Origin of the sequence: Apibacter adventoris (assembly GCF_002964965.1) — a bacterium.
In the GTDB taxonomy this organism is placed as follows: Bacteria; Bacteroidota; Bacteroidia; order Flavobacteriales; family Weeksellaceae; genus Apibacter; species Apibacter adventoris.
Map to the genome: position 1 here is coordinate 1 of NZ_PSZN01000001.1, position 190,821 is coordinate 190,821.

The 190,821-nt window shown below is 28.8% G+C and carries 163 protein-coding genes, 3 tRNA genes and 1 other RNA gene; 100 read left to right on the forward strand and 67 right to left on the reverse strand.

Annotated elements, in window-relative coordinates; genetic code table 11:
• From C4S76_RS00005 to C4S76_RS00070, 12 genes are all read left to right on the forward strand, one after another.
• Positions 1-1,887, forward strand: a 1,887-nt coding sequence (locus C4S76_RS00005; RefSeq protein ID WP_105191423.1) for a type VI secretion system Vgr family protein, incomplete at its 5' end; no start/stop codon positions are given.
• A gap of 13 nt (positions 1,888-1,900) precedes the next feature.
• Positions 1,901-3,259 (forward strand): DUF3289 family protein, encoded by a 1,359-nt coding sequence (locus C4S76_RS00010; protein WP_105191426.1) that lies wholly within the window; start codon positions 1,901-1,903, stop codon positions 3,257-3,259.
• Between the two features lie 942 nt (positions 3,260-4,201).
• Positions 4,202-5,113, forward strand: coding sequence for a hypothetical protein (locus C4S76_RS00025; RefSeq protein WP_105191433.1), 912 nt, complete (start codon positions 4,202-4,204; stop codon positions 5,111-5,113).
• Positions 5,103-9,233 carry a PAAR-like protein gene (locus tag C4S76_RS00030; RefSeq protein WP_105191436.1) on the forward strand — a complete coding sequence of 1,377 codons (4,131 nt, stop codon included), beginning with the start codon at positions 5,103-5,105 and terminating at the stop codon, positions 9,231-9,233. Before C4S76_RS00025 ends, C4S76_RS00030 begins: the two co-directional genes overlap by 11 nt.
• A 5-nt stretch (positions 9,234-9,238) precedes the next feature.
• The gene (locus C4S76_RS11935) at positions 9,239-10,435 is read left to right on the forward strand and encodes a hypothetical protein (RefSeq protein ID WP_245915761.1); all 1,197 of its coding nucleotides are present in this window, start codon (positions 9,239-9,241) and stop codon (positions 10,433-10,435) included.
• A 172-nt stretch (positions 10,436-10,607) separates the two neighbouring features.
• Entirely contained in the window at positions 10,608-11,804 is a 1,197-nt protein-coding gene (locus C4S76_RS00040; RefSeq protein ID WP_105191438.1) for a C40 family peptidase, read from the forward strand.
• 9 nt (positions 11,805-11,813) lie between these two features.
• Positions 11,814-13,058, forward strand: coding sequence for a hypothetical protein (locus tag C4S76_RS00045; RefSeq protein WP_105191440.1), 1,245 nt, complete (start codon positions 11,814-11,816; stop codon positions 13,056-13,058).
• Positions 13,055-14,200, forward strand: coding sequence for a hypothetical protein (locus C4S76_RS00050; protein ID WP_105191442.1), 1,146 nt, complete (start codon positions 13,055-13,057; stop codon positions 14,198-14,200). The genes C4S76_RS00045 and C4S76_RS00050 overlap by 4 nt, the downstream gene beginning before the upstream one ends.
• 78 nt (positions 14,201-14,278) lie before the next feature.
• Positions 14,279-15,430: a CHAP domain-containing protein gene (locus C4S76_RS00055; protein WP_105191444.1), complete on the forward strand. Its 1,152-nt coding sequence runs from the start codon at positions 14,279-14,281 to the stop codon at positions 15,428-15,430.
• A gap of 13 nt (positions 15,431-15,443) precedes the next feature.
• Positions 15,444-16,697 (forward strand): hypothetical protein, encoded by a 1,254-nt coding sequence (locus tag C4S76_RS00060; protein WP_105191446.1) that lies wholly within the window; start codon positions 15,444-15,446, stop codon positions 16,695-16,697.
• A complete protein-coding gene (locus tag C4S76_RS00065; protein WP_105191448.1) occupies positions 16,694-17,959 on the forward strand; it encodes a hypothetical protein in 1,266 nt (421 codons plus the stop codon). The genes C4S76_RS00060 and C4S76_RS00065 overlap by 4 nt, the downstream gene beginning before the upstream one ends.
• A 106-nt stretch (positions 17,960-18,065) precedes the next feature.
• Positions 18,066-18,554: a hypothetical protein gene (locus C4S76_RS00070; protein WP_146105646.1), complete on the forward strand. Its 489-nt coding sequence runs from the start codon at positions 18,066-18,068 to the stop codon at positions 18,552-18,554.
• A 262-nt stretch (positions 18,555-18,816) separates the two neighbouring features.
• Here the strand turns inward: C4S76_RS00070 and C4S76_RS00075 are convergent, their stop codons facing one another.
• Together C4S76_RS00075 and C4S76_RS00080 are read right to left on the reverse strand one after the other, a co-directional pair.
• Positions 18,817-19,236, reverse strand: a complete 420-nt coding sequence (locus C4S76_RS00075) for a hypothetical protein (RefSeq protein ID WP_146105647.1) — start codon at positions 19,234-19,236, stop codon at positions 18,817-18,819.
• 44 nt (positions 19,237-19,280) lie between these two features.
• Positions 19,281-19,535 (reverse strand): hypothetical protein, encoded by a 255-nt coding sequence (locus C4S76_RS00080; protein WP_105191454.1) that lies wholly within the window; start codon positions 19,533-19,535, stop codon positions 19,281-19,283.
• 515 nt (positions 19,536-20,050) lie between these two features.
• Between C4S76_RS00080 and C4S76_RS00085 the strand changes: the two genes are divergently transcribed.
• The 6 genes from C4S76_RS00085 (at position 20,051) to C4S76_RS00110 (ending at position 25,295) form a co-directional block, all read left to right on the forward strand.
• Entirely contained in the window at positions 20,051-21,148 is a 1,098-nt protein-coding gene (locus tag C4S76_RS00085) for a hypothetical protein (RefSeq protein ID WP_146105648.1), read from the forward strand.
• Between the two features lie 126 nt (positions 21,149-21,274).
• Positions 21,275-21,685, forward strand: a complete 411-nt coding sequence (locus C4S76_RS00090; protein WP_146105649.1) for a hypothetical protein — start codon at positions 21,275-21,277, stop codon at positions 21,683-21,685.
• Between the two features lie 44 nt (positions 21,686-21,729).
• Entirely contained in the window at positions 21,730-22,191 is a 462-nt protein-coding gene (locus C4S76_RS00095) for a hypothetical protein (RefSeq protein ID WP_105191460.1), read from the forward strand.
• Positions 22,192-22,292: 101 nt separating this feature from the next.
• Positions 22,293-22,994: a hypothetical protein gene (locus C4S76_RS00100; RefSeq protein WP_105191462.1), complete on the forward strand. Its 702-nt coding sequence runs from the start codon at positions 22,293-22,295 to the stop codon at positions 22,992-22,994.
• A 20-nt stretch (positions 22,995-23,014) separates the two neighbouring features.
• Complete coding sequence (locus tag C4S76_RS00105; protein WP_146105650.1) at positions 23,015-23,521, forward strand: hypothetical protein; 507 nt, start codon at positions 23,015-23,017, stop codon at positions 23,519-23,521.
• Between the two features lie 418 nt (positions 23,522-23,939).
• On the forward strand, positions 23,940-25,295 hold the full coding sequence (locus tag C4S76_RS00110; RefSeq protein ID WP_105191466.1) for a serine hydrolase domain-containing protein: 1,356 nt from the start codon (positions 23,940-23,942) through the stop codon (positions 25,293-25,295).
• A 680-nt stretch (positions 25,296-25,975) separates the two neighbouring features.
• Here the strand turns inward: C4S76_RS00110 and C4S76_RS00115 are convergent.
• The 3 genes from C4S76_RS00115 to ssrA form a co-directional block, all read right to left on the reverse strand.
• A complete protein-coding gene (locus tag C4S76_RS00115) occupies positions 25,976-27,733 on the reverse strand; it encodes a DUF262 domain-containing protein (RefSeq protein ID WP_105191468.1) in 1,758 nt (585 codons plus the stop codon).
• 27 nt (positions 27,734-27,760) lie between these two features.
• Positions 27,761-28,150, reverse strand: a complete 390-nt coding sequence (locus tag C4S76_RS00120; RefSeq protein WP_105191470.1) for a hypothetical protein — start codon at positions 28,148-28,150, stop codon at positions 27,761-27,763.
• A 326-nt stretch (positions 28,151-28,476) separates the two neighbouring features.
• Positions 28,477-28,877: a transfer-messenger RNA gene (gene ssrA, locus C4S76_RS00125) on the reverse strand.
• Positions 28,878-29,216: 339 nt separating this feature from the next.
• Between ssrA and dnaN the strand changes: the two genes are divergently transcribed.
• From dnaN to trpS, 9 genes are all read left to right on the forward strand, one after another.
• Positions 29,217-30,332, forward strand: coding sequence for a DNA polymerase III subunit beta (gene dnaN / locus C4S76_RS00130; protein ID WP_105191473.1), 1,116 nt, complete (start codon positions 29,217-29,219; stop codon positions 30,330-30,332).
• Between the two features lie 98 nt (positions 30,333-30,430).
• Positions 30,431-32,854, forward strand: a complete 2,424-nt coding sequence (gene pheT, locus C4S76_RS00135) for a phenylalanine--tRNA ligase subunit beta (protein WP_105191475.1) — start codon at positions 30,431-30,433, stop codon at positions 32,852-32,854.
• A 7-nt stretch (positions 32,855-32,861) separates the two neighbouring features.
• Positions 32,862-33,641 (forward strand): Rossmann-like and DUF2520 domain-containing protein, encoded by a 780-nt coding sequence (locus C4S76_RS00140; RefSeq protein WP_105191477.1) that lies wholly within the window; start codon positions 32,862-32,864, stop codon positions 33,639-33,641.
• Positions 33,637-34,164 carry a KdsC family phosphatase gene (locus tag C4S76_RS00145; RefSeq protein WP_105191719.1) on the forward strand — a complete coding sequence of 176 codons (528 nt, stop codon included), beginning with the start codon at positions 33,637-33,639 and terminating at the stop codon, positions 34,162-34,164. Before C4S76_RS00140 ends, C4S76_RS00145 begins: the two co-directional genes overlap by 5 nt.
• Positions 34,165-34,450: 286 nt before the next feature.
• On the forward strand, positions 34,451-35,941 hold the full coding sequence (cls, locus tag C4S76_RS00150) for a cardiolipin synthase (RefSeq protein ID WP_221404957.1): 1,491 nt from the start codon (positions 34,451-34,453) through the stop codon (positions 35,939-35,941).
• 376 nt (positions 35,942-36,317) lie between these two features.
• Entirely contained in the window at positions 36,318-39,713 is a 3,396-nt protein-coding gene (gene ileS / locus C4S76_RS00155) for an isoleucine--tRNA ligase (RefSeq protein ID WP_105191479.1), read from the forward strand.
• A 4-nt stretch (positions 39,714-39,717) separates the two neighbouring features.
• The gene (locus C4S76_RS00160; protein WP_105191481.1) at positions 39,718-40,098 is read left to right on the forward strand and encodes a TraR/DksA family transcriptional regulator; all 381 of its coding nucleotides are present in this window, start codon (positions 39,718-39,720) and stop codon (positions 40,096-40,098) included.
• Position 40,099: 1 nt separating this feature from the next.
• Complete coding sequence (locus C4S76_RS00165) at positions 40,100-40,741, forward strand: lipoprotein signal peptidase (protein ID WP_105191483.1); 642 nt, start codon at positions 40,100-40,102, stop codon at positions 40,739-40,741.
• A gap of 102 nt (positions 40,742-40,843) precedes the next feature.
• Positions 40,844-41,812, forward strand: a complete 969-nt coding sequence (gene trpS, locus C4S76_RS00170) for a tryptophan--tRNA ligase (protein WP_105191485.1) — start codon at positions 40,844-40,846, stop codon at positions 41,810-41,812.
• 146 nt (positions 41,813-41,958) lie between these two features.
• Here the strand turns inward: trpS and C4S76_RS00175 are convergent, their stop codons facing one another.
• From C4S76_RS00175 to C4S76_RS00185, 3 genes are all read right to left on the reverse strand, one after another.
• Positions 41,959-42,633 carry a head GIN domain-containing protein gene (locus C4S76_RS00175; protein ID WP_105191487.1) on the reverse strand — a complete coding sequence of 225 codons (675 nt, stop codon included), beginning with the start codon at positions 42,631-42,633 and terminating at the stop codon, positions 41,959-41,961.
• A gap of 276 nt (positions 42,634-42,909) precedes the next feature.
• A complete protein-coding gene (locus C4S76_RS00180; RefSeq protein ID WP_181043998.1) occupies positions 42,910-44,484 on the reverse strand; it encodes an L-lactate permease in 1,575 nt (524 codons plus the stop codon).
• 229 nt (positions 44,485-44,713) lie between these two features.
• Entirely contained in the window at positions 44,714-45,850 is a 1,137-nt protein-coding gene (locus C4S76_RS00185; RefSeq protein WP_105191489.1) for a DEAD/DEAH box helicase, read from the reverse strand.
• A gap of 360 nt (positions 45,851-46,210) precedes the next feature.
• On the opposite strand from C4S76_RS00185, the gene C4S76_RS00190 reads away from it, so the two are divergent.
• Positions 46,211-47,155, forward strand: a complete 945-nt coding sequence (locus C4S76_RS00190) for an MBL fold metallo-hydrolase (RefSeq protein ID WP_105191491.1) — start codon at positions 46,211-46,213, stop codon at positions 47,153-47,155.
• A gap of 174 nt (positions 47,156-47,329) precedes the next feature.
• Positions 47,330-47,402, forward strand: a tRNA-Gly gene (locus tag C4S76_RS00195).
• An 83-nt stretch (positions 47,403-47,485) separates the two neighbouring features.
• Here C4S76_RS00195 and C4S76_RS00200 read toward each other — a convergent pair.
• The 19 genes from C4S76_RS00200 to lnt form a co-directional block, all read right to left on the reverse strand.
• A complete protein-coding gene (locus tag C4S76_RS00200) occupies positions 47,486-48,826 on the reverse strand; it encodes a DEAD/DEAH box helicase (protein WP_105191493.1) in 1,341 nt (446 codons plus the stop codon).
• Between the two features lie 156 nt (positions 48,827-48,982).
• Positions 48,983-49,843, reverse strand: a complete 861-nt coding sequence (locus tag C4S76_RS00205; RefSeq protein WP_105191495.1) for a hypothetical protein — start codon at positions 49,841-49,843, stop codon at positions 48,983-48,985.
• Between the two features lie 735 nt (positions 49,844-50,578).
• Positions 50,579-51,112 (reverse strand): hypothetical protein, encoded by a 534-nt coding sequence (locus tag C4S76_RS00210; protein ID WP_105191497.1) that lies wholly within the window; start codon positions 51,110-51,112, stop codon positions 50,579-50,581.
• 487 nt (positions 51,113-51,599) lie between these two features.
• Complete coding sequence (locus C4S76_RS00215) at positions 51,600-52,490, reverse strand: hypothetical protein (protein WP_105191499.1); 891 nt, start codon at positions 52,488-52,490, stop codon at positions 51,600-51,602.
• 392 nt (positions 52,491-52,882) lie between these two features.
• Entirely contained in the window at positions 52,883-53,137 is a 255-nt protein-coding gene (locus C4S76_RS00220; protein ID WP_221404958.1) for a hypothetical protein, read from the reverse strand.
• Positions 53,138-53,484: 347 nt separating this feature from the next.
• Positions 53,485-54,540, reverse strand: a complete 1,056-nt coding sequence (locus tag C4S76_RS00225) for a putative phage abortive infection protein (RefSeq protein ID WP_181044000.1) — start codon at positions 54,538-54,540, stop codon at positions 53,485-53,487.
• Positions 54,541-54,761: 221 nt separating this feature from the next.
• Positions 54,762-54,929 (reverse strand): tyrosine-type recombinase/integrase, encoded by a 168-nt coding sequence (locus tag C4S76_RS00230; RefSeq protein WP_105191505.1) that lies wholly within the window; start codon positions 54,927-54,929, stop codon positions 54,762-54,764.
• Between the two features lie 31 nt (positions 54,930-54,960).
• The gene (locus tag C4S76_RS00235) at positions 54,961-55,773 is read right to left on the reverse strand and encodes a site-specific integrase (RefSeq protein ID WP_105191507.1); all 813 of its coding nucleotides are present in this window, start codon (positions 55,771-55,773) and stop codon (positions 54,961-54,963) included.
• A gap of 531 nt (positions 55,774-56,304) precedes the next feature.
• Entirely contained in the window at positions 56,305-57,093 is a 789-nt protein-coding gene (locus C4S76_RS00240; RefSeq protein WP_105191509.1) for a GIY-YIG nuclease family protein, read from the reverse strand.
• Between the two features lie 123 nt (positions 57,094-57,216).
• Positions 57,217-57,906, reverse strand: a complete 690-nt coding sequence (locus C4S76_RS00245) for a hypothetical protein (RefSeq protein WP_105191511.1) — start codon at positions 57,904-57,906, stop codon at positions 57,217-57,219.
• A 666-nt stretch (positions 57,907-58,572) separates the two neighbouring features.
• Positions 58,573-59,943, reverse strand: a complete 1,371-nt coding sequence (gene mnmE, locus C4S76_RS00255) for a tRNA uridine-5-carboxymethylaminomethyl(34) synthesis GTPase MnmE (RefSeq protein WP_105191515.1) — start codon at positions 59,941-59,943, stop codon at positions 58,573-58,575.
• An 11-nt stretch (positions 59,944-59,954) separates the two neighbouring features.
• Positions 59,955-60,350: a hypothetical protein gene (locus C4S76_RS00260; protein ID WP_105191517.1), complete on the reverse strand. Its 396-nt coding sequence runs from the start codon at positions 60,348-60,350 to the stop codon at positions 59,955-59,957.
• 5 nt (positions 60,351-60,355) lie between these two features.
• Complete coding sequence (def, locus tag C4S76_RS00265) at positions 60,356-60,955, reverse strand: peptide deformylase (protein WP_105191519.1); 600 nt, start codon at positions 60,953-60,955, stop codon at positions 60,356-60,358.
• Positions 60,952-61,416, reverse strand: coding sequence for a hypothetical protein (locus tag C4S76_RS00270; RefSeq protein ID WP_105191520.1), 465 nt, complete (start codon positions 61,414-61,416; stop codon positions 60,952-60,954). Before C4S76_RS00270 ends, def begins: the two co-directional genes overlap by 4 nt.
• 85 nt (positions 61,417-61,501) lie before the next feature.
• Positions 61,502-62,458, reverse strand: a complete 957-nt coding sequence (ftsY, locus tag C4S76_RS00275; protein WP_105191522.1) for a signal recognition particle-docking protein FtsY — start codon at positions 62,456-62,458, stop codon at positions 61,502-61,504.
• Positions 62,459-62,542: 84 nt separating this feature from the next.
• Entirely contained in the window at positions 62,543-62,695 is a 153-nt protein-coding gene (locus C4S76_RS00280) for a DUF4295 family protein (protein WP_105191524.1), read from the reverse strand.
• A 25-nt stretch (positions 62,696-62,720) separates the two neighbouring features.
• On the reverse strand, positions 62,721-62,903 hold the full coding sequence (rpmG, locus tag C4S76_RS00285; RefSeq protein ID WP_105191526.1) for a 50S ribosomal protein L33: 183 nt from the start codon (positions 62,901-62,903) through the stop codon (positions 62,721-62,723).
• 11 nt (positions 62,904-62,914) lie between these two features.
• Positions 62,915-63,154 carry a 50S ribosomal protein L28 gene (rpmB, locus tag C4S76_RS00290; RefSeq protein ID WP_105191528.1) on the reverse strand — a complete coding sequence of 80 codons (240 nt, stop codon included), beginning with the start codon at positions 63,152-63,154 and terminating at the stop codon, positions 62,915-62,917.
• 68 nt (positions 63,155-63,222) lie between these two features.
• A complete protein-coding gene (lnt, locus tag C4S76_RS00295) occupies positions 63,223-64,893 on the reverse strand; it encodes an apolipoprotein N-acyltransferase (RefSeq protein WP_105191530.1) in 1,671 nt (556 codons plus the stop codon).
• Between the two features lie 48 nt (positions 64,894-64,941).
• Between lnt and C4S76_RS00300 the strand changes: the two genes are divergently transcribed.
• From C4S76_RS00300 to mgtE, 4 genes are all read left to right on the forward strand, one after another.
• Positions 64,942-65,733 carry a rhodanese-like domain-containing protein gene (locus tag C4S76_RS00300; protein ID WP_105191532.1) on the forward strand — a complete coding sequence of 264 codons (792 nt, stop codon included), beginning with the start codon at positions 64,942-64,944 and terminating at the stop codon, positions 65,731-65,733.
• A 38-nt stretch (positions 65,734-65,771) separates the two neighbouring features.
• Complete coding sequence (locus C4S76_RS00305; protein WP_105191534.1) at positions 65,772-66,485, forward strand: hypothetical protein; 714 nt, start codon at positions 65,772-65,774, stop codon at positions 66,483-66,485.
• A gap of 13 nt (positions 66,486-66,498) precedes the next feature.
• The gene (locus C4S76_RS00310; RefSeq protein ID WP_105191536.1) at positions 66,499-67,764 is read left to right on the forward strand and encodes a DUF2130 domain-containing protein; all 1,266 of its coding nucleotides are present in this window, start codon (positions 66,499-66,501) and stop codon (positions 67,762-67,764) included.
• A gap of 117 nt (positions 67,765-67,881) precedes the next feature.
• On the forward strand, positions 67,882-69,219 hold the full coding sequence (gene mgtE / locus C4S76_RS00315) for a magnesium transporter (protein WP_105191538.1): 1,338 nt from the start codon (positions 67,882-67,884) through the stop codon (positions 69,217-69,219).
• A 282-nt stretch (positions 69,220-69,501) separates the two neighbouring features.
• Here mgtE and C4S76_RS00320 read toward each other — a convergent pair.
• Positions 69,502-69,585 (reverse strand) — tRNA-Leu (locus C4S76_RS00320).
• Positions 69,586-69,620: 35 nt separating this feature from the next.
• Positions 69,621-69,693: transfer RNA gene (locus tag C4S76_RS00325), tRNA-Gly, on the reverse strand.
• Between the two features lie 248 nt (positions 69,694-69,941).
• Here C4S76_RS00325 and C4S76_RS00330 point away from each other — a divergent pair.
• Genes C4S76_RS00330 through C4S76_RS00340 form a run of 3 tightly spaced genes read left to right on the forward strand, consistent with a single transcriptional unit; the run spans position 69,942 to position 73,078 of the window.
• Entirely contained in the window at positions 69,942-70,928 is a 987-nt protein-coding gene (locus C4S76_RS00330) for an MlaD family protein (RefSeq protein WP_105191540.1), read from the forward strand.
• A gap of 29 nt (positions 70,929-70,957) precedes the next feature.
• The gene (locus C4S76_RS00335; protein WP_105191542.1) at positions 70,958-72,277 is read left to right on the forward strand and encodes a (Fe-S)-binding protein; all 1,320 of its coding nucleotides are present in this window, start codon (positions 70,958-70,960) and stop codon (positions 72,275-72,277) included.
• An 18-nt stretch (positions 72,278-72,295) separates the two neighbouring features.
• The gene (locus C4S76_RS00340) at positions 72,296-73,078 is read left to right on the forward strand and encodes a (Fe-S)-binding protein (protein ID WP_105191544.1); all 783 of its coding nucleotides are present in this window, start codon (positions 72,296-72,298) and stop codon (positions 73,076-73,078) included.
• Positions 73,079-73,165: 87 nt separating this feature from the next.
• Here C4S76_RS00340 and C4S76_RS00345 read toward each other — a convergent pair whose 3' ends face one another.
• The 5 genes from C4S76_RS00345 to fmt all read right to left on the reverse strand — a co-directional run bounded on the left by C4S76_RS00345 (position 73,166) and on the right by fmt (position 80,007).
• Positions 73,166-75,214 (reverse strand): insulinase family protein, encoded by a 2,049-nt coding sequence (locus C4S76_RS00345; RefSeq protein ID WP_105191546.1) that lies wholly within the window; start codon positions 75,212-75,214, stop codon positions 73,166-73,168.
• A 15-nt stretch (positions 75,215-75,229) separates the two neighbouring features.
• Positions 75,230-76,543, reverse strand: coding sequence for a M16 family metallopeptidase (locus C4S76_RS00350; RefSeq protein ID WP_105191548.1), 1,314 nt, complete (start codon positions 76,541-76,543; stop codon positions 75,230-75,232).
• Positions 76,544-76,599: 56 nt separating this feature from the next.
• Entirely contained in the window at positions 76,600-77,412 is an 813-nt protein-coding gene (locus C4S76_RS00355; protein ID WP_105191550.1) for an HAD family hydrolase, read from the reverse strand.
• A 1-nt stretch (position 77,413) separates the two neighbouring features.
• Positions 77,414-78,871 (reverse strand): phosphoethanolamine transferase, encoded by a 1,458-nt coding sequence (locus tag C4S76_RS00360; RefSeq protein WP_181044002.1) that lies wholly within the window; start codon positions 78,869-78,871, stop codon positions 77,414-77,416.
• A 173-nt stretch (positions 78,872-79,044) separates the two neighbouring features.
• The gene (gene fmt, locus C4S76_RS00365) at positions 79,045-80,007 is read right to left on the reverse strand and encodes a methionyl-tRNA formyltransferase (RefSeq protein ID WP_221404959.1); all 963 of its coding nucleotides are present in this window, start codon (positions 80,005-80,007) and stop codon (positions 79,045-79,047) included.
• Positions 80,008-80,172: 165 nt separating this feature from the next.
• Between fmt and rplU the strand changes: the two genes are divergently transcribed.
• Both rplU and rpmA read left to right on the forward strand, forming a co-directional pair.
• Positions 80,173-80,571, forward strand: a complete 399-nt coding sequence (rplU, locus tag C4S76_RS00370) for a 50S ribosomal protein L21 (protein WP_105191727.1) — start codon at positions 80,173-80,175, stop codon at positions 80,569-80,571.
• A gap of 23 nt (positions 80,572-80,594) precedes the next feature.
• A complete protein-coding gene (rpmA, locus tag C4S76_RS00375) occupies positions 80,595-80,861 on the forward strand; it encodes a 50S ribosomal protein L27 (protein WP_105191554.1) in 267 nt (88 codons plus the stop codon).
• Between the two features lie 75 nt (positions 80,862-80,936).
• On the opposite strand, the gene C4S76_RS00380 is transcribed toward rpmA, so the two are convergent.
• The 4 genes from C4S76_RS00380 to C4S76_RS00395 all read right to left on the reverse strand — a co-directional run bounded on the left by C4S76_RS00380 (position 80,937) and on the right by C4S76_RS00395 (position 84,304).
• Complete coding sequence (locus tag C4S76_RS00380) at positions 80,937-81,470, reverse strand: hypothetical protein (RefSeq protein WP_105191556.1); 534 nt, start codon at positions 81,468-81,470, stop codon at positions 80,937-80,939.
• On the reverse strand, positions 81,467-82,237 hold the full coding sequence (locus C4S76_RS00385; RefSeq protein ID WP_105191557.1) for a TatD family hydrolase: 771 nt from the start codon (positions 82,235-82,237) through the stop codon (positions 81,467-81,469). The genes C4S76_RS00380 and C4S76_RS00385 overlap by 4 nt, the downstream gene beginning before the upstream one ends.
• Before the next feature lie 91 nt (positions 82,238-82,328).
• Positions 82,329-83,324: a GSCFA domain-containing protein gene (locus C4S76_RS00390; RefSeq protein WP_105191559.1), complete on the reverse strand. Its 996-nt coding sequence runs from the start codon at positions 83,322-83,324 to the stop codon at positions 82,329-82,331.
• An 8-nt stretch (positions 83,325-83,332) separates the two neighbouring features.
• Positions 83,333-84,304, reverse strand: a complete 972-nt coding sequence (locus tag C4S76_RS00395; RefSeq protein ID WP_105191561.1) for a polyprenyl synthetase family protein — start codon at positions 84,302-84,304, stop codon at positions 83,333-83,335.
• Between the two features lie 165 nt (positions 84,305-84,469).
• On the opposite strand from C4S76_RS00395, the gene C4S76_RS00400 reads away from it, so the two are divergent.
• The 13 genes from C4S76_RS00400 (at position 84,470) to rpiB (ending at position 101,937) form a co-directional block, all read left to right on the forward strand.
• Positions 84,470-85,921: an ATP-binding cassette domain-containing protein gene (locus C4S76_RS00400; RefSeq protein WP_105191729.1), complete on the forward strand. Its 1,452-nt coding sequence runs from the start codon at positions 84,470-84,472 to the stop codon at positions 85,919-85,921.
• Positions 85,922-86,598: 677 nt separating this feature from the next.
• Entirely contained in the window at positions 86,599-88,089 is a 1,491-nt protein-coding gene (locus tag C4S76_RS00405) for a 2-isopropylmalate synthase (protein ID WP_105191731.1), read from the forward strand.
• 54 nt (positions 88,090-88,143) lie between these two features.
• Entirely contained in the window at positions 88,144-89,538 is a 1,395-nt protein-coding gene (gene leuC / locus C4S76_RS00410; protein ID WP_105191563.1) for a 3-isopropylmalate dehydratase large subunit, read from the forward strand.
• A gap of 18 nt (positions 89,539-89,556) precedes the next feature.
• Positions 89,557-90,153 (forward strand): 3-isopropylmalate dehydratase small subunit, encoded by a 597-nt coding sequence (gene leuD, locus C4S76_RS00415; RefSeq protein WP_105191565.1) that lies wholly within the window; start codon positions 89,557-89,559, stop codon positions 90,151-90,153.
• A gap of 52 nt (positions 90,154-90,205) precedes the next feature.
• Positions 90,206-91,714: an alpha-isopropylmalate synthase regulatory domain-containing protein gene (locus tag C4S76_RS00420; protein ID WP_105191567.1), complete on the forward strand. Its 1,509-nt coding sequence runs from the start codon at positions 90,206-90,208 to the stop codon at positions 91,712-91,714.
• Positions 91,715-91,732: 18 nt separating this feature from the next.
• Positions 91,733-92,479, forward strand: coding sequence for a peptidase associated/transthyretin-like domain-containing protein (locus C4S76_RS00425; RefSeq protein ID WP_221404961.1), 747 nt, complete (start codon positions 91,733-91,735; stop codon positions 92,477-92,479).
• Positions 92,480-92,495: 16 nt separating this feature from the next.
• Positions 92,496-93,566, forward strand: coding sequence for a 3-isopropylmalate dehydrogenase (leuB, locus tag C4S76_RS00430; protein WP_105191569.1), 1,071 nt, complete (start codon positions 92,496-92,498; stop codon positions 93,564-93,566).
• 622 nt (positions 93,567-94,188) lie between these two features.
• Positions 94,189-96,018 (forward strand): dihydroxy-acid dehydratase, encoded by a 1,830-nt coding sequence (gene ilvD, locus C4S76_RS00435; protein WP_105191571.1) that lies wholly within the window; start codon positions 94,189-94,191, stop codon positions 96,016-96,018.
• Positions 96,019-96,039: 21 nt separating this feature from the next.
• Entirely contained in the window at positions 96,040-97,749 is a 1,710-nt protein-coding gene (gene ilvB / locus C4S76_RS00440; protein WP_105191573.1) for a biosynthetic-type acetolactate synthase large subunit, read from the forward strand.
• A gap of 59 nt (positions 97,750-97,808) precedes the next feature.
• Positions 97,809-98,375, forward strand: coding sequence for an acetolactate synthase small subunit (gene ilvN / locus C4S76_RS00445; RefSeq protein WP_105191575.1), 567 nt, complete (start codon positions 97,809-97,811; stop codon positions 98,373-98,375).
• 12 nt (positions 98,376-98,387) lie between these two features.
• The gene (ilvC, locus tag C4S76_RS00450; protein WP_105191577.1) at positions 98,388-99,434 is read left to right on the forward strand and encodes a ketol-acid reductoisomerase; all 1,047 of its coding nucleotides are present in this window, start codon (positions 98,388-98,390) and stop codon (positions 99,432-99,434) included.
• 551 nt (positions 99,435-99,985) lie between these two features.
• The gene (gene gltX, locus C4S76_RS00455; RefSeq protein ID WP_105191578.1) at positions 99,986-101,494 is read left to right on the forward strand and encodes a glutamate--tRNA ligase; all 1,509 of its coding nucleotides are present in this window, start codon (positions 99,986-99,988) and stop codon (positions 101,492-101,494) included.
• Positions 101,495-101,505: 11 nt separating this feature from the next.
• The gene (gene rpiB, locus C4S76_RS00460) at positions 101,506-101,937 is read left to right on the forward strand and encodes a ribose 5-phosphate isomerase B (RefSeq protein ID WP_105191579.1); all 432 of its coding nucleotides are present in this window, start codon (positions 101,506-101,508) and stop codon (positions 101,935-101,937) included.
• 52 nt (positions 101,938-101,989) lie between these two features.
• On the opposite strand, the gene C4S76_RS00465 is transcribed toward rpiB, so the two are convergent.
• Positions 101,990-102,394: a hypothetical protein gene (locus tag C4S76_RS00465; protein ID WP_105191580.1), complete on the reverse strand. Its 405-nt coding sequence runs from the start codon at positions 102,392-102,394 to the stop codon at positions 101,990-101,992.
• Between the two features lie 228 nt (positions 102,395-102,622).
• On the opposite strand from C4S76_RS00465, the gene C4S76_RS00470 reads away from it, so the two are divergent.
• From C4S76_RS00470 to ribB, 5 genes are all read left to right on the forward strand, one after another.
• A complete protein-coding gene (locus C4S76_RS00470; RefSeq protein WP_262494537.1) occupies positions 102,623-103,276 on the forward strand; it encodes a Bax inhibitor-1/YccA family protein in 654 nt (217 codons plus the stop codon).
• Positions 103,277-103,430: 154 nt separating this feature from the next.
• Positions 103,431-105,854 carry an FtsK/SpoIIIE family DNA translocase gene (locus C4S76_RS00475; RefSeq protein WP_105191582.1) on the forward strand — a complete coding sequence of 808 codons (2,424 nt, stop codon included), beginning with the start codon at positions 103,431-103,433 and terminating at the stop codon, positions 105,852-105,854.
• Positions 105,855-105,870: 16 nt separating this feature from the next.
• Positions 105,871-106,494, forward strand: coding sequence for a LolA family protein (locus C4S76_RS00480; RefSeq protein ID WP_105191583.1), 624 nt, complete (start codon positions 105,871-105,873; stop codon positions 106,492-106,494).
• Positions 106,495-106,500: 6 nt separating this feature from the next.
• Positions 106,501-107,964: an LptF/LptG family permease gene (locus tag C4S76_RS00485; RefSeq protein WP_105191584.1), complete on the forward strand. Its 1,464-nt coding sequence runs from the start codon at positions 106,501-106,503 to the stop codon at positions 107,962-107,964.
• A complete protein-coding gene (gene ribB, locus C4S76_RS00490) occupies positions 107,961-109,091 on the forward strand; it encodes a 3,4-dihydroxy-2-butanone-4-phosphate synthase (protein WP_105191585.1) in 1,131 nt (376 codons plus the stop codon). The genes C4S76_RS00485 and ribB overlap by 4 nt, the downstream gene beginning before the upstream one ends.
• Before the next feature lie 258 nt (positions 109,092-109,349).
• On the opposite strand, the gene C4S76_RS00495 is transcribed toward ribB, so the two are convergent.
• Entirely contained in the window at positions 109,350-110,465 is a 1,116-nt protein-coding gene (locus tag C4S76_RS00495) for a helix-hairpin-helix domain-containing protein (protein WP_181044004.1), read from the reverse strand.
• 94 nt (positions 110,466-110,559) lie between these two features.
• On the reverse strand, positions 110,560-111,279 hold the full coding sequence (locus C4S76_RS00500; protein WP_105191588.1) for a histidine phosphatase family protein: 720 nt from the start codon (positions 111,277-111,279) through the stop codon (positions 110,560-110,562).
• Between the two features lie 393 nt (positions 111,280-111,672).
• On the opposite strand from C4S76_RS00500, the gene C4S76_RS00505 reads away from it, so the two are divergent.
• The 14 genes from C4S76_RS00505 to C4S76_RS00575 all read left to right on the forward strand — a co-directional run bounded on the left by C4S76_RS00505 (position 111,673) and on the right by C4S76_RS00575 (position 128,134).
• Positions 111,673-112,332: a GNAT family N-acetyltransferase gene (locus tag C4S76_RS00505; RefSeq protein WP_105191590.1), complete on the forward strand. Its 660-nt coding sequence runs from the start codon at positions 111,673-111,675 to the stop codon at positions 112,330-112,332.
• Positions 112,333-112,337: 5 nt separating this feature from the next.
• Positions 112,338-113,522: an argininosuccinate synthase gene (argG, locus tag C4S76_RS00510; RefSeq protein WP_105191592.1), complete on the forward strand. Its 1,185-nt coding sequence runs from the start codon at positions 112,338-112,340 to the stop codon at positions 113,520-113,522.
• Between the two features lie 15 nt (positions 113,523-113,537).
• Positions 113,538-114,518 carry an N-acetyl-gamma-glutamyl-phosphate reductase gene (argC, locus tag C4S76_RS00515; protein WP_105191594.1) on the forward strand — a complete coding sequence of 327 codons (981 nt, stop codon included), beginning with the start codon at positions 113,538-113,540 and terminating at the stop codon, positions 114,516-114,518.
• Between the two features lie 30 nt (positions 114,519-114,548).
• Positions 114,549-114,953 carry a GNAT family N-acetyltransferase gene (locus tag C4S76_RS00520; protein ID WP_105191596.1) on the forward strand — a complete coding sequence of 135 codons (405 nt, stop codon included), beginning with the start codon at positions 114,549-114,551 and terminating at the stop codon, positions 114,951-114,953.
• Positions 114,954-114,973: 20 nt separating this feature from the next.
• Positions 114,974-115,768 carry a pyrroline-5-carboxylate reductase gene (proC, locus tag C4S76_RS00525; RefSeq protein WP_105191598.1) on the forward strand — a complete coding sequence of 265 codons (795 nt, stop codon included), beginning with the start codon at positions 114,974-114,976 and terminating at the stop codon, positions 115,766-115,768.
• Between the two features lie 317 nt (positions 115,769-116,085).
• Positions 116,086-117,213 carry an aspartate aminotransferase family protein gene (locus C4S76_RS00530; protein ID WP_105191600.1) on the forward strand — a complete coding sequence of 376 codons (1,128 nt, stop codon included), beginning with the start codon at positions 116,086-116,088 and terminating at the stop codon, positions 117,211-117,213.
• Between the two features lie 10 nt (positions 117,214-117,223).
• On the forward strand, positions 117,224-118,177 hold the full coding sequence (locus C4S76_RS00535) for an N-acetylornithine carbamoyltransferase (RefSeq protein WP_105191602.1): 954 nt from the start codon (positions 117,224-117,226) through the stop codon (positions 118,175-118,177).
• A 200-nt stretch (positions 118,178-118,377) separates the two neighbouring features.
• Positions 118,378-119,160 (forward strand): acetylglutamate kinase, encoded by a 783-nt coding sequence (gene argB, locus C4S76_RS00540; protein WP_105191604.1) that lies wholly within the window; start codon positions 118,378-118,380, stop codon positions 119,158-119,160.
• A gap of 9 nt (positions 119,161-119,169) precedes the next feature.
• Positions 119,170-120,252, forward strand: coding sequence for a M20 family metallo-hydrolase (locus C4S76_RS00545; protein WP_105191606.1), 1,083 nt, complete (start codon positions 119,170-119,172; stop codon positions 120,250-120,252).
• Positions 120,253-120,270: 18 nt separating this feature from the next.
• Positions 120,271-121,551, forward strand: a complete 1,281-nt coding sequence (gene argH, locus C4S76_RS00550) for an argininosuccinate lyase (RefSeq protein WP_105191608.1) — start codon at positions 120,271-120,273, stop codon at positions 121,549-121,551.
• A 962-nt stretch (positions 121,552-122,513) separates the two neighbouring features.
• Positions 122,514-122,981: a BON domain-containing protein gene (locus C4S76_RS00560; protein ID WP_105191612.1), complete on the forward strand. Its 468-nt coding sequence runs from the start codon at positions 122,514-122,516 to the stop codon at positions 122,979-122,981.
• Between the two features lie 8 nt (positions 122,982-122,989).
• Positions 122,990-123,409, forward strand: coding sequence for an SH3 domain-containing protein (locus C4S76_RS00565; RefSeq protein ID WP_105191614.1), 420 nt, complete (start codon positions 122,990-122,992; stop codon positions 123,407-123,409).
• Positions 123,410-123,659: 250 nt separating this feature from the next.
• Positions 123,660-125,891: a nitric-oxide reductase large subunit gene (locus C4S76_RS00570; protein ID WP_181044006.1), complete on the forward strand. Its 2,232-nt coding sequence runs from the start codon at positions 123,660-123,662 to the stop codon at positions 125,889-125,891.
• Positions 125,892-126,082: 191 nt separating this feature from the next.
• On the forward strand, positions 126,083-128,134 hold the full coding sequence (locus C4S76_RS00575; protein ID WP_105191616.1) for a M48 family metallopeptidase: 2,052 nt from the start codon (positions 126,083-126,085) through the stop codon (positions 128,132-128,134).
• A 254-nt stretch (positions 128,135-128,388) separates the two neighbouring features.
• Here C4S76_RS00575 and C4S76_RS00580 read toward each other — a convergent pair whose 3' ends face one another.
• Together C4S76_RS00580 and C4S76_RS00585 are read right to left on the reverse strand one after the other, a co-directional pair.
• Positions 128,389-129,606 (reverse strand): hypothetical protein, encoded by a 1,218-nt coding sequence (locus C4S76_RS00580; RefSeq protein ID WP_105191618.1) that lies wholly within the window; start codon positions 129,604-129,606, stop codon positions 128,389-128,391.
• Positions 129,573-130,514, reverse strand: coding sequence for a hypothetical protein (locus tag C4S76_RS00585; protein WP_105191620.1), 942 nt, complete (start codon positions 130,512-130,514; stop codon positions 129,573-129,575). Before C4S76_RS00585 ends, C4S76_RS00580 begins: the two co-directional genes overlap by 34 nt.
• A 951-nt stretch (positions 130,515-131,465) precedes the next feature.
• Between C4S76_RS00585 and C4S76_RS00590 the strand changes: the two genes are divergently transcribed.
• A complete protein-coding gene (locus C4S76_RS00590; RefSeq protein WP_105191622.1) occupies positions 131,466-131,942 on the forward strand; it encodes a tetratricopeptide repeat protein in 477 nt (158 codons plus the stop codon).
• A gap of 62 nt (positions 131,943-132,004) precedes the next feature.
• Here C4S76_RS00590 and C4S76_RS00595 read toward each other — a convergent pair whose 3' ends face one another.
• The 10 genes from C4S76_RS00595 to C4S76_RS00640 form a co-directional block, all read right to left on the reverse strand.
• Positions 132,005-133,756: a M43 family zinc metalloprotease gene (locus C4S76_RS00595; RefSeq protein ID WP_105191624.1), complete on the reverse strand. Its 1,752-nt coding sequence runs from the start codon at positions 133,754-133,756 to the stop codon at positions 132,005-132,007.
• 125 nt (positions 133,757-133,881) lie between these two features.
• Entirely contained in the window at positions 133,882-135,234 is a 1,353-nt protein-coding gene (locus tag C4S76_RS00600; RefSeq protein WP_105191626.1) for a sensor histidine kinase, read from the reverse strand.
• A 14-nt stretch (positions 135,235-135,248) separates the two neighbouring features.
• Complete coding sequence (locus C4S76_RS00605; RefSeq protein WP_105191628.1) at positions 135,249-135,926, reverse strand: response regulator transcription factor; 678 nt, start codon at positions 135,924-135,926, stop codon at positions 135,249-135,251.
• Between the two features lie 35 nt (positions 135,927-135,961).
• Positions 135,962-139,060 (reverse strand): efflux RND transporter permease subunit, encoded by a 3,099-nt coding sequence (locus C4S76_RS00610; protein WP_105191630.1) that lies wholly within the window; start codon positions 139,058-139,060, stop codon positions 135,962-135,964.
• Between the two features lie 3 nt (positions 139,061-139,063).
• Positions 139,064-140,140, reverse strand: coding sequence for an efflux RND transporter periplasmic adaptor subunit (locus C4S76_RS00615; RefSeq protein ID WP_105191632.1), 1,077 nt, complete (start codon positions 140,138-140,140; stop codon positions 139,064-139,066).
• A gap of 5 nt (positions 140,141-140,145) precedes the next feature.
• Positions 140,146-141,432 carry a TolC family protein gene (locus C4S76_RS00620; RefSeq protein ID WP_105191634.1) on the reverse strand — a complete coding sequence of 429 codons (1,287 nt, stop codon included), beginning with the start codon at positions 141,430-141,432 and terminating at the stop codon, positions 140,146-140,148.
• A 464-nt stretch (positions 141,433-141,896) separates the two neighbouring features.
• Positions 141,897-142,394: a serine protease inhibitor ecotin gene (gene eco, locus C4S76_RS00625; RefSeq protein ID WP_105191636.1), complete on the reverse strand. Its 498-nt coding sequence runs from the start codon at positions 142,392-142,394 to the stop codon at positions 141,897-141,899.
• Between the two features lie 75 nt (positions 142,395-142,469).
• Positions 142,470-143,237, reverse strand: a complete 768-nt coding sequence (locus tag C4S76_RS00630; protein ID WP_105191638.1) for an HAD-IIB family hydrolase — start codon at positions 143,235-143,237, stop codon at positions 142,470-142,472.
• Positions 143,238-143,243: 6 nt separating this feature from the next.
• Entirely contained in the window at positions 143,244-144,014 is a 771-nt protein-coding gene (locus C4S76_RS00635; RefSeq protein ID WP_105191640.1) for a Cof-type HAD-IIB family hydrolase, read from the reverse strand.
• 525 nt (positions 144,015-144,539) lie between these two features.
• Entirely contained in the window at positions 144,540-147,098 is a 2,559-nt protein-coding gene (locus C4S76_RS00640; RefSeq protein ID WP_105191642.1) for a phosphoenolpyruvate carboxylase, read from the reverse strand.
• Between the two features lie 132 nt (positions 147,099-147,230).
• Between C4S76_RS00640 and C4S76_RS00645 the strand changes: the two genes are divergently transcribed.
• From C4S76_RS00645 to C4S76_RS00665, 5 genes are all read left to right on the forward strand, one after another.
• On the forward strand, positions 147,231-149,690 hold the full coding sequence (locus C4S76_RS00645; RefSeq protein WP_105191737.1) for an alpha-ketoacid dehydrogenase subunit alpha/beta: 2,460 nt from the start codon (positions 147,231-147,233) through the stop codon (positions 149,688-149,690).
• Between the two features lie 8 nt (positions 149,691-149,698).
• Positions 149,699-150,778: a DNA replication/repair protein RecF gene (recF, locus tag C4S76_RS00650; protein ID WP_105191644.1), complete on the forward strand. Its 1,080-nt coding sequence runs from the start codon at positions 149,699-149,701 to the stop codon at positions 150,776-150,778.
• 177 nt (positions 150,779-150,955) lie between these two features.
• The gene (locus C4S76_RS00655) at positions 150,956-151,249 is read left to right on the forward strand and encodes a DUF721 domain-containing protein (protein WP_105191646.1); all 294 of its coding nucleotides are present in this window, start codon (positions 150,956-150,958) and stop codon (positions 151,247-151,249) included.
• A 120-nt stretch (positions 151,250-151,369) separates the two neighbouring features.
• Positions 151,370-153,844, forward strand: coding sequence for a M1 family aminopeptidase (locus tag C4S76_RS00660; RefSeq protein ID WP_105191648.1), 2,475 nt, complete (start codon positions 151,370-151,372; stop codon positions 153,842-153,844).
• A 136-nt stretch (positions 153,845-153,980) separates the two neighbouring features.
• A complete protein-coding gene (locus tag C4S76_RS00665) occupies positions 153,981-154,472 on the forward strand; it encodes a dihydrofolate reductase (protein WP_105191739.1) in 492 nt (163 codons plus the stop codon).
• Between the two features lie 114 nt (positions 154,473-154,586).
• On the opposite strand, the gene C4S76_RS00670 is transcribed toward C4S76_RS00665, so the two are convergent.
• Genes C4S76_RS00670 through C4S76_RS00680 form a run of 3 tightly spaced genes read right to left on the reverse strand, consistent with a single transcriptional unit; the run spans position 154,587 to position 156,717 of the window.
• Complete coding sequence (locus C4S76_RS00670; RefSeq protein WP_105191650.1) at positions 154,587-154,883, reverse strand: CD225/dispanin family protein; 297 nt, start codon at positions 154,881-154,883, stop codon at positions 154,587-154,589.
• A gap of 49 nt (positions 154,884-154,932) precedes the next feature.
• On the reverse strand, positions 154,933-155,922 hold the full coding sequence (locus C4S76_RS00675) for a Gfo/Idh/MocA family oxidoreductase (protein WP_105191652.1): 990 nt from the start codon (positions 155,920-155,922) through the stop codon (positions 154,933-154,935).
• Positions 155,923-155,976: 54 nt separating this feature from the next.
• On the reverse strand, positions 155,977-156,717 hold the full coding sequence (locus C4S76_RS00680; RefSeq protein ID WP_105191654.1) for an RDD family protein: 741 nt from the start codon (positions 156,715-156,717) through the stop codon (positions 155,977-155,979).
• Between the two features lie 45 nt (positions 156,718-156,762).
• On the opposite strand from C4S76_RS00680, the gene C4S76_RS00685 reads away from it, so the two are divergent.
• The 18 genes from C4S76_RS00685 to C4S76_RS00775 all read left to right on the forward strand — a co-directional run bounded on the left by C4S76_RS00685 (position 156,763) and on the right by C4S76_RS00775 (position 177,146).
• The gene (locus tag C4S76_RS00685) at positions 156,763-157,743 is read left to right on the forward strand and encodes a stage II sporulation protein M (protein WP_105191656.1); all 981 of its coding nucleotides are present in this window, start codon (positions 156,763-156,765) and stop codon (positions 157,741-157,743) included.
• Positions 157,721-158,710, forward strand: coding sequence for a hypothetical protein (locus tag C4S76_RS00690; RefSeq protein WP_105191658.1), 990 nt, complete (start codon positions 157,721-157,723; stop codon positions 158,708-158,710). Before C4S76_RS00685 ends, C4S76_RS00690 begins: the two co-directional genes overlap by 23 nt.
• Complete coding sequence (locus C4S76_RS00695; protein WP_105191660.1) at positions 158,711-159,436, forward strand: hypothetical protein; 726 nt, start codon at positions 158,711-158,713, stop codon at positions 159,434-159,436.
• Between the two features lie 10 nt (positions 159,437-159,446).
• Positions 159,447-160,643, forward strand: coding sequence for a DUF4350 domain-containing protein (locus C4S76_RS00700; RefSeq protein ID WP_146105651.1), 1,197 nt, complete (start codon positions 159,447-159,449; stop codon positions 160,641-160,643).
• Positions 160,643-161,626 carry an AAA family ATPase gene (locus tag C4S76_RS00705; RefSeq protein WP_105191664.1) on the forward strand — a complete coding sequence of 328 codons (984 nt, stop codon included), beginning with the start codon at positions 160,643-160,645 and terminating at the stop codon, positions 161,624-161,626. The genes C4S76_RS00700 and C4S76_RS00705 overlap by 1 nt, the downstream gene beginning before the upstream one ends.
• Positions 161,627-161,787: 161 nt before the next feature.
• Entirely contained in the window at positions 161,788-162,963 is a 1,176-nt protein-coding gene (locus C4S76_RS00710; protein WP_245915763.1) for a DUF58 domain-containing protein, read from the forward strand.
• Between the two features lie 914 nt (positions 162,964-163,877).
• Positions 163,878-164,048 (forward strand): hypothetical protein, encoded by a 171-nt coding sequence (locus C4S76_RS11695; protein ID WP_181044008.1) that lies wholly within the window; start codon positions 163,878-163,880, stop codon positions 164,046-164,048.
• Positions 164,049-164,178: 130 nt separating this feature from the next.
• On the forward strand, positions 164,179-165,342 hold the full coding sequence (locus C4S76_RS00725) for a peptidase associated/transthyretin-like domain-containing protein (RefSeq protein WP_105191670.1): 1,164 nt from the start codon (positions 164,179-164,181) through the stop codon (positions 165,340-165,342).
• 416 nt (positions 165,343-165,758) lie between these two features.
• Positions 165,759-165,947, forward strand: coding sequence for a hypothetical protein (locus C4S76_RS00730; protein WP_105191672.1), 189 nt, complete (start codon positions 165,759-165,761; stop codon positions 165,945-165,947).
• Between the two features lie 59 nt (positions 165,948-166,006).
• On the forward strand, positions 166,007-167,116 hold the full coding sequence (locus C4S76_RS00735; RefSeq protein ID WP_105191673.1) for a peptidase associated/transthyretin-like domain-containing protein: 1,110 nt from the start codon (positions 166,007-166,009) through the stop codon (positions 167,114-167,116).
• A complete protein-coding gene (locus C4S76_RS00740) occupies positions 167,113-168,252 on the forward strand; it encodes a hypothetical protein (RefSeq protein WP_105191675.1) in 1,140 nt (379 codons plus the stop codon). The genes C4S76_RS00735 and C4S76_RS00740 overlap by 4 nt, the downstream gene beginning before the upstream one ends.
• A gap of 9 nt (positions 168,253-168,261) precedes the next feature.
• Positions 168,262-168,615: a hypothetical protein gene (locus C4S76_RS00745; protein ID WP_105191677.1), complete on the forward strand. Its 354-nt coding sequence runs from the start codon at positions 168,262-168,264 to the stop codon at positions 168,613-168,615.
• Positions 168,616-169,250: 635 nt separating this feature from the next.
• Positions 169,251-171,119 (forward strand): prenyltransferase/squalene oxidase repeat-containing protein, encoded by a 1,869-nt coding sequence (locus tag C4S76_RS11700; protein WP_181044009.1) that lies wholly within the window; start codon positions 169,251-169,253, stop codon positions 171,117-171,119.
• A 25-nt stretch (positions 171,120-171,144) separates the two neighbouring features.
• Positions 171,145-172,335: a zinc metalloprotease gene (locus C4S76_RS00755; protein WP_245915764.1), complete on the forward strand. Its 1,191-nt coding sequence runs from the start codon at positions 171,145-171,147 to the stop codon at positions 172,333-172,335.
• Positions 172,336-172,433: 98 nt separating this feature from the next.
• Positions 172,434-173,582 carry an ABC transporter ATP-binding protein gene (locus C4S76_RS00760; protein ID WP_105191679.1) on the forward strand — a complete coding sequence of 383 codons (1,149 nt, stop codon included), beginning with the start codon at positions 172,434-172,436 and terminating at the stop codon, positions 173,580-173,582.
• Positions 173,583-173,606: 24 nt separating this feature from the next.
• On the forward strand, positions 173,607-174,983 hold the full coding sequence (locus C4S76_RS00765) for a hypothetical protein (protein ID WP_105191681.1): 1,377 nt from the start codon (positions 173,607-173,609) through the stop codon (positions 174,981-174,983).
• A gap of 35 nt (positions 174,984-175,018) precedes the next feature.
• On the forward strand, positions 175,019-176,455 hold the full coding sequence (locus C4S76_RS00770) for a sensor histidine kinase (protein WP_105191683.1): 1,437 nt from the start codon (positions 175,019-175,021) through the stop codon (positions 176,453-176,455).
• Positions 176,448-177,146, forward strand: coding sequence for a tRNA1(Val) (adenine(37)-N6)-methyltransferase (locus C4S76_RS00775; RefSeq protein ID WP_105191685.1), 699 nt, complete (start codon positions 176,448-176,450; stop codon positions 177,144-177,146). Before C4S76_RS00770 ends, C4S76_RS00775 begins: the two co-directional genes overlap by 8 nt.
• On the opposite strand, the gene C4S76_RS00780 is transcribed toward C4S76_RS00775, so the two are convergent.
• Entirely contained in the window at positions 177,141-177,503 is a 363-nt protein-coding gene (locus C4S76_RS00780) for a YraN family protein (RefSeq protein WP_105191687.1), read from the reverse strand. The genes C4S76_RS00775 and C4S76_RS00780 overlap by 6 nt on opposite strands.
• 71 nt (positions 177,504-177,574) lie before the next feature.
• Here C4S76_RS00780 and C4S76_RS00785 point away from each other — a divergent pair, with 71 nt between their 5' ends.
• Positions 177,575-178,327: an RHS repeat domain-containing protein gene (locus C4S76_RS00785; protein WP_105191689.1), complete on the forward strand. Its 753-nt coding sequence runs from the start codon at positions 177,575-177,577 to the stop codon at positions 178,325-178,327.
• A 33-nt stretch (positions 178,328-178,360) separates the two neighbouring features.
• Here C4S76_RS00785 and C4S76_RS00790 read toward each other — a convergent pair whose 3' ends face one another.
• The 9 genes from C4S76_RS00790 to C4S76_RS00830 all read right to left on the reverse strand — a co-directional run bounded on the left by C4S76_RS00790 (position 178,361) and on the right by C4S76_RS00830 (position 184,976).
• Complete coding sequence (locus C4S76_RS00790; RefSeq protein ID WP_105191691.1) at positions 178,361-178,777, reverse strand: ribosomal maturation YjgA family protein; 417 nt, start codon at positions 178,775-178,777, stop codon at positions 178,361-178,363.
• Complete coding sequence (locus tag C4S76_RS00795; RefSeq protein WP_105191693.1) at positions 178,756-179,439, reverse strand: RluA family pseudouridine synthase; 684 nt, start codon at positions 179,437-179,439, stop codon at positions 178,756-178,758. The genes C4S76_RS00790 and C4S76_RS00795 overlap by 22 nt, the downstream gene beginning before the upstream one ends.
• Before the next feature lie 28 nt (positions 179,440-179,467).
• Positions 179,468-180,283 (reverse strand): 3-methyl-2-oxobutanoate hydroxymethyltransferase, encoded by an 816-nt coding sequence (gene panB, locus C4S76_RS00800; protein WP_105191695.1) that lies wholly within the window; start codon positions 180,281-180,283, stop codon positions 179,468-179,470.
• Positions 180,284-180,301: 18 nt separating this feature from the next.
• Entirely contained in the window at positions 180,302-180,994 is a 693-nt protein-coding gene (locus C4S76_RS00805) for a hypothetical protein (protein ID WP_146105652.1), read from the reverse strand.
• A gap of 154 nt (positions 180,995-181,148) precedes the next feature.
• Positions 181,149-181,562 carry a RapZ C-terminal domain-containing protein gene (locus tag C4S76_RS00810; protein ID WP_105191699.1) on the reverse strand — a complete coding sequence of 138 codons (414 nt, stop codon included), beginning with the start codon at positions 181,560-181,562 and terminating at the stop codon, positions 181,149-181,151.
• Positions 181,559-182,596, reverse strand: coding sequence for an aminoglycoside phosphotransferase family protein (locus C4S76_RS00815; protein WP_105191701.1), 1,038 nt, complete (start codon positions 182,594-182,596; stop codon positions 181,559-181,561). The genes C4S76_RS00810 and C4S76_RS00815 overlap by 4 nt, the downstream gene beginning before the upstream one ends.
• A gap of 327 nt (positions 182,597-182,923) precedes the next feature.
• Positions 182,924-183,745 carry an undecaprenyl-diphosphate phosphatase gene (locus tag C4S76_RS00820; protein WP_105191703.1) on the reverse strand — a complete coding sequence of 274 codons (822 nt, stop codon included), beginning with the start codon at positions 183,743-183,745 and terminating at the stop codon, positions 182,924-182,926.
• Positions 183,746-183,748: 3 nt separating this feature from the next.
• Positions 183,749-184,039 carry a DUF3098 domain-containing protein gene (locus C4S76_RS00825; RefSeq protein WP_105191705.1) on the reverse strand — a complete coding sequence of 97 codons (291 nt, stop codon included), beginning with the start codon at positions 184,037-184,039 and terminating at the stop codon, positions 183,749-183,751.
• 37 nt (positions 184,040-184,076) lie between these two features.
• On the reverse strand, positions 184,077-184,976 hold the full coding sequence (locus C4S76_RS00830) for a cell division protein FtsX (RefSeq protein WP_105191707.1): 900 nt from the start codon (positions 184,974-184,976) through the stop codon (positions 184,077-184,079).
• An 88-nt stretch (positions 184,977-185,064) separates the two neighbouring features.
• On the opposite strand from C4S76_RS00830, the gene rsmA reads away from it, so the two are divergent.
• Both rsmA and C4S76_RS00840 read left to right on the forward strand, forming a co-directional pair.
• Positions 185,065-185,829: a 16S rRNA (adenine(1518)-N(6)/adenine(1519)-N(6))-dimethyltransferase RsmA gene (gene rsmA, locus C4S76_RS00835; protein ID WP_105191709.1), complete on the forward strand. Its 765-nt coding sequence runs from the start codon at positions 185,065-185,067 to the stop codon at positions 185,827-185,829.
• Between the two features lie 56 nt (positions 185,830-185,885).
• Positions 185,886-186,152 carry a YHS domain-containing protein gene (locus tag C4S76_RS00840; protein WP_245915765.1) on the forward strand — a complete coding sequence of 89 codons (267 nt, stop codon included), beginning with the start codon at positions 185,886-185,888 and terminating at the stop codon, positions 186,150-186,152.
• A 129-nt stretch (positions 186,153-186,281) separates the two neighbouring features.
• On the opposite strand, the gene C4S76_RS11705 is transcribed toward C4S76_RS00840, so the two are convergent.
• Entirely contained in the window at positions 186,282-186,446 is a 165-nt protein-coding gene (locus tag C4S76_RS11705; RefSeq protein ID WP_181044011.1) for a hypothetical protein, read from the reverse strand.
• 212 nt (positions 186,447-186,658) lie between these two features.
• On the opposite strand from C4S76_RS11705, the gene C4S76_RS00845 reads away from it, so the two are divergent.
• The 3 genes from C4S76_RS00845 to C4S76_RS00855 all read left to right on the forward strand — a co-directional run bounded on the left by C4S76_RS00845 (position 186,659) and on the right by C4S76_RS00855 (position 190,506).
• Positions 186,659-187,996 carry a cytochrome ubiquinol oxidase subunit I gene (locus C4S76_RS00845; RefSeq protein ID WP_105191711.1) on the forward strand — a complete coding sequence of 446 codons (1,338 nt, stop codon included), beginning with the start codon at positions 186,659-186,661 and terminating at the stop codon, positions 187,994-187,996.
• Positions 187,997-188,002: 6 nt separating this feature from the next.
• Entirely contained in the window at positions 188,003-189,025 is a 1,023-nt protein-coding gene (locus tag C4S76_RS00850; RefSeq protein ID WP_105191713.1) for a cytochrome d ubiquinol oxidase subunit II, read from the forward strand.
• A gap of 89 nt (positions 189,026-189,114) precedes the next feature.
• Positions 189,115-190,506 carry a M43 family zinc metalloprotease gene (locus C4S76_RS00855; RefSeq protein ID WP_105191715.1) on the forward strand — a complete coding sequence of 464 codons (1,392 nt, stop codon included), beginning with the start codon at positions 189,115-189,117 and terminating at the stop codon, positions 190,504-190,506.
• The last annotated feature ends 315 nt before the right edge of the window (positions 190,507-190,821 follow it).

Sequence of the window (190,821 nt, forward strand, 5' to 3'; positions counted from 1 at the left end):
GAGAAAAACCCTCTTTTTCAAATTAATCCACCCCAAAATAAATCCTCTTATTTTGCAAAATACGGAGGAACAAAAGAAGACTTATACGGAGATTCCCACTTAGTATCAGTTCAAATAAAGATCAATGGAGTTGATTTTTTCACTCAAACAAATATCCAATTAGAAATCAGGCAAAAAATCAATGACCTGCACGAATTTACCCTTATTTGTGACCCCGACGAATTCGGAGAGAATCATACCACTTACCTTTTACAAAACTCCAGAGAATATTTAGGAAAAAGGATTAGTTTCCAATTCCGACAGTTCGGGAAAACCACCTCTATTTTTACCGGAATCATTACCCAACTTTCCATGCCTAAAAAAGAAGGAATTCGCCAGATTGTTTTTCGGGGGACTTCTCCTTCCATTCTTATGGAAAACGGGCTCCATTGCCGCAGTTTTGAAAACCAGACCTTTGAGGAAATTATTAAAGAAGTAATTAAAGACTATCCGCAAAATGTTATAAGCTTTCATATTAATCCTAATTACAATGAAAGGCTGAATTATATAGTACAATACAACAGCACCGATTTTCAGTTTTTACAGCAGCTAAGTAAAAGGTTTGGAGAATATTTTTACTACAATGGAGAACAGTTTTGTTTCTCTGCCTGGGGAGGTAAAATTATTGAGTTAATGGAAGGAGAAGATGTTTACGATTATGAAATTAAGATGGAAGTGCAGCCCCAGAATTTTTCCTATACGGTCTATGATGCCAAACAAGGAACAGACTATTTGCTAGATTCCAAAACCCAAAGCATACAATCCTCTAACAACCCTTTTCAGCAATTTGCCTACAATGCATCCAAAAACCTATATAATGTATCTCCTACGGCCCATTACGATCAGAGCTTATTGCTTAACGGCTCGTTGGATATGCAACGATCATTGGAAAGAGATATGAAGAAAAGGCAGAATTTAGTCTATGTGGAAGCTACCAGTAATAATCCTTGCTTACGTGTCGGTGATGTGGTTAAGATGATGGCTTGGATTCCGGGGCATGAAATATTCAAAAACGGACGGGTACCCATAGAATCGTATAAGATTACCGAGATCGTCCACACCTTTGCAGACGGAGAAGGGTATACCAATACCTTTGTCGGAGTACCTAAAGACTTACCGGTTCCTCCATACTATAACGAGGTTGAAGCTCCCAAAGCCCAGATACAACATGCCACTGTAAAGGACAACCGAGACCCCCTGAAAATGGGAAGGGTAAGGGTGCAGTTTGCCTGGCAAAGGAGGGCTAACAGCCAGACTCCTTGGGTACAGGTAATACAGCCCCATTCCGGAGGAGGCAAAGGGACTTATTTCAACCCTGAGATCGGAGAAACCGTATTGTGTGCGTTTCAGGGAGGAAATGCCGAAGCTCCTATTGTGTTGGGAACGGCTTATAATGGTGGAGAGATTGCAGAATATTACACCCAGGGAAACGATATTAAAGTCATACAGACCCGTAGTGGGACCAAGATTGTTTTTAATGATGCACAGGAACAGGGTTCTATACTTATAGAAGACCCCAGCGGAAATAAAATGTTTATGGACGGACAGGGTAATATAAAAACCTATGCACCGGAAACTCTTTTTATGGATGCAAAAAACGTAGTGGTATCCGCTTCACAAAATATAAGTATGAGTGCCGGTGAAAATATATCTGCCATGGCAGGAGATGATTATAATTTATCTGCACATAATATATTTGAAAGTGCCGGAGCATATAGGGATAGTAAGGCAAAAGAAATTACTGAAACTACAAAAAAGAGTACTTATACGAGTAATGAAGATACAATTAACCTGGAAAGTGGAGCTATAGTAAAATCTAATAGCGCTCAACAAACCAGTTTACATTAAAATAACTTATTGTATGTCTGGAGGAAAAATAGTACGTACCGTAGGTGGGGAAAGTGTAAAAACAGCTAAAAAATCCATCACTCTTACAGCTACTGAAGGAGATTTGACTTTTAATTCTCCTACACAAGTAATCATGAACGGAAAGCAGGGCGGAGTACAATATCTAAATAATTATGTTCCTCCTCCTCCCTTACGGGTATTAAAATTAGATGGACCTTTTGATGAAAAGGGACAAAAGGTTAGTGTATTGAAAAAAGAAAAATGGTATACATACAAAGTAATTCAATTTAATCGTGACTTCAAAGAATATGAAATTAAAGGTTTAAAGTGGGCTACTAAATATGATGATAATGAATTATACATAAATTATCCTTCTGTAATAGGCAAAAAAGAAGTCTCCTTTAAAATACCTAAGAATAGAATAGCTTTAAAATTTACAGTTTATGCTTATTTAGAAAAACCTATAGATGAAGTTTGTATTGAAACAGGTATTTTTGAAATAAAGTTTCCAATGTTGATTATACAAAGCATTGGAAGAAAAGGAAAAAAGACAATTACAGTAAAAGGAAAGAAAACCAGTTCCAATGAAACAGCTATAGACTTATTATACAATGATTATACAGAAAATAAAGCAGGATTTACTAAATTAAGAAATCAATTAAGACAGGAAATTTATGATACCAATAAGCAGGAAAGATGGTTTAATATTACATCGAGGGATGATTATGCTGATGAAAAAGCAGATAAGTTAATTAAAAAAGTGGAAAATTTTTCAAAGAAGACAGACGCAGAATTATTTGAAATTTTTAATAATAATGCAGAATCTTTTTCACAGAGTAAATTGGAAGACAATATAAAAAGAATGATAGCTAAAATGCAAAGAAATGAAGGAGAAGAATATTCACATATTGATTTAACAAATGCTGTTATTCAACATGAAAATACTATAAAATTTGTGAATGAAGTAAAAAAATATGTTGTGAAATATTTGAAAAAATATAGTTCAGATATATCAATTTTAGAAATCAAAGATGATGGAACAGGGATAATATATGAAGATATGGTGGATTCTAAAAAACCCAAAGATGAACAAGTAAATAAACCAAGATTTAATAATTATACAGATGCATTGTCGGGAATTCAAATTGCTATAAATGATGTGTGGGCATTTCAAATATATCTTTCCAATTACTATATGACTAATAATGATCCGCATGGCGAATTATATTTTAATTTTTATGATCATTTTGGTTTAGATTATCCGGATATTGAAAAGTATGATTATGATATTTTTATAGCCTGGTTTATTTTACAACATTTTAGAGGGTATAAACCTTTTATAACCAAAGTTTCTTTTACCAGTAAATTTTAATACTATGAAAGTTGTTTTTTATTTGCTTACCAAAAGGAGTTTATTAGAATTATTAATCATCCTAATAATTTCCTTTATGCTGTTTATTTTATATTTTGGCGGATTCCCTTATGGAGAATGGATAGCCTTAAATACATATCCTTTTTTTGCAGGGATTATTTCTTGGATAATTGTAAAAATAATAGCGTACATATTTAAAATAAAAAATACTTTAAAATATAATTTATTTATGTTTTTAGTTAGTATTCTATTATGTATATTTTTCATGTATATTTTAAAAAAGATATAAATAAATGAGTAATATGAAATATTATAAAATAATAATTCTTTCTGTACTTGTGTATATCTTAATAGGTTTTTCTACTTATTTTTCCATGCATCAATACTCAAATGATATTTCATCATCTTGCTTTAATTGTTCATATAAAAGAGATATTTTTTTATCTTCTGCTTATATAAGTCTTATTTTTATTTTATTAGTTTTATTAAAAAAAATATGGGGGAAAAATTGGAATATTTCAATATTTTTTTCATTTGTATTTGTAATACTAGTTTTTTTTAATAATTATAATATTTTTTCAGACAGAGTTTCGGCATGGAGTAGTTATACCTTATCGGATGAACTTATAAGTGTATTATCTAGCTCTTATATATACTTGATTATTAGCACTGTATTAGTATTCATTTTGTTAAAATTATATAAATTTTAAAATAATGTTTTAAATGATTTGAATATGAAAAAACGAACCATATGAAAGTATTAACTTTTTATAATCATTAAAAAAACAAAGAAATTTTACATGAGTAAAAAAATATCCCTAGCTAAAATAATGGAACTCTATATATAAAAGGAATTGTAAAAGTAAAAAACGAAGTAGAACTAAATAAAAAGATAAAAAATAGAATGATACTCTAATCCTGGAAAACGCAAAGAAATTACCTATGCAAGTAAAAGACTGGAAAAACACACGCATATATAAAGTAGACCATACGCTGCAAGTAAAAGAACGCTCCCAAAATAAACAAAGCAGGATAAACTTTGATATGGGAATTAGTTGTTTTATACAAGGTACAAGCATCCAAAGGATTTTTACCAAAGAAAATTACAGGATAAACTCCCAACCCCCAAAAGATCATCACATTCGTTTATTATGTGATTTGGAGCAAGCTATGTACCCGTTAATTATAGAAGTAACTCCTTATGAAAATTATGTAAAAATACCCGCCTATAACCTTTGGAAAGAAGACTGGCGGAAAAAATCCCAAGAAGTACTAAAAAATAAATATAAAGGAGACTTTGCCGAAAGCCTGAGAATCGGGTATGAAAAAGCCATGGAAACCGAAGAAAAACTCAAACAGAAAATTCAGGAAGAAGCATTCTGGCGGTTGTATTTTTTAGGAATATCAGAAGATCAGAAAGAGAAACCCTGCCGGTGGAATGTACTAAAAGCAGGAACCCTATATTTTGTAGGAACCGTGCAGACGGAAATCAAAGAAAATGAAATCAATTCACGCTATATCGGGAGTCCTGAGCCATGGGAAGATAATTTTATTGAAAACATTAATCAGTTATTAAAATTAAAAAAATATACCCACGCTTATATTACCAAGGAAAAAATGCAGGCAAACTGCGAAGTTACAGCCTGTTGGGAAAAATCTACCGGAAAGTTACTTACTAAAACCGCAGAAATCAAAGTTTATTCCTCTGATAAAAAATATAGCTATTCTGAAAAAATAGAAATGAATTACCACAGCATAAGTATGAGAAAAATATCTACCCCCCGAACTTTCTCTTTTTTCATTACAGAAAAAGAAGAAGTATCCGAAAAAAAAGCAGATCCACATGGCAGATAATACCAAAACCCAAGGAGTAATAGTAGTAGAAGGCGCTCAGGTAAAATGTTCTCTGGGGAGCCTACCCAAGTCTTCACTCAAAATAAAACACAAAGAAGATAACAAATATTTTGTTAATGAAAAGAAAATAGCCACCTGGCTAGAGGACGATAAAGACCATATGAACTTTGTCTCGTGTAAAAGAAGTAATCCCCAACCTGCCTGTACCCCCGATATTTCTTGGAGCGATTATTATGAGAATGCCGAATTTGGAAAACAGAAAATCCTTATAGATAAATCTCAGGGAAAGTGTAAATATAAAGGAATGGTAACCATTGCCCACCATGGGCAAACCTCCCAACCTTCTTCCCGAATTTACAAAAAAGACAACAAAGATTCCTATGACATCTTTATGCTTAGCCCGCAACTGGCAGCTACTAAAGGTAAAAAGCAGCCTTCTGTAAGTAAAATAGATATTCTTCCTTATACTTTTCCTATGCAATCTATACCGGCGAACCGCGAAGTTGCCTTTGAAATAGGGGGAAGTATAAAAAACATCACACTTATAGCTACCGTAGGAAAAAATGAAGATGCCAGCCTGGTGAGTTGGGTCTTCTATAAAGGAGATACTCAAAAAGATCGCAGTAAAACCTATCTGGAACACGGAAGCACACTCAATGTAAAATTAGGGGACCTGCCGGAAGGTAAGACGACCATTTACGGATATGGGCAAATTCCTTCGGGAGAATCTACCAAAATTGTTATTAACCGTAAACATAATAAGCTGGAAGGGATTAACTTAAACTTACACAAGGCTAAAATGGGAAACACTGCAGAAATACCCAAAAAAACATATGCTATATTTACCCCTAAATACACTTTCCCGATTGATTATAAAAACCAGATTATTGCGTCTTCAAGTATTGTATGGCGAATAAAAGACGCGAAGGGAAGCATTTTATATACCAATGCCCCAGGTTTTTCTGCTGATCGTAAAAATAGTACTACTAGTGCAGGTATTCTTTCCGGATCTCTTGTTGCCACTTTTCAGAACAACGGATCTTACATTGTAGAACTGGAAGACAGTACTCTTATAAAACAGGGAATGGTTCCGGATAAAAAAACACTGACTGTAAAAGTTAAAAACCGTTCCGCTAAAGATATTGTAAACAAAGGAGATGAAAAGATACGGAAAACCGGATCTTTCCATTTGACGGCTTCCGGTATTACCTTTGATTACGGGGGCACTGTGGGGTTAGGAAACCGTGTTTTTTGGTTTGTGCAGAAAGATAACGGAAAAGCCATAGCTTTAGGGCTTAGAAGTGAGATAAGGATGAGTGTTTCGGCCCTGATGGAAGAATTTAGAAAAAAACAACAGATTATAACCGACCCTTATGGAATTTATAAATTTCAGGTTTTTGGGGAAGACAAATCCCAAATTACCACTATAGGAAAAGGATCGGATACCGCCCTTATTGAAGTAGCAAAAAACCGTATGGAAAGTATTGGCGGACCTGTAAAAATACCGGTGGGTGCCGTAGCTACATATGAAACTCACTTACTTATGTCTCTGGTAGCCGGAGAAAACATTCTATGGAACAAACCTCAAGATCCTTCTGTTACATTCAATTTGTCAGCAGATGAAAAAGAAGCTACCTTAAAATTTAAAAAACCGGGCAAAGTAAAGTTTTCTGCCTATCTGGAAGGTACAGAGGTAAGCAACCGCCCTGTAGAAAAAACTATAGAAGCCGCAGGTGCCTCACTCGATAAAGCCCTGTGGTGCTATGCTAATGGAAAAAAAAGGGCCGAAACCGGATGGGAAGAGGAAAACTATATTCATATCTCTCTGGAAGGGCTCTCCTCTACCCCGGTAAAAATTAAAATTTGGGTAGAACATCCGGAATTTGATCCGCAGGAAACTTTTACTCAAAAAGATTGTCTGTTAAAAGAAATAGAAACTACGCTGAATGATAAAGGAAGTTGTCAGGTATCATTTATTGCCGACAAAGAAATTAAAGAAAAAATACAAAAAATTAATCCTGACCCTGACCGGCAGGCAAACCTGCTTTTTACGCTGGAATTTGCGAATGGTAAGCCGCTCGACCTTTCCAAAATATCCCTTACCCATAAACAAAGCGGCAAGGAAGTGGAAATAGTAGTTAGCGAGGGTAAGAATCTGTATCTAGTGCTGGACCCCGGAGAATACCTCAAAGTACCTGCCCCACCCCGCATTACGGCCATTAATTTCTCTAACGAAGCGGCAGACAATATACAGGTGGGGCCAACCAAATATGGAACAAAACATACCATTTGGGTAAATACCGTAGGTATGCCTAAAGAAAAATTGGTGGTAATTGTGTATAAACAGTTGCTAAAGGACGATATGAAGGAGACCTACAACAACAAAGAAAAGGCCTTTGCCGCCACCGCGCAGGTGAAAAAATACGAAGCTCAGGAAGTAGGTACCGACGGCTTATTGGCATTGGATTTTACCCCGCAGAAAAAAGATGCCGACGGAGACCCTCAATTGTTCTATGTGACGGTATTTAAGGAAAAAAAGAATGACAAAGGTGAGACTATGCTGGTAGAAATAGGCTCGCAACTCAAATCGTTGGACAGCCTTCCGTTTGATAAAGAGCTAAATAAAGATGCCACACAAGTTGGCATTGTAATGCCTACACTGGAAGAAGGCCAAACCCCTACGGCAGAGCAACTGAAAGATGTGGTATCAAAATTTTTCCATTTTTATAATCCGCTCTATGTTTCCGAAACCGGAACGATAGAAGACCAGCAGGTTATTTCTCCGGTATTGGTGGAACGAGGGGAGAGTAAGAAGACAAGAACTTGTTATTGTTATCGAGATTTTACCGAAGAAGAAGTAAAAGATTTAGTACAAACATTAAAAGGTGATATAAATCTTTTTAATCATAAAGACTGCACAATAAAAGATAAAAGTATAAAATCTTTTACTAAACAATTAAACTTAATGTTCCGAAAATATAATATCAATAAATGTATCCAAAAAATAGCTTTTTTAGCCCAGGCATTTCATGAGTCAGATAGATTACGTACAACGGAAGAATATCCGAGTAAACATAAGTCTAGTCAAAGTATATATAAAGGAAGAGGTATTATTCAGATTACGGGGGAGAAAAGTAGTGATGGATACTACAATAAACCAGGTCCATATAAAAGATACGATTCTTTATTAATTAAAAATCCTGAATTTTTAGCAGAAGATATTCATTATACAGTAGATAGTGGTGGATGGTATTTTACAAAATATAAATCTGTACCTAATTGGGTAGATGGAACTAAAGATTCTCAATCATTAAAAGAACATAAAAAATGGAAACGAACTGAATTTTCTAAAGCTTTAGGAAAAAGTCTCAATGATTTATCCCTTCTAATTGAAGAAGAAGAAAATAAATATTTTTGGTTACAATCAAAAATACTAAATGGATATTCTATTAGTCATAAATATGAAAGAGACCCTAATGGGTGGAAAGATAGAAAAGAAGCATTTCAGAAATTAAAGATCTGGTTTAAGTATGACAAATCGGTATGTAAGGGAGAAAAAGAGTTGGATTTGAAAGATTGTAATTGTGGAAAAAAACATATAGATTTAACTAATAAAATCAAATTTCAGGTTCAATCAAAAGGTCCATCTTGTAATACAACATGCAGATCTATTTTAGCCAGAGGCGGATTTAGTACAGAAGGAGCAACAGGTAATAAAACTCCATTAGGAAGACCTAATGCTTCATTTTATCAAGTAGCTGAAGAAAATATATCCAGAACGGCTTTAGTATTTTATGAAGATAAAATGAAAGAAGGGCTGAGTTATTTAGATAAAGCTTTAAATGAAGGGAAACCTGTTATGGTCGGTGTTAATCATACTTTTAAATATGGCACATATGGTAATATAAATGAATGGACTACTGATCACTATATTTTAATTGTAGCAAGATATTGTGAGAATGGAGAGCTTTATTACCAATTTTGGGATGTTGGGACAAAAACAGGAGATAATAAAAAATATAGGTTTAAATTATCTCAAGAAGGGCACTTAATAAGTGAATCAACATATTCAGGAAAAACTTATACCGTAACACAAATTAGAAGAACAAATAAGAAATAAATATAATGAAGAATATAGTTTTTATACTCTTTTTTTTGTCAGTATTATCTTGCAAAGGACAGAATAAATCAGAAAAAGATAATATTTCACAAAAAATAATTGTAAAATTAGAAAAAAAAGATACTATTATAGATATAGTACAAGTAAAAAAATATTTAAGTGGTAATAATTATACAAAAGACATGAGTTTAGTGAAAAATATAGAGTTAAGTTTACCTATAACTTATAAAGGGTTGATAAATAATGGTTTTATACCGATCTTAGACCAAGAATTCAAAAAAAAGATAAAAGAGATATTTGGACTTGATTTAACAAGTGAAAAATGGTGTACAAACTTTAGTAATTATGGTAAATTTATTGGATATTCTATTGATCCTCATCCAAAAATGGAAAATGGAGTTTTAGCTGAATCTGAAGATTTTCTAATAGTTGATAAATATAATTTTATAACCGGATATTTATTTTTAGAAGGTATTTCTGAAATTAAGAATAATGTTATTAACATTAAACTACCTATGTATGTTATTTCAAGAAATAAATATTTATTTAATGATGATCAGAGCCAATTTTCTTGGTTAATCAATAATGATGAATATTTTATGAAAAGTTTAGTAACTACCTTTGGTTATACAGAAGATAAAAAATTATTAAAATGGGTGATTGATAATACAGATTTAGATTATTTTACTCTTAGAGCTAATAGTTTACTAAACTTTAATGAGTTTGGGAGTTTATTTTGGACTAAAAACTGTGATGGAAAATTAAAACTACATCCCAATACCTTTAAAATGTTTCAAGAATTATATAAACCGAATGATAATTCTACTATGCGTTTTTTATTAGATTATATAGCAGGATATTTAAAATATTTACTTGACAAGGATAATTACAAAGGAATTTTAACAGAAGAAGATAAGGTAAAGATAGGGGCTAATTTAGTTTATTTTGCAGAACAATATAAATATAACCCAAAATTTAAAGATAGTAATAGAATGATGGGTAGATTCAGATATTTTACTTCAGAAGATTATGATGGAATTTTAAAGAAAAATAATTATTATCATTTGACTAAATTCAAAGAATGGTGGGATAAAGCAGAATATGATGAAGACTTTGTAAGGGAGTGTGAATATGATGGTACCTGTGGAAGAGACAACCCTCAACCTGATCCTACTAATCCAAAGTACAAAAATTCTTTTTAAGTTATTTTAAGATAGGCCTTTTAAACGTTGATCCTTAGAAATTAAAGTTTTTTCAAAAGAAAAGATAGACGCTACCTTATGGGACAGACAAAAAAATTTAGATGATAAAAAACTCGAAAGAACGGTTAATGAATTTAACCGCATATTTACCGGTTATGATATTAATACCTGTATGCAAAAAATTGTGTTTATTGCATTAGGATACGCCGAAACAAGATTCAGATTATTAGGTGAAGACCTGAGTGAGTACAGTTCCAGTAAATCCATTTATAAAGGGAGGGGATTCCACCAGCTAACCGGAATACAAGACAGTTCAGGCCTTTATAACGAAGCAGGACCTTATGAAAAATATGCAGACTTTGTAGGAAATAAAAATATTATTTCTCAACCGGACTTACTCTGTACTCAAATTCATTATGCCATAGACAGTGCCGGTTGGTTTTGGACAGATAAAACCAACGGAAAATCTGTGCCTAACTGGTCTTCGGCTTCAAATACAGAATATATTAAATTTCGGGCAGAGTATTTCTCTAAGGCTTTAGGTAAACAATTAAATGAGGTATCTCATTTGGTGGAAGAAGATGAAAAATATTTCTGGCTTCAGGCTAAGATGCTCAATGGATACCCTAAGGGACAAAAATTAGAAACCAATCCTAATGGATGGGCTACCCGAAAAAAAGCTTTTGATATATTAAAAAATGAGGTTTTTGAGTTTGATAAACGTTGTAAAGGAAACGAGAAATTAGAATTTACTGGAGATAGAGCACCGTGGATGGAGATTGCAGTGAGAATAGCTAAAGAAATGAAAGGATGCACAGAAGAAAGAAACCCTATGTATTCGAATGCTAAAAAATATCTACGATATTGCGGAAATAAATTTGAGCCTACAGATGGTGAAAATGGACCTTGGTGTGCTGCATTCATGAATTGGACAATTGGACAAACTATAAACCCTATAACAAATGAACCTTATAGTCATGCCAAATCAGCCTCTTCTCTTGCCCCTATAGATGCTGCTTTAGGTAAAAAATACAAAAAAATATCAACTCCTATTTATGGTTGTTTAGTGGTTTATAAACATGTTAATCCAAAAAAATGGAAAGGACATACTGGTTTTCTATACGGGAAAACAAAAAATGAAAAATATATTTTATTAGGAGGAAATCAAGATAATACTATAAGATTCGATTCTTATGGAGAATATACAAGTAATAATAAAACAAAAAAATTATATGGATTTTACATTCCCAAAGATTATGAAATAACAGATAATGATAAATTAACAGATAACGATATTTATGAAAATGCAAATTCAATAAATATAAAACTAGGTATTATTACAGGAAAATCAAAAGGACAAACAAATTAAAAATATATTATGAAAAAACAAATAATATATACAGCATTCCTAATAGGAAACTTATTTACTATTTCTTGTCAAGAAAAAAAAGATGTTTTTAATCATTCAGAAATTAAAGCTAATGAAAGTCGAAACCATATGGATATAGATATAAATGAAATTAAACAACAGATTAAATTACAAGAAAGAATTGAATCTGATGAAAAAGAATTTAATAACCCATATGAAATGACCCAGAAGGATTTTTTAATAGAAAATCAATTAATTTATAATGGGTTAAAACAAAATGGTTATAGAGATATATCTGATGAAAAATTTTATGAAAAATTAAAATTGATATTTAATATTGATTTTAATAATAAATGTAATAGAATAAATAAAGGTAATGAATTCATAGTATATTATGGGAATATGATGGATGGAAATATAGAAACATTAAAATACAACCAATTTGATTTGTATAGTGTTACAAATAATATGTTTTTTTCCTTAGATAGGCATATTTATTTATACATCATAACTTTAAAAAATATAATTCAAATTAATCCAGATAATACATTTAAAATAAAAGTTCCTCAGGAAATAATTACTCGCAACAAATACCTTTTCAATGATGACAAAAGCCAGTTTGCCTGGTTGATTAATAATGACGAAGATTTTATGCAATCTTTGGTTACTACCTTTGGATATACCGAAGATAAGAAATTACTGAAATGGGCTTTTGAAAAACAAGGATTTAAATATCAAAAATATCCGCCTGATGAAATCTTAAAAAATTATGGAAATTTTTTATGGACGAAACAATGTAATGGAGAGATAAAACTACATCCTAATACTTTAAATCTTATAAAAGAATTAGTTAAACCTTCCTCCAAATATGGTAATGAAGAATATATTTTATATCTAGCGGAATATATTAATTATCTGGTTAATAATGAAAAAGAAACGGAACTAAATCTCCAGCAAAAAGCTAAAATTGCAGCCTATTTACTGGCATTTGGAGAGCAATACAAGTATAATAAAGAATATGGCTATAATCAAATGTTTCTAGGTAAATTTATTTTTTATCAGGATCCTGATAAAAAATATAAAAAAGAATTTGAGAAAAACAATTACTATAATTTACCTAATTTAAAAAAATGGTACCAACAAGCAGAGCAGGAAAAAGATATGTTTGAAAATGATCAAACGTTGGCTGATGATCCTCAACCTATGGACTACCTATACAGAGCCACTTATATGAAAGGACCTTACTCAAAATGAAAATACAATTATTTATTTTGGTTTATGTACTCACTTTGTCTTTAGTTTTTTGTCAGGAACAGGAGAAAGTCAATATAGAAAAAGTATTGAATAATCAATTAGAATATGGTGCATCAGCAAAAAATGAGGTTACAGATATTCCTACTGGCTATATATTTACCGAAGAAGATGTTAATGTGGAATCTACTGTAATTAGAAAAATATTAGACAATAATGGCTATAAAGCTAATCAGGATGATTTTAATGATAAAATAACAAAGATTTTTGGTACAAAACAAATAAATCCTTTTTATATCAATACACTTGAAGGTAAATGTAATATCAATACTAAACTAAATCATGATATTTTTGATTTTCCATCTGCACAAATATATGTTATACCTAATAAACAGATTATTTTTCCTATATTATTACTCCCCCAGTTAATTGATTATCAAAAAGATTACCCTAAAACAGCATTAGTAGAAGATAAAATAAATAAATCTTTTGTTAAAGATGACTATAAAGTTAATCTTAAGTTATGGAGAGAAGTAAAAGATTTATCTAAACAAAGACGTTTCAACCAACAATTACTTATTGCTCGCAATAAATATTTATTTAATGATGACCCAAGTCAGTTTGTTTGGTTAACTAACAATGATAAAGATTTTATGGAATCCTTGGTAACTACCTTTGGATATACCGAAGATAAGAAATTATTAAACTGGGTAATGGAAAATAATTATAATAAAGCTGAAGAATTTATAAAAAATTATGTGTTTGTAAAGAATTGTCAAGGAGATCTAGAAATACGTAAGGATATATTAAAATATATAGCAGATAATACTAATGAAAATGAAAATACTTACTATAAAGCGCTTGAAAGTTTTGGATACCATACCTCTGACAATAAATTTTTTAACAAAAATGAAAAAACAAAAATTATTGCATATATAGCAAATATCTTAAGCCCTTTGTTTTATAAGTACACAAAGTTAGAAGGAAAGGCATTATGGAATCCAGGTACTATGCTATATAATCTAAGTATAAGTGATAAAAATCTTATACCTGAAATTGAAAAGAACAATTATTATAAACTTCCTAATTTGAAACAAGCAATAGATAATTTAGATGAAGAAGCACCTCCCTTACCAGCAAATTAATATTAAAAAATAAAATTTAGATGATGAACGGCTAATGAATTTAACCGCATATTTACCGGTTATGATATTAATACCTGTATGCAAAAAATTGTGTTTATTGCATTAGGATACGCCGAAACAAGATTCAGATTATTAGGTGAAGACCTGAGTGAGTACAGTTCCAGTAAATCCATTTATAAAGGGAGGGGATTCCACCAGCTAACCGGAATACAAGACAGTTCAGGCCTTTATAACGAAGCAGGACCTTATGAAAAATATGCAGACTTTGTAGGAAATAAAAATATTATTTCTCAACCGGACTTACTCTGTACTCAAATTCATTATGCCATAGACAGTGCCGGTTGGTTTTGGACAGATAAAACCAACGGAAAATCTGTGCCTAACTGGTCTTCGGCTTCAAATACTGAATATATTAAATTTCGGGCAGAGTATTTCTCTAAGGCTTTAGGTAAACAATTAAATGAGGTTTCTCATTTGGTGGAAGAAGATGAAAAATATTTCTGGCTTCAGGCTAAGATGCTCAATGGGTATCCTAAAGGACAAAAATTAGAAACCAATCCTTATGGATGGACTACCCGAAAAAAAGCTTTTGATATACTAAAAAATGAGGTTTTTGAGTTTGATAAACGTTGTAAAGGAAATGAGGAATTAGAATTTAATGAAGACGGGGTATTGGCAAAGATGAAAAAAATAGTAGATAAACATTATACCTATAAACAGGAAACTAACAAATACAGAACAGAAGTAAGTGATGAAGGGTTAAAATATATGGATTGTTCAGAATTAGTCAGTCGTTACTTATATGAATTAGAGGTAGGTGTAAATAAATCTAAAAATGAGCCTATATATATGACAACAGCTAATATGGTTAATGAAAAAGCGTTTCGAAAGATATTAGGCAATGAAAATATAGATTTAGTGGGAAAAGAAGAAAGTTTCAAACCTCAAAGGGGAGACATCTTTGCTTGGGGCTATTCAACTGGAAATAGTTGGAATGGACATACAGGAATAGTTTATAAATATGATGAAACTAAAGATCTAGTTACCATATTGGAAGCAGTTGGGAGTAAGGGAAGTGCTGATGAATCTCAAAATACAAAAGCTAATGGCGGTTTTTCTGGAAAAGGACAAACCCGAACAGCAGTGTTTAAAAGAACTAGTAAAGCATTAGTCAATCATAAAGGATGGTTTGGATATTACAGACCAAAAAATTATACGAAAAAATTATAAATAAAATAATACAATGAAAAAAATACTTTTATTACATTTTTCTCTGTTTTTTCTAATTGCAAATTGTCAAAAAAAGAAACAAGTAATGAACATAATTTCTACAAATAATTCAGAAAATATTGAAATAAAAAAAGATACTATGCCTGATTTAGATATTGCTTCCATTAAAAAACTATTAGATGAAGAATATAATTTAATAGATGCTAATAATGCCCCTCCCTCACCAGAGAATACAATTAAATGGATAAATTCAGAGATTTACAAATCTTTACTCAAAAATGGATATAAATCACCTTCTCAACAGGATTTTGAAGCAAAAATACAAACTATCTTTGGTGTTGATACAAATGGAAAATTGTTGTGTAATAGATTAAAGAAAGAAAAAGGATACATTTTACTATATGGAGAAGATCCTAAAAAAAATTATATTTATAAGGAAATACCTAGAGCAGAATTTTATCCTTATCAGGCAACAGGAAATATTTTTTTGATGATGGATAATCATTTTATGAGCTTTATAATATCTCCGGTAAGAATTGTAAATTTCAGTAAAGATAGTACTCATTATAAAGTAAAATTACCTCAATATGTAATATCTCGCAACAAATACCTTTTCAATGATGATAAAAGCCAGTTTGCCTGGTTGATTAATAATGACGAAGATTTTATGCAATCTTTGGTTACTACCTTTGGATATACCGAAGATAAGAAATTACTAAAATGGGCTTTTGAAAAACAAGGATTTTCCAACTATCAAAAATATCCGCCTGATAATATAATGGAAAATTATGGGAAATTTTTATGGACAAAGCAATGTAATGGTGAAATAAATCTACACCCTAATACTTTATATTTAATTAAAGAGTTATCTGAACCATCTATAAATAAAGATAAATATCTTTTAAATTTGGCAGAGTATATTAATTATTTAGTTAATAATGAAAAAGAAACGGAACTAAATCTCCAGCAAAAAGCTAAAATTGCAGCCTATTTACTGGCTTTTGGAGAGCAATATAAGTATAATAAGGAATATGGCTATAATCAAATGTTTTTAGGTAAATTCATTTTTTATCAGGATCCTGATAAAAAATATAAAAAAGAATTTGAGAAAAACAATTACTATAATTTACCTAATTTAAAAAAATGGTACCAACAAGCAGAGCAGGAAAAAGATATGTTTGAAAATGATCAAACGTTGGCTGATGATCCTCAACCCAAAGATTATGTTTACAGAGCCACTTATTATAAAGGACCTTACTCAAAATGAAAATACAATTATTTATTTTGGTTTATGTACTCACTTTGTCTTTAGTTTTTTGTCAAGGACAGGAGAAAGTCAATATAGAAAAAGTATTGAGTAATCAATTAGAAAATGGAGTTGGACAATTTATAGAAAGTGCAGGAGTAGAGCTTCCCAAAGAAGAATTTACTAATGAAGAATTAGATATAAGTACATACCTTGGAGAAAAAATATTAGATTCTAACGGATATAAAATTATTTCAAATAAAGAATTTTACAATAAAGTAGAAACTATATTTAAAAGAAAATTAGATAGTACTTCTCAAAATAAATATGTTTATGTCAACCTTAATGATATTTGTAATAAAACTTTCTTGAAATATCCAAACTGGGAGTTTCAGGGTTTTTACATTATAAAAGGAAGAAATTTTATCTCTAGATTTTATTTTGTTCCCGAAATAATAGACTATCAAAAGGAATATCCAAAGGTCGCAGAAATAGAAAACACAATGTCATTAACAAAAAAATATGATGATGACAATATTTCTATAGAGCGTTGGAAAGATTTCGAAGATTTGGCACAAAATAGAAGATTCAATCAGCAATTATTGATCTCCAGAAACAAATACCTTTTCAATGATGATAAAAGCCAGTTTGCCTGGTTGATTAATAATGACGAAGATTTTATGCAATCTTTGGTAACTACCTTTGGATATACCGAAGATAAGAAATTACTGAAATGGGCTTTTGAAAAACAAGGATTTAAATATCAAAAATATCCGCCTGATGAAATCTTAGAAAATTATGGAAATTTTTTATGGACGAAACAATGTAATGGAGAGATAAAACTACATCCTAATACTTTAAATCTTATAAAAGAATTAGTTAAACCTTCCTCCAAATATGGTAATGAAGAATATATTTTATATCTAGCGGAATATATTAATTATCTGGTTAATAATGAAAAAGAAACGGAACTAAATCTCCAGCAAAAAGCTAAAATTGCAGCCTATTTACTGGCTTTTGGAGAACAATATAAGTATAATAAAGAATATGGCTATAATCAAATGTTTCTAGGTAAATTTATTTTTTATCAGGATCCTGATAAAAAATATAAAAAAGAATTTGAGAAAAACAATTACTATAATTTACCTAATTTAAAAAAATGGTACCAACAAGCAGAGCAGGAAAAAGATATGTTTGAAAATGATCAAACGTTGGCAGATGATCCTCAACCCAAAGATTATGTTTACAGAGCCACTTATTATAAAGGACCTTACTCAAAATGAAAATACAATTATTTATATTGGTTTATGTACTCACTTTGTCTTTAGTTTTTTGTCAAGGACAGAAAAAAAAGAAACAATAGAATACCCAAACAATAAATCAAAGGAAATGAATAGTACAATAGACTTGGAAAAAATAAATAAGCATCTTAATTTACAGAAAAATGTAATGCCCTGTGGAGATGTGTATGATGGTTATGACCCGCCTTATGATTTAACTAAAGAAGATTTTGATTTAATGCTTCCTTTATTGGAAAAGTCTTTGTTTAATAGTGGGTATAAAATTCCAGACTATTCCCTATTTAAACAAAAAATTCAGGAAGGATTTGGGGTTGATATAGATATAATAAAAGAAAATGTGATAATCTTATATTATAACGATAAGTATAAATTGTTAAATAATTATGTTTACGGTAATAAATATAATCTTTGCATATCAAATTTATTAATAAACAAAGAAAAAAGAATTATTACTCCCATGATTTTTCTTTCCGATTTAATTAAGATTAAAAATTTTAAAACTCAGGATTATGACATCTTACAAGATTTAAAAGTTTTGTCTTTAAATAAATTAGAGTTTTGTGCTGCAATTCTTTAGATACAAAATACATTCGATGAGCATTAGAACGTGTAACAGGAATAATATCAATAGTTTTCCCTCCTGCTTCTTTTACTTTTTTTAATTCATCAATTAACTTATCGACTTTAATATTATGTTAATCTACTTCAAACAAAATTTTTATTCTTTTTAATGCATTAATTAAATTCTCAACTTCAATATTAAGTAGGTTATTTGTTTCCATAATTTTTATTTGGTATTAATGTTTATAATTATTTTCTTTCTATAACTTTGAAAATATTTACAAGTAAAAAAGTTCTATTGCTGTTTGAGTTAATCTAAAATGTTTTCTATGAAAACATAAAAATTCTACTGTTGTTTTTCTAGGAATCATCAAAGTAAAGCCTTTTTTATATTCAAAAATCCATGATGCTTCTGAATCTCCTATAAATGTAAATCCTTCAAACATTACTCTTTTTAATGCATTATTGTAAATAGTTTGCTGTAATTCCTTTTCTGTTCCTGCATCAATATCTGTCGCTCTAGGATTATTTAAAACATTGCCTTGTTCATCTGCTGGAACAATCATTCCTAACTCTAAAGGGTGTTTGAGAAAATTTGCATAATTACTTATTTTTAAAAGCATTTTAACTTCACTGTAAAGATTATCTTGATTTATTATTTGTAAAACAAAATCAGTCATTGGTATTAATGATTTCATAATTATTTTCTTTCTATAACCTTGAAAATATTTTTTACTATATATCAATTATGTCGATCTATTTCAGACAAAATCTTTATTCTTTTTAATGAATTATTATAACAATCATTAATTAATTGTTCTCTGGTATATGATTGAGCAGAATCATCCTCTCCAGCATAACACAAATTTTCTTTAGCTTTTTTCAAATTTATTACTTTTCCATACATACAATAATTATCAGAATTATATATTAATTCTTGATCTAATTCTTCATTAGACATATTGTCTAAATATTTTTTTAAATCTTTTAGTTTCATATTTTTATTTTAAATGAGTACTATTTTACTCCTTAAACTCTGAAAATATTAAAAAGTAGTGTTATGCTAATCCTTATTTTTAGGTAATTACTTTTATTAACCTTGTATAAAAAAAGGACTAACAAAATTAAAATGTTAGTCCTTTTTGATTGATCTTCAATTTTTTTAGTCTTGCCTACTCCAGAAATTTTTCATGTCTTTATATCGACCAAAATAATAAGAAAATGAAAAAATATGTTCTGTAAATGATTTTATAATTCAGAAATTATTCATATTTTAGTATTCGACTAAAATTACTTATAACCATGAATAACACTATAATAAAACATCTAACTAATCTCTATAATGCTGATATAATAAATTATACAAATTCTAAATTTTTTCTGTATATTTGTTTTGTTTAACTATTGTAATATAAACTAATAAAAACAATGAAGTTTAATATTTTCCTATTACTATTTCTTATTAATATTTCTTTTTTTCTAGGGCAATATAGCAATTTAAATATTATTAATTTGGAAAAAATAGCTCAACATATAGAACTTCAAAAAAGAGCTTTTGTAGAAGATCACACTCCAAATGAGTATATCCTTACAGAAGAAGACTTGCTTTTACAACAACCTCTTATAGTAAGATCATTGGTTAACAGCGGATATAAAATTCCGGAATATTCTGAATTTAAAAAAAGGATTGCAGATTATTTTAAAGTAGATTTAGATAAAAGTAAAGAAAATATAGTTACTTTATATATTGATGAACCTGTATTTAATAAAGGTATTGGATTTACAGATGAAGAAATAAAAAATATTATTTTAAAAACAACAAATTTAACTTTTGATTTGTATAAATATAGGCTGGCTACATTAAAAGGAAATTTATTTATAGATAAAGAAAGAAAAATAGTGACTCCTATGAACTTTTTAGAAACCTTAATTCAAATTGATAATGTAAAAAAGAATAAGTATAAGATTAAGCAAAATCTAAAATTATTATCTCTTAATAAATATCTAATATATAATGATAGTACAAGTCTTACATATTTACTGTCTAGGGAAAAAGAACTTGTACACTCTTTATTATTAGATTTCAATTATGATCAAGATAATAGAATTAATGAAAGTGTTATGGATAGTATTTATAGAGAAGATTTAACATTTGGAAGAAATAATTTTTTAGGTATAGATTTTTTTAATTTAGTTTTTAAAAAAGAGCATAAAAACCACAATTTATATATAAGAAGCGGAATATTATCAACTATAGAAAATGATACTAATAACCAAAATATTAAGTATGCAACAATATTATTAAATTATTCCGATGAAATAATAAATGAACTTTCTAATAAAAATTCTTTTTATACAACAAAAGAATTGTATAAAATATTAGCATACTTAGCAAATACAATAGATTTTTTGTCCATGAAATATAAAAATTTAGGAATGTCATCAAGTAGTCGATGGAATATTTTAGGAAAATATTATTATTCTGCAAAGAAGGAAAATTGGGAAAAGTTAATAAATGAGTTCAAGACAAATAACTATTACAATTTACCTAATTTAAAAAAGGTAGTTAATTATGCTGAACAATTCGATAGTGTGGGAGCGCCAGACTAGTAGAATTTAATACGAATTATTAAAAACCAGCAGGTTATTTCTCTGGTATTGGTGGAACGAGGGGAGAGTAAAAAGAAAAAAGACTGTTATTGTCATAAATCCCTTACAGTAGAGTTTTTTAAAGATATGCTTTTCAAACTCTGGTCTTCGGAAATAAGCGGTTTTTCAAAAGAAAAGATAGACGCTACCTTATGGGACAGACAAAAAAATTTAGATGATAAAAAACTCGAAAGAACGGTTAATGAATTTAACCGCATATTTACCGGCTACAATATTAATACTTGTATGCAAAAAATTGTGTTTATTGCATTAGGATACGCCGAAACAAGATTCAGATTATTAGGAGAAGACCTGAGTGAGTACAGTTCCAGTAAATCTATTTATAAAGGGAGAGGATTCCACCAACTAACCGGGATACAAGACAGTTCAGGCCTTTATAACGAAGCGGGACCTTATGAAAATTATGCAAACTTTGTAGGAAATAAAATATTATTTCTCAACCGGATTTACTCTGCACTCAAATTCATTATGCCATAGACAGTGCCGGTTGGTTTTGGACAGATAAAGATAATGGAAAATCTGTGCCTAACTGGTCTTCGGCTTCAAATACAGAATATATTAAATTTCGGGCAGAGTATTTCTCCAAGGCTTTAGGGAAACAATTAAATGAGGTTTCTCATTTGGTGGAAGAAGATGAAAAATATTTCTGGCTTCAGGCTAAGATGCTCAATGGGTACCCTAAGGGACAAAAATTAGAAACCAATCCTAATGGATGGGCTACCCGAAAAAAAGCTTTTGATATACTAAAAAATGAGGTTTTTGAGTTTGATAAACGTTGTAAAGGAAATGAGGAATTAGAATTTACTGGAGATAGAGCACCGTGGATAGTAGTAGATTGGAAAGAATATGAAAAATATAAAAGCCTTATAGAAAAGCAAAGCCCATTAAAAGAAAAATTTATATTAGTTTATGTACTCACTTTGTCTTTAGTTTTTTGTCAAGGACAGGAAAAAAAAAAAAACAATAGAATACCCAAACAATAAATCAAAGGAAATAGATAGTGCAATAAACTTGGAAAAATAAATAAGTATCTTATTTCACATAATAAAGTAAACACAAAACTTGTTAAAGATAAAAAATAGATATGCTAAACAATAAATTGTATATATGCTTATTTATACTTGTTTTTAATATTATAAATTGTCAAGAAAAACAGAAAAGTAATATAGCATCGAATAAGAAACCTCATGATAAAACAATAAAAATTATATTAGAAAAACAACTAAAGCAAGGAGCTAATCATTATATAGAAGAGCCTGGCGTTGAGATTCCTAAGAAAGCATTTAAATTGGAAGAACTAAATGTTTCTATGTTTTTAGCAGATAGTTTATTAAAATCAAATGGATATAAAACGCCTTTACAATCTGATTTTAATAAAAATATTAAATTAAAATTAAAAAGAATAATTGACAACATTTCAGATAAAAAATATTTATATGTTAATTTTTTTGATAAATGCGACAGAGATTTTAATTATTTCCCTTATAATGGAGTAGAATATAATGGGATTTATATAGATAAAAATAGAAAAATAATCTCTAAATTTTATTATATACCGGAACTCATAGATTATCAAAAGAATTACCCTAAAATTTCTAAAATAGAAAATCAAATTTCTTCACATTATACTATAGATGAAGAAAGTTATACTATTGAATTATGGAAAGATTTAGCTTCAAGAAATGATGATTATAATTTATCAAAACAAAGAAGTTTTAATCAGCAGTTAATACTGTCCTCAATAAATATTTATTTAATGACGATCCAAGTCAGCTTGCCTGGTTGATCAATAATAATGAATACTTTATGGAATCTTTGGTAACCACCTTTGGCTATACGAAAGATAAAAAATTATTAAACTGGGTAATGGAAAAAAATTATAACCAAGCTGAAGATTTTATAAAAAATTATGTGTTTGTAAGAAATTGTCAAAATAAACTAGAAATAAGAGAAGATATTCTAAAATATATTGAAGTAAAGACAAACGATAAAGATTATCAATATGCCAAGCAATTATTAAATTTAAGCAATAGAAATGATTGGAAAAACTTTAGTGATGAAGAATACTATATGATATTAGCTTACATGGCAAATACGTTTGATCCATTATCAGAAAAATATTCAGAAGTAGGAATGGAAACACATGCAAAATGGACTATATTAGGCAAAGAAAATCATGAAAGAAAACCGGAACAATGGAATCAACTTATAAAAGAATTTAGAAAAAATAATTATTATGGTTTACCTAATCTTAAACATGCATTAAAACAAGCGGAATCATATGGAGATATATCTTTAGAAGTTTCTCAATAAAATCAAATTTTTCCATTTTTATAATCCGTTTTATGTTTCCGAAACCAAAACTATTGAAGAACCGAAGGTTACCTCTCCGGTATTGACAGAACGGAGGAATAGTAAAAAGACAAATACCCAAGATGTAAAGCAAATATTACATTCGATATTTTAAAACAAGTTTATTATGGAGTAAAAGATAATAAATTGTTAGAAGAATTGGCAAAGGCTTTAAATAAATACAAAGATGCATTTCAGTTAAATACTTATGCCGGAAAAAGCATATTTCTTTACTCTATCCAAAAATGATGAAACCAATACTAAATAAAACCTTGAACATATTTGAGATTTTACAATATTTCAATTTATAACAAAAAGTACATCTTAATTTTTTTTCAATATCTAAATATTCTAAATTTAAGGTCAGAAATATAGCACAATGAAAAAGTCAATTGCCTATTTACCATCAACCAATCAAAGAGTTTTTTTTAATAGAGAAAGATCATATGTTAAATGGATTTTATTCATTTTTTTATTTCATAGTATGCTCTCTGCTCAAACTATTGATAAACAAAAAATTGACAAATACATACAGTACTTTGAAGAACACAATGGAGGGATGGGTACTCTTTCTTTGTTCAAAGGGGGTGTTGAGGTCTATAACCGAAGTTTTGGACAGCAATTCATGGTAGGAAGTTTTAACCCAACAACCCGATATAACATAGGTTCGGTAACTAAAATGTTTACTGCGACTTTGACGATTAAGTTAATAGATGATAATAAATTTAGACTTGAAGACAAACTCTCCGATTTCTTTCCATCGGTACCAAATGCCAATAAAATTACTATAAAAAATTTGCTTGAACATACAAGTGGTCTAGGAGATTATACCGTTAAGAACAACAAATTATGGCTTAATGATAGTGTAAATGATAGTTTGATATTTGATGAAATCAAAGAACAAGGGGTCCTCTTCCAACCAGGCGAGAGAGTGCATTACTCAAATACGGCATACTATCTTTTAGCTAAAATTATTGAGCAAAAATATGGTGATACGTATTCAAATATTATACAAAGAGAAATCGCTGGTCCTCTCAATCTAAAAACTTTAGAATCGTCGCAAAATGATGTATCAAATGTTTATCCTCCATATGCTTTTGCCAACTGCAAATGGGCAGAAGCAAAAGATCTGTGCTTTGATCGTGTAGTGGGAGCAGGAGATCTTATTTCAACACCTACGGATCTTAATCTTTTTATCATCGGTTTATTCAATAACAAAATACTCAAACATCCATCTATTGAATTAATGAAGCCGCATGATAAAGAAATATTTGGTAGAGGGATGGTAATATGGCCCTATAAAAATTTGATTTTTTTTGGACATGGAGGAGATACATCATGTACACATTCTTTTGTCTTTTATAATGAAGACAGTGATGTTGCAATTGCTTTCAGTCTTATTACAAATCGATACAGACACAAATCTTTTGCAAAAGATATAATGGATATAATATATGGCGAAAATATTGTATTCCCTAAATTTACCTGTGTAGTTCACAGGTCGGAAGCTTTAGATAAATACGAAGGAACTTATGTAAATGAAAATTTTCCTATAAAACTGGTTATTGAAAAAGATCACGATCGGCTTATAATATCAGGGAGTGCTGTTTTGGATAGCTATGAAGAAAACAAGTTTCGTAATGAAGGTATAGGGGTGAATATTGAATTTGATCCAAGTAAAAATATTTTATATCTAATGCAGGGCGACCGTAAATTAGAATTTAGTAAAGAATAGGGAAACTGATATTTTTTATATTCAACTTCTTGCTTTCATTCAGGGCGTCCAGAGCTGCTATGCACAAATGAATAGCAAGGTTTTGTAAGTTGATATTGTATCTTTGAATGGAAAATCAAACCATACGATTCTGTTAGATATTCGATAAAAGCATTCTCTCCACTTTTAGTATCAAAGAATAGAAAAGCTGTATCATATATATTTGTTTGGTTAAAAAAGAGAGGAACATAAGGTTTTTTGAAATAAATAACGAGTATGATGTTCAAGACATGTTATATGTTATCTGTTTTTCTAAATTTAAGAGATGAAGTTCCAATTGCTAAACAAGGAGCTAAAGGAACTAGAATTGACTTGATATAGAATCATATCATCAATGTATATGATAAAAAAAACTATTCTGTTTTGTTTACGATCCACTTAGAAAAACAAAAGATATATCTAATTTCAATGACTTAAACTGTACACGAGATAAAAATAGACATAAATTTGATGTAGAAATTATTGTTGTAAATTAATTTTTATAATAGAAAACACCCAACTTTACATTTTAGGGTGTAAAATCGGGTGTTATTTTCATAAACCACTGATAACTAGCGATTTTTATGGAACTGGAGGAACTAAAAATACATCTATTTATCAATTAGTTATATGTGAGTGTAGCGTAAGGTGTAGTGCATTTATTACATATTCCAAATTGTTTTAGCATATTCAAATAAACTTTGAACTCGATTCAAGATTTCATTCTCATTCCAGATATCGGTATGAATATAATCTGTTGTAATCCTCAATGATGAATTTTTCCTCAATGCCTCTTTTTTATTTTTCCAAGGTGAATCTCTCATAGAACTATTTAATTTGCCCGTTACCAAAGTGAGATTACCTAAAGTTAATAAAATAGAATCTCTTTGAAATTCATCTTCGCCTTCTTCTAGTGGCCAATTATTCCTCCATTTTTTAGGCATCATATGTTCCAAACTTAAATTGCTAAGACTCAATTTTTTTGAATCTTGAAACTCATTACATATTTGATAAAGAGCTATACAATACAATATTTCACTTGTGTATTTATTCACTAAATGAGAAGAATAAAAACCCGTTTTAAAATCTTCGTCATTAGGGACTCTGTTACTATCATCTTCATAAGACATTAATTTTTGTTTGACAATGTCTGCTGTAATAACAGGTTCTTTTTTCATGTCTTTTAATATAGATATAAACAAATTATTGTAATTTTTAGTAGTTAATTTACAGATAGCTCTTCTAATCAAATAAGATTCAAATATTCTTAGGATTTTATTTCTTTCTAACTCATTATCAACTCTTTTATAAATATATAATACTAAAGGCAAAATAGTTGTATTTTCCAAACCTTGAATAACATGAAAAAAACGTTTATCATGTTCATTAAACATTATTTCTCCAAGATTTTTTCCATCTGGTATCTTGGAATATAGTTGTCCATATTCACTCAAATCTTTAGCAAATTCCAGCCTCTCTTCTGCTGTTTTATCTTTGAGAAAATCTTTAAATTCCTTAAACAAGGATTCCATCTTAACAGTACCTTCCTTTATTATGACTAGATAACTATAAAGAAATAGCTCTATTGTCGTCCGCATTATACGTCCAGAAGTTTTATTTTCATTCCAAAAATTTATAGCATCTTCATCAGCTTCAAAAACGTCCTCCCAATATTCTTTATATTTTGAAGCAACATTTTTATATGCATATAAATGATTTTTCAATAGTTCAGCAGTAGTAAGCCTTACACCTAAAGAATTTATTGTGTCAAAAATTTGTTGGACATCATCATCCTTAGATAGAGCCATATGTATAACAGGTAATCTCTCTAAAAGAATTCCTGCAAAAGATCTAATATCTTCTTGAACTAATTCTTTTATTATTTGTTTCCGAAAAAAACAATATGCTTGTTTTATACCATTTTCTTTACTTTGTTTAATTTCTTCTATTTCATTAAATTTATTATATAATAAATTATTACACTCTTTATCAAGAATCACTTGTTCAAAATATTTTTTATCAACCTTACTATGCAATATTCTAATATTTTCATTGCCATATGAATCTCTTGAAATTAGCAAATCAAAAATCCATTTCTTTAAAGAATCTTCATTTGACACATCATGTAAAGCCCTAAGTAAAATACAAATAGTTGTTAATCTTTGTTGTCCATCAATCAAATCATATTCTAATGCACCTAACCTCTCTGTTTTCGTAGACTGTTTTATTATTATTGTTCCAATGAAATGCTCACTTTCTGTTTTCCCTTCACTAATTTTATTTTTTACATTTATTATATTTTCCCATAGTTCTAACCAATTTTTAGAATCCCAAACATAGGAACGTTGAAAGAAAGGTATTATAAACTGGTTCGCTCCCATAAAATAGGATTGTAGTTTTTCTTTATTAGCACTTAACATATTATTTTATTTTTAATTTGGTTATTATCAAAACGAGGTTATTATTTTTTTGTTCTGCACTTTACCTATTTGTACAGAGGTAACAAACTCTCCTTCTTTATACAGGACAAAAGTCAGATAGTCGGTGATAATAAGATTATCTAGAGCATTTCTGTATCGGTCGAACTGTTCTCTGTATTGTTTAGCTTTCAGGTCGGTATCTATATCCTTAGCTTCAATATAACCCACGGGAATATCTCTATGGGTTATAACATAGTCGGGAGCTCCACAACCAATACGGCGGGGTTCATTTGTCACTTTCACTTGTGGAACTAATGACTCTAAGAGTCGTTGCAGGTCACCTCTAAATGTGAGCTCTGTTGATATATCCCTTTTAAAATGACTATTTAGGCTTTTTAGATAATCTTGGATATTCATAGTAGTATTTTATGAACATAATAATATAAATCAAATATAATAATTATTATTTTTACATACCATAAAATATTTTCTTAATTTTACTCATACCCTATCATAGCGAAGCGTCGTATATGGTAAATATAACTACTCTTTCCTGAAAATCAAATGTAACATTCTCTTATTTCGATCCACAATTACAAGCTCACAAGAAATGTCCGGTTGGGTTTATTCTGTTTTTTAACAATATCACACAATATAAAGCAAACTAAAAAAAGACCTACAAATCAAATATATTATTGATTTATAGGTCTTTTAAATTTTAAATGGATTCTCTAAAATCCATTTTGTGGAGCTGGAGGGATTCGAACCCTCGTCCAAACAAGCAATACATAAGCTTTCTACATGCTTATCAGATCCTTAATTTTCGACTGTAAACTGAAGACCTGCATCCTATTTACAGCTTATCATCTTAAATTTTGAATAAAGTCCGATGCTTACTTTATTCTATCTCTACATTCCTGTACCTCTATACCAAACGCCGCAGAGAAAGGCTTTTGAGAGACATTTAGCTTTTCTACCTTGTAGAAAAAATGCTTCAACCTACTATGATTCAGTTATATTAAGCAGCTAAAGCGTATTCTTCGTTGCCAGTTATAATTTTGTAATACAAGTTTTACGAGATTGTATTACATGGCTCGACATGCTTACTTATCCATTGATCTTGCTGTCAAAACCAGTCAGCCCCATAGATAAAATGTTTACAAATATACTCTTTTTATAATATTTATTAAAATTTCGAATTCTAAAACCTAAAATACTAAAAGAAAATAAGGATTAAAAAAAATCCTTAGCCTTTTTTTTATCAAAAATTCCATTTAGCTTTCAATTCTCACATAATTTATTCTTATAAAATTAAATATATATCTAATAAAAAGTAAAATTATTCACTCGTAAAAAAATAAGTTCGTAAACAAACTAAATAAAAACTAGCGAATGGTAAATAAAATTAAAAATAAAGTATAAAAAAACTTTGAGTTAGAACGAAAAAAACTAATTTTGTAAATATTAAGAAAAAACTCATTATATGAAATTTATAGTTTCTAGCGGAGAATTATTAAAGGCTTTACAATTAATTAGTGGAGTTACAGGAGGTAATTCATCCTTGCCAGTTTTAGAAAACTTTTTATTTGACCTAAATTCAGAAAAATTGGTCATATATGGCTCTGATGGAGAAACAACTATGAAAACAAGTATTGAAGTACAAAGTAGCGATTCCGGGAAAATAGCTGTACCTTCAAAATTATTAACCGATATAATTAAAACTTTTTCCGAACAACCTTTATCCTTTTCACAAGAAGGAAATCAGCTGGAAATAGTAGACGAAAAAGACAACTATTTTATAGCCCTGGATGAAGTGGACCAATACCCTACTCTACCGGAATTAGATACAAATAAATCAATTACTATAAAAGCCTCTGTCTTAGCAGAAGCTATAGCCAATACTATTTTCTCTACTGGAAATGATGCTATGCGCCCGGTAATGACCGGAGTATTATTTCAATTTACAGAAAATGAATGTCGTTTTGTAGCCACAGACGCTCACAGGCTTGTTAAATATACAAGGAATGATATTTCTTCGCCTGAAGAAATAGAATTTATTATGCCTAAAAAACCGTTAACTTTATTGAAAAATGCTCTTATGGCATATGATGACGAAGTTACTGTAGACTTCAATGAAACCAATGCGCGGTTTACCCATAATGAAACCCAATGGGTATGTCGTTTGATAGACGGAAAATATCCAAATTATGATGCTGTAATTCCTAAAGAAAATCCAAATATCCTTACCATAAATCGTCAACTATTTTTAAGTTCTCTCAAAAGAGCTGCTTTATTCTCTAACAAATCTACATCGCAAGTGCGTCTTTCGCTAAATGGAAACTCTTTAAAACTAAGTGCAGAAGATGTAGATTTTGCAAACAAGGCTGAAATGAGTTTACCTTGTGACTATAATGGGGAAGAATTAAAAATTGGCTTTAACTCCAAATTTCTTAATGAAATGCTTACAAATCTTTCTTCAGAAGATATTTCATTGGAAATGTCTACTCCAAACCGAGCAGGAATAATAAAGCCTGTAGATGGGGTTGATGAAAATGAAGACGTTTTAATGCTTGTAATGCCCGTAATGTTAAATGCTTAGCAACAAAAACTTTAAAATATTAAATTCATATAATCATATAAAATTTATTTTATAAATATATAAGCGCAAGTTTACATATATCATAGTTTTTATAAAAAATGAAAATATCATATAACTGGTTAAAAAAATATATTAATACAGACATTTCTATAGAAAGAATAGCCTCAACACTTACGGACACAGGATTAGAAGTAGAAGGAATAGAAGAAATAGAATCTATTAAAGGAAGCTTGGAAGGAGTTATTGTTGGAGAAGTCATACAATGTGAAAAACATTCTAATGCCGATAAATTAAAAGTAACACAGGTCAATTTAGGAGATAATAAAATTGTACAAATTGTATGTGGTGCACCGAATGTAGCTCTTGGGCAAAAAGTACCAGTAGCTACCGTCGGTACAATTTTATATCCAAAAAATGGAGAAAAATTTGAAATAAAAAAAAGTAAAATACGAGGGGAAGAATCTCTGGGTATGATTTGTGCTGAAGATGAACTGGGAATAGGGGAAAACCATGACGGTATAATTATTCTCGATTCAGAACTAAAAGCAGGGACACCTTTAAGTGAAGTATATCAGGTAACAAAAGACTATTGTATAGAAATTGGCCTTACCCCTAACCGAACAGATGCAATGAGTCATTACGGAGTAGCCAGAGACTTATATGCCTCTTTAAAAAATAAAAAAATAAAATCTACTTTAGCTCCGCTTACAATTGAAAATTTTAAACTGGATGAGGAAAAAGGAAACCCTATAGAGATAGAAATTGAAAATACTGAATTATGCCCCAGATATTCAGGCATATACATTAAAGATATTCAATTAGGATCTTCTCCCCAATGGCTACAAGATCAGCTTAAAACCATAGGGTTATCTCCTATTAATAATGCAGTAGATATTACAAATTACATTTTACATTCTTACGGGCAACCTCTCCATGCTTTTGATGCTGACAAAATTGGAAAACAAAAAATAATTGTAGGTACTGTTGAGGAGGGAACAACAATTACCACTTTAGATGGTGTGAAAAGGGTTTTGAATTCTGATGAATTAATAATTAAAGACGGAAATAATATTCCAATGTGCATTGCTGGAGTTTATGGAGGAAAAGATTCCGGTGTAACAGAAACCACTAAAAACATATTTTTAGAAGCTGCCTATTTTCAACCCGTATCCATTAGAAAAACCTCTAAAAAAGAAGGTCTCAATACAGATTCTTCTTTCCGTTTTGAAAGAGGGATAGATCCTAATATTACTATTTTAGCATTAAAAAAAGCAGGTCAGTTATTTCAAGAATTAACACAAGGAAAAATTATAGGTGAAATCATTGATCATTATCCATCACCGATCAATAATTCAAACACTATATTAAGATATTATAAAATTGATCAGATTTTAGGAAAAAGAATCCACAGAGATCAAATAAAAGAAATACTAAAATCTTTAGATATAACAATTATAAGTGAAACTAATGAAGTTTTGGACCTCATTATTCCTGCATATAGAGTGGATGTAACACGCGAAATTGATGTTATTGAAGAAGTAGCTCGTATTTATGGTTATAATCAAATAGAATTCCCTGAAAAATTCTCTTTTGCCTATACAAAATCTGAACAAAAAAATGATGAACATATAGAAAATGTAATAGCAAATCAGCTAACATCTAATGGTTTTAATGAAGTAATAAATAATTCTTTAACAGAAAAAAGAGAAGAAAATAATAATACCTATGTAGAAATAATAAATCCGTTAAGCAATGAATTAGCTGTTATGCGTCAATCTTTGGTTTATGGACTATTAGGGAATATAGCTTTTAACATAAACCGAAACCAAAAAGAAATCAAACTATTTGAATTTGGAAAAGTATATTTTAAATCTCAGGAAAAATATTTAGAACACAAAAAATTAGCTATAGCCATATCTGGAAATATTCAAGAAAATAATTGGATCTATCCAAATAATAATAGTACCTTTTATCATTTAAAAGGGATTATTCAACAATTATTTAAAACACTTTCTGTTTACAATATTCAGGAAAAACCTATAGAAACCTCTCTCTTTAAAGAAGGCATAGAATTAAAAAATAATAAAGGCTCATTAGTCAAAATGGGTAGCATTAATTCTAAAATATTAAAAGAATATAACATCAAAGAAGAAGTTTTTTATGCCGAATTAGAATGGGAAAAACTTTTCCTAATTTCAGCTAATAAACCTGCTAAAAAATTAATTGAAATCCCAAAATTCCCCGGATCCAGTAGAGATTTAGCCTTACTTTTAGATAAAAATATAAAATATATTGATCTATACAACGCTGCTTTTGAAACAGAACGAAAATTACTAAAATCTGTAAACTTATTTGATGTATATGAAGGGAAAAACCTTCCCGATAATAAAAAATCATATGCATTAAACTTTTATTTACAAAACGAAAATAAAACTATTACTGAAAAGGATATTGACAAAGTCATGAATAAACTTATAGAGAAATTCTCCTCACAGTTTCATGCAGAATTAAGAAATAATTAATCCAAAAATGAGTAGTAGAAAAATTGTAATAGTAGGAGCTGGTAATGTAGCTTTCCATTTAACAAGAGCTCTATTAGAAAATACGCTAAATGTAGTTCAAATTTTTAATCGCACCTTAGAAAAAGCTCAAGATCTGGCAAATAATTATAATATTAAATATACCGATAAAATTTCAGAAATTGAAAAAGCCGATATTTACATTATATGTACCAGTGACAAAGCAATACCGGAAATTTCTTATTACATTCCATTTGAAGACTGTTTAGTTGTACACACTTCTGGTGCAACACCCATTACTGCACTTAAAGGTAAATACAGAAAAGGGGTATTTTACCCGTTACAAACATTTTCAAAAAACAAAAACATAAAATATGACGAAATTCCTTTTTTAGTGGAAGCTGAAAATATAAATGATCAAAATGAATTGATTTCCCTAGGTAAAAGGATATCCGAAGAAGTTTATGTAATGCCGTACGAAAAAAGATTACCCGTACACATGTCTGCCGTATGGGCCAGTAATTTCACAAATCACTTATATTACATTGCCGGAGAAATATGCAAAAAACAAGGAATTCCTTTTAACATATTAGTACCTTTAATAAAAGAAACTGTAGATAAGATTCAAAATAACATGTCTCCTTTTGAAGCTCAAACGGGACCTGCTAAAAGACAAGATGAAGAAATTATTAATAAACATTTACAAATTTTAGAGTCAGATCCTAATTCTACAAGATACCAAATATATAAGCTAATCACAGAATCTATAATTAAAACTTATCATGATTAATTATAAAGAAAAACTAAATCATATTAATGCTTTCGTATTTGATGTAGATGGAGTGATGACAGACGGTAGTATTATATTAATAAATAATGAAATGATCCGTAGTATGAATACTAAAGACGGATTTGTATTACAGTTTGCTATAAAAAAAGGATATAAAATTGCTGTTATTACAGGAGGTAGAGATCAATCTGTAGTAAGCAGACTTAACTATCTAGGTATCACAGATATATATCTGGACTCCAAACACAAATGGGACGATTTAGAAGATTTTTTATATAAATATAATCTAAAACCACAGGAAATTCTTTATATGGGGGATGATCTACCCGACTACGATGTCATGACCCGGGTAGGAGTTGGAGCGGCGCCTAAAGATGCATGTTCTGAAATTTTATCTATTGCTGACTATATTTCTCCCTTAAAAGGAGGTAAGGGTTGTGTAAGAGATGTAATAGAACAAGTAATGAGAACTAAAGGTGACTGGGATTATCTAAATACCGGAGATACAACCACTTCAACTTAAAAATTATTTTTATCCTTTTAAATTAATATTTTTACAATTTATAATAACATAAGTTGTAAATATTTAACTTATAAAAAGACTTTTAACACTACGTATAAATAAAGTCCCAAATATAATTTTTTTTAGGTATTTCCTTAAAATAAAATTGAAAACTTTGACAATTCAAATATTATAAAAATTAATAATAATAGTTTTATGTTATTTTTCTTATTAGATTAAAAAAATTCTATTTATTATTTTATTAACTTTACCATTAATAGTTACATATTTAATAGAAAAAATATTAATGGTTAATTGGATTAAATCTTTAGATTTCTCACAACTTGCGTTTATTGTAGGAATTATACTTTACATTTTAATAATTCTATATACAATTGTAAAAATAATAAAAGACACGGAAAGTCCTTCCAAAGCCTTAGGATATCTACTATTAGTTCTAGCTTTGCCTATTGTAGGATGTATTTTATATTTTTCTATTGGAGTAAATTATAGATTAGAAAAATTATATAAAAGAAAATATACAAAAAATAAAACTTATTACAATAACACAAAAAAAATTATACTTAAAAATACAGAACAAAGAATAAAAGATCATGCAAAGCTCTTAGAAGGAAAGACACTACCTATCCGTATGCTATTGAAAGACTCATTATCTGCATTATACACTGCAGAAAAAACAGAATTATTAATAAACGGGGAAAACAAATTTGAAGTCGTATTATCAGAATTAAAAAAAGCTAAACATCACATACATATACAATATTATATTTTTTCTGATGACAAAATAGGAAATAAAATTAAAGATATTCTCATTAAAAAAGCACAAGAAGGAGTTGTTGTTCGTTTTATATTTGATGATTTTGGTAGCCATGAACTAAGAAAAAGAATGTATAAAGAATTAATTAATGGTGGAGTTCAAGTCGCTGCTTTTTACCAAATTAAACTATATGCTTTAGCAAACAGAATGAACTATAGAAATCACCGAAAAATAATTATTATAGATTCTGAAACAGGATTTTTAGGAGGAATAAATGTTAATGATAAATATATAAATACTCCAGACAATACCCTTTATTGGCGTGACACGCATCTTATGATAAAAGGAGAGGCTGTAAATGGTTTACAATTTACTTTTTTAAACGATTGGAATTTTTGTTCCAAAAACAAAGTTGATATTTACGATACACAATATTTTCATCCTGTCAGCTCAGAAAAAGAATCTCATAATTATGAACTTTTACAAATTGCTTCCAGTGGTCCTGATAGTGATAGAGCTACCATAATGCTTGCCTACAATGGAGTCATCATGTCTAGTAAAGAAAGATTATATCTTACCACACCCTACCTAATTCCTAGTGAAACCATTGTAAATGCTTTAAAATATTCTGCACTTAGCGGAGTAGATGTACGTCTACTCGTACCTTATAAATCCGATAGCATAATCGTAAATGCAGCATCTTGTGCCTACTATGAAGAATTATTAGCTGCCGGAGTAAGAATATACAGATACACCAAAGGTTTTGTACATGCTAAAACTATCGTATCAGATAATAACTTATCTGTAGTAGGATCTGCTAATATAGACATGAGAAGCTTTGATCTGAATTTCGAAATTAGTGCTTTATTATATAGCAAAACAACCAATCAACAACTCTCTGAAGCATTTATGGAAGATATAAAAAATAGTATTGAACTTGATTATAAAGAATGGAAAAACAGAAATAAATTTATAAAATTCGGAAATTCTATAGCTAAATTAGTTTCCCCTTTATTATAGTTGGCCAGTAAAACATCCTTTATAGATTATTATATAGAGCTTTCCATATTTTAAAAACTTATGATTAACATTTAACTTATTTCGGAAAGTAATTTCTAATATTTAAAAACTGTTTTATTTTATGATTTTTTAATTAAAAAAAAATTTAACATTCAATTATTTAACAAAAAATCTTTATTACTTTTCTTATAATTTAATTTACAAATAACTTTAAATTAAAGATTATATTATTTTGGGAAAAAATAGTGAAAAATCAATCTATAATTTAAGACTCAAATCCACTAAAATAATTCACATTCAACATAAAAAAACAGCAGAAAACTTATATTTTTTTTTTATATTCGCAAATTAATTTTTACCCTAGGCTAAAATAAAAATGAACAGTAAATTTCAAGAATATAGCGGATTAGACCTTATAAAAATTGCGGATGATGTTTTAAAATTTTGGAAACAAAACCATACTTTTCAGAAAAGTGTTGAACGTCGTGAGGGAAAAGTTAAATATGTTTTTTTTGAAGGACCTCCATCTGCAAATGGTATGCCTGGAATACACCATGTCATGGCACGCACAATCAAAGACATTTTTTGTCGTTACCAAACCCTAAAAGGCAAACAAGTATTTAGAAAAGCCGGTTGGGACACACATGGACTGCCTGTAGAATTAGGCGTAGAAAAAGAATTAGGCATCACTAAAGAAGATATTGGAAAAAAAATATCAGTAGAAGAATATAACAAAGCCTGCAAAGAGGCTGTTATGAGGTATACGGATGTATGGAACACCTTAACAGAAAAAATAGGTTATTGGGTAGATCTTAAACACCCTTATATAACATATCAATCCAAATACATGGAGAGTGTATGGTGGTTATTAAAAGAAATTTACAATAAAAAACTACTATACAAAGGATATACCGTACAGCCTTATTCTCCTAAAGCAGGAACCGGCTTATCTTCTCATGAGTTAAATATGCCCGGATGTTACCGAGATGTTACCGATACAACTATTGTAGCACAATTCAAAGCAAAAAAAGATACTACGTCCCTATTTGATTCTGTTGAAGGAGCCGTTTATTTTCTTGCCTGGACGACTACTCCTTGGACACTACCATCTAATACTGCCCTCACTGTTGGATCTAATATCGATTATGTATTAATTAAAACTTTCAATCAATATACTTTTGAACCAATAAATGTAATATTAGCTAAAAATCTTATAAACTATCAGTTTGGAAAAAAATTCAAACTAACCGAATCTGAAGAAAAATTCAAAAGCTTTTCTTCAGAAACCAAAGAAATTCCGTACAAGATTCTTAAAGAATACAAAGGAAAAGAACTTTTAGGTATTAAATATGAGCAATTACTTCCATGGGCTTTACCATATAAAGATGCTGAAAATGCTTTTGTTGTAATAGAAGGAGATTTTGTAACGACAGAAGACGGAACCGGAATAGTTCATACAGCCCCTACGTTTGGGGCAGACGATGCACGTGTATCTAAAGAACAAGGTGTACCTCCTTTACTTGTTTTGGATGAAAACAACAATCCGGTGCCACTGGTAAATCTACAAGGAAAATATATTGAATCTTTACCGGAAGGATTTAGAAATAAATATGTAAAAAATGAATATTATAAACCCGGTGAAGCTCCAGAAAAATCTATAGATGTAGAAATAGCTATTTTATTAAAAATAGAAAACAAAGCATTTAAAGTGGAAAAATATGTTCACAACTATCCACATTGTTGGCGAACAGACACCCCTATTTTATATTATCCATTAGACTCTTGGTTCATAAAAATTCCCGAAGTTCGAAAAAGAATGACAGAACTTAACCAATCCATCAATTGGAAGCCTAAAGCTACAGGTGAAGGAAGGTTTGGTAATTGGCTTGAAAATGCTAACGACTGGAATCTTTCTCGATCTAGGTATTGGGGAATTCCGCTACCAATATGGAGGACTGAAGATAAAAAAGAAGAAATTATAATTGGTTCCCTAGAAGAACTTATCCATAAAATAGAAGAATCTATCGAAGCAGGATTTATGCAGAATAATCCTTTCAAAGACTTTATCATAAACGATTTTTCAGAAGAAAATTATGAAAAAATAGATCTTCATAAAAATATTGTAGATGCCATAATTCTTGTTTCCAAATCCGGAAAACCCATGAAACGGGAAAATGATTTGATTGACGTTTGGTTTGATTCAGGTTCCATGCCTTATGCCCAATGGCACTATCCTTTTGAAAACAAACAACTTATTGATAATAATCAATTTTATCCAGCCGATTTTATCTGTGAAGGAGTAGATCAAACTCGCGGATGGTTCTATACTTTACATGCCATAGGAACCTTAGTATTTGATAGCATTACCTTTAAAAATGTTGTTTCTAATGGTCTAGTCTTAGACAAAAACGGAAATAAAATGTCCAAAAGTAAGGGAAATGCAGTGGAACCATTTGAAACTTTAGCCATGTATGGTCCCGATGCTACCCGTTGGTATATGATATCTAATGCCCAACCTTGGGATAATCTTCGTTTCGATTTAGAAGGAATAGATGAAGTAAGACGTAAAATATTTGGAACACTCTATAATACTTACTCTTTCTTTGCCCTATATGCCAATGTAGATAAATTTAAGTATGATGAAAATGACATTCCTTTCCATGAAAGAAATGAACTGGACCAATGGATACTTTCTGAATTAAATATTTTAATAGGAGAAGTAGATGAATATCTCTCTGACTATGAACCTACTAAAGCGGCTCGAACAATAAATAGCTTTGTAATAGATAATTTAAGCAACTGGTATGTAAGACTTTCAAGAAGACGTTTTTGGAAGGGAGAATACTCAACTGATAAAATATCTGCTTATCAAACCCTTTACCAATGTTTAATTACAGTATCTAAATTAATGTCTCCTATAGCTCCTTTCTTTTCAGACAGACTATATCAAGACCTTAATAATATAACACATAAAGAATCTTTTGAGTCTGTTCATCTATCAGATTTTCCTAAGAAAAATACTTCTGAAATAAATGAATCATTACTTAAAGAAACTCATATTGCTCAGCAGATAACTAGTATGGTTTTCTCTTTACGAAAAAAAGAAAATATAAAAGTACGTCAGCCATTACAAAAAATTATAATTCCAGTTTTAGATCTACAAACCCAAAAAATTATAGAATCTGTATCTACTCTCATTAAACAAGAAGTAAATGTTAAAGAAATACAATTATTAGATTCTAAAAAATCTTCAGATATTATTAGTAAAGCACTAAAACCAAATTTCAAAACTTTAGGACCTAAATTAGGAAAAGATCTAAAAAAAGTATCTGAAGAATTAAATACCTTTACTAATGCTCAAATTCAGGATTTTGAAGCTCAGGGAAGTATCATGGTACAAGGTTATAAATTAACTTTAGATGATGTAGAAATACGAACACAGGATGTTACCGGATGGACCATGATTTCTGACGGTAAACTAACTGTAGCTCTGGATATATCCCTCACTCCAGATTTAATATCTGAAGGAATAGCCAGAGAATTAGTAAATAAAATTCAAAACCTACGAAAAAACCAGGGACTAGAAGTTACAGATAGAATTTATCTAGAAATCCAGTCCAATAAAGAAATTGAAAACGCTGTTAGTCAAAATAAAGAATATATCTGTTCAGAAACCTTAACTCAGGATATAGTATTTTCTAATACTATTTTAAATGGAAATGAATTAGATATTAATGACATAAAAATAACTATTTTACTCAAAAAAACTTAAACCTATGTCCGAAGAAAAATTAAGATACTCTGACGAAGAACTGGAAGAATTTAAAACTATCATTTTAGACAAAATAGAAAAAGCCGAAAATGATTTAACTATGCTTAAAGAAGCATTTGTTAATGACCTGAATAATGGGACAGATGATACTTCTCCAACTTTTAAAGCTTTTGAAGAAGGCTCTGAAACCATGAGTAAAGAAAGTAATGCACAGTTAGCTGCCCGTCAGGAAAAATTTTTAAGGGATTTGCGAAATGCCTTAATAAGAATTGAAAATAAAACCTATGGAATTTGTAGAATAACCGGTAAATTAATCAGTAAAGAACGATTAAAAGCAGTACCTCATGCTACCTTAAGTATAGAAGCTAAAAATATGCAGCAATAGAATGAAAAAAGTTTTATGGATAACCTTTATTATCCTTTTAATTGACCAAGCTTCTAAAATTTATATTAAAACACACTTTAGTCTACATGATGAAGTAAAAGTATTTAATTGGTTTTACTTTTCTTATGTTGAAAATCCGGGAATGGCCTATGGAGTACAATTAGGAGGTTTTTTAGGGAAAATAGGATTAAGCTTGTTACGATTTGTCTTAATTGGTTTTATGGCTTATTATATAAATAAATGGTCCAAAAAAGCAACTTCTTGGTTTTTTATTATTCCTGCCGGATTAATTTTTGCAGGTGCTATCGGAAATTTGATTGACAGTATTTTTTATGGAGTCATATTTGATTCAGGTACCACATATAATTCCGTTTCAGGAGAATGGTTAGAATATTCAGGGATTTCTAAATTGAATTTTAAAGGTTATGCTCCGCTTTTTGGAGGTTGTGTGGTGGATATGTTACGTTTTCCTTTAATAGATACTTTTCTCCCTGATTGGTTTCCTATTTGGGGTGGAAAAAAAATACAATTCTTTAATTATATATTTAATGTAGCAGATTCTTCTATCACTATCGGAGCCATTATTTTAGCTTGGACATATTTTTTCAGACCTAAAGTTTTTCCTAAAGAATGGTTTAAATAAAGATTATAAACTTAATACTATCTAGCATAATAAAAATAATTATTTTTAACACAACAGTTTTAAATCCTATAATGTGTAATTTTGTATTTTAAGTAGTAATTTATGAGAATATTAACAGGTATACAAAGCACCGGGACTCCTCATTTAGGTAATTTGTTAGGCGCTATAGTTCCAGCAATTCAATTAAGTAAAAATTCAGAAAATGAATCATTCTTTTTCATTGCTAATTTACATTCAATGACTCAGATTAAAGATGCTGAAGTACTTAAAAAAAATACATATGAAATTGCTGCTACATGGCTGGCTTGTGGTTTAGATACATCTAAAACCTTTTTTTATCGTCAATCAGATATACCTCAGGTAACCGAATTAATGTGGTATTTATTATGTTATTTCCCATATAGCAGATTAGCTTTGGCTCATGGTTTTAAAGATAAAGCAGATCGATTAGAAGATGTTAATTCAGGTTTATTTACTTATCCCATGTTGATGGCTGCAGACATTCTATTATATGATGCTCAAGTTGTACCAGTTGGAAAAGATCAGTTGCAACACTTAGAGATGACACGAAATGTTGCTCAAAAATTTAATAACATTCACGGGGATGTTTTAGTACTTCCTGAATCTAAATTACAACAAAATACTATGTATGTTCCAGGAATTGACGGAAATAAAATGAGCAAATCTCGTGGAAATACTCTACAAATTTTTGCTCCGGAAAAAGAATTGAAAAAGCAAATTATGTCAATTGTAACAGACTCTACTCCTTTAGAAAAGCCTAAAAATCCTGATACTTGTAACGCTTTTTCAATATATAAACTGGTAGCCACACCTGAAGAAACTGAAATTATGAGAGAAAATTATTTAGCTGGAGGATATGGATATGGGCATGCTAAAAAAGCTCTATTAGAGGTTCTTTTAAGAGAATTTGGAGAGGCTCGGGAAAAATATAATTATTATATGAACCATTTGCCTTTATTGGAAGAAATATTATGTGATGGTGCAGAAAAAACGAAAAAAATTGCAGATAAAACTTTACAAAGAGTGAGAAAATCTCTTTCTTTTAAATAAAAAATTGTAGCAAAAGAATTAATTTCTTTAGCTACAATCTAAACTAAACTAATTAAACTAATATTCTAATTCCTTTTTTGAAAAGGGAGGTAAATTTACAACCTATACTAATATAATACAACAATATTTAATACTTTTTCATATATTTAATTTATATTTATTTTTCCCCCGGCAAGTGTTTTTTTGTTTACATGTTTAGGTCGTCCATAAACATCAATTACACCTCCAGCACGAGTTTTAGCTTCTAGAGTTTCTGAAACATTTACCTCTGCATTTCCTCCTGCATTAATTGCAATCATCGTTTTTTGGGTATCTAAGTCTTTTGAATAATAATTTCCACCTGAAGTAATAACAATATCTTGCTCTTTTGACTCTCCTGTAAGATATATTTCTCCCCCTGTGTTTATATTAGCCTTTAATCTTTGAACTTCTATTTCTAATTCTATTTTGGCTCCTTCTTTCACATTTAAGGATAATGATCCTTCTTCGATCCTGTCATTACTTTTTATCACAGCACCTTCACTTGCTTGAATATCTTTTAACTGTTTATAATAAACTTTTACTTTTACATTATCTCCTGCTAAAAGTTTTAGTGTGGTCATTCTTATCTTTAATTCACCATTTTTATTTATTACTTGCACATCTCCATTTTTAGTTCCCGTTATTTCTACTTTACATTCAGAAGAAGAAATTAACTCAACAGGTATTTTATCGAAAACTCTGAGGGTAGTAAAATCTCCTACATTTTTTACAATTGCCAACTGACAAAACATATAAGAACATCCTATAAAAAAAGCTAATGCCAAAGATATTTTTTTCATAATTCTTTATTTATTATTTTTATATTTAAAATCTATCTTAAAATTTCGGTACAATTATACTTAAAAATTATTTGTTATAAAACAAATCAAATTACACTTAATTAATAAATAAATATACATATTTTATGTAAAAATACAGATTAATTATAAAATTAAATTAAATACATATCATATAATTTAATGAAGATATGGTAAAAAATAATTCTCTTAATTTAAAAGCGTATATATAGTTTTTAAAAAATTATTTAATATAAATTTTATCATATTTTTTTATGTTTACCCACCAAAATAAACAATCAATCCGGCTACAATAATATAAAGTAGCGCATAAGGAAATGCTTTTTTCATTATCTCCCCTTCTTTTCCTTGTTGTCCACAAGAAGAAGTTGCAACCGCAATACTTTGTGGGGATATAATTTTACCTCCTGTTGCCCCGGAAGCATTAGCAGCTGCCAGCCATCCTTTATCTGCACCTATTCTATCTGCTACAGTAGTTTGTAATTTTCCAAACAGTATATTAGATGAAGTGTCACTACCCGTAAGGAAAGTTCCCAAACAACCGATCAAAGGTGCAAATAAAGGATATAAAAAACCAGTTGTAGTAGCTAAGGAAACCCCTAAAACTCCAATCATTCCAGAAAAATCCATTATAGTAGATAAAGTAATCAAACCACTTACAGTAATTACGGTTTTTTTAAGTTGTAATAGGGTTTTCACTAATAAAGATAATAAATCTTTTAAACGAGCTCCTTGTATCAATCCTCCTAAAATAGAACCTAAAAATAACAATACCCCAGTATCTATTAAAGAAATTTTAATATGTCTGATTTTATCTGTTTGCGAAATAGCATCATAAATATTTAGATTAAATGTATAGGAAACTATAGGGTCTAAAGATTTTTTAATCGATAATAAAGGTCCTGTCAATAATATAAAAATTAATATTAAACCATATATACTCCAAGCTTGAATTATTTCTTTGTAAGAATGTTTTTTTATTACTTTATTTTCACTTTTTTTTGTCTCCGTTATTTTACCAATAGCTATAATTACAATAATTGAAGCTAAGCTCCCTAAGATAGCAGGGGTTTCTGCTCCTATAAGCAAAGCTGAAAAATACTGCACTATTAAAGAAATTCCTCCTACCAATAGACTTAAAAAAATATTTCTAGGGATAGAATTTAATCTTCGGTCTGTAAGAGTTACTAATATAAAAGGAATTAAAAACATTAATACAGATAATTGTATTACTACATCAGAACTTATCGATTGCAAATGTTCTGACATTCCTATTTCTCTGGCTAATACTATTATAGGCGTTCCTACTGCTCCAAAACCCGTAGCTACACTGTTAGCAATTAAACTGGCAACAGCTGAAAAAATAGGCTTAAATCCTAAACTGATTAAAATAGCAGCTGGAATGGCAACAGCTGTCCCAAAACCTGCCATTCCTTCTAAAAGACCTCCAAACCCCCAAGTTAATAATAGCACTTGAATACTTTTATTCGTTGAAATTGATGAAAACTGATCTTTAATAACTTCCATTTTTTGGGTATATACTTGCACATTATAGCTGAAAATTGCCATTAATATAATAATGAGTATTGGAAAAATAGCTTTTAATACGCCATAAACTAACGTTAATCCGATTTCTGATAAAGAATAATGATATCCCCATACAGCTATAAATATGGTAACAATTAAAGTAAAGATCGCACTTTTTTCCCCATCCATTTTTAATATACCTAAAAGCAGAATTAACAACAACACGGGTGTAGCTGCTAATAATAATTCAAAACTTGTAAATGTTTCTGTTATTATTTGTGTTAATGGTAAAGCATATATAATCATTTATTTTTTGCTTAAATATAAAAATATTTTAATATTCAAAAAATATTTTTATAAATACTTATTATATAATGAATTAACCACATTTAATATTGTATAATTATACTTTTTTATCATAAAAAAACATGAAAATTTATAGTACTATCTGTAAATCATACTAACTCTTTTATCTAAAATAAAAAACCTGCTTCATGGTTTCATAAAGCAGGTTTTTCAAAATCATACCTGTATACTAAACAATCTCTAATTCTGAAGAAATTACCTTTATCTTTTTTCCAATTAACTTTTGAATCTCTTTCAAGTAAGGTCTCTCATCTTGAGCACAAAAAGATATTGCCGTTCCATTATTACCGGCTCTGCCTGTCCTTCCAATCCTATGAACATAAGTTTCCGGAACATTAGGCAAATCATAATTAATTACCCATTCCAATTCATGAATATCTATTCCTCGGGCCGCAATATCTGTAGCTACCAGAACTTGTGTTTTGCCTGTTTTAAAATTTATTAGTGCTCTTTGTCTTGAATTCTGCGATTTATCTCCATGAATGGCTTCAGAATTTATTTTTGCTTTACATAATACTCGGGCAATTTTATCTGCCCCATATTTAGTTCTTGTAAAAACCAATATGGATTTTTTATCGGTTTCTTTTATTAGCTTGATTAATAAATCTTTTTTTTCTAGTTTTTCAACAAAGTAAATAGATTGTTTAATAGTATCTGCTGTGGATGAAACCGGAGTTACTTTTATTTTTACAGGATTATGTAATATAGAATTTGCCAAACCTGAAATTACCGGAGGCATAGTCGCTGAAAAAAACAAAGTTTGTTTCTCTTTAGGAAGTTTAGGCAATATTCGTTTAATATCGTGTATAAATCCCATGTCCAACATTCGATCAGCTTCATCTAAAACAAAATACTTAATTTTATTCAGTTGTATAAATCCTTGTTGAATTAAGTCTAATAAACGACCTGGAGTTGCTATTAAAACCTCAATCCCTTTTTGAAGGTTATCAACTTGAATTTTTTGTTTTACCCCTCCAAAAATTACTGTATGTTTTATATCTAAATATTTATTATATTTTGTAAAACTATCATTAATTTGAATTGCTAACTCCCGTGTGGGGGTTAAAATTAGTGCTTTAATTTCTCTATCCTTGTTATTTTTATTTCTTTCTAGACTTAACAATTGAATTATCGGAATTGAAAAGGCAGCAGTTTTACCTGTACCAGTTTGGGCACAACCTAATATATCTTTTTTTTGTAATAATATGGGGATAGCTTTTTGTTGTATTGGGGTCGGGGTTAAATATCTTTGTTCTTTAAGAGCTCGTAAAATAGGCTCAATAATTTTTAAATCTTTAAATGTCATAATGTATTTTAACTACCTAAATAGTTATTTTTTTGTTATAAATTACAAATAATGGCTGGAAAACTGACGGAGAAGTTAAACCTACAAAAACTTGTTTCTAGGTTACAAAAATACAATATTTTTTCTAAATAGGGATTCCCTTTATTTTATCCTTTCTTAAAAGATCTTTTTTTCTTGCTATATATAGCCCCATATGTAGCTATACACTTGTATTACATATTTTTATGAATTATTTATAAAAAATTTTTTTCTTATTTTTTTGACATTTCATAATATGAGTGACAATTTTAATTTATGATTTTTTATTTTTATAGAAAAACTCTTTGTATTATTTTCGCTGTACATATTTAACTTTTCAAAATGAAATCATACTCTTCTGTATTCTTTATATTTATATTATCTTTTTCATTTATTCAAGCTCAAAATTTCGATCTTATTCCCTTAGGGATATATGGAGGAAGAGATGAAAGTAATTTATCTGCTTATTTATTAGGTGAAAAAGATAAAAATGAATTTATATCTCTGGATGCAGGTTCCTTACACGCCGGAATAGATAAAGCTATTATGAAAGGAACTTTTAAAGTCAGTTCAGATACTGTGTTGAAAAAGTATATTAAGGGATATTTTATTTCTCATGGTCATTTAGATCATTTGGATGGATTAATTATTAACTCTCCGGAAGATAATCCAAAAAACATTTATGGGCTTTCTCCGGTAATCGATATATTAAAAAATTTTTATTTCACTAACGGTCCTTGGATCAATTTTGCCAATGAAGGAAACCCTCCGATATTGAATAAATATAAATATATCTCTTTAAATCCTCTAGAAAAATTTAAAATAGAAAACACGCATCTTCAAGGACAAATCTTCCAATTAAGCCATGGAAATCCCTATATAGGTTCTGCCGTTTTAATCAACTCTGATCAAAAATCTATTTTATATTTAGGAGATACCGGGGCCGACCGTATAGAAAAAAGTAATCAACTGGATATACTTTGGAAAAGTATTTCTCCTTTACTTATCCAACATCGATTACTGGCTATTTTAATAGAAGTATCCTTCCCCAATTCTCAGCCTGAAACTTCTTTATTTGGACATTTAACCCCTGCTCTTTTACAGGAAGAGCTTGGTAAATTAGCCACATATGCCGGTAAAGATCACTTAAAAAATCTGCCTGTTATTATAACTCATTTAAAACCTTCGGGAAATAATATCGATACTATTAAAAAAGAACTTCAAGAGAATAATGTATATGGAATTAAATTAATATTTCCGGTGCAGGGAGAAAAAATAGTTTTATAATTTTAAATTTAAAAATTATTAAAAGGCATATATCCTTTATTTTAAAATTTTTATTTTCTCAATAAAACACTACAAGCCAATAATTTAAATTTATTTTTTTTATTCCACTCATAAAAAAAATGAATAAAATTACTGATGTATAGAAAAAAAGTTGTAAAATTGCAATGAAAATAAGCGGAAGTAGCTCAGTTGGTAGAGCGTCAGCCTTCCAAGCTGAATGTCGCGAGTTCGACCCTCGTCTTCCGCTCAATAAAAAAGCATCTAATAATAGATGCTTTTTTTTATTGAAAATTTATATTAAATAATAATTAAAAAAAATAATTATATTTTTTAATCTTCTTTTTTAATTACATTCCTAGCTATTTCAATTTTATATTTTTTACCTTTCATTTTTTCCCCTCTTACATTTTCCAACAATGTTTTAACGGAAGATTTTCGCACAGCTGCAAAAGAAATAAAATCTTTTACTTCAATTATTCCTACATCATTTTTTTCAAGCTTCCCTTTTTGTAAAAAGAACCCTACAATATCTCCTTTATTCAATTTATTTTTTTTTCCTCCACTTATATAAATCGTTTTATATTCAGGAAGTTTTGGCAATGGGTTCTTGTTACTTACAGATAAGATATCTACATGATTGTTAATATAATCGGGTAATGGTTCTTCTTTATATTGTATAATATAGGCGTTTCCCTTCGCCTGCATACGAGCTGTACGTCCGTTACGATGGATAAATTCGCTTTCTTTTCCCGGAATATGGTAATGAATTACATGATTCATTTCTGGAATATCCAATCCGCGTGCAGCAAGATCTGTAGTCACCAAATAATTTAAACTTCCGTTACGAAACTGAATTAAAATACGTTCTCTTTCTTCTTGATCCATTCCTCCATGATAATACCCGGAAAATATTCCATTTTTATTTAAAAATTCACTAACTCTTTCTGTCACTTCTCTGTGATTACAGAAAATTAAAGCAGGCTCTGAGTTCAACGAGCAAATAAGAAAAATCAATGTTTTTATTTTATCTTTTTCTGGAGATAAAACCAATTTAATTGTAAGTGATTCTTTTTTATCTTCTTTTAAATATGAAAGTAATAAAGGTGATTTCATTCCAACAAAATCAGGAATCTCAACATCAGAGGTTGCAGAAAGAAGAATTTTCTTTTTTAGATTAGGAAGTTTTTCGATAATTTTCCTCATTTCCTCATGAAAACCTAATTGAAGAGATTTATCAAATTCGTCTAGTATCAAAATTTTAACGAAAGATGTATCAAAAGTTTTCTTTTCTATATGATCATAGAGCCTTCCAGGGGTTCCGATAAGCAGAGCCGGAGGAGTATTTAAATTTTTCAATTCTGTATTCATAGAATGCCCTCCATAACAAACATTCACCTTAAATGAAGTTCCCATTTTTTTCCAAACCTGCTCTATCTGTAAAGCCAAATCTCGTGAAGGTACAACCACCAAAGCTTGTACATCGGACAGGCTTTCATTGAGCAATTGTAAAATAGGGGTTAAAAAAGCCAGTGTTTTTCCAGAACCTGTGGGTGATAACACTTCAACTTCAGACTCTTTCATTACCGCGTCCTTAGTCGCTAACTGCATAGCATTCAGACTTTCAATTCCTAAATGAGATAGTATATTTTTGCTTTGATTTTCTTCTTTCATATAGCAAAGGTACACTATTATAGTATAGTTACCTATCTCTCGTTTTTCTTAATTAAAGATAAACTATTGATAATTTAATTACTAATTAGTTTTCCCTCTTATACTGTAGTTTATTAATATGGAAATAATCGCATTTTATTTAACCTTATAAATCGACTAGTTTATTCTTAATATATCTTTCATAGTAATTCCAATATTATTAGATAATTCTGTAGATCCTGCAGTATCTACATTAAAAGTAATTTTATATCCTGATTTTATTGAATTTGCATCTGAAATCGTTGGAAAAAATAGCTGAAATGGTATATTTCTACCCACATCTGTTCCTCCGGGAACTAATATTTCATCAGAATAAATAACCTCTCCTGAGGCTATAGAGGTAATGGAAATATTAAAAAAACCGGTAGAAACTGGTTTTTTTTGTTTAATAGTGTATTCAAAATTGATCCTAAAAAAATTTGCCTGGTTATTTAATTTATTTTCAAAAAGTAAAGCTCCTGAATCTCCATTTTTTTCAGAAAGAATATCTGTTGGACTGCTAGATTCTGAAGGCCAAATTCCTTTAACAAACTTAGGATTTATAGTTACAGATGAATTTTGAAGCAACAATCCATAGGATTGAGATCCACTTAAAGTAACATCCCCTGATTGATTAATGGCAATTTTTACCCCAACAAGGTTCCTTCCTTCTATAGGAGAAGAACTATCACCAGTTAAAAGTCTTTGCCATTCATTTCCGTTATACATATAAACTCCTGCTTCTCTATTATATACTACCGCTCCAATTGTCTCTGTAAAACCATCAGGTTCATAAATAAGTAAACCAATTGCGGGGTTTTGTATGGTCGTTACATCTTTTACAGAAGTAAGATTTACTCTTGGTGGCAAAAAGCCTTTATCAGTAGCACTTATTTCTAAAAGTGATGATTTATCAGGATTTTGCGTACCTATTCCTATTTGACCAAAAAGGACAAATGCATTTAATGCAAAAAGGAAAACTAACCAATTTTTCTTCATTATATTAAAAAATTAAAATGTTTCAGTGGATATTTTTGGGGTAACTGTGATTATTCTGTAATGTCTTGAGAGGAAAATAAATATAAGGCTATTAAAGATACAAAAATCATGCCTTCTACTTAATATTCACTGTTTTTTATAATTATATAATATAAAATATTATACATACACCTATACTTTTATTAAATATATGATTAATAATGAAAATTTGTAATTTTTAGTATCTAGAATTTTTTTTAGTTATAAAGTCTGTTATATATTCTTTTTTTATTGAATTACTTTATTTTTTAAATTTTTATATTTTTCTATAGATAATTGTAAAATTTTTATGAAGCTAACTTATAATCTATAAAAAATATTTAATTTATCAGTTTTGAATTTATTATTAATAATGAACGATTTAATATATGGGCTTATGGTGAAAAGAGTATAGAATATAATAAGAAGAACGAAATGATGATCTATTAAATTAAAGTTTATCTTAATTAATTTGATAATAACTTATACGGAAAATATTAAAAATAGATTTTGATTGTCCGCTAAATAAGGTTTTATTTACAGTATCCTCATTTTAATCTATATATTATATTTTCTTTGTACCATTTTTTATTTATTAAAGGTTCGGAACTGGATATTTAACAATGATAAATTTTGCAACATTACAATAATTGTTAATTTATAAAAATCTGCAAAAATTTATAGGTTCATTACCTTAGTTTACATTTCTAAAAAAGGTTAAATTTTTTGCAAGCTTTTTCCATTTTGAATAGCTTTCAGTATGCTTTTTCGAACATTCAGAATTGCCGGAGATAAGTCTCCTTCCATCATTTCTAGTATTGATTTCAGTTCTTGAATCAGTTCTGGAAAAGGACGACATAATTCATAAGCAATTTTTATACAAAGAGATTGTACTCCGGCTAATTCTTTTACTGTAATTATTCGTTCTAAACAAAAATCAAGAAAATCGACTCTTATTGGTTCCATAAAGGGTTGTTTATAGAGTAAACTAAGAATAAGTCTTCGTTTTCCTCCGTGTTTGCAATTCAAAAGTGTATCAATCAACTCATTTTGTTTTTTATATAGCCATTTATTATCTTGTGCTGAAAAATGAGTAAATATCCACGCTGCTTGACAACCCATTTTTTCATCTTTGCCTATGAGTATATTATACAGCTCCTGCTTTTTAGTATCACTAGTATGAGTTATCTCAAGTATTCCATCGATATCTTCCATTTTTATTCGTTCAGATAGTTTTTTTTTGATGTCCATAATCAACTATTTTTTCACTCATTATTTATAAATTTCCATATTATTCCTTATCTGAATAAATAACCTGTTATCAACCTTATATTTTATAATTTAAAGGTAATGTCAAAATCCATTTTTTTATTTTTTTTATTACCAACAATACACTTATTATAAGTTATAAAAGAAAGATATCCCCTAATTTTCATATACTTAAACCAAGGGGGATTATTATCTAGCTTACTTTTTTTTATAACTTTTTATATTTGTAAACAAATATGAGAGGGTAAATATTATAAATTAAAATTTGTTTATCTTCAATTTATTTGTAATATTAAAAAATTAAGCAAGTAATATCAATTATTATTTGATCTATATACATTATATTTTCTATTAAAACCAAACATTTCATTAAAATCTGCCTATATGATTTTACTCTTTAAAGTTAAAGTGGACCAACTATTAGAGTTTTTGTTTTTTAGAAAATTAATTTTATAACTCTAATTCTTTCTTACTCTTTTTTATTTAATAAATCCTGCTTCTTTTTAGAGTATAATTCTGAACATTTTTCAGAATAATCAAAGTATATGTCACTACTAAAATCTTCTAAATATATTTTAGGGAAAATCATCTTTGCCCTGATTTCCGACATCTTTACTAAATAATCTTTATTTACATCATAATAACTCCATTTTCCTATATACTGATTCGTTAACAGATTTACACTTGATTCTCCGCTCCCATCATTATTAGCCGGACCAAATTCAAACCTACTCATTCCTATAAGTTGTATTTTTTTTAATTTAGGATTATATCTAAATTGGTTTTTATAACCTGCTCTCATCCAATTATTATAAAATTCAAATCCATTTTTTATATCAACTATTCCGGAATTTTCATTTAAGAAGTCAAGTTTCTTACTTTTAATCTCTTTAAAGTTGCAAGAAGAAAGTTTACATATTATTCTTGTTTCTTCTTCACTTATAAAAATAGTATCTTTAATTTTATCGTTATCTAGATCTTTTATAAGTTCTGAATATTTACTTTTTTTATTTTTAGCTTTTATAAGTTGAATAAATTTTTCATCACAATTATCAAAACGAATATAAGGACTCATTGAATTCCCTGAATTCTGAAGAAAAATTGTATCTTTTGTATATAAGGAACTTATATCTCCAAAATTTATGTATAATTTTTTTTCTTTTTTGGAAATATGCACTAGTCCAGAATCTTTGTATTTATCATTTATATTTAATTGATAGGTGCCTTTTTTTTCTATAAATAAATTTGCCTTACACGTTTTACTATTTGACAAATAATTTCCTGATAATTCTTCATACTGATTTTGACCAAAACCCTGAGTAATTAATAATATCTTAAAAAATAATGCTATTTTTTTCATTGTCTGTATATTACATTTATCTCTGACTTTTTTACTATGTATATCGGTTTTTTTAGCCCTACTCTTAGCGCCCCCTGCTCTAGTCTACTTCCAAATCTTAAAAAAAACCAATTTAAATAATTTTCAATAAGTTTTATATAATACTTGTAACATTTTTGACTCTTGAATATTATGAAATGCACAATAGTAAACAGTTTTTTTTATGTAATAAACTTTTTCTTTCATCATATGCTAACAGATTTTTATAAAAGAAAGATTTATTATAAAGGAATTTGGCTTTATTGAGTGGCATTCGAAAAGAATATCCAAAAAAACACTTTTATGAGCCATTTTTTTAGTAAAAATACATAGACAATATTTAAGATTGAATTAGAAAAATCATTTTAATATTATTATAATAAAAAATATTTGGCAATACTAATCAATGTACCCAGAATTATTGTATTAAGAGCTATAATAAGAATTGGTTTTCTATCTGTAGCTCCTACATGAATTAATACGGGCGACATCATTGCGATTGAAATTATTGCACCTTGCAACCACCACACAAGATAAGGAATATTTGAGTGAAATATAATTATAGAAATGAATAAGAAAAACAAAAATGAAGCAACAATCGAGTACCGAGGAAGCTTTTGTATAATCATTGGCACTACATCAATAGAGCCTATGATTAAGCCTATTATTATGGATAATAAAAGAGTATTCATATCAATTTTTCAGTTGAATTAATGAAGCAAAATTATATTTTCTTTTACACACACGGTAAATATTTAAAGTAAATTAAAAAATAAGGTTTTGGAAAAATCTGAATTAATGCATGTAATTGTTTGATATAAATATATTTAATTCATTTTTTATTTATCTTTATTTTGATTGGTTACTTTTAATGCAGAAAGTAAATTTTTTCTTTAAAATCCCCAAAAGATTTTAATGTTTAAAATTAAAGTGAACTAACTAGCCGAAATTATAATGTTTAGAAAATATAATTTTATTATTGAAGTTTATTATCTCCCATCTCAAATAAATTATCTGAATACTTAAGCCGTTTTTTATATACTTTAACTAATTTTTTTAATTTTTTGATAACATACTCATCTTCCAATAATTCCTCATACCAAAGATTATGTATCATTTTATACTCAGTCAAAAAATGATTTTCTTTATTTTCCCATGCACGACCATACTTACTTAACCAATTATAAAATAACATTATTTGCTCATAGTTTGATAATTGGGCTCTTAAAATCCTTAAATAATTAAGTTTTATCTCATAAGTTAGAAACCTTTTATTTACAATAAATTTTACAGTGTGAAACAAATGACGATAATAATGTCCTAAATAAGCATGATAACCCTCTAATAAAGGTATATTTAAATTTTTCTTTAAATTAACTATATCAAAATCTTCCACTTCTTTCCCCTCTTTTAAGTTAATTAATTTTGCTTCGAAAGAAGAAGAATCATCAAAATCAACTTTTGAAGATGATTTTTTTGAAATTTTTTTCTCATTATTAAATCCCCAAAAAAATTTATCATAGGCTTCAATAAATAAATCACTATTTAACAAAGATTTACTATTATAATTTTTTATAAAGGTTAAAAGTAATTCCAATTCTTTTTTCATCTCATAAAAAACTAACCTACCTCTTATCTCTTTACCTGAATTTGTTTTTATTTCTATCTCATTTACATTCTCTTTATGAAGTCGCAACATTTCATAAAATTGATTTTCAAATTGTTGTATTTTAAATTGATCTTTGATTTCATTATTTGCGATTTTTTGTATATAGAACGCAATAAATGTAAGAATAGAAGCTAACAAACCCACTATTGGGCTCAATATTCCACCTATTGAATCACCTACTTCATTTGGAGATAAACTAATATTTTCTCCTTTCATTCCTTTTTTAAAACTATCAGGTACATACCAAAGGATATTATTATTAGAATAATAAGTATAAATATATATTATACAATATAAAAACAATGAAATACTTAGAATCATCCCAATTTTCACTATCCATTTTTCACATTTTTTATTTTTCATATTATATTTTAGAATCTTCCAATTTTTCACTATCCAATTTTCACATTTTTTATTTTTCATATTATAAATATTGATATTCGTTAATTACTCTATTTTTAATCCTTTTTAACCCTTATTTTATCATTCTTTACCACAACTAAGATAAAACAATAATCTTAACTGAATGTAATTATTTTATTCTACTAACTAAAAAACTTATTATTGAATTTCATTCAAATAAATTAAATAGAAGTAGTTTTTAAATCCTTATGTCCTAACATCTTTAATACCGTAAATATATCTACTCCGTTATTCAAAAACAAAATGGCGTTTGTATATCTGGCACAATGAAAGGTAATATGTTTAGTAATTCCTGCTCTCAAACACCGTTGTAATAGTGCTGTATTCATATAATCACTGTATCTAAATCCTGTAAATACCCTATCTTCGTCTTCTCTTCTTTCTCCTAATAGTTTTTACTGCTATTTCAGAAATAGGTAGTAATTCGGCGTCCTTCGTTTTCTTCTGGGTGAAGGCAATATAATGTACTTCATTTATGATTTGGATTTCTTTCCAGACTAATTTATTTACATCTGACCAACGTAATCTTGTAAAGCACGAAAATAAAAAGGTTTGTTTTAATACATCGTACCAGCATTCGGTTTGTATCTGGCTCTCTATTTCTCCTTTTGTTAGAAATTCTCTTTTGGTATCTACTGTTTTTATAGATTTTACTCGTTTGGCGAGGTCTTCTCTTAATAATTTTCTTCTAAAGGCTTCATGTACTGCATGCTTCATTATATTGAAATATTGGGAAGCAGTATTGTTTTTTACTTTGGTAAGTAAATAGGCTTTGAATTCTTCCAAGTATCTTTCTGTTAAGTGTGTGAATGGGATATTTTCATTGAAATTATTAAGGTGTTTAGAGACACTATCCCAACTATCGAAGTTTATGCCTGTCCTTTCTCTTTCCTGCCATAATTCATAGAAGAATTCATTAAACGTTCTGTAAATTTTTTCGAGTTGTTTAAAGCCAAAGACATCGTTTTGTATCTGGAATAGTCTTCCTACTTTTATTTTTTCTGCAACAGACATAGTTTGCTTGTTCATCTGCCTAAGGGTAGGATTTCCTTTGTCGTTTTCAAGGTAGAGTTTTAAATTCTCCTGCCATTGTTTCTGATAGGCATAAATATCTAAGTATAAGGCATATCGTCCTTTTTCTTTCAGCTCTCGTTTTCTTAATCTTATATTCATTATACATCAACTTTAGTTAGATTGAGAAAATAAAATTATAATTAATTGGATGATCATTTTTGATTAATAGCCATATAATAGGAATCTAAGAGAAAGAAAAAAGGGTTAAGAAATAGATTTCCACCATTTTTATTAATCCGATAATAGTCGCAAACTCTTTCTATGACTAGTGTCTTTATCCTTTTTTTGACTGGCTTTATTGATTGGGAGAATTTAGGATAAAAAGTTAATAAATAATCAATAAAAATTTTAGATGAATAAGTATAGGATAGGAAATAATCGGAAAGTAAAATATTCCTGTAATCCTTACGTATAAAGGGTTTTATTTTCTGATTGTTTCTCTTGGATTCTTTTTTATGCCCCAGCCTATTTACCGATACAGAAATCAACTCTACACATAAATAGTATATTAATATGAAAGTCGTAACACATTTAGTAAAAACCATATAAAATTATCACTATTAAAAATAATAAATATTAGTACCTTTTTAGTAGTGAAAAATAATTGATGTTGAGGATTCTATGCAAATACTATTTATTTATCTCATTAATAATTGTTTCACAGGTATCCATAATTGTTCTTAAATCACATCTAAAAAACTCTCTTCTATCAGATAATCTATAAATTTCTAATTCTTTATGAATTTGATGTTCTGCTACTACACAATCTCTTGTATGATATTTATTTATCACATAAAACTTATCTGGAGAACTTGTGTTTGAAAGCTCTTTACTTCTTTGTTCAGTAGTTCTTTTTGTTAATCCTATTTTAAAAATATTTTCTTCAAATGCAGGTTGTCTCATTATGTATATATATCCAGCATTTTCGCCTTCATAAACTTCTACTTTTGAAATTTTAGTAATGCCTTTAGGAGCAGAATAATATACATCATTACGTTCAACCCAAGTTTTTCCGATAATTTTATTACCTTTTTTATCAAACCCCTCTTCATTTAATTTTAAGCGTTTCCAGTATCCTGATTTCTCTACTTTAAAACTTTCATCATTTAATACTTCACTTTTAATTACAGCTTGATTGTTTGATTCTATATAATATAATGGTTTTGCGAAAATTTTATATTCACTAGGAACAGAGGCATATTTCCTTTTAGAAATTCCCCCTTTAATGATTTTATTTAAATTTGTTTCATAAGTTACATCTACAATTCTATTTTCATTTTCAAAGATATAATATGGCAGAGCTAAACAGTATTTTGCTAAATCAAAAACAGCATCATAATTACTTAATTCTTTCAAATGATTTTCGTAAAATTCTTTAAAATCTTTTTCTGATAACTGTCCTTGACTACATAACAGCATATAAAAATCATCAGTTAATATTTTATAACTTAAATTATCATCTCGAGCTACAAATCGAATATCTATTTTATTATTATCTAAGTTAAAAAGTACTCCAACATTATGAGCCCATAAGTCGTTTCTTTATTCGAAATAGACAATTTTTGGATCATTTGTATTTGTAAGTTTCATTCCTAAAGTTTTCTTTAAAGGATGTAATGATTGCTCTAAGCTGCTCCTAGTATTTTTTTTGAAATATTCTTCAGATTCTTCCTTATTAAAGGACTCACCTGCTTGTATTAAAATTGACACTTCATTACCTTGACGAATTAAAGATAATCCTCCTACATAAAAAGTATTTTCATTGTTTGAGAAATTTATTTCATCAAAATCTGTTGAAAATGAAAAATGATAAATTATATTTTCTAAAATATTTTCATAAAAATCAATTTTATCTAAATCGAAATTTTTATCAGTAATAAAATCTAAAAAATCAATAAGTGAAATTTCATATGATTCTTCTTCAGAATGTAATTGTAATATTGAATTATGATGATTATAAGTAAAAAAAGGCTCTAGTGTGTAGAAAGAAGAAGGAAACGATATTGGTCCATATTTAAGAAATCTGGCAGCATATTCCATTAAGTAATCTCTCAAAGTATTTTCATTAGTCTTATCTAGACCATTATTAAGTTGTACAGCTACAATCTCTCGTCCTGTATCAAATTGTTTTTTTAACTTCTTCCATAATTCAGGATTATTCTCCTTTAATTTTTCAACATCAATTTTGGTGTTTGAATTAACAAATTTTGAGAAAATTTCTTTAGGTCTCATTTAATATGATTAGTTTAAATATTTCATGTATGAACCTTTTAATACCATAATACTTACCCTCTTAACATTAATAGAATCTTTTAATTTATTTAAATATGGTTGAATCTTCTCTATATCTTCTTCTTTTTTTAATATTTTAGGAGCAAGTGAAGATATAGTTGATACTTCTTCATCATTCTTTTTACTCTTAAAAAATAAAGAAGATATAAGATTAAAGTTCTTAAAAACAGGTTTTATACAAATGTACAAAAAACTGTTTATCTCATAACTCTATTTATCTCTATATCAATTAAAATTATATAGAATCTAAAATCATCCAGCCTCCAAAAACTGTAGAGAAGAAGTTACCATATAACCGATTATCTTATCTCCATTTTTATCATAGTAGATTATTTTTACCATATCTTTTGGAACTTCATTCCAATCTATAATAATATCAACTATTTCTCCTTCTGTAAATTTATAAATTCGGTATTGTTTAGATTCTTCATTATTTACAAATGAATCTTTACTATAAATCCAAGTTTTCTTTTTATAAACCCTACATTTAACTATTCTATTCTCATTAAATAAATTTTTCTATAAACAAAGTAATCTAATACTTCATTGAGAACTCTTTATTAATCGTGCTTTCTACGAAAAAATATATGAGTTTGAAATCACTAATTACTTTCCGATACAAAATTTACCAAAGATATTTCCGAGGAGTTCATCGTTAGATACTTGTCCTACAATTTCGCCCAACGCCTCCAAAGCCCGACGTAAGTCAATTGCTACCAGCTCACTACTTAATCCGTTTTGTAATCCTTCTTTGCTCAATAGCAAAGATTCTTCGGCACGAACCAATGCGTTTAAATGCCTTGCATTATTTACTATAGTTTGTGTAGCTGTTTTTTGTTTTTCTATATATGAAAACATTTTTTCTTTTAGTATAGAAAGATCGGGATTAGTTTTTACAGCTAATGTAAGTATTGTATATTTTTTATTTATATTTTCGGGTATATTTGAATTTTTGAAATCGATATTTTTATCTTGTTTAGTCAAACAAATTATAATATATACATTATCTCTGCTAAATTTATTCAAATCAGCCTGAACTTCAACCCAATTTAGATGTTCTATATCTACCAGATACAAAATTATAGAGGCCTGTTTTGCTTTTTCTAATGCTTTAGCTACCCCAATAGCTTCTATGGTATCTTGAGTCTCCCTCAAACCGGCAGTATCAATAAACCTAAATTGAATACCATGAATAATAAGGGATTCTTCAATCGTATCTCGGGTAGTTCCGGCAATATCACTCACAATAGCTCGGTCTTCCTGTAATAAAGCATTTAATAAAGTAGATTTCCCTGCGTTCGGTTTTCCTAAAATAGTTACAGGCACTCCGTTTTTTATTGCATTCCCATAAGAAAAAGATTCTATTAAAGGGTGTATTGTATTGAGAATACGATCCATTAAGTTGAGCAACTGAGAACGGTCTGCAAATTCGACATCTTCTTCGGAAAAATCTAACTCTAATTCCAATAAAGAAGCTAAATCCAGCAGTTCTATTCGCAACTCTTTTAAAAGGGAAGAAAAACCACCACGCATCTGGGAAATAGCCATATCGTGACTTGCTTTGTTTTCAGCAGCTATTAAATCTGCTACTGCTTCTGCCTGGCTCAGATCTATTCTTCCATTCAGAAAAGCCCGTTGGGTAAATTCTCCGGCAAGTGCCAACCTACATCCTTTTTTTACCAATAATGATATTATCTGTTGTTCTATATATTGAGATCCGTGACAGGTAATTTCGACCAAATTTTCTGCTGTAAATGTTTTAGGGGCATGAAATACAGATACCATTACTTCATCAATGATTTCTTCTTCCTCTACAATGTATCCGTAATGTACACTATGTGATTGTACTTTTGTAAGATCTTTCCCTTTAAAAACCGAATTCACTATATCTATTGAATTATTCCCCGAAACCCGTATAATGCCTAAAGCACCTAAACCCTGAGGTGTAGCTAGTGCACAAATCGTATCCTGAAACATGTTATTTTCTCTTATTCTTCATAAATATCGTATGGAATTCCATCTTTAGCCCCCACCTTAGTCACTCCAAAATCAGTTTCAAAGGATATTTCACAATCAACAGGTTTAACGTGCGACAAATATTTATCAAATTCAGCTATAATAGGTTTTAATGCTTCTTCATCTTCTAATTTCCCTCCATATGCCAAACCACAAGCTCCACAATAAGCGGTAAAAATCAATCCGGAATATTTCTCTTGAAATGTATAATTAAATCCCTCATATAAAATACTATTGGGTGGTCCATATAAAGCCCATATTCTAGATAAAAAATTACCTATGAAATTTTTTTCAAATCCGTTATTTCTATCTTCCAGTCTGACAGTATCTTTTGCAAAGTCATCATCTATCTTCTTTAATTGAATCATATCATTTAATTACAAATTTTATCTATATATAATTTCCCGTTAATATGATCAAATTCATGCTGAAAAATAATTCCGGTATAATCTCCTGAACGGGTACCTCCATAAAATTTTTGTTTAACTTTTTTCCCGTTTTGATCAATATACTTCACTTTTATCCATGAATATCGTTTTGAATTTCCATATTTACCCGGAACTGATAAACACCCATCATTTTGAAAACAAATTAATTCTTTAGAATGTGAAATTATTCTGGGATTAATGGCTACTTCCACTGATTTTTCTTCTTGATCTAAACGATAAAACAAAAAAACATTTCTGTTAATTCCAATTTGAGGTGCAGCAATCCCTACTCCATCTTCTGTTACCATGGTTAGGTACAATTTCTTTACCAATTGAGATAAATCTTCATTTTTTATATTTTTTATATTTTTTATATTTTTTGATGAAGTTCTTAAAATAAGTGAATCTTTTTTATTGGTAATTTTTAAAACTTTGGCAGGAGAATCTGCCTCGGAATATATTATCTCTTTTTCTGATACTGAAAAAGCACTCTTACAAGAGGTGAAAAATAGTAATAAAAATAAAAAATATGCTATTTTTTTCATTCTTTTATTTTATTAATTATTGTTTTCTTTATAGATTGAATTAAATCTAAAAATGAAATTATTTTTTTATTTATACTTAAATCTTTACCATTAACAAAGGAATATTTTTCCCCTGAATTTAAAATAACGGTGTATTTTGTATCTGTTCCATCTACTGGTAATCTACTGGGACCGTTATGAATAGATTTAAATGTTTTTAAATCAAAAAATGAAACTAATTTATTCCAATCATCTGTAGAAATAGTAGTATCTAACCTAGATTTTTTATTAGTTGCAAATAAATTGGAATTATAGTTAACTGAATCCTGTGTAATTACTAAAGTTTCACTCCAACCTAAACCTCCTCCATAATTTGAATAAATAATCTTAACAAGCTGCTGTTCACTTTTTCCTATATTTTGCTGAGAATAACACGAAAAAGACAAAAATAATAGAAAAATAAAATATAATGATTTCTGCATATTAAACTGTTAAATTAACTTATACTCAATTCTTAATAATTACGGATAGTAACTTCCTTTTGAAAAATCTATTCTATGTAAATATTTATCCTTTCTTAAAAAAACTGTCTACAAATTCGTATTTATTAAAGGGTTGTAAATCATTAATTCCCTCTCCTACACCTATATATTTTACGGGAATTTTAAATTGATCTGAAATACCTATGACGACTCCCCCTTTAGCTGTTCCATCGAGCTTGGTTATAGCCAATGAGGTTACTTCTGTAGCTGCTGTAAATTGTTTAGCTTGTTCAAATGCATTTTGTCCGGTAGATCCGTCTAATACTAATAAAACTTCATGAGGAGCATCAGGAATTACTTTTTGCATAACTCTTTTAATTTTGGATAGTTCATTCATGAGGTTTATTTTATTGTGTAGACGTCCAGCAGTATCTATCAATACCACATCAGCATTTTGTGCTTTTGCTGATTGAACAGTATCAAAAGCTACCGATGCGGGGTCTGAGCCCATTTCTTGTTTAATAATAGGAACTCCTACTCTTTCAGACCAGATAACTAATTGATCAACTGCTGCTGCTCTAAAAGTATCTGCTGCCCCAAGTACTACTTTCTTTCCTTGCTGTTTAAATTGGTGAGCTAGTTTACCAATGGTTGTGGTTTTACCTACTCCATTTACCCCTACTACCATAATTACATAGGGTTTTTTATTTTCCGAAAGGCTAAAATCTGAATCAGAGTCTTTATTTTCTGCCAATAAATTCATAATTTCTTCTCGCAGAATCTGATCTAATTCTGAGGTATTCATAAATTTATCTCTAGCTACTCTTTCTTCAATTCTTCTAATCACTTTCACTGTTGTTTCTACACCAACATCTGATGATATTAAAACCTCTTCCAAATCATCTAATACTTCATCATCTACCTTACTTTTTCCAGCTACAGCTCTCCCTATTTTATCAAAAAAAGAGCGATTGGATTTTTCCAGCCCTTTATCTAAGTTCTCCTTAGTATCTTTTCCAAATATTTTTTTAAACCAACTCATATATTAATTATACAAAAATAGAAAAAATCATTCACATTTTTATGTGAATGATTTTAAAAACCTTAAAAACCTATGTTATGAAAACTATTTCTGTTTCAAAAATGCATCAACGCTATCTGCGGCTACTACTTTTTCTTCGAAAATATAAGCTCCGGATTTTGGTGATTTAACCATTTTAATGACTTTAGTCATCTTTTTTGAAGCTGTTTGTAATGTTGCTACGGTCTTTTTTGCCATGACTTTATAGCTTTTTTATTGTTTGTTATTTTATTTCTTTGTGTATAGTATATTTTTTAAGCACCGGATTGAATTTTTTTAATTCTATTCTTTCCGGAGTATTTTTTTTATTTTTAGATGTCATATAACGAGACATTCCTGGCATTCCGCTTTCTTTATGTTCAGTACATTCTAAAATAACCTGTACTCTATTTCCTTTTTTTGCCATTTTTCTTTATATTAAAAGTTTATAAGACCTTGTTTTCTAGCTCTTGACACAGCCTCTTCAATGCCTATTTTATCAATAATTCTCAAACCATGAGCAGATACTTTTAAAAATATCCACGCATCTTCTGATGGTAAATAGAATTTTTTTTCCATCAAGTTTATTTCAAAACGTCTTTTCGTTTTGTTATTTGCATGCGATACATTATTACCAACCATTGCACGCTTTCCTGTTATTTGACAAACTCTAGCCATTTCTATAAGTTTCTTTTTCTTTAATCGGGTTGCAAAGTAACAAATATTTTTCCACTCTTACAACTTTTTCAATTTTTATTTTTCAGTATTTTATATTTTTCAGCATTTCTCTTTATTTTCATATGCTCTATTATATTTTTTGTTATTACATATGCTATTATTATACCTGAAATTATGAATGAAACTCTTGCTATCCAATCCCCATATTTAACATAAAAAGTCAATTTTGTATTTAAATTAACCTCTCCTTTAAGAGCTCCTCTAACTCCATAACCTAATCTTTTTTCTATATCTCCTCTCTGGTTTATAAATGCAGAAATCCCACTGTTGGCAGAACGGGCTATATCTCTTCGGGTTTCGATAGCTCTGAGCCTTGCATAGGATAAAAGTTGCTTATGACCTTGGGAATCACTCCACCAGGAATCATTGGTCATAATAAATAAAACGTTTGCTCCTCTTCTTACGAACCCTCCCACATATTCCCCATAAATACTTTCATAGCAGATAATTGGCGCTATTTTAGCCTCATTTTTTTTATGATGAAATACTGTAGGATGTTCCTGTGTTCCTAAACTTTCCATAGTACCTCCAAAATCGAGCATGTAATTTCCTACTATTGGTTTTAATATTTTAGAATATGGAAAATGTTCTACTCCTACTACCAATCTAGATTTATTATAATATTGAACTTCATCTGGCAAATCTATCTGAATTGCGGAATTATATAAATCTACCCAATAATTACCTTCTTTTATATATCTGGCCGTAGAAGTTTTTGGAGTTGTATATTCTTTGAACAAAGAAGCCCCTGAAACAAAACTTAAATTGGGGTTATTAATCCTCATCCAATTTTTAATCTGTTCAATATAAGGGTCATTAGATAAATTATTAATTGAAATAAATCCTCTACCCGGAAAAGCTGTTTCCGGAGATACTACAAAACTAGTATTAGGGGTTATATCATTTTCTATGGATGAAAGAAGATTTTCAACAATTTGTTCTCCATCTTGAGAATATTTATCGTTATATGGGTCTAAGGCCGGCTGAGCTAAAACTACTTCTAATTTTTGTTTTGATATTTCTTTATAAGACTGATATATAAGCAAAGAAATTGCAATTGGTATCCCGATAAATAAAATGCAATAAAATGTAAGTTTCCATACATAGGCTCGTTTACCTGTTACCTGATATGCTCTTATGTAATAAAATAATATTTCATTCACAACAAGAACCCAAAGTGTCCCCCCAAAAGTCCCTGTAGCTTCATACCACTGAATTGATTGTGGATAGTTTGCAAATGCATTCCCTAAATTGAGCCAAGGCCAAGACAATTCCCAATTTAGATGTATTTTCTCAAAACATATCCAGATTACAGGAAAGAAAATAAGTCCGAACCATGTTCCTCCTTTTCGTTTAATAAAATGAAAAAGTGTGAAGGTTAATGACATAAGAAAACTGTTCACTACAAGTGGGAAAATAAAAGCTATCCAAGAAAAACTCCCATCAGGGTTTTGAGAAAAATGTAGCCATTGGGTAGCCCCATAATTCCATATTAATAAAGATATATATGTAAAGCCAAAAACCTTCCAGTCTGAATATTTTTCTTTTTTTTGGGTTATTTCATGCTCTAAAAGTAACAATGGAACAAAGGCTGTAAATAATAAAAAAGGAAATCCATATGTTGGCCATGATAGCGCTAGAAGTATTCCACTTAATATTGAATAAATAAATCTTTTCATATCCTTACAAAATTAGTTATTTTTGACTTTTAATATATTTATCATCTTATGAAGTTTGTACTTTTTTTTGCAGTTGCTTTTCTTTGCTTACTTTCTTGTAAAACACAAGATTATGTATCTGACAATACTAATTATAGCACTCCCCCAGAAATTGGTATGGTAACTACAGACTTGCCACGAAAAAGTAATTATACGCATATCATAAGCAATGAAAACCCTTCTGAAAATTTATCTTTAAATGCTAATTCTGATAAAAAAGAACCTGATTTTTCAAATATTTCTACAAGTACAGAAGAGGTTTCTCACGCTCATGAAATAATTATTCCCCAAAAAGAAAAACCAGAATATATACAAGAAAAAACCATACAAAAAGAGAAAGTAACAGAGAGCTCCACTACCATAACAGAAAATAATAATGTTGCAGATCAGCAAGATAATACATTATTAATACAAAATCCAAAACCGGATAACAGTTCTGAAAAAGATTTGTCTGTAAATGAAATTTCGGATGATGAAAATATTTTCATTAAAAATTTAAACGTATCTGAATTCTCCTGGGAAGTAGGTATTAAAATTACCCAAATTTTAGATGTTCGAACTTTAAAGGAGTATAAAACCGGGCATATTTATGATGCTTTAAATATGGATGTGAACAAATCCAGTTTTGTAAATCAAATTCAGAATTTAGATAAAACCAGTCCTGTTGCAGTATACTCTCAACATGGAAAAAGGAGTATAAAAGCTTCCAATATTTTAAAACAATATGGTTTTAAAATCATTTATAATTTAAAGGATGGGTTAGAACAATGGATTAAAGAGAAAAAAGAAATTTTCCCTTAGTCTTTTTCATTAAATAAAAAAAGAAATTTATATAGAATATGAAGAATATATCGAAAATATTAGTCCTTATAATATCAAGCATTTTTATAATAGGATGCTCAATTAGTGAGGAAATTACTTTAAATGCAAATGGAAATATTAATTATTCTTATCTTCTAGATGCCAGTAAATGTACACATATGTTGCCCGATACTATTGGACAACCCAAAATTATTAAAGATACCACATTTTCTTTTGTTAATTTCTTAAAAGAAAAAAAAGATAGTATTTCTAATCTTTCTTTAGATGAGCAGAAGAAACTGTATACACTTAAACCCTTTTCAATCAAAATTCATCAAGATGATAATAAAAAGGAGTTTACTATTCAATTATTCGGAGATTTTAAAGATGTAAATTCTTTAAATTCAGCTCTTAGTTCTTTTAGTACTATAAGTCAAAATAATTTGAATGTATTATCAGAAGTAAATTTTAGTTTGCTTACCCATATCCAATACAACTGGGATGGCAAAATTTTTAAGAAAAAGGTATTAGAGCACATTGAAAAAAATGATTCTACCAAAATCATTTTATCAACTATGTTTAATGGTGGTTTTTATGATGTAAAATATAACTTCCCCAAGAAAATAAAAAAAGCCAATAACCCTAGCGCTATTATTTCTTCTGACAGAAAATCTTTATTTATTAGAAATGATGCTACAGATTATATTATGTATCCCGAAAAACTAAACATAGAAATCGAATTAGAAAATTAATCTATACTTTTTAATGGCTAAACAAACTCAAATTAAATGCCCGAATTGCGGAACTGAAATAGATGTTAATGATATTCTAAAGCATCAATTAGAAGAAACTTTAAAAAAAGAATATCAAAACAAGTTCTTATCTTTTCAAAAAGAAATTGAAAATAAAAGCGTTTTATTGGAAAAAGAAAAACAGGAATTTGAAAACAAAAAAAAGAAAGAAAACGAGCTTTTTCAAGAAAGGTTATCTAAAATAACAAAAGAAAAATCTCAAGAAATAGAACTTTCATTAAAAAAAAGATTCGAAGAAGAAAATAAAGAACGAATTTCTTTATATGAAAAAGAATTAAAAGAAAAATCAGAAAAAATACAGGATCTCAACAAATTGCAGGTCGAAATATCGAAACTGCAAAGAGAAAAAGAAGAAATGAGAACTGTTATTGAAGTAGAAACACAACAAAAACTGAATGAGGAAATTATATTAGAAAGAGAAAAAATACGTAAACAAGAAAGTGAAAAAAATGAATTAAAAATAAAGGAACTTCATAAGCAACTTGAAGATCAAAAACGTTTGACAGAGGAAATGAAACGTAAACAGGAACAAGGTTCCATGCAATTACAGGGTGAAATTCAAGAATTGGCTATTGAAGAATGGCTTATTCAAAATTTCCCTTTAGATTCCATTAATGAAATAAAAAAAGGAGCACGAGGGGCTGATTGTTTACAAATTGTGAATACTCATACCACACAAAACTGTGGTAGTATCTACTATGAAAGTAAAAGAACAAAAGATTTTCAACAGGCTTGGATAGAAAAATTTAAAAATGACATCCGTGAAAAAAAAGCAGACATCGGAATATTGGTTACTGAAGTTATGCCTTCTGATATGGAACGTATGGGACTGAAAGATGGGATATGGATCTGTACTTTTAACGAATTTAAAGGACTTAGCGCTGTATTAAGATACTCCGTAATCCAGTTTCATAGTATCCTTAAATCTCAGGAAAATAAAGGAGACAAAATGGAAATGCTTTATAATTTTTTAACAGGAAATGAGTTCAGACTTCGCATAGAGGGAATTGTGGAAGGTTTTACACAAATGCAGGATGATTTAGCTAAGGAAAAAAGAGCCATGATGAAAATATGGGCGCAAAGAGAAAAACAAATTCATAAAGTAATTGACAATACTATCTCTATGTATGGCTCTATTAAAGGTATAGCCGGAAATGCAATTCAGGATATCAAATCATTAGAAATAGATGAAATAAACGAAATTGACTTTGAAAACTAAAATGTATACATAATAATGTGATTTTTTCTGTTTAGTCATAGTTTTTCGTTTAGTCTATAAATAAGATTTATATTTGCACAACTCTTAGGAAGTTTAACCTATTTAAAGTAAGTCTCTATGGAAAAAAATATCTTTGAAAGTACCCCTGTAGAAGATCTTCACCCAAAAGACATTGCAGAACAGCTTGCAGAATTAAATGAAAAAGACAGAATATTAAATTTTTTTTTACTCCCAAGAGTACAAAAAACTGAAGTATTCACATATCTTGATCCTAAAACTCAACAAGAGTTATTACATGGTTTAGGCAAGAAAGATATTGCTGATCTTTTAAATGAGATGGCACCTGATGACAGAACCGATTTTTTTGTAGACTTACCTGACGATTTAATTAAAAATACCATTAATTTACTGGATGAAAATGAACGCAAAATAGCCCTACAATTATTAGGATACCCGGAAGATAGCATTGGTAGACTTATGACCCCCAACTATATCCAGGCTAAAAAAAACTGGACAGTGAAACATACATTGCAACATATAAAAAAATATGGTCGTAAAGCTGAAACCCTTAATTTTATTTATATAGTTGATAACAATGACAAATTATTAGATGATATTAAAATAGGAAAGCTCCTTTTAGCTGATGATGATACCTTACTGAGTGAACTCTGTGATGATAATTTTATTGCACTTCACAGTTTAATGAACCAAGAAGAAGCTATTCATGTCTTTGAAGATTATGATCGGACTGTTTTACCTGTAATTTCTGAAATGGGTACTTTAGTAGGAATTGTAACTGTAGATGATATTTTAGATATTGTAAAAGAGAGAGATACTGAAGATATCCAGAAATTTGGTGGATTGGAAGCTTTGGATATCCCCTATCGTGATACACCGCTCTTGGCTTTATTCCGAAAACGGGCTGGATGGTTAATTATATTATTTTTGGGCGAAATGTTGACTGCCAGCGCTATGGTACATTTTGAAGAGGAAATAGAAAAAGCGGTTGTTTTAGCCCTGTTTGTTCCTTTAATTATTTCCAGTGGAGGAAATTCCGGATCACAAGCTGCAACACTGATTATTCGGGCTATGGCCTTACATGAAATTAAACTAAAAGACTGGTGGTATGTAATGAAAAAAGAAATTTTTTCAGGTATTTTATTAGGGATTACTCTTGGAATTATAGGCTTCATACGAATCGTTATCTGGCAAAACTTAAATTTATACGATTATGGACCTCATTGGTGTTTAATTGGTATTACAGTAGCCACATCTCTTATTGGCATTGTATTATGGGGAACGCTTTCAGGTTCTATGATTCCTTTTATTCTGAGATTATTTAAGTTAGATCCTGCCACTTCCTCTGCACCGTTTGTAGCAACCATGGTAGATGTTACCGGATTGATCATTTATTTTACCATTGCTTCCCTTATATTAAGAGGAGTTTTACTTTAACTAATTTAATAAATAAAGGTTTTTTTTAAACCGATATACTATTATTTTTAAACTTTATTTTCTTTTTACTTGGTTAAAGTATTAATATAATTTTATAAGATATTATTAAACAATATTTAAAATTAATTAAAAATGCAATAATAAAAATAATGTAATGAATTAAATTAGGTAAACTGAAGAAAATTACTTTTTTTAATTCAATTTCAGTATAGAATATCAATTTTTTATAAAAAAGAAAAGGCTTAAACTATTTATAACCAAATGTTTAAGCCTTTAAAAATGTACCCCAGACGGGACTTGAACCCGTACAGCCTAATGGCCACAGGATTTTAAGTCCTGCGTGTCTACCAATTCCACCACCGGGGCCTTAGTATTTTTTAATATTTAAAATATCAACTGTGAGCGAAAAACGGGACTCGAACCCGCGACCCCGACCTTGGCAAGGTCGTGCTCTACCAGCTGAGCTATTTTCGCGTTTCAATTAGCGTTTCCCCTTAATTGGATTGCAAATATAGAATTGATTTTTTATTTCTGCAAATTTTTTTTCTTTTCGACATATATTTTTTTACTATGTTATATTTATCTACTTAAAATACAAAATTTTGATAAAATATTTTATAGTACTAACCAACCTTGCTTATCCAATTTAGGAAATATAAAAAAATACACTGAATTTTTTTATTTATTTCTATATTTGCTGATAAAGTTAAATTTATTAAAAAGTGAAAATTAGAAAGGAAGTAAAAGCGGGTATCATAGTAATTATAAGTTTATTAGCTTTTTGGTGGTTATTTCAATTCTTAAAAGGAAAGAATTTATTTTCAGACCAAAATATTTATTATGTGAAGTATAACAATGTAGAAGGACTTTCCAAATCAAAAAATGTAAATATAAACGGCTTAAAAGTAGGTATGATTGAGTCTATAACTCCTATACCTGCCGGTAATAAAAATATATCTTTCATAGTGGAAATAAAAGTAGATAAAACATATACATTTTCTAAAAACACTATAGCCCAAATATCTTCCAGTTTTATGAATGGAGCTGAAATTAACCTTATTTTAGCTGAAGATAATGCTGACATCGCAAAATCCGGTGATACCTTAAAAGGAAAAATAGAACCTAGTTTATTTGATTCTGCTGCTTCTCAAATTAAACCTTTAAGTAATAATGCAAATGATGTATTAATAAAATTAGATTCTACACTTGCGGCTACCAATAAGTTATTAAATGATAAAAACAGGCAAAATATAGAACTTGCATTATCTAATTTAAATCAAGCAATTAAAGAATTCCAACTATTAGGAAAAAATGCTAACGGACTTATTTCTAAAAATTCTTCTAAATTAACCTCAGTATTAGATCATGCTGATAAAATGTTGGTAACGACTAATACTACAGTACAAAAATATGGTACAATAGCTGATAAATTAAATAAAACTGATATAGACCAGTCCATAAAAAAATTAGAAAGCGCTTTGGATAATGTAAATCAGTTAACTTCAAAAATTAATTCCGGACAAGGAACTATGGGTAAATTAATGAATGATAATCAGCTATACAATAATCTAAGTGAGGCTTCAAAAAACCTTTCTCTTTTATTGGAAGATTTAAAAGCTAACCCTAAAAATTATGTCCATTTTTCAATTTTCGGAGGAGGTAAAAGCAAAAAAAATACACATCAATTAGAACCTAAAAATCCGGAATAAAAACTAAAAAACCATAAAAATGTTTATTTATGGAATATATACCCAATATATTATTTGTAGTTTTTGCTATTTTAGGATTTGGTCTTTTTATACGTAATATTTTAAAAATACGAAGAAATATTTTCCTTGGAAAAGATGAAAATCGTTCAGACCATCCTTTTGAAAGATGGAAAATACTGGGCTTAGTTGCTATAGGGCAAGGAAAAATGTTGAAAAAACCTATTTCCGGATTTTTTCATATAATTATATATATAGGTTTTATAATTATCAATATTGAGTTAATTGAAATTTTCATAGATGGTATTGGGGGATCTCACAGGTATATAGGATATTTATTGCCAAATACTATTTATAATTACATTACTTCTATTTTAGATAGTATTGCTTTATTAGTAACCTTTGCTGTACTTGTATTTTTTTTTAGAAGAAATATTATAAATGTCCCAAGGCTAAATTCTAAAGATTTATTAGGCTGGCCTAAAATAGATGGAAATTTAATTTTAGTAATTGAATTTCTTTTAATGATGGCTTTTTTTTCTATGAATGCTTCCGATTATAGACTTCAACAGTTAGGTGTATATATAACAATTGGCAATTTCCCTATTAGTAATTTTATTTTTGGAGGTTTATTTTCTAAACTATCTGTACATAGTTTAGAAATTATAGAAAAATCTACCTGGTGGTTTCATTATTTAGGAATTTTATTCTTTTTAAATTATTTATATTTATCTAAGCATTTACATATATTATTTGCTTTTCCTAATACCTATTTTTCAAATCTAAATAAGATTGGACAAATAAATAATCTTGACGCTATTACTCATGAGGTAAAACTGTTAATGGATCCTAATGCAGACCCTTTTACTACAGCTTCTGATGGAAATACTCCTGAAAAATTTGGTGCGAGTGATGTTACAGATCTTTCCTGGATTCAGTTATTGAATGCATATTCTTGTACAGAATGTGGACGTTGTACCTCTAGCTGTCCGGCTAATATTACGGGAAAGAAACTATCTCCTCGTAAAATAATGATGAATGTAAGAGACCGAATTGAAGAAGTAGGTAGAAATATTGATAAGAATAAAAGCTATATAGATGATGGTAAACAATTACTAGGTGATTATATTACTCCGGAAGAAATTTGGGCTTGTACAACTTGTAATGCTTGTGTAGAAGCTTGCCCTATATTAATTAATCCCCTATCTATTATTATAGATTTACGTCGTTATTTAGTTATGGAAAAATCTGCGGCCCCTCAGGAATTGAATATGATGATGAATAATATTGAAAATAATAGAGCTCCATGGCAATTTAGCCCAAGTGACAGAGAAAACTGGAGCAAAGAATAATTTCTTTAAACTAAGATCATGGAACAACCTATAAAAACTATGGCTGATTTCAAAGCTGAGGGTAAGTCTCCCGAAATTTTATTTTGGGTAGGATGTGCCGGAAGTTTTGATGATAGAGCTAAAAAAATTACTCGAGCTTTTGCCTCCCTGCTACAAAAAGCTCATGTAGAATTTGCTATTTTAGGTAAGGAAGAAGGTTGTACGGGAGATCCTGCCAAAAGAGCTGGAAATGAATTTTTATTTCAAATGCAGGCTATAATGAATATTGAAGTGTTAAACACTTATGAGATAAAAAAAATTGTAACCACATGCCCACATTGTTTTAATACTTTAAAAAACGAATATCCTCAATTAGGAGGAAATTATAAAGTATTACACCATACTCAGCTTTTACAATCTCTTTTAAATGAAGGACGATTAAAAGTAGAAGGTGGAATTTTTAAAGGAAAAAAGATTGTATTTCATGATCCCTGTTACTTGGGACGTGCAAATGATGAGTATGAGGCTCCCAGGAAAGTCCTTCTTCAGTTAGAAGCAGATTTATTAGAAATGAAACGATGCCGACAAAATGGCTTATGTTGTGGGGCAGGCGGTGCACAGATGTTTAAAGAACCTGAAAAAGGAAATAAAGACATTAATATTGAAAGGACTGAAGAAGCTCTAGAGCTAAATCCTAACATTATTGCAACGGGCTGTCCTTTTTGTAATACTATGTTAACTGATGGTGTAAAAGGACATAATAAGGAAAATATAATATTTGTTAAAGATTTAGCTGAACTGTTGAATGAAAGTTTAACTTAAAGAATTACATAAAGCATATGTATAAATTAAAAAACAAAAGAACAAATATTAAATATTCGTTCTTTTGTTTTTTACATTATTTAAAATTTATTTGAACTCTTCATCCGATATTTTAGGATTTATAGTATATTTTTTTATAAATTGAGACATATTTTGCTCTTGAGTAATGGTATTAATTTTAGTAGGAAATTTATATCCACCAAAATCTTTATAATCATAAAACTCCGTAATAGCTGTTCCTATTTTACCTGTAGCTTCTTCTTTCAGTTTCAATCCCGTTTTTGAATCGTAATAAATATTTTTTTTATTATTTCCGTTAGTAATAGATATTTTATAGGTTTCTTTACCATCTATATTAACCTTTCCTTCTATTTTTGCTTCGGAATCTGTATAAAATAATTCAGGAAAATATCCCTTTTGATGCTTAAACTCCTCAATTTGATCTTTGTCACTTTCCCCCATGCTAGAGAATATATTAATACCATCAAAACCTTGCTTTATAGTTTGCCCCATAAAAGAAATTAAAGTTATGTTTTTATTGGGTGCTAAAAATTTAAATACAAAAGGTAAAGGTTGAGGGATTTGTGATAATTTCATTTCTCCTTCTATTATCAATGATTTTAATTTTTCTAATTTTTCTTTACTGCCAGCTACACCTACATAAAATTTATTTAAAACTTCCTCTAAAGTAATATCTGTCACTTCTTTTATGCCTGTAGGTTTATTTACAGGATTCCCGAACTTATCATAAAACTCTATAGGATAGCCTAATTTTTCTAATCCGTCTAATACCTCTTCACCATTTCCTACAACTAATATAATAAGATTATCCGGATAAATGGTTTTATTTAAACTTATAGGTATTTGCTTCGCGGTTACTTTATTAAGGTTTTTAAGATAATTTTCATAAAAATTAATGGGAAGACTTTCCATCATTTGTGTTCTTATAAAACGAGCCACCGTTTCTGATTTTTCTAACATCAACGCAAAATTTCCGTTATATTCAGATTTTTTAAGGCTTAATTCTTCTTCTGTTGGCGGTTTTATTGTAATATCTCTTATGTTTTTTATAAATTCAACCACGGCACTATCTGTAACCTCATTCCTTACTTGTGCATAGGCTCCGAATTTTCCTAACCGTTTGTAATTATCATTTAAAATAGAATAGGCTCCATAGGTCCATCCGTGTTTTTCTCTAAGGTCTTTAAATAACCTACCTGAAGTTCCATCACCTAAAACACTATTTCCTAACACATTAGTAAAATAATCTTTATCAGATTTTTTCAAATCTACCAAACCTATTATACTAATTGAGGATTGAGTTGCAGTAGGCAAGTCCACAAAAGCTATCTTTATTGCAGAAGTGTTCCTTTTTAATGTCGGGATGTCTTGCTTAACTTCTCCTATTTTCCATGAGGAAAAACATTCTTTTGCCATAGTTTTCGCTTCTGATAAAGTTATATCCCCTACAATAGTTACATAACCTATATTAGGTTTAAAATAGTTTGTATAATAAGTTTTAAAATCGGATAGGGTTATATTATTGAGAGTTTTTTCTGTTACATATTCTCCCCAAGCATCTTCTTTGCCGTAAAGAAGTACATTTTCAACTCTACCTGATATTACATCAGGTGTTTTATCTCCTGCCTCCAATTCTGCCTTAGCCTGTTTTTTTAGTCTATCTAATTCTACTTGATTTGAAAAAGTTGGGTTATATAATAGTTCTTTAAATATTTCCATACTGGGTTTGATTTGTTTTTTTAATGCATAAACTCCCATAGATGTACTTCCTATATAAAAATCTGAGCCTAAATAATCTATCTTTTCATCTAAATCCTCTTTTGTGAAATTTTGAGTTCCGGCTCTAAGCATCTGTCCAAACATCCCCAAGTACCCAGCCTTTTCTCCTTCTTTTATTGCTGTAATGTCCAAGGTTAGATCTATCCGAACTATAGGTAATTTATGATTTTCTACTACTATTACCTTTAATCCGTTAGATAAAGTAAATTGTTCTGTTTTCCCAAAATGTATATCTCTTTCAGGTAATGGTTTAGGAGGGTGTTTTCTGTCTACCTGAGAAAATATCATTGCTGTAGATGCTATAATAACTGTTAATGTAAATAATAATTTTTTCATGTTTTTGTAGAGGTTTTATGGTTTTTTTTCTGGCATTACAGTTAATCGTACTCTTTGGTTTTCATTCAAATACTGATTTGCTACTCTTTTCACATCGTCAATAGTAATGCTTCTATAAATCTCAATTGCGGAATTAATTAAATTCGTATCATGATAAAATAAATAATAATTTGATAAACTTTCTGCTACACCCTCTACTGTGGAATTGGCATCAATAAAATCCTTTTCTAATTTATTTATTTGTATATCTAATTCTTTTTGAGTAATTCCATTCTTTTTAAGATTTTCTATTTCTTCGTCAATAGCTCCGCCTAATTGATCTATAGTAACTCCTAAATTTGTAAGTCCTAAAACAAGGAACACTCCATAATCTTCTAAAGGCCATAAAAATGAACCTGTATACATTGCCAATTGTTTTTTATTCTGAACATTTTTTACAATTCTTGACGATTCTCCGTTGGATAGTATATTACCAATAATGGTAAGAACATAGGCATCTTTATCTGTTTGTTTTGGAGTTCTATATCCTAAAATTAAAGCTGGAACCTGTGCATTTCTATCTTCTGTATCGACTATTATTTCTTTGGTAATCGGCATTTCTTCTATCGCTGGTCTTATTATTTTCTCTTTTCCACGTGGAATTGATCCAAAATAATCATTTATCATTTTTTTAGTCTGCTCTAAATCAATATCTCCAGCTATAGTTAATACCGCATTATCGGGAACATAAAAAGTTTTATAAAAATGAACGTAATCTTCTTCAGATGCAGCGTCTAAATCTTCCATAGATCCTATCACAGACCAATGATATGGATGAGTTGGAAAAAGGTCATTCCATAAAATTCTAGTGATGGCATCTGAGTAGGGTTGGTTATCAATTCGTAATCTTTTTTCTTCTTTGACCACCTTTCTTTGAGTTTCAATTCCTTCTTTATCAACCTTAGCATGAAGCATTCTTTCACTTTCCAGCCATAAACCAAGACCTAACTGATTAGAAGGTAATATTTCATAATAGTAAGTTCTGTCTTGCTTTGTATTTGCATTATTTTGTCCTCCTGCTTTGTTTATATACTGAAAAAATTCTCCTCTTTTTATATTCTCTGAACCTTCAAATAATAAATGTTCAAAAAAATGTGCAAATCCGGTTCTATCGGGTTTTTCATTTTTACTTCCTACATGGTAAGAGACAGAAATTGCAACTACGGGATTACTATTATCTTTATGAAGAATTACATGCAAACCGTTGGAAAGATCATATTCTTCAAATTTTATTTGTTGAGAAAACATAAAACCTGTCAACAATATAAATGGTAATATAATTTTTTTCATTTTAAAAAATTAATTTCTAAAAGTAGAAATATTGTTTGAATTTTTTTATTCTATTTTTACTTATTTTTCTGTTCTATTATATCTTTTAGTATTTTTAATACCCCATCTTCATCATTGGAAGATGCAAGAAAACGAGCCTTCTCCTTTAATAATGGGTGTGCATTATCCATAGCAAAACTGTAATAACCATTACTCATCATTTCTATGTCATTTAAATAATCTCCAAAAACCATAGTTTCTTCTTTTGACACTTGTAATATATTTTGGATTTTTTTTAATGCATATCCTTTATTTGAATTTTTAACAGATATATCAACCCAATGCTTTCCTGATATTACGACCTGAAATTTATCCTTCAAATATCCCACATGAGGAAAAATATTATCTTCAGAACTTTCAGGATTATAAATAGCAATTTTTACAATTTGGTCACTTATAGGTTTTAGGAAATCTGAAACAAGTTCTCTTAGCGGATAATAAGGAGCTATATGTTCTTCAAATTCTGGTTTAGATTCTTCTATATAAGCACTTTTTACACCACATAAAATAAGCTCTGTGTTGGGTATCAAACGAATAATTTTGACAACTTCCTTTATAATTTTCGGATCTATTTCCTGCACAAACTGTTGTTTTCCTTGATAAACTACATTTCCTCCGTTTTCTGCAATAAAATAAATATCATTCTGTATTTCTTTAAAAATATTAAAAAGACTTTCATATTGTCTTCCACTTGCAATTGCAAATGAAATTCCTAATGTTTTTATCTGGTTATAAATATCAAAAAATAATGGATTTAAGGTATAATCTGAATGAAGTAAGGTACCATCCATATCTGTAACTATCAGTTTTACATTTTTATAATTTTTCATATTAGTTTTTTATATCTTTAAACCTATAAGATTTCCCATCTACATGGAAAATAAATTCTCCTTCAGACTTACCCCATTTTTTCACTTTTTCAGATATTGAATATCCCATAAAGTCAGACAATATATAAATGAGGTTCGAGTTATTTAGATAACCAGAAGGAGAACGGTATTCTTCTACTGTTTTTTTCATATTATTCATTTCAATGGTATTATTGGAAGACATGATAAGAGGAACTTTAAATTGTACATTTCCTTCAGATAAAAAACCATGTCCTTTTCCTATTACCTCTCCATGATCTGAAAAATAACACATAATTGACAACCCCTTCTGTTGTTTCATCATATCATATACCCTTTTAATATATCTGTCTGTGTTATGAATTGTTCTATCATATTTAGCCACTACATCATTCCCAGGTAAATATTTTGCATCTTTGGTGTCAAAATTATCATATGGCATATGATTACCCCGAACATGCAGTATAAATAATTGCTTTTTATTATTTACAATTGCTTTTTCCATCATTGGAATCAAAATCCAGTCTCCTACATCTTTATGATTTAACAATTTACTTATATTACTCGTTTTTGCAATCATTGAAGTTTCTGTATTGTGCCATCCAATAACAGTACCACTTACAGAAAACCATACAGTCTCATATCCTGCATTTTTTGCCAATTCTACTATATTTTTGTATTTAAATAAGGATTCCTGATTATTTGGAGTAGCAAAGGACAGTGTATTCCTAAGTGATAATAAAGTAATGGGTGCAGGAGAAATTACATTTTTAAAAAAGATCAAAGATTGATTATTAGATAATTCTGTAAGTAATGGGGTAGTGTCTTTTTCATAATCATATAAAGAGTAATGGGTTGAAAGAGAGCTTTCCCCTATAATTAAAAATATTTTTTCCGGAGTTTTTTTATTTTTATCTAAGATAATTCCTTGTGGCATTATTCTATTTCCTTTCACATATTCGTTAATCTGATCTATTTCTTTAGAATTTTCTCTTACCAATGCTATATCTCGAAATATTAATGGAAATTTACCTATTGCTAATGAAAATTGTTTAAAAACTGAATTTTTGTTAAATACAGATGTCCTTGAAAAAAATAGTAAACACCCTATAACTATCAAGGGAACAAATGTCCATTTTAAGGATACTGATTTCAACTCTTTTACTGATAAATACGTAAATACTGAAAAAAATGCTATTACTAAAAACATTTTTATATAAATACTTTCTAAAAGTCCAATAACTTCTTTTTTATTCGTTGTAAGTATAGCTGCTACATTTGATGGCTGGATTGAAGTATTATATATTAAATAATACCCTATATCAAAACCCAGCCATAAGGCTATTAATATTAGTAAAGGTATTTTAATAAAATTGGAAACTTTAGATATAAAAATAAAAAAAGTAAGAACTAAAATAACATTGCTAACTGTATAAATCAAAATTGTTATGGTATTATTTGTATAAGCTATATTCTTAGTTAGCAAATAACACATTATAAATAAAAAAAGAATATAGAATATAGTAAACTTAAATTTCAACAAAAAATTTTTTGTTTTATTTTGAGGCATGTTTTAAATGATTAAAAAATTTGTTATTTATAATCGTTCTCATTCTATTTTACAAATAAATTATGTTTTTGTGTCAATCCATTTATAAAATCTGAAATACTCATTCTTTTTTTTCCTTCTAATTGAACTTCACCAGGAAAATAAAATCCATTATTTGCGGCAATTTTAAAAGTTTTGTTGCCCTCTACAATAACAGTTCCAATGGGTAAGATATGTTTTTCTAATTTATAATGACCTTTATAAATTTTAAGGATTTTAGAATGATCATTAATTATTAAATTTGTGAATGCTACCGGATAAGGACTTAATCCTCTGATTAAATTATGTACTTTTTCTAATGGTTCATTCCATTGTATCAAACAATCTTCTTTGAATATTTTAGGGGCATATTTATATTCTATACCCTCCTCATAAGTTTGTTTTTGTGGTTTTAAATTACCTGTTGAGATTCCTTCTAAAGTTTTTACTACCAAATTTTTCCCTATTTCTTGTAACTTATCATGTAAGGTTCCTGCATCTTCATTATCTTTGATTTGGGTTTTTTCCTGAAGTAAAATTTCTCCTGTGTCAATTTTATCATCAATAAAAAAAGTGGTTACTCCAGATTCTTTATCTCCGTTTATTATTGCAAAATTAATTGGAGATGCTCCCCTATATTGAGGCAATAAAGAAGCATGTAAATTAAAAGTACCTAACTTAGGCATTGACCAAATCTCTTTAGGCAATAAACGAAAAGCAACTACTACTATTACATCTGGATTTAATTCTTTTAACTGATTTACAAAAACTGGATCTTTCATTTTCGGAGGTTGTAATAAATTCAGTTGGTGTTTTACTGCATATTTTTTAACTGCAGATTCAGCTATTTTCTGTCCTCTTCCTGCAGGTTTATCTGGAGTTGTAACAACTCCGACCACATTAAATCCTGATTTTACAATTTCATCTAGAGGAGCTACCGCAAATTCAGGTGTTCCCATATAGATTATTTTTAATTTATTTTTTATCATAAAAAATATTTATAAAAAATTTTAGCTTTACAAATGTAAACATTGTTAATGCTGTTTTTTGTATTTATATATATTTTTTCATCTTTCTATATTATATTATTTAATACTAGAATATTAAAAAAAATCACTATATTTGCAGTCCAAAAAATAAAAAACGAATATTTTATGTACGCAATTGTAGAGATAGCAGGGCTTCAATACAAAGTTGAGCAAGACCAAAAATTGTTCGTAAACCGTTTAAAAGCTAATATAGGTGAAGAAGTAACATTCGACAAGGTATTATTAACTGATAATGGTTCTGTAACAGTTGGCGCCCCGGTTATAGATGGAGTGACAGTAGTCGCTAAAGTTCTAGATCAGGTAAAAGGAGACAAAGTAATTGTTTTCAAAAAGAAAAGAAGAAAAGGATACAAAGTAAAAAATGGTCACAGACAACAATTTACTCAAATACAAATTGTATCTATAGGAGGAAGTACTGCAGCTCCTAAAAAAACTGCAAAAAAAGCAACTCCTAAAAAAGATAAAGAAGTTGTAAAAAACGAAGAAGTAAAAACAGAAGATTAATCTAATAAAAAAGAAATTATAGCATGGCACACAAAAAAGGAGTAGGTAGCTCCAAAAACGGTAGAGAATCACACTCCAAAAGATTAGGAGTAAAGATTTTCGGGGGTCAGGAAGCCAAAGCAGGTAACATCTTAGTTAGACAAAGAGGAACTACCCACCACCCAGGCGATAATGTAGGAATGGGTAAAGACCATACTTTGTTTGCTCTTATAGATGGAGTTGTAGTTTTTAGAAAAAAACAAAATAATCGTTCTTATGTTTCCATACAGCCTAATGAGGCTCAGGCATAATTAGAATCTGTTTTGTAAAAAATAATAAAGTCCGATATGTGTATTATCGGACTTTTTTATTGATTTTAATTCTCTTTACAAATTCACTTTTTTCTTAATTAAATTAAAAGTATCGTTGCTATTATCTGCTTCATAATAATAGACAGAATCTCCTTTTCTAAATATCATATTTTCTAAATATTCATCTGATATATAATTACAAAAAGTAGGAAATAAAAAAGTAGGAATCATTACCTCCCATTTCCCTTTTGACAAAGAATAAGTAGTCATCATAAAGGTACACCCATGATTAGGTGGTGAATAAATGGTAATTTTATCTCCTGAAATGTTATTTAACGATCCTTCATTTATTAAAACAGAATAATCTTTATCACATTTAAATAAAAGAGATGGAATGGATAGATCTGAAAAAACCACAGATAAAATCCATTCTTTTTCATCAAATATACCATTCTCTACTATTTGTAACTTTGCAGTTTCAAATTTTCCATCTCCATTAAAATCGCCTTTAATTTCTTTACCTACTTTTATAATTTTTGTTTCTTTTACATTTTGGGAATAACTTATAGAAACAGTCATAACCAATAAAATAAAAAATAAAAATTTCATAACTTAAAAACTTTCAGAGCATTTTCAGAAGTAATCCTTCCTATCTCTTCAGGAATAACCTCATAAATATCAGAAAGTTTATCTGCTACAGATTGTATATATGCAGATTCATTCCTTTTCCCACGATAGGGAACCGGGGCTAAATAGGGTGAATCTGTCTCTAATACAATATGTTGTAACGGAATTTCTTTTAAAAACTTATCTATTTTACCATTTTTAAAAGTCACAACCCCTCCTATTCCTAAATAAAATCCTAATTGGATAAATTCTTTTGCTTGTTCCAAAGTTCCAGTAAAACAATGAAGAATTCCATATAAATCTGGAGATTTTTCTTGTCTTAAAATATTCAGAGTTTCTTCAAATGCTTCTCTTACATGAATTACAATAGGAAGTTTATATTGCTTGGCCCATTGTATTTGTTTTTTAAAAGCATATAGTTGAATTTCTAATGTTGAGGTATCCCAATATAAATCCAATCCAATTTCCCCTATAGCGGCAAAACTTTCTTCACTCAACTTTTCTTTTACAAAGAATAATTCTTTTTCATAAGTATCCGGTTTAACATCACAAGGATGTAGCCCTATCATAAGAAACATTTTTTGTGGATATTTATTTTTTAATTCTACCATCTTAGGATAGTATGAAGAATCTATGGATGGTAGATAAAATCGATCAACTCCTGCATTTATTGCTCTTAAAATCATTTCATCTCGATCTGTATCAAATTGTTCTGAATATAAGTGAGTATGAGTATCTATTAATTTCATTAAGTAAAATATATATTTATTGTGGATTATTATTGCTACTTATAAAGTATTGTTGAAATTTTATATATAACGAAAAATACCAATAGTTCACTTAATAAGAATCCTGCATCCTTTTTTTCAACTCCAATATTTCTTGCCTAAAAGATGTTTGTGGTAATAATTCTTCTACTTCCTGTATATCTTTTAAAATACTGTATAAAAATTTTTTATATGCAATGGTATGTGGATTAAAAGGTTTATGTTTCAATGCCTGAATAATTTTTTCTACTTTTTTCATTAAAGGCAAAACTTCTTCTGAAATATATGCTTCTTTAAATTTGTTCCATATATATTCTATAGCAAATTTATTGGGATGAATTAAATCTTCTTTATAGAACCTATAATCTCTAAGATCATCTAATAAAAACTCATAAGATGGAAAATATTCACAATTTTCATAAGTTTCAACTACTGAATGAATTGCACAAAGTAAACGAGATTTACTTAGATTATTTTCAATTATTCCATCACTAATATGTCGAACAGGACTAAGGGTAAAAATAATTTTCATTCCTTTTTTTCCTAGGTCTTTTAACATCTCTATAATATTTTTGAGAGAAGTTTTAATTTGATGTTCGGCCAATAGTATTTTTGAAAATTGTGAATTAGGTATTTTATGACAATTTGCTACAACTAAATCAAATTGTTTTAATTTATAAACATAGGAAGTTCCTAAGGTGATTATTACAAGATCGGTATTTTGCAAAAAATGATTAGCTTTTTGAATATTCTTGTTAATCTGACTAAGAATTTTTTCTGATGATACATTATTAAATGATGAATGATGATCCCAACTCAAATAAAGTTCTTCATGTTTATAAATTTCTGCCGGTTGGTATTCTTCATTTGAGTATATTCGCATTAATGCATTCTCAATAGCTAAGGGATGAAATAATATACCAAAAGGATTATGTAATACAGAAAATTTGTAACGGGATAACTTTTCTGCTATTTCTGTCACAAAACAAGAACCTATTGTAAATACATTACTAGAATAATCTAATTTAATAGAATTAGGTTTATAAAATAATTCTGTTCTAAATACCATTATTTTATTTAACTTTCTCTTAATAATAAATAATCTATTAACTCAAAAAAAGACTGTTTTTTTTCTGAGGATACTTTTACTTTATTTAAATATTCCTTAGCTTGATTTGTATAGCTATCCACTAATTCTAAACACATCTTATCTACCTCTAGTTCTTTAAATATATTTATTACCTCATTTACTTTAGTATCACTATCATCTTTTATAGAAAACCAATAATTTAGTTTTTCTATTTGTTTTTCATCTCCTCTTTTTAAAGCTAAAAAAAACAAAATGGTTTTTTTATTTTCATAAATATCTCCTGCATGTTTTTTACCTACCATTCTTTCATTTCCAAAAACGTCTAAATAATCATCCATTAATTGAAAAGCTATTCCTAAATATTTCCCAAATTCATATAAATTATCTGAATTTTCTTTATCCGTTTTAGCAATAATTGCTCCCATTTTAATTGCACAAGCACATAAAACAGCTGTTTTACCTGTAATCATATGAATATATTCTTCGAAGGAAATTTCCTTCCGAGTTTCAAAATTCATATCATATTGTTGACCTTCACAAACTTCTAAAGCTGTTTTTGAGAATAATTCAAAACAAGGTTTAAATAAGCTAGGCTCCAAATCTTCAAGCATTTGAAAAGATTTAACAAATAAAGCATCTCCAGATAAAATTGCTGTATTTTCATTATATTTTACATGAACAGTTTTTTTATTTCTTCTTAATGGAGCCTGATCCATAATATCATCGTGTATCAAAGAAAAATTATGAAAAAATTCAATTCCTAATGCAGGTTTTATTGCTTTTTCTATATCTTCTCTAAATAAATTATATGCCATTAATAATATTACAGGTCTTAGTCGTTTTCCACCTAAATGTAAGATATATTTCATAGGTTCATACAACTCAGAAGGCTCTCCATCAGGGATAAAATTATTAATAGATTGACTAATTATATTTTGATATTTTTCTAAAAAACTCATAATTAACAAAGGTAATACTTTTCATTCTTAATATAAACCTAAGAATTAGTTTTATACTTTTTTAAATATACTTATTTAAATATGCTTAGTACATTTGTAAAGAATACTGTTCAAATATTAATTCATGTTAATCCGATATATAATTTTTCCCTTAAAAATTTATCTATGAATAAAAAAATCATTAAAATAGAAAATGTAATACCGAGAATGGATTATTTCCAATTTCAACATCCTATAAATTGGACAATTAATAAAAATGAACATTGGGCAATTATAGGACCTAATGGTTCAGGAAAATCACTACTTATAGACATTCTTATAGGAAAACATGCATTAAAAGATGGCGTGATAATTTGTTTGGATGAAAATGATTTGCAAAAACCTATAAAAGATTTTATAAAATTTGTAGCTTTTCGTGATATATATTCTTTAACTGATTTCCAAAACGGATATTACCAACAACGATGGAATATTGGGCTGGAAGAAGATATACCTATTGTAAAAAATATTCTTTTTAAAGAAAGGAATCAAGAATGGATAAATTATTTAATTTCAATATTTAAGATAACTGATTTACTTGAAAAAAAAATTAATTTACTTTCTAGTGGAGAATTACGTAAATTTTTAATAGTCCGCTCTTTATCTACTAAACCCAGAATTTTAATTTTGGATAATCCATTTATAGGATTAGATAAAAGTTCAAGAAAAATTTTACAAAAAGTACTTACAGACTTAGCTAAGATAGATAATTTACAAATTATCATTATTGCCTCAGATATTCACGATATTCCACCAATAATTACCCATATACTTCCCATAAAAAACAAAAAATTACTCCCCTATTCTTTAAAATCTGATTTTTTATTAAATTATAATTTACACAAAAGTCTATTTCAATCTAAAATTAATGAATCTCTTCTTCCTCATCTATCTAATAAAAATGAAAAAAATGATTTTAAATATGCTTTACTTTTAAAAGATATTACTATATGTTATGGAACACGTACAATTCTCAAAAATTTATCCTGGAAGGTGAAGAAAGGCGAAAAATGGGCATTGCTGGGTCCAAATGGCTCAGGAAAATCAACCCTTTTAAGTTTAATTGCTGCAGACAATCCGCAAGCCTATGCTAATGATATTACATTGTTTGATCGAAAAAGAGGAACCGGAGAAAGCATATGGGATATAAAAAAACACATAGGATATATATCTCCTGAAATGCATTTATATTATCATAAAAATGTAAATTGTCTTGATGTGGTTGGATCAGGATTCTTCGATACCATTGGACTTTATAAAAAATGCAAGGAAAATCAAAAAATCACTGCCTTAAAATGGATGAAGATATTTGGAATAGAAAATCTGAAAAATACTTCTTTCCTATCAATATCTACGGGCGAACAACGGTTGGTTCTTTTAGCCAGAGTATTTGTAAAAGATCCTTCTTTAATTATTTTAGATGAACCTTTACATGGTCTTGATATGGAAAATAAACAACAAATAAAAAAATTAATAGAAAAATTCTGCACCGCAAATAAAGCATTAATATATGTAACACATTATAAGGATGAAATACCAAGTATTATAAATAAAGTAATTACCCTATCAAAACAGTAACAAAATTTTTTCCCTAAATCAAAAAATTGCTTTATTGATAATGTTTTATTGGCATTGTATATATAAAATGTGTAGGAGACCAACTTGCTCCTAATGGTAATCCGATAAATAAAAGTATACAATATAGTTTAAATTATTTATAACAAAATAAATTACAAAACATTAATTAATCATTACCCCAATATATATTAATTACAAATTCTCTAACAAAACAAATATAAAATAATACATTTCTTAGAATTTTTTAAATTATACATATCTTATGAATGATTTTTTAAACTTTATCATACTATAAAAATATATTTTTGAATAATCTTTAAAAAAACATGAAATATAAAAACTATTTTTATTATATAATTTTTATATTAAATAAAATTATATCATTTAATCAATAAATCACAGCTTTTGTACTTATAAAAATTGATAAGGCAAAACATTTTTATTATTTTTTATTTGTTTTTTATAAAAAATGTCATAATTTAGCAATCGAAATAAAAAAACAAACCAATACAATAGCCAATGTCATTATTTACTAACATTATCAGCATTATTCTGATTCTGGGACAATCTCAGAGTGAGTAAATGCTTATGTTATAAATGATCCAAAATATAAAAAAGCCTTTCTCACTTAACTGAGAAGGCTTTTTTGTTTTAATATTAAAAAAATGAATCATAAAATGGAGAAATTATTTATTTTTGATACTACTTTAAGAGATGGAGAGCAAGTACCAGGATGTCAATTAAATACAATTGAAAAAATAGAGATAGCCAAAGCATTGGAGGAACTGGGTGTAGATGTTATTGAAGCCGGATTTCCGGTTTCAAGTCCGGGTGATTTTAATTCTGTGGTAGAAATATCAAAAGCTGTTACATGGCCAACCATATGTGCATTGACAAGAGCTGTAGAAAAGGATATTGAAATTGCAGCAGAAGCTTTGAAACATGCAAAGAAAAAAAGAATACATACAGGAATTGGGACTTCTGATTTCCATATTAAATATAAATTTAATTCCACTCAGGATGAAATTATAAAACGTGCTGTTGATGCAACCACTTATGCTAAAAAGTTTGTGGAAGATGTTGAATTTTATGCAGAAGATGCCGGAAGAACAGACAATGAATATTTAGCAAAAGTAGTTCAGGCTGTGGTCAATGCCGGCGCTACCGTAGTTAATATACCGGACACTACAGGGTATTGCTTACCTACTGAATATGCAGAAAAAATCAAATATTTAATAGATCATGTAGACATGAAAAATGCTATTCTTTCTACACATTGCCATCAAGATTTAGGAATGGCAACAGCTAATTCACTTATGGGTGTAATAAATGGGGCCCGTCAAGTAGAAGTAACTATAAATGGTATTGGAGAAAGAGCCGGTAATACTTCATTAGAAGAAGTTGTAATGGCAATAAAAAGCCACAAAGAATTAAACATAGAGACCAATATAAATACGCAAAAAATATATCCATTAAGTAAAATGGTTTCTAATTTAATGAACATGCCCATACAACCCAATAAAGCGATAGTAGGTAGAAATGCATTTGCACACTCTTCCGGAATTCATCAAGACGGCGTTTTAAAAAATCTTTCCACCTACGAAATTATAGACCCGAAAGAAGTTGGAATCAACGATAATTCTATCGTTCTCACAGCTCGTAGTGGTAGACATGCCTTAAAAAGCAGATTAGACCTACTAGGAATTAAAGTAAATGCTGATAAATTATCAGAAATTTATGAGAAATTCCTAGTGTTGGCAGACACCAAAAAAGATATTAATAATGATGATTTATTAATTTTAGCAGGTAAAGAAGTAGGAAAATCCAACCGTATTAAACTTGATTATCTACAAGTTAACTCAGGCATTGGAATAAAATGTGTAGCAGTAGTAACTTTAGATATTTCCGGAGAAAAGTTCACAGCCACTTCATTCGGAAATGGCCCTGTAGATGCTGCCATCAAAGCTGTAAGAGAAATAGTAAAAAGACAAATAAATATTCAAGAATTTTTAATTCAAGCAATCAATAAAGGTAGTGATGATTTCGGAAAAGTACATATGCAAGTCGAATATAAAGGAATAAATTACTACGGATTTTCTGCAAATACAGACATAGTCGTAGCCTCTGTTGAGTCATTTATTGATGCAATGAACAAATTTCCAGTATAAAAATACCAGTTAATAACAAAATAAAAACATAATTTATACAAACCGATACAGAATATGAAAACATTATTTGATAAAATTTGGGATGCCCATACAGTAACGGCAATACAAAATGGTCCTACCCAATTGTATATAGATAGGCATTTCTGCCATGAGGTTACTAGTCCTCAAGCTTTTAATGGACTTAGAGAAAGAAAGTTAAAAGTATTTAGACCCAACCAGACAACCTTAACGGCAGATCATAATACTCCAACCTGCAATCAAGACCAACCAGTAAAAGATCCTATATCTAGAAAACAATTAGACACATTATCTAAAAATGCAGAAGAATTTGGACTTACACTTTATGCTCTTGGAAATAAAAGAAATGGTGTTGTACATATTATTGGACCAGAAAACGGATATACTCAACCCGGAATGACCATTGTTTGTGGTGATAGTCACACTTCTACCCATGGTGCATTTGGAGCTATTGCCTTTGGAATAGGAACCAGTGAAGTAGAAATGGTTCTAGCGACCCAATGTATCCTTCAAAGTAGACCTAAAACGATGAGAATTACTTTTAATGGTAAATTAAGTAACGGAGTTACAGCCAAAGACTTAGCTTTATTCATGATTTCGCAATTGACTACAGGAGGAGCTACCGGATACTTTGTAGAATATGCAGGAGAAGCTATCCGTAATTTAAACATGGAACAAAGGATGACTCTTTGCAACTTAAGTATAGAAATGGGAGCCCGTGGTGGATTAATTGCACCTGATGAAGCTACTTTTGAATATCTTAAAGGAAAAGATTTTTCTCCTAAAGGCGAAAAATGGGATAAGGCAGTAGAGTATTGGAAAACCCTTAAAACCGATGAAGGAGCAAAATTTGATAAAGAATATATTTTTGATGCTTCAAAAATAGAACCTATGGTTACCTACGGAACTAATCCAGGAATGGGAGTTTTCATAACCGGAACTATACCTACCCTGGAAGGATTAGATGAAACCGGAAAAATTTCATTTAAAAAATCATTAGAATATATGGGATTTAATCCGGGAGAAAAAATGGAAGGTAAACCAATAGATTATGTCTTCTTAGGAAGCTGTACCAATGGTAGAATAGAAGATTTTAGAACCTTTGCTAATTTTGTAAAAGGAAAGAAAAAAGCAAATAATGTTACGGTTTGGTTAGTTCCTGGAAGTCATCGCGTAGAACAGCAACTCCGAGATGAAGGACTTTATAAAATATTGGAAGATGCCGGTTTCGAAGTTCGCCAACCCGGATGTTCTGCTTGCCTAGCCATGAATGATGATAAAGTTCCTACCGGAAAATATGCTGTTTCCACAACTAATAGAAATTTTGAAGGAAGACAAGGGCCTGGTGCCAGAACTATATTGGCCAGCCCTTTAGTTGCTGCTGCAGCGGCTATCACCGGTAAAATTACTGACCCAAGAAAACTTAATTAATCAAGAAAAAAATTAAACATGGAAAAATTTCAAACCATAACATCAACTTGTATTCCTCTCCCTATAGAAAACGTAGATACAGATCAAATAATACCTGCACGTTTTCTAAAAGCTACAGATAAAGAAGGATTTGGAAATAATCTTTTTGCGGATTGGAGATATGATAAAGAAGGAAATCCTAAACCGGACTTTGTGTTAAACAATTCAACTTATAAAGGTACTATTTTAGTAGCCGGAAAAAATTTTGGAAGTGGTTCCAGTCGTGAACATGCTGCCTGGGCAGTAGCTGGATATGGATTTCGAGCTGTAGTTTCCAGCTATTTTGCAGATATTTTTAAAAATAATTCTCTAAATAACGGACTTCTTCCCGTAGTAGTAACTCCCAATTTTTTGTCAGAACTTTTTGAATGTATACATACCAATCCTGAAAATACTATTACAATTAATCTGGAAAAACAAACCATTACCAATAATGCAACAGGAAATTCAGAAAGTTTCGAAATTAATTCATATAAAAAAGAATGTCTTTTAAATGGTTTAGATGACATAGATTACCTATTATCTAAAAAAGATAAAATTGAAGAATATGAAAAAAATCGCATTTTTCAATATTAATAATTTATTAATACTACATTAATAAAAATTAAATTAAACTTAAACTATAATTATGTTAGAAATTATGGATACCACCCTGCGCGATGGAGAACAAACTTCAGGGGTTTCGTTTTCAACGCAGGAAAAACTTAGTGTAACCCGTCTCCTTATAGACATGGGGGTAAATAGATTGGAAATTGCCTCAGCTAAAGTTTCTGAAGGAGAATTTCTAACAATCAAAAAGATTGCAGAATGGGCAAAAGTAGCAGGACACCTAGATAAATTAGAAATACTCGGTTTTGTAGATAAAGGAATATCTTTAAACTGGATTGAAAATACCGGCTGCAAAACTATAAATTTACTTACAAAAGGATCTTTAAAACACGTTACATTACAATTACGAAAAACACCGGAACAACATTTAAAAGACATTAAATATGATATATTTCTTGCGCAATCCAAAGGAATTTCTGTAAACATGTATTTAGAAGATTGGTCAAACGGAATGCTTAATTCTCCCGATTATGTATATTACATGTTAGACAATCTTAAAGACTTACCTATAAAACGTTTCATGCTACCCGATACCTTAGGAATATTAAACCCAAATAATACTAAAGAATTTTGCACACAAATATTAACCCGATACCCTAAAAATCATTTTGATTTTCATGCTCACAACGACTATGATTTGGCTGTAGCTAATGTAATGTCTGCAGTAGAAGCTGGAATTCAGGGAATTCATGTTACAATGAATGGTTTGGGAGAAAGAGCAGGAAATGCTCCCCTACCCAGTGTTATTGCTGTTCTTCATGATCAAATGAAAATCAAAACCACTATAAATGAAAAAATGCTTAATAAAGTCAGCAGAGTAGTGGAAACTTATTCCGGACAAACTATATCTTCTAATCAACCCGTTATAGGAGAAAATGTTTTTACCCAAACTGCAGGAATTCATGCAGATGGAGATAATAAAAATAATCTTTATTATAATGATCTTCATCCCGACAGATTTGGCCGCATAAGAGAATATGCCTTGGGAAAATTATCAGGAAAAGCCAATATTAAAAAGAATATAGAAGCATTAGGAATTGAGTTAGACGAAAAAGACATGATCAAAGTTACCAATAGGGTCATAGAATTGGGAGACAGAAAAGAAATTATTACTCAAGAAGATTTACCTTTTATTATTTCCGATGTATTAAATTCTAACGAAAATGAAAAAAAAGTAAAAATACTATCCTATGCTTTGGTTTTAAGTAAAGGGCTTCATCCTACGGCCTCATTAAGGATGGAAATAGACAAAAAAATTTTTGAACAAACAGCTTCAGGAGATGGACAATATGATGCTTTTTTTCAGGCAATCAGCCTAATATATGATAAACTTAATAAAACTAAACCGATTTTAACTAATTATAGAGTGATCATTCCTCTAGGGGGACAAACCGATGCATTAGTTCAAACTGTAATTTCCTGGAAATTTCATGAAAATGAATTTAAAACCCGTGGATTAGATGCTGATCAGATAGAAGCAGCTATAAAAGCCACTGAAAAAATGTTGAATTTAATAGAAAGTATGTAATAAATATATATATATTAAATGAAAAATAAATTATTTATAATTAGTATTTTATTTATAATATGCTTTCCATTAAAATCACAAGTAGATAATGATTCAGTCACTATACAGGGTTATGTTAATGACTATGACAATAATCCATTAGACAGTGTATCTATTTTTTGGCAAAACACAAAATTTGAGGTCATAAAAGAGACTTTAACAGATAAAAACGGATATTATAAAACTAAAATAAAGAAAGGACGTTATTATTCCATGGGAGCAATTAATATGAGTGAATATCCTAACGCAGGTTCTATACTTCCGGAAAAAGATCAACGTTTAGAATTTTGGGCATGGAATTTTATTGCCGATAAAGACACTATCTTCAATATGAAATATCATCGTATGGAAGTATACGGTATTAATGTATTCCATGTCCAAGGAGGGGGGCAAGGATATACTATATTTTGTCGACCTATGAGCTTAACAAAAGCATTTACTTATCAAAAAAATAAAACTCCACATATGAATCTTTCTCCCCCTCCCAATAAAATAGATATAAAAATTACCATAAATGACGAAGAAGTACCTCTTCAATATAAACAAGAAGTTATAGAATATTTTGATAGACAAGAAACAAGCGGAGCTTATTTAATATCCGTAGGACTACCTACCAAAAAAAATCCCCTGCTCTATGATATCTTTCGCATACAAATAACTGATTTGGAAAATGGTGATAAAGGAGAAGGTGTTTACTTTCTTGAGAAAAAAGAATATATAAATTAAATTAATATTAAAAAAAATGAAATTAAATATTGCTGTATTACCCGGTGATGGAATAGGTCCAGAAATTGTAGCTCAAGCTTTAGAAGTAACAAAAACTATATGTACTAAATTTAATCATGAGCTTACATATAAAGAAGCTTTAGTGGGAGCTACTGCTATAGATAAAACCGGATCACCATACCCTAAAGAAACTCATGAACTATGTATGAAATCAAATGCAGTTTTATTCGGAGCAATCGGAGATCCCAAATACGATAATAATCCTTCAGCCAAAGTTCGACCTGAACAAGGTTTATTAAAAATGAGAAAAGAACTAGGCCTTTATGCTAATCTTCGTCCAATTAATACTTTTAAATCTTTAATTCACAAATCTCCGTTACGAGCTGAATTAGTTGATGGAGCAGACTTTATGTGTATTCGCGAATTAACAGGAGGGTTATATTTTGGCCGCCCTCAAGGAAGAAGCGAGGATGGTGATACAGCTTATGACACCTGCGTATACACTCGTGAAGAAGTGGAAAGAATATTACGTTTAGCCTATAAACTAGCGGGGCAAAGAAATAAAAAATTAACTGTAGTTGATAAGGCTAATGTTCTTTGTACTTCACGATTATGGAGACAAACTGCACAAGAAATTGAAAAAGAATTTCCTAATATTCAAACTGAATATATGTTTGTAGATAACGCTGCTATGCAGATCATTCAATGGCCTAAAAGATTTGACGTCTTAGTTACTGAAAATCTATTTGGAGATATACTTACTGATGAAGCCTCTGTAATTACCGGATCTTTAGGTATGCTTCCTTCTGCTTCTATTGGGATACACACATCAGTATTCGAACCTATTCATGGTTCTTATCCACAAGCTGCGGGTAAAAATATTGCGAATCCATTAGCTACAATCTTATCTGCTGCACTTATGTTTGAATATGCATTCAATCTTAAAGATGAAGGAGCTTTAATTAGAAAAGCAGTAAATGCTTCTATGGAACAAAAAATCGTAACAGAAGATATTGCTTTTGAAGAAAAAGCTTATTCCACTTCAGAAGTAGGAAATTGGATCGTTGATTATATCAAAAATGCTTAATGTTGATTTATTAGTATCTATATTAATAAAAAAAGACTTCTTACATATGATATAGAAGTCTTTTTTTTTAACGCATCTATTATTAATATATTAAATAAAAAATAATATAAATATTTTAAGCAATTTATTTATTAATAAATACCATATTAGTTGAATCAAAAATAATAAAAAAGCTAACAATTTTATTCATTTGACCATTTGTTTTTCATTACCAATTCAACATTATTTTAGCAAATAACTCCCTTTTTATTTACATATGAACAAATATTTAACTTATTTATTCAGAATTCCAAAAAAACAAACTAATCAATACAATATAAATAATAAATATTTTTTTATGTTTTTATCATTAAAACATCTTTTAAAACCATAAATATTTAATTTATTTACTGAAAAATATTTGGATATAACAAAAAACTATTTTAATTTTGAATTGTGATTTAAAAAAATACTTATGCTATTACACAACTACATTGTCACTCTCATTCTGGTCATTGGTTCCTAAACAGAAAAAGGAATGTAGTGTGTTTTCTATTGTAGTTTAAAAATATATTCATAAATCCCTTTTTCTGATTCTAGAAAAAGGGTTTTTTATTCACAAAAGCAAACAGTAAAAATAAAAATGAAAAACCAACTAAGAAGCCATAGTAGTACACAAGGCAGAAGAATGGCAGGAGCAAGAGCTTTATGGAGAGCTAATGGAATGAAAGAAGAACAAATGGGAAAACCTTTAATTGCCATAGTTAACTCTTTTACACAATTTGTTCCAGGACATGTACATTTACATGAAATAGGACAATACGTTAAATCCGAAATAGAAAAACATGGATGTTTTGCTGCTGAATTCAATACGATAGCCATTGATGATGGAATAGCCATGGGACATGATGGAATGTTATATTCCCTACCATCCCGAGATCTTATCGCTGACAGTGTAGAATATATGGTAAATGCACATAAAGCAGATGCTATGATATGCATCAGCAATTGTGATAAAATAACCCCCGGTATGTTAATGGCAACCATGCGCTTAAACATTCCCACAATCTTTGTATCCGGAGGTCCCATGGAAGCTGGAGAATATAATAACCAGCATCTTGATTTAATTGATGCCATGATTAAATCTGCAGACGATACAGTCTCTGATAAGGAAGTAAACGCTATTGAAAGAATGGCTTGTCCCACCTGTGGCTCTTGTTCTGGCATGTTTACTGCTAACTCCATGAACTGCCTAAACGAAGCTATAGGACTTGCCTTACCGGGTAACGGAACTATTGTAGCCACGCATTCGCATAGAAAAAAACTATTCAAAGATGCAGCAAAACTTATAATAGAAAATGCTTATAAATATTACAGAGATGGGGATGATTCTGTGTTACCCTTAAACATAGCCACTAAACAAGCCTTTTTAAATTCTATGACATTAGATATAGCCATGGGCGGATCAACGAATACAATACTTCACCTTTTAGCAATAGCTAATGAAGCAGGAGTTGATTTTACTATGGATGATATTGATGCTTTATCCAGAAAAACACCTTGTCTATGCAAAGTTGCTCCTAATACAGCCAAATATCACATACAAGATGTAAATAGAGCCGGAGGTATATTAGGTATTTTAGGGGAGTTAGCTAAAGGAAATCTTATTGATACCCAAGTATCTAGAATAGAAGGAATTACCCTAGAACAAGCCATAGAAAAATATACAATTAATAAAGAAAATCCAGAAAACAGAGCTGTAGATTTATATAAATCTGCTCCGGGTAATAAATTTAATTTAATAATGGGATCACAAAACAATACATACCCAACATTAGATACAGATCGTACAAAAGGCTGCATAAGAGATATAGAACATGCATATACCAAAGATGGAGGATTAGCAATTTTAAAAGGAAATATAGCACTAAACGGCTGCGTAGTTAAAACCGCAGGTGTTGATGAAAGTATATTTAAATTTACCGGAACTGCTAAAGTTTTTCATTCTCAGGATGATGCTTGTGTCGGTATATTAGAAGGAAAAGTACAAGCCGGAGATGTAGTAATTATTACCTATGAGGGTCCTAAAGGCGGACCTGGAATGCAAGAAATGCTTTATCCTACCTCATACATAAAATCTAGACACCTGGGAAAAGAATGTGCTTTGATAACAGATGGTAGATTTTCCGGAGGAACTTCCGGATTATCTATTGGTCACGTTTCACCGGAGGCTGCTGCCGGTGGAGCTATAGGATTGGTAGAAGATGGTGATATAATAGAAATAGACATTCCCAATCGTTCCATTAATGTAAAAATATCAGAAAAAGAACTGGAATTCCGCAGACAACAAGAATTATCCAAAGGCGAAAAAGCATTTAAACCCAATAGAGAACGAAAAATATCCAAAGCTTTAAAAGCTTATGCCAGTATGGTAAGCTCTGCAGACTTAGGTGCGGTAAGGTTAATAAAATAAAAAAAGAATAAAAAGAACGTTATGAGTAACAATAAAATTTCTGGAAGCGAGGCTCTCATTCATTCACTAATTGCCGAAGGAGTAGATACGATTTTCGGATATCCGGGCGGAGCAATTATGCCAGTATTTGATGCCTTATACGATTATAAAGATAAAATAAATCACTACTTAGTCAGACATGAACAAGCTGCTGCTCATGCAGCACAAGGTTATGCTCGTGTAACCGGAAAACCGGGTGTAGTTCTTGTAACTTCCGGTCCGGGAGCAACCAATACAGTCACAGGTATTGCCGATGCTATGATGGACAGTACCCCATTAGTAGTTCTTACTGGACAAGTATTTTCCGGATTATTAGGTAGTGATGCCTTTCAGGAAGCAGACGTAGTGGGTATCACTAAACCTATTAGCAAATGGGCATATCAGGTAAGAAAAGCCGAGGATATTCCTAAAATTATAGCAAGAGCTTTTTACATAGCCAATAAAGGCCGTAAAGGACCTGTAGTTATAGATATAACCAAAGATGCACAACAAGGCTTATTAGAATTTTCTTATCAGAAAATGAATTTTATAAGAAGTTATCAACCTAATCCTGACCTAAATAAAGAGGACATACAAAAGGCTGCAAAACTTATTAATGAATCTAAAAGGCCATTGGCATTAATAGGTCAAGGGGTTATACTAGGTAATGCAGAAGAAGAATTAAAAATTTTGTTAGAAAAAGCAGATATACCCGGAGCTTCTACAATGCTAGGATTATCTGCCTTACCTTCAGAACATCCATTAAATGTAGGCCTCTTAGGAATGCATGGAAATGTAGCTCCAAATATGAAAACTAATGAGTGTGATTTATTAATAGCCATAGGAATGCGTTTTGACGATCGGGTAACCGGGGACTTAAACACCTATGCCAAACAAGCTAAAATTATTCATTTTGATATAGACCCATCTGAAATAGATAAGAATGTCAAAACTACAGTAAAGGTATTAGGAGATGCTAAAAAAACTTTATGCGAGGTATCTAAACTAGTTAGTGAAAATAAGCATACAGAGTGGAGGAATAGTTTTAAAAATTACCAGAAAGAAGAATTTGAAGCTGTTATCAAAGATGAAGTATATCCTGATTCGGGAGGAATAAAAATGGGTGAAGTAGTACAAAAAGTTTCTGAAGCAACACATAATGATGGAATTCTTGTAACTGATGTAGGGCAGCATCAAATGATGGGTGTACGTTACTTTAAATACAAAAAAACCCGAAGTGTCATAACTTCCGGTGGGTTAGGCACTATGGGGTTTGGATTACCAGCAGCTATAGGAGCTAAAATTGGTAACCCTGAAAGAACTGTATGTTTATTCTCGGGAGATGGAGGATTTCAGATGACATTACAAGAACTAGGCACCATTATGCAATACAATATAAACGTAAAAATAATTATTTTAAATAATCATTTTTTAGGTATGGTTCGTCAATGGCAGGAATTATTTTTCGATGAAAGATACTCAGAAACTATTATGACCAATCCTGATTTTGCAGCGATTGCTAAAGCCTACAAAATAAACTCTCGTACAATTAAAAAGCGAGAAGAATTAGATGAGGCTATAAAAGAAATGATTACTCACAAAGGACCTTATTTATTAGATGTACAGGTTGAATTACAAGGAATGGTTTACCCTATGGTTCCTGCCGGAACCTGTGTTACTAATATATTATTAGGGGAATCTAAAAAAGTATAATTTCATTAATTAATAAAACCAATTTTTAGAAATAAATCTTGGGAAACAACAAAATATTCATGGAAAAAACAACCAATAAAACCGTATATACGGTAACTATTTTCTCTGAAAATACCGTAGGACTTTTAGGGCAAATAACAAGTGTTTTTACTCGAAGGTTTCTAAACATTGAAACTTTATCCGTATCACCATCAGCAATAGAAGGAATTCACAAATTTACCATAACTGTTAAGTGTAATAAAGAAACCATTGAAAAAGTAGTAAAGCAAATTGATAAAAGTGTAGATGTATTAAAATCCTATTACAATACAGATGATGAGCTGATATATCAGGAAATTGCCTTATACAAACTTTCAACACCTGAATTTTTAAAAATAGGTTCCGTTGAAAATTTAATTAGAAAATACAATGCTCAAATCCTTGAAATAAATGAAGTATGTGTAGTCATTCAAAAAACCGGACACTATTCTGATACGCAAGCTCTTTTTATAGAATTAAGTAAAACCATCCAAGTATTACAATTTATTCGTTCCGGTAGAATTGCAATAAACACTTCAAAAATTGAACGATTGAGTGATATGCTGTCAGAACTTAAAGCAAAAGAATCAAAAATTAAAAATAATTAAATAAAAAATATCATGGCAAAAATGAATTTTGGAGGAGTAACAGAAAATGTTGTTACTCGTGAAGAATATCCTTTAGAAAAAGCAAGAGAAATATTAAAAAACGAAACAATTGCCGTAATCGGATATGGAGTACAAGGTCCGGGACAGGCATTAAACTTACGTGATAACGGATTTAATGTAATTGTAGGACAAAGAAAAGCTAGTAAAACCTGGGATAAAGCTGTTGCTGACGGTTGGGTACCCGGAGAAACCTTATTTGAAATTGAAGAAGCAGCGGCCAAAGGTACTATTATTCAATACCTTTTATCTGATGCTGCGCAAATTCAAGTTTGGCCCAAGTTAAAACCGCATTTAACTGCAGGAAAAGCTCTATATTTTTCCCATGGTTTCGGAATTACTTTTAATGATAGAACCGGAATAGTTCCTCCTTCTGATGTAGATGTGATTCTAGTAGCCCCTAAAGGTTCCGGAACCAGCCTGAGACGTATGTTTTTAGAAGGAAGGGGAATTAACTCAAGCTATGCTATTTACCAAGATGCTACCGGAAAAGCTAAAGAAAGAACAATTGCTTTAGGAATAGGGGTTGGATCTGGATATTTATTTGAAACAGACTTTAAACGCGAAGTATATTCTGATCTTACTGGAGAAAGAGGTACTTTAATGGGAGCTATTCAGGGAATTTTATTAGCTCAGTATGAGGTATTACGCGAAAACGGTCATACCCCTTCCGAAGCGTTCAATGAAACTGTAGAAGAACTTACTCAATCTTTAATGCCTTTATTTGCAGAAAAAGGAATGGACTGGATGTATGCCAACTGCTCTACTACTGCACAAAGAGGAGCCCTTGATTGGATGGGGCCTTTTCATGACGCTACCAAACCCGTATTTGCAAAATTATATGCTGAAGTTGCTTCTGGAAATGAAGCACAACGATCCATTGACACCAACTCCAAACCGGATTACCGTGAAAAACTAAACGAAGAATTAAAAGCTCTTCGTGAAAGTGAAATGTGGAGAACCGGAACAGTAGTTAGAGAGCTAAGACCTGAAAACAATTAATAATTTTCTAAAATGATAAAAAATAGAGGTAATAATTAGTAATTACCCTCTATTTTTTATCTATTTATTATTGATTCATATATATATTCATCATTCCATAATTAGGCATTACATGTCACATATCATCTATTTCAAACTTTTTCTATATTTAAATACATTTCCATAGGAAAAATCTTCACTCTTTAAATCACTTTATTTAATTTTAGGGAAATTTTCTTCTCATGATTTTTAAATAAAAAAAAGTGTGAAAATTAGTAGGCAAATAACCTGCATCTGAATGCCTTATCCTAAATTGTAAGATTTCCATAGTATCCCTAAATTACATTTACAACCATTACCCCACACAGAGCTTTATTTAGATAAAATAGCGGTTCCATTTCTTTTGAGTTTTTAAATCTGTTTTTTTTAAGTATTTTTTTCACTATATGAAATGATAATTTAAAAGAATATAATGTAAAATAAATTTTCCATTATTTTTTCTTGACAAATCGTATAATATTTTCCGAAAAAGTTCTTTTTCTTTGTTATTTTTGCATAGAAAAACATTACAAATGTCAGAAATCAGAGTACGTTTTGCTCCTAGTCCTACCGGATATTTACATATAGGCGGTGTAAGAACCGCATTATATAATTATCTTTTTGCAAAAAAAAATAATGGAAAATTTATTTTAAGAATAGAAGATACAGACCAAAACCGTTTTGTAAAAGGTGCTGAAGAATATATTAATGAAGCCCTGAAATGGTGTGGATTAGAACCAGATGAAAGTCCTGAAAAAGGTGGACCTTTTGCTCCTTATAAACAATCGCAAAGAAAAGATATTTACAAACAATATATTGCAGATTTACTTAAAACAGACTATGCTTATATAGCTTTTGATACTCCTGAAGAGTTAGAAAAATTACGCACTGATTATGAAGCTCAAGGAAAAGTATTTTCTTATAATTTTGAAATACGAAATAATTTAAATAATAGTTTAAATTTAAGTAATGAAATAGTACAGCAAAAAATAAATTCTGGGGTTCCTTATGTAATCCGTTTCAAAATACCTCCACACCGCACTCTAGTTCTATCAGATATTATCCGGGGTAATTTTTCAATTGATACTTCCACATTAGATGATAAAGTATTAGTAAAAACGGATGGAATGCCTACCTATCATTTGGCTAATATTGTAGATGACCATACTATGGAAATTACTCATGTCATACGCGGAGAAGAATGGTTACCCTCACTTGCCCTTCACGTCTTATTATATGAAGCCTTTGGTTGGAATGCCCCTAAATTTGCTCATCTCCCATTAATATTAAAACCCGAAGGAAAAGGAAAATTAAGTAAACGGGACGGAGATAAATCCGGATTCCCTGTATTTCCCCTTGCCTGGATAAATGAAAATGATGGAACTTCTTCTATCGGATATCGAGAAGAAGGGTATTTACCTGAAGCCTTTATAAACATGTTAGCTCTACTAGGATGGTCTCCGACTAATGATAAAGAAATTTTATCTATGAAAGAACTAGTCCAGGAATTTGATTTAGAAAAAGTCCATAAATCAGGAGCCCGATTTAATCCGGAAAAGGCAAAATGGTTCAATCATGAATATATAGTACAATCCAATGCTTCTATGCTTCTTCCTCATTTCCAAAAAATATTAAAGGAAAAAGGTATAGAGCCTTATAATACAAAAGATCTTCGTATTATAGAATTATTAAAAGAAAGAGTAAATTTTATACAGGAAATATGGAAAATCGGTTCTTTTTTCTGGATTGCACCCTCTTCTTACGAAGAAAAAAATTATAAAAAAGTTATAAAAGGTGAAACTGCTACTATACTTTCTCAATTATACACAGGCTTACAATCCGTTTCGTTCTCTGAAAGAGAACTGCATAATTATATACATGATTATGTAGAAAAATCAGGTTTGGGCTTTGGTAAAGTTATGCAACCTTTACGCCTAGCGTTAGTAGGAGAACTTAAAGGTCCTGATATCCCAATAATAATGGAAATATTAGGAAAAAAAGAAAGTTTACAACGTATAAAAAATCTTGAATTAAAAATCTAAACCCAAATAATATGAAAATAGCATTAGCCGCAGACCATGCAGGATTTGAATATAAAAATTATATTTTTAAATACCTCTCAGAAAAAGGACATCAAATACATGATTTCGGAACTTATTCTTCTGAAAGTTGTGATTATCCTGATTATATACACCCATTATCTATAGCTGTAGAAAATAAAGAATTTGATTTTGGAATTATTTTTTGTGGCAGTGGTGAAGGGGTTTCTATAACTGCTAATAAACACGCAGGTATTCGTTGTGCACTATGCTGGCAAACAGATATTGCCCGTTTAACTCGCCAACATAATAACTCTAACATAGTAGCCATTCCTGCTCGTTTTATTGCCAAAGAACTGGCTCAAGAAATTATTGATACTTTTCTTTCCACTGAATTTGATGGAGGAAGACACCAAACAAGAATAAATAAAATATCTAAATGGTAAGATTATAAAAGAGCTCTTAATTTTATTAAGAGCTCTTTTATAAAAACAAAATTTATTTTTTTACATATTCTTCCGGACTTAACCTTATTTCTGCAAATTTTCCCTCATTTGTATTGTAAATATATACCAAAGTCATTTTATTTTCAGAAAATAATTTTATATCTGGTGAATTTGCTGCTTTTAATGCTTCTATAACCCGAGGTTTAGCATTTTTTACAAATTCTTCTGCAGAGATATTGGGCTTATCACTTAATTTATAATAAAACTTAAATTCTTTATTCGAAACAGCTTCAGCTTTTTCCAAAGAAATCCCTGGACTTATGGTCATAGGTAAATGAGCATTGGTTTGCTCTGCTATCTTAACAAATTTTTCATCTGTTTTTTTTTGATTACAGTTAATCATAGAGCCTGCTAAAAGAATACTACTTAGCCCTAATATTAAAATTTTTTTAATCATAATGTCTTTTTTTAGTAATTTATACAAATATATATACAAAAATTTATTATTGTATGTTTTCCTGATATTATAAAAAGAAGAATAATACAAAAAAATTAAGGTACAAATTTTGCCTTTACTAAAATCATTTAATAGCTTTGAAAAAATTAAAATTATAAAAAATGGAATATCAAGAATAAGAAAACATAATAAGGACAAGAAACGAGGGTTAAAGAGCAGGCTACTTTTATATCAAAAGTATATATGTGGATGAGTTTAGCTTTATTAGTTACCGGTTTTACTGCCTATTTTACTTCTGCATCTACAGGAATTCTTAAACTTATGTTTGCTGAAACTGGTCCTACATTTTTGTTTTATGCACTTATTATCGGTGAGTTATTATTGGTAATTTCATTAAGTGCTGCTATTCAGAAAATGACCGCTGGTTTAGCTACTGCCGTATTTCTATTTTACTCTTTTATAAACGGAATGACCCTCTCAATGATTTTCTTTGCTTATACTACGAGTTCATTAGCAACTACTTTTTTTATTACTGCTGGAACTTTCGCTATTATGAGTGCTTATGGATATTTTACTAAAACCGATCTTACAAAACTAGGCAAAGTTTTGTTCATGGCTTTAATCGGTATTATTCTGTCCATAGTAGTGAATTTATTTTTAAAAAATGCTATGTTAGATTTAATCGTTTCTATAGTTGGAGTATTGGTTTTTGTAGGTTTAATTGCTTATGACACTCAAAAAATTAAAGCAATCGGGACAGAAGTAGGAAATTCAGATCAGGACAACTTTATTAAAGCTTCTATTTTAGGAGCATTGTCTTTATATCTTGATTTTATTAACTTATTTTTATTTTTACTAAGATTTTTAGGTAATAGAAGATAATATCAGAAGTATTAATTATAGTAAATAAAAGGTTAAATAACATCTGTTATTTAACCTTTTATTTATACAATACTTTTTATCTACAAAAAGTATTTACAATTTCAATTACCCAAAGAAATTGTATTTTTGTATAGAATAAAATTATCAGTATAGGATGAAAAATAATTCTAATGATGAAGAAATAAAGCGAAAAAAATCTCTTATAAAAACAATCTTAGGGTTGCTGCTATTGGTTTCTTCTATTATATTACTTATTTCTTTTATCTCTTTTTATTTTTCATGGAAAGATGATCAAAGTCAACTCACCTCTTTTTTTAATAAAAACATAACGGCTGAAAATTTAGTTGGAAAAATAGGTGCTAACTTAGGAGAAATCTTTATTTTTAATGGAATTGGAATTATTGCTTTTTTTATCCCATTCTTTCTTTTCATTCTTTCAATTAAAATTTTATTCGGAAAAGAAATTCTTAAAATCTGGAAACTTTTATCTCATGGAATTTTTTTTATAATATGGATTCCTATTTTTCTAGCTATGATTTTTGGAACCCAATGGCTGCTTTCCGGTTTAATAGGGTTTGAAGTATACGATTATTTAAAGACTTTACTAGGGACTGTAGGAACGGCTATATTATTATTTTTGACCTTAGCTATTTATTTTATCTTAGAGTTTAATTTGAGTGTAGATGCTGTATCAACAAAATTTAATACTCTAAAACAAAAAAAAGAAATATCTGTATCTGAGAAAGAGGAGGAAAAAGAACCTTTTGAAGAAGAAATAATCTACGAAAAAATTGAAGATCCTAAAACAATAAAATCTGAAACTCAAATATCTAAATCCGTAAAAGATTCTCTCCCAAAAAATATAGAAGAAATACCTATAATTTCTAGCTTAGAGCCTAAAGTTATGGAAAGTAAACCTGTAGAGGCAATACAATCTCCTACAGAATTTGAGATCGATATACCTGCTGATGAAGAAATAATAGATGAAGTTAGTTTGACTATTGAAGAAACTCCAACAGAAAATATAAATGAGGAGGAAAATATCAGTGAAAAAATAGTAACAGAATTTGGACCTTATGACCCTAAATTAGAATTAGCTAGATATAAATACCCTACACTAGACCTATTGAAAGCATATAATTCCATAGAACCTATAACAATAAATAATGAGGAGTTAGAAGAAAATAAAAATAAAATTGTTACAACCCTAGCAAATTATGGAATTGGAATCTCTAGCATAAAAGCAACTATAGGACCTACAGTCACTTTATACGAAATTGTTCCGGAAGCAGGAGTTAGAATTTCTAAAATAAAAAATCTGGAAGATGATATAGCTTTAAGTTTAGCTGCCCTAGGTATCCGAATAATTGCGCCTATTCCTGGAAAAGGAACTATTGGTATTGAAGTTCCCAACAGTAACCCTACGATGGTTTCTATGAGAACGGTTATTGCCTCTCAAAAGTTTCAGAAAACAGAAATGGAGCTTCCTATTGTATTTGGTAAAACTATTTCAAATGAAACTTTTGTCACTGACCTGGCTAAGATGCCTCACTTATTAATGGCAGGGGCAACTGGACAAGGAAAATCAGTTGGATTAAACGCTATAGTTACTTCTTTACTTTATAAAAAACATCCTAGTGAATTAAAATTTGTTTTTGTAGACCCAAAAAAAGTTGAACTTACTTTATATAACAAAATCGAACGTCATTTTCTTGCTAAACTTCCGGATTCTGAAGAAGCTATCATAACAGATACTACCAAGGTAATAAATACACTCAATTCCCTTTGTGTAGAAATGGATAATCGTTACAAATTGTTACAATCAGCTTATGTAAGAACAATTAAAGAATACAATCAAAAATTTAAAGAACGAAAACTCAATCCTGAAAAAGGTCATCGTTTTCTCCCATATATTGTTTTAGTTATAGATGAGTTTGCAGATTTAATTATGACGGCAGGAAAAGAAGTGGAACTTCCGATTGCACGTTTAGCACAATTAGCACGAGCTATTGGAATTCATTTAATTATTGCAACTCAAAGACCTTCTGTAAATGTTATTACAGGTATGATCAAAGCTAATTTCCCTGCAAGAGTTGCTTTTAGAGTTACCTCTAAAATAGATTCCCGAACTATTTTGGACGGTAATGGAGCAGATCAATTGATAGGTAAAGGAGATATGTTATTTACAACCGGAAATGAACTTATACGTATGCAATGTGCTTTTGTAGATACTCCGGAAGTAGACAAAATAACAGAATACATAGGAAGCCAACAAGGATATACCGATGCTTATTTATTACCTGAATTTTATGGAGAAAATACATCCGGCAATGGAGGTGAAGCCCTTGATTCTAAAAAAGATGAATTATTCAATGATGCTGCCCGGGTCATAGTTTCCGCACAACAAGGTTCCACTTCTCTGATTCAAAGAAAAATGTCTTTGGGTTACAACAGAGCCGGAAGAATTATGGATCAACTTGAAGCCGCAGGCATTGTAGGACCTTTTGAAGGTAGTAAAGCAAGAAAAGTTTTAATAACAGATTTAAATACTTTGGAACAGTTATTGGAAAATTTATAAAAGTAAAAAATAAATTATGAAAAAATTATTTGTATTTATATTTATAAGCTTCTCATTAATAGCATGGTCACAAAAAATAGATGCTAATGCTAAAAAATTATTGGATAATGTTAGTGAAAGATTAAGTAAAAATTCCACATTTTACATAAAATTTAATTATTTATATGTTGTTCCTAAACAAAAAAGCATCACAGAAACAGGACAAGTTTATGCAGCAGGTGTTAAATATCATTTAATATTACCTACTACTACTCAAATATTCGATGGCAATAAAATATATACCATTTCTAAAGAGGATAAGGAAATTACTTCTTCTAATAAAGAAGATGGAGAAAGTCTATCTCCTACAAATATTTTAAATCTTTACAAAAAAAATTTCGACATTTCTTTAGAAGGAACTTCTACAATTAATAATAAAAAATGTTCTATTATTAAGTTAGTTCCTACTAACAATAAGCAATCAAAATCTATTATCCTAGCAATCTCTAATAATAATTTAATAAAAGTTACTGAAAATTATAAAGACGGAAGTTCCCTTATATTAACTATTATAGATTTTAAAGAAAACTTAATTGTTAATAAATCTTTACTTACCTTTGATAAAAATAATTACAAAGATTACACACTCACAGAGTTATAAAAGATAATGATAAAGAAACTTGATTGGTATATTATACGCACTTTTTTTGGTCCTTTCCTTTTTATCTTTAGTGTTTTAATGTTCATTTTTGTCATTCAATTTGCCTTTACTCAAATGGATAAATTTTTGGGAAAAGGTTTAAATATATGGGACATTACTAAATTATTATATTATTTAGGATTAGATGTTATACGTTTAGTACTTCCTTTAACTATACTCCTCTCATCTATTATGGCATTTGGAGGTTTTGGAGAAAGATACGAATTAGCAGCTATGAAATCTGCAGGAATATCTTTACCTAGAATCATGTTTCCTCTTTTCGGTTTTGTTGTCATAATGTCAATTGGGTTATTTTATTTTTGCAATACTACCCTTCCGGATAATCAAAGGCGAGCAAGAAATATGTTAATAAATATTGCTCAGACACGGCCTGCTCTAAATTTTGAAGAAGGAAGATTTATTAAGGAAATGAATCCTTATAGCATTAAAATTGGAAAAAAAAGAGGAAAAAATGATAGTGAATGGGAAAAAGTATTTATTCATAAAAATGCCTCTCCTATTGAAGATCAACTAACTATTATTGCAGAAAAAGGAAGTATTGTTTCTAAAGATAATTATTATTTAAAATTAGAATTATACAATGGGTACCTTTATCAAAATAATATAAATGGAAAAAATAGAGAAGAATTACAAAGACAGGGAGCTACTCAAGTAAAATTTGATACTTTAACTCAGTATTTTGATATTTCTGAATTAATTAAAAAATCTTTAGATAAAGAATCCGGAGGTGATAACTTTAGATATAAATCATTTTCGGAACTAAATAAATATATAGATTCCATTAAAAAATCTAATGTGGTTTACTATAAAGATCTATCAAGAAACAGTGTTCTAATTTTATTTGGTGATACCTACCCAATGGATTCAATTGACTATAAAAAATTTCATAAAAAATTACCTTTTGACTGGAATAAATTAAATGACGACACCAAATTCCAACTTGTTCGCTCAGCGATTAATCAGATTAAAATAGATAAAGATGATTTGGGTTCTAGGTCTTCTGAAATAAAATCAACAGGAAAATTTGTCTCAAAAATGATTATCTGGCAACATAAAAATATAGTCTCTTATTCCATTACCTGCATTGTTTTTTTTCTTATTGGGGCCCCGTTAGGGTCAATTATAAGAAAAGGCGGAGTAGGAATGCCTGTAGTAGTAGCCGTTATAATTTTCATTATTTTTTATGTTTCCGGATTATATATGGAAAACCTTGCAAAAAATCAAATTTTGAATGCTTATTGGGCTTCTTGGTTACCCAACGTTATTTTTTTACCATTAGGAATTTTTTTAACAATTAAATCCATGCGAGATTCGGAATTGTTTGATATAGACAAATATTTAGGTCCTGTAAAAAAATTTTTCAGTAAATTTAAAAAGAAAAAAAATATAGAACATAGTAGATACCAATGATTACAACAGATGTAAAAATAAATACTATACCTGAAGCTTTAGAAGATTTAAAACAAGGAAAAGTCATTATTGTAGTAGATGACGAAAATAGAGAAAATGAAGGGGATTTTATAGCAGCAGCCTCTACCATGACAGCCGAAACCATAAATTTTATTACCCAATATGGCAGAGGACTTGTATGTGTACCTCTTACTTATGAAAGAGCTGAAAAATTGGATTTGAATTTTATGGTTGAAAAAAATACTGATCCAAAAAAAACAGCCTTTACGGTTTCTGTAGATTTACTGGGGCATGGGGTAACTACCGGTATATCTGCTTCAGATCGTGCTAAAACTATACAAGCATTAGCTGATGAAAATATGTTACCTAAAGATTTTGCACGCCCTGGACATATATTTCCTTTAATTGCAAAAAAAGGAGGAGTTTTAAAACGAGACGGACATACTGAAGCAGCAGTAGATTTATTAAATTTAGCCGGCTTGCCTTCTACAGGAGTTCTTATAGAAATTATGAATGAAGACGGTAGTATGGCGCGTTTACCAGAATTAGCAAAAGTAGCAGAAAAATTTAATTTAAAGATAATTACCATTGAAGATCTCATTGCTTATCGTCTAAAAAATGATACCTTAATTGAAAAAATTGATGATTCCTTATTAGAAACTCATTATGGAAAACTTAGGTTAGTATCTTATAAAGATAAAACAAACGATCAGATACATTTTGCTTTAATAAAAGGTGTGTTTAATGAGGGTGAAACAGTACCAGTAAGAGTTCAGGCTTTGAATACTTATACTGATTTATTTAAAAACTTGGCTCTAGGAGAAGAAAACACTTTAAGTAAAACCATGCAACAAATAAATAAGGAAGGAAAAGGAGCTGCTATATTTATTAATAACCCAAATAAAGATAAAATAATTGAAAATCACTTATCTGAAATAAAAGATTATATTTCAGGAAAAAACAATAAATTATTTATTAATTCCGATCAAAGAAATTTAGGGATTGGGGCTCAAATCATTAAAAATTTAGGAATTAAAAAAATTAATATACTTTCTTCTACTCCAGGGAAAACCATTACATTAAATAGTGGTTATGGAATAGAAATCATTAAAGAAACTCTACTTTAATAAAAATAAAACCAATTTATTTAGACTCTGCTAGAAAAAGCAGAGTTTTTTTATTCCTATTTAGTAGGTAATTTTTATTTAGTTCATATAATAATAAAAACTACTATCTATTAATAATAATCTTTATTTACTTTATTTTAAAGATACAAGTATAATTAAATTTCAGTAACAATAATTTCTTATAAACCGAAGGCATTTAACTAAATGACTATTTTTATATTTATAATTAAAAATATACATACGGTTAAAGAGCGAAAGTTAAAACTGTATGTAAGGTTCTATTTCATTAAATTTATTTTCTGATATTACAAAACATTGCTTTATCTGTTGTTTAGATGTAAACCTTCCTCCTAATTTATTTTTATATTTAATTATTACCTCTGCCTGTTTCTGAGAAAAACCAATTTTTTGCCAATCAGCAGAAGAATAAAGATTAGGATTGAATTTGCTCAAAGTATATTTAATTGTTTTATCATCTATTGAAAATTTTTCTTGTTCATTTTTATTAATTTTTTCAGGTAACTGAATAAAAGGAGCTAATTCTTTGTATTTTTCTTCTGAAATGATATAACATTTTTTTATTTGATCTCTAGAAATAAAAATTCCCCCTATACTATTTTTATATTTTAAAATACTTTCAGCCTGTTTTTGTGTAAAACCTATCTTTTGCCAATCTAAAGAACTGAATTGATTAGGATTAAATTGACTAAGTGTATATGTTGTATTCGTATATGTTTGATTATTTTGATTGATATTTTCAGGAAGCTCAATAAAAGGGGCTAATTCTTTATATTTACTTTCAGAAATCACAAAACATTTCTTTAATTGATCTTTAGAGATAAATTTTCCTCCTATAAGTTCTTTATATTTTATGATAACCTCAGCTTGTTTTTGTGTAAAACCAATATTTTTCCAATCCGTAAGAATAAAACTATTGGGATTAAATTTTTTTAAAGTATATTGAGTAAAAGTTGGATGATCAGTTTTATTCCCAGTTATTTTTTCAGGTAACTGAATAAAGGGAGCTAATTCATAATATTTCTCCTCAGAAATTACGAAGCACTGTTTAAGTTGCTCTTTAGAAACAAAGTGTCCCCCTACTAAATTTTTATATTTGATAATGATGGATGCCTGTTTCTTAGAGAAACCTATATGTTGCCAATCTGCTTCTGAATAAGCATTCGGATTAAAGTAAGTTGTAAGAATAGGCTTTGAATCTGTTTGATTTTCAGAATTTATAATATTCTGTATATTTAAAGGTAAAGATTCCTTTTCTACCTTTCCGGAAAATAAAGAATCTCTATGAATATAAATTTCTGTTCCTATAATAAAGGCTAATAAAAACAAAAGTCCTACCCTTTGTTCTCTGATCATTTTAAACCTATATCCGATTTTATAAATTTTTTTAAAGATCATCCTTTATTAACATATTATTACAATCAACTAATATGCTTATTATTTAAAATTTCTATTTCATTTTTATCAATTTCTTTCCTTTTTCAACATAACTCATATCTCCCATGGATTCAACCTTAAACTTACCATCTTTAAAAACAACCTTACAAACAGAAGCATTACCTAAATCATCTGTAACTAAATCTCTTCCTCCTAAATTTTGTAACATAAATTTTATGCACATACCATGAGCTACAATAAGAACATTTTTTTCTTCATTTCCCTTACTTTCTTTTTTTGCAATTTCTAACAGGGCTTTTTGCGTTCTTTTTTCCACCTCATCAAACCCTTCTGCCATACCTAATTCATCCAATTTTTTTATAACATTTGCCACCTGTTCATAAGTAATATTTTTTTTCACATCAAAAACATCACGTAATAAATCTTTACTACTCTTATATTGTAAATATAAAGCAGCATCTTTCCACATATTATTAGTAGGGTCAGACTCGTAACTTCCAAAACATACCTCTCTAAATTCAGTTTTTTCTACAACCTTCACACTTTTTTGTCCATGATGTTCCAAAATAATATTAATAGTTTCATGTGTTCTACGTAAGTCACTACAATAGGCAGAAGAAAATTGAATATCAGATAAACCTGCTCCTAAATATTTTGCAACCTTAGCTCCTTCATGAGTTAAAGGAGAATCACTCCACCCCTGAACTTTTCCTAATGTATTTAAAATCGTTTTTCCATGTCGAGCTATGTAAAAAGTTACCTTTGTACTCATATTATTTTAAATCTTATTTTTATTATAACAAATATAAATATTTTATTATATTTAGATATGGATGATTAACTTTCTTCAAAAAAATTCAGCCTTACTCATTTCATAAAAATTATTTTTTTTTATAATAAAATATATTATACATTTGTGTCAGATAAAGTTATTAACTTTGCTATTTTAAAAATATCGATTAATTGAAATTAAATTTTAAAATTTTAAAATTATCTGCAAGCAATATTCTAATTAAAATTGCAAATAATTTTTATTCCCTTTCCTTCTCAGAAAAATTCTGTAGGCAGGTTAGGCTTTGATCTTTCAGAGCCGCTACCTTTGCTATAAATAGTAATTTACCTTTAACTATTTTTTAAATTTCACTTTAAATTTATTGTTAAAAGAATGAATATTAACATTGTTGTTGCCGATCAAAGACATTATAAATACGCCGAACAAATCTGCGAAACCATATATCAGTCTGCAATTGTAAGAGGAACTGGAATAGCCAAAAGAACTCCTGAATACATACAGAAAAAAATGGATCAAAAACAAGCGATTATAGCCACCGATGGTGAAAAATTCGCAGGATTTTGTTATATCGAAAAATGGCAGAATGGGGAATTTGTAGTTCATTCCGGGTTAATTGTACATCCAGATTATAGAAGCTTAGGCCTTGCAAAGAAAATTAAAAAATTTGTGTTTGAATATACAAGAAAAAAATTTCCTAATGCTAAAATATTTGGTATTACCACTGGATTAGCTGTTATGAAAATCAATTCTGAATTAGGATATAAACCTGTTCCTTTTTCTGAATTGACTGACGATCCTGATTTTTGGAATGGATGTAAAACTTGTACTAATTTTGGAATATTACAAAGTAAACAAAATAAAATGTGTCTTTGTACTGGAATGCTTTTTGATCCTAAAGCCCAAAAAAATTCAAAAGAAGAAAAATATACTTTTGATAAAAAAGTCCTTTCCCGGTTGAAAAAAATAAAACAAGCTTTTTTATTATCCCCACATAAAAAAGAAAATGAAATCATTCATAAAGATAATAAATAAAACCCATGAAAACAGCCGTTTTAGCTTATAGTGGAGGATTAGATACTTCCTATTGTTTAGTTCGTTTAACAAAAGAAGGATATAAAGTTCATACAGTTATTGTTAATTCAGGTGGTTTCACTCCTGAAGAACTTGCACAAATTGAAAACAGAGCCTATGAATTGGGCTCTTCAAAACACAAAACTCTAGATATTACAGAACTATATTATAAAAATTGCCTACGTTTCTTAATCTATGGTAATATATTAAAAAATAATACCTATCCTTTATCTGTTAGTGCCGAAAGGATGTTTCAGTCTATAGCAATTGCAGAATATGCAAAATCCGTAAATGCTCCCTATATAGTTCATGGAAGTACCGGAGCAGGCAATGACCAGATACGTTTCGATGTAGCTTTCGCTGTAATTTCACCTAATTCTGAGATTATCACTCCTATTAGAGATGAAAAATTATCTCGACAACAAGAAGTTGATTATCTACAAAAAAATGGAGTAGACATGAATTGGGAAAAAGCAAAATATTCTATTAACAAGGGCATCTGGGGAACTTCTGTCGGAGGGGTGGAAACTCTTTCTTCCGACTTGGGTTTACCCGAAGAAGCCTATCCCACACAAATTTCCGAAACAACTCCCTCCGCAATTGAAATTGAATTTTTAAAAGGTGAACCTGTCGGATTGAATGGAGAAAAAATGAATTCTGTCCAATTAATTCAAAAACTTAATGAAATCGGAGGAAAATATGCTATTGGAAGAGATATTCATGTAGGAGATACCATTTTAGGCATTAAAGGCCGTGTTGGTTTTGAAGCTCCTGCTCCTATGATAATAATTAAAGCGCATCACTTATTGGAAAAACATACCCTTTCCCGTTGGCAGTTATTACATAAAGATTCTTTAGCAAACTGGTATGGGACTTTACTACATGAAGCTCAATATTTAGACCCGGTGATGAGGGATATAGAAGCCTTCTTGGAATCTTCTCAAAAACATGTAAGCGGAAAAGTGAAAATACAACTCAACCCTTATCATTTTCATCTGATAGGAATAGAATCTCCTTATGATATGATGCAATCTAAGGTAGCTACTTATGGAGAAGAAAATGAAGCCTGGGATAGCAGAGATGCCAGAGGATTCATAAAAATATTTGGAAACCAGTTGAAAATCTATCATAGTTTTGAAGATAATAACTAAAGGATATAGAAAAAAATGAGTAAAATAAAAGTAAGTATTGTTGGAGGGGCTGGTTATACGGCCGGAGAATTATTACGGATTCTTATACATCATTCTCAAGTAAAAATAACCTCTGTATTCAGCACTTCCAATGCAGGGAACCCTGTTATCAAAGTACATGATGATCTTCTGGGAGAAACCGATTTAGTTTTCACAGACAAAACAGATCCGAATTCAGATGTTGTTTTTCTATGTTTAGGTCATGGTAAATCCAGAGAATTTTTAGAAAATAATCTTTACTCAGAAAATACAAAAATTATTGATCTAAGCAATGATTTCCGACTGCACCCTCATCATACTTTTCAAAAAAGAAATTTTGTATACGGATTACCCGAGTTACAAAGAGAAAAAATAAAATCCGCTAAAAATATCGCAAATCCAGGATGCTTTGCCACTGCTATACAACTTGCTTTACTTCCTTTGGCACAAAAAGATCAACTAAATCATGATATTCATATTCATGCTGTAACTGGTTCCACAGGAGCTGGGCAATCACTCTCTGCTACTACACATTTCACCTGGAGAAATAATAATGCTTCCTTTTACAAAGAATTTACTCATCAGCATGAAGCTGAAATTTCACAAAGTATTCATCAATTAGGAAATAATTCACATGGACTTTATTTTCTTCCTATGCGTGGAGACTTTGCCCGCGGAATTCTGGCAGGTGTTTACTTAAAATCCGATTTATTAGTAGAAGAAGCTAAAAGCATGTACAAAGAGTATTATAAAAATCATCCTTTTACTATGGTTTCCGATACTCCTATCGCTCTCAAACAAGTAGTTAACACAAATAAATGTTTATTGGAAATACAAAAACATAAAGATATTTTATTAATTACTTCTGTAATTGACAACTTGACAAAAGGGGCCTCAGGACAGGCAGTACAAAATATGAATTTACTGTTCAGATTTAAGGAAACTGAAGGATTACAATTAAAACCTGTGGCTTTTTAAATCAAAACATAATATTATAATTTACTCAATATGGAGATTAAATACACAAATAAAATACCCGATATCAATTCATTTTTCTCTCTATATGAAACTACCGGATGGAATGATAAAAATAGAACTAAAGAAGAACTATTTCAAGCAATAAATAAAAGCTGGTATATATTATCCGCTTATTATGATGAAAATCTTATAGGATTTGGAAGAATTATTTCTGATGGCAGATTACATGCATTTATTGTAGACTTAATTATTTCTCCTAATTTTAAAAAACAAAAAATAGGAACTGAAATTTTGCACCGTTTAACAAATGAAATTCTAAAAGAAGGAATCACAGATATTCAACTTTTTTGTGCAAAAGGAAAAAAAAATTTTTATTTAAAAAATAATTTTTCAGAACGTCCAAATGATGCACCAGGCATGCAATATAATATATAATAAAACCAAAAACCTGTAATATGAAAATAGCAATAATTGGAGCCGGAAACTTAGGATTGGCTATAGCTAAAGGAATTATTAATAGCAAAATAACCGAAACATTGTATATAACTAAAAGAAATATAAAAACCCTGCAAGAATTAGAAACTATAGATAATGTGTTCCTTACTTCTGACAACAGGAAAGCTGTAAAAAATTCCGATATAGTTATTTTTGCTATTCAACCTGCTCATATGCAAGAAATTTTACTTGATTGTAAAGATTTATTTAAAGAAGGACAAACCTTAATATCTGTAGTAGCAGGATTCAATATTCATAAAATTGAAGATATTATAGGAGATCATTTATCTATTATTCAAGCCATACCCAACACCGCTATATCTGTTAATCAATCCATGACTTGCATTTGTAGCAATAAAAAAGGAAAAGAAAAAATTAACCTTGCCCAGAATATTTTTAATCAATTGGGATATTCTATAGAAGTTCCTGAAGAACAAATGCAAGCTGCAACAGTGATCTGTTCCAGTGGAATAGCTTTCTGGATGAGGCTTATTCGTGCTCAAACCCAAGGAGCCATAGAACTAGGGTTAGAACCTAAAGAAGCAGTTGATATGATTACTCATACATGTATAGGTGCTGCTCGTTTGCTTATATCAGGAAATAACCACCCAGAACAGGAAATTGATAAGGTTACCACTCCTGGAGGATGTACTATTGCTGGATTAAATGAAATGGAACATCAAGGATTAAGTTCTTCTATTATAAAAGGACTTTTAGCTTCTTATAATAAAATTAGTAAAATCGCAAAGAATTAAACTATTAATTAATGTCGATAGAAGCAAATAAAAAAATATTATCTTTATTCTGTATTACTTTTCTTACGTAATCTTATTATGAAAAGAAAGAAAAGGACTTCTATATAGTTAGGTTAGATAATCATATAGCATTTATTTACACTAACAATAATAATATATATTTTGTACATTCTAATTATTATGAACCCGAAATCAGAGTAATGAAACAAAAAATAAATCAAAAAATACATTTAACGATTCCAAATATGGAATGATTGGAAAAATTTTATTTCCGAAAATGATCGAAAAATGGATTTTAAATACAAAATATTAAAAAAATGAGTTTATTCAACGTATATCCTCTTTATAATATAGCTCCGGAAAAAGCTTCAGGTGCTACCGTATGGGACGAAAACGGAAATGCTTATCTTGATTTCTACGGAGGACATGGAGTTATTTCCATAGGACACTCTCATCCCATTTATGTAAAACATATAACTGAACAGGTAAATAAAATAGGGTTTTACTCCAACTCTATTATCAATCCACTACAGGAAAAATTAGCAAACTTATTACCTAAAATCTCAGAATATCCCGATTATACTTTATTCCTATGTAATTCAGGTGCAGAAGCCAATGAAAATGCCTTAAAACTGGCTTCTTTCCACAATGGAAAATCTAAAGTTATTGCTTTCAAAAATAGTTTTCATGGTAGAACTTCAGCAGCAGTTGCCGTTACTGATAATCCTAAAATTGTAGCTCCACTCAATGCTCAACAAAAAGTTATATTCTGTGAGTTAAATGACATAAACGCTGTAAAAAAAGAAATTGCAAAAGGAGATATTTCTTCGGTTATTATTGAAACGATACAAGGAGTAGGTGGTCTGGATGAAGGAAATACAGAATTTTTTAAAGAACTGGAAAAGGTTTGTAAAGAAAGTGGAGTTGTTTTAATCCTTGATGAAATACAGTGCGGATATGGACGCTCCGGTAAATTCTTTGCCCATCAGCATCATGGGATAAAGGCTGATATTATTTCTTTAGCAAAAGGAATGGGAAATGGATTTCCTATAGGAGGGATTTTAATATCACCTGAGTTTAAACCTTCCTATGGCTTGTTGGGAACTACTTTTGGGGGTAATCATCTTGCCTGCGCAGCAGCACTTGCTGTTTTAGAAGTTTTTAAAAACGAAAATATTTTGGATAATGTAAAACGACAATCATCTTATTTCATGAAAAAATTTAAATCACTTCCGCAAATTAAAAATATCAAAGGTAGAGGATTAATGTTGGGACTTGAATTTGATTTTGAAGTAGCTGAATTGAGAAAAAAATTGATTTACGAAAAGAAAATTTTTACAGGAAATTCTAATAATAAAAACTTACTTAGAGTTCTTCCTCCTTTGAGTATAACGCAAAATGAAATCGATAGACTTTTTGAAAATTTAAAATCCTGTTTGGAATAAAACCAGAAAAATGAAAAAATATACTTCTGTTGATGATATAAGCAACTTAAATGAACTTTTGCAGGCTGCAAAAGAAATTAAATTAAATCCTTTAGCTAACAAACAGTTAGGAAAAGATAAAACTATAGGATTAATATTTTTCAACTCTAGTCTCAGAACCCGGTTGAGTACTCAAAAAGCTGCACAAAACCTAGGCATGAGATGTATGGTAATGAATTTAAATACAGAAGGATGGACATTAGAATTTGAAGATGGGGTTATTATGAATGGTTCTGCCTCTGAACATATTAAAGAAGCTGCGCCTGTTATTTCTCAATATTGCGATATTATTGCAATTAGAAGTTTCCCAACTTTAAAAAATAAAGAAAAAGATGAGGCAGAAACTGTGATTTCTTTATTTGTTAAATATGCTTCTGTCCCGGTAATTAGTCTGGAAGGAGCTACCGAACATCCCTTACAAGCATTAGCTGATGCTCTTACTATTGAAGAATACAAAAAATCTGATCGACCTAAAGTAGTATTAAGCTGGGCACCTCATCCCAAAGCGCTTCCCCAGTCCGTCCCCAATTCATTCGTTAAAATGATGAAAAAAATGGATGTAGACTTTATCATCACTCATCCGGAAGGTTACGAACTGAATCCTAAAATTACAGAAGGTGTAAAAATAGAATATAACCAGGAAGAAGCATTTAAAAATGCGGACTTCATTTATGCTAAAAACTGGAGTAATTATATAGACTATGGTAAAATAACTAATCAGGATTCTAATTGGACTGTTGGAAAAAAACAAATGAATTTAACCCGAAATGCAAAATTTATGCATTGTCTGCCTGTACGTAGAAATGTAATTGTTACTGACGAAATTTTAGATGGGGATTCCTCGATTGTTATTCCTGAAGCAAATAACCGAATTTATTCCGCTCAAGTTATTATTACCAAAATACTGGAAGAATTTAAAAAATAAATACTCAAAAAAGACCGAAAAATAATTCGGTCTTTTTTATTTATTTACCTGAAAACTGTTTAATTATTAATAAATTTAAATATTTAACCTACAAATAAACAAAAAGACTTTTTTGAAGTATAAAAATATTTTTATATAAAAAAATCAGCTTTTTAATGTATAAAGAATAAATCTAAACTATTTTTGTATATAATTTAAATATGGAAAAAGATACTCTCACCATAATAAAAATAGGAGGAAATGTAATAGATAATTCTGAGACCCTTTCTACTTTTTTAAAAAATTTCTCTCAATACAAAGGCTTGAAAATTTTAGTTCACGGTGGAGGGAAAGCAGCTACAAGACTAGCAGGAAAATTAGGCGTAGAAACAATTATGATTGAAGGTAAACGTATTACAAATGAAGAAATGTTAGATGTTGCTATAATGACTTATGCAGGATTATGCAACAAAAAAATTGTAGCACAGTTACAAAATTTCAATATTCAGGCAATAGGATTAACAGGAGCTGACGGGAACAGTATATTATCGAAAAAAAGAGAACACACAACCATCGATTATGGATATGTTGGAGATGTTGTCGAAGTTAATGCAAAATGGATTCAGGCAATCATAGACACTGGAACAACTCCAGTATTCTGTGCTTTAACCCATGACAAAAAAGGTCAGTTGCTGAATACTAATGCCGATACGATTGCTCAATCTTTAGCGGTAGGTCTTTCTTCAATATATAATATTAATTTAATATATTGTTTTGAAAAAAAAGGGGTATTACAAAATATGGAGGATGAGGAGAGTATTATTGAAGAACTTAATTATAATACTTATCAATATTTGAAAAATGAAAACATTATACACTCAGGCATGATACCTAAACTAGATAATTGTTTTAAAGCTCTGAAACAGGGGGTCAAAAATATTATTATTGCCAATCCGGATATCATTATAAATCCCCTTATGCTTCATACACATATTTCATTATAACAAAGTCTTATGGAAATAATACAAAAACTCACTTTAGAGTCTATTGATTTATTAAAAAAATTAATTGAGACTCCTTCTTTTTCAGGAGAAGAGTCTCATACAGCCTTAATAATAGAATCCTGGTTTACCCACCATAATATACCTTTTAAAAGGGAAAATAACAATATATGGGCATACAATCAATTTTTTGATGAATCTAAACCCAACTTGCTTTTAAACTCTCACCAAGATACTGTTTTCCCCAATAAAGGATATACCCACAATCCTTTCGAAGCTATAGAAAAAGATGGGAAAATCTATGGTTTGGGATCTAATGATGCGGGAGGGTGTTTAGTATCTCTTTTGGCTGTTTTCACTTATTTTTATTCCAGGAAAGATTTAAAATATAATTTAATTATGGTTGCTTCAGCTGAAGAAGAAAATAGTGGAAAAAACGGTTTAAACAGTGTGGTTTCGCACTTACCTCACTTAGATTGTGCTATAATAGGAGAACCTACCCTTATGCAGCTGGCTATTGCTGAAAAAGGCTTACTGGTATTAGATATCCTTGTAAAAGGAACTGCGAGCCATGCAGCTCATAATAACACAGACAATCCAATATATAACTCTTTACAGGTGATTAACTGGTTTAAAAATTTCTCTTTTGAGAAGATATCTGATGTTTTAGGACCTATGAAAATGACTGTATCACAGATTGAAGCAGGAAAACAACATAATTTAGTTCCAAATGAATGTAGAATAGTCGTAGACATTAGAGTCAATGACTGTTATACCAATGAGGAAGTATATTCTATTATTCAGGATAATTTATCTTCTGATAAAATAATCATTACACCACGCTCCCTAAGACAGAAATCTTCCTCTATTCCTATAGATCATCCTTTAGTTTTAGCCGGAATAGAATTAGGACGAGAAACCTATGGCTCTCCTACCCTTTCAGATCAATCTGTTTTATATTGTCAATCTTTAAAAATGGGTCCAGGTAATTCGCTGAGATCTCATACTGCAGATGAATATATTTACCGAAATGAAATTGAAGAAGCTATTCCTCTTTATATCCAAATATTAAATAAAACCGTCATACAATCCTAACATTTATATATTACAAAAATGAAACTTTGGGAAAAAGGTATTCCAACAGATAAACAAGTAGATTTTTTTACTGTAGGGAATGACAGAGAACTTGATACTGTATTGGCTAAATATGATGTACTGGGTTCTATAGCACAAGCTAAAATGCTTCAAAAAGTAGGTTTAATTTCCGTTAATGAAAAAACTGACTTATTACAAGCTCTAAATGAAATTTTAATAGATATAGAAAAAGGAGATTTTCAGATCGAAAACGATTTTGAAGATGTGCATTCCAAAATAGAGTTTTTACTTACAGAAAAGGTAGGTAATGCGGGAAAAAAAATACATACAGCTCGTTCACGAAATGATCAGATTTTGGTAGATATGAATTTGTTCCTGAAAGAAGAGTTAAACCAGATCAAAAATCAAATCCGGCAGCTATTCGATCTATTAATGGAATTGGCTGAAAAATATAAAAATATTTTAATGCCAGGATATACACATTTTCAGATTGCAATGCCTTCTTCTTTTGGTTTGTGGTTTTCTGCCTATGCAGAAAGTATGATTGACGATATAATTTTAGTAAACGCAGCTTTAATAATAGTAGATCAAAATCCTTTAGGTTCTGCTGCCGGATATGGTAGTTCCTTCCCTATAGATCGTACTTATACTACTAATGAACTTGGATTTAAAACCTTAAAATATAATTCGGTTGCGGCACAAATGAGTCGTGGAAAATCTGAGAAGAGTACCGCCTTTGCCCTTTGCAGTTTAGCCGGAACTTTATCTAAACTGGCAATGGATGTTACATTATATATGAGTCAGAATTTTAATTTTGTTTCTCTTCCTTCCCACCTTACTACCGGATCTAGTATTATGCCTCACAAAAAAAATCCGGATGTATTTGAATTAATACGAGGAAAATGCAATAAAATTCAGGCTTTACCCTATGAATTAACTCTGATTACCAATAATCTTCCAAGCGGCTATCATCGCGATTTACAATTATTGAAAGAAGGACTCATTCCTGCGATTCAAACCATGAAAGCCTGCCTTGATATGACACATTATTCATTAAAAGACATAAAAATTAATGACAACATTTTAGAAGACCCAAAATACAATTACTTATTTACGGTTGATGCGTTAAATGAGCTAGTATCACAAGGGATTCCGTTCCGTGATGCTTATAGAATAATCGGGGAACAGGTAGAAAAAGGAACTTTTCAATCTCCAAAAAAAACTACTCATACCCATGAAGGAAGTATAAACAATCTTTGTCTGGATGAAATAAAAAAGAAAATGTATGAATCTTTATAACCTATGAAACTTCAATATTTTCCTATATAAATTTTCTATTTTTTTTATTACTATAAGAGCAACATCCTGTCATATACAAAAATAAAATTATTTTTAAAGCAAATTTTCATTATGCAAAATTCTTTAAAAAATGGACTATCATTACTGTTGAATGGAATAGTGTTATAATCTTAGGCTAAAAGGAGAACGAAATTCTCTGTATTGGGGAATTTTATTACATAATTAAAGTACTTCCTGAAAATTATATTTTAAGTTTTTCTACTATAGTAAACGCTCAATCGTATTTATTTGAACTTATAACACACTTCATAATAATATTTATCTTAGATTTTTACTTGATAAACTAAATAATTATTTTGCTTAAAAGACCTTTCCATATTTTCTGAAGAATATTCGGAAAGGCTTATCTTTTCAGTCATCTGGGATATCTAACCAAAATAGATTATAATCTTCCTTCTGAATAACTAAACTGGAAAATCTTAAAAACAGAAAGTCAATTTTTTCATAAAAATCAATGGAAAGGAAATCATCTCCTTTAGGGAAAAAGAAAATATTGTAAATTCCAAAGGTTGTTTGGAATTTACAATAAATGGCTCTGTACTTATCAATATAATATTTAGTTAAAAAAAGCAAAGATTCTCAACTTCTCGAAAATTTCACTTAGAAAACCAGGCCTTTTGATTTAGTATTATTTTCTGAATCAAATAGCATAACAACATGGTAATGTAGGAATAAATACCAAAAGATATAGAGATTATTTAATTTTTAACGAAAATAAACTCTAAAAACAAAAGCTTAAAACAACTCTTGCTTTTAATAATTTCTTCAATTTTTAATTATATATATATTATTTATATATGACCAAAATACAACATGTAATTATATCAATATAATAATATAGTTTTTAATGTTAAAATGGAATAATTTTTGATTTTAAATTAAAAATATTAAAAAAATACAATATGAAACAATTAAGACGATTATGTTGGGTTTTAGCTATAGCAAGTTTTTTAAATTTATCATTATCATCATGCAAATCAGGCCCTAAAGATTCTGAATTAAAAACTCAGGCTCAAGCAAAACTCCCTACAGGGATTAGCATTGATGTAAAAAAAGGAATTGTAACGATATCTGGAGAATTTAGTGATGATTTAGCCAAACAATCTACCGAAAACTCATTGAAAGCTATACCCGGAATAAAATCAATTATAGATCAAACTACTGTTAAACCTGTAGAATTCCCAATGGATAATGAATTAACAACAAAAGTTAACGCTGTTATAAAGGATTATACAGGAGTTTTGGCGAATGTAAAAGATGGAGTAGTTACCCTAAATGGTCAACTAAACAGAGCCGATCTACCTAAATTAATGCAAGCCATTAATGCCTTACAACCTAAAAAAATTGAACAAAAATTAACATTAAAATAAAAACAATTATGGCTTTACAAGATAAATATGCTGAACTAATTAATGCAGCAAAAAATTTAGGCTCTCATAATCTTTCTGTTAGAGAACAAAATAATGTTCTTTATATTAATGGAGAAGTTCCTGATGGAAAAGCTAAAGATCAATTATGGAATATTTACAACAAAATTGACCCTGATTTCAGATCTGGCGATTTAATACTAAATATAAACGTATCTCCTAATGCTCCTTCTTCCCAATATAAAGTAACTACTCACAGTTCTAATTTAAATATTAGAAAAGGACCAGGAACTGACCAACCCATTTTAGGTAAGGCAGCTCATCAATCTACAGTAACTTTCCTTAGCAAATATAATGAAGACTGGTATCTTATACGTTCTACTGATGGAATAGAGGGATACTGTAATACTGAATATTTATCTGCAATTTAATAAACATCATAAATAAATATACAAATTCAAAAAGAGTTTAAGGTAAACCTTAAACTTTTTTATTTCAAGCAAAAACAAATCAAATTATAACAATATCTTTTATGGTGTATATTTTTAAATTATACAAGAAAAATCTATAGATAACAGCTTTAAAAAAATAATAAAAGATATTTTTGTCCTTTATTGAAAAATTACTATTTTCGCTGCAAAATAATAGAAGATAAAAATATCCTTTATTAAATTGCTTATCATGAAAAAAGAAAAAAAACTATGGTTTTTATTAGCATTTGTTCTACTTGCTTCATTTTCAACTCTTGGATATTATGGAATACAGATTTACCAGCAATCTCCTCCTATTCCCGAAAAAGTAGTATCCCAGAAAGGAGAAGTAATTTTTACTAAACAAGATATTATAGAAGGCCAAAACATTTGGCAAAGCATAGGTGGGCAAGAAATAGGATCTATATGGGGACATGGTGCTTACTTAGCTCCTGACTGGACAGCTGATTGGTTGCATAAAGAAGCAATATTTATACTTAACGAATATTCTGAAAAGTTTTATTTTACTTCTTACGAAAAACTAAATAAGGAAAAACAAGCTTTATTAAAAATTAAACTTCAAAATGATTTGCGAACTAATACTTATGATAAGAAAACTAAATCCATTACGATTTCTGAAAACAGACTAAAAGCTATAAAATATTTATGTAATTATTATCAAGGGTTATTTATGAATAACCCAAAGTTTACTCAACTTAGAGAGTACTATGCCCTTACGGAAAATACTATCAAAGATCCGAAAAGAATGAAAAAAATGAATGCTTTCTTTTGGTGGGCTACCTGGGCTACGGTTACCGAAAGACCAGGAACTAATATTTCATATACACATAATTGGCCATCAGACGAATTAGTAGGAAATAAAGCTACTCCCGATCTCCTTATATGGTCTGGTGTAAGCATTATATTACTTATTTTATTTATCGGTATTTTAGCTTACTATCATGCACAATCTAAAGATGAAGAGTTTATTACTCCGACACAGAATCCCCTGATTAACGAAAAAATAACCCCATCTATGAAACGAATAAAAAAATATCTAATTATAGTTGGGCTACTTATGACGCTTCAGGTGCTATTAGGTATCGTTACTGCACACTATGGAGTAGAAGGCAAAGGTCTATATGGAATTCCTATAAGCAAGATACTTCCTTATTCTGTAACCCGGACCTGGCATACCCAATTGGCTATTTTTTGGATAGCGACAGCCTGGCTGGCTACAGGTTTATATATGGCTCCTGCATTATCTGGAAAAGACCCAAAATTTCAAAGTTTTGGAGTAGATTTTCTTTTTTTTGCATTATTAATTATTGTTTTAGGTTCAATGGCAGGGCAATGGATGGCTATAATGCAAAAACTAAATCCAGAGATAAATTTCTGGTTCGGACATCAAGGATTTGAATATGTAGATTTGGGAAGATTCTGGCAATTATTTTTATTTATTGGATTACTGCTTTGGTTAATATTAATGATACGCCCTATACTTCCTGTAATAAAAGAAAAACCACAAAAAAAAAGTCTCTTACTTTTATTTTTAATTTCTTGCATATCTATAGCCTTATTTTATGCTGCCGGATTAATGTGGGGACAACACACACATCTTAGTATATCTGAATATTGGAGATGGTGGGTTGTTCATTTATGGGTAGAAGGTTTTTTTGAAGTTTTTGCCACCGTAGTTATTGCTTTTATCTTTGTTAGATTAGGATTATTAAAAGAAAAAACAGCCACTGTTAATGTACTATTTTCTACAATTATTTTTCTTTCGGGGGGAATTATAGGCACATTCCACCATTTATATTTTGCCGGGTCTACTCCGGTTATAATGGCTTTAGGGGCATGTTTTAGTGCTTTAGAAGTAGTCCCATTAACTTTGATTGGTTTTGAAGCTTTTGAAAATTATAAAGCCTCTAAAGCTACACCGTGGATGAAAGATTATAAATGGCCGATATATTTTATGGTATCTGTATCTTTTTGGAATTTCCTAGGTGCCGGAATTTTCGGTTTTTTAATAAATCCGCCCATAGCATTATATTACGTTCAAGGATTAAATACTACTGCTTTGCATGCTCATACAGCTTTATTTGGTGTATATGGGATGTTAGGAATAGGTTTTATATTCTTTGTTCTACGAAGTATGTACAGAAAGATGAAATGGAATGATAAATTATTAAAAATATGTTTTTGGGGGCTAAATATAGGTCTTTTAGTTATGGGAGTATTTAGCTTACTTCCTATCGGAATATGGCAAGCTTTTGAAAGTATTGATAAAGGAATGTGGTACGCTCGTTCGATAGAACTAATGCAAAAACCTGAAATAATTTTTTTAAAATGGTTAAGATCTATTGGAGATATTATATTTGCTGTGGGTATATTCAGCGGAGTGGGATTTATAATGAAACTTTGTATAAAAAAGATAACTTAAGTGTAGATTTAATTTTTATAAAAATAAATATAACAAAAAGAAGACTTTTTAAATAAAAAAGTCTTCTTTTTGTTAATGCTTTATATATACCAACTATAAATAATAATTCGAAAAATTCACTAACAAATATCAGGTTCTCATTTTATTTTATATAATATTTTTATTTTTGCAATCACTAATTACTATTGATCATGAATAGCAAAGTAACTATATCTCCTGAATTTAAAAAAAATACTATTGGGGCTATATTATCTATCCTTTTATTTATAATTGTATATATCTCATTATTAACCTTATCTGTTATTTTAACTTTATTTTGTGGCTATATTGGTTATAGCATTATGACCATTAGTTTCCATTTAAAAACATTATTGTTGGGAATAGCTGTAATTGGAATAGGTATATTAATTTTTATTTTCCTAGTTAAATTCTTTTTCAAAAAAAAGACTATTGATAATTCTAATCTTATAGAAATTACCCAAGAGGAAGAACCTGATTTATTTTTATTTATTAATGATATAGTTAAAGAAGTTAAAACTAAATTTCCGAAAAAAATATATGTATCAGAAGATGTCAACGCTTCTGTTTTTTACGATTCCACTTTTTGGAGCATGTTTTTACCTGTAAGAAAAAACTTACAAATAGGATTAGGGTTAATAAATACTGTTAGTCAAACGGAATTAAAAGCAATATTAGCTCATGAATTTGGTCATTTTTCTCAAAAAAGCATGAAAATAGGAAGTTATGTATACAATGTAAATCATATTATATATAATACAATTTATGAAGACACTTCTTATAATAACTTTATCCAAAAATTTGCAAGTTTTAGTAATGTTACTTATTTAGCCGCCAGTATAGTAATAAAATTCATAAATGGAATTCAATGGATTTTACAAAAAATGTATACGTTAGTTAATAAAAATCATCTGAAATTATCACGTGAGATGGAATTTCATGCAGATGAAGTTGCAGCAAATGTTACCGGCTATATTCCTTTAAAAACTTCTTTATTAAGATTGAGTCTTTCTGACTCTTCTTACAGAGCTGTTATAGATTTTTATTCAAATAAAATTCATGAATGTATAAAAAGTAAAAATATATTTAAAGAGCAAAAGTACATTATGAATTTTTTAGCTAAAGAAAATAATATCGAAATAAAAGAAGATATTCCTTGTGTTACTATTGAACATCTGAACAGATACAATAAATCCAAATTGAATTTTGATTCTCAATGGAGCTCGCACCCTAATATTGAAGATCGTATAGCTGCTTTAGAAAAAACAAACATTATAAAAGAACCTGACAATTTACTGCCTGCTAATAAATTATTTTCAAATATAGAAAATTTGCAAAGTAAGCTTACAGATATAGTTTTTTCGAATGTTCAATATTCAGGCAAAGTAACAGAATATTCTTTAGAAGAATTCATTTCCTCTTATATGTCTGATTTTAAGAAAAACAGTTTTGACCCTATATACAATGGATATTACAATTCTAAAAACCCAATAAAATTTGAAGAAGAATATAATAAAACTGTTTTTGAAGGAAATATAAAAGATCTATTTACACCTGAAAAAGTAGAAAATATTTATATTTCTCAAGCATTAGAAAGTGATATAGATTTATTGAAACAAATTGAAAATGAAAATTACAAAATAAAATCATTTGATTATGATGGGGTAAAATACACTCTTAAAGATGTAAAAAATTTGATCAATAGACTTGAAGAAAAATTACAAGATTATAATTTAAAAATAGAAGAAAACGATAAAAATATATTTTCAGGATTTTATCAACTTGCAAAAAAGAGAAATAAAGACCAAATGTTTATTGACATATATGCTTTATTTAAAAAATCAGAAAATCAATATAATGCCCAAAGGGAATATATAGATAATTTCATTAAAAAAACTGAATTTATTCAGTATGAAAACTCAGTGGATATAATTATAAAAAAGCTGAATGAATTATATCATGCTGAAATTGAATTCAAAAAAAATTTAACTATCATTATCAACGATAACTATTATAATTCTATACTCTCTGAAAAAACAAAAAAAATATGGGATGAGTATTTATCAAATGAATATACATACTTCTATAAAGAAGAATTAAAATATTATGATAATGCATTAAACTCTCTCTTCAATTCTATTAATGAATATTCAGATTTTATAATTAAAATTCTTATTCTAAGAAAAAAAGATTTACTAGAATTTCAAAAAAATTTACTAGAGTAAAATGGCTAAAAATCGGTGTATTTAACTTTTAAAAAATTTTTTCAAGTTTTATATCTACATAAACATAAAGAACATTTATACTATGTTAAATTATATTAATAAAAAAAATTCATTAAGTCACGATTCTCATTCATAATTTTAATACTATTGTTAAATTCGTGTAATATTCTCTCCCTATTAAACTAAAACCTAAACCGGCATGATAATAAAAAAATTAAACTGCATTAAAAAAGCCTTTTTATTCAATAAAAACATTATTCCTTAATATTATCTATTGTTAAATGAAACTGGTTTTGTAATAAGGGCAATTTTTTTAAATCTATTTTCTTTCCATTTACAAAAATTGGAGTTGAATTTATCATTCCTTGCAAATATATAGTATCATTTACCATTCTATAATTCAAATAATAAATTTGATCGTTATAATCCTTTAGTTTAATTGCTTCTGAATATACAGCCATAATTTTATAATCTTTCATATTTTCATTATTTTCTTGAATAATAAAATACCCTCCACTATGAAAGAAAAACCTTTTAATCGAAGTTTTTGAAGAAAAAACTTGATATGCACCAAATAAAGAATACTTAGGCACTTTATCTCCATTAAATGCATTTTCTTTAAAATAAATAAAAAATGTTTCAAACAAAATACCTCCTATTACTAAAGTTTTCAAAATAACGTAAATTAAAATACTTTTTTTAGATTTTCTCTGAGGACTCCATTCTTTATAAGTAGGCAATGATCTTTGCTCTTTATAGAAAAATAGATATATAAATTTAAATAATGGAAAAGCTATAATTATACTAATAAAAAGAAGGAAAGATGAAAAAACCTTTACAGAAATATCATAAGTAAAATTAATTATAACTATATTCACAAATAAAACAACCGCTGCTGTAGCTGCTATTATACGAGACTTCTTAAAAAATAAAAAAAAGGCCGTAATAATTTGTACAAGTCCGATAATTATATTGTAAGAATAAGAACTCCCTAACGCACTCCAATATAAAATATCTTTAGACAGATATCCTAGAGGAGTAAATAAAATATTGGGCTCTGGTTCATAAAATTGACATTTAAATATTTTATTTGCACCATATATAAATAATACAAAAGACAAATAATAACTAATTATTATTTTCATCCAATATTTAACCTTCTCAATATGATATGGTATAAATTTTAACCATAAAAGTCCTATAAAAAAAGAAATAACTAATAATAGGAACAAAAAAATAAGCAATCCTTGAGAATCTGAAATGATAAGTCCTGTAAAGTTTGTATCTAAACCAAAAAAATGAATTCCTATCCAACGTACTATAGGTTGAATAAGAGTAACTATTACTTTTTGTGGGTTATAAAAACTATAAATTGGTAAAGAAAAAAATAAAATATATCCCGTTATAAAAATAAATAAAACATTTACACCTAATTTAATTAATAATTTATTTTCTTCATTTCTTTTTTCCATAGTAAATAGCCTATTATAATCATTGAAACAGATATTATAAAAATTAAATATGGAGTCTTATCATTAGGTTTAGATCCTTTAGTGACAAAAGGAAATAATTCATTTTCCTCCTTTTTATGCAAAAATGTTGTATCTGTCTCAAGCTTCAGTATAGAATCATTTTTTGAAACTGGAATCAATTTCAAATCTATATTCTTATCTTTTATTTCTCTTAATATTTTATAATTCTCAAAGGTTGATCTCAGGTCAAAAACAGCTCCGTCTTTAGTTTTAATAAAAAAAACTGTTTTGCCTTGCCTCATAGTTTGGTCTGTCAACTGATTGATTTTTAAAGAATCTATCCCCTCTTTCAGTTCACATATTTTTATCCCCATTTTCTCCCTTTTATTTCTTAATTTTCCATAAATTTCGTATTCAGTTTTTGTTTCAAAAATAAAACCATCTGTTGATCTAATATAATATCTTACAACATCATTTTTCATTAATGCATCTGTTAACTCATTTATTATTCTTTTATCATAAACAGAATTTTCATTAAGTATTATCAATAATAAACCTAATTTACCATTAGTACCTTTTAATTCTTTATATTTATTAAAATCTGAATTTTTATTAAAGAGTAAACCTTCTTTAATTTTTATGACATTTGAACTTCTATTATTACTTTGTTTCTCATTATTATGGTTTAAATCTTCAGTAGTTAATCCATCTTTTTCATTATTTTCAGAAACATTCTCTGATTTATAAAACTGTCCAATGTAACTTCCTAAATTACCCTCTTCTTTTAAACTGAAATTAACAGCTTTACCACTATGACTCTTATAAAAAATTAATTTAGTTTGTGCAGATAAATTAAACGATAAAAGACCCCATAATAGAACACCTAAAAATACAGTATTATTCCTCACCTTAACTTTATATTAATTTATATTTAGAATTTATTTATATACAAAAATAACAAAGTTATTAATAAATATTAATACTAAATTAATTTTTATCAAATTAAAAATATTATAAATTTGCATATTAAATATTTTACTGTAAAACTTGTATTTCAAAATACCATTTAACCATTCAAAAAAAAACGAAGCAAAATGTTTAATACACTATCATATATACAAAAAATGAATTATTTTTCAATTGTAGAAAAATCCTAGCTTCGAGTATTTCATCAAAATATATAAAACAAAATGTTAAAAATAAACTTGAAGCCAATCTTTCGGGTTTTATTTTTAATTTTTTAAATAAGTTTAAAATTTAAGTCCATATAGTTTTCAGCTTGATATTTTAATATCAATACTCTGTTATGTATTCGTAAAAAAAGTACAACATAATATCCTATTTTAAAATTAATCATCATGGGTAAATTAAAATTAAAAGGAAAAGATATCCTAACACAAAAATAATAAACACAGCTATAGAAGTAATGCAGAAAAACTTTGATAAAAAAATAATTGAAAAAATACTTATCCTAAGTTTCATAAATAAAAGATTTTTAATGGTTTGCATTATGTAACAATGCAGAAACATATACAAATATCTGAATCAGATATTTAAATTTCAAACGTTCCGTATATGAAGTTTCATTAGGCAAAATATAAACCCTGTGAATAAAAACAGCAACTTGAATCATACCTCCCCTTTAAATTTCGTTTTCTCTATGGATCTATTTCAGAATTAAAAAGAAAACTCCGGTAAAAACTGCATTTGAAATATTTATCTAAACTGAATTTTATTCAGGTTGAAAGCAAATCAAATTCAGAAAAAAAGGAATTAAAACCTGGATTTGAAAAGGAACAATCTGATATAGGTATTATTTAGAAAAAGATATAACTATAAATTATAAAAAAAATTAAATAATGAATGCAACACAAAACAAATACTATTTTCAGGCATTAGATAACTATCCTTTTAATATGGGAGAGACCATAGAGGCGTTAACATATGCCTTGTCTTATGATAAAAATGAAGATTGTTTATGTTTATTAGCCAGAATATATTCTGAAATACTAAATGATTATGAAACTGCTAAGGAATATTTTGAAGAAGCCATTACGGTAAATATTCAGTCTTTAAATTTATATCCTTATTATATAGATTGTTTATTATGGAATGAAGATTATAAAGAGGCTAAAAGACTTATAGACTTTGCATTAACAATTAAAGGAATTGATAAGGCTGTACTTTTAAATAAAAAATCTATTCTCTTAGAATATCAGAAAAAATATAAGAAAGCCTTAAAGGTTATCGATAATGCTCGTTTATATACATTTAATAACAATTTCATGACTTATCTTGATTCGCGAGAAAAACAAATTAAAAGAAAAAAAAAATAATAAAAATATATAAAATACCAGTGAATTACTACTATTCTCACTGGTATTTTTATTTTATTAAATTATTTATTAGTTTTTCCTAAAATTTTTAAATGTCCGTTTAAATCTATTTTCATTTCTCCCCCAATAAAATCTATACTTTCCACTTCTGCATTTCCATTAAGAATCGGAATTACAGGAGTCTCTGGTATTTTAACACTATGAGTTCCATCCGGCACTCCTCCAGGCGACCAGTTAGCAGCATTGAACCAATCACTGTCAATTCCTTGCCATAGTTTTTCGTTGGATGCAGAAGAACGTAAGGTTACAGAAAAGTCTTCTACTTGCCCATATGTAGGATTATAACACGGAGAGACCTCTACAGTATATAAATCAGCAATTATTCTTAACCGTAATGGTGTATCCAATATAGCCCCATCCGGAGGCGTTACATTTACAGTGCCAGTAGTATTTTTTTCCACTTGCATGTTAAAAACAATTTCCTTAGTTTCATCAAAAACCCCATCATTATTATAATCAATATAAGCCTTTACTCTCTGTGAATTAGTTTCCACTGATATACTCAAAGGTGTAGCTACTCCAACCTTTAACTCTGTATGCGTTCCTTTTAAATTACATTTAGCTATGTTATCTACATAAAAAAGATTTCCATCAAAAAGATATCCTCTAGATGTATAATCAATTTCGCCAAAATTTACCTTAGCGGGTCCCATATTTAGGTTGTTACCTGGATACATAATAGAAGAAGGTGTGCAAGCTGAAACTAAGTTTGGTTTTGAAGTAAGATCGGGTGCTATTCCCCCTTTAGATTTCAACAGATTTCCTCTATATTCTATCAAATGAGCAACTGCACGATCACTTTGTCCATTGGTAAAACGTGTAAGTTTATATCCATAGTTCATAATATTATACTGAACCCCTTCGTAAAATTTCCCTGTACAAGGGTTTATATCCGAATTTGTAGGAACCGGATAGGTTTTCAATAAACTTTGTGAAGGCTCAGTATCGCAAACTGAATCATCATCTACAGTACAATCGCCAGTACTAGCAGGACATTCTCCACCATTACCGGATGCTGTACCAAAGGTATGTTTTAATCCTATTGCGTGGCCAAATTCATGTGAAAGTATTGTATTATTATTTTTAACTATATTTGAAACCATTATAGCTGCATCTTTGTTTCCGCCGGGATAATAGGCATATCCTGCTAAACCTCCATTAGAAGCATCATTACCGTCAAATTTATTTATTATATATATATTATAATAATATTGAGGATCCCATTTACTTAAATTAAATAACTGGCTTTCATTTATTCCATTATCACCGCTTCTTTTCAATCCATAATTTACATATTCAGGTAATTGAGAGCCGTCAATTCTTACTATACCTGAAGTAGCATTACAATTCATATCTCTTTTTGCTAAAACTAACCGAACTGGAACACGGGTGCCTCCATTATCGGGACCATCAAAACCTGGAGCTGTTCCTTCATAAATTTTATTGGTATTATCAATCCATGCCTGAATTTCTTGATCTGTTTTGTTGTATTTTGTCCCTATGGGTGAGCCATCATGGAAAACATGTACCACAACAGGAATTTCATAGATTTCGTCAGTTGCTTTATATATTTTTTTTAAATATCCTTTCTTAATCATTTGGGATAGCTCATCATTAAATTCCTGGGTTTGTTTAGCTAACTCAGGATATTTTTTCATCAATTCACGATTTACTTCTTCCGTACCACAAATTTCTTGAGCCATTCCTACACAATTCATAAGAATAACTATGCATATTATAAAGTAATTTTTCATCGTATTATAATTTTTATATTTTTAAAGATAACAATTTATCTCATTTATAAAAAAAATTCAAATAGAAATTTTAAATTATAATTATAACAGTTAATATAAAATAATAAATATTTAAAAGATTATTATTAACTATTCATAAAGATTAAAGTAATCACAGTTCCTTTATTTATGCTGGATTCTATAGTATATTTTATAAAGTTTTTTTCTAATATCCTGAGTGCTATAGATAAGCCGATACCTGTTCCTGAAACTTTTTCGGCATTATCTGCCCTATAAAAGGGACGACTTATTTCTTTTATTTGTTTTTCAGGTATTCCAATTCCCTTATCTTGTATTACTACATGTATTTTCCCTTTTATTTCGTATAAATGAATTTGAACGGTTTTTCCTTGTGAAAATTTAACTGCATTTTCTATTAAATTAAATAAAGCAATAAATATTTGAGTTTTATCAATATTTATTTGGAGTAGTCCAATATTTTCGGGAGATATATTTATTGTAAAATTAATACATTCCTTATAATCGAAATGCTTATCTGATACTCTTTTTATAATATCCAGAATCATTTCATCAATTCTGATTTGTTCTGAAATATCAGTATTTTTACGTAAATCAGATACTACTAAAAGAATATTTAAAATTTCTTGTAATTGATATATTTCATCTATAAGTGTCCGAGACAATGCACGATATTCTTCAGGGGAACGATCTTTTAATGAAAAAACTTCTAAATTTCCCTGTATTGCTGCCAATGGGGTTTTAAATTCATGGGAAACATAACTCACGAAATTTTGTTGTATTTTAAATGTATCTGAAATTTTCTTAAGTAATTCATTAAAAGTTTCGGTAAGATCATATATTTCATCCTTAACGGTATATGTTGCATTTAAATGCATACTATCTCCGGGTGACATTTTTTTTACCTGCCTTATTGCTTCTCTTATAGGACGATATGCCATATTTGCAATCCATTTATTTAGAAATATGGTTGCTAATAGTCCTAAAATAAAGGCAGATAATAAAATCCATATGAGAGGATTGATGTAATAATAAATATCTTCTTTTTTTTCTTTGGTTATAATAACAAAGTTTCCCTGATTATCTTTATAGTATACTCCATAACATAAAAATTCCTGAGTAGTAAAGGTTAATTTTTTTTTGGTTCTTATTTCTTCAATAGTTTCAATAGGTATATCTGGAGTATTTCCATATTTTAGATAATTATTTTCGTCATAGATTTCGTAATAGGGATTATTTATTTTTTCGTATTGTTTTTTTATTTTTATAAATTCTTTGGGGCTTACTTCATCTTTTTCAAAAAAATAGTATCCAATGATTTGAGAAGTCTTCTGAAGATTTCTGTAAACAGAATTTTCAATATTTGTTTTATATAATCCAAAGATTAATAATGCAACAACAATGAAAACAATACCCCACAAGGCGGAACTGATTAAACTTAAACGGTTTTGTATTTTCATAAAACTAATTTTTTTTATGATTTAATACGATAACCTCTTCCTTTAATGGTTTCAATCATTTTATTTTCTCCATCTATATCTATTTTATTTCTCAAATAGGAAATATACACATCAACTATATTGGTATTTATATCGTGGTTTATTCCCCAAACACTATTTAATATCTGAGTACGTGATACTACTTTATTTTTATTTTCCATTAGGAATTTTAGCAATTTAAATTCTTGAATCGTTAATATGATTTCTCTTCCCTTTCTCATAATCTTGTGTTCATCTACATATAATTTCAAATCTCCACATATTAATATATCCGAAGAATTTTCATAATTCATATTCATCCTCCTGTCTAAAGCATAAATCCTTGCAATTAATTCTTTAAAATGAAAAGGTTTGGATAAATAATCATCGGCTCCATAGTTTAAAGCTTTGACTTTATCATCCGGATCTCCTAAAGCACTAATTACCAATATGGGAGTCTTAATTTTTTTATAACGTATATATTGTAAAATCTCTATACCATCAATATCTGGCAACATAATATCTAACAAGATTACTTTCCAATTACGTTCATTAATCTGACTTCTGGCATCTACTCCATTTTCTGCAAGTGTAACTGAAAATCCGCTTTCTTCAAGACCTTTAATCATGAATTCACTTATTTTTTTATTATCTTCTACTAACAATAATTCCATATTGCTTGTTTTTTGATCTTATAAAGATACTATTTTTATGACTTTACTTTTTTATTTCTTCTATAAGCAAAGTAAAAAACTTGAGGTAAGATAGTAAACGACAACAACATACATATTATTATCCCTCCAACAATCATTATGGCTAAGGGTTTTTGTACTTCAGAGCCCATTCCGTTAGACATAGCTGCCGGTAAAAGTCCCATAGCTCCCATTAATGCGATCATTAGCACAGGCCGTACTCTACTTTTTACTGCTTTATCAATCGCTAATTTTAGATTGTTTGTAGAATGTAAGTTTTTCTTCATTAAAGCTATTAACAGAATACTATCTATAGCTGTGATTCCAAATAATATTATAAAACCTATACCCGCTGAAATTCCAAAAGTAGTACCTGTTATCCATAAAGATATAAAACCTCCTATAAATGCGTAAGGCATAGCGCTCGAAGCAATTAAAGTATCTTTAATAGTCCTAAAGTTCATATATAGTAAAAACAAAATCAGTAATAAAGCACAAGGAACAATTATCATTAAACGATGGGTTGCTCTTTGCTGACTTTCAAATTCTCCTGCCCATACTATTCGATTGCCATGATCCAATTTTATACCTTTATCTACTTTTTCTTGTGCTTCTTTTATTGTAGATCCTAAATCCCTATTTCGTATACTAAATCCTACACCTATATATCGATTGCTTCCATCTCTATAAATAAAAGTAGGCCCTGTTACAAAATTAATATCTGCAATTTCTTTTAATGGTATATGCTTACCATCCATAGTAGGTATTAATATTTCACCAATTTTATCTTCATTATCCCTAAATTCTTTTTGGAATCGTACTCTTACATCAAAAACTCTTTCTCCTTCATAGAAGTGGGTAGCTGCTTTTCCTCCGATAGCCATTTCTACAACTGCCTGAGCATCTGCCATAGAAACAGCATAACGGGCCATTCGAGACTCTGATAAACGTATTTGTAATTCGGGCAAACCTATGCTTCTAAAAACATTTACGTCTTCCACTCCGTTAACTTTCTGAATAATTGATGCTGTCTGATCTGCCAGTTTTTCCAATTTTTGAAGATCATTCCCAAAAATTTTTATTACTAAAGAACTTTTTACTCCTGCAACATATTCTTCTACATTATCCTGAATAGGCTGACTAAAACCGAAAATAGTTCCCGGATAAATATCCAGCGAGTCTTTCATTTCGCCTATCAGTTTGTCTTTATTTATTTTCCTTTTCCATTCTTTTTCAGGTTTAAGTTGTGCATGAAATTCTATGTTAAAGAAACCTGTAGGATCAGTACCATCATTGGGTCTTCCGGTTTGAGATAATACAAATTGCACTTCATCAAATTTTCTTAGTTTCTTTTTCATTTGCTGAGTGATCTTCACAGATTCATCCAGATTAATGCTATTTGGAAGAGTTGCCCGTATATAAATAGCTCCCTCATTCATACTCGGTATGAATTCTGTTCCCCAAAAACTAAACCGTATCAGACATATTATTAATAAAATTACAAACGCTATAATTGCCCCTTTACGATGACGCGAGGAAAATTCATAGATTTTATATAGGTTAGATGTGAAAAACCTGCTGATTACGTTTGTTTTTTCTTTTACTGGTTTTGTTAACAATATTTTGCACATTACCGGAACATAGGTAAGAGATAGTAGTAAAGAACCCAACAAAGCATATCCTAAGGTAAACGCCAAGGGAGAAAACATTTTTCCTTCTACTTTTTGAAATGAAAATATAGGAAATAGCGCTACAACTAAAATAATTTGTGCAAAGAAAATATGAGAAGCTACTCCACCAGAACTCTTCTTTATAAGTCCACCTTTGGCTACTTTAACATAACGTTCGTTTCCTAACTGATTAGTTCGTTTTGCCATAGAAACAAAAATAATTTCTACAATTACTAAGGTTCCTTCTAAGAGCAATCCAAAATCAAGAGCTCCCATAGAAATTAAATTGGCTGGAAGCCCTTGTATCCTAAGCATAATTATTGCAAAAAGAAAAGATAATGGAATTACAGTGGCAACTATTAGGGTTGTTCTCCAATTAAACAAGAAAATGAATACTACAATTGAAACTAATATAATTCCTTCTACCAGATTTTTAATTACAGTATTTACTGTTGAATTTACTAAAGTGGTACGATCTAAAAATGGTTCTATTTTAACATCTTTTGGTAAAATTTGATCATTTAATTCAGTTATTTTTACTTTTAAATTTTTTATTACTTCTCCGGGATTTTGACCTCTTAACATTACTACTATTCCTTGTACTACATCATCCCTATCATCTAATCCGACTTGTCCTAACCTAGGTTTAGAAGAAGTCATCACAGTAGCCACCTGCTTTACCCGTATTGGGGTACTCCCTTTTACTTCTATAAGTATATTTTCTATATCTTGAATGTTATCCAGTAATCCTACTCCTCTTACTACATATGCCTGACTTCCTTTTTGTATAACATCGCCTCCTACATTTATATTACTTTTGGAAATTGCTTCATAAACTTCTAAGGGAGATAATCCGTAATTGGCTAACTCAATGGGATTAACTTTTATTTCATATATTTTTTCTTCTCCTCCAAAACTGACAATACTAGCAACACCCGGAACAGATAGGAGTTCTCGTTCTACTACCCATTCATTAATGGATGCTACTTCTCGAATTGGTAAATCACTCTTTATTGTATACCGATAAATTTCTCCGGTTGCTCCTGAAGGTGGCTCTATAGATGAATCTGCTCCTTCCGGTAATTCTAAACCTTGCATACGGTTTGAGGCATATTGCTGAGCAAAGAAATCCTCTACTCCATCTTCAAAAATAACAGTCACTACAGACAATCCGAAAAGAGAGGTTGATCTTACATCCGTTTTTTTGGGAAGAGTATTCATTTCCCTCATAATAGGCAGGGTCACAAATTTTTCAATTTCTTCGGCACTTCTTCCCGGCCATTGGGTTATAATTCTTACCCTTGTGTTGGTAACATCCGGATAGGCTTCTATGGGGGTATTAATATAACATGCAATTCCTCCAATAAATAATAATACGCTAAGGAATATAATTATTATATGGTTTCGTAATGAGAATGCGATACATTTTTCTACAAACTTGTGCATGATTTAGTTATTTTTTAAACCGGAATATATAAGCAATTGATTTTTTATTACTATGTTCTCTCCTACATTAAGACCTGAAAGTATATAGGCTACTTCTTCATTGTGCCCTTGTAATTTTACTTCTTTTATTTTAAATTTATTTTTAGTTTCTTCTATTATCACATAATTTTTATCGTTATCGAAAATCAGAGCATTTATAGGTACAGAAACTTTTTTATTCTCAATATTATTTTTAAGTTTAATAGTCATTGACATTTCGGGTTTAAATTTTAATTCCGGATTAGGCATAATAATTCTAGCTTTTAATACTTTTTCTTCGGAATCAAATACCTTAGACAAGGAATGAATAGTACCGTAAAATATTTCTCCCGGATAAGACAAAGAGCTCATTTCTACAGGCATTCCTTCTTTTACAAATTGTAAATTACTAGCATATACATTTGCTGTAATCCAAACTACATTAAGATCTGCGATTGTAAAAACTGGTTCGGATTCCTGTGAAATTGTACTACCTGAAGTTATATTTTTACTGATAATATATCCGGTAATAGGAGAAACTATTGAAAACCCACCTCTTTTATTAGTTTTTACTACAGACATATCTGTATGAACCCTACCTAAAGCGGATTCTGCTTGTCTTACTTTTCCCCTAGCTTCTACTAACTCTCTCTCAGACAACATATTATCTTTATACATAGATTCTGCACTTTTTAATTCTCGCCGGGCTACTTGCAATTCTGATTGTAAAGAAAATTTTTCTGCTTGTAATGAATTTACTTCTAAGCTACGCACATTTGCTAATACCTGTCCTTGTTTAACTTGATCTCCTAAAGAAAAATACGTTTGGGTTACTACACCATTAATCAATGGTATATAATTTACAATCTTATCGGGATCGTATTCTACCTTACCAGTAAGAATTAATTCTTCTTCCTGTGATTTTAATTCTGATTTAACGGTTTTTACATTTTGTAAAAAAGATTTATTTACATCATTTTGTTTAGATTTTTCTTTTTCTACATTATCTGAGCATGAGGTGATTAAAATAAAAATTAATAGGAAATTTAGAGTATTTTTCATAGGTTCTATTTTATTTCTTTTCCAACTGTGTATTGCAATTCTTCAAATTGTGTAAAGAGATTTCTACGTGTCAACAAAAGAGTTTGTTTATTATTTTTATAGGCTTCCATAAAATCAATAAATTCAAGCATAGTAATATTTCTGTTCATTAAATTTCTCATATAAGCATCCAACATATAATCTAAATCTTCTGAAATATTTTCATCTTGCATTTCCTTAAATAAAAAATAAGTCATATGGTAATTGTTATATGCTTCTGTGATTTCCTGTTGCGCTAAGTTTAATTGCTGTGTTGCCCAATACTGGCTTTGTTCTTTATTAATCTGTGCTATTTTTATATTTCCTTGGTTTCTATTAAAAAATGGCAAATCAAAGCTAATTCCTAATCCTATAAAATCTTTCCATGGTCCACTTATGCGATCATAGTTTAACGCAAAAGTAAGATCGGGAACTTTTTGCGCTTTTTCATATTTGAGATTTTTGTCAAAGTATTTAATTTGTAAATTTGCTCTTTGGAGATCGGGACGATTATTTTGAACTTGCTCTAAGATATTGGACAACAAAATATCATCGGGATTTTTAATTTTTTCGGTAGTTTCTTTAATTTCTATAATACTTCCGGGAGGAATATGTAGTAAGCTTTTTAATATTTTTTGTTGTTCATTATAATTGCTTTTTACTTCATAGATTTCCCCATTCATTTCCAATTGTGAGGATTGTAATCGTATTAATTCCTTTTTTGCAATATTGCCTTGAGCTACCTGATTTTTATAAGCTATAATCAGTTTTTGAAGTGCTTCGTGCTGCCTATTTAATATATGTTGATAGGACTGTAAATATATAAGTTCTTGTAATGACTTCCTAACTTCTAATTTCAAACCACGAAGAGTTTCTTCAAATTCCTGAATGGCTATTTCTTTAGAGATTTTTTCTCTGTTTATTAATTTCCCTCTCTTTCTTGCAGTCTGAACTAATTGTGTCAATTCTATGGTAAATTCTGTATTCTTGGCAAAATTTCCAAATAAAGCTGGGATTTGTCCTTGTTCTCTTTGTGTATGGGTAGACCATAGATTTACTTCCCCTATAGAAAAAGTTGGATTCTCCCATAATTTAGCCTGCACTATGGCAGCATCTGCAGCATCGATATTCATTTTTTCTGCCAATAACTGCAAGTTTTGTTTTAGAAACAATGCCTCTGCTTGTTCTTGTGTTAAATATATTATTTCTGTTTTTTGCGCCGATATTATATTAGCAAGAAAGATACTAACTAGTAAAAAAACATATTTGCTCATTATTTCTGCTATATTTTTTTATATTAAGCAAAATTATTTTGCAGAAATTAGAAAGCTATTTGAGGTAAATTAATTTTCTATTAAAGTTATATTAGAAATAGATTAAAAAAGTTTTATTAGTTTGTTAAATACTTTTATTTTGTTTTGATATTTTCCCTTAAATGATAGAAAAAGTTAAATTAATACATAAAACAGTTTCCAATATTTTCATTATAAGATTGATTTTAATTCGAAAATATTGACAATAAAAGGCAAAATTTTAAAAAATTTGATTTTTTATTTAAAAATCAAAAAATTACTTAAAAATATACTAAGACTCACAATATGTTAAAAAGTAATAGAAGTTAAATATTAAAATAAATTGCATTTCAGTATTTAACTTCTATTTTTAATTAATTATAGACTATAAAAATAAAAAAATATTCTCACATATATTTTTGTCTTTAATAATTATAAAAAACTGTTTAATTTTCTAAAGATTTTTTGTCTTTACCTGCTTCCCAAATTTTATAATGTATTTCATATCCTTTAGGAGCATATATTACGATAGGAAGTTTACTGTTATATCTAATCATAATTGATTGGGCTGATATATATTTATTTTTATTCTCTTGTTTGGGACAAGCCATTTGGGTAGACATAGTATTCCCATCAGAAGAAAAGTCATAATATGTATACCCCCAACCTTCTAAATTTTTTTCTTCTATTTTTCCTATCAAACTATGAATATTACAATCTACATTCATAACCTTGCCTGGAATTAATTCTATTTGGTACAAATTTTCATTTGTTTTTTTATCTAAAATAATAACATATCTTATCATTCCCTCTTTAGCTTTTGGGAAATGTTCTAATTCTTTTTTGGCATCATCTTCATTGGAAACTTCTAATTTTTTACTTATAAAAGACATTATTGAACCTAATGCCAATAACATAATTAAAATTTTTTTTGCTGTTTTCATTTTCTATTTTTTTATTATCAATTATTTTTAGACAAAAGTAAATTAAGTACGCTTATCTGTTTTTAAACCAGCAGGTTAAAAAAATTTAGACTTAATAATTTGCATAGCATCATAAACCCCTTGTCCATATTTATATTTAGAAATGTATTTTGCTGAAGATTTTACATTATCTGTAGCATTATTTACAGCACTTCCCCAAAAAGAATTTTTAATCATTTCTTCATCATTATTAGAATCACCAAATGAATATATACGAGCTTCTCCGGTATATAAACTTTGAATAGCTTTAAATTTATTAATTTTTGAAGAAAAAATTTCAATAAAGGTATCTGAAGAGGTTACTACGGTTATATCATTAGATATATTCCTTATTTTTTCTATTGTTTCTTGAATATTTTCATTTAAAACAATTAAAATTTTTAATATTTCATCGTTTTCATATTCTGCAAATGAATATGGCTCAAAATTAACCCCATGAATTTCTTTTTTACATTCTGGAGTTGAAATATTATCTGCATACCAACCTTTTTTTGTGTATATCCAAAAATTAGGATAATTAGGTCTTTGTGAAATTAATATTTTAGCAATTTCTGTAGGAATTGGAACCATTTTTTCCTTATTCCCTGAAATTATATGGGCTCCATTTAAAGCTACAATATGGTCTATAGATAAATTGGAATTATATAGACTGGTAATTCCTCTATAGGGACGTGCTGAGGCCAATACTACCTCTCCTAATTTCTTAGCCTCTTTTATAGACATTTCTGCATATTGGTCTATTTTAGGACTACTAAATTTCATCAAGGTTCCATCTATATCAAAAGCAAAAATATTTTTCATCATTTCTTTTTATATAATTTGATAATGTTTTAAAGCTTGAATTACTCCATCCTGATCTACACTAGAGGTAATATATTTTGCATGAGATTTTACTTCATCAGAAGCATTTCCCATGGCAACACTATATTGGGCCAGTTCTAACATAGATATATCATTTTCTCCATCACCTATAGTCATTATTTCATCTGGAGAAATACTATAATATTCTAACATTTTTTGTATACCTAATTTTTTATTTCCACCTTTTGGGTTTATATCCATAAATAAAGGATGCCAACGGGTCACTTCACAACTAGGAAGTTGCTTTTTTACCTCATCTTCTTTCTCAACATTCACAAAACTTACAATCTGGAATATTTCTTTGTCTGAAAAAGAACTCAAGTCTTCTATTTGTATATTGGTTACATTTATATCCTCCAGTACTTTTTCTACATATATGTTCTTTTTGTTAAGGTACACATTGTTTTCTTCAAAAAACATATATGCTTCTCCACTTTTTTGAGCTATGGAAATTACAGATTGAACAGATAGTTTATCTATTGGGTTTTTATATATAACCTTTTCCTGATTAAAACAATATTGTCCGTTCATGGTTACATGACCCTCAAATTTAAACCCGTTAAAACGATATGTTTCCAATTTATGTCGTCCAGTTGCAATAAATAATTTTACCCCATTCTGTTTAGCTGAATACAAGGCTTTTAAGGTCTGTGAGTTTATTGTGTGAGCTTTAAAACTAATTAATGTTCCATCAATATCAAAGAATACTGCTTTTATCATATATTAAATCTATTAAACAAAGATAATCCTTATTATTTTTTTCTTCTTGAAAATTACATTAAATAAATAATGAAATGAATCTCCATATTATTTTATTGAAATTATTATTGCTTTTTAAGGTCTAGAATATCCTTGTTAGGACGCATAGGAATCACTATTTTTCAAAACAGAATAGATTTTTTTCCAAATCCAATAAAAAAAAGCTTTAGTTTTTAGTTTTATTAATTATACCTTATAGTTATTTAATGGATAATTAAAATATTTTTTTTATTTTTTTGAGTTTCTCAATATTAGGGATTTCTTGGATTGGGTGGGATATGCATATTATAAAAATTTACGACTCTTTATAAATAAGGTTTAATAATAGAACATTTTTATATGGAAGCTTATCTTTGTTAGATGAAATTATTCATTTCAAACTTTTATTTTTTAATAACTCCCTATAACAAAAAACTGAAAAATTAATAAAAGCAAAAGAGAGTAAAAAATAACTCTCTTTTGGTATTTACAGTTATAATATTTTATTTAAGCAGAGTTTCGACTTGCATTTATTATTCCATATAAAGTACGCACAAGCATTTTTTCATAAATTAGCCTTTCTTCATCCATATCCACTTCATGTATTTTCTGCAAAGAAAATTGTTGTATAATTAATAAGGGTAGCATAATTTTTTCCCTACATAATACAGAAAGCCGGTTTATTTCTTCTTTTTCCATCAAAACCTTCTGTTGGGCAACTTCTAATAATAATTTACAAGTCAATAAATATTCATCATTTAAAATATTCCAAAAATCTGAATATTTATCATTTTCTTTCATATATGAAGTTAAAGTAAAGTTACATTTAATCATAGACATCATACTATTTTGAACTAAGGTTTTAAAATACAAAGACCTTTTATAAAGCTCTTGTAAATCAGGCATTTTACCTTCTTCTTTTAGTTTTAAAACAGCAGTGCCAAAACCAAAATACCCAGGAACATTTTGTTTAGACTGGCTCCATGAACCTACAAAAGGAATTGCACGTAAATCTTTAAAACTTAACCCTGAAGATTTACCTCTTTTTGAAGGTCGACTTCCAATATTAGCTTTTCCGTAATATTCTACCGTACTTCTTTCTTCTAAATAAGAAATAAATTGAGGGTGATTTTTTAGTTCCAAATATTTTTTATAACTTATTGCTGAAAGCCTATCTATAATATTTCTATCTTCTGAAGTGAGATTCAACTTTACATCTACAAAAACTTTATTTGAAATTCCAGCGGTAATTAATTGTTCAAAATTATGTTTAGCTTGATCTACAGAACCATAGGAAGACGTTATAGTTTGACCCTGAATAGTTAATTGAATTTGATTAGAAGCAATGGTGGGGCCTTGTGATGCATAAAATTGTCTGGTTTTTCCACCTCCTCTTGCCGGAGGTCCTCCTCTTCCATCAAAAAATAATACTTCAATATTATTATTTTTAGATACTTGAGTTAACCTTTCTTTAGCTTTAAATATCCCCCAGTTAGCTTTTACATATCCTCCATCTTTGGTTCCATCTGAAAATCCAAGCATAATTGTCTGTTGTTTTCTCCTTCTTTCTAAATGGTTTCTATATAATGGTAAATTATACAATTGCTCCATAACATTTTCAGCATTGTCTAAACCCTCTACAGTTTCAAACAAAGGAATTATATCCACATTTATTTCCTGAGGTTTATATCCACAAAAATCAAATAATGCCAATACTTCCAACACACTAAATATAGTAGTAGAATTACTAATAATATATCTGTGAATTGAACGCTCACCGTTTTCTTTTTGAATTTTTTTTAATTGCTTAATATTCCGAATTGTATCTTTTATAATATCTTCTTCAAAATCTTCTTCTTTAATAATTATGTTAGATTGAAACAATATGTAAAACTTCTCTTCATTATCCATTTTATCATAAGAATTGTCTGACAAATTATATCGCTTAACAATTTTATTTAAAATAAGATTATGAATACTGCTATCTTGCCTGATATCTAAGGATGCAAAATGTAATTTAAAGGTTTTAACCTGACGTGTAAATCTATCTAATTCATTTGAGAATAATCCATCATGTTTTTCAATTAAAACCCTTTTTATTTCTTCCACTTTTTTTAAAATATCTTCTGTAGTTAAATCATTCCTTAAACTAAAAGTATTTTCATATATAAGACCAGACAAATTTTCTAACTTTTCATAAACTCCTCTAAAAGTAAGTTTTCTTAAAATACCTCTTAAATCCTCATAATAACATTTTAATATATTAATCTTTAATTCTTCTGTTACCTGTTTAGTAATTTCAGCTGTTACAAAAGGATTTCCATCCCTATCTCCACCCGGCCAAAAACCTAATTCCATAACAGGAATAAAATCTTCACCAGGCTTATAATGTTCTAAAAATAATTTTTCGTGTAATTGACCTATAGCTTTATAATAAACATAACGTAAATAATACATAATGCTTTTAGCTTCTTCTAAGGGAGTAGGCTTTGTTTTGTTAATAAACGGAGTTTTACCTAATTGTTGAAGTAAATCATTAATTTGAGAAATATTATTTTTTTGTATAGCCTGAGTTAAATCTGCAATAATTCTTAAAACCGTATTCGGATAAAATTGAGTAGGGTGGGCAGTAAAAACTACTCGTACTTTAAAAGTTTTTAATTCTTCATAAACAGCATCTAGTTTTTTTTGTTGCTGAGCCACCTGATACATATTCTCTAATGTCCCTTTTTGGTGTTGCAATCCAATTATCCGGTCAAAAGAAGCATCTTCTACAGAATCAAATAAAACTACCTCTCTTTCTATGAACTGAATTATTTTAAATAATAAATCTATTTTTTCCTGTTCTCCTTTAACATGAGCAAACTTATTCAAAAATGTATTTATTATATCACTAGGGTTTTTAGACTTTTTTAACTCTTTAATACTTAAATCACATAACATAGGAGTTAAAGCTCCCAATTTCCCCATATCATCATAGGGCAAATTAGAAAATAAACTATTGTAAACAATATATTTATTTTCCACTTCCTGCCTAAAAGTATTTTCAGCAATATTATTATTCATATTTTTATATTGATATAACAAAATTATAAAATTTAGTTTACAAATTTTTGTTTTTTTAGCTCTTTAAAATGAACTTTCGTTCTAATAAAAATCTGTAACTTTGCTTGGTTTTTTAAATAATATTACGAGGTGATTGAAGAAAAAGTTTCTATAGAGTCCGAAGCTAATTTAAGTTTTCAGGAATTTAAAAAAGAAGTCTTACACGACTACCGTCTATGTCTAATTAGCCGTGAATGTAGCTTGTTAGGAAGAAAAGAAGTTCTTTCCGGAAAAGCAAAATTTGGAATTTTAGGAGATGGAAAAGAGTTGCCACAAATTGCTATGTCTAAAGTTTTTAAAAATGGTGACTTTCGTTCTGGATACTATCGAGATCAAACTTTTGCTTTAGCTATAGGTGAAATTACTATCGAAAATTATTTTGCCCAATTATATGCAGACACAGATCAAAATAGGGAACCTGAATCTGGAGGAAGAATGATGAATTGTCATTATGCTACACATTATGTGAACGAAGATGGTAGCTGGAAAAACCTTACCGAACAGAAAAATATAGCTGCTGATCTTTCTCCTACAGCTGCTCAAATTCCACGATTATTAGGATTAGCTTATGCTTCCAAAGTATATAAAAATGTAAAAGGTTTAGAAAATAAAATTCATTTTTCCAATCAGGGAAAAGAAATTGCCTTTGGAACTATCGGAGATGCAAGCACGGCTGAAGGACACTTTTGGGAAGCTTTAAATGCAGCTTGTGCATTACAGATTCCTATGATCTTATCTATCTGGGATGATGGTTATGGAATTTCTGTAACTTCATCCAGTCAAAGAGCAAAAGAAGATTTTACAGAACTTTTACAAGGGTTTCAACGTAAATCTCATGAAGAAAGTAAGGGCTGTGAAATAATAAAAGTTCGAGGATGGAATTATGCTGAACTTATAGATGCTTATACAAAAGCAGAACAATTTGCAAGAGAGAATCACATTCCTGTAATTATTCACGTGACTGAGCTAACACAACCTCAGGGGCACTCTACTTCGGGATCACATGAAAGATACAAATCTGCTGAACGCTTACAATGGGAAAAAGAATATGATTGTAATATAAAATTTAGAAATTGGATTAAAGAATTTATTGTTTACGATAAAGAAAATAATCATGAATTATATCTTGCTTCAGAAGAAGAATTGATATCTCTGGAACAAGAAGTTAAACAATTGGTTAAAGAACATCAAAAAAATGCATGGAATAAATTCCGTACTGATATTAATTTTTTAAAAAATAAAGCTTTTTCCTTAGTTGAAATTTTAAGCAAAAAGAGTCCTAAAAAAGTATTTATAAATAAAGAAAAAGAAGCTTTCCAAAATATTGAAAACCCTTATAAGAAAGATATATTTCACTTCATAAGAAAAGTGTTACGTATTGTAAGAGAGGAAAATTCTCCTGATAAAACTAATCTTATAAATTGGTTAGATGAAAGCTTAATAAAAGAAGAAGATAATTATAATTCCAAATTATACCCTGAAACACCGTTTTCAGCATTAAATGTTCCTTCTATTCCCCCTACTTATGATGAAAATCCAGCAGAAGTAGATGGAAGAATTGTGATCCGTAACAATTTTGATAAAATATTTGAAAAATATCCGGAGGTCATAGCTTTTGGAGAAGATGTAGGAAAAATAGGTGATGTTAATCAAGGAATGGAAGGGTTACAAGAAAAATATGGTACAAATCGAATTGCAGATACAGGTATTCGTGAAGCTACAATTATAGGTCAAGGAATCGGTATGGCTATGAGAGGTTTACGTCCTATTGCTGAAATCCAATATCTTGATTATATTCTTTATGGACTTCAAACCTTAAGTGATGACTTAGCAAGTTTAAGTTACCGTACTAAAGGAAAACAAAAAGCCCCTCTTATTGTGCGTACTCGCGGACACAGATTGGAAGGAATCTGGCATTCCGGATCCCCTATGGGAGGTTTAATTCATTTTTTACGTGGCATCTTTATATTAGTTCCTCGTAATTTTGTCAAAGCTGCCGGCTTTTACAATACTATGTTACAAGCGGATGAGCCTTCGTTAATTATTGAATGCTTAAATGGATACCGTTTAAAAGAATTCCTTCCCAATAATTTAGGAGAATTTACCACCCCTGTAGGAGAAGTAGAAATTACCCGAGAAGGAAAAGATATTACGGTACTTACCTATGGCGCAACATGGAAAATTGTTACTAAAGCAGCTCAAGAATTACAAACTTTAGGCATTGAAATTGAAATTATTGACGCCCAATCTCTGGTTCCTTTTGATAATAAACATCAAGTAGTGGAAAGCCTAAAAAAAACCAACCGCTTAGTTATTATTGATGAAGATGTTCCAGGTGGAGCAAACTCATATTTAATGCAAAAAGTTTTGGAAGAACAAAAAGGTTATCAATATTTAGATTCCGCTCCAAAAACAATAACAGCCCAAGAACATCGCCCTGCTTACAGTTCTGATGGAGATTATTTTTCCAAACCTTCCTTAGATGATATAATAGAAGGAATATATGAAATTATGCATGAGGTAAATCCTTTAGAATATCCAAAAATCAGATAATTTTTAAGATGTATCTGAAAGATCTAAAGTTATTCAATTTCAAAAACTTTGCAGAAAAGCAATTTTCTTTTTCTGCTAATATTAACTGTTTTGTAGGTAACAATGGAGTGGGTAAAACTAATATTTTAGATGCTATTCATTATCTATCACTTACTAAAAGTTATCTAAATTATTCAGACCAGAATAATATTCGATTTGGAGAAAAATTTTTCTCTCTGGAAGGTGATTTTGCAGATGACTCAACTGAAGATATTATAAAACTTTTAGTTCAACCAGGACAAAAAAAAATAATTAAAAGAAATAACAAAGCTTACGAAAAACTATCTGAACATATTGGAAAATATCCCTCCGTTATGATTTCCCCTTACGACCAGAATCTGATTACAGAAGGAAGTGAATATAGGAGAAAATTTATGGATGGAATGATAAGCCAAATTAATCCAGAATATTTACATCTACTAATTCGATATCAAAAAGCCTTAGCTCAAAGAAATGCTTTATTAAAATTATTTTCCACTACTCATACTTTTGATGCAATAAGCTTAGAAATATATGATTCTGAACTTATTGAAAATGGTACTAAAATTCATCGGCTACGAAAAGACTTTATCTCGCATTATTTACCAAATTTCTCTAAATTTTATTCGGTACTTTCTCTCGGAAAAGAGACTGTCTCCATACAGTATATTTCTGATCTGAATAAGAATAGTTTAGATAATATTTTAAAGGAAAACATTGATAAAGATCGCGTCTGTACCTATACTACTCAAGGAATTCATAAAGATGATCTTATTTTTAATTTATTTGATTATCCTATTAAAAAATTTGGTTCTCAGGGACAGCAAAAATCTTTTTTAATTTCTTTAAAATTAGCTCAAATTCAACTCATTAAAGATAAATCCGGAAAAAATCCACTTTTGCTTATGGATGACATTTTTGACAAACTGGACGAACATCGTGTGGCGCAGTTAGTAAAGCTGGTTCATAAAGAGAAGTTTGGACAAATTTTCCTTTCAGACACCCATAAAGAAAGAACTGAAAAAATAGTTGACCAAATTAGTTCTGATTATAAAATTTTTAGTTTATAAATTTATTCACCGATTTTAATCTATAATTTCTTCCTTTTAATTAAAATCTTTTTATGTAATTAAAAATTAATTTTTCTCTCTGAAAATTTCTTTAATGGTATGAGAAAAATCATCTGTTATATTTTAATTCATTAATTATTCAATTTTATTGTAATTTTGAGGAGTGAGGATTTCTATATGAGCTTAAGAAGAAAAGAACAAACCAGTAATTCAGCAATTAAAAACCTTATTAAGGCTTTAGGTTTAGAGGAAAAATTACTAATTCTGGAAATAGAAAAAATTTGGAAAAACATGATGGGAGATGTTATAAATAAGCACACTCTAAAAATGTTTATTGATAAAAAAGTCTTGTTTATCCAATTAAATTCAGCAAGTTTGCGAAATGAACTTAATTATAACCAAGCTGCAATTTTATCCGAAATTATAAAAAAAACTCACACTAAATATATTAATAAAATAAAATTCATATAATTTATATTTTATTTTTAAATATCGTAATTATAAATAACAATAAACCCTTCAAGCTTTTGTAACATTTTATCATTTATTTTTACACATATATTAATATACACAATCAAAAAAACAATTATAATGAAAAAAAGATTTTTATTTATAGTCTTTTTTATTACTTTAGGTATATTTAATGCCCAAGACTATTCCAATTACCAGCCTTCAGCTACTATGATTAATGATTTGGTACATACAAAATTAAAAGTAAGTTTTGATATACCTAACGAAAAAATGGCAGGAGAAGCTTGGATTACACTTGAACCTCATTTCTACCCTACAGATTCTTTATCACTAGATGCTAAAGGCATGGAAATTTTAAAAGTTACTCTAGAAAATGGTAAAGATCTAAAATACACATACCAAAATTCTAAAATAAAAATTTCTCTAGATAAGTTATATAAGAAAAATGAACTTTATACAGTATATATAAAATATATTGCAATCCCTTCATCTGTATCACAAAAAGGTAGTGGTGCCATTAATGATGCAAAAGGGCTTTATTTTATTAACCCAAGAGGAGAAGAAGAAGACAAACCTACTCAAATATGGACACAAGGTGAAACAGAATCTAGTAGTTGCTGGTTTCCTACCATTGATAAAACCAATCAAAAAACTTCCGAAGAAATTTATATGACAGTTCCTGATAAGTATGTCACCTTATCCAATGGATTATTAAAGAGCCAAATAAAAAATTCTGATGGAACCCGTACCGACTATTGGAAATTTGATAAGAAACATGCACCCTATTTATTTTTTATGGGAGTTGGAGACTTTGCCATTGTAAAGGATAAGTGGAAGAATATACCTGTTGAATATTATGTTGAAAAGGAATATGAGCCCTATGCAAAACAAATTTTTGGTGATACTCCTGATATGATCGATTTTTTTTCTAATTTATTAAATTATCCATATCCTTGGGAAAAATACAGTCAAATGGTAGGCAGAGATTATGTGAGTGGTGCCATGGAAAATACAACAGCTACCTTACACATGGAAAAAGCTCAGCAAAAACCAGGACAATTAATTGATGGAAATCTATGGGAGACAACGATAGCCCACGAACTTTTTCATCATTGGTTTGGTGATCTCGCTACAAGTGAAAGCTGGTCTAATTTAACAGTTAATGAATCTTTTGCCAATTATTCCGAATATCTATGGCTTGAACATAAATATGGAAAAGATAAAGCAGAAGAACATAAACAAGAAGAAAAAGATGGATATATGTATGGGAAAATTGATTTTGATAAAGACTTAGTTAGATTTCATTACAAAGATCGTGAAGACATGTTTGATGCAGTTACTTATAATAAAGGAGGTCTTATTTTACATATGCTAAGAAAATATTTAGGAGATGACGCTTTTTTTACTGGATTAAATAAATATTTAAAAAATAATGAATATAAAGCTACGGAAGCGCATCATTTACGTCTCGCTTTAGAGGAAGTTAGCGGAAAAGATCTAAATTGGTTTTTCAATCAGTGGTATTATGGTAATGGGCACCCAAAACTAAAAGCTACTTATAGTTTAGATGAGTCTAAAAAATTAATAAAAATAGAAATTCTTCAAACTCAAGAGCCTAAATTTCAATTTCCTCTGGATATAGATGTATATGAAAATGGAAAATCCACTAAACATCAGGTTTGGGCTAAAGCTATTGAAAATAATTCTTTTGAAATTCCTTATAAGTCTATACCTCAATTAGTAAATATCAATCCTGACGATATTTTATTATGTGAAATTATTGAAGATAAAACTACAGATCAATATATATTCCAATATAAAAACACTCCTGAATATCACTCTAAAATAGAAGCAATTAACAAATTAGCAGATGTACAAATTTCAAACAAAAAAGCCTTAGAAACTTTATTACAAGCTATTACAACCGATAAATATGAAGGTATTAGAAAATTAGCCATATCTAAATTAGATGAAACGAATCCTACGGTTAAACAAAAATCTGCTTCAATTTTAGAAAAGGTTTTAAATACTGAAACTCAAACTCCGGTACAAGCCGAAGCTATTAAACAATTAGCTAATATTGATGCTGCTAAATATTCTAAAACATTTATAAAATTTTCTTCTAGTAAATCTTATTCTGTAAAAGCGGCTTGTATTGAAGCTTTATTACAAACTAATAAAGAAGCTGCTCTAGAAATTATTAATAATATCGACGATAAAAATCCGGGAGATATTTTAATGAATGCTATGGCAAAAGCAGTTATAATAGCTCAAGATTATTCAAAAATAAATTTAATTTCTAAAAGGCTTGTTCCTTTGTTATTTACTGCTCAATCTCAAGAAGAAGCTAATACATACTTTTCTGCATTTAAAGATATTATGAGCGGAGATTATCCTATGGCTACTAAAAATTTAGTTAACAGCATTGTAAAAATTTACTTACAGGTTAAAGGATATAACTCCGGAGAAATATTGTTAGAAATGATGCAGAATGGTTTACAATTAAAACAACAAGCGTCTACTGCTAACCCTACAAATGAAGCTTTACAAAAACAGATGAAACTTATTACTGAAGGATTGAATAAAATGAAATAACATAATTTCTTATTTTATAAAAAGACTTCCTAACAAATTTAGGAAGTCTTTTAGTTTATTTTCTATTGATAAACATTTTTAAATCTAAAAAAAAATTATTTAATTTTAACTATTGAAAAATTATATAGAAGAAAAAATGAGAATTATTGTGGCAATGGATGAAAATAATGCGATTGGAAAAGATAACCAACTTTTATGGAATTTACCGGATGACTTAAAAAGATTTAAAAAGTTGACTTTGAATCATCCTGTGATTATGGGAAGAAATACTTTTGAATCTATAACAAAGCCTTTACCAAATCGTCTTAACATTATAATTTCTAATAATTTGAATTATATTGTGCCAGAGGGTGCTATCCTTACTCATTCTTTACAAGAAGCTATTGAAATTGCCAAAAAAGTTGATGCAGACCCTTTCGTAATCGGAGGAAGTACTATTTATAAACAGGCATTAGATTTTATAGATGCTATTGAAGTAACTCGTGTACATACAAAAGTTAATGAAGCCGACACCTTTTTCCCTAACTTAAATTTATCTAAATGGAATAAAACTTATGAAGAATTCCATCCTAAAGATGAAAAACATATTTATGATTTTACATTTTTAACCTTTCAAAAATATAAATAGTTTTATTATTTAAGCACGTTTTTACATGATTTTATATAACTTAAATATAACTGTATTTTATTTTTTTTAATAAAAAGGGAAGATATTTTAAATGCAAATGTAATTTTAGTTGTATTAATGCCTTAATGGCTTATGTCCAAATATATTATAAGAAGCACCAAATAAAATACCAATCCAAAATATAATTCCTGCTATTATTGTCCAAACACAAATAATTCGTGTAATAATAGAAGCTCTACGAGCCTTTAAAATATTCCCGCTTGCCCAATATTGATTTACGCGTAATGAATAAAATAAAGCAAAAATTCCTACCGGAGCAAAACAAACTACTGTACATAAAATAGCAAATGCTAAATAATTATCTGGATGTTCATCTGCCAGTAATTTTTCATTTTCCTCTCGATCTTTCATATCTCACAACCATTTGAAAAAATAAATAATTTTTATTTGATATCTTTATTTAATCTACTTTGTTTAAAGATAACTTATGTTCAATCTGCCTCATTACTTCTAGAGCAATTCTTAACGCTTCTTTGCCTTGAGTTAAACTCACTTTTATTGGTGTCTGATGTTCAATAGAATCTGCCAATGATTCTAATTCATCTAATATAGCATTATTATTATGAATTTCAGGGTATTGAAATATAATTTGTTTTTTTTCACCTTCAGCATTTTCTATAATCATATCAAAAGGCTGTTCTTTCTCTGGAGCTTCATTCATCTTAATTATTTCAGCTTTTTTAGCTAAAAAATCGATAGAAATATAGGCATCTTTTTGAAAAAATCTGCTTTTCCTCATATTTTTCATAGAAATTCTACTGGTTGTTACATTAGCAACACAACCGTTTTCAAACTCTATTCTGGCATTTGCAATATCCGGAGTTTTACTTACTACAGCTACCCCACTCGCATGTATTTCTTTTACTTTGGATTGTATTACTGAAAGAACTATATCTAAATCATGGATCATAAGATCTAAAACAACAGGAACATCCGTTCCCCTTGGATTAAACTCTGCCAATCTATGAATTTCTAAGAACATGGGATTTATGATATAAGGCTTACAGGCAATAAATGCCGGATTAAATCGCTCTACATGTCCAACTTGACCTTTTACTTTAAATTCTTTTGATAATTTAATTATTTCTTCCGCTTCAGCTAAAGTATTAGTTATAGGTTTTTCTATAAAAAAATGTTTCCCTGAAATAATTGCTTTCTTTGCATATTCAAAATGAGCAAAAGTGGGAGTTACAATATCCAAAATTTCAATTGAAGCAAGCAATTCCTCAAAATTATCAAAATACTTATATCCAAACTCTGCTTCAAGTCTTCTTCCATTTTCTACATCTATATCATGAAAACCTACCAGTTCATATTTAGAGGATTGATCTAATAACTTTAAATGTATTTTCCCTAAATGTCCTGCTCCGACTAACCCAGCTTTTAACATACTATTTTCTTACAAAGTTAAAATATAATTTACTAAAAAGTGAATGACTTATTTTTATTGTTGTGAAAAATACTGATAATCTTTGATAACCGTATCTACATAATCTACATCAGACATTTCCGATTTATATTCATTTATCACAGATTCTATTTTATTCCTAAGTTTTTTAATTAATTCATAATCTCTATTTTTTTTTGCAAAATCTAAAGAAGATCTAATAATTTGAACATCTTTATCTGACAATTGTAAAACTTGTGAAAATATGGGCTGATAATTTTCTTCTAAATTATAGAGTATTGTTTGATCAAAATTTATTTGTTGCCTAGTAGTTATTACTACCGTATGGGCAACTAAATCTGCAACTCTTTGTCTTTTTTCTGTAGATGCCATAGTTATTAATCCGACACTAGAATAAAATATAGAATCCACCATATTTAACAACCAACGAATAAAATATGTTCCAAAGGTTGCTTCCGCCCCATCAGCTTTAACAATCTTTATTTTTAGAATTTTCTTACCAAAAGTTTGTCCCTGCATAAAATAAGGAGCCCATAAAGAATAAAAAACTACCGGTAAAATAATTATAGTACAAAGAACAAAAATTAATCTTTTATCTTTTATATTACTCAGATCATTATCATTATTGATTATAACAAAAACAATTATAAATAAAATTACTAAATATATAAAGCAAAACATCCAATCTAATAATCTTGCTGCTATTCTGTTACCTATAGGTGCAAGTTTATAATCAATATGAACGTTTTGTGATGTATTAATATGAACACCCTCCATATTCTCATGTTTTTTTGTAATATTGCACAAAAGTAATATTTTTTCATGAGAGAGGCAGCCTTCATAAAAAAAAACAAGGAACGCTGGATCAGCTTTGAAAAGTCTTTGACAAAAAGTAATGTTCTTATCCCTGATAAATTAGCCGATTTATATCTTCAATTGGTAAATGATTTAAGTTATGCACAAACTTATTATCCTAAAAGTAAAACCACCCTCTATTTAAATGATCTTGCTCGTAAAGCTCATCTTTCTATTTATAAAAATAAAAAAGAAAGTTCTAATCGTATTATTACTTTTTGGAAATATGAAATTCCTTTACTTATTGGAAACTACCAGAAAGACTTACTATTTTCTTTTATTATATTTTTTATTTCCTTCGGAATAGGTCTATTTTCTGTTTATCAAAACATGGATTTTGTAAGGATAATTATGGGAGATGAATATGTAGATAAGACATTATCAAATATTGAAAAAGGAGATCCTCTTGCGGTGTATCATAATGGTTTTGCTATAGTTGATTTTATCGTTATTACATTCAATAATATTAAAGTAGGATTTATAGCTTTTGTAAGTGGAATTCTCACTCCTATCTTCCCTATATTCATGTTATTTAATAATGGTGAAATGATAGGTTCTTTTGATGGGTTCTTAATTCAACAAGGGGTAGGTGCCAGAGCAAATTCTATTTTATGGATACATGGTGTTTTTGAAATATTTGTAATTATTGTTTGTGGAGCTGCCGGAATTATCTTGGGAAAAAGTGTTTTATTCCCTAATACCTTTACTCGATTACAATCCGTTCAAAAAGGGTTTGGAGACGGTATGAAAATTTGTTTCAGTACAGTTCCGTTCTTTATTTGTGCCGGTTTTTTAGAAAGTTTTGTCACCCGCTATTCTTTAATGCCTATTCCTATAGCTATAGGAATTATAATTATCTCTTTGTGCATTATTGTTTTTTATTATATTATCTATCCAAAAAAATTACATAAAAAATTTAATTCCTATGAACAAATCTCAAAAAATTGAACTATTGAAAGTTCGGGATATCAGCAGCTTACTTTCTGATACTTTTTCGTTTACTAAAGCTAACTTTAAATCTCTTTTTACGGGGCTATTTTATATATGTGCTCCGATTTTACTGGTATACGGTATTTGTAGTGTTTTATTTTTTAATAGTTATTTTAACCTTATACTTACAAATATAACCCAAGAGATAAATGAAAACTCTTATGTTTCAAATGATTATTCTGATATGTTTTTATCAATAATTCCTAATGTACTATTCTTTTCATTATCAGCTTTTTTAGCAATGAGCTTAGTATATACTGTTAGTTTATGTTATATAAAATTATATAAAAATAATGAAGAAATTTCTACTCCTATTTTGTGGATACAAACTAAAAAATATTTTGGAAAAGTTATTGGCTCACAATTTATTTTGTTATTAGCTACTATTATTGCCTATGCTGTATGCTTTTTTCCGTTGATTATGGGACCTATTGGAGCTATATTTACTTTTTTGTTTTTTATTATTTTTATATTCGGACTGTTTTATTTATATATAAAGCTGATATTTGCCCAAGCATTTATTATATTAGAAGATAAAGGAATTTTTGAATCTTTTAAGTTAAGCTATAAATTTACTCAAGGTATTTTTTGGAATATTTTTTTATTTATATTTCTTATGGGGCTTATAACTTCTCTATTTACTTACATATTTCAATTACCAGGGACTATACTTATTTACTTTAATATATTTATGGGTTTTGCAAACCAAAATTCATCTGGTAATTCATTTATTAGTTTATTAGGCAGTGCTTTAACCGGCTTAGGAGCAGCGATTGGTTATGTAGCTTATTCTATATACTATATAGGACTTTCTATCTTTTATTATAGTACTATAGAAAACAGAACAGGAATAGCTACAAATACACAAATAGAAAATATTGGTAAAACTGAAGGTTATGATAATTCATCAGATTTGAAAAGATAAATGAAAAGAATAAAATATATTGCACTTTTGTTTTTTGTTACAATTTTCAAATTGTCAGCAAAAGTAAACGTAATTTATGATTCTTCTCATTTACAGCCTAAAAATCTACCTAATAAACCTTCCGAAGTATATACTGAAAAAGATTTTATATATGAAGCTCCTATTCAAGAACCTAATTTATTTTCACGTTTTTTATCTTTTATATCCAAAAAGATTATCGATTTTTTAAATCAATTTTTCAACTTTAATTTACGAGCCGAAACTCTTTCAGGCAGAAAAATAATATGGATAATCTCATTTATTCTTTTAGGGGTATTAATTATTTTAGGAATATTATTTTTTTATAAAAAATTTAAAACTGTTATAGGAAGAAATGATAAAAATAAAATCTCTGTTGAAGAGGTAGAAAAAAATATAAATTCGGTTGATTTTGATCTACTAATTGCCAATGCAGTAAACGAACAAAATTATCGATTAGCTATTCGTTTTTATTATTTAAAAATTCTTAAAACCCTTTCTGTACAAAAACTAATTAACTATGAATACCAAAAAACTAATTATGAATATTTTTATGAGATTAATAATCCGGATTTGAAAAATCTTTTTAAAGATGTTTCTTTTGTTTTTGATTATTGTTGGTATGGAGATCATATTGCAAAACAATCGGATTTTAGTTTAGCTGAAATCAAGTTTAAAAAAATTCAACAATTAATTTCAAAATTATAAAAAAACCAAATTGTCTAGAACACTAAAAATATATATAGGAATTTTTATAGTAGTTATAGGTTTTTTAATGTACCTTGAATACACAAAACCTAATCCTATAATTTGGACACCTACTTACTCGTCTAAAGATAAAATTCCTTTTGGGACTTATATAGCTTATAATGAATTGACTCAATTATTCCCTGAAAAAAACAAGAAACGAATAGAACAAAGTATTTCTTCATACCTTAGTTCTAACAATAGAACGGAATCTGATGTTTTTTTTATTATTAATCAAAACTCCACACTCTCTGAAACCGATACAGAATACCTTTTAGATTTTGTAGAACAAGGAAATGATGTCTTCATAGTTTCTACTTTTATTCCCACTCCTATCCTGGATTCATTACATTTAAAAATAGAATCTTCTTATTATTTACTAAAAAACGATTTCTCTAATGTGGAACTAAGTCTTGTAAACCCTTCGTTTTCCAATCCACGTTATAAATTTGAAAAAGTTGAACAATATGCATATTTTTCAAAAATAGACAGTATGAACTCCGTAATTTTAGGGCAATACCATATGGGTATTGAAACTAAAACAAATTTTATTAAACAAAAATACGGAGAAGGATATTTTTATATTCAATTATTCCCCGAGGCATATTCTAATTATTTTATGCTTAAAGATAAAAACTATATGTATGCCGTAAATTCTTTAAACTATATAAATAAAAATACTATTCTTTGGGAAGAAAATAAAAAAACAATACATACCCCTCCTGATGGAATTCTTATGTATATTTTTAATAATCCCCCGTTACATTGGGCATGGGTAATACTATTATGTAGTTTTGTTTTATATAGCCTTTTTTTTGGAAAAAGAACGCAAAGGATTATTCCTATTATAAAACCTTTAAAAAATACAACGGTAGAATTTACACAAACTATAGGTAATTTATATTATAATAATAAAGAACATAAGGATATTATCAATAAAAAAATTAAATACTTTTTATACTACGTTAAAGAACATTATTATATGAATATTGAAAAAATCAATACAGAGTTTTCTGACTTACTTCATCTAAAATCTGGAGTACCTAAAGAAATTACCGATAAAATTGTATCTTTAATTCAAAAAAATCTAAATTCAGATATATCCACTGAAGAAGATTTAAAACTTGTTAATAGAACCATAGACTTATTTTATAAAAATATTAATTGATGGATAACGAAAACTTACAATATGAAAGTCGAGTTGACTTGTCTGCTTTAAAAATTGCAGCTAATAAAATTCGCGAAGAAATTAAAAAAATTATTGTCGGGCAGGAGGTTTCTATAGACCTTATCCTTACAGCTATATTATCAGATGGACATGTGTTAATAGAAGGGGTTCCCGGAGTTGCTAAAACCATTATGGCAAAACTTATAGCTAAAACCATATCTGCTCCATACAGCAGAATACAGTTCACCCCAGATCTTATGCCTTCAGATGTAATTGGAACATCTATATTTAATGAAAAACTTACTGATTTTGAATTTAAAAAAGGACCAGTTTTCTCTAATATTGTTTTAATTGATGAAATAAATCGTGCCCCTGCTAAAACGCAAGCTGCTTTATTTGAAGTTATGGCAGAAAGACAAATTACGATAGATGGTATTTCGCATGTTTTTCAGCGCCCTTTTACAATTCTTGCTACTCAAAACCCGGTAGAACAGGAAGGTACTTACCGTTTACCTGAAGCCCAATTAGACCGTTTTTTATTTAAAATTGAAATTGACTATCCTAAATTAGAAGAAGAAATTGAAATTATAAAAAAACACAATCATTTAAAATCTCAAAAAGAAGAAGAAATTGTTAATCCTGTAATTTCTGAAGAAGAGATAGTACGTTATCAAGATCTTGTCCAGCTTATTCATGTTGAAGATACTTTAATTGAGTATATAGCAAAAATTGTTACTTCTACCCGTAATAATGCAAATCTATATTTAGGCGCTTCTCCAAGGGCTTCCATAGCCATACTGAAAGCTTCAAAAGCTTATGCAGCATTACAGGGAAAAGACTTTATTACTCCTGACGATATTAAATATATAGCTCCTTATATTTTAAAACATAGAGTAATTTTGACCCCTGAAAGGGAAATGGAAGGACTTACAACATCTGTGTTAATGAAACGAATCATTGAAGGAATTGAAATACCTAGATAATTGTGCTGAATTTCATTAAATCTTTATTCCTTTCGCAGCGGTTATTCTTAATTATATTAGGATTTATAATTGCTTTTGTATTTTCTTATCTTTTTTCTCCATTATTCATATTGTTAAAATTCCTTTTCTTATTATTCATTCTTGCTATTATTGCCGATATTATGCTTTTATATCTAGTAAATGAAGGAGTTAATGCCCAAAGAATTTTACCTGAAAAATTCAGTAATGGTGACGAAAATCCTGTTTCGATAACTTTCAAAAACTTATATAAATTCCCTATACATTTAAATGTAATTGACGAAATACCTTTTCAGTTTCAGATACGTGATTTTTTATTTAAAGTAAATTTAAAACCGGCTGAAACTAAAGATTATCTATATACCCTTCGTCCTACAAAACGTGGAGTTTATCAATATGGAAAACTAAATGTATATGTTACTAGCATTTTAGGTTTAGTAAAAAGACGCTATATTTTTTCCGATAAAAAAAATATTGTGGTTTACCCCTCCTTTTTGCAACTTCACAAATATGATCTTCATGCATTTACTAATCGATTACATGAATACGGTTTGAAAAAAATACGTAAAATTGGAAATACCATGGAATTTGAGCAAATCAGGGATTATATTATAGGGGATGATATAAGAAATCTTAATTGGAAAGCTACAGCAAAGAGAAATACTTTAATGGTAAACCAATTTCAAGATGAAAAATCTCAAACTGTTTATTCCATGATTGATAAAGGTCGGATTATGATGATGCCTTTTAATGAATTGTCTTTACTAGATTATGCCATTAATTCAAGCTTGGTTATCTCTAACGTAGTCTTACAAAAAAATGATAAGGCAGGAATGTTTACTTTCTCGGAAAAAGTTGAAAACCGTATTGTGGCTGATAGAAAAAAATCTCAAATGTATAAGATCCTAGAAACCTTATATAATATAAAAACAGATTATGCTGAAAGTGATTTCGAAAGATTATATATTGATATTAAAAGAAAAATTTACCATAGAAGCTTACTTTTACTTTATACAAATTTTGAAAACTTAGATTCTTTACATAGACAATTACCCTATTTAAGAGCTATTGCAAAAAATCATTTGCTTATAGTAATTTTCTTTAAAAATGTAGAATTAAAAAAACTAATTGAAAAAGAAGCTCTAAATACCAGACAAATTTATCAAAAAGTAATAGCAGAAAAATTTGAATTTGATAAGAATCTAATTGTTCATGAACTAAAAAAACATGGTATTCAATCTATTTTAACTGAGCCTCAAAATTTAACCGTTAATACAATTAATAAATATTTAGAACTAAAATCCAGAGGAAGCATATAATATTAGGAGTAATTGTACAATAATACACATAAAACAACAAAAACATTTTTTTATTTAAAATAAATTATCAGAAAAAATATTTCTAATTAATGTTTTTTTGTATATTTGGAAAATATCATCATTTAAATGATAAAAAACTAAATTTTATAACTTAAAAAAAAGTTCATTATGAAAAATTTAAACAAAAAAGAAAAAGAAGCTCAATTAGTAAAAAAATTCCAAGTTGAAGAATTAGAAAAACGTTACGAAATGGGCTGGTACACTGTTAATGTAGATTGGGGTAGCGGAAGCGTACACGTTGATGGAGATAAAGGAGACGTTAGCTGGGGTAATGGAAAAGGTAGCGCTAGCTGGGGCGTGAATAGATAATTATTTATCTTAATTAACAAATAAAGAAAAAAGAGATCAAGGTCTCTTTTTTCTTTATTTTATCTTCTTATACATGCTCTTATTCTACATAATTTAGTTATTATAATATAACTTTAAGTGTTTTTTTTAATAACTCTTGAATAAATCTAAATTCAAAATCTCTGAGCTTTACAAATATTACCTTCATAGATTCTAAGTTATTTGAATAACTATATAAAATTTTTATTTTTTTTATCTAAATCACTTTTTGAAAGGTCTTTCTGTATTAATAAATTTGAAATAATTACTATTCCTCAGGTAATTTACAACATATTCGAAAGAGAACTTTATCCTAAACAAATAAAAATAAAAGAAAAAATAATATTTTTTTTATTAAAAAATAAAAAAAACACTTCATTATATTTATATATAATAAAATAAAAGCATATATATAATTTATTACATAAAAAAAATTGCAAAATATTAATTATATTATTATTTTTACAGCGTTCTAACTATTAGCTAATTTATAGAATTCAAAAATTTAATGATTAAAAAAACATCTTATGAAAAAAAAACAAAACGCAAAAGCTACAAGTACAAGTAAAACAAATGAAAAATTAGTATTAGAAAAATTCAAAGTTGAAGAATTGGAAAAAAGATACGAAATGGGTTGGGGGAAAACCGAAATATCTATTGGAATAGAGGGGGCGGAAGAACCAATAATAATATTATAAATTCTAATACAATTATAGTTTAAATACTTGTTAAATACAAAAACTGTCCAAAATTAGAATTTATCAAAAATTATAATTACTATAAATATGATAAACAAACATTTTGGACAGTTTATATAAATTAAAATTAATGAAAATCATATTTTCTATACTTATTTCCCTTTTATGTATTTTTAATTATACACAGACTATTATTACAGGGAAAGTAATTGATAAAAATACAGGGTTACCTATAGAAGGGGTAGAAATAACTACCTTAGATTCTAATAAAAATTTTACTAATTCTGAAGGAAAATATTACCTGTATTATACTGGAGGAGTTATAAATTTTAATCATTTATACTATCAGGATAAAGAAATTTCTGATATAAAAGACCATACTACTATTTCACTAACTCCACTTGAAATGACTGATATAGACGAAATAGTAGTAAAAAGCCCAAAACTTATAGTGGAAGAAGCTTTTAAAGAAATGAAAAATAATTATGTTTTATTCCCTTATTCAGAATCTTTTTTTCTCAGGGGAACAATAAAACAAAATAATGAACTACTTAGAATAGTAGACCTTACAGGACAAATCCACAGAAAAACATCATTCTTAACCTCTACAATTAAAAAAAACAAATATAAAGCTTCGGTATCCAATATACGCAAAGCTGGAAAAGTATTTTCAAGTAATAAAATAGAATATGTTAATTTATTAACTTTAAAAGAAATACTCTATCAAGCGACACTAATCGGAATTGAATGTAAAAATTACAACTTTTATAAAGGTGAAAATATTGATTCTCTTTACACTAAAATTTATTTTACTGCTAAAGAAAACATAAATAACCCCCGTGAAGGATTCTATATTATAAACAACACAGACAATGCTATACTTTCCGTTTATTACCATTCTAAAAACGATCGAAATTCCGGATTACCTTTTACTTCTAAATACGGGTTTAAATGGAGGACCATGAACTACAATATAGCTGTTTCCTATTCTTATAATTCCTCTTTAAAAAAATATACTCAATCTAATTGTGTCTATAAATATAATGTGGAATTACTTGACAGAAATAATAAAAGAACTGTATATGATTTAGATTATCAATTACTACTTTCCAATCCTACTACCTCAGACATTACTTCCAACACCTCTGTAACCAAAGAAATTTTTAAAATTGAGGGAGCTTACAATGAGGAGTTCTGGAAAAAACAAAATCAGTTATTGCTTACTGAAGAGATGAAAAAATTTATAAACTCACTACAAGATAACAAAGAATATAAAGCCATATTAAGCAAATAAATATTATGTAAAAAACTATAAACACTGCTAAATCTTTTGAATTCTATGAATCTTACCCTAAATTATCCCAAACCTTAGTAGATTTCAAGTTATTTGAATAACTATATAAAGTTTTTAATCTTTTTATATATATCACATTTTTAAAAATCTTCCCGTATTAATAAATTTAAAAAATTACTATTCCTAAGGTTATTTACAGCATATTCGCAAGAGAACTTTATCCTAAACAAATAAAAATAAAAGAAAAAATAATATTTTTTTATTAAAAAATAAAAAAAACACTTCATTATATTTATATATAATAAAATAAGAGCATATATATAATTTATTACATAAAAAAATTGCAAAATATTAATTATATTATTATTTTTACAACGTTCTAACTATTAGCTAATTTTATAGAATTCAAAAATTTAATGATTAAAAAAACATCCTATAAAAAAAAACAAATCGCAAAAGCTACAAGTACAAGTAAAACAAATGAAAAATTAGTATTAGAAAAATTCAAAGTTGAAGAATTGGAAAAAAGATACGAAATGGGTTGGGTTAAATTAGGTAATTATTCAGATCCTAATGGAGGAGCTGGTGTTAATATTCTCCTTTAAAATCATATGAGGGCTAATTCATAAAATTAGTCCTCTATTTTATATTTAAAAGTACTACCATGAAATACATTATTTTATTACTATTATTATTTTACAACTCATTAAGTTACAGCCAAAACAATAAAATACATGGTATTATTCTCAACAATGAGTGCCAGCCTATAGATAACACCATAATTGGATACAAAGAAAGCACTTTATCCACAAATTCTAACCAAGAAGGGAGATTTGAAATTCCTATAAGCCTTTATAAAAATGATACCTTATTGATAAACAAGATAGGATATGAAACTGAAAAAATTGCTGTATCTACAATAAAAAATCCAGTAGATATTACTTTGGTAAATAAATATAAAACCATTCCGGAGATAGTTGTTACCCCCTTAAAAGTACAGGCAATTCTGGATAGCATAGTTGCTAATATCCATAAAAACTATGAAGATAATATTTTTTACACCGGCATATGTAAAGAAGGTAATTTTAATGAAAATAAATTAACTAAATATTCACAATCTGTTTTACAATTTGAAAGTAATAAAGATAAGAAAAATAAGCTTTATATTGAAGATCATAATTCTTTTAAAAAACAAGATTCTTCAACTACTTTTTTTAATTTCATTTTATTCAACTTACTGAAAGACGGCATAGAAATCACTAAACTTATCAATCTTTTTAAAAATAGTTTGAGCAAATATTCTTATATAAAAGCATATAAAAATAATTTTGGAGTACAACCAGTAATAGAAGTTCTTTTAAAAGAACAGGAATCAGATAATTCTTATAGAAAAATAATTATAAATGTTGATAATTATGCTGTACTACAGTTTTCCAACCACCTAAATATTACAAATAAAATCTCAACAAATAAAGGTTATTACTTTCAAGAAACCAGCAGCCTCCAAATTGACTATCGACCTTCTAATGGAAAATACATACTAAATAAGATAAATAGTGAATTTACAGGTTACTATTCAAACAATACTATTTCTACTCCTATTAAATCCTATATGGAATTCCATGTATCTGATTATTGCTTATCAGGCTGTAATATTTTAAAAAAAGAGATAAATCTAAAAAAATCCGTATATGAGCAAATAAATAAGAACAATAAGGTTATACCTAACAATAATATTCAAAATAAGGTGGAATACGAATATTTAAAACAATGAAATTAGAATTTATTTTCATCTTATTTTCCACTCAATTATTACTTTATTCACAAAATAAATATAAAATTATTGATTCCGAAAGCCAGGCTTCTATTGCCAACGTTGAATTGAGAGGTAAAGAAATTACCTTTTTCACCAATGATGATGGAGATATAACCATACCAACTACTTTTAAAGATAGTTTATTAGTTTATCATCCTTTATATAAGCAGAAAATAATTATAGTTAATGAAACTTTATCTAATCTGATTACCTTAACACCTATAGAAAAAACTATACCTGAAGTAATAATTGACGGGCTTTCTGCTAACAAAATTTTTAAAGATATTTTAAAAAATTACACTAAAATATATTATGATTCCCCTTCTGAATATGATTGCCTTATAAAACAAAAAGCTTTTTCAGACGGCAAACTAAATAATTTATTGATATCCCAAATGAAAATATGGACCTTATTTAATGGGTTTGATTTCTCTAAAAGTAAAACTCCGGACTCTTTCTTTCAAATAAGTTTAAATTCCATACTCTATTATAAAACCAAAAATCAAGATATACAAATAAACCCTTCCGATTTTATTTTCCGTTTTTTTCTTAACAGTGAAATTTTCGGAATCTTACAAGCTACCGAAGATTCCCCGCTAAGTTCTACCTGCCGTAAGATAGAAGAAGATCTATACGAAATTACTTTTGAGTCTGACTATATTGAAAAAGAAGAACTAAAAATTCAGGGAGAGATGATCTATAATTCCAAGGATAAAGCCATTACTTATTTACAGATTAAAACCCAACAGGCAAATACGTATACCGAGAAAAAAATAGACAACACACTTTATAAAACTTATACAACCGATACCGAATTGAAATATACTTTTATAAAAAATAAAGGAAAATATATTCCTTCAAGCATAGAAATGAATTCTAAAGGATTCAATACAAGAGAAAACACTACAAAAAATATTCCTATTACCTCTAACCAAATAATTTATTTCTCTACCTTTAATAAAGGAAAACATAAAGGATTAAAAAATAAAATAGACCTGTCTAAAAAAATAACTGACAACATTCCTGATAAAGAAAAAAATAATTCTTTCATTTTATTATCAGAGCAAGAAAAGGAATTTACAGAAATTAAATAATAATAAGCCATGAAAACCTTATTCATTTTACTCATTGCTTTTTCTTTCCATATTATATATGGCCAAGAAATCTCTTCCCAGACCCAAAAAGAATCAATTACTTTTTTACCTGAAAATTTTATTAATACACAGGAAATACTACAATTAAACAACATCTACCAAAATAATCTTCTATACAGCGAATACTTAAAACAAAAAGATTTAAATTATAACTTAAAAAATAACTACTATTTTAATTATCCTTTTTATAATAAACAAAATATATATAATCCGTCAGGAGTTACAAAAGCTGAGGGTTTTTGGGTTGCAGGATTTATTCAACTGTTATCGGAAAAATTATTCCCAACAAATAGTTTATTATAAACTTTCATACTTATAATAACATTTTTCAAGCTAACTATATGAGGTTAACTAATCCTGTTCCTAAATTCTATGAATATTACTCTAAATTATTCTAACCCTTAGTGGAATTCAAGTTATTTGAATCACTACATAAAATTTCACCTTTATATATATTTCACTTTTTTAAAAGTCTTTCTGTAGTAATAAATTGTATTAATTTTTAGTACACAGGCAGTTTTACAGCATATCCCTAAGTGGACTTTATCCCAAACATATAAAAATAAAAGAAACTATAGTATTTTTTTTATTAAAAAAATAAAAAAATAATCAATTATAATTTTATATAATAAAATAAAGGCATATATATGTAATTTATTATAAAAAAATAGACAAATAATAATATTTATTATTATTTTTACAAGATTCTAATTACTAGCTATTTTATAGAATATAAAAATTTAATAATTTAAAAAATAACTATTATATATATTAATTATCCTTTTTATAATAAACAAAATATTTACAATCCGTTAAGAGTTACAAAAGCTGAGGGTTTTTGGGTTGCAGGATTTATTCAACTGTTATCAGAAAAATTATTCCCGATAAATGGTTTTTAATAAATATTTGTTCATTTAAATTAATTTAAGAAAAATTATATGAGTACTACTAAATCTCCTGAATTTTATGAATATTACCCCAAATTATTCACCGCCTTTTTTCCAAATATAGATTCTGAATTAGTCAAAGAACTGTCTTCTGCGGGTTTTTTATACTATCAATCCTTATTGTTTTTAGATGCAGTTATTGATGATCATGATATAACCAAGCTAACCTATTCCCTAGCTTTTCAGGAAGAGGCTATAAAAAAACTCACACATATATTTGGACTTGATTCTACTTTTTGGATAACCTGGAACCAAAGAAAAAAAGAATATCAGCAAGCTATTAGTATTGAAAAAAATTTAAGTCTACAAAAATCTACAGTTTCTTTTAGCAAATACAAAAATTTAGCAGATCTCAAGGCTGCTTTTGGAAAAATAGCTATTGATAGCATGTATATTCTTTCCGGGTCTAATAATAAACAATTATATGAATCCCTTATCCAGTCTCATTATTATTTTTCCATAGGCTTTCAACTATATGATGATGTGAAAGACTTTTATGAAGATTTTACCAAAGGGCAATTTAACTGGGGAGTATATCAATTAAATATTTCCCTTTCTGAAGAAGAACGAAAATTATCTCCGCAGATTCTTAATAAACTTTTTTTCATTCGTGGAATAGGCCAAAAAATATTAAAAAACTCTATACAATATTTTAAAAAAGCAAAAGCTGTTTTGGTTAAATATTCTATTTCTAGTTTATGGGAAAATACTATTTCAGATATGGCAAATACTATATCTAATTATTTGGATGAAACGGAAGGTTATTTACTTATACTGGAAAAGAAAATTGAATTGGAACAATCTGCTCTATCTCAAAATAGTTTCTTTAATTATTCTAATGTGCGAAATAAAACTATTTTCCAAGGATTGACTTTTATTGAAAGTGATTATCGAAAAAATTATCAAGAGTTGCAACACATCATGTATCTCAGTAAAAAACAAGGTTTTACCAATTCGTCCCCTATACAGGTAAGTGATGTTTTTCAAAGGGCTATGTTAGATGATTGTTTGCTTCATATTGCTAATAAATATGCTTTAAATGTTTCTGATTATATAGAAAAAGAGACTATATATTGGATAAATAAAAGACGGAAAGACAAGGTTGGGGGTTGGTCTTATTATCCGGATGTAAAAGAAATTGCCTCGGATATAGATGATCTAGCTCAGATCTTACAAGTATTTATAAAGTTTGACAAAACCCATTTAATTTCTAAATACTGTACTAAACCAATAAATATAGCTTTAGAAGAAAGAACAGATGCTAATGGAGGAATTGAAACTTGGATTATACCTAGAAAAAATCAGACAAAAATACAACAAAAACAAGAGTATTGTAACCAAACTTTATGGGGAACGGGCCCGGATATTGAGGTAGTAGCCAATTTTATATACGCTTTACATCTTCTCAAAGATGAATCTTTTAAGAGCCAAATAAACATATCTTTACAATACGTAGCCCGTTCACAATTAAAGGAAGGCTATTGGGCTGCCCGATGGTATTATGGTGTCTATTATGGAACCTATACTGCCCTTAGAGCTTTATCTATTCAAAAAGAACTATATAAAAAAGAAATACAACAGGCTATAAATTTTATTATTCAAAATCAAAACCATGATGGAGGTTGGGGGGATAATTCAGGATCAGATGCTTTAAATACTTCCTTTGCTCTTCTATGTTTAAAGCTATTTGATAAAGATGTATATAAAAAATATATAAACGCCGGGAAAAAATATTTAATTATTTCACAAAACAAAAACGGAAGTTGGAACGCAGTCGATTTTATTCGCCCTAAAGCCGGACAACCATATCAAAGTAAAGTTTTAACTACTGCTTTTGTTTTAAAGGCATTATCTATGTAACTTTGTAAATAACAAATTTCGTGAAATGGATGATCATTTAATTCCTAAAATTGCAGGCAATATTGAATTCACTAACTTTTCTAAGAGTGAATATCTTCTTCATGATACCATTCAAAACCATTATGTAAAAATATCTAATGAAGTTTATGACTTGCTTTGTCTCATAGATGGAAAAAAGAGTATTCATGATATTATAATTGCCTATAACAACGAATATGATTTAGAACTCACAGAGGAATTTGTACACGATTTATTATACAAAAAGTTACAACCTTATGGATTACTTGAAGGTGAAAATGAAAATCTAAAAAAATATAAAAAACCCGGATATTTAAATCTTAGTTTTATAATATTTAATGAGAATTTACTAAAAAAAATTACACCATTCTTTGGTTTCTTGTTTAAATCTAAAATTTCTATTTGTGTTATTATTCTTTGCATAGGTATTATTGGTAGTTGCCTGTACTACCACTTTGACCTTTATTCCTCTTTTAATTTGAGAAACAGTCTTATATATTTCTTTATCCTTATGGCTATGAGTACTACTTTTCATGAGATAGGACATGCTTCTTCTGCAAATTATTTTGGAGCAAAACATGGTGGAATAGGCGGAGGATTTTACTTATTTACCCCTGTATATTATGCAGATGTCACAGATGTATGGAGACTACCCAAAAAACAAAGAATAGTAGTAAATTTAGCAGGCATGTATTTTGAATTAATTTTTTGCTCTCTAATAGTTGTCTTTGCTACGCTTATTTTAAAAAATTCATTCTTAGCTGTATTAGCTTCAATTGTATGTATTAAAACTCTTAATAATCTTAATCCTTTTTTAAGAAGCGATGGATATTGGATTTTTTCAGATATTATTAATAAACCTAATCTTATGAGCCATGCAGGAAAAAAAGTGTTAAGTATTTTTTCAAAAAAACAAAAAAAATGGAAAGGAGAAGATTTTCTTTTATTTTTCTATGGGTTGATTAGTTATTCTATTATTTTATTATTTGTTTACTATGTAATTATTAAAAACCCAAATTCCATATTACTATTTCCTAAAAATCTATATATTTTTTTTAAAAATCTATTTACACGAGGAGCTGAATTTTCTTTTAGTGAATTTGCACAACTTTTGGTGCCCATGTTATTTTTTTATTTGTTATTTAATTTCATTAAAGGTTTTATTATATCTAAAAAAGATAAATTATCAAAATCTTAATTTTTTGCCATTAACCCATAAATTAAATTTATATTTGTCATCATAAATAAGTAATAATATTTATTTTAATGTATATATAAATTATTTTATAGAATTTCATGAATTTATTTGAAAAACAATACGAGAAAATTTTACATTCTTTACAATTTGAGGATTTCACTTTTACTCTTAAAAGAATTATAGATTTAACCTTAGATACGGAAGACTTTTCTTTTTATAAAAAAACTTACAATCTTTTAGCTTGGGTAGATTATAACCAATCCAATACAGAGGAAAAAAAAGAAAAATATCTTACTATACTCCAGGAACTACACCAGTTTTTATCCAAAAAAGAAATAAAAAGCCAAAAATGTCTATTAGAAATCAATAACTTAAAAAAGTCATATAGTAAATCTCCATTTGCTTTGGGACCTATAAATTTAAAAATATCTGAAGGAGAAATTATAGGACTAGTAGGAGAAAACGGTAATGGGAAAACTACCCTATTACGGTCTTTATGTAAAGAATTAAATCCTACTGAAGGAGAAATTAAATATCATTTTACCTATTCAGACATTTATGACTTGAGAACTCAACTTATATATATACCACAGAGAACAAATAATTGGTATGGCTCTATGTTAGATAATTTAAGATTCACTGCTTCTTGCTATGGAGTAGCCAGTGAAGAAAATGAATTAATAACAGATTTAATTCTAAGCCGTATGGGACTTAGGGATTATAAAAAACTAAGTTGGAAAAACCTTTCTTCCGGTTATAAAATGCGTTTTGAATTAGCCCGTATGCTTCTAAGAAAGCCAAAATTATTACTCATAGATGAGCCTTTAGCCAATCTAGACATTATGGCACAACAAATTGTTTTAGATGACTTTAAAGCTATAGCCAAATCACCATTCAGACCATTAGGGATAGTACTAAGCTCCCAGCAACTATATGAGGTAGAGAAAACTTCCGATCAGGTTATATTCTTAAAACATGGAGAACAAAGAAATTTAAAGACTGAAACTATTGATAATAAAATACATGAGTTTATTATTGAGTTTGAATCTGAGTGGAATCAAGAAGAATTATATAAAACATTCCAGCAATTAAATCTTATAAAACTCCATTACAATGGTGGAACTTATATAGCAAATTTTCCTGCAAAAACCTCTATAAAAAATTTTTTAGAAACAATTATTCAAGAAAATATTCCTATAAAATATTTTAGAGATATTTCCAACTCTACACGTCGTTTCTTTATTTAACTTCTAATTATTTATAACAATATTATGTTTAAAAAAACTCAAAAATATTTACTGCTTAATTACCCTTTACTTTGGAATATAAAAATTCTACCTATAGGACTTACCATTTTAGGACTTAATCTTTTGTTTTTCTTCTTCGGATATATATCCGGAAAAATTGATTTCCAGGAAACATCATATTATTATTATTCTTCTTTTCGAAATATGGACTTATTATACTTTATAGCCGGATTTACATCTGTTTTAACATTCATAATTTGGTTAATATTTTACTTGAAAAATAATGCCTTTAAATCTTTTTATCCGAAAAAATCTATTTCTTTGTACTATGAGTGGATTCTCATTTTTATTCTGGTAAGTGCTAATGCTCTTTATTGTTTTTCTTATAATCAGGGAATTGTATTAAGACGACAAAATCAGGTCTCCTATAAACAATTTGTAAAAGGCGTAAATATATTAGATAAAATCAGAATATTAATCCCTAAATCAGAGACATCTTATGATGAGCCAGATGTAGCAAATCCAAATAATGAACATAAAGATTCCGTAGTTGCATCCCTGTTAAATTATCCTGAAAGTGAATCCTTCTCCTTTAGGTCATTTTTCTTTGCTGATTCTACAAATTTAAATACTGTAAGACAATGGTTAATTGAAGATAAAAAAGATAGTATTAAATTACTTATACAACAATACCTTGATCTACAAAAAAAACATAATTTAGAAACCAATCTAACTGCTGATAAATGGTTTGATTTAATTTATCATTACCCTGATTTTCCAATTAATCCCCAAAATCATATCGAACGCGAAAAACCTGTTTATGAGTATAGTAATAAACATGTATACTATGTACAATATAATAATCTAATTAATGGTTATCAAAAAATTAATGATAATTGTTTAGAAAATTCATTAAGTAAAACTGAACAATTATTACGCACAACCTTATATATAAGTTTATTTATATCTATCGCCTTGTTCTCATTCAGAGTAACCAGCGGTAAATCCTGGTTAATAAGCCTGGTGGTAGCAGGTCTTTTAATTTTTATTTTTGGAATAGCTGTAGCTTTTTTTGATATATTATTTAACTATGATGATGAATTTATTATAATAATGCTAGTTATTTCTTTCTGGTATGGACTATTTATTATAATGATAATTTATTTAGCCAATCTGATATTAAACCATTTACCTAAGAGAAAATCTCCTGTTATACTTAATCTCAGTATTTGGTTAATTCCTATACTTCCATTAATTTTATATTACACAAAATTTGTAGATAAATCAATTTTTAGAAATTATCCTAATTTATTTTTCTGGATAAATCTTATATTTGTTAATATTATATTTTTCTTTTTAATGAAACCTATAAAAAAATTACGTGCCTTACCTGAAGAATAATTTATTTCTGGTTTATATTCTTATTCTTATAATTAATGTATAGAAGATTTCCACTTTCTCTTCGCATTTTTTTAGTCATGATTTTAGTTGTGATTAGTACCATATTTGCTATGGGAATTATAACTTTTTACCAATACATTAAAATTGCAAAAGATTATAATAATAGAAGATTGGAAAGAAAAGAACAATTAATTATTGAAACTTTTGATTATCTTCTTTCTAACAGAAATACTAAAGCAAAAGAAGTAAAAGAAAAAATAGGCAATAAAATTTATGAAATCGCTGATATAAATAATATAGATATTAATTTTTATACATTAGATGGTAAATTTATTTTAGGGAATAAAATACCAACTCAAAAAACTGAGTTTATTTCAAAAGAAATATTAAAAAATCTCAATAGAAATAATGATCGCATAGAAATAACTGAAAAATCACCTAATGCCAATTCCAATTCTACCTCTGTATATAGATACATATATAATAATGATTATCAACCTATAGCTATAATAAATTTCCCATATCTTCATGATGATTATTTCTTAAAAAAAGATTTTTATGATTTATTATATAGATATGTGGCTATAATGTTTATAGTAATGATAATCAGTGGAATATTTTCATGGTTTTTTTCACAAAATCTTACCAAAAGAATTAAAGAAATAGCTTATCGATTAAGTGATACCGGCGCCCTTTCACATAATCGCCCCATTCTATACAGCTATATAGATGAAATAAGTCCATTAGTTAGTGCTTATAACACTATGTTATCTAAATTTAAACAGCAAACGGATGCTCTTATAAAGGCAGAAAAAGATAGTGCTTGGCAAGAAATGGCCAGGCAAGTGGCTCATGAAATTAAAAACCCTTTAACTCCCATGAAACTGGAAATTCAAAGTTTCCAAATGAAATTCAACCCTAAAGATCCGGAAGTGGTTAGTAAGCTAAACATTCTTTTTCAATCACTAATTCAACAAATCAATACTATATCTTCTATAGCCGAGGCTTTTTCAGATTTTGCTAAAATGCCCCTAAAGAAAGATGAAAGAATAAATGTAATTGAAGTGGTGAAAAATTGCTTGGAAATATTTCCTTCTCAATATTTAGTAATGGATTATTTGGAAGACTCCATTATATTAAATATAGATCCAAATTTACTAAACAGAGTTCTTACTAATCTTATCAAAAATGCTTTTCAATCAGTTCCTGAGAAAAGAATTCCAAATATTATTGTAAAAATAAGACATGATATACGTATGGTATATTTTATAATCATAGATAATGGTAATGGTATACCTGAAAAAATACAACCTAAAATTTTTACTCCACAATTTTCTACCAAAACCAGTGGTAGTGGATTAGGGCTTGCTATAACAAAAAAAATTATTGAAGAATATGATGGTAATATTTCCTTTTTTTCTGAAGTAGGAGAAGGTACTGTTTTTAAATTTGAAATTCCTAAAAATGAATAAGATTTTTCATTTTAAAAAATTCTCAATCTTACAAGCTCCATCCGTTTTTAAAGTTGGCACAGACAGTGTGTTATTAGGCTGTCTTACAAATATTAATTCCGCTCAAACTATTTTAGACATAGGAACCGGCACAGGTTTGCTTTCTCTTATGTGTGCCCAGCGAAATTCTAAAGCAACCATAACAGCACTAGAATCGGAAAAAGAAGCCTTTTTACTAGCGCAAAAAAATATTTCAAATTCTGATTTTTCGTCAAGAATTACTGTTTTTAATTTAGAGTTACAAAAATTTTCTCCTTTACTTCATTTTGATTATATTATTTGTAACCCTCCTTATTTTAAAAGCACTCAACCCCATCATACTAAGCATCCCATAGCTAGACAACAATTAAAATTGGATTATAGAACCTTATTATTAAAATCAAAAATTTTACTTAATAATAAAGGAATCATGGGATGTATATTCCCACATTATGATGAAGAAGTTATTTTTTCTTTCGCAGAGTCAATACATTTATACCCTCAAAAAATTGTACGTATATCCGGCATTAAAAATGGAAAAATAAATAGGACTATAGTTGAGTTTTCTAACATAGACCCCATAAAAAAAGAAGAAAGATATTTTTATGTTGAAAAAAGTCCACGTGTATGGTCTGCTGAGTATAAAGAGCTAACCAAAGATTTTTATTTATAAAAGAATATCAAATGCATCTTCTATATGATTAATGGTCCATTTTTCTCTCTTTTTTAATAAAGAAATAATATCAAATCTAACATTTACATTCCAATCTTTATCTATTACATAATAATTAACTGCTTCAATAATTCTTTTCCTCTTTGCTGGAGTAACAGCATCTTCAGGATTTATAAAAAGATCGGAACTTCTGGCTTTAACTTCTACAATTACCAATTCTTCTTTATAAAGTGTAATTATATCAACCTCAGCTTTTTTATATCTCCAATTTTTCTCTAAAATATCATACCCTTTTGAAATCAAATAAGTTACAGCTTCATTTTCGGCTTCTTTTCCTAAATCATTATGCAATGCCATTTTTAATTCACTTTATAAGGTTCTATCATGAAAGATCTATAAAAATATAGTATATTTGCAAAAAGCAATTTATGAAAAATTTATTGTTAATAGCTATTACTATGTTCTCTTTTTCGTTATTTTTCTCTTGTGGAGAAGAAAATTTTGAACCTTACGAAATAGATAATTCCTCTCAAAATCTGAAATTATTACCTTCAGAAATTACAAAATCTTTTACAGATCCTAGTACCGGAGCTATATCTACTAGTAGTTACATTACATTAAATTATAATTCTAAAAATCAGCTTATATCTATTCAGGAAACACTTACCGGAGGATATAAAAATACCTATAACATTGCTTATGACGAAAATACCAATAATGTTACAGAGGTGTCTGTAAATTCATATAAAACGGGTATTGCCAAGTACACCTATAAATATATAGATAAAGAAAACATATTAGAAAATGTTATAATTTCCGGAGTAAATAAAACTTACACTCTTACGTTGAATAGCAAACAGCAACTGATTTCAAAAAATAACCCTGACACAGGAACAATTACTTACGGATACGATGCTGCTGGCAATTTACTTACTAAAAACAGTGACCAAAATGTTTATGATAAAACAAAAGGATGGATGAGCTCTGTACAGACACCTAATTGGTTATTTAATAATTTTGGAGAAGAATTTCCGGGAACTTTTAATTTAATCAATAATATTATTACTGATTGGGATGGAAATACATATAGTTATATTGAATTTAATCCTTCTAAATATCCGTTAAAAATTATTGTAAATAATAATACTGAGATAAATATCAAATATATTTATGTGAAATAATTTAAATTTAAATTATAAAAAAAGGGAAGATTTCTAATTAGAAATTTTCCCTTTTTTATTAAATATTTTGCTATCAAAATAGTAACAAGTAATAGCACCCAAAATATAGACTAATATATCTCCCCAACTAAAAGAATTTCCGATAGCTATTCTTAATATCTTATTTTTAATTTCTAATATATCTACTATATGAAAATATTGACTAATTTCTACTAAACACGCAAACATTAAAACTAAAAATATAAGTAATAGAGAGGGTATTTTTACAAATGCCTTTATAAAATAATAAATTAAAAATATCACTAAAAAGTCTCCGCCCCAAGGTCTTATAAAATGATCTTTCACAAAAAGACCAATAAAAATCTCAAGTAGAAAAAATAATACGCTAAGTAGAAAATCATAAATACTAAATCTTAATTTTACAAAATTTATTTTTGAAAGCTTTTCCATAGATTATCATTTTGAGGAACAGGAGCTTCTAAAAAAATTTTTATTTTTTTTACTGGATGTATAAATTCTATTTTTCTAGCTAATAAATATATACTTCCGTCCGCATTAGATCGTTCAAAACCATATTTTAAATCTCCTTTAATAGGACATTCAATCGCACTTAATTGGGCTCTTATTTGATGATGTCTTCCTGTTTCTAAATTTATTTCTAATAATTGATAGTGATCCGATTTTTTAATTATATGATAAGTTAATATTGCTTCTTTAGCATTTTGAAACGGATGATTATATGCTATAGTTTTATTATTTTTTTCATTCTTTTTTAAATAATGTACTAAACGCTGATTTTCAGGCATATTCTTTTTTTTTATTACAGCCCAATACGTCTTTTTAATTTCCCTTTTTTTGAGCATTTGAGTTAGGCGACTTAACGCTTTACTGGTTTTAGCAAAAATTACAATTCCGGATGTGGGTCGATCTAACCTATGCACCAAACCGGCAAATACATTACCAGGTTTATTATATTTCTTTTTTAAGTAATTTTTAACTTCATCTACCAATGGAATATCGCCAGTTTTATCTCCTTGTACAATTTGCCCTGATTTTTTATTAATTATAATAATGTGATTATCTTCAAAAAGTATTTGCTCTTCAAAATTCATATTGAATACAAAATATTAAAAGAATTATTTAAAAACTTTCTTCTTTATTTGGAAAATTTTTGCTTTTTACATCTTTAACATATTGTGAAACAGCTACTGTTATTTCTTCATGAAGATTTAAGTATTTACGGACAAATTTAGGTTTAAAGTCTTTATTCATACCCAATAAATCATGTATTACCAACACCTGTCCATCAGTCTCATTACCTGCTCCTATACCTATAATAGGAATACTCAATTCTCGAGAGATTTTCTCTGCTAAATCTGAAGGAATTTTTTCTAAAACTATAGAAAAACACCCTAATTTTTCAAGTAATTTGGCATCGGAAATTAACTTTTCTGCTTCATCTAGTTCTTTTGCCCTTAGCTTGAATGACCCAAATTTATTAATAGATTGGGGAGTAAGCCCTAAATGTCCCATAACAGGAATACCTGAATATAAAATTGATTTTATAGAATCTTTTATTTCCTCTCCTCCTTCTATTTTGATTGCTGAAGCTCCTGATTCTTTCATTATTCTTACAGCTGAATTATAGGCTTGTATAGGGTCTGACTGATATGTACCAAAAGGCAAATCTACTATTACCAATGCTCTTTTAACGGCTCGAACCACCGATTGCGCATGATAAATCATATGATCTAATGTAATAGGTAATGTACTTTCGTAACCAGCCATAACATTTGCTGCTGAATCTCCAACTAATATAGCTTCTAATCCTCCTTCATCAGCAAGCTTTGCCATAGAATAATCATAAGCGGTTAACATAGAAATTTTTTCTCCGGAAACTTTCATTTTTTTTAAAGTTTCTGTAGTAATTTTTTTTAATTCAAAGTGTATAGACATAAGGATTTAATAAAATGTTTATTTTATTGTATTTTTCTCTTTTGTATTAAATTTCATTTTTATACTAAATTTAATATCTGGATATACATTGCTAGAATCTAATTCTACCTTTCCAGAACTTTTATTATAAATGATAAATTGTTTTTCTAAATCATAAACTAAAATTCCTTTTCCTTTCCCATTTCCTGAAAACTGTGATTTGTTAATAGCAGCTTTGGTTATATAATTTTGAGTAAAGTTAAAAAAAACTTTTTTCCCCTTTAGTTTCTGTAAATGATAAATAGTTGTCTCTTTCAAATCTATATTCAAATTTTCTGTTGAATAATTAATAAGTGGTGAAACAACTGAAATACTATCGCCAATTTTAATTTTTCTTTGAGAAATAATATTCTCTCGCAATAATTTCTCAATATATAAAATCAATTTTTCCTCTATATCTTTTTTTAATTGTAAGGAATCTAACGAATTTATTATGGGAGAATATCCTAATTTGCAATACCCTTTAAATGCTATTCCTTTTAATTTTGAATTTTCAATATTTTCTGTTTTACCTGAGATTGGAAAAGTATGATTAGGTGATAATTTACCGGTAGTTATTAATATTTTTTCTCTTTCCTTTTCTGTTTGTATAGCAGGATTTTCAATTCCATTTTTTATTATTTCTTCTAACATTTCTTTATTTCCCTGAATTTCTAATTGTATTACACACATTTGAGTAATATTTTTCTTATATATTTTATCAGGTAAATATCTAGGATTAAAATTAATAACATTTTTTTGTCCATAACACGAGAACATAAACATCTGAAAAAATAGAAATAATAATTTTATAAGATTCTTCAAAATTATTTGCTTTTTATATAAGCTATTTCAACATCCAATTTTTAGAATTTCTATGTACAAGGGAAACTCGAGTTTGAGGATATTTTTCAATTATATATAATGCTATTTTTTCTGCAGAATATACTGATCTATGTTGCCCTCCTGTACATCCAAAATTAATTTGTAAATCTGAAAATTCACGTTCTAAATAATTGTTAATTGTAATATCAATAATCTTTTTTATAGATTCAATAAATTCTGGCATATCCGTTTTTTCAACAAAAAATTCTTCAACCTCTTTATCTTTACCTGTGAGATATTTTAAATTTCCAAATCTATAGGGATTTAAAATGCCTCGACAATCAAAAACAAATCCTCCCCCATTCCCAGCTGGATCTTCCGGATATCCTTTACGATAAGAAAAACTTTGAACTAAAATATGCAGTGTTTTTTTCATGATTTATTTATTATGTCATTAATTTTATTTTCTACATCTTTATTAAATAAACTGGAAATGATTTTATATAATTCAGGATAATTTTTAATAATAGTACTTTGCCCCATCCAACATTTTAAATTATCTAATCCTAGACCTATGCTATTAATAAAATGTTCTTTTTTTTGTAACATTCCTCGAAATCCATAAGCTCCTAAAACTTGCAATAGCCTTATAAGCAAACAGTATTGATAGGCTTCTTCTAACTGATCTATGGATAAATGACTTATATCTTTAACTTTTTCTACATAATAGTATTTTAAATCTTCTTTTAATTTTACTGATAGATGAACCTTTGCTTGCCATAATAAAGACACAAGGTCATATAAAGTATTTCCTTTCATTCCTCCCTGATAATCTATAAAATACGGTTTTGATTCTTTAATCATAATATTTCTGGATTGGAAATCTCGAAATACAAAACCTTGGGGGGATAATTGTTCTATTTTTTTCCCAATTTGATAAAATTCATGCATTAATTTATTATTAGAATAAGGTATTTCCAAAGGCATAAAAAAATAAAATTTAAAATAATTTAAATCATTAAAAATTATATTTCTATCAAACCTACAAAAATCATAACATTGTGAATAATTTATTTTTTTGGATACTTTAAATTGTAGTTTTATTAAGTCATCTAAGGATTGTTCATATAATTTTTTAATTTTTATATTTTCTCCTTCTTGGTTTATTATTGAAAATAAACTTTGATTTCCTAAATATTCCTGTAAATAAATATCCAAATCAGCGTCTACTTTCAAAATTTCCGGTACAGGAATACCTTCTTTTTTGAATATTTTAGAAAAATATAAAAATGTTTGTGTTTCTGCTATATTACTACTAAATGTTAATATAAAAAATACTTTATTAAACTTTATTTTAAAATATTTTCTATCTGATGCACTGTTTGTAATAGGTGAAATTTCATATTCTCTGGAATTAAAATATGAGAATAAAAATTTATGAACTTTTTCTAATATTTGTTCCTGATCCATAATAAAAATAAGTGCAATTTAAACATAAAAAAATGATATACCTTGCCATATCATTATCAATGACATATATATTTTATTGAAAAATTTAATTATGAATTATAATTTACTTAAGATAATTTAGAAGTATCTACACTAAATTAATATTTTATGAGAATTCTTAACTACTTAAAATGAACGAACACTTTTTCTTTTAAATACTTTATTTATGTCAGTAATAATAAAAAACTGATTACAGAAGTGGGTTTATTATATTATATAATTTCAATTATATAAACTATAATCAGAAAATTATCTTTTCAAAAAAAATTAAAGGGGAAGTCTATAAAATTAACTTTCTTGGTAAAAGAAAAAATATACTAATAAAAGAATCCCTACAATGATTCTATACCATCCCCAAATTTTAAAGCCAAATTTTTTTATTACTCCTACAAAAAATTTAATAGCAAAAATAGCTACTATAAAAGCTACAAAATTTCCTAATAAAAAAACACCTAATTTATCACTATTGGATGCTAATATTTCATAACCTCTCATTTCTATATTTCCCTCTTTCCATTTTTTTAAAGTAAGTGAATATACAGTTACAGCCAACATAGTAGGTACAGCTAAAAAAAAGGAAAATTCAGCTGCAACTTCTCTAGTTAATTTTTGTTGCATCCCTCCGATAATGGATGCTGCTGACCTACTGGTTCCTGGCATCATTGCTAAACATTGCCAAAAGCCTATAACTACAGCTTGTTTGATAGAAATATCTTCTTCCTTGAAAACAGTAGGTTTTTTAAAATATTTATCTATAAATAATAATATAAAACCTCCAATTACCAAGACTATGGCTATGGGGATAGGTTTTTCTAAAATTGCATCTATTTTATCACTAAATAATTTTCCTAAAATCAAGGCTGGTATAACCGCACAAACTAATTTGATATAGAAATTAAGTTTTTTAAAATCAAAGAATTTTTTCCAGTATAATACAACAACAGCTAATATGGCACCAAATTGTATACAATATTCAAACATTTTTAAGAAATTATCTTCCTGAATACCTAAAATGGAACTGGTAAAAATCATATGAGCTGTAGACGAAACAGGCAAATATTCAGTAAGACCTTCTACAATAGCAATGATTATTGCTTCTACGGTACTCATAAATTAAGAATTTTCTTTTTTAGTTGAACTTGTCATTATAGCATAAACCTCTACGATAAAACCAAGCACAATAAAAATAGGAGCTAAACGTATTCTTCTAAAACTAAAAATATCTTCATTCCAGTTATTTTTATCATATACTCCATTTATTGTATTGGCATCTGGGCCTGTCATTAATAATAATCCTAGAGCAATCAATCCAACTCCTATAAACATATATATATAATTTTTCTTTCCAAAAAGAAACATTTTTGAAGTCTCGGAAAGTTTTTTTTGATCTGTTTTTTTCTTCATTGGTATCTTTTTTCAATTTGCTAATTTATTGCAAATTTTAGGAATAATATAAATCATCTAGTTTTAATCTTAAAAACCTCCAGGTAGCTAACCATGTGCTGAGTGTAGTAATTAAAACTCCTAATATTAAGATAAACAAAAATAAAAGTATATAATTGCTATATTCTACTATAGGAGGTAAAATATTATAATGGATTAAACCGTAATTTACACCAGAAAGCAATATTAATGCTATAACTGCCCCTATAGAACCTAATACAATGGCTTGCCCTAAAAAAGGTTTCATAATAAAAAAGCGTTTAGCTCCTACTAATTGCATGGTTTTAATAATAAATCTTTTAGAATAAATTTTAAGCCTTATTGAATTATTAATTAAAGAAACTGAAATAAGTAGAATAATTACTGCAAGAACTGAAATACCAATAGTAATTTTGTTAACTCCTTTATTCATTTGTGATAAAAGTTGACTATCAGATTTTACTTCATCTACAATTTTATTTTTTTGTAATTGATGTTTAATTGTTTCAATATGTGTAGAATCTATATATTCAGGCTTTAGTGCTACTGTTATGGACGCAGGAAATATATCTTCTTCAAATAAGGCTTCAGAATCTACTCCTAAATCTTTTTTAGCTATTTGGACTGCTTGTTTTTTAGATATATATTTTGCTGATTTCACGTAGGGATTTGTTCTAACAGTATCTAAATATAATAACTGAGATTTTTCATTTTTCACCAAATCTTTTTTATCTTTTTCATTTTTAAAAAACACCTCAATTACCATTTGTTCTTTTAAATAATCAATATATGAATTTGCATTAATAATAATCATTCCAATAATTCCAATCAAAAACAATACAAGAGATATACTTATAACCACTGTTACGTTTGATGAACGCAATCTATTCTTATTAATCCTATCTAATTTTGAAGCCATATTATTTATAAAATATTTGCTAAAGTATAAAATCCTAATATATTTTAATGTAATTTTGACTATAAAAAATTGTTAAAAACTATTAACATTGAGAGTTAAACCTAAAAAACATTTAGGTCAACATTTTTTAAATGACCAAAATATAGCTTCTAAAATTATAAATTCTTTAACGTATGCAAACTACCTGAAAGTTTTGGAAATAGGTCCGGGAATGGGGGTTTTAACTGAATTTTTGCTACAAAAAAATATTGAAACTTTTGTTTCTGAAATAGATACCGAATCAATTGAATATCTTCTAATCCACTATCCACAATTAAAAAACCATATTGTAGGAGATTTTTTAAAACTAGATATACCCTCGCTTTTTAATCAATCTTTGGCTATAATTGGTAATTTTCCATACAATATTTCTTCTCAAATTATTTTTAAAATATTAGAAAATAAATCTTTGATCCCTGAAATGGTAGGCATGTTTCAAAAAGAGGTTGCAGAGAGAATAGTAGCTGCTAAAGGAAATAAAATATACGGAATATTATCGGTTCTTACACAGGCTTATTATAAAACTGAGTATCTTTTTACTGTACATGAACATGTGTTCATTCCTCCGCCTAAGGTTAAATCTGCTGTCATAAGGTTAACCAGATATAGAGATACCATTGAGGGAATAGACAACAATCTTTTTATAAGAATTGTTAAAGCAGGATTTAATCAGCGCAGAAAAACATTAAGAAATGCCCTCAAATCTTTGGCTATTCCTGAATATTTGAGCAATCACAATTATTTATCTTTAAGAGCAGAACAATTATCTGTAGATGATTTTATTAAATTGACAGAAATGTGGCACCAAAAATAAAATTGTTATTTACCAGATTTTTTACCATCTTTGATTAATAATAAACACCTTATAAAATGAAAGGAAAAATATTGTTTTTATCAATAATTGTATTATCTTCAATCATATCTTGTAACTCTAAAGAAAAAGATAATGTAATGCCTAATAATGATAAAGAAGTTCTTTCAAATGTTAAAGTTATTAATAAACTAGACCCCGTTTGTCAAATGCCAACTTCCAAACATTTAAAAGATACTCTTACTTATGATGGTAAATTATATGGATTTTGTAGTTCCAATTGTAAGGAAGAATTTAAAGCAAATCCTAAGAATTTTATAAAATAATTTTTAATACATTATATAACTCTTATCAGATAATATATTTTTCTTTATTAAAATTAAATATATTATCTACATCATTCGCTTTTTCATGAATTAAAAATTCTATTGAATTTCTGCATTAATCTTACCATTTTATGATTTTTGAGTTAGCCTTTTATAAGTGGGATCTAAAGCTTTATCATTAACTGAAATTTTAAACAAAATATATAAATCACCATTAATATTTTTCTTTTGTGTACAACTAACACTAGTAATGCTAAATATTAAAATAAAGACAAACCAAATCTTATTTTTCATTTTGTTTTTTTATTTCTTTCAAATCTATAATATATTTCTCTGTTCTCTTATTATAATTTATTTATAGAAAAATATTTAAACATCTATACTAATTTAACTAGAAATCTCAAACACTTATATACAGCTATAAAAAAATACAATTATTAAACTTTTAGTATATATAATTCCTTCATAAATTTGAATCTTTAATACTAAAAATAACAAATTAAAACATGAATGATTTTATAGCCGCACGCTCACAAATGGCGTTATCCTTAGGCTTCCACATCATCTTTTCCTGTATAGGAATGGTAATGCCAATTTTTATGGCAATATCTCACTACAAATACTTAAAAACAGGCGATGAAATATATAAAGGAATTACCAAGGCTTGGAGTATGGGTATTGCAATACTATTTGCTACAGGAGCTGTTTCAGGTACCATGCTCTCATTTGAATTAGGTTTATTATGGCCTAAATTTATGAAACATGCCGGACCAATTTTCGGAATGCCTTTTTCATTAGAAGGAACTGCTTTTTTTGTTGAAGCTATTGCTTTGGGGTTTTATCTTTATGGATGGAAGAAACTAAATCCTTGGTTTCATTGGTTCACCGGATTATTAGTAGGTATAAGCGGATTAGCTTCAGGAATATTGGTTGTTTCTGCAAATGCCTGGATGAATAGCCCTGCAGGATTCGATTATATAAATGGTAAATATTTGAATATAGACCCAATAAAAGCAATGTTTAATGATGCTTGGTTTTCACAGGCCTTACATATGATTATAGCAGCTTTTGTTGCTACCGGTTTTGCGATTGCGGGTATCCATGCACTTATGATCCTTAAGAGAAAAAACATTAAATTCCATTCACGAGCCTTTAAAATAGCCGCTATATCGGCATCTATTGCTGCTATATTGCAGCCTATAAGCGGAGATATCTCCGCTAAAGATATAACCCAAAGACAACCAGAAAAACTAGCGGCTATGGAAGCACACTTTAAAACAGATTCTGCATCAGCATTAATTATTGGTGGTATTCCGGATGTTAAGAACGAAAAAGTAAAATTGGCAGTTAAAATACCTGGTTTGTTAAGCTTTTTAGCCCATGGAAATTTTAAAACACCGGTGAAAGGTCTTTCAGATTTTCCTAAAAATGATAGACCTCCTGTTTCTATCACTCATTATTCATTTCAAATTATGGTATTTTTAGGTGTAATACTCATGATTCTTGGCTTTATTTATCTTATAGGAATAATTAGGAAAAAACAATGGGTTAATAATAAATATTTACTAAAATTTTTTGTTATTGCTACTCCTTTGGGGTATATAGCATTAGAAGCAGGATGGACAGTTACTGAGGTAGGACGCCAACCATGGATTATATACAAGGTTATGAAAACGGCAGATGCTGTTTCCCCCATGCCGGGAATAGCTTATTCATTTTATTTATTTACAGCAATTTTTATCTCTCTGTCTTTAATAGTTGCTTTTCTTATATACCGTCAAATTAAAATGGTTCCAAAACTTTACGACCCAACTGACAAAAATTATATCTTAAATAAAAAGTAAAAAATTATGTTTTATCTATATGTAGTCATATTCTTTCTTTGGACAGCTATTTGCTTATATTTATTACTAGGTGGAGCAGATTTTGGTGCAGGAATAGTAGAATTATTCAGCAGTAAAAAAAATAAAAATAGGGCTGGTAAAATTATGTATAAATCTATGGGACCCGTTTGGGAAGCAAATCATATGTGGCTAATTATTGTAATCGTTATACTTTTTGTAGGGTTTCCCAATATTTATGCCACCATGTCTACCTATCTGCATATTCCTTTAGTACTTATGCTTTTAGGAATCATTGCAAGGGGCACAGCATTCTCTTTCCGAAATTACGATGTTATAAATGATCATTGGCAAATTGTATATAATAAAATCTTTACTTGGTCTAGCTTAATAACTCCCTTCTTTTTAGGGGTTATTGCTGCTTCTACAGTTTCTATGACTATTGATACCGAATCTACTGATTTTTTGTCTGCCTATATTTTTAGTTGGTTCACTCCATTTGGATGTGCATTAGGAATTTTCACCATTTCTATTTGTGGATTTTTAGCATCCTGTTATATTTTACCCCAAGTAAAAGAAAATAGCGATAAACAATTTTTGATAATAAAAGTGAAATTATATCAACTTATAGTCGTTATGACAGGTATTTTAGTATTTGTTGCAGCTTATATATCTGATATACCAATTTTTGAATGGGTATACAAAGGAACAATAGGTCAAATTTCAGTGATATTGGCTACAGTTTCATTATTAGGTATATATTATTATTTGAAATTGAAAAAGTATGCCCCGATACGAATTTTGGCTGGTTTTCAAGTAATTATGATATTATTAGCGGCTACATACCAACATTACCCCCATCTTATACTCTTAAAAAACAGCACATTATCTTTAATAAGTAATGAAGATGAACCCATGGCTATTAAAAACTTAGCTTGGGCATTAATGTTGGGAAGTATTTTTATTCTACCCGGTGTATTTCATTTAATTTATTCTTTTCAAAAGAATAGTAATAAGGCATTCCCTAAATAAAGGATTATTTTTTTATGAAGATGAATTTGTTTTCTTTATAATTTGTAAATAATTTAATTAAACGATATATTTGCTTATAGTTTAAGCTCATGACAATAAATCACTTACTTATTAGATTATTCTCCCTACTTCTCTTATCAGGAATTTTATTAGGACAAAATAAAAAAGAGAATAAGATATTCCAATCTAAAATATCTAAAAATTTAATAAATCCTAAAAACGGACTTATACGTTGTGCTTCTACAGAATATGAAATGTTTTTACAAAGCAAATACACTAATCGAGATACCGAACAACAATTTGAAAAATGGATATCTCATAAAACTGATAAAATAAAAAAGGCCTTAAAATCAGGGAAATATACTAATGACACTCTCATAATTCCAGTAGTGGTACACATTATACATAAAGATAAAGCTATAGGAGAAAACGAGAATATTTCTAATGAAAGAGTGTTTTCTCAGATAACAGTTCTTAATCAGGATTATTTAAGAATAATTAACACTCCGGGGTATAATAATAATCCTATAGGGGCAAATGTAGGAATTGAATTTAAATTAGCAATTGTAGACCCTAAAGGCAACCCAACAAATGGTATAGACCGTATATCTTTAAAAAATTATATATGGGATACAGATAATGTTGAAAAAATTTTAAAACCTAAAACTCAATGGGATCCTAATAAATATTTTAATATATGGGTCTGTGAATTTGATGACTCTGGGGATTTAAAAAATACTTTAGGATACGCCCAGTTTCCTTCTGGTTCAAAATTAGATGGATTGGAAAATCTTGATGGAATAGCCGCTACTGATGGGGTAATTCTCGATTGGAGAGCTTTTGGATCTAGCAATAATAAAACAGACATTTATTATTCCGGATATAATAAAGGAAGAACATTAACTCATGAAATAGGACATGCCCTAGGATTAAGACATATTTGGGGAGATAATTCCTTATGTACCGTCGATGCCACTGATAGTAAAAACGATTATTGTTTAGATACCCCTGCTGCTGCTGCACCTAATTATTCTTGCATAACTATAGAAGATTCTTGTCCCAATGAACCTGGAAATGATATGACTGAAAATTATATGGATTATTGTAATGATACCTGCTTTAATACTTTTACTTTAGATCAAAAAGCAAGAATATTAGCTGTTTTAAAAAATTCCCCAAGAAGAGCTTCTTTGACTACTTCTGAAGTTTGGAAAACTCCTCAAAAAGTAAATATAGCAGAAGGAATCCAATTATATCCAAATCCTGCTATTAATGAATTAAATATCAAATTTTCTGACTCCAACAGGGTTGCTACTAGTTATAAAATATTTAACAATGTAGGACTTCTTATACGCAAAGATGTGATTGACTCTAAAACTGAATTCCAAATTAATACTTCAAATTTAATTTCAAATACATACATTTTAGAAGTCAAAACCAATAAAGGTACTGCCAAATTTAAATTTATTGTGAGAAGATAACATTAAGGAAATAATAATAAATATTAAAGGATTTAACTAATAGAGTTAAGTCCTTTAATACTTTTAATGCATTCGGACAGATAAAAAAATACTTTCATTAGTTTAAAATAATTATATTAAATACAAAATAAAAGTAAAGAAACATTTGTATTTCAACCTTATCCTCCATCTAAATTATAAGATATATTAACAAACATTAAAAAATTAATTTATATTAAAAATTTATATTTTTAAACACAAAAGATATAAAATATAGTTATTATATAATATTTTAATAAGTGCTTTTAAATTTATTTTTTATATAAAAAAAATAAA

Coding starts and splice junctions, on each gene's coding strand:
- C4S76_RS00010 (WP_105191426.1), top strand. CDS start 1,901: ATGTCTGGAGGAAAAATAGTACGTACCGTAGGTGGGGAAAGTGTAAAA.
- C4S76_RS00025 (WP_105191433.1), top strand. CDS start 4,202: ATGCAAGTAAAAGACTGGAAAAACACACGCATATATAAAGTAGACCAT.
- C4S76_RS00030 (WP_105191436.1), top strand. CDS start 5,103: ATGGCAGATAATACCAAAACCCAAGGAGTAATAGTAGTAGAAGGCGCT.
- C4S76_RS11935 (WP_245915761.1), top strand. CDS start 9,239: ATGAAGAATATAGTTTTTATACTCTTTTTTTTGTCAGTATTATCTTGC.
- C4S76_RS00040 (WP_105191438.1), top strand. CDS start 10,608: ATGCAAAAAATTGTGTTTATTGCATTAGGATACGCCGAAACAAGATTC.
- C4S76_RS00045 (WP_105191440.1), top strand. CDS start 11,814: ATGAAAAAACAAATAATATATACAGCATTCCTAATAGGAAACTTATTT.
- C4S76_RS00050 (WP_105191442.1), top strand. CDS start 13,055: ATGAAAATACAATTATTTATTTTGGTTTATGTACTCACTTTGTCTTTA.
- C4S76_RS00055 (WP_105191444.1), top strand. CDS start 14,279: ATGCAAAAAATTGTGTTTATTGCATTAGGATACGCCGAAACAAGATTC.
- C4S76_RS00060 (WP_105191446.1), top strand. CDS start 15,444: ATGAAAAAAATACTTTTATTACATTTTTCTCTGTTTTTTCTAATTGCA.
- C4S76_RS00065 (WP_105191448.1), top strand. CDS start 16,694: ATGAAAATACAATTATTTATTTTGGTTTATGTACTCACTTTGTCTTTA.
- C4S76_RS00070 (WP_146105646.1), top strand. CDS start 18,066: ATGAATAGTACAATAGACTTGGAAAAAATAAATAAGCATCTTAATTTA.
- C4S76_RS00075 (WP_146105647.1), bottom strand. CDS start 19,236: ATGAAATCATTAATACCAATGACTGATTTTGTTTTACAAATAATAAAT.
- C4S76_RS00080 (WP_105191454.1), bottom strand. CDS start 19,535: ATGAAACTAAAAGATTTAAAAAAATATTTAGACAATATGTCTAATGAA.
- C4S76_RS00090 (WP_146105649.1), top strand. CDS start 21,275: ATGCTTTTCAAACTCTGGTCTTCGGAAATAAGCGGTTTTTCAAAAGAA.
- C4S76_RS00100 (WP_105191462.1), top strand. CDS start 22,293: ATGCTAAACAATAAATTGTATATATGCTTATTTATACTTGTTTTTAAT.
- C4S76_RS00105 (WP_146105650.1), top strand. CDS start 23,015: ATGGAATCTTTGGTAACCACCTTTGGCTATACGAAAGATAAAAAATTA.
- C4S76_RS00110 (WP_105191466.1), top strand. CDS start 23,940: ATGAAAAAGTCAATTGCCTATTTACCATCAACCAATCAAAGAGTTTTT.
- C4S76_RS00115 (WP_105191468.1), bottom strand. CDS start 27,733: ATGTTAAGTGCTAATAAAGAAAAACTACAATCCTATTTTATGGGAGCG.
- C4S76_RS00120 (WP_105191470.1), bottom strand. CDS start 28,150: ATGAATATCCAAGATTATCTAAAAAGCCTAAATAGTCATTTTAAAAGG.
- dnaN (WP_105191473.1), top strand. CDS start 29,217: ATGAAATTTATAGTTTCTAGCGGAGAATTATTAAAGGCTTTACAATTA.
- pheT (WP_105191475.1), top strand. CDS start 30,431: ATGAAAATATCATATAACTGGTTAAAAAAATATATTAATACAGACATT.
- C4S76_RS00140 (WP_105191477.1), top strand. CDS start 32,862: ATGAGTAGTAGAAAAATTGTAATAGTAGGAGCTGGTAATGTAGCTTTC.
- cls (WP_221404957.1), top strand. CDS start 34,451: ATGGTTAATTGGATTAAATCTTTAGATTTCTCACAACTTGCGTTTATT.
- ileS (WP_105191479.1), top strand. CDS start 36,318: ATGAACAGTAAATTTCAAGAATATAGCGGATTAGACCTTATAAAAATT.
- C4S76_RS00160 (WP_105191481.1), top strand. CDS start 39,718: ATGTCCGAAGAAAAATTAAGATACTCTGACGAAGAACTGGAAGAATTT.
- C4S76_RS00165 (WP_105191483.1), top strand. CDS start 40,100: ATGAAAAAAGTTTTATGGATAACCTTTATTATCCTTTTAATTGACCAA.
- trpS (WP_105191485.1), top strand. CDS start 40,844: ATGAGAATATTAACAGGTATACAAAGCACCGGGACTCCTCATTTAGGT.
- C4S76_RS00175 (WP_105191487.1), bottom strand. CDS start 42,633: ATGAAAAAAATATCTTTGGCATTAGCTTTTTTTATAGGATGTTCTTAT.
- C4S76_RS00180 (WP_181043998.1), bottom strand. CDS start 44,484: ATGATTATATATGCTTTACCATTAACACAAATAATAACAGAAACATTT.
- C4S76_RS00185 (WP_105191489.1), bottom strand. CDS start 45,850: ATGACATTTAAAGATTTAAAAATTATTGAGCCTATTTTACGAGCTCTT.
- C4S76_RS00190 (WP_105191491.1), top strand. CDS start 46,211: ATGAAATCATACTCTTCTGTATTCTTTATATTTATATTATCTTTTTCA.
- C4S76_RS00200 (WP_105191493.1), bottom strand. CDS start 48,826: ATGAAAGAAGAAAATCAAAGCAAAAATATACTATCTCATTTAGGAATT.
- C4S76_RS00205 (WP_105191495.1), bottom strand. CDS start 49,843: ATGAAGAAAAATTGGTTAGTTTTCCTTTTTGCATTAAATGCATTTGTC.
- C4S76_RS00210 (WP_105191497.1), bottom strand. CDS start 51,112: ATGGACATCAAAAAAAAACTATCTGAACGAATAAAAATGGAAGATATC.
- C4S76_RS00215 (WP_105191499.1), bottom strand. CDS start 52,490: ATGAAAAAAATAGCATTATTTTTTAAGATATTATTAATTACTCAGGGT.
- C4S76_RS00220 (WP_221404958.1), bottom strand. CDS start 53,137: ATGATTATACAAAAGCTTCCTCGGTACTCGATTGTTGCTTCATTTTTG.
- C4S76_RS00225 (WP_181044000.1), bottom strand. CDS start 54,540: ATGAAAAATAAAAAATGTGAAAAATGGATAGTGAAAATTGGGATGATT.
- C4S76_RS00230 (WP_105191505.1), bottom strand. CDS start 54,929: ATGAATACAGCACTATTACAACGGTGTTTGAGAGCAGGAATTACTAAA.
- C4S76_RS00235 (WP_105191507.1), bottom strand. CDS start 55,773: ATGAATATAAGATTAAGAAAACGAGAGCTGAAAGAAAAAGGACGATAT.
- C4S76_RS00240 (WP_105191509.1), bottom strand. CDS start 57,093: ATGCTGTTATGTAGTCAAGGACAGTTATCAGAAAAAGATTTTAAAGAA.
- C4S76_RS00245 (WP_105191511.1), bottom strand. CDS start 57,906: ATGAGACCTAAAGAAATTTTCTCAAAATTTGTTAATTCAAACACCAAA.
- mnmE (WP_105191515.1), bottom strand. CDS start 59,943: ATGTTTCAGGATACGATTTGTGCACTAGCTACACCTCAGGGTTTAGGT.
- C4S76_RS00260 (WP_105191517.1), bottom strand. CDS start 60,350: ATGATTCAATTAAAGAAGATAGATGATGACTTTGCAAAAGATACTGTC.
- def (WP_105191519.1), bottom strand. CDS start 60,955: ATGAAAAAAATAGCATATTTTTTATTTTTATTACTATTTTTCACCTCT.
- C4S76_RS00270 (WP_105191520.1), bottom strand. CDS start 61,416: ATGCAGAAATCATTATATTTTATTTTTCTATTATTTTTGTCTTTTTCG.
- ftsY (WP_105191522.1), bottom strand. CDS start 62,458: ATGAGTTGGTTTAAAAAAATATTTGGAAAAGATACTAAGGAGAACTTA.
- C4S76_RS00280 (WP_105191524.1), bottom strand. CDS start 62,695: ATGGCAAAAAAGACCGTAGCAACATTACAAACAGCTTCAAAAAAGATG.
- rpmG (WP_105191526.1), bottom strand. CDS start 62,903: ATGGCAAAAAAAGGAAATAGAGTACAGGTTATTTTAGAATGTACTGAA.
- rpmB (WP_105191528.1), bottom strand. CDS start 63,154: ATGGCTAGAGTTTGTCAAATAACAGGAAAGCGTGCAATGGTTGGTAAT.
- lnt (WP_105191530.1), bottom strand. CDS start 64,893: ATGAAAAGATTTATTTATTCAATATTAAGTGGAATACTTCTAGCGCTA.
- C4S76_RS00300 (WP_105191532.1), top strand. CDS start 64,942: ATGAAGTTTGTACTTTTTTTTGCAGTTGCTTTTCTTTGCTTACTTTCT.
- C4S76_RS00305 (WP_105191534.1), top strand. CDS start 65,772: ATGAAGAATATATCGAAAATATTAGTCCTTATAATATCAAGCATTTTT.
- C4S76_RS00310 (WP_105191536.1), top strand. CDS start 66,499: ATGGCTAAACAAACTCAAATTAAATGCCCGAATTGCGGAACTGAAATA.
- mgtE (WP_105191538.1), top strand. CDS start 67,882: ATGGAAAAAAATATCTTTGAAAGTACCCCTGTAGAAGATCTTCACCCA.
- C4S76_RS00335 (WP_105191542.1), top strand. CDS start 70,958: ATGGAATATATACCCAATATATTATTTGTAGTTTTTGCTATTTTAGGA.
- C4S76_RS00340 (WP_105191544.1), top strand. CDS start 72,296: ATGGAACAACCTATAAAAACTATGGCTGATTTCAAAGCTGAGGGTAAG.
- C4S76_RS00345 (WP_105191546.1), bottom strand. CDS start 75,214: ATGAAAAAATTATTATTTACATTAACAGTTATTATAGCATCTACAGCA.
- C4S76_RS00350 (WP_105191548.1), bottom strand. CDS start 76,543: ATGAAAAAAATTATATTACCATTTATATTGTTGACAGGTTTTATGTTT.
- C4S76_RS00355 (WP_105191550.1), bottom strand. CDS start 77,412: ATGAAAAATTATAAAAATGTAAAACTGATAGTTACAGATATGGATGGT.
- fmt (WP_221404959.1), bottom strand. CDS start 80,007: ATGATAAAAAATAAATTAAAAATAATCTATATGGGAACACCTGAATTT.
- rplU (WP_105191727.1), top strand. CDS start 80,173: ATGTACGCAATTGTAGAGATAGCAGGGCTTCAATACAAAGTTGAGCAA.
- rpmA (WP_105191554.1), top strand. CDS start 80,595: ATGGCACACAAAAAAGGAGTAGGTAGCTCCAAAAACGGTAGAGAATCA.
- C4S76_RS00380 (WP_105191556.1), bottom strand. CDS start 81,470: ATGAAATTTTTATTTTTTATTTTATTGGTTATGACTGTTTCTATAAGT.
- C4S76_RS00385 (WP_105191557.1), bottom strand. CDS start 82,237: ATGAAATTAATAGATACTCATACTCACTTATATTCAGAACAATTTGAT.
- C4S76_RS00390 (WP_105191559.1), bottom strand. CDS start 83,324: ATGGTATTTAGAACAGAATTATTTTATAAACCTAATTCTATTAAATTA.
- C4S76_RS00395 (WP_105191561.1), bottom strand. CDS start 84,304: ATGAGTTTTTTAGAAAAATATCAAAATATAATTAGTCAATCTATTAAT.
- C4S76_RS00400 (WP_105191729.1), top strand. CDS start 84,470: ATGAATAAAAAAATCATTAAAATAGAAAATGTAATACCGAGAATGGAT.
- C4S76_RS00405 (WP_105191731.1), top strand. CDS start 86,599: ATGGAGAAATTATTTATTTTTGATACTACTTTAAGAGATGGAGAGCAA.
- leuC (WP_105191563.1), top strand. CDS start 88,144: ATGAAAACATTATTTGATAAAATTTGGGATGCCCATACAGTAACGGCA.
- leuD (WP_105191565.1), top strand. CDS start 89,557: ATGGAAAAATTTCAAACCATAACATCAACTTGTATTCCTCTCCCTATA.
- C4S76_RS00420 (WP_105191567.1), top strand. CDS start 90,206: ATGTTAGAAATTATGGATACCACCCTGCGCGATGGAGAACAAACTTCA.
- C4S76_RS00425 (WP_221404961.1), top strand. CDS start 91,733: ATGAAAAATAAATTATTTATAATTAGTATTTTATTTATAATATGCTTT.
- leuB (WP_105191569.1), top strand. CDS start 92,496: ATGAAATTAAATATTGCTGTATTACCCGGTGATGGAATAGGTCCAGAA.
- ilvD (WP_105191571.1), top strand. CDS start 94,189: ATGAAAAACCAACTAAGAAGCCATAGTAGTACACAAGGCAGAAGAATG.
- ilvB (WP_105191573.1), top strand. CDS start 96,040: ATGAGTAACAATAAAATTTCTGGAAGCGAGGCTCTCATTCATTCACTA.
- ilvN (WP_105191575.1), top strand. CDS start 97,809: ATGGAAAAAACAACCAATAAAACCGTATATACGGTAACTATTTTCTCT.
- ilvC (WP_105191577.1), top strand. CDS start 98,388: ATGGCAAAAATGAATTTTGGAGGAGTAACAGAAAATGTTGTTACTCGT.
- gltX (WP_105191578.1), top strand. CDS start 99,986: ATGTCAGAAATCAGAGTACGTTTTGCTCCTAGTCCTACCGGATATTTA.
- rpiB (WP_105191579.1), top strand. CDS start 101,506: ATGAAAATAGCATTAGCCGCAGACCATGCAGGATTTGAATATAAAAAT.
- C4S76_RS00465 (WP_105191580.1), bottom strand. CDS start 102,394: ATGATTAAAAAAATTTTAATATTAGGGCTAAGTAGTATTCTTTTAGCA.
- C4S76_RS00475 (WP_105191582.1), top strand. CDS start 103,431: ATGAAAAATAATTCTAATGATGAAGAAATAAAGCGAAAAAAATCTCTT.
- C4S76_RS00480 (WP_105191583.1), top strand. CDS start 105,871: ATGAAAAAATTATTTGTATTTATATTTATAAGCTTCTCATTAATAGCA.
- C4S76_RS00485 (WP_105191584.1), top strand. CDS start 106,501: ATGATAAAGAAACTTGATTGGTATATTATACGCACTTTTTTTGGTCCT.
- ribB (WP_105191585.1), top strand. CDS start 107,961: ATGATTACAACAGATGTAAAAATAAATACTATACCTGAAGCTTTAGAA.
- C4S76_RS00495 (WP_181044004.1), bottom strand. CDS start 110,465: ATGATCAGAGAACAAAGGGTAGGACTTTTGTTTTTATTAGCCTTTATT.
- C4S76_RS00500 (WP_105191588.1), bottom strand. CDS start 111,279: ATGAGTACAAAGGTAACTTTTTACATAGCTCGACATGGAAAAACGATT.
- C4S76_RS00505 (WP_105191590.1), top strand. CDS start 111,673: ATGAATATTAACATTGTTGTTGCCGATCAAAGACATTATAAATACGCC.
- argG (WP_105191592.1), top strand. CDS start 112,338: ATGAAAACAGCCGTTTTAGCTTATAGTGGAGGATTAGATACTTCCTAT.
- argC (WP_105191594.1), top strand. CDS start 113,538: ATGAGTAAAATAAAAGTAAGTATTGTTGGAGGGGCTGGTTATACGGCC.
- C4S76_RS00520 (WP_105191596.1), top strand. CDS start 114,549: ATGGAGATTAAATACACAAATAAAATACCCGATATCAATTCATTTTTC.
- proC (WP_105191598.1), top strand. CDS start 114,974: ATGAAAATAGCAATAATTGGAGCCGGAAACTTAGGATTGGCTATAGCT.
- C4S76_RS00530 (WP_105191600.1), top strand. CDS start 116,086: ATGAGTTTATTCAACGTATATCCTCTTTATAATATAGCTCCGGAAAAA.
- C4S76_RS00535 (WP_105191602.1), top strand. CDS start 117,224: ATGAAAAAATATACTTCTGTTGATGATATAAGCAACTTAAATGAACTT.
- argB (WP_105191604.1), top strand. CDS start 118,378: ATGGAAAAAGATACTCTCACCATAATAAAAATAGGAGGAAATGTAATA.
- C4S76_RS00545 (WP_105191606.1), top strand. CDS start 119,170: ATGGAAATAATACAAAAACTCACTTTAGAGTCTATTGATTTATTAAAA.
- argH (WP_105191608.1), top strand. CDS start 120,271: ATGAAACTTTGGGAAAAAGGTATTCCAACAGATAAACAAGTAGATTTT.
- C4S76_RS00560 (WP_105191612.1), top strand. CDS start 122,514: ATGAAACAATTAAGACGATTATGTTGGGTTTTAGCTATAGCAAGTTTT.
- C4S76_RS00565 (WP_105191614.1), top strand. CDS start 122,990: ATGGCTTTACAAGATAAATATGCTGAACTAATTAATGCAGCAAAAAAT.
- C4S76_RS00570 (WP_181044006.1), top strand. CDS start 123,660: ATGAAAAAAGAAAAAAAACTATGGTTTTTATTAGCATTTGTTCTACTT.
- C4S76_RS00575 (WP_105191616.1), top strand. CDS start 126,083: ATGAATAGCAAAGTAACTATATCTCCTGAATTTAAAAAAAATACTATT.
- C4S76_RS00580 (WP_105191618.1), bottom strand. CDS start 129,606: ATGGAAAAAAGAAATGAAGAAAATAAATTATTAATTAAATTAGGTGTA.
- C4S76_RS00590 (WP_105191622.1), top strand. CDS start 131,466: ATGAATGCAACACAAAACAAATACTATTTTCAGGCATTAGATAACTAT.
- C4S76_RS00595 (WP_105191624.1), bottom strand. CDS start 133,756: ATGAAAAATTACTTTATAATATGCATAGTTATTCTTATGAATTGTGTA.
- C4S76_RS00600 (WP_105191626.1), bottom strand. CDS start 135,234: ATGAAAATACAAAACCGTTTAAGTTTAATCAGTTCCGCCTTGTGGGGT.
- C4S76_RS00605 (WP_105191628.1), bottom strand. CDS start 135,926: ATGGAATTATTGTTAGTAGAAGATAATAAAAAAATAAGTGAATTCATG.
- C4S76_RS00610 (WP_105191630.1), bottom strand. CDS start 139,060: ATGCACAAGTTTGTAGAAAAATGTATCGCATTCTCATTACGAAACCAT.
- C4S76_RS00615 (WP_105191632.1), bottom strand. CDS start 140,140: ATGAAAAATACTCTAAATTTCCTATTAATTTTTATTTTAATCACCTCA.
- C4S76_RS00620 (WP_105191634.1), bottom strand. CDS start 141,432: ATGAGCAAATATGTTTTTTTACTAGTTAGTATCTTTCTTGCTAATATA.
- eco (WP_105191636.1), bottom strand. CDS start 142,394: ATGAAAACAGCAAAAAAAATTTTAATTATGTTATTGGCATTAGGTTCA.
- C4S76_RS00630 (WP_105191638.1), bottom strand. CDS start 143,237: ATGATGAAAAATATTTTTGCTTTTGATATAGATGGAACCTTGATGAAA.
- C4S76_RS00635 (WP_105191640.1), bottom strand. CDS start 144,014: ATGATAAAAGCAGTATTCTTTGATATTGATGGAACATTAATTAGTTTT.
- C4S76_RS00640 (WP_105191642.1), bottom strand. CDS start 147,098: ATGAATAATAATATTGCTGAAAATACTTTTAGGCAGGAAGTGGAAAAT.
- recF (WP_105191644.1), top strand. CDS start 149,699: ATGTATCTGAAAGATCTAAAGTTATTCAATTTCAAAAACTTTGCAGAA.
- C4S76_RS00655 (WP_105191646.1), top strand. CDS start 150,956: ATGAGCTTAAGAAGAAAAGAACAAACCAGTAATTCAGCAATTAAAAAC.
- C4S76_RS00660 (WP_105191648.1), top strand. CDS start 151,370: ATGAAAAAAAGATTTTTATTTATAGTCTTTTTTATTACTTTAGGTATA.
- C4S76_RS00665 (WP_105191739.1), top strand. CDS start 153,981: ATGAGAATTATTGTGGCAATGGATGAAAATAATGCGATTGGAAAAGAT.
- C4S76_RS00670 (WP_105191650.1), bottom strand. CDS start 154,883: ATGAAAGATCGAGAGGAAAATGAAAAATTACTGGCAGATGAACATCCA.
- C4S76_RS00675 (WP_105191652.1), bottom strand. CDS start 155,922: ATGTTAAAAGCTGGGTTAGTCGGAGCAGGACATTTAGGGAAAATACAT.
- C4S76_RS00680 (WP_105191654.1), bottom strand. CDS start 156,717: ATGGAGGGTGTTCATATTAATACATCACAAAACGTTCATATTGATTAT.
- C4S76_RS00685 (WP_105191656.1), top strand. CDS start 156,763: ATGAGAGAGGCAGCCTTCATAAAAAAAAACAAGGAACGCTGGATCAGC.
- C4S76_RS00690 (WP_105191658.1), top strand. CDS start 157,721: ATGAACAAATCTCAAAAAATTGAACTATTGAAAGTTCGGGATATCAGC.
- C4S76_RS00695 (WP_105191660.1), top strand. CDS start 158,711: ATGAAAAGAATAAAATATATTGCACTTTTGTTTTTTGTTACAATTTTC.
- C4S76_RS00705 (WP_105191664.1), top strand. CDS start 160,643: ATGGATAACGAAAACTTACAATATGAAAGTCGAGTTGACTTGTCTGCT.
- C4S76_RS00710 (WP_245915763.1), top strand. CDS start 161,788: ATGCTTTTATATCTAGTAAATGAAGGAGTTAATGCCCAAAGAATTTTA.
- C4S76_RS11695 (WP_181044008.1), top strand. CDS start 163,878: ATGAAAAAAAAACAAAACGCAAAAGCTACAAGTACAAGTAAAACAAAT.
- C4S76_RS00725 (WP_105191670.1), top strand. CDS start 164,179: ATGAAAATCATATTTTCTATACTTATTTCCCTTTTATGTATTTTTAAT.
- C4S76_RS00730 (WP_105191672.1), top strand. CDS start 165,759: ATGATTAAAAAAACATCCTATAAAAAAAAACAAATCGCAAAAGCTACA.
- C4S76_RS00735 (WP_105191673.1), top strand. CDS start 166,007: ATGAAATACATTATTTTATTACTATTATTATTTTACAACTCATTAAGT.
- C4S76_RS00740 (WP_105191675.1), top strand. CDS start 167,113: ATGAAATTAGAATTTATTTTCATCTTATTTTCCACTCAATTATTACTT.
- C4S76_RS00745 (WP_105191677.1), top strand. CDS start 168,262: ATGAAAACCTTATTCATTTTACTCATTGCTTTTTCTTTCCATATTATA.
- C4S76_RS11700 (WP_181044009.1), top strand. CDS start 169,251: ATGAGTACTACTAAATCTCCTGAATTTTATGAATATTACCCCAAATTA.
- C4S76_RS00755 (WP_245915764.1), top strand. CDS start 171,145: ATGGATGATCATTTAATTCCTAAAATTGCAGGCAATATTGAATTCACT.
- C4S76_RS00760 (WP_105191679.1), top strand. CDS start 172,434: ATGAATTTATTTGAAAAACAATACGAGAAAATTTTACATTCTTTACAA.
- C4S76_RS00765 (WP_105191681.1), top strand. CDS start 173,607: ATGTTTAAAAAAACTCAAAAATATTTACTGCTTAATTACCCTTTACTT.
- C4S76_RS00770 (WP_105191683.1), top strand. CDS start 175,019: ATGTATAGAAGATTTCCACTTTCTCTTCGCATTTTTTTAGTCATGATT.
- C4S76_RS00775 (WP_105191685.1), top strand. CDS start 176,448: ATGAATAAGATTTTTCATTTTAAAAAATTCTCAATCTTACAAGCTCCA.
- C4S76_RS00780 (WP_105191687.1), bottom strand. CDS start 177,503: ATGGCATTGCATAATGATTTAGGAAAAGAAGCCGAAAATGAAGCTGTA.
- C4S76_RS00785 (WP_105191689.1), top strand. CDS start 177,575: ATGAAAAATTTATTGTTAATAGCTATTACTATGTTCTCTTTTTCGTTA.
- C4S76_RS00790 (WP_105191691.1), bottom strand. CDS start 178,777: ATGGAAAAGCTTTCAAAAATAAATTTTGTAAAATTAAGATTTAGTATT.
- C4S76_RS00795 (WP_105191693.1), bottom strand. CDS start 179,439: ATGAATTTTGAAGAGCAAATACTTTTTGAAGATAATCACATTATTATA.
- panB (WP_105191695.1), bottom strand. CDS start 180,283: ATGTCTATACACTTTGAATTAAAAAAAATTACTACAGAAACTTTAAAA.
- C4S76_RS00805 (WP_146105652.1), bottom strand. CDS start 180,994: ATGTGTGTAATACAATTAGAAATTCAGGGAAATAAAGAAATGTTAGAA.
- C4S76_RS00810 (WP_105191699.1), bottom strand. CDS start 181,562: ATGAAAAAAACACTGCATATTTTAGTTCAAAGTTTTTCTTATCGTAAA.
- C4S76_RS00815 (WP_105191701.1), bottom strand. CDS start 182,596: ATGGATCAGGAACAAATATTAGAAAAAGTTCATAAATTTTTATTCTCA.
- C4S76_RS00820 (WP_105191703.1), bottom strand. CDS start 183,745: ATGAGTACCGTAGAAGCAATAATCATTGCTATTGTAGAAGGTCTTACT.
- C4S76_RS00825 (WP_105191705.1), bottom strand. CDS start 184,039: ATGAAGAAAAAAACAGATCAAAAAAAACTTTCCGAGACTTCAAAAATG.
- C4S76_RS00830 (WP_105191707.1), bottom strand. CDS start 184,976: ATGGCTTCAAAATTAGATAGGATTAATAAGAATAGATTGCGTTCATCA.
- C4S76_RS00840 (WP_245915765.1), top strand. CDS start 185,886: ATGAAAGGAAAAATATTGTTTTTATCAATAATTGTATTATCTTCAATC.
- C4S76_RS11705 (WP_181044011.1), bottom strand. CDS start 186,446: ATGAAAAATAAGATTTGGTTTGTCTTTATTTTAATATTTAGCATTACT.
- C4S76_RS00845 (WP_105191711.1), top strand. CDS start 186,659: ATGAATGATTTTATAGCCGCACGCTCACAAATGGCGTTATCCTTAGGC.
- C4S76_RS00850 (WP_105191713.1), top strand. CDS start 188,003: ATGTTTTATCTATATGTAGTCATATTCTTTCTTTGGACAGCTATTTGC.
- C4S76_RS00855 (WP_105191715.1), top strand. CDS start 189,115: ATGACAATAAATCACTTACTTATTAGATTATTCTCCCTACTTCTCTTA.